Below are 230686 nucleotides of genomic sequence, written 5' to 3' on the forward strand. Positions count from 1 at the left end.
CCAAGGAAGAAGTGTCGATTGCAACTTTGCTGCAATCCGCTGATCCTGCACGCGGCGAAACCGTCTTCAAGCGTTGCGCGGCATGTCATACCGGTGAAAAGGGTGGCGCCAATAAGGTTGGACCACATCTTTGGGATGTGCTGGACCGTCCAGCTGCCTCTGTTGAAGGTTTCGGCTATTCGGCTGCGATGAAAGAATTTGGTGCTGCTGGCAACAAGTGGGATTACGAACATCTCAACAAATTCCTCACCTCGCCAAAGGGCTTCATCAAGGGCACAGCCATGGGCTTTGCTGGCGATAAGAAGGACAATGAGCGCGCCGATCTGATTGCTTATCTGCGCACGCTTTCCGACAATCCTGCTCCGCTTCCGACAGCCGATGCAGCCCCTGCGGAAGGTGGCGAAGCAAAACCTGAAGGTGCGGCGCCTGCAGGTGAAGCTGAAAAGCCTGCAGAACAGGCTCCAGCGGGCGGCGGTGAAGCACCTGCGCCGGCACAGCCAGCGCCAGCGAACTAAGCTGATTGAAATATCGAGAAAAAGCCGGGTTTCGACCCGGCTTTTTTATTGCCTGCATGTTTTTTCAACTTGTGCCTTTCTTCCTCCGCAAAAACCCATAAAAATCGCTCCCAAAATATCCGAAGCAGAAACGGAGATGCTGGATGAGAGGTTTTTGGGCGGGAGCGTTCGCAGTAGCCATGCTGGCGAGCACGGTATCGTTTGGTCATGCCACGGATGCCGAGCCTCAATGGAGATATGCTTCCAGCCTTATCGGCGAGCCCAAATATCAGGCAGACTTCAAACACTACGACTATGTGAACCCTGATGCGCCGAAAGGCGGCTCACTCAATCAAGTGGCAGTCGGCACATTTGATAGCCTCAATCCGTTTGTGGTTCAGGGCGTGCCCGCAGCAGGACTCGCCGATTTTGGCGGCGGAATGCTTTACGATACACTGATGACGGACTCGCTGGATCAGGGATCGACACAGTATCCGCTGATTGCGGAGGCTTTGCAGTATCCCGATGATTTTTCCTGGGTGAAGTTCAAACTCAATCCCAACGCCAAATGGCATGATGGCAAACCGATCACTGTCGATGACGTTATCTGGTCTTTCGATATCCTCAAGAAGCAGTCGCCGCTTTACAACAAATATTATAGCGATGTGGAAAAAGCCGAGAAGACCGGCGACCATGAGGTGAAATTCACCTTCTCGCAGACCGGCAATCGCGAGTTGCCACAGATTGTTGGTCAGCTTGCCATTCTGCCAAAGCATTGGTGGGAAGGTAAAAATGCGCAGGGCAAGCAGCGCGATATCAGCCGCCCCACATTGGAAATTCCGCTCGGTTCCGCTGCTTACAAGATCAAGAGTGTTGTGCCCGGTCGCTCCATCATATGGGAACGTGTAGCCGATTATTGGGGCAAAGACTTGCCTGTAAATGTCGGACGCAACAATTTCGATGAAGTGCGCTACGAATATTACTTCAACGAAGATGCGACATGGGAAGCCTTCAAGAAGGGCGGTCAGTACGATTACCGCAATGAGAATCGCGCGCAGCGTTGGGCCGAGCAGTATAATTTCCCAGCGGTGCAACGCGGCGATGTTGTAAAAAAATCATTCCCATTCAATGCGGTCGGTCGAATGCAGGGGTATTTTCTGAATACCCGCAAGGATAAGTTCAAAGACCCGAAAGTACGTGAAGCACTGACCTATGCTTTCGATTTTGAATCGATGAACCGCCTTCTATTCTTCAATCAGTACACACGCATCAACAGCTATTTTGCTGGCAACGAACTGCAGCTGAGCGGAGCGCCAACGCCGGAAGAAACGGCAATTCTTGAAACCGTAAAGGACGCGCTACCGGCCGAGGCTCTGACCGAAGAGTTCAAGCTTCCGGTTTACGATACGCCACAGGCAACACGCGATAATCTGCGCAAGGCGTTGCAGCTTTTTGGCGAAGCTGGCTGGAAATTGCAGGGCAACAAGCTTGTTGATGCCAAAGGCAATCAGTTCACGATTGAATTTCTGGGTAAAGACCCAACGGATGAACGCATCTATAATCCGTTTGCAGCAAGCCTGCGCAAGATCGGTATTAACGCGACGGTCCGCATCGTCGATACCGCGCAGTATCAAGCCCGCGTTAATGACTTTGATTACGACGTAATCACCTCCGTCACCGCACAGACCGCCTCGCCAGGCAACGAGCAGCGCGATATGTGGGGTTCGAAAGCCGCGGACTTCAAAGGTAGCCGCAACTATGCGGGCATTAAAAATCCGGCCATCGACAAACTGATCGACCGTATCATTTATGCGAAGGACCGCGAGGAGCTGGTTACGGCATCTCATGCCCTCGACCGCGCATTGCTGTGGAATTATTACGTCATTCCGCAATGGTATTCCGACCACATCAACGTGGCCTACTGGAACAAATTCAGTATGCCGGAAGAGCAGCCTGAATATATGGGGATTGACCCATTTTCCTGGTGGATAGACCCTGCGAAGGAAACCAAGATCAAGACTGGCACTGAATAAGGACGGCGAAAATGACCATCCTACTTATGGACCGTCGCCATTTTCTAGGTCTTTCAGGCAGTGCCGCTATTGCGGCCTGGCTTCCAGAAATGGCCTTTGCCAAATTGCCAACCCAAAAAGCGTTGTATGGATTATCGGCTTTTGGCGAACTCAAATATCCGGCAGATTTTACGCATTTCGACTATGTGAACCCCGATGCGCCAAAGGGCGGAACATTCACGCTGGCACCGAACACATGGTTCTGGAACCAGAACACACAGACCTTCAACACGCTCAACACTCTGACGTTTAAAGGCGATGCGCCGCCGCGCATGGAACTCACTTTCGACAGTCTGATGGCCTCAGCACTCGATGAACCTGATTCCATGTATGGTCTGCTGGCGAAGAGCGTAACTCTGTCTGAAGACCGCCGGTCTTTCCTGTTTGATCTTCGTAAAGAAGCACGCTTTCACGACGGCTCAACCGTTGAAGCAAAAGACGTGGTCTTCAGCTATATAACGATCAAGGAAAAGGGGCATCCCCTCCTTCGACAATCGCTGGCGGCTATTGAAAAAGTGGATGCGGTCGGAACATATCAGGTGCGTTTGCGCCTTGCAGAAGGTCGAAATCCGCAGGCAATTCTTGATTCTCTTGAACTCCCTATCCTTTCTGCAAACTGGTTCAAGGATCGCGAGTTTGATTCGGCCAGCATGGAGGCCGTTCTTGGATCTGGCGCTTACCGGGTCGGAAAAGTGTCTGCTGGGCAGGCAATCGAATATGAGCGTGTAGAGGATTATTGGGCGAAAGATTTGCCCGTAAGGCGCGGCACCAGCAATTTTGATCGCATTCGGATTGAGTTCTATCAGGATCGCCAGCCGGAGTTTGAAGCCTTCAAGAAAGGTGCCATAGACTTTCGCGAAGAGAATGTCGCAAAGAACTGGGCGACGACCTATGACTTCCCTGCCGTTCAGCAGAAGAAAGTGATCAAGCGCACGTTCCCGAGAGAGAAGCGTCCACTGATGCAGGCATGGGCGCTCAACCAGCGCCGCGAACGTTTCCGCGATCCGCTCATACGTGAAGCCATCAATCTTTGCTTTGACTTCGAATGGACCAACGCAAACCTGTTCTACAATACCTATGAGCGCTCGCAATCATGCTTCAACGGCTCGGATTTTGAGGCGACGGGAGCGCCGGGATCAGACGAGTTGAAGATCCTTGAACGCTACCGTGACAAGCTTCCGCAGGAGATTTTTGCGGAAGTTCCGGTCATGCCGGTTTCCGACGGCACCGGACGAGATCGCAAACTTTTCTCGCGTGCCGTTGATCTGATGCAGCAGGCAGGTTTTGAACGCAAGAACGGTCAGTTCCATGACAAGAGCGGGACGAAATTCTCGCTGGAAATTCTCAGCAACTCAGATGCCTTTGGACGCATTTACAATCCCTTTGTACAGAAGCTGCGGGCAATTGGCATTGATGCGAGCCAACGATTGGTCGATGCCAGCCAGTATCAGGCAAGGTTGCAGAATTTTGATTTCGATATGGTCGGCATGGCGATCCAGTTCAGCGCGACGCCAACCAAGGATTCGCTAGCGAGCATGTTCGGATCAGAATCGGCAAAAACACCGGGCACTTATAACTTTCCGGGCACGTCTGATCCCATTATCGACGCATTGATCGAGGATGTGGGCAAGGTTTCCACGCGCGACGAACTAGTCGCAACGATCCGGGTGCTAGATCGGTACTTGCGTATCCGGCGCGAGTGGATTCCAAATTGGACTGTAGCGAATCACTTGGCGGCCTATTGGGACCGTTTTGGTTTCAAGGAGCCAAAGCCCGATTATGGCTTCCCGGTTGAGACGCTTTGGTGGATTAAAACATAACCCCAAAAGGGGGACCCGTTTTCGGGCAAGATCATGATCTTGAAAAACAAAAGGGCAAAAGCTGTTGGCAAGCCATAAGAGCAACCTGAATTTCCGGAGCCGTGAAGGCTGATGGGCGCTTATATTTTACGCCGCCTGCTTTTGATGATCCCGACCATTCTCGGCATCATGGCCATATCCTTCGCCGTTGTTCAGTTTGCTCCCGGCGGGCCTGTTGAGCGTGTGATTGCACAGCTTTCCGGTCAGGGCGGCGATGCTCTTGACCGACTTTCGGGCGGTGGCGGTGATTTTGGCCAAAACAACCTCGATAGTGGTTCATCCAACTCGAAATATCGCGGTGCGCAGGGACTCGACCCCCAGTTCATTGCCGATCTTGAAAAGCAGTTCGGCTTCGATAAGCCTCCCCTCGAGCGCTTCGGACAGATGCTCTGGAACTATATGCGCTTCGATTTTGGCCGCAGCTATTTTCGCGACATCAGCGTGATCGACCTCATCAAAGAGAAAATGCCGGTTTCCATCTCGCTCGGACTGTGGCTCACCTTCCTGTCCTATCTGATCTCGATCCCGCTTGGCATTCGCAAGGCGATCAAGGAAGGCACCCGCTTCGACACATGGACCAGCGCCATCATCATCGTCGGCTATGCTATTCCGAGCTTCCTGTTCGCCATCCTGCTGATTGTACTTTTTGCCGGTGGTTCGTTTTTCGACTGGTTCCCGCTCCGTGGCCTCACCTCGCCTGATTTTGCGCAAATGTCGGTATTGGGAAAGATCGGCGATTATCTCTGGCACATGGTTCTGCCCGTAACAGCTCTGGTCCTGTCGGCCTTTGCCACCACAACCCTTCTGACCAAGAACTCGTTTCTGGAAGAAATCCGCAAACAATATGTGACCACGGCACGCGCCAAGGGACTGACCGAACATCAGGTGCTTTACCGCCATGTGTTCCGCAATGCCATGCTGATCGTAATTGCTGGTTTTCCGGGCGCCTTCATCTCGGCATTCTTCACTGGCTCACTGCTGATCGAAACGATCTTCTCGCTCGATGGTCTGGGGCTTCTTGGCTATCAGTCGATCATCAACCGCGATTATCCGGTAGTGTTTGCCAGCCTGTTTATTTTCTCGCTGATCGGGCTTTTGGTCGGGCTTTTGTCTGATCTTATGTACACATGGATTGATCCGCGCATCGACTTTGACCGGAGGGACGTGTGATGACAGACGCCACTTTTTCCCCTCAAGCCAAGCCGGTAAAGCGCCCGTTTCTTTCACCGCTCAATCGTCGTCGCTGGCAGAATTTCAAAGCCAACAAGCGCGGTTACTGGTCGCTGTGGATTTTCCTCGTGCTTCTTGTGGCAGCGATCTGTTCCGAGTTTATCGCTAACGACCGCCCGATCCTCGTTTCCTACAAAGGCGAGCTGCTCACGCCGGTTTTTGTCGATTATCCGGAAGAAAAATTCGGAGGCTTTTACGCCGTCACCGATTACCGCGACCCGGTTATTCAGGATGAAATCAAGAATAATGGCTGGGCAATCTGGCCACCCGTTCGGTATTCCTACAACACCGTCAACAACGAGATTCCAGAAGCAGCACCTTCAAAGCCTACATGGCTTTATACGGCAGAACAGCGTTGCCAGCGTTACCCGGACGGTATCAACGACCCGAACTGCATCGTCGGCAACTGGAACTGGCTCGGCACTGATGATCAGGCCCGCGATGTCTTTGCCCGCGCGCTTTATGGCTTCCGCATCTCGGTGATGTTCGGTCTGATCCTCACCTTCTTCTCCGCCATCATCGGCGTGACAGCTGGTGCTGTGCAGGGCTATTTCGGCGGTTGGGTCGATCTTATCTTCCAGCGCGTGATCGAAATCTGGTCTTCGATTCCGGTGCTTTATCTGCTGCTGATTATCGCTGCGATACTACCGCCCGGATTCTGGGTATTGCTGGGCATTATGTTGCTGTTTTCATGGGTCGCCTTTGTTGGCGTGGTGCGTGCTGAATTCCTGCGTGCCAGAAACTTTGAATATGTGAATGCAGCCCGTGCACTCGGCGTGAAGAATGGCACAATCATGTGGCGACATCTTTTGCCCAACGCGATGGTCGCAACGCTTACCTTCCTGCCGTTCATTCTCAATGGTTCGATCACGACGCTGACAGCGCTCGACTTCCTTGGCTTCGGTTTGCCGCCAGGCTCGGCCTCGCTTGGCGAATTGCTTGCGCAGGGCAAGAACAATCTTCAAGCCCCATGGCTTGGCATTACAGGCTTTGTGGTTATCTCGGTCATGCTGTCGCTGTTGATCTTCATCGGCGAAGCCACCCGTGACGCATTTGATCCACGAAAGGCATTTCAATGAGCCGGTCAATGAGTGGGTCGATGAATAAGCCTTTGCTTTCCGTCCGCGATCTTTCCGTCGCCTTCCGCCAGAATGGTGAAGAACGCATTTCCGTCGACCGCGTTTCCTTCGATATCGCCGAAGGTGAAACAATTGCACTGGTTGGTGAGTCTGGTTCCGGCAAGTCCGTTTCAGCACTCTCCATCCTGAAGCTTTTGCCCTATCCGGCTGCAAGCCACCCATCCGGGGAAATTCTCTTCAACGGCAAAGACCTGATGAAGGCTTCCGAGCCTGAGTTGCGGCGCGTGCGCGGCAACGATGTCACCATGATCTTTCAGGAGCCGATGACCTCGCTTAATCCGTTGCATACGGTGGAGCGACAGATCGGTGAAATTCTGAAGATGCATCAGGGCATGAGCGATCAGGCAGCACGCAAGCGGACGCTGGAATTGCTGGAAGAAGTGGGCATCCGTGAGCCGGAAAAACGCCTGCAATCCTTTCCACATCAGCTTTCGGGTGGCCAGCGCCAGCGCGTGATGATTGCCATGGCGCTTGCCAACAAGCCAAAGCTGCTGATCGCTGATGAGCCAACCACAGCACTCGACGTCACAGTGCAGGCGCAAATCCTGAAGCTTCTTGCAGACCTAAAAGAAGCACAGGGCATGTCGATGCTCTTTATCACCCATGACCTCGGCATCGTTCGCAAAATCGCCGACCGGGTTTGCGTGATGAGCAAAGGCAAGATTGTCGAGACTGGACCGACCAAGGAAATCTTCGATAATCCGCAACACGAATATACCAAGCATCTGCTTGCCGCAGAGCCAAAGGGCGAGCCACCACTGGCCGATCTCTCTGCCAAGACAGTGATGGAAGGCAAGGATGTCCGCGTCTGGTTCCCGATCAAAAAGGGCTTCCTGCGTAAGACAGTCGATCATGTGAAGGCCGTAGATGGCATTGATGTGGAACTGCGCGCGGGACAGACGCTGGGTGTCGTGGGTGAGTCCGGTTCCGGCAAGACGACGCTTGGGCTGGCCCTGTCGCGCATGATCTCATCCAAGGGCGAAATCCGCTTCGACGGACGCGATATTGCGAAGTTCAGCTTCAAGGATATGCGCCCGCTCCGCCGTGAAATGCAGATCGTCTTTCAGGACCCGTTCGGCTCATTAAGCCCGCGTATGACCATCGCAGATATCATCGCTGAAGGTCTGCTGGTGCATGAGCCGAAGCTTTCCGCTGATGATCGCGACGAGCGCGTTGTGTCCGCGCTCAAAGAAGTGAACCTTGATCCTGAAAGTCGCTTTCGTTACCCGCACGAGTTTTCCGGCGGTCAGCGCCAACGCATTGCCATCGCACGCGCCATGGTACTCAATCCGAAATTCGTAATGCTGGATGAGCCAACTTCGGCGCTCGACATGAGCGTACAGGCGCAGGTGGTTGATCTTTTGCGCGCATTGCAGAAGAAGCATGATCTCGCTTATCTTTTCATAAGCCACGATCTGAAAGTAGTGCGGGCACTGGCCAATGATGTGCTGGTGATGCGCAATGGCAAGGCAGTCGAATACGGAACGTCGAAGGAAGTCTTTGCCAATCCGAAAACGGAATATACCAAGGCACTGATGGCAGCAGCCTTCCACATGGAGGCAACCACTTTGGGAGGAGTGAAACAATGAGCAAAAGCGGCAATATCTTACTCTCCGTGACCAATTGGGACCCGGCCATCTGGATCGATAGCTTCAAGGCCCATGCGCCTGAACGCAATGTCGTGACAGAACGTACAGAAAATGATCCAAGCATCGAATACGCGCTTGTCTGGAAGCAAAAGCCCGGTTCGCTGACCAATCTTCCAAATCTCAAAGTGATATTCTCGCTGGGGGCTGGCGTCGATCATGTCTTTCATGATCCGCATATTCCGGACGTACCGCTGGTACGGGTCATTTCAGATGATCTCACCATGCGCATGACCGAATATGTGGTCTGGCAGGTGCTTGATCATCATCGCCTTGGCGCAAGCTACCGCAAGCAGCAGAAGAATCGCGTCTGGCATGAAGACCCACGCCAGCCAGCAGCCCATGAAGTGACTGTCGGCATTATGGGATTGGGTGTCTTGGGCCGTGATGCAGCAGAAAAGCTCAAAGCGATTGGTTTCAATGTTACCGGATGGAGTCGCCGTCCGCAGGAGATCGACGGCGTTCAGACCTTCAACGGCAAGGAAGGCTTTACACGCTTCCTCAAGACCGCCGATATCTTCGTCTGTCTTCTGCCTTTGACGCCGGACACCAAGGGCATTCTGTCCATGACGATGTTTGCGCAATTGAAAAGCGACGGTCCGCTGGGCGCGCCTGTGCTGATCAACGCAGGTCGTGGTGGCTTGCAGAACGAAGCTGATATTCTTGCAGCTCTTGATCGTGGCCTGCTTTCGGCGGTCACGCTCGATGTGTTCAACCAGGAACCGCTGCCCACTGATAGCCCGCTCTGGGCGCATCCGAAGGTAACGATCACGCCACATGCGGCTGCAAGCTCCTCGGCAACCGCAATTGTTCCGCAGATTATCCGCCAGATCGAAGCGTTTGAACGCGACGGAACGCTCGAAAACGTGGTTGACCGCGCCACGCAATATTAGGCGCTGATCGAAATATTCCCATTCTCGCCGACCGTCACCCGATGGCCGGCGAGTTTCTTTTGCTTCTCCCGGTCAAACTCGACTGCGATAGGAACATCATGTCCCATCTCGCGTGCAACAATAAGCCCGAGAAGCAGGATCGCATCGGGTTCATGCAATATGATTGCGGCCGGTGCCAAACCGGCATGAACCAGCTCGAGCAGTACTGCTGCGGCTGATGACGAGCCGATCGTTCCCGGTAAACACAACACATAGCCCGAAATACTCTGCCCGTGTTCCGGGTGGCGGACATCGGCAATCCGTCCGGTTTTGGGGTCAACTCCGCCCCAGAAGCTGATAGGAGCCGACAAAACCAGTGCGTGAGCTTCTGTTGCCTTCCCCGCGACCAGAACCGATGACATATAATTGGAGGTACTCATGCGGCCTGCCTCTCAAATATAGGTCGACCAGCGACAGCACTTTCAACGCATTCCTCAAGTGAGCCATACAGTACGCCATAGCCGGTATTACCCGGCGCATAATGCGCGAACTTGCCGGAATTGGTCATCAGAACCGCATCATCTTTTGTTGGCATGATCGGCGTCACCACAACACAAGTATCCGCTACGATGACAACGCCTGCCTTTTCAAGCAGCGCTCTGCGTCCGTTCTTTTCCAGCTCAACAAGGGCATGTCGCCCGGTACAGGCATAAAGCGGCACGGCAAGCTTCCGACCCGCGATTGCACGTTCGAGCCTGTCAAATTCAGTGATCGACAGATGCGGGCTGCCAATCGCCACCGCATCTATTGAATCCGCATGATCGACCGTCGACAGACGTTTGCGGGTGGCTTCGATCATTTCCTGTGTCACATGAATGATGCCGTCTGGCTTTTGATGCTGCATGGCTGTTTCAAGGTCGGGAGCTTCCGGGGTCACACCCGCGACGTGGAAAAGGCCAACAGACCCCACCGAGGCTGCCGCAGCTCCAAAGGCCTTCAGCGCATCTTCATCCGGACGCATTCCCGCACCAGCCACAACACCGATACTTGTGCCAACACTCCGGCCAAACAGATTGCCAAGAATCGGCCACGCGACCTCTGATTGAAGGAAAGCAGGATTAATTGCGGAAATATCGAGAATAACCGTCGCTCGACGATTCTCGTTTCGATGGAGACCATAATCAGGTGCGCGTCCGGCAATAGCGCAAGCTATATCCAGAAAATCGCCGTAGCGGTTTGTCCTGGCACCAAGCACGGAATTGCAGAATACGACGGCGTTCGACTCGCCCCATGCAACGTCTGTTCCCTTTGCGGGACGATGTCCGGCCTGATAAGGCGCGCAGGTCCATGTCGGCTCGCATCCGAGCTTGATATAAGCCCGCATCATGCGTCTGGCCATGTCGGCCTCATGTTGCGGCAACAAATTGCGGGAACAGCCGGTGAGATCAATAGATCCCACATTAAGGGTGGCGCGCACTTTGGTTCTGGCACCGCCATCAACCAGTCGTTCAGCGAACAGCGTACCGCTATCGCCGTGATAGAGCGCACCATCAATATGTGCAGACGCGATCGGGATGAGGCGCGATGCCCCCATCAAACGCGCTGTTTCGGCTACGATGCGCATGGCCATCGCAGCCCCTTGTCCCTGTTCCCCGGCAGCTATCGACTGCTCTTCATGGGTTAATGTCAGTGCCACGCGAGATCTCCTTACGCATGGTTATCGATGTCGTTCTTGTAAACCCGGGATGGCATGTCTCGGCTACTTTGCGATAGCCGAGCCTACCGAAAACAATGTGATTGCGTTCAAGCTCGATACGCACTTGCAGTTCCATTACAGGTTTGCCGCGCGTGACTGCCTGCTGCTCGGCCTTTGCCATGAGCTGACGTGCAATACCCCGGCCTTCAAAGGCAGGTGCGACAGCAAGCTTGCCGAGATAAAAATGATTTTCTTTCTCAGCGATGAACACACAACCAGCCAAAGCATCACCGATGAACACTGCAAAGCCGGTTTCTACGGCTGCCTTCCCTTGAAGAGCCTCTATCGTCAGATGATGCGCAGACGATGGCGGATCGATAATGCCATCCATATAAACGAAGCTGCTCTGAATGAGCTTCAAAAGTTCGTCCCAGTGACCAAAATCCGCGTCGATGGATGTCATGCGAAATTCTGTCATTTGGGTTTGCGTGCCTTGTATCGGATTGTTTCAAAACGCACGTTCAATGCGTTGTAAAGCAGGAGCCTTCCGACCAGCGGTTCGCCAATGCCCGTTATGAGCTTGATGACTTCCATGGCCTGCAAATTGCCGATCACGCCCGGCAATACACCGAGAACTCCGGCCTCAGCACAGGTCGGCACGGCACCCGGCGGCGGCATATCCGGAAACAGATCACGATAGGAAGGATTAGGCGCTCCATCTGCGCCCTTTGCATAAGGCATAAGCACAGTGACCGTGCCGTCAAAGCGCCCCATTGCACCTGAGACCAGTGGTCGCTCTGCCAAAGCGCTTGCATCTGCGAGTGCATAACGTGTCGTAAAGTTATCAGAGCCATCAACAACAACATCATATTGGCTGATCAGGGCTTGTGCATTTTCACTGTTGAGGCGCAATGCGTGGCCTTCGACCTTCACATGCGGATTGATACGAGCAATCGAAGCCGTCGCACTTGCAACCTTGCTCTGACCAACGCTCTCAGTGTCGTGGATTACCTGTCTCTGCAGGTTCGACAACGACACCGTATCGTCATCGACAAGGCCAAGTGTTCCGATACCAGCTGCGGCCAGATATTGCAGAACCGGCGCACCGAGTCCGCCAGCTCCCACCACGAGCACACGGGCAGCTTTCAGCTGCTGCTGTCCAGGCCCGCCGATTTCCGGCAGCACAATATGGCGCGCATAGCGCTCTAATTCTTCGGATGAAAAGGGCTTTGATGGTGCGTTCATGATGCATAAACATAGGCCCGTTAAGGCCATCTGTCAGCGGATATTTTGTCTCAAAGTCTGGTGAGTTCGCCCCCAGCAACATTGAAAAACTGCGCATCCCCTTCAAGAGCTTCAAACAGTGAACGGTCGGTGCCGGTCATGAAAGCCTGTCCGCCAAGATCATCGAGAATACCAAATAAAGCCGCGCGGCGTCCGGTATCGAGATGGGCCGCGATTTCATCAAGCAACAAAATCGGTGCCATGCCCGAAAGCTCGCCCGTCAGCCTTGCATGAGCCAGAATAAGCCCGATCAGCAGTGCCTTCTGCTCGCCGGTGGAACAAAGGGCAGCGGGCATGGATTTTGGCCGATGCTGCACAATCAGATCCGTGCGATGCGGGCCTTCAAGCGTGCGTCCTGCAGCGCGATCCCGGGCACGACCGTCTCGCATTGTGCGCCGAAAATCTTCTTCAAGATCAAGCGCTGCTTCAAGACCAATGCGCTGCTCAAGTGTTCCTTCAAGAAAGCAGTCTGCCTTGGGAAAAGGACCTTCAGCAGGCAGGCGTTCAATCATCGCAGCGATCAGCCGCATGGCCTCTGAGCGGGCCGCCGCTATGGCAATGCCAAGCTCAGCCATCTGGCTTTCAATCGCATCGAGCCACTGATTGTCGCTGTTACCATCGCTCAGCAGCCGATTGCGCGAGCGCATGGCCTTCTCATAATCCAGCACGCGCTTGCCGTGGCCGGTATCGATTGCCAGCACCATGCGGTCAAGAAAGCGCCGCCTGTCCGATGCGCCACCGGTAAATAGACCGTCCATTGACGGCACCACCCAGAGAATGCGCGCATAATCGAGAAGTTCGTCACCGGATGCAGCATTGCTATTGATGCGGACTTTGCGGCCGCCTTCACCACCGCCCGCTGTGCCGGTGCCGATTTCAGCATCACCATAGATCATACAATCAAGCGAAGCATGAATGGCAAAGCCATCATGGCCGCTGGTGCGAGCCACGTCATCATAGGAAGCACGGCGCAGCCCCCTGCCCGGCGACAGAAAGGAAACGGCTTCAATGAGGTTGGTTTTGCCTGAACCGTTTTCACCTGTCAGCACCACATGGCCGGGACCAAGCGGGAGCGTGAGTTCCGTGTAGTTGCGGAAATCAGAAAGTTTAAGCCGCCGGACCGAGACTCGATCCGGACGGCTTATAATGGGTTCAGAAATGCTCACGGTCGGTTTTCATATCCTAGACGCGCATAGGCATCAGAACATAGAGCACATCTTCATCGCCGGTATCGCGCACCAGCGTAGGAGAACCGGCATCAGCCAGCATGAAGACGGCATCGGAACCGGAAAGCTGGCTGGTGATGTCGAGCAGATATTTCGAGTTGAAACCGATATCGATCGGATCAGCATCGTAATCCGCAGCCAGTTCATCGGTCGCACTTCCCGAATCGGGATTGTTGACCGTCAGCGTCAACTGACCATCAGCGATCGAAAGCTTGACCGCACGGCCGCGCTCACTGGAAATCGTGGAAACACGATCAACAGAAGCAGCAAATTCCTGACGGCTGATGGTGAGCTTCTTGTCATTGCCCGAAGGGATCACGCGCTGGTAATCCGGGAATGTGCCATCGATGAGCTTGGAGGTCAGAACCACCGAGCCAACAGTGAAGCGGATTTTTGCGTCAGAAAGTTCAACCGAAACAACCGTATCCGGAGCATCAACGAGCTTCTGAAGTTCAGCAACCGTCTTACGCGGAATAATGATGCCCGGCATACCTTCAGTGCCAGAAGGGGCTTCGAGTTCAGCGCGTGCCAGACGATGGCCATCGGTTGCAACGGCACGCAACTTCAAAGCACCATCGCTTTCAATGGCGTGGAAATAAATGCCGTTGAGGTAATAGCGAGTTTCTTCCGTCGAGATCGCAAACTGGGTGCGATCAATCAGGCGCTTCAGAGCCTGTGCATCGATGCGGAATGAATGGGTGAAAGCGCCGGCAGTCAGTTCCGGAAAATCGGACTGTGGCAGCGACTGCAGACGGAAAGAGGATTTTCCGGAAATCACCGAAATCGACCCGCCATCCGGATTGGTGGACAGCATCACTTCAGCGCCATCCGGCAGTTTGCGCACGATATCATAAAGAAGATGTGCCGGAACCGTGGTGGCACCAGCCTGCTCGACCATGGCTGCGGTTGCTTCATTGACCTCAAGATCAAGGTCGGTGGCCTTCAGCGCGAGGCTTGCGCCCTCTGCCTGCAAAAGCACGTTCGACAGGATAGGAATCGTGTTGCGGCGTTCGACAACGCGATGCACATGATTGAGGGATTTAAGAAGGTTCGACCGTTCCAGGGTTACACGCATATTGAAACGCACTCGCTCTCTAGGACTGGGCAACCGCGCAACGGGCAGACGCCCCTATCAGTAAGGCGCTTGTGGCGCCCGAAGGTTTGCTAAAGTGGCAGATTTTTGAGACGAAAAGCAAGCCCGCGCCACGTCGCAAATCGACACGGCGCGGGCTTTTTAACTAATTTCTGTCGATCAGGCTGCCTGATCGTTGATCAGACGCTTGAGAAGCTCAAGTTCTTGCGCCAGCTTGGTGTCAGCACCGACCAGATCTTCGATCTTGCGAACCGCATGAAGAACCGTCGTGTGGTCGCGACCACCAAAACGACGACCGATTTCCGGCAGCGAACGTGGCGTCAGCATCTTGGCAAGATACATTGCAACCTGACGTGGCTTCACGATGGTACGCGTGCGGCGATTTGAAAGCAGGTCCTGCTTCGACACATTATAGTGACGAGCAACGATGCGCTGAATTTCTTCAATGCGGATGCGCTTTGGTTCGCCTACGCGTGTCAGGTGACCAAGCAGTTCGTCAACGCGATCAATCGAGAGATTAGGCTCGAACGACTGACGGAACAGAAGCTGGTTGAATGCACCTTCCAGTTCGCGACCCGATCCAGTGACCGTACGGGCGACATGAGCGAGGATATCGTCATCGATATTGAGGCTTGGATCTTCGACCTGAGCAGCCGTCAGACGGCGGCGCAGCATCTCGACGCGCATTTCGTAGTCTGGTGCAACAACTTCCAGAGCGACACCGCCCTGAAGACGCGAGCGCACGCGGACATCAAGCGATTCCAGTTCCGAAGGTGCACGGTCGGCGGCAACAACAACCTGCTTAGCGCTATCGAGCAGCGTGTTGAGCAGATGACAGAATTCATGCTGGATCGACTTGCCCTGCAGGAACTGCATGTCATCGATGACGAGCAGGTCGATATCACGAAGCTGTTCCTTGAAGGAAAGAGCATTGTTGTCACGAATCGCAGTTGCAAAGCGCCACATGAAGTATTCAGCGGTCAGATAAACGACTCGGGCCTTTTCCTGACGCTGCAGCGCTGCTGCGGCAATTGCCTGAAGAAGGTGAGTCTTACCAAGACCGACAGATGCATGGATGAAAAGCGGGTTGAAGCGAACAGCGCTAGAACCTGCTTCTGCGATGGTGCGGGCGGCGGCAAGGGCTACACGGTTGGATGCACCATCAATGAAAGAATCAAACGTATAACGTGGGTCGAGCGGTGAGCCGAGAACGGCACCGGAAGCGGCAACCGATTCTGCAACAACTGCGGAACCGCGTTTTTCAGCACTTGGCTGGCCTACAGGGAAAGCCATCTTTTCGCGTGGGGCGACAGACAGTTTTGCTTCAATCGCGTCATTCGTATCCGCTGCTGGTGCTGCAGTACGAACGACTCTGCTCACGCCGCGCACAACGACTTCCACTTTGAGAATCTGCGGATTTTCTTCCTGCCAAAGCTCGGTCAGCAGTTCAGAATAATGATTGTTGATCCAAGAGCGGAGGAATGCGGTCGGAACCGACAGACGAACAACGCTTTTGGAGAGGTCATCGAGCTTGAGGCGACCAAACCAGCTTGAATAAATCTCGCTGCCGACGCGTGCCTTGAGCTTTGCAGTCAGACGCTCGAAAACGTCTTCGCCGACGTTGCTTTCAGCACTCACCACGAGGCTGTTTTCTTTTCCAGTAGCAGAAGATCCATGGATACGGTTCGCATGCGCATCATCACCCATCGTTGCCGTCGACTTACCAGTCATCATTGCCATCGTCTCGCCTGCCTTCACATTCCTACGCGCTAGTTTTACAGCGCTTGTCGTTATTTCCTGCATCGTGTCCGGTTTGGGGAACCGGAAACCCAGCTGGTACTCAATTCACACTGGTTCTTTCTAAGAACCGCACACAAACTCAAACCGTCCGCAATCGAACAACTGCTGCGGACAAACACCCAGATAACTCCTGTTGAGCTACTCGTTACGACTCATCAAATCCTTGCTCAAGGCTGATTGCCCGGATCGGAATTTGCCACAACCATTCAATTGCGAAGATGCGCCAAAAACAGCATTCCGGTTAATGAATGGTAAGCAATCACCAAAAGAGACAAACTTAATAAGAACAGGACCTTAAGACCAGAATTCAGCACCCGCGGACAAAGCTGCCCACGCCAATAAGACATCCTATTTAATGCTAACTCCGGGCCATCGGCCCACCCCTCTTATGGCTCTGACTTTAACGAAGCCTTACGGCAAAGAGCAAGCCTAAGATCTGCAGTTTTTTCTTCAAGAAAGACTTGCATGCCCTGTGCCCTCAAGCAGAGAATCGGTCGAGAGAGCAATAACGCCTTTGGATTCAATGCGTTTTGATTGACGGTTTTTTAGACGGGCACGATATGTTCTCCGACAAAATAATTTTTCAAAAAGTGGCTTGACTCAGAGGGGCTTCCGAGTCCTCCGCAGGGGCTGTGGATAACTGTGGATAAACACGCACAAGCTTTTGAAAATAATGAGGAATTCGCCGCATATATCTTTCGATTAGTTCTAAAACTATCTGCCTGATATGAAATATTGCTAAAAAAACATACTCATAGTTTCGAGGGTACGTTTCTTTAAAAAAGTTCCAAAAAAGAAAACCCGGCTAACAATGAGCCGGGTTTCGAAACCTAATTTTATAAATAGGTAGTATTAGGCGTTCAGAGCCTTAACGCGTGCAGCAAGGCGCGAAACCTTACGAGCAGCGGTATTCTTGTGAACGACACCCTTTGAAGCAGCGCGCATCAGTTCAGGCTCAGCAGCCTTGAATGCAACCGATGCTGCTTCCTTGTCGCCGCTCAGGAGAGCGTCTTCAACCTTGCGGAGGAAGGTGCGAACGCGCGAACGACGGGACTTGTTGATTTCGGTGCGGGCAGCGATCTTGCGCACTGCCTTCTTGGCCGAAGGAGTATTGGCCATAAATGCCTCTCTTTTTTCTGTCAGCAGCCCACTGGATTTAACCGTCGGGCACAAAACCTCTAGGGCAGCCATAATGCCTAGGGCCGCCGATCCGTGGCGGGCTTATAGATCAGCTTTGCCTTCGCGTCAACGAGGATTCTGATCTCAAAGCGCGTCAGAAGGCCGGATATGCGGCCTTCTTGCCGAATTTCAGGCAGTCAAGGCAGCTATAACGCCTCAATTGCCCTTCCCGCCCTCTTCACATCAGCGATTCTTGAACGATGGCGTGCGCTTGTCGATAAACGCAGACATGCCTTCTTTCTGATCTTCCGTGGCAAACAGCGAATGAAACAGGCGTCGCTCAAAACGCAGGCCTTCATCAAGTGTAGTCTCATAAGAACGGTTGACCGATTCTTTGACCATTTGCACGGATGGCTGCGAGAAAGAGGCAATACGCTCGGCAGCTTTCAAAGCTTCTTCAATCAGCTCTTCCGGTGCAACAAGACGCGAAACGAGGCCGCAACGTTCGGCTTCTTCAGCACCCATCATGCGGCCGGTCAAACACATATCCATCGCCTTCGACTTGCCAACAAAGCGCGTGAGGCGCTGAGAGCCGCCCATGCCTGGCATTACACCCAGTGTAATTTCCGGTTGGCCGAATTTGGCATTGGTGGCTGCGATAATGAAATCGCACATCATGGCAAGCTCACAGCCGCCGCCCAACGCATAACCTGACACGGCAGCAATGATCGGCTTGCGGGTACGATCCACTTTCCGCCAATCTGCAAACATGTCCTGCAAATAGGCATCGACGAAGTTGATCGGCTGCATTTCCTTGATGTCGGCACCTGCCGCAAAAGCCTTTTCCGAGCCGGTAAGAACGATCGCACCGATTCTGCCATCGGTATCGAAGGCGGCCAGTGCTTCCGTCAGCTCCTTGAGTACTGTGCTGTTGAGTGCATTGAGCGCCTGCGGTCGGTTGAGACGGATGAGTCCCACGCCACCGCGCGTCTCCACAACGATCGTTTCATAAGCCATGAGAAAGCTTCTCCTCCTTGATCGGTTCATTGTGGCGGCCAAGTTGGACCGCCCGACTCACTTTGGCAAGGTCAGCTCAGAATCAACTTTGGCAGGAAGCGCAGAAAAAGGTCGAACGGCCTGCCTGCACGGCGCGTTCCACAACTCCGGTACAGCCCGGCGTACGGCACGGCTCTGCCTCGCGCCCATAAACGGAGAATGAATGCTGGAAGTAACCAAGCGCACCATCAGCCTGAATGTAGTCCTTCAGACTGGAGCCGCCAGCTGCAATCGCCTCGGCAATCACAGTGCGGATATCTTCAGCCAGCCGGTCAAGAAGTTTCGCATCCTGGACAATTGAACCTGCGGCACGCATCGGGGAAAGACGCGAGCGCCACAGCGCCTCGCAGACATATATATTGCCAAGCCCTGCGATGAGGCGCTGATCAAGCAAAGCCGCTTTCAACGGCGTCTTGCGGCCTTCAAAGAGCGTTCCAAGCAATTCACCTGAAAGGCGATTGCCTGTAGGCTCTACGCCCAGACCTTTCAGAAAGGGATGTTCATCCAATGTGCCCTTCTCCGCAAAGAGCATGAATCCAAACCGGCGCGGGTCGTTATAGATGACGCGTGCGGTTGACCCATTTCCCCTCAAGAGATGGAAAACGACATGGTCATGTTTTGCGATTTTGGATCGCTCGTGATGAAAGCCGCCCGGCATTCCTTCCGCATCATCCGCTTCAATCCGAAACGAACCGGACATGCCAAGATGGCTGATGATCGAAAGCCCATCGTCGAGATGCATCGTGAGATATTTTGCGCGCCGCCCGAGCGCGTCGATGTTGCGTCCGGACAGACGCTCAACAAAGTGATCGGGAAAAGGGAAACGGAGATCAGGCCTGTTCTGCTCGATCCGTTCGATTTTCGCGCCTTCCATGAAAGGCTGCAAACCGCGGCGAACCGTTTCGACCTCAGGTAATTCGGGCATTTTTCATCTTTCAGGCGGGAAAAGAAACAAGCTGTCACGACCATATAATGCCGCTCGGCTGCATTTGCCATCCGTTAACCCAAACCAGATCGAAGTAGGACCCGACCTATATTAACGTTTTATTTTCCTTGTTTCTTAAACTCATCACAATTGCCAGGCACTAAAAAGAACCCCAACGAGACTTCAGCTCAGGGTAAGTAACATGCCGGCTTTGATGACGCGCTTTTTTAAAAACAGATCGGGTGCAGCGATGATCGAATGCACACTCATCGGTGCGCTTGCTGTTATCGCCGTCATTAGTGGCATGGCGCTTTTCGCTGGAAAGCCTGCTTCCGCTTTTGATTACAAGGCCGCACAGATCCAGATGACTGAACGAAACTAAGTTGTCTCTCTTCATGCAGAATTGAATAGCCGCCCTGTTCACGCAGGGTGGCTATTTGTTTATTGATTGAGCCAGAAATTCTAATCGCCGAGGAATGTCATGACCGTTGAGATCGTAGCCGCAAAATCAGCAGACAGCCGCCCAATCTGGTTCATCGGAAAGAATAAGATCGAGCAGACAGCGCTGACATCCGATGTTCAGGCTTGGGCCAAGGCCAATGATTTTAACGGGGAATCCGGTCGTATTCTGGTACTTCCCGGCAAAGACGGCACGATTGCCGGTGCTTTGTTTGGCACAGGTGATGACGACCAGGGCGGTCAATCGCAATTGCTCGCCGGAAAATTGGCGCGCGGCCTCCCCGAAGGCGACTGGCATATCGAAAATAAGCCAGACCACGCAGAACTGGTAACTCTCGCCTTCTTGATGGGCGGCTATAGCTTCACGCGCTATCGCAAGGGCAGCGACAAAACTATCCGTCTGGCGGTGCCGGCAGGCGTCAACGCCGCTGAAACACAGCATATTGCCGATGCCGTAACGCTTGCACGCGATCTTATCAACACGCCGACCAATGACATGGGACCAGATGCGCTGGAACAGGCTGCGCGCGATCTTGCTTCCAGGAATGGCGCAAAGGTCAGCACGATTGAAGGCGATGCGCTGCTGAAACAAAACTTCCCGATGATCCATGCGGTTGGTCGCGCAGGCAGCATTGCGCCGCGCCTCATTGATCTCACTTGGGGCAAGGATAGTGATCCGAAGATCACCCTCGTCGGCAAGGGGGTATGTTTCGACACTGGCGGTCTCGATATCAAGCCAGCGAGCGGCATGTTGCTCATGAAGAAGGATATGGGCGGCGCTGCCAATGTGCTGGGCCTTGCGTCGATCATCATGAATGCAAAACTCCCGGTTCGACTGCGCGTGCTTATCCCGGCAGTTGAAAACTCGATCGCGGGTAATGCATTCCGCCCAAGCGACATTCTGCAAAGCCGCAAGGGCTTGAGCGTCGAAATTGGCAATACCGATGCGGAAGGCCGTCTCGTTCTGGCCGATGCGCTGACGCTGGCCGACCAAGAAGAGCCGGATCTCATCATCGATATGGCAACACTGACCGGTGCTGCCCGTGTGGCGCTTGGTCCTGATCTGCCGCCTTTCTATACGCATGACGATGCGCTTGCAGCAGCCATTGCAGAAAAGGCTGACGAGACGGCTGATCCGCTCTGGCGTATGCCGCTGTGGGCGCCCTACGCGCAAAAACTTTCATCGCGCGTGGCGGACATCAACAATGTTACGACTGACGGCTTTGCTGGATCTGTGACCGCTGCACTGTTTCTGAGCCGCTTTGTCGAGAAGGCGAAGAACTGGGCACATTTCGATATTTATGGTTGGGTGCCGGTCGAAAAGCCTGCCTCGCCTGTCGGTGGTGAAGCGCAGGCCATCCGCGCGCTCTATGCGCTTCTCAAGCATAAATATCCCGCAAAATGAAATAACTTGCCTGCAAAAAGAAAACGTCGTTGAATGATACGGGTCCGAAACAATCACCTTAAATTCGGTAGGATATGCCCGTTGAACTGAAGCCTTTGCAGGCACTGACATTGCTGAGAACGCTTTCACTGGCACAGGTGCAGGATGAAATGCCTGACCTGACCACGCGGCAAGCGGCTATCCTTCTGACAATTTATCTGGAAACACCCCCGCATACCGTGCGAGGGCTGGCAGCCAAGCTGAATGTCACCAAGCCGGTGATAACGCGTGCGCTCGACACGATGGGAACGCTCGATCTCGTATCCCGGCATCGTGATGAAAAAGATCGTAGAAATGTGCTAGTAAAGAGAACAGTCACTGGCGCACTTTATGTCGAAAGACTAGGCGATCTTGTGATTGCCAGAGCCAGGGAACTACCGTTGTGAGCATACTCGATCGCCGTTTGAACGCCTACCGTCCCGATCTCGCCGATGAACGGCTGAGTGGTCAGGTGGCAGCAGGTCGCTTTACGGCTGGCACGCTGATGCATGTTTCCGATTCGGTTGTCGACCTGCGCGCAGAACCACGCCCCGATAGCGGACCACAGACGCAGATCATCTTTGGCGACACAGTACGCGTTTTTGAAGAGCAGGACGGTTGGTGCTGGGTTCAGGCTGAACGCGACGGCTATACCGGATATGTCTCCGCAGCATCACTGGAGAAGCCGGTTGATGATGCGACGCATATGGTCATCGTTCCGCGCACGTTCGTCTATCCCGGTAATGATCTTCGATTCCCGCATACAAAAGCATTGTCACTCGGTTCGCGCGTGCGAATCGTCGGCACCTCTGAAAAACGTGGCACCGAATATGCACTGCTTGAGAGCGGTGAAGCGTTAATTGCCAAGCATTTCGCGCCTTTGAGCGACCATGCCCACGATTTCGTTTCGGTAGCCGAAACACTCCTGCATACGCCTTATCTCTGGGGTGGGACTTCAGGCTTCGGGATCGATTGCTCCGGTCTTGTCCAGCTTTCGATGTGGGTCGCAGGTCGCAAGGTCCTGCGCGATTCGGACATGCAGGAAAACACGCTCGGTGAAATCGTCGAACCCGACACAGACTATTCTAATCTCAAGCGCGGCGATCTGGTCTTCTGGAAGGGTCATGTCGCAATTTGTGCCTCACCTGACATGCTGATCCATGCCAGCGGCCATACGATGACCGTAACGCTCGAGCCTCTCAAGGATGCAATCAAGCGCATCGCTTATCTCTATGACCTGCCGACTCTGATCAGAAGGCCCTGAGGACAGGGTATCTATCATGAAGGGAAGAACATCACTCCCACGATCAGCACTCTGGATGACTACACTCGGAATCTCAGCGCTGCTCATTGGGTTTGTTGTCTTCTTCCCGTCCGCCGTTTCTCTTGAAAGGGCAGCACGTATGACCATCACAGCCTCACCAGCCAGCTTTGCCAGCGTTAACGGCATCGAAATGTACTACCGTGTTGTGGGCAAGGGACCGCCAATACTGCTGATCCATGGTGGGCTTTCTGACCAGCATGTCTGGGATGCGCAGCTGCCTATTCTGGCGCGTGATCATATGGTGATTGTCGCAGACAGTCGTGGTCAGGGCCGCTCGACACGAACGACCGAGCCACTCACCTATGAGTTGATGGCAGATGATTATGTTGCCCTGCTCGACTATCTGCACGTTAACAAGGTCGATCTTGTTGGCTGGAGCGATGGCGGCATTATCGGCATCGATATTGCCATCCGCTATCCTGAGCGACTGAAAAGCCTGTTCGCACAGGCTGCAAACGTCACACCGGAAGGTTCAACCGGCTATGCGCTGGCGCGCGCCGAAGGAAAGCCAATTCCCGAACTCCGCCACTACAGCAGCATCGATAAGGAAATTCATGCGCTTTGGGCGAATGAGCCGAATTACACCGCAGAAGATCTTTCAAAAATCGATGTTCGGACAGCAATCGTTATCGGCGACCGGGACACCGCAATTACCCGCGAACATACTGAGTTTATTGCAGATCATATACCTGGAGCGCAGCTGGTCATATTGCCCGATTCCGGTCATGGCGTTCCGGCCGAAAACCCACGCCTTTATGCGAAAACGGTTCTGAAGTTCATTGCGGGCAATAGGCTGGACGCACCGCTAACTGCCAGCAAATAATTAGATTCGGTTCGGCAACACACGGTCCGGTGGGCGATGTCCGTCGACAAAAGCCCTGATATTGATGATGACCTTGTCACCCATATCTACACGGCCTTCAATCGTTGCCGATCCCATATGCGGCAGAAGCACGACCTTGCCTTTTTCAGCAAGCGATAAAAGGCGTGGATTGGCAGCTGGCTCATGTTCAAACACATCAAGCCCGGCCCCGGCAATCTTGCCCTGCTCGATCAGTTCGACCAGCGCATTTTCATCAATGATCTGACCGCGCGCCGTGTTCACGAGATACGCGGTCGGCTGCATCAAAGCAATGCGGCGGGCCGAAAGCAGGTGAAAGGTTGCAGGCGTCGACGGGCAATTGACCGAGATAATATCCATGCGAGCCAGCATCTGATCGAGGCTGTCCCAGTAGGTCGCTTCCAGCTCTTCCTCAACCTGTGCGCTGACGCGTTTGCGATTGTGATAATGGATCGACAGACCGAAAGCCTTGGCGCGGCGGGCAACGGCTGTGCCGATGCGGCCCATACCGACAATACCCAGACGCTTGCCCCAGATACGGCGCCCAAGCATCCAAGTCGGCGACCAGCCCGGCCATTCGCCGTCACGCTCATTAAGGACATTTGCGCCTTCAACCAGACGGCGTGGCACCATCAAAAGCAGTGCCAGCGTCATGTCGGCGGTGTCTTCGGTCAGCACATTGGGCGTGTTGGTGACAGTGATGCCGCGCTTTGCAGCGGCAGCTACATCGATATTGTCAACACCATTGCCGAAATTGGCGATCAGTTTGAGATTGGGTCCGGCCTGCTCAATGGCTGCTGCATCGATCACATCGGTTATGCAAGGCACCAGAACATCGGCTTCTTTCATCGCAGCAATAATTTCCGGCTGCGACATGCGATGGTCGTCAATATTCAGACGTGCGTCGAACAGTTCCCGCATTCGGGTTTCCACCGGGTCCGGAAGTTTCCGGGTAAGTACGACCAGCGGCTTTTTCTTGTTCGACATCTCCACCCCTTTTTCTTGAGCAGTGCCACCTGTGCAGGTCCATAAATTTCACAGGAAACCTGGCTCGCCGATTCTCATGTTGAGACCTCCTTAACCAAGAAGGTGCAATATGAGATATTGCTTCGGCTGCTCATCTCTAGCAAGGCGGCGCAGCAAAGACAAAGAAAAACAGAATCGCGAAAGCTGCCCTTGCGTCTCCGACGCCTCTCCGGAAACCTGTGAGAAGACAAGCTTTTGCCTGACTTGTTTGAGAAGCAGAGGCGGAAAAACCGCACAATTTTATTTTTGCAGTTGCAGACGGAAACTCCCCATTCGTTGGAACTGCCGTGAAGTGACAGGACGGCGAGAGGTCAGAATTGTACCGAGTACTTTCGCAACGCTTTTTTATCGCAGCACTTGGCAGCATTGCCTTGCTGCTGGTGGTTGCGCCGCTAGGCGCATCGCATAACCATGCTGCAATGGCTCAAGCATCAGCAGGCACAACGCTGGGCGCAAGTGGCTTGCCTGTACCCCGTTTTGTCAGCCTCAAGCCGGCACGCGTCAATCTGCGCGTAGGTCCGGGGCGTGATTATGCCGTGTCATGGCTATTCATGAAATCAGGCCTGCCTGTCGAAATCATTCAGGAATACGATAACTGGCGCCGCATCCGCGATGCCGACGGCACGGAAGGCTGGGTCTATCAGTCTCTTCTGTCCGGCAAGCGCACGGCGATTACGGCACCATGGCTCAAGAACGATCAGGGCGCGATGATTACCATGCGCCGCGATCCGAGCGAAACATCGGGACTGTCGGCGGAAGTCGAGCCCAATGTTGTCGGCACAGTTCGCGAATGCAATGGCCAGTGGTGCCGGATGGATATTCAGGGTACGCGCGGCTGGATCAGGCAATCGGATCTCTGGGGCGTTTATCCGGATGAAGTGTTCGACTGACCCGGCACAGCGTCAGTCTTGACGTTGCATCATTCCTGAGGTTAGTTCTCACAGAACAAAACCAAGAAGGAGTTTTATGCGCAGAAGTTCAGCGTCTCCGTTTTAACGGATTTGGACCCATCCAACGGATGGGAATTTTGTGCATAGTTAAACTCTGGAATAATCATGAAAAACATGACGGTTATCATCCGCGCCTATCAGGCTGCGGACAAACAGACATTGTCTTCCATCTGGTATCGCGCTTCTTTGGAAGCACATGCGTTTCTAGGAAAAGACCTGCTACGCGATCAGCAGAAGCTTATCGAAGACGTCTATCTCGAAAAGGCAGAGACCTGGGTCGCCGTTTTAAATGGTGAGCCGGTCGGGTTTATAGGCCTGTTGGATTGTTTCATCGGCGGACTCTTCGTTGATCCCTCCGCGCAAGGATATGGCATAGGCCGCCGCTTGCTCGACTATGCTCTGGCATTGAAAGGCGAACTCTCTCTCGAAGTCTACGCCGATAATAAAGGTGCCTGCCGTTTCTATCAGCGGCTCGGCTTTCAGGAAATCAGTCGTCGCGAGGAAGATGATAACGGGCTTCCGTTCGCCAATATATGGATGCAGCGAAAAGCTTAGAAAACGCCTCCAATACGCCGTTTCACGCTTTTCAGAACGAGCTCTAATAAATAGCGGGGCGATTGCTCGCCCCGCTTCAAAGTCGGTATGCGACTTGAATTATTACCAGGCCGGAATAACCGAGCCTTTGAAAGTTTCAGCAATAAACTGCTTCACTTCCGGGCTGTGATAGCTGCTAACCAGCGTCTTCACCCAGTCGGCATTTTTGTCGGCAGTGCGGACGACCAGCACATTGACATAAGGTGCCTTTTCGCCTTCGCGGATAAGCGCGTCACCAGCTGGGTTAAGACCTGCTTCCAGCGCATAATTGGTATTGATGACGGCAGCATCCACATCTTCGAGCGAACGCGGCAATTGCGCGGCATCGAGTTCCACGAACTTCAGGTTTTTCGGGTTTTCAGTCACATCAATTGACGTGACCTTCAGGCCCTTCGACGCATCGAGCTTGATCAGGCCGTTATCTGCAAGCACCAGAAGCGCACGACCGCCATTGGTCGGATCGTTCGGGATGGCGATGGTCGCACCGTCAGCCAGTTCCGAGATGTTTTTCATCTTTTTGGAATATACGCCCATCGGGAAGTTGACCGTTGGCGCTACTGTCTCAATCGGAAAGCCACGATCTGCGACCTGATTGTCGAGGTAGGGCTGATGCTGGAAAGAATTAGCATCAAGCGCCTTATCGGCCAGTGCCATGTTCGGAATCACATAATCAGAAAATTCCTGAATATCGATTTCCATACCCTTGGTGGCTGCGACCTCCTTGACCTTTTCCATGATCTGCGCGTGCGGCCCTGGTGTCACGCCAATGCGAATCTTTTCAGCAAAAGCGCTTCCAGTTGAAAAAAGGGCGAATGCAGCGGCTGCAATGATCAACTTACGCATAGACGTCTCCAGTCAAATCGTTATCGACGCATTCGTGCTTGGTTGGGAAGTCCGCTTTCAAATGCGCCTGTGAAAGGTGATGGACCGGATGAATCACTTTAACCCATAGTGCGCAACAAAAAAGCGGCCCTAAAGGCCGCTTTCCAAAAACCAATATCAAACAGCTTAACGCGTCTTGCGTCGCAAACGGACGATAATATCCACATTGACGATTTCCATGCCTTCCGGTGCTTCGGGCATGTTGGAGACTGTTGGCTGACCACGTTCGCCATGCGGAATATCGAAAACGACATTCTCGCCTTCAAGGAAGAAGTGCTGGTGATCAGAAATATTGGTGTCGAAATAGGTTTTAGAACCTTCAACGGCAATGATGCGCAGCATACCGGCTTCGGTAAACTGGTGCAGCGTGTTGTAGACGGTCGCAAGCGATACCGGCACATTTGCCAGTACAGCTTCTTCATGAAGGTCTTCAGCGGAAAGATGCCGATCACCCTGCGCGTAAATCAGGCTGGCAAGCGAAACACGCTGACGCGTCGGGCGCAAACCAGCCCCGCGAAGCCGTTCTTCCATTGAAACCATCGAGTGGTTGGCATGATAATTCTGCATATTCACCCTTGGATCCGTCACAAGCTTGTAGCAATTTCGTCAAAGATTAAACGGGCTGTTGCCCATTGCATACTGACATTGATATATGCCGTTGCGAATTAAGTATCAATAGGCATGGTAAAACCCGCCTTTTTTGGGAAAACCCTCTGCACTATTTTACTGACGGAAACACTCTATGTTAGAGGTGTTCCCGAACAGACGACAACCCGACTGCTTCTGGCGACAGAAATGGTCACATCAGAATGATCCTCAAGGGAGGCGTAATGGCAGAACAGAAATCGAGCTACGGGTATGAAGAGCTCCTAAGCTGCGCACGCGGTGAGTTGTTCGGTCCCGGCAATGCACAGCTCCCCCTGCCGCCAATGCTGATGGTGCACCGCATCACCGAAATTTCCGAAACCGGCGGGGAGTTCGACAAGGGCTATATCCGCGCGGAATATGACGTAAGCCCAGACGACTGGTATTTCCCATGCCATTTTCAGGGCAACCCGATCATGCCTGGCTGCCTTGGCCTCGATGGCATGTGGCAGCTGACAGGTTTCTTCCTCGGCTGGCTCGGTGAGCCGGGCCGCGGTATGGCTCTGTCCACTGGTGAAGTGAAGTTCAAGGGCATGGTTCGCCCACACACCAAGCTTCTGCAGTACGGCATCGACTTCAAGCGCGTCATGCGTGGTCGCCTTGTTCTCGGCACAGCAGACGGCTGGCTGAAAGCTGATGGCGAAACCATCTACAAGGCAAGCGACCTGCGCGTCGGCCTGTCAAAAGATGGCGACGGCGCTTAATACATTCATCATTCACGGGCGCGACTGCAGAAAATAATGAGTTTTCATGCAGCCGCGCTCAAAACATGCGAAGATCGCACCTATGTAACCGGGAACAAGGGTCAACCTTCACGGGTTGATCACACGGAACAGGTGTAAAGGAGAACGCGATGCGGCGTGTGGTCGTAACGGGTATGGGGATTGTATCCTCGATTGGAAACAACACCGAAGAGGTAACAACCTCTCTGCGTGAAGCCAAATCCGGCATTTCCCGTGCTGAAGAATATGCCGAACTCGGTTTCCGTTGCCAGGTGCACGGCGCGCCGAAAATCGACGTTGAAGCGCTCGTAGATCGCCGCGCAATGCGTTTTCATGGTCGTGGTACGGCATGGAATCACGTCGCTATGGATCAGGCGATTGCCGATGCAGGTCTTTCGGAGGAGCAGGTCTCCAATGATCGTACCGGCATCATCATGGGTTCTGGTGGTCCTTCGACACGCACGATCGTCGATTCCGCCGATATCACCCGTGAAAAAGGCCCAAAGCGCGTCGGTCCTTTTGCAGTGCCGAAAGCTATGAGCTCGACGGCATCGGCCACGCTCGCAACATTCTTCAAGATCAAGGGTATCAACTACTCGATCTCGTCGGCTTGTGCGACGTCGAACCATTGTATCGGCAATGCGTTTGAAATGATCCAGTACGGCAAGCAGGACCGCATGTTTGCGGGCGGCTGTGAAGACCTCGACTGGACGCTTTCGGTGCTGTTCGACGCAATGGGTGCCATGTCATCCAAGTATAATGAAACGCCATCAACCGCCTCGCGCGCTTACGACAAAAACCGTGACGGTTTTGTTATTGCTGGCGGTGCAGGCGTTCTCGTGCTGGAAGATCTTGAAACAGCCCTTGCTCGCGGTGCGAAGATTTACGGCGAAATCGTCGGCTACGGTGCAACGTCTGACGGCTACGACATGGTAGCACCATCAGGCGAAGGCGCGGTCCGCTGCATGAAGATGGCGCTCTCGACCGTCACAAGCAAGATCGATTACATCAACCCACACGCAACCTCGACGCCAGCAGGCGATGCTCCGGAAATCGAAGCGATTCGTCAGGTCTTTGGCTCAGGCGATGCCTGCCCGCCAATCGCAGCGACCAAGTCGCTGACCGGCCATTCGCTCGGTGCAACCGGCGTTCAGGAAGCAATCTACTCGCTTTTGATGATGCAGAATAACTTCATCTGCGAAAGCGCTCATATCGAAGAACTGGATCCTGCCTTCGCGGACATGCCTATCGTTCGCAAGCGCATCGACAATGCTCAGCTCAATACCGTGCTCTCCAACTCCTTCGGATTTGGCGGCACCAATGCCACGCTGGTGTTCCAGCGTTATCAGGGCTGACGGAGAGGGACAATATGGAAGGTCTGATGCAAGGTAAACGCGGCCTCATTATGGGGGTCGCGAATAACCACTCACTCGCATGGGGAATTTCTAAGCAGCTCGCAGCGCAGGGTGCCGAACTCGCATTTACCTATCAGGGCGATGCACTCGGTAAACGCGTCAAGCCGCTGGCCGAACAGGTCGGTTCGGATATGGTGCTGCCTTGCGATGTGGAAGACATTGCTTCGGTCGACGCAGTTTTCGCTGAAATCGAGAAGAAATGGGGAAAGCTCGATTTCATCGTTCACGCCATTGGCTTTTCGGACAAGACGGAGCTGAAGGGACGTTACGCAGACGTCACCACGCGCGATAATTTCAGCCGCACTATGGTGATCTCTGCCTATTCCTTCACGGAAATGGCACAGCGTGCAGAAAAGCTCATGAAGGACGGCGGCTCGATCCTGACGCTGACCTATGGCGGTTCCACGCGCACTATCCCGAACTACAACGTTATGGGCGTCGCCAAGGCTGCTCTTGAAGCGATGGTTCGTTATCTCGCTGCCGATTACGGTCCGCAGGGTATCCGCGTCAACGCGATCTCGGCTGGTCCGGTTCGCACGCTGGCCGGTGCCGGCATTGGCGATGCACGCGCAATCTTCAGCTATCAGCGCCGTAACTCACCGCTTCGCCGCACTGTCGATATCGATGATGTGGGCAAATCGGCTGTTTATCTGCTGTCGGATCTTTCGAGTGGTGTAACCGGCGAAATCCACTATGTGGATTCGGGCTACAACATCGTTTCGATGCCAACGCTGGAAGAACTGAAGAGTTCGGCTGACACACGCGGCGAATAAGTCTCATAAGCTTGATAAAAAGGCCGCCTTTCGAGGCGGCTTTTTTGTTTCATTTCTTAGCATCTAATATTTTGAAGCCGTTCGCTTCCTCAAGAACAGTCACGTTCTTAAACAAGCTTTTAAGTGTCGCCTCATAAGGCAATTGCCTGTTCGCTACCATCAGCAGTCGTCCGCCGGTTTTCAGCCGTGAAGCGGCGGCTGCGATAAAGGTTTGACCGAGCGACACTTCGGTTGCCCGTCCCTCGTGAAACGGCGGGTTCATAATCACCGTGTCGTAAATGCCGGTCAGTTTTTCACTCGTCACATCAAACCAATTAAACGAAATCGGCACGGATGCACCAAGACGCTCCAGATTGCCGCGCGCGGCCTCCAGTGCTTCGTAATCAGCTTCAAAAAGATCGATACCCTTAAGACGATCAGCATATTTGAGGCTTTGCGCCGCCAAATAACCCCAGCCAGCACCAAGATCGGCGACCTGACCAAAGACGATCTTTTCCATATGCGGCACCAGCAGAGCTGAGCCTTTATCGATCACGCCATGCGAGAACATACCCGGCTCTGTGCGGAACACATCATCAATATCTGTCGCCAGCGGCTTCAGAGCATCGATAAAATCATTTGTCAGGTCAGCAGGGCGTTGCAGCCAAAAGGCCACCGCATGGTTCTTTGAGAGGCGATCGCTGATTTCAGCGATATTACTGACCCATTTGCGAAAACTATCGACACCAAGCTTCTTGTCGCCACACACCACGATCCACCCACCCGGTTCAACACGCGCCAGAAGCTCCGCAAACCATGCCTCATTGCGTCCGCGATGTTTTCCGAGCAGAAGTAGCCCCCCAGAATAACGGCTCTCCTCGTCTAATTCTGGTGCCAATCTAGGAATTGCGTTGAAGCCTTCCTTGTTGAGTGCCAGCCAGTCGGGACGCCAGGGTTGCAGGAAAGTCAGTGCCTGTTTCCATTCGGCCTCAAGATTCCGATTCGCAGACAAGCCGCAGGCAAGGTACGATTGACCCTCTACAGGCATATCCAGGATGTCCTGATAGAAGGGGAGAAAGAGTGTCTGTTGTGCCGGTGTCATCATGCTTCACCCATGCCGATCAATCGCTCTATGCGCAACAAAAAGCGCGCCACATGGACGCGCTTTCTCGGTTAACAGAAGATGCGACGCTTACTCAGCGTCAGCTTCTGCCTTCTTTTCTGCAACGACTTCCTTGCCGGTTTCCTGATCGACGACTTTCATCGACAGGCGAACCTTGCCACGCTCGTCAAAGCCCATGAGCTTGACCCAGACCTTCTGGCCTTCCTTGACCACATCAGTGGTCTTGGCAACGCGGTCGGCAGCCAGCTGCGAGATGTGAACCAGACCATCGCGTGGACCGAAGAAGTTTACGAATGCGCCGAAGTCAGCAGTCTTAACAACTGTACCTTCGTAGATTTCGCCAACTTCTGGTTCAGCAACAATCGAGTGAATCCACTTCTTAGCGGCTTCGATTTCCTTGCCGTTCGACGAAGCGATCTTGACCGTACCATCGTCTTCGATGTTGATCTTGGCGCCAGTCTTTTCAACGATTTCGCGGATAACCTTGCCACCCGAACCGATAACATCACGGATCTTGTCGGTCGGAATGTTCATCACTTCGATGCGTGGAGCAAATTCACCGAGTTCTTCACGCGAGGTCGAAAGGGCCTTAGCCATTTCGCCAAGAATGTAAACGCGGCCGCCCTTAGCCTGTTCCAGAGCAACCTTCATGATCTCTTCGGTGATACCGTCGATCTTGATGTCCATCTGAAGCGCGGTGATGCCGTTTTCAGTTCCAGCTACCTTGAAGTCCATGTCGCCGAGGTGATCTTCATCACCAAGGATGTCGGAAAGAACAGCGTAACGCTCATCTTCCTTGATCAGGCCCATGGCGATACCGGCAACCGGACGTGCCAGCGGAACGCCTGCATCCATCAGCGCCAGCGAGGTGCCGCAAACAGTAGCCATCGAGGACGAGCCATTCGATTCGGTGATCTCGGAAACCGAACGGATCGTGTAAGGGAACTGTTCAGCAGCTGGCAGCATTGGGTGGATTGCGCGCCATGCGAGCTTACCATGACCGATTTCACGACGGCCTGGCGAACCCATACGGCCAGTTTCACCAACCGAATACGGTGGGAAGTTGTAGTGTAGCATGAAGGATTCCTTGTAGGTACCCGTCAATGCATCAATCATCTGTTCGTCTTCGCCGGTGCCGAGCGTGGCAACAACGATTGCCTGCGTTTCACCGCGGGTGAAGAGCGCCGAACCGTGCGTGCGTGGCAGAAGGCCAACTTCCGAAACGATCGAACGAACGGTCGAAAGGTCACGACCGTCAATGCGGCTACCGGTGTCGAGAATGTTCCAACGAACAATCTTAGCCTGCAGGTGCTTGAACACGGTTGCAAATTTTTCAGCCGAGAATTCTGGCTCTTCAACGCCCTCAGGGAAGAAGTGAGCCTTCGCCTTGGCCTTGGCAGCGTCAACAGCTGTGTAACGAGCCTGCTTTTCGGTGATCTTGTAGGCATCACGCAGATCGGTCTCAACGACTGCAAGCATCTTAGCTTCAAGGTCCGACAGATCTTCCGGCTGGAAGTCGCGTGGTTCCTTGGCAGCAACTTCAGCGAGTTTGATGATCGCATCGATAACTGGCTGGAATCCTTTCTGGCCGAAAATAACGGCGCCGAGCATGACTTCTTCGGAGAGTTCCTGTGCTTCCGATTCAACCATCAGAACGGCGTCAGAAGTACCGGCAACAACCAGATCAAGCTTCGATTCTGGCATTTCGTCGATGTTCGGATTCAGAACATATTCGCCGTTGATGTAGCCAACGCGTGCACCACCGATCGGGCCCATGAAAGGAACGCCGGAAATGGTGAGTGCTGCCGAAGCTGCAACCATCGACAGGACATCTGGGTTGTTTTCGAGGTCGTGCTGAACGACAGTCAGAACAACCTGTGTGTCGTTCTTGTAGCCATCAACGAAAAGCGGACGGATCGGACGGTCGATCAGGCGCGAAACCAACGTTTCGTTTTCGCTCGGACGGCCTTCACGCTTGAAGTAACCACCAGGGATCTTGCCAGCGGCATAGGTCTTTTCCTGATAGTTGACGGTGAGCGGGAAGAAATCCTGGCCTGGCTTTGGTTCCTTGGCAGAAACCACAGTCGCGAGAACGACGGTTTCACCATAGGTTGCCAGAACTGCACCGTCGGCCTGACGTGCGATCTTACCGGTTTCGAGTGTGAGCGGACGACCGCCCCATTCGATTTCTACTTTGTGGGTATTGAACATATCTTGTCCTCTTGTGGCGATGCCGCGCAAAAGCGCCTGAAGACATCACCTCGGTTGGCGGACAGGCCACGGGCAAGACAACGGGAAGTTCGTTACGTGTCGGAACATTCATTTGCGAATATTCTCTGGCACGAACTACCTGCAATCCTGCCCCATGACTGGTCCAGGTCATGAGCCTTATGGCTCGTCATCGGCATGACGGAATGCACCCGGTGCGCCGTCTCATGCCAGTGGGCATACGCCCAATATAATCGCATTCGCTATTGGAAAGCGGCTATCCGCTCATCCTTGGAATACACTTTGCGCATCTTGTCCGAAAACCGCTTCGCACTTTTCGGGAGGCGCCTTAAATCAAAAGGGCGACGTTTTGAGACGTCGCCCGATTTTACCGTTAACGGCGCAGACCCAGACGGGAAACCAGCGCCTGGTAACGTGCCTGGTCGATGCCCTTGACATAGTCAAGAAGACGACGACGCTGCGAAACCAGCTTCAGAAGGCCGCGACGCGAATGATTGTCATTCTTGTGGCCCTTGAAGTGTTCGGTGAGGTTGGCAATACGCTCGGAAAGAACCGCAACCTGTACTTCAGGAGAACCGGTATCGCCTTCCTTGGTGGCGTATTCCTTGATAAGTGCTTGCTTGCGCTCAGCAGTAATCGACATCGTACACCCTTTCTTGATGAGAGGAAAAACAGACGCCCAGGCCGGGATGTCGTCCAGCGCGGGCCATTTACACGATCTGACGTACATTATGTACGATCGCTGAAGGGGCATATAGTTCAAATTTGGCAGAAATACCAGTCCGAAATATGCCCCAACTTTTGAGAGACCAGTTTAGCCCGCTGTAAACACGCGCTTTGGCTTGAACTGACCATGCTCAATGTAGCCAATGGCAAGCAGTTTGCCATGCGACGTCACGCAAGCCTCATCCGCTTCAAGTGGCGCATCGCGGCCACGAATGATCACGGGATTACCGAGACGAACGCGCTGTGCCTGATCGTCAGACAGGGCAACCTGTGGCAGGCAATCTAGTGCGGCACCGGTATCGATGATCAGGGCATCCATTGCCGAGAAGTCGCGACGTGCTGCTGGCTGCTCAACAATCTCGGCATCGGCCTCGCCTTCTTCCTTTTTCGGCGGCAGCGGAGGCCACGCTTCTTCGAGCTCTGCCAGAGTTACCAGATCTTCATCGGTGAAAGGAGCAACTTCGATGCGACGCAAATCCGAAATATGGCCATAGCAGCCGAGATCACGGCCCATATCGCGCGCAAGCGAGCGAACATAGGTGCCCTTGGAGCATTCGACTTCGAATTCGGTGCGATTTGCGTCCGGAAACTCGACAATTTCGAGGCGATCAATTTCGACTTCACGCGCCGGAATTTCTACCGTTTCACCTTCACGCGCCAGATCATAGGCGCGTTCGCCTGCAATCTTGATAGCCGAAAACTGCGGCGGAATCTGCGAGATAACGCCTGTATAATTAGGCAGCAGCGCTTCGACAGCCGCACGCGATGGGCGGTTATCTGAGTTTTTGGTGGCAACACCTTCAAGATCGTCGGTCGACCGTTCCTCGCCCCATGTCACTGTGAAACGATAAACCTTGGTTCCATCCATGACGTAAGGTACGGTTTTGGTGGCTTCACCCAGAGCAATAGGCAACATGCCCGAGGCAAGAGGATCAAGCGTACCGGCATGGCCGGCCTTTTCGGCATTGAACAACCACTTGATCTTCGAGACCGCTTCGGTCGATCCCATGCCCTTCGGCTTGTCAAAAATGACCCAGCCGGAAACCGGACGACCTTTTTTCTTGCCTCGTCTTGCCATGCTTTATTCGTCTCCATTGCGGGAGGTTGCGTCCTCGCCGTCATCTTCATCATGCCCAAGGTCACGCGCCACTTCCGGCGAACGGAGAAGCGCATCAATCTTGGAAAAATTATCAAAGCTGGTATCTGCGCGGAAACGGAATTCCGGCATATATTTCATCTGGCTGAGGCTTGGAGCCATGCGACCGCGAATGAATTTCGCGTTTGCAGCCAATGCTTTGATCACAGCCTGTACATCAGTGCTGCCCAGCGGTGTGATGAAGCAGGTCGCGATCTTGAGATCAGGCGACATGCGAACTTCCGACACCGAAATAACCGTACGCTCGATTACGTCATCGCGAATTTCTCCGCGCTGAAGAACCTGAGCCAATGCGTGACGCACCTGTTCGCCCACACGGAGCTGGCGCTGGGAAAGGCCACCTGAGCCTTTTGGATCTGGAGAACGTGCCATAGCTGTATCCTCGATAAACAGCCATCAATCGGCGCTCAGTCCCGAAAGGCTGGCCGACAAAATGGCTACAAACTGGTAAGCGCAATAAAGCGCAATCTACCACAATTCAGATGGGAGTCAGACCCTCGGAACCGGGCAACGGAAATGTAAGAAAGCCGTGCCGCCCATGATAGGGCGACACGGCATAATGCTATTAAAGCGTACGGGTAATGTGTTCGACGCGGAACGCTTCGATCGTATCGCCAGCGCGGATATCGTCGTAGTTTTCGAACGCCATACCGCATTCCTGGCCCATAGGCACTTCCGACACTTCGTCCTTGAAGCGCTTGAGCGTCTTGAGCTTGCCTTCGTGGATAACCACGTTGTCACGGATGAGGCGGACGCCTGCACCACGTTCAACCTTACCGTCAACCACACGGCAACCAGCAACCTTACCGACCTTGGTGATGTTGAAGACTTCGAGAATCTCAGCATTACCGATGAAGGTTTCACGGCGTTCTGGTGACAGAAGACCGGACATTGCTGCTTTAACATCTTCGATCAGATCGTAAATGATGTTGTAGTAGCGGATTTCAGTACCCTGCTGATCAGCTGCATCACGCGCCTGCTTGTTGGCACGAACGTTGAAGCCGATGATCGCGGCATTGGAGGCTTCGGCCAGCGACACGTCGCTTTCCGTGATACCACCTGCGCCCGAATGAACGATGCGGGCACGCACTTCGTCTGTGCCAAGCTTGTCGAGAGCGGTAATAATCGCTTCGACCGAACCCTGCACGTCACCCTTGATGACGAGCGGGAATTCCTTAGTACCCGAAGACTGAAGCTGGCTCATCATATGCTCGAGCGAGCCACGCTGGCCTGTCTGACGTGCAACAGCCTTATCGCGGGCAAGACGCTGGCGATAATCGGCAATTTCACGAGCCTTGGCTTCATTGGCAACAACTGCGAAGCGATCACCTGCCTGCGGCGTACCCTGGAGACCGAGGATCTCGACCGGCATAGCAGGTCCAGCTTCCTTCACATGATCGCCATGGTCGTTTACCAGAGCGCGTACACGGCCCCATTCGTTACCGGCAGCGATGATGTCGCCCGGATGCAGCGTACCCTTCTGAACCAGAACGGTTGCAACCGAACCACGACCGCGGTCGAGCTGGGCTTCGATAACCACACCTTCAGCCGTACGTGTCGGATCAGCCTTGAGATCAAGGATTTCAGCCTGCAACAGAACTGCTTCAAGCAGCTTGTCGAGGTTGATCTTGTTCTTGGCCGAAACTTCGACGTCTAGCACTTCACCGCCCATGGTTTCCACAAAAACATCGTGTTGGAGCAGCTGTGTACGAACCTTCTGCGCATCGGCTTCAGGCTTGTCGATCTTGTTAATTGCAACAATGATCGGAACGCCAGCTGCCTTGGCATGATTGATCGATTCAATGGTCTGCGGCATGACGCTATCGTCTGCTGCAACCACCAGGATCGCAATATCGGTCGCCTGAGCACCACGAGCGCGCATTGCCGTAAAGGCTGCGTGGCCTGGCGTATCGATGAAGGTGATCTTCTGGCCGTTCTGTTCGACCTGATAAGCACCGATATGCTGCGTGATGCCACCAGCTTCGCCCGAAACGACGTTTGCGTGACGGATAGCATCGAGGAGCGAGGTCTTGCCGTGATCGACGTGACCCATAATGGTTACGACCGGAGGACGTGAAACCAATGCGCCTTCGTTATCAGCAACATCGAAGATGCCTTCTTCAACGTCCGATTCAGCAACGCGTTTGACGGTGTGGCCAAATTCTTCAGCGATCAGCTGCGCCATATCCGCATCGATGACGTCGCCTGGCTTCATCATCTGGCCCTGCTTCATCAGGTACTTGATGATATCAACCGAACGCTCGGTCATACGCTGTGCAAGTTCCTGCAGCGTAATGGTTTCAGGAATGGTCACTTCACGCGAAATCTTTTCGCGTGTTTCCTGCATCTGCGAACGCTTAAACTTTTCCTGACGACGACGCATCGCCGACAGCGAACGCGAACGACCTTCATCTTCCAGATTGCTGGAGATCGTCAGCTTGCCACGACGGCGGTCATCTTCACCCTTAACAACCTTCGGTGCGCGCACTTCAGGCTTTGCTGGAGTGCTGCGACGTGCGCCGGCTGGACCACGACGATCATCGTCATCGACGGAACCGCCCGGCTTGCGCTGCTGGCTCTGAGGCAAAGGTTTATTGGCTGTTGGAATAACGTCGGCAATCGCTGGCGATGCCGGACGCTGTCCCTGGCCTTGACCCTGACCGGGACGACCGGAATGTTGTGGACGACCGGAATGTTGCGGACGTCCGCCCTGCGGCGCAGGACGCGCATCGTCACGACGCTCGGTGCGTGCTTCGGTCTGTGGAGCGCGCTTGGCAGCTTCAGCCTCGGCACGAGCCTTGGCTTCTGCTTCTGCCTTGATACGGGCTTCTTCCTCCGCCTGACGGCGAGCGGATTCTTCACGTTCCTTGGCGCGGCGTGCATCTTCTTCAGCGCGGCGCTTGGCTTCTTCAGCTGCGCGAACGCGATCTTCTGCATCACGAACCAACGCGCCTTCGAGCGCACGACGGCGTGCGTCCATTTCGGAGCGAGACAGCGTGTTCAGCACCATGCCCGAGCGATCAGACTGGCGAGGACGCTGTTGCTGCTGGCCAGGGCGCTGCTGATGACGTGGCTGCTGCTGTGTTGATTGTGGGCGCGGAGCCGCCGGTGCGGCAGCAGCAGGCTTTGGCTGCGGTGCTGCAGGAGCAGCCGGGGCCGGTGCCTTGGCTACTGGCTGAGCAGGTGCAGCTTGTACCGGCGCAGCAACGGGAGCCGTTGTTGCAGCTGGTGCTGGCGCGGCCGCAGGTGCTGGAGCTGCCGGAGCAGGCGCTGCTGGCTTCGGTGCCAGTGCTTCCGCTTCAGGCTTCTCATCAGGCCGTGAGAACTTGCGCTTCTTGGTCTCAACGACGACAGCCTTTGTGCGGCCGTGGCTGAAATTCTGGCGCACGGTGCTCTGCTCAACGCCTGGCCGCTTAATGGTCAGCGTCTTCTTGGAGTTGACGCTCAGCGTCTTGTCGTCGTTTGTTTTATCGCTCATTACGTTTCCGTTTCCTTCGCGGCTTCAGCCGCTTTACCCGAGCATTATCCAACGCGATCAGATCATTTTGAATAATGCTCCGGTCATCCACTTTAGCGCACAATCCGGTTAGGCCAACCAGGCCGATTATCCGGTTCATGCTCCAGAGCGGATCCCGTCTCGTCGGGATTAAGAGAACCGCTCTACCAATTTATAACTCAGCAGTGTCGGACTGCCGTTTCAACTCAATGGGCTTTCGCCACGATAACGATGCAATAAAAGCAACCGTTGCACGACCCCGGCTGCTGCCTTTCCGTCGAGCACGGCTGCATGTATCACATTTCCACCCCCAAATGCCAAATCCATTTCTTCTCCCTTAAAAAGAGTGAAGGCCGGGATTTCGGGGCCATCCATACGCACCACCACACGGCGGGCTTGATCCAGTTTACGCACGCCATCAGAAGCGGCTTCCTGCGCATGTAAAACCAATGCCGCAGCACCGGAACGAATTGCCTGATCCACCTTAGTGGAACCAGATACAACTGCACCGGATTTACGAGCCAGCGCGAGACTACCGAGTGCAGACTTCGTCAACAGCTGGTCAACCAGCGCGCCAAGATCTGCTTGCGGCTTCACATCGTCTTTCAGCGCCCGCGCAAAAAGCTTGCGCTTGACGGCTTCGTCTACAAGACGACGTTCCGCCTTGACCCAGCAACCTCTGCCCGGCAAATTCCGCTTCAGGTCAGGTACAACCGAACCATCAGGCCCAGCAACGAACCGGATCAGATCATCTGCCGATCCGCTTTCCCGCGTGACGATACAGGTTCTATCATTCATATCCTGCTCCGCACGCAAACTCGGTTTTACCATCGATGCCTGTTACTTATTACCAAACTGGCAGCGACCTAGCAGAGCTGACGCCACTTCTCAATACGAAACTCTAAAACGCCATAAATTGCGCCCGAATTGCTCCGGGCGCAACCGCAATGCCGTCTCTTGTCTTTTTACGAAGCGACTTCTTCTTCGCCAGCTTCGCTCTCGTCGTTGGTTTCAACCGCAACGAGCTCTTCTTCAGTGATCCAGCCAGCCTTCAAGCGAGCAGTCAGGATCATCTGTTCAGCATCAACGCGTGAAACATCGAAGGAAGAGAGGATACCGCTGTGATTAACGGTTTCTCCGTCCTTGCGTTCACGCCAGCCGACGAGATCGTCAACAGCATAACCAGCAAAGTCTTCGATATTCTTCACTCCGTCCTCGCCGACGGCAACCAACATGGCTGTTGTCAGACCTGGAAGCTCGCGAAGTTCGTCTTCAACACCCAGTTCCTTGCGGCGGGCATCCTGTTCGCCTTCAATGCGCTCCAGGAATTCGCGGGCGCGTTCCTGAATTTCACCAGCGGTATCTTCATCAAAGCCGTCGATCGAGGCAATTTCGCCCGGCTCGACATATGCCAGTTCTTCAACTGAGGCAAAGCCTTCAGAAGCCAGAACCTGACCAACCATCTCATCAACGTTGAGGGCTTCCATGAACAGGTTTGAACGCTCGGCAAATTCCTTCTGACGACGTTCGGATTCTTCGTCTTCCGTCAGGATGTCGATATCCCAGCCTGTCAACTGCGAAGCAAGGCGCACGTTTTGACCGCGACGACCGATTGCTAGTGATAGTTGGTCATTCGGAACGACAACTTCAATACGTTCTGCGTCTTCATCAAGAACAACCTTGGCAACTTCAGCAGGCTGAAGCGCGTTGACGATGAAGGAAGCTGCATCTGGCGACCAAGGAATAATGTCGATCTTTTCGCCCTGCAGTTCGGCAACAACAGCCTGAACACGAGAGCCGCGCATACCGACACAGGCACCAACCGGATCAATCGATGCGTCGCGTGAAACCACAGCGATCTTGGCGCGCGAACCTGGGTCACGAGCAACCGACTTGATTTCAATGATGCCGTCGTAGATTTCCGGCACTTCCATGGTGAAAAGCTTCGCCATGAAAGAAGGATGCGTACGCGACAGGAAAATCTGCGGGCCGCGCTGTTCGCGACGAACGTCGTAAACATAAGCGCGGATACGATCGCCATAACGGAAAGCTTCACGCGGGATCAGTTCGTCACGACGAACGATTGCTTCACCTCGACCAAGATCAACGATCACATTGCCATATTCAACACGCTTGACGGTGCCGTTAGCGATTTCGCCGACGCGATCCTTGAATTCGTCATACTGGCGGTCGCGCTCGGCTTCGCGCACCTTCTGCACGATAACCTGCTTGGCAGACTGGGCGGCAATACGGCCGAAATCCATTGGCGGCAGCTGGTCGGCGATGAAATCACCAACCTGCGCATCTGGATTGCGATCGCGCGCAGTGAACAGCGAAATCTGCGTGGAATAGTCTTCAACAGTCTCGACCACTTCGAGCAGACGCTGAAGCTTGATCTCACCGGACTTTGCATTGATGTCGGCGCGGATGTTGCTTTCCTGACCGTAACGCGAACGCGCAGCCTTCTGGATCGCATCGGCCATGGCCGCAAGAACGATCTCACGGTCAATCGACTTCTCGCGTGCAACCGCATCGGCGATCTGCAGAAGTTCCAGCCTGTTTGCACTGACTGCCATAGGTCTCTCCTTGGTGACGCATCCGTTCGCCTTTAGGAACCGGACGCCTGAAACTCACTTTGAAACTTACTTCTCTTCGGATTCCGTCGAAGCGGCTTCCTGATTGTCTTCGGTCGACTCGTCTCCGCGCCCATCACCCAGACCATCTCCGGGAATGCGGCCTTCCCGCAGGGCCTTGTCCTTGCGCAGCGCATCGCGAATGAGTTCATCGGTCAGAACCAGACGCGCATCGGAGATCAGATCGAACGGGATGCGAACAACCGGTTCATTACCGTATGAAATCTGATCACTTTCGATCACGATGGAATCTGCATCACCGACCACGATGCGACCGCGAAACTTCTTTCGTCCTTCATGAACGATCGAGGTCTCGACCTTTGCGATATGTCCCGCCCAATCGCTGAAATCGGACTTACGAACCATCGGACGATCAATACCCGGCGACGAGATTTCAAGATGGTACTTGCCGCTGATCGGATCTTCGACATCGAGAACCGGAGCCACGGTGCGGCTCAACAATTCGCAATCCTCAACTGTCATCGTGCCATCTGGACGCTCGGCCATGATCTGCAGCGTCTGACCATTGAGGCCGGAAAGGCGCACGCGCACAAGGCGGAAACCCAGCGTATTGATCACCGGCTCCACAATGCCTGCTACTTTTGCATCGACGCCCGTTTCGCGAATGATACGCTCATCTGCGTTTACGGCCTCAATTGCCTGTTCCTGTTCCGTCACTCGATAAACCTTTTTCACAGAGCCGTAGTTAACAAAAAAGAGCGGGTCCGGGAGGGCCCACTCTTGTTCAAACGACCAAGAATTTGAAACTTATATACCAGCTGATGCGGATTTTTTCAAGGCCGCAATTGAGGCCGCAATTCAACCAACCATCAAAGCCTGATGAATGTCAGATAGGCAGCAACGCGTCCTTCACGGAAAGCCTTTGCTTCATAGCGCGTGCCTGGCCAGCCTTCATAGGCGTTATTCCAGTCATCCGGGCCTTCCGCCTGCCATTCGAACGCCGGGTGCCTGCGGCAGTGCTGCAGCGTCCAGTTGACGTAATGTTCGATATCGGAAGCGAAGCGGAACTTCGTGCCTGGCTTCAGCAGACGCGCGAAACGATCAAGATTTGCATCACTGACAAAGCGCCGTTTCCAGTGGCGACGCTTATGCCAAGGATCAGGATAGAAAAGATCGATGCCAGAAAGCGATGCATCAGGCAGCCAATCCAGCACATCGGTCGCATCTTCATCATAGAGACGAAGATTGGCGCGCGGCGCTTCATGAAGGGCCGCCAGCATCTTGGCCATACCATTAACGAAAGGCTCGACACCAATGAAGCCCGACTGCGGATAGCGCCCACTCTCATGATAGAGATGTTCGCCACCACCAAAGCCTATTTCCATGCGCACATTCTCAACCGGCGCTTCAAACAATGTCCTCAAATCCTGCAGCGCAGGTGTATCGAGGTCCAGTTTCAGACGCGGCAGCAAATCTTCGAAAAGATTATTCTGATGTGGGCGGAGTGGCTTGCCATGACGGCGGCCGAAAAAGTTTCCGGCCGCGCGTACTGGATGGGATTCATCGGTCATTTATCGCTGTTCCAGTTAAAGCGGTATCGTGGGAACCGCTCTAACTCTTTTTTACGCATTATCCTATGCAAAACCGCTGCGCAGTATTGCTGGAAATGTAATCAATCAGGCTGATAGTGCTGCCTTCAATGCCTTGGTAAGATCGGTCTTCTCCCAGGAGAAGGAACCATCACGACCAGCCTTGCGACCAAAATGGCCGTAAGAAGAGGTCTTGGCATAGATAGGCTTGTTGAGATCTAGATGCTTGCGGATGCCGGTTGGCGACAGGTCCATGACCTTGCGCAGCGCTTCCTCAACCGCCGATTCGTCAACCTTGCCGGTACCGTGCAGGTCAACATAGACCGAAAGCGGCTGGGCAACGCCAATGGCATAGGAAAGCTGGATCGTGCAACGGTCTGCGAGATTGGCCGCAACTACGTTCTTGGCAAGATAACGCGCAGCATAAGCAGCCGAACGGTCAACCTTGGTCGTGTCTTTGCCGGAGAATGCACCGCCGCCGTGCGGTGCTGCGCCGCCATAAGTGTCGACGATGATCTTGCGGCCGGTCAAACCGGCGTCACCATCCGGGCCGCCAATGACAAATTTACCGGTTGGATTGATGTACCAGTTGCAGTTTGCCGCAATCGGCAGATCGCCAAGCGCTTCGCGAATGTAAGGCTCGACAACCGAACGCACCTTCTTCGAATCCCAGCTGGCCTCGAGATGCTGCGTCGAAAGAACGATCTGCGTGACTTCAGCGGCCTTACCGTTCTCGTAACGAACCGTCACCTGGCTCTTGGCGTCAGGGCCGAGCTTGCCTGGATCGCCTTCACCTTTGTGGCGGGCTTCGGCAAGCTTTTCGAGAATCTTGTGCGAATAGTAGATCGGTGCCGGCATGAGATCTGGGGTTTCACGGCAGGCATAGCCGAACATGATGCCCTGATCGCCTGCACCTTCTTCGCCCTGACGATCAGATGCGTTGTCCACACCCTGCGCGATGTCGGCAGATTGTGGATGCAGAAGCACATCGATTTTCACCGTACGCCAGTTAAAGCCGTCCTGCTCATAACCGATTTCACGGATCGCCTTGCGCGCTGCCGAGCGGAAACGAGAAGGATTAATCAGTGGATGCCCCGCCGCGTCGTGCGCGATGGTGCCGTCCTTATTCTTCTTCAGGAAAGTGTCAGGCACGCGTACTTCGCCAGCGATGACCACGCGATTGGTGGTGGCAAGCGTTTCACATGCAACGCGAACAGACCAAGGATCGACGCCGGTGCGGCGCGCCTCCTTGTAAATCATGTCTACGATTTCATCGGAAATACGGTCGCAAACCTTGTCTGGATGACCTTCAGACACGGATTCGCTGGTGAAGAGATAAGAACTGCGCGACACGGGTAACCCCTCTTGAAAATCCAACGGAACGAATGTCCGCCATGGAAACACAGTAGCGCCCGGAACTGTTTCATTACGTTCCGGGCACATCAATGTGTTAGCGAAGTTGGGATTGGACCGTCAATGCATATTCTTGTTGCAACACCGCGATGCCGGAAAAAATCCTCCCGGCATACGCTTTTGTGAACAAATTACGCCTTATTCGCCTTCTGCAGCGAGAGACTTCACAAGATCAATGATTTTACGACGTACTTTAGGATCCGAAATCTTGGTAAATGCGCGCGTTAGCTGCACACCTTCGTTCGAATTGAGAAAATCAACGACGTAAGTCGCTTCATTGTCCTCAGCAAAACCACCGGGCGTTGTCGCACTGGAACCAGGCGCGTCTTCAAAAAAGAAAGAAACAGGAACGGTAAGGATAGAAGAAATAGCTTGAAGTCTGCTTGCACCGACGCGATTGGTGCCTTTTTCGTATTTCTGGATCTGCTGGAAAGTGATGCCGAGGCTTTCGCCTAATTTTTCCTGACTGAGACCCAGCATATTGCGGCGAAGGCGGATGCGGCTGCCAACATGCACGTCGATGGGGTTGGGTTTCTTTTTATTCTCAATCATACAGCTTTCACTCCTCGCAACTGCGAGCTTTCATTCATGTCCTGTTCATCTGAACAGCGATAAAATTCATTGTGGGAGGTAGTCTGACAGGTTTGCGCAAGAAACCGTCACCGCGCGACCATAACAGCTTAACAAAATTGTCGTGTCAATGAAAACGCCTGCCAATTGGCAGCCGCATGCACACGCATACGGCGAGTAAGGTTAACAGGATAGAAAGAGCCTGCTTACCACCGGGTGCATTGCCCCAAAATGGGACACGTTCTTCGGGAAGATAAGCATCTATGACGCCAACGGCGTCGAGTGGAAGTTGCTCTATGATTCGACCATAGGCATCGACGACTGCTGAAATACCATTATTTGCTGCACGCACCAACGGAAGGCCTTGTTCAACCGAACGCACCTGTGCCTGTCGGAAATGCTGGTAAGGTCCCGGCGTGTCACCGTACCAGGCATCATTGGTAACATTGACGATCGCAGTCACCTTGCGTCCAGTATAGGAAAGCTCGTCAGGGAAAATTGCTTCATAACAAATGAGCGGCAGGAAGGTCTGGCCTTCCATTACGTTGATGGCGTGGCGCGCCTTTGCGGCAGTAAAGCCGCCTGGCATCTCCACGATTTCCTGAAGACCTAAACTGCGCAAAATCTGCTCAAATGGCAAATATTCACCAAATGGAACAAGATGCACTTTGTCAGTGTAATCGATGATTTTTCCATCGCCGTTGATCGTCAGGATCGAATTATAATAACGCGGGTCGCGGCGCGGCACGAGTTCTTCGCGCACGGCACCCGTCAGCAAAACCTGATCGTCACCGACCACATCGGCAATACGCGCGAGCGCCTCTGGTGTCGATGACAGAATATAGGGAACCGCAGTTTCCGGCCAGATCACGACATCCGGCCTTGGATTGCCGTTTTTTGGCGCCTGTTCGGTCATCGCAATGAATTTGTCAAAAATTGCGCGACGCTCGTTGTTGTCCCACTTCAGGCTTTGCGAAATGGAAGGCTGCACAATACGGATCGAGAGCGTTGTGCGGTCTGTGTCGAGTGCAGGCGCGTTTGACAAGACCCAGAAGCCGAAGCCGATATGAGCGGCCACAAGCAGCGCTGCCAGCCCCATCCCCGTCTTTGCCAGTTTCCCGCCGCTGAGCAGCGCCGGTGCAGAAAAGACAAGCGCTGCAAGCGCACTCATGCCAACAAGACCGATAATCTCCACCGATTGCATCATCATTGGTGTCGGCATCGCGGCATAGCCCAATGCATTCCACGGAAAACCCGTGAAAACAAAGGTTCGCAACCATTCGGTGAAGCCGAAGCCAAGTGCGACAGCGAAAATACGCCCCATACCATCGGACCAGAACAGCCGAGCGATCATCGCAGCCAGTCCGTAGAAAATGGCAAGAAACGCCGGAAGGCCTAAAACGGCAAGTGGTATGGCCCAGGCAAACTGTCGCGCATCGACCAGAAGGGCCGACCCGATCCACCAGAGACCGGACACGAAATAGCCGAAGCCAAACCACCAGCCGATGAGGCCAACCGGGAAAAAGCGTTTTATCGGGCCTTTGTTCGCGTCGGGAACAGCGCCATCCATCAGCCAGACAAGCAGAGGGAAGGCGAAAAAGCCTGCGATGAAAACATCAAAGGGAGGCTGCGTCAGCGTCGCAATGGCGCCGCTGATAAAAGCAACCAATGCTCGACGCCAGCCGCTTAAAGACGCTATTTTCCCCGCAAGCCCCTTGATCATCAGGCCTCTTTGGACGCTTCCGTTGTTTCTGGCGTGCTATCGGAAACGCCTTCATCCGTCTTGGGTGTGGTTACGGCACGCAACTGCCTGCGACGATCAGCTTCTGAAAGAGGTACAATACGAACCCGCTTCACACGACGCGGGTCAACTTCCAGCACATGGAACTCATATCCCGGAATTGCCTGAACCACTTCACCGCGTACTGGAATGCGCCCGAGAACGGAGAAGATAAGGCCGCCGACAGTGTCGACATCCTCGCCATGCTCGCCCACTTCAAAGGAAGGGCCGATCTTCTGAGTCAGCTCCTCAAGATCAGCACGAGCATCAACAACAAAAACGCCGTCTGCTTCTTCGGCGATCATTATTTCTTCGTCGTCGTGCTCGTCTTCAATATCGCCGACGACCATTTCGACAATATCTTCCAGCGAAGCCAGACCGTCTGTGCCACCATATTCATCGATGACCAGCGCCATCTGGATATGGGTTGCCTGCATACGCGCCATCAGTCCGCTTGCCATCATCGATGGCGGTACGAACAAAACCTTACGCATCAGATTAAGTTCACCAATCGTCTTGGTAAGATCGATCCGGCCCATGTCAAACTTGGCAGCACTTGTCTCTGCAGTCTTGCGCGCGGTCGTTCGGCGGCTCGTCTTCTGACGGGCCTGCTTAGTGATATAATTAAGAACATCTCGGATATGGATCATGCCGCGCGGATCATCCAGCGTTTCGGCATAAACCGGCATACGCGAATGGCCCGAGCTTTCGAACAGTTCGAGCACTTCCCAAAGAGGCGTCGAGATTTCAACGGCCACGACATCCGCACGCGGAATCATCACGTCTTCGACGCGGATTTCACGCAGGCGCAGAATGTTATGAAGCATCGCCTTTTCTTCAGGCGAGAAAGCGGAGTCTTGTTCGCTTTCGGTGCTTGAAAGCGCATCAGCCAAATCTTCACGCAAGGAAGATGACTGACGCGAACGCATGAACGGGAAAATATTTGCCAGCAGGGAACGCTTTTCGCTCGATTGTGAGCGCTGCGTACTTTGCCCTTCGGCGTCTTGTGTGTCGCTTCGGCTATCGCCAGCGGTCGAGGAATTGTTTTGGTCAGCCATGATCAATCTGTTTCAACGTTTAAATCGGATACAGCATAAGGGTCAGGGATGGCAAGAGCATGAAGGATTTCGCGCTCACGGCGTTCCATCTCCTCGGCCTCCTCTTCCGTCTCGTGATCGTATCCCAAAAGATGCAAAAAGCCATGCACCACGAGATGGGAAAGATGGTTATCGAGTGGTTTGCCCTCTTCGATAGCTTCGCGTTCCACCGTTTCCCGTGCGACGATAATATCGCCAAGCATCGGGCCAGGCTGCTCGCCAGCCTTTACAGGGTAAGCTGGGAAGGACAGCACGTTGGTCGGCTTGTCCTTGTTACGCCACTCGGCATTGATCTTCCGGATTGAAGCATCGTCTGTAAAAACCAGACTGAGTTCGCTCTCTGCAGGCTTCAACCGGAGATTATCCCAGGCCGCCTCAACGGAGCGTTTCACAAGCCCTTCAAGGACTGTTTCATCCGGCCAGTTGCCGGCTTCGATCATAATATCGATTTGGATCGCGTTGTCTGACACTTCTGTCGCGGCTTGCGATGAAACAGCCGCTCTATCCTTCCAGTTGTTAAAAGAGACGTCCGCCTGAAAGCGGACGTAATATTTTTAGATCGTCATTGTCTCACAGGAATGCAAGACTAATCTTCAATCATTCCGACCGTGCGTGCTTTTTTGCATCATTGTCGTAAGCGCCGACAATTGCAGCCACCAGCGGATGGCGCACGACATCTTTCTCGGTAAAGCGCACCTTGACCACAGAATCCACGCCTTCGAGAACTCGAAGCGCCTCAACGAGACCGGATTTCTGGCCGGGCGGAAGATCGATCTGGCTTGGATCGCCATTGACCATCATGCGCGAACCTTCACCAAGACGTGTCAGAAACATCTTCATCTGCATGGATGTCGTGTTCTGCGCTTCATCGAGAATGACGGCCGAATGCGCAAGCGTGCGGCCACGCATGAAGGCAAGCGGAGCGATTTCAATCACGCCAGCTGTAATAGCGCGTTCGACTTTTTCCGCAGGCATCATGTCGTAAAGCGCGTCATAAAGCGGGCGAAGGTAAGGATCGACCTTTTCCTTCATGTCGCCCGGCAGAAAGCCGAGACGCTCGCCTGCTTCAACAGCCGGACGAGAAAGAATGATGCGCTCCACAAGACCGCGCTCCAGCAACATGGCTGCATGGGCGACCGCCAGATAGGTTTTACCCGTACCCGCAGGACCGACACCAAAAACCAGCTCCGAGCGTTCCAAGGCACGCATATAGGCGTCCTGAACCGGGGTGCGGGCAAAGATCGTCTTCTTGCGGGTGGATATCTGCGCCGACGAAAGCTTGCCCTTGTTTTCAAGGGTCGGCAGTGTCAGCTGATCGTCGGCAGCAATCGCCATGCGAAGAGCACCATCAACATCTGACGGTCCAAGTTCATGGCCCTTTTGCAGAGTTTCATAGAGATTATCCAACGCACGCCGTGCCTGTTCGGTGGCGGTGGGTTCTCCACGAATCGAAAGCTGATTGCCCTTTGAACGCACATCGACACCGAGCTTCTGCTCGATACGCGCCAAGTTCTCATCGAACTGGCCGTAAAGCGCACTGGCAAGACGGTTATTGTCGAATGTGAGGACGATATGAGCCATATCGGAGGCCCCAGAAGCTGAGCTTGTAACCGGGGTTATAGTCGGGCTGTTTTGCGTTTGAATGGTTGGCTTGGCAGGCTTTAACTTTTCCGTAGCGCTCAACCGCATCTCCCTAAGGTTCACGCATTGCAATCGCAGTACCGGCAGAATGTTCGGTACGAAACTCGAGACACCGCGACTACTGCCTGAATGACATCATGCGCTTAGACAAGCTTTTGCGCAATAAGACTATTGGTGCCAGTCCCCGTAATTTTTACGCGGATGATTTCACCGACCTGATCTTCATTGTCATCGATGATCGCAGGCAATAGCCATGGCGAACGGCCAACCATCTGACGGTCGAAACGGCCCTTCTTTTCCAGAAGCACATCCATTTCACGGCCAACGAGCGAATCCTGAAACGCATATTGCTGTTCGTTCAACAGCGTCTGAAGACGTTGCAGGCGTTCATCCTTGACTGCTTCTTCCACATGGTCGGGAAGATCCGCCCCGGGTGTGCCGGGACGCGGCGAATATTTGAACGAATAGGCCTGCGCATAATGCACTTCGCGCACCAGACGCATCGTATCTTCAAAATCCTGATCAGTTTCGCCGGGGAAGCCGACGATAAAATCACCCGATAGAGCCATATCCGGGCGCACTTCACGGATACGCTCGACAAGGCGGATATATTCATCAGCCTTGTGACGACGGTTCATCGCCTTGAGAATACGATCCGAACCCGCCTGAACCGGCAGATGCAGGTAAGGCATCAGCTGACGAAGATCGCGATGCGCTGCAATCAGCGTGTCGTCCATGTCACGCGGATGGCTGGTCGTATAACGCAAACGCGCCACACCGGGGATGCGTGCAAGGCGGAACAAAAGCTCACCAAGCCCCCACTCGCGACCATCATCACCCTCGCCATGCCATGCATTGACGTTCTGACCCAAAAGCGTGAGTTCGCGCACGCCGCTATCGGCTAGGCGTTCTGCTTCAGCAACAATCTGCGCAACACTGCGCGAGACTTCCGAACCACGCGTATAGGGCACTACGCAGAACGTACAGAACTTGTCGCAACCTTCCTGAACCGTCAGAAAAGCCGAGACACCACGCTTGCGGGTTTCTTCGCGCTTTGGTGCGGGCAGATGTTCGAACTTGTCTTCGATGGCATATTCGGTTTCGACAACCTTTTCGCCGCCACGCACGCGCGCAAGCGCATTCGGCAAACGATGATAGGTCTGAGGTCCGATCACCAGATCGACATTGGGCGCACGGCGCAGGATTTCCTGACCTTCAGCCTGTGCGACGCAACCGGCAACACCAATGGTCAATTCCTTGCCATTTGGTCCTCGTTTATCAGCCATCTTGCGCAGGCGACCCAGCGCTGAATAAAGCTTTTCCGATGCCTTTTCGCGAATATGGCAGGTGTTGAGCAGAACCAAATCAGCATCATCCGGCGTATCGGTCGTGACATAGCCTTCCTGTGCAAGGCTGTCGGCCATGCGCTGGCTGTCATAGACATTCATCTGGCAACCATAGGTCTTCACAAAGACCTTACGTGTGTTGCTGCCATCTGATGCTTTTTGAATATCGGTCATGTTTTCGCTCATGGCGGCTATCTAGCGTTTTTATCACGGCATTAAAAGGCGACAAACTTACGCTCTTAATCTTCCGCGATCTCGCGACCATGCAACGACGTCTGCAAAAGCGCCCTCACCCGGTTTTCCATGGAGCGGGCAAGCGCTTTGCGATCCGTATCGGCGGTTACCACAATCGGCTCACCGAAGCGCACTTCAACATCGATGGCACCTTCGCGCAGGATGCCCTTGAGATGTGGCATCAACTGAACATCACCCGGCCATGAGGCAATCGGGCGATGATAACGGCCCATCGCCATGCCATGCACACCAGTATAGGCAATTGCTACCGGCTGCACGATCACTTCCGGCACGCTGGCTTCGCGGATTGCTGCATGGGCAGCACCAAAAAGTGCGGTTTTAAATGGCAAGACACGATTGCCATCCGATGTCGTGCCTTCGGGAAACAGCACCATGGCATCGCCATCAGCCAGACGCCTGGCGATGTCGGATGTTTGTTCGCCGGTCTTGCCGCGCCGTTCACGCTCAACGAAGACGGTGCGCTGCAGCACTGCAAAGAATCCAAATACCGGCCAGCTTTTGACTTCGGACTTGGCGATGAATGACACCTGCCCTGTCGCCGAAAGAACGACAATATCGCTCCATGATGTGTGATTGGCGACCAGCAGCAGCGGTCGGCCTTCCGGCATTTCTCCGACAATCGCGATCCGAAAACCAAACAGGCGCGCTACAATGCGATGAAAAAAATTCGGCAGGCGGCGTTTCCATGTGTTTTTCAGTTTCAGAAAAACATACTGCACGGGAATAAGCGACAAGCTCAGCGTCACCATCGCTGCAACAACCAGAACGATGCGGATTGCACCAATCATTGTGGTCTCACCAGATCGCGTCGCAGAATGAAAGCCGACGAGCGGCCATTGGTTGTTTCATAATAAGCAGGGCGATCACCGACCTTGTTGAAACCCATGCGCCGATACAATACGAGTGCCGCGATGTTGTTTTCATCAACCTCCAGAAACAGCGTATCTGCGCGTTCCTGATAGAGATAACGCAGCACCGCATCCATCATCGAGCGTCCGACACCCCGCTTGCGCACCTCATCAGAAACCGCAATCGTTAAAATTTCCGCTTCGCCTGCAACCAGTCGCGCCAGCACAAAGCCACATGCCTTGCCGGGCTTACCCTCGGGCCGCGCAACAAAGCCGAACACCGAATCCTGCGCAATCAGCGAGCGGAAATCGTCCGAGCTCCAGCCATGATGAAAAGCCAGCGCGTGAATACGTTGGATTTCGCCGCTGTCCTGTGCGCCAAGCGGCTCAATTGAAACAGGTCTGCGGCCAAAGCGTCCAAGCACAAAGCTCATCATGACGCTATTCCCCGCCTGCCTTGCGCGGCAGTGCAAAACCCGTCTGCGGCTTCACATCAGGGCCACGCATATAAAGCGGCTTAGGGGCCTCACCCGGCTCGTGCAAGGCTGCGAGCTTTGCATAAGTGCCGATGTGTGCTGTCGGCTCACCGCGCGCAACACTGAAAGAACCTGCTAGAGTTTCATTGAGCGCAGCGGCAGCCGAACCCGACAGAATCGTGTCGGAAGATTGCTGTTGAATAAGCGCCAGCGCTTCCTCACGCGCCAGCACCATCGGGCCAGTTATGGCCACCCCGTCAGCACCAAAGGCCTGCGCATAAATCTCACCACGATGCGCTTCAAGCAAAACCAGAACCGGCTGTCCTGGATGGCTTATTGCAACTTCAGACGCGAGTGCATCAAACGCGCTTACGCCAAGTGCCGGGCGATCAAGTGCGAGTGCAAAACCGCGTGCGGCCGACACACCAATCCTCACGCCGGTAAAGGAACCAGGACCGACATTGACAGCTACACGATCAAGTTCGGTCATAGAAATTCCGGATTGCGTCATTGCCTGCCCAATATAGTCCATCAGGACTTCAGCATGTCCCTTGCCGATATTCTCGCTGATTTCAGCAAGAACTGTATTTGTGCCGGAATCATAGACTGCGGCAGCACACCAGGAAGAGGCGGTATCGAGGGCGAGTATCTTCATGTGCCATCGGGTAAATCAGAAATCGTCCTGCGACAAGCGAAACACATAAAACCGGCTAAATTTGCAGCTGTTTTCAGGAACAAAACTTTGTGCGGAACGTTTTTATGCTGGATGCGGGGCGGATACCATTTACCGTATCCCAAGACCGGCCTTTTATTGAGATCTGGCGAGACCGGTTTTTTTAGAGAAACAAATCTGTTTTTCATCGGTGATATCCCAATCACCGAAAACAAGCCGGATCGCGCAAAGGATATGAGGATAAAATGTCCAAGAAGTCGATGCATGCAACCCGCAACGATCTTCCCTCCAATACAAAGACCACGATGATCGCGCTGCTGAATGAAAATCTGGCCGCGACAATCGACCTTGCCCTCATCACCAAGCAGGCTCACTGGAACCTCAAGGGACCGCAATTTATCGCCGTGCATGAATTGCTCGACACGTTCCGCACTGACCTCGACGAGCATGTCGATACCATCGCCGAACGTGCCGTACAGCTTGGCGGAACCGCCTATGGTACGACACAGGTTGTCGCGAAAGACTCCAAGCTTGAGGCTTATCCGACCGACATTTACGCTGTTCATGATCATCTGGCAGCGCTGATCGAACGCTATGGCGATGTTGCAAATCTCGTACGCCAGTCGATCAAAGATGCAGATGAAGCAGGTGACGACACCACGGCGGATATTTTCACCGCCGCCTCGCGCAGCCTCGACAAGTCGCTGTGGTTCCTAGAAGCCCACGTTCAGGAAAAGAACTGATTTTGGTGTTCTGAGAATACGAATAAGGCCGGGAAATTTCCCGGCCTTATTTTTATCAGTTGGCCCATTCGCCGCCACGCATGACAGGCTCTCTGCTGCCATCTGCATTAACCCCATCGACATCAATCTTGTCGGAACCGATCATCCAGTCAATGTGAATGAGGCTTGAATTACCACCCTGTGCTGCAATCTGTTCAGGTGTAAGCTTTGCACCATCGATAAAGCATTTCGAATAGCACTGGCCGAGCGCGATGTGGCTCGCAGCATTTTCATCAAACAGCGTATTATAGAACAGAAGCCCGCTCTGCGAAATTGGCGAGGAGTGCGGAACCAGCGCCACTTCACCCAGACGACGTGCGCCTTCGTCCGTATCCAGTACCTTGTTGAGTACTTCTTCGCCACGGCTTGCCTTGGCTTCGACAATGCGTCCACCTTCAAAGCGCACGGAAATATTGTCGATCAGTGTGCCCTGATGCGACAGCGGCTTGGTACTCGATACATGCCCCTCGACGCGCAGCGCATGTGGTGTGGTGAATACTTCCTCGGTCGGGATATTCGGGTTGCAGGTTATGCCGTTCTTGGCCGTCGATGCGCCGCCATGCCATTCATGGCCATCGGCAAGACCGACCGTCAGGTCTGTGCCCGGTCCCTTAAAATGCAGCGCGCTGTAGGCTTTGCCGTTGAGGAAACGCGTGCGGGTGCGCAATGCTGCATTGTGCGCGGCCCATGCACCGACCGGATCGTCCACATCAACGCGGGAAGCAGCAAATATAGCATCGGCCAGCTTGCGGGTCGCAACGTCTTCTGCGTCATCTGGGAACATCAGCTTCGCCCATTCCGGGTTCGGGTAGGAAACGATATTCCAGTTGATGTCGAAACCTGCGATTTTTTCGAGCGCTGGCTGATAGGCCTTGGAGTTGGCGCGATTGGCGCGCGAAACCTTTGACGCATCCTGCGAGGACAACAGCATCGGATTATCAGCGGCGATGGCGAGACGTGCTGCGCCATTGGCATAGGCCTTGGCCATGCCTTCATAAAGCCAGCCAGCCGCACGATCAAAGCTCTCATCCGATGCATTTTCATAACGCGCCAGCGCAATTGCATCATCGGAGAAGAATGGCGTTACGACGCCTGCACCAGCCTTATAGGCGTGTTTCGCGATCAAACGCACCAGCGGCAGCGCAACGACAGGTGCGGTGATGACAAGGTCCTGACCTTCGCGCAATTGCAGCCCGACGCGCACAGCGACTTCGGCCAGACGTTCGAGTTTTACCGGATCGATGACGGGAGCGTTATTGTCATGTGCCATATGGCTGCAAGCCTCGTGTTTGAAAGAATCAGCGGCAGTTTAGAGCGCTTTTCAATCTGATTGCACCAGATAAGCGCCCCAATCTCTTTTTGGCGCACATCGTGTCTGAAAACTGCGCCGCACTTTTCAGGATGCGCTGGGCAAGATGACTTAATTTCACCACGCTTTTTCTCGCCACTGCGCTATATTTAGATCGCGGTCGATAGAAACTTTTACTCAATGAGAGCAACGGCTATGAAGAAAAGCGTGCTTATTATCCTTGGTCTGGCGGGCTTGGTTGCAGGCTGTCAAACTATGACACCCGAACAGCGCCGCGCAGCAGACGAACAGACCTGCCGCAGCTATGGTTTCAAACAAAAATCCGATGCGTTTTCCAACTGCCTGTTGCAGCTTGATCTTGACCGCCGTGCGGATCGTCGTGCCTGGCAGAACAAACCTGATTTCTATGATATGCCCATGGTTATCTATCAGCCTGTTTATCGACCCGTACCAGTGCAGGCAAAATAATAAAAAAGCGCCCTTTCGGGCGCTTTTTTGTGCTTAAGTCAGCTTTTAAAGTGGTAATTCCGGTCGTTCCTGCGACAGAAGCATCGCGCCGATTGCATCGACATGCTTCTTATCGGCGGTATAGCCGAGAGATACATTTTCCGCAGCCGGAGCCGTTTCATCGAATGTCGGCTGATAGCTTGCCACCTGTGTCATAACCGGCTTTTCCGCTGGTTTGACAGGCAGAGCAGCCAAACGATCACCACGAGCCTGTGGGCCGACGCCGCCATTCTGCTGGGTTTCTGTCGTCTTCGCTGCTTCAGCCAATGCAACCTGCACTGTTGGCTGTGCCTGCGGAACAGTCGCATCCTGCTGATCGGTTACGTTGTAGAACGGACCTTCAGGCATGGATGGTGCCTGTGGAGTAGAAGCATAGGCCAGATTGTACGGGGTCTGTGGAACCGGATTTTCCAGTTCGCCATCGCGACCACGCTTTTCGTAGAAGGAGTTTCCGCCAGCAACCAGCACGTAATGCATGTTGCGGTAAGGGAACTTCAAGCCAGCCGTGTGGAAGAACATCGAGTTCTTCAGCGATGGATGACGCTTGCCCTTAAGAACAGCATCGGCTGTTGCCTGAACGTCAGGCATAGCCTTTGAATTCATCTTGCGTGTCAGAACGCCGGGCGCAAACTGGTTCTTCTGACCAACAACGCCGCAGATCGTATCCGGATAGCTACCCGAAGCGAGACGGTTCATCACAACCGTACCAACGGCCATCAGACCATCGGGGCTTGAACGGTTGGATTCGAAGAACATCGCACGTTCGAGGCATTCGCGGTCTTTGGCGGTGTATGTGAAAGTCTTGACGCCATTGACTGTCTTGACGTGGCTAGCCGCCGCCGTCTTTTCGGTTTTGGTTTTGGTCGTACCACTGGTCGTCGTGCAACCCGTCACCAAAAATGGCGCAACCAGCAGCCCTAGAATAACGGGCAATTTCCATTTCGAAGCGCGCGTCAACGGCTCAGTCTCATAGTTAGGACCCTTAACTGATCCAACCTGGCCTCCGCCCCGCAAAAGGCGTTTGAAACCTGGCTGTGGTGCCACCGCATAAAACTATGCAGCAGATTTGAACTAACAGAGCAGCCTTTGCACATCCTTCTAAGATGCCCGGCGCTCCAGCCAAATAGAACGAAAATCATAAAATAAACGTTCTGCTGTCACTCATTGCATTCAAGGTTTTAGAATTTTTAGGCCAAAAAAAGGCGAATGGTCAAATTCCAAAAGTCATGACACCTCCAAAACAGAGGCAGATTGAACCCGAATCCAGAGCTTAATTTTCCCCACAAACCCCTTAAATTTATTAACAAATCCTTAACGTGATTTAGCAAATCTTATAAGTTATTGATTTAACGCGATTCAATTTGCTGAAATACAGGCCACATCACTGCCTTATTTCGCCGATGTTTCAAGATTTTACGCAAGCGTCTTTTTAAGCTTTTTCGATGCTGCTTTTGACCTCGATTTCGCCGGCTCTTCAACTTTGTCACGATCATTGTAACATCGTGTGATACTGGCCGTTTTGGCACGTTGTGGATATTGAATTCCGAATCGGAAGGTTGGAACTGAGTCGTAACGTTCTTGCCGAATATGCAAAACGGCCCGTCGCATTTTCAGCAACGAGCCGCTTGTATAGGGTTCTGCAAATCGAGATTTGGTTATCCGAATGAGTATCCAGCACCGCGTACCGTGCGGATAGGATCAAGCGCGCGACCAACATTAATTGCCTTGCGAAGACGTCCGACATGCACGTCGACTGTTCTATCATCGACATAAATGTCTGGCCCCCAGACGCCATCAAGCAACTGGCTGCGCGAGAAGACACGGCCCGGCGACATCATGAAATATTCGAGCAGGCGGAATTCTGTCGGTCCGAGACGGACTTCCTTTTCCTTGCGATAGACGCGATGCTGCTGGCGGTCGAGAACAAGATCGCCGACTTTCAGCACATGCGACAGGACACTCGGATTGGCGCGACGGAGCATGGCTTTGACGCGAGCCAGCAATTCCGGTGTCGAAAAAGGTTTGACGACATAATCATCGGCACCCACGCTCAGGCCACGAACGCGTTCGCTTTCTTCACCGCGTGCGGTCAACATGATGATCGGCAGGCGCTCTGTTTCCGGCCACTGGCGCAGACGGCGGCACAGCTCGATCCCGGAAACACCAGGGAGCATCCAGTCCAGAATAAGAAGATCCGGCACATTTTCACGAAGTGCGATTTCGGCTTCATCGCCGCGCAGCATCGCGTCAACCTGATACCCCTCGGCTTCGAGGTTATAACGCAGGAGTACACTCAGGGCTTCTTCGTCTTCAACCACAGCAATCTTGGGTGCCTGTGACATCCAGTATTTCCTATCCAAAATTTAGAGCGCCTGTGATCCGACTAAATTGGATCATGCTCTAAGCACTTGTTTTTATCGCATATACTTCCCAAAATCGCTTCGCACTTTTTGGGATGCGCTTGAGGCAGCGGAAGATACAAGCCCCCGATCGACCGCGTGCCGTCGCGTTTTTCATATTCATGCAGGCATCTGGACCGCACGAATGCGGTGCCAGATGTTCTTAGGATTTACGCGCCTCGTCCACGACGATACCGTGGCTCAGGTCTTCTTTTGGGCGCTCCGCAGGCATTTGCAGACCGGTCACGATGTAATAGACCGTCTCAGCAATGTTGGTTGCGTGATCGCCAATGCGCTCGATGTTCTTTGCGCAAAACAGAAGATGCGTGCAGGCGGAAATGTTGCGCGGATCTTCCATCATGTAGGTCAACAACTCGCGGAACAGCGAAGTGTACATCGAGTCAATTTCGTCATCGCGGTCGCGAACGACGTTGATCTGCTGTACCGAGCGCGTTGCATAGGCATCGAGCACGTCTTTGAGTTGGGTGAGTGCCAGCTCAGCCAAGGTTTCAAGGCCGCGATAGAGCTTGACCGGCTGGCGCGATTCCGAAACCGCAGCAACGCGCTTAGCAATATTTTTGCCAAGATCGCCAACGCGCTCCAGATCGGCAGAGATACGGATCGAGCCGATGATTTCACGCAGATCGACAGCCATTGGCTGGCGCTTGGCGATAATCATTACGGCCTTATCATCAATCTCGCGCTCACTTGCATCGAGGATGAGATCGTCGGAGATAACACGCTGGGCAAGTGCATTGTCGGCATTGACAATCGCTGCAACGGACTGCTCGACCATGCGCTCTGCATGACCGCCCATCTCGGCGATCTTATGCGTGAGGAACTGCAGTTCTTCGTCGTAAGCGCTAACAGTATGCTGAGACGCCATAATAGACCTCAATGTAAATTGCGGGGAAGCCAAACAGCTTTGTTATCAAACCAGCCGCCGCTCCCGTTCCAATTAATTAGCCAAAGCGACCGGTGATGTAGTCCTGCGTGCGCTTTTCGGTCGGTGCCGTGAACATCACGTCCGTATCACCCACTTCCACCAGATTGCCCAGATGGAACATGGCAGTACGCTGCGAAACGCGTGCGGCCTGCTGCATGGAGTGTGTAACGATGACGATGGTGTAGTTCTGGCGCAGTTCGTCGATCAGCTCTTCAACCTTGGCGGTCGCGATCGGATCGAGTGCCGAGCAAGGCTCATCCATCAGGATCACTTCGGGACTGACGGCAATAGCGCGCGCGATGCACAGACGCTGCTGCTGACCACCGGAAAGACCGGTGCCGGCATCATGCAGACGATCCTTGACCTCTTCAAAGAGGCTGGCCTTCTGCAAGCTGGTGACAACGATTTCTTCGAGATCGGTCTTGTTGCGGGCAAGGCCGTGAATACGTGGGCCATAGGCGACGTTTTCAAAGATCGACTTCGGAAATGGATTTGGCTTCTGGAACACCATGCCAACGCGAGCGCGCAATTCAACAACGTCGATCTTCGGATCGTAGATGTCTTCGTTGTCGAGCGTGATCTTGCCCGCGATGCGGCAACCTTCGATGGTGTCGTTCATGCGGTTAAGCGAACGCAGGAAGGTAGACTTGCCGCAACCCGAAGGACCGATCAGCGCTGTGACCATCTTTTCCGGAACTTCCAGATCGACTTCGAACAGAGCCTGCTTCTCGCCATAAAACACGCAGACCTTGTCACCGCGCATCTTAACGGAGGGGGCGTTGGTGTTCATCTTTTCTCCTACGGCTTTTTCGAGAGATCGTTCAGTCATGAGATTCATCATTTCTCTCCCGTTTACCAGCGGCGCTCAAAGCGGCGGCGCAGAATAATTGCTGCAATGTTCATTACTGCCAGGAACAGGAGCAGGACGATAATAGCGCCTGATGTCCGTTCTACAAAGGCACGCTCGGCTTCATTGGCCCACATGAAGATCTGCACAGGCAGAGCCGTTGCAGGATCCATCGGGGTTGTCGGCATATTGGCAACGAAGGCCACCATACCGATCAGCAGCAGCGGAGCAGTTTCACCCAGAGCCTGAGCCAGACCGATAATCGTTCCGGTCAGAATACCAGGTGCCGCGAGCGGCAGCACATGATGGAAAACCATCTGCGTCTTAGATGCACCTAGCCCCAGAGCCGCCGCACGGATCGATGGTGGTACAGCGCGAAGTGCCGAACGTGTTGCGATGATGATGGTTGGCAACGTCATCAATGTCAGCACCAGACCACCAACAATGGAGGCTGAACGCGGCAGGTTGAAGAAGTTGATGAAGACTGCAAGACCAAGCAGACCGAACACAATCGATGGCACAGCAGCCAGATTGTTGATGTTGACTTCGATCAGATCGGTAAGGCGGTTCTTCTTCGCAAATTCCTCAAGATAGATCGAAGCAGCGACACCGATAGGCAGTGCAAGAACCAGCACAATCAGCATCATGTAGAAGGAACCGACCAGCGCGACACCCAGACCAGAGGTTTCAGGACGGCTGGACGCACCATTGGTGAACAGACCCCAGTTGAAAGCCTCGCTCATCATGCCTTCACCAGTCAGCGTCTTCATCCAGGCGACCTGGCGGTCAGAAACCTTACGGTTTGCCTCGGCAACCGACAGATCGATCTGGCCCTTATAAGCAGAGTCGATATCAGCAGCAGCAAGAACCGGAACCGTCTGCGTAGTCCCGATAAGCGATGGATTATCCATCACCATCTGGCGAAGCTGAACGCGAACACCGTCAGAGAAGAAACGGCCAACCTCACGCAATTGCGCGCGATCTGTCGATGCCACACCGAGTTTCTCAGCCAGCGCGTTGCGGACCAGAAGCGGGTAGTTTGCGGTAATCAGCACATTCGGATCGGTCGCGCGCTTGTTGCCCGGATCAATAACCTGCTCGTCAAGCTTAACCGGCAGATAGATCGTCGTCTGTCCGAACGCCGTGTAGCCCTTCGAGAAAACCGAGAACAGAAGCGCGCAAAGGAAGAACACACCAATCGCAATGGCAACGATGCCATAGAGGCGGAAGCGGCGTTCAGCAGCGTAGCGACGCTTGATTCCGATATCGCGGCGCTGGGGTGTTGCCACGGCATTCCCAGCAGCATTGAAAGTTGAATCGGTCATTATTCGTACTGCTCCCGGTACTTGCGAACGATGTAGAGCGCAAAGATATTCATGATCAGCGTCAGGACGAAAAGAGTGATACCCAGCGCAAAGGCAACAAGTGTCTGCGGCGAGTCGAATTCAAGGTCGCCGGTCAGCTGGTTGACGATCTTGACCGTAATGGTGGTCATGGCTTCAAACGGATTGGCCGTAAGACGCGCTGCAACACCGGCTGCGAGAACCACAATCATCGTTTCACCGATTGCACGCGATGCCGTCATCAGAAGGGCACCGACGATGCCTGGAAGTGCAGCGGGAAGAACAACACGCTTGATCGTTTCCGAACGCGTTGCACCAAGACCGAGCGAACCGTCACGCAGCGAGCGCGGAACCGATGTGATGATGTCGTCAGACAGCGACGAAACGAACGGGATGAGCATCACACCCATGACGAGACCTGCCGTCAGCACGCTCTGCGCCATGATGAAACCCTGACCGCCTGCAATGGCAGCCGAGAGATCACGCAGGAACGGGCCTACCGTAATCAACGCGAAGAAGCCGTAAACGATGGTCGGGATACCAGCCAGAAGTTCAAGCAGCGGCTTAACAACGGTACGGACTCTCGGCGACGCATATTCGGCCATGTAGATCGCGGAGAACAGACCGACGGGCACTGCAAACAGCATGGCCACGAAAGCAATGTAGAGCGTACCAGCCAGAAGCGGGATAAGACCAAACTGACCAACTTCACCGCCAGAACCTGCAGCTGCAAAGCGTGGGTCCCAAACCGTACCGAAGAAGAAATCCATCGGTGCGATCGACTGGAAGAAAGTAACCGTCTGGAACAGAACGGAGAAAACAATGCCGATGGTCGTCAGGATCGCGATACCGGAGGAGGCAACGAGCCCCCACAGCACGATGCGCTCGACATTATTACGGGCGCGCGTGCGACGTTTGATCCCCGACAGACCAAAAACGAGGCCTGCTATGGCAATCACCAGCGCAATAACGCTGCCGACCGTGTGAGAAATCTTGTTGGCGTGCTCAAGGAAGAGAGCGATCGGGACCATATAGTCCTGACCTTCAGTAGCAAGTGCTACGCCCTTTGAGCCGAGAACTTCGCGCGCATCCTTATAGGTCTGCGGGAAGCTTTCGATTTCGGCGGGTGTCAGCTTTACGATACCGTCGGCAAGGCTGCGGATCATACCGAGCTGCAAGCTGCGCTCTGAATAGGAGCCATCCTCAACAGCCTCAGGCATACGGGCAGTTGCCGTATGATCAAGATAAGCCGACGTGCCGACCGCCCAAACCGCGAGAAACAGAATTGCGGGCAGAGCCGAAACGAGGAAAACCCACCAGCCATGATAATGCGGGCGGGAATGCATTTTCTCTACCCCTGCGCCTGATCCGGCTGCAGGTTGCGCCTTATTGAGTGCAACGGCGCGTTGACGGCCAATGAAAAAGCCGATCAGTCCGATTGCAACAACACTGACGAGAACCAGAAAGAAGGACATTCAATTTCCCCGGTTGCCCCAAAACTAAGACAAATGCTGTGAACCAGCACAACAATGTCCATGCGAATGCGCTCGTCCTAAACGACATGCGCAAAAGAAGAAGAATGTGGGGAGAGGTTCTCCCCACATTCCACAGATCAAAGCTTACTTAGCTTCCATTACCTTGCCTTCAGTGAAGGCAGTACGCTGAGCTTCACGCTCTGCATCTGGCGCTGGAACCAGACCGTATTCAGCAAGCGGGCCTTCTGGGCCAACCATCTGTTCGGACAGGAAGAAGTCAACATATTCCTTCAGGCCTGGGATAACGCCCAGGTGAGCCTTCTTCACGTAGAAGAACAGTGGGCGCGAAACTGGATATTCGCCCGAAGCAACAGTTTCAGCCGATGGCTTGACGCCGCTGACGGTTGCAACCTTCAGCTTGTCAGCGTTGTTTTCGAAGAAGTAGAGACCGAAAACACCAACGCCCTGCTTGTTGGAGTCGATGCGAGCCAGCGTTTCGCTGTAGTCGCCATCGATGTCGACTGCCTTGCCGTCCTTACGAACAGCGATACAGGCAGCAGCCGAAGCCTTGTCGTCGAGGCCAGTCTTCTTGATTTCGTCGAGAGCGCCCGATTCCTTGCAGCCGTCAGCAAGAAGCTTTTCTTCAAAAACTTCACGGGTGCCGTGCTTTTCGCCAGGAATGTAAGCGGTGATGTCCCAATCCGGCAGGTCTGCATTGACCTGATTCCACTTGGTATTTGGATTGTCTACGAGCTTGCCATCTACGACGAGCTTGGCAGCAAGTGCCTTGTAAACATCAACTGGAGCGAGCTTCCAGTCTGGGCCGTTTGCGTCGGTTGCGAAGACGATGCCGTCATAACCGAAACGAACTTCCTGAACTTCCTTGACGCCAGCGTCGATGCAGGACTTGAGTTCGGTGCCCTTCATGGCGCGCGATGCATTGGCGATATCGATGGTGTTTTCACCCACACCCTTACAGAATTCTTTGATGCCTGCGCCGGAGCCGCCCGATTCAATGACCGGCGTCTTGAAGTTAGGATAGGTTTCGCCAAAGGTTTCAGCAACGATCTTGGCATAAGGCAGAACGGTCGAGGAACCGGAAACCTGAATCTGATCGCGCGCATTCGCAGCGGAAACCGACAATACTGCAGCAATTGCGAGCGCTGCGGTCGAGGAAATCATCTTGTTCATGAGCACCAGCCCCTGTTGTAAAAGACACATGACGTGAAAGCGTCACCAGCCGTCTACGCGCTCTATATAACAGTCATATGACAGTAGTGTAACAGCTTTGTATCAATCGCCTTTGCCCGCGGTTTTGTGGGGTTTTCCACGCGGGCCTGCTGCTTCACATTTTAAAACATGACAATCGTGCAGCAGTCGCCTCAATGCCTGCGACATCGACATTGGCGAAAGCAAAGCGCAGGAAAGCATCCTGGCTTTCACCAAAGAAGCTGCCGGGCAAGGTAATGATGCCAGTCGTTTTGGCAAGCCTCTCGGCAACCGCGACAGAAGACAAACCATCATAAGGATGCCGCACAAAAGCGAAATAGGCACCCACCGCCTCAACATGCCAACCGGCGACATTGCTCATCGAGACACGTAAAGCCTCTGCCCGTCGTGCAATCTCCTTGCGATTGTCATCACGCCAGGACTGTAGCGGCTCGATAGCCCGACTGACCGCAATCTGTGGCGCGCGAGTTGCACAGATCTGCAGATTGTCCATGACCTTGGTAACATTCGCCACCATGTCAGCACCCGCTACGATTGCGCCTAGCCTGTGACCGGGAATGCAGAAGGATTTCGAGAAGCTATAAAGCTGGATCAAATGCGACGGCCAATCGACTTCTTTAAAGAGATCATGGGGCGCCTGATCAGCGTCACTGAGAAAATCGCGATAGGTTTCATCCAGCAGGAGCCATGTTCCATTGTCACGGCAGGCCGCATAGATTTGCGCCAGTAGCTGCGGCGGATAAATAGCACCGGTTGGATTGTTGGGAGAAACCAACACCAGCGCACGCACGCCTTTATGCAATGCGGCCCGCACATCCTCTATATCCGGCACGAAGCCATTTTCGGCGCGGCAAAGCATCGTTTCCGAGCGAATTCCCAGCATTTCCAACGATGACCGGTGATTGAAATAGAATGGATCGGTGGCGAGAACCGTATCTCCGCTTTGAGCAACGCACATGATTGCCGCAATGAACGCCTGATTGCAGCCCGACGTTATATGAATATTGCCAGCCTTGATCTCCGCGCCATAAAGATTGCCGACATGCCGGGCATAGGCTTCCCGCAGAAAAGTTTCTCCCTCAATCGGGCCATAGCCCGCGTAAGCGACCGAGCTTGCAGCTTCGCCGAGAAAGCGCAGCATATCAGGATGCGGTGGGTAGCCGGGTACGGCTTGCGACAGATCGATCAGAGGTCCATGCGCGCCATCATATTCACGCGCCCACGCCTGAACGGCTGGGATGGGTGGCGCAGAGAGCTTATCGATAAGCGGATTGATGATGGGCAAAGGCATCAGAAACTCCCCCTTCTGATATTGTCGCTATTCGCTCGGGCGCGACAGGACATAAGCCGCAGAACCAAGCATAAAAACCGTAACTGAAACGGCAAGCAAGGGGCCAGGCTGTGCGCCCCACCAGAACATGCCGTAGCCAAACGTCATACCAAGACATGCATAGAGTTTTGCCCTTGGTGGAATGGCTCCACGATCACGCCATTTGATGATCATCGGGCCAAAACGCGGATCGGCCAGCAGACGCGCCTCGAATTTCGGTGACGAACGCGCAAAAAACCATGCCGCAAGGATGATGAAAATGGTGGTTGGCATCACCGGCAGAATGGCACCAATGATGCCAAGTGCCAGCATGAGAAAGCCAAGGCATAGATAGACAACGCGCTTGCCAGCCGAGACGGCGGGGCGCGCGGTGTCCTGATCGTCCTTTTGCGAATTATCCTGCATCATATTCCATTCTGAAGCTGAGCGCTTATAGCAGGATTTTGGCTTTTGAATGCATCTGGCCAGCGGTCAAAACTGTGTCATCGCGCCGGATTTCAACAAAAGTTACAGATGTTGCGGTAAACTTTACCGGCCAGACAACACCCATTGGTTGTATTTTGCCCATAAAAGGCCAGATTTTGTCATCTTGCGGTGATGGAACGAAAACTAGGAATACAAATAAAAATTGTATTGTCGCGGCTAAATACCCCTCTCAGCCAAAGCAGCTTTTCTTGAGTCCCGCGCTTGAAAACATGGCTCTGCGAAGCAGGCGGTCGAATCTTAACGAATCGTAAGCGATTTTACAGAAACAACGCGATTCAATTCAAAATATTCCTGAGTTTTTCTTGAATCATCAAATAAACAACGCATAGTATAGGATCATTTTCCGCACAATCTTCTGAATCAATTACCTCATAATACTCTCAATAATATCACGCCATCGCCACATTTAGATTCCAGTTCCCGTCGACCTTTCTCAGTCAAGACTGTGAAGGCACTTCGAAACGACTCTTGGAATCAGTATGAACTTCAAAATTCGTATGGCTATGCTCGCCGTTGCGACCACAGGTCTTTTCTCGATCACCGCAATGGAAGCTCAGGCTGCGCGCTGTGGCGGTGCTTCTTGGTATGCACTCACCTCCCGCACGGCATCGGGCGAACGCATGAACCCAGCTGGTCTGACCGCGGCTCACAAAACACTGCCGCTTGGCACCAAGGTAAAAGTGACCAACCAGAGAAACGGCAAGTCGCTTGTCGTCCGTATCAATGATCGCGGTCCGTTCATTAAGGGGCGCGTTCTCGATCTTTCCAAGGGAGCGGCTCAGCGCCTTGGTTTTGTGGGTGCAGGACACACAAACGTCTGTTTCACACCACTTTAGCAATCACATGAGGATGGCTGTCCTTCTCCAGCCCCTATTTAAAAGCTGTTCCATTTCGGCGACAGATTTCGCATAAGCCTATATTTTATATGAGTAATTTCCTAACCGCCGCCTTCCAAGCGGCGGTTTTTTGCACCCATAGATACAATTTATAGATGTGTTTTCAGATACATACCCGCGTTAACCATTAATTAAGATGTTGGGCGAAGACGCCACAGTCTCAATTGACTCAGACCATGTTTCATATTTTAACTTTTCGTTAATAAATGCCCAGTGCGGGCTGTGAAAAGGGCTTTGAGTATGTTTTGCGTAGTTCGCTCGAGCATTAAGTTTATCGCTACTGCCAGCATTGGCATTGCTGCTCTCGTCTCGAGCTTTGGTGCTCAGGCTGCATCGGGAGCCTATATGCAGACAGGTAAACTGACCTCACAGCCAATCGGTCATTACGAGTTCTGCAAGCGTGAAGCTGCTGAATGCAACATCGTGAGCCGCGATACCCGTCCGCTTCTGCTCAACAACGCTAACTGGCAGAATATTCAGACCGTCAATCTCTCGGTTAATGAGCGCATCAAGCCGATGACCGATATGGAAATCTACGGTGTAGAGGAATATTGGGCTTACCCGACCACTGTTGGCGATTGCGAAGACTATGTTCTGCTCAAGCAGCGTGAACTGGCCAAGGCTGGCATTCCGATGACTGACCTACTGATCACGGTTGTTCGCAAGCCAGACGGCGAAGGCCATGCGGTTCTGACCGTTCGCACAGATCGTGGCGATTTCGTTCTCGACAATCTGACTGACGAAGTTCTTCGTTGGGATGAAACCGACTACACCTATCTGAAGCGTCAGGCCGCAAACAATACCGGTCGCTGGGTCACAATCGAATCTCAGGACAATCTGCTGGTTGGCTCGGTTAAGTAAGCAGACGAACATCGTATCAAACGCAGGGCCGGAGAGTGTTTTACTCTCCGGCCCTTTCTTTTTAACGCATGTCTGTCGTTGAACTATTTCCTGCAAAATCAAACTGGATTAGGCTCTGATTCTGGCTGCTTCCAAGCCTCCCCCCTCCAATCGGGAAAGCATTATTCATGCGGGAAATCTAACCATCGAACCAACTGTTCGGGCGAAAGCATAAGGAGGGATTGCTATTATGGCTCGCATAGGAGGTTTTGATGAAATTATCGGCTCCCATCTATCACTTGAAACGCCGTGCGAAACTTATGTCGCGGGATGAGAATATACCGCTTTATGCTGCATTGGATCGCATTGCAGCGCGCGAAGGCTTCAAAAGCTGGAGTATGCTGACACACAAACAATCAGGCGCGGTTTCAGCAGCAGCGCTATATGCGCGCCTGCATCCCGGCAATCTGGTTCTGGTGGGCGCACGCCCGGGCCATGGCAAAACACTGCTCAGTCTTGAAATCCTCATTGAGGCGATGAGAAAGGGGCAGCGCGGTCTGTTCTACTCTCTCGATTACACACGAAAAGACATTGCCAAGCGATTTGACATGCTTGGTGTCGATGATCGCGACTTCAATGATCTGTTCGTGTTCGACACATCTGAGGCAATCAGCGCTGATTACATAATCGGTCAGGCGCAAGACGAACCGCATGGCACCTGCATCGTCATCGATTATCTTCAACTCCTGGATCAGAAGCGTGAGAAGCCGGAACTGATGGCGCAGATCCAAGCGTTAGAGGCTTTTGCACGCGACAAAGGCATGACCATTCTCTGCATTTCGCAGATCGACCGCTCGTTTGATGCCGAGATCAAAACTTGCCCGGATTTAAGCGACGTACGCCTTCCCAATCCACTTGATCTGTCATTGTTCAGCAAAGCCTATTTTCTCAACAATGGCACCGTGACACTTCACGCAAACTGAACCAATGAGGATCAGGACTTCTGTGGCGGTTTTCACGCCACAGAAGACAGCCTCTCTGCTCCCATACGATAGGAAATCGCACCGGCAAGATGGATACGGCTGATCTGATCCACACCGTCAAGGTCAGCCAGCGTGCGTGCGACTTTCAGAATACGATGATATGCGCGCGCGGAAAAGCGCATCTGTTCGCTGGCGTCACGCAGCAATTTAACACCAGCGGGGTCGGGTCTTGCCACTTCCTCGATCAGATTTGCCGAGCAATTGGCATTGGTCATTGATGCATCAAGGCCAAGTGCCGTATAGCGTGCACTCTGGATCGCACGCGCCCGCGCCACGCGCTTGGCCACACTTTCACTTCGTTCAGACTGCGATGGCTGTATGAGATCAAGCGCCGAGACAGCCGGCATATCAACGCGCAGGTCGATGCGATCCAGCAAGGGGCCGGAAATTCGTGCCTGATAATCACTCTGGCAACGCGGTCCACGCGCGCATGTATGTCCCGGCTCTCCTGCCATACCGCATCGGCATGGGTTCATTGCCGCAATCAGCTGAAACCGCGCCGGATAGCTCGTGCGATGATTGACACGGGCGATCATGCATTCGCCTGTTTCCAGCGGCTGGCGGAGCGAACCGAGCACCTGCGGCGAGAATTCAGGAAACTCATCGAGAAATAGTACGCCATTATGTGCGAGAGACACCTCGCCCGGTCTTGCCCGCAAACCGCCGCCCACCATTGCTGCCATGGATGCGGAATGATGCGGCGCACGAAACGGTCTGCGGTCAGAAAGCTTTCCGCCCGACAATTCACCAGCGATAGATGCAATCATCGACACATCAAGCAGCTCGCGTGGGCTGAGTTTTGGCAGGATCGACGGCAGTCGCTGCGCCAGCATGGATTTGCCTGATCCCGGCGGGCCGACCAGCAGCAAATTGTGATTGCCTGCGGCTGCAATCTCCAGCGCACGCTTAGCAGTCTCCTGCCCTTTGATATCCGCCAGATCAGGCTGCATTTCGCTTGAAACACGCATGGAGGGTTCGGGCGGTGTCAGCACCTGCGTTCCCTTGAAATGATTGGCCAGCGCGATCAGGCTGCGTGGCGCGAGAATATCAACATCTGCACCCGCCCATGCCGCTTCCGAGCCGCAGGCATGTGGGCAAATCAGCCCCTTGTCCTCGCGGTTCGCACTGATTGCTGCGGGCAGTACGCCAGCAACTGCCGTGATCGTGCCATCAAGCGACAATTCGCCCAGCACCATGTATGATTGGATGGCATCCGCCGGAATAGCACCAATGGCAGCCATCAGCCCGACCGCAATTGGCAAATCGTAATGCGAACCTTCTTTGGGTAGATCGGCGGGTGCCAGATTAACTGTCACCCGCTTTGTCGGCATCGACAGACCGGAAGCGTGGAGCGCTGCCTGTACCCGCTCCCGACTTTCAGCTACCGCCTTGTCGGGCAGGCCGACGATTGACATACCCATCTTGCCCGGTGCCACCATCACCTGCACATCGACAGGCACCGCCTCTATGCCCTGGAAGGCAACCGTTCCCACCCGCGCTACCATATGCCCCCGCATAACACGCAGCACATCTCAAACGTGAGAAAATGCTTAAATACAACCATATGATTTAAGCATTTTCGATAGTTGCAATCAAGAGAAAGGGCCGATCTGATTGTTTCAGACCGACCCTATGAATTTTTCACCGAAGAGACGCGTGTTACTTGCGCTTGGCTTCAACTGCATCCCAGAACAGGGCGGCAATATTGGTGCCATCAAAGCGTTCGATCTCGCGGATACCCGTTGGGGAAGTCACATTGATCTCAGTCATGTAGTCACCGATCACGTCGATACCGACGAGAATGAAACCACGTTCTTTAAGCGACGGTCCGATGCGGGCGCAGATTTCCTGCTCACGCGGTGTCAGCTTGCTTTGTTCAGCACGGCCACCGACATGCATGTTGGAGCGCGCATCGGTTTCCGAAGGCACGCGATTGATCGCGCCAACTGGTTCACCATCGATCAGGATGATGCGCTTGTCACCGGCACGCACATCCTTGAGGTAACGCTGCGCAATAAACGGCTCCTTGAAGAGCTGACCGAACATTTCCAGAAGCGAGGTCAGGTTACGGTCACCATCAGCGAGATGAAACACGCCTGCGCCGCCATTACCGTAAAGCGGCTTCAGAATGATATCGCCAAATTCACGGCGGAATTCCAGAACCTCTTGTGGATCCTTGGTGATAAGCGTTTCCGGCATCAGGTCAGGAAATTCGGTGACGAAAATCTTTTCCGGGCTGTTGCGAACCCAGGCCGGATCATTGACCACCAGCGTCTTTGGATGGATGCGCTCCAGCAGATGCGTATTGGTGATGTAGTTCATGTCGAATGGTGGGTCCTGGCGCAGCAGCACCACATCCATGTCCAGCATATTGCGGCGAACCGGCTCACCGAGCGTGAAATGATCGCCCTTGATGTCGCGCACTTCGAGCTTCTCAAGCCGCGCTGTAACAACGCCATCACGCATGGAAAGACGATCAGGCGTGTAATGATACAGCTCATGGCCGCGCTTCTGCGCTTCAAGCGACAGAGCAAAAGTGGTGTCACCTGTAATATTGACCGTGCTGATATGGTCCATCTGGACCGCAACTTTTAGCGACATGATTTCCTCGCGATTCTCAGTTGCCGGAACTTAAAACGGTTTCGCCAAGCGACATAGAACTTTCTGATCACTTAAATATTTGCAACTGGATCGCCGCCCCGCCCTTCATTATGTTGAAACGGCAAAGCCCGGGAGGAACAGGTGAGCGCAGTCAACACAACCATATTTGCCGAACATATCGCGGAACTGGGAGAAGGTCCGGGCTATGATCCACTGATCGCTCAATGCTGGTGGTTCGATATTCTGGGTCAGAGACTGATCGAAAAAGATGATGGTGGTGAAGTCCGCACGCACGATCTGGGCATGAAAGCCAGCGCGCTTGCAGTCATTGATCGTGAGCGGCAGCTGATCGTCAGCGAACATGGTCTGTTTGTGCGCGAGCGCGCCAGTGGACGCCTGGCGCTGCACCATCCGCTGGAAGCCGATAATGACGTCACACGCTCCAATGATGCGCGTGTGCATCCGTCAGGTTCCTTCTGGATCGGGACCATGGGCAAGAAAGCCGAGAAGGATGCTGGCTCAATCTGGTGGTATCGCGCGGGGCAAGTCAAAAAGCTTTTCTCTGGCATCACGATCACCAACTCGATCTGCTTTTCGCCGGATGGCAAGATCGCTTATTTTGCCGATACCGACCGCAATATCATCTGGCGGGTCGATACTGATCCCGAAACCGGGCTGCCGGTCTCGGAAAAAAGTGTGTTCCATCATCGCGTGGAAGATGGTGGCGTTGATGGCTCGGTGGTGGATGCAGAAGGAACACTGTGGAATGCTTGCTGGGGTGGCAGTGCGCTCAATGCCTACTCGCCGCAGGGCCGTTTGATACGCTCGATCAAGCTTCCTGTTAGCCAGCCAACCTGCCCAGCCTTTATCGGCGCAGACGCCTCTGTGCTGATCGTCACCAGCGCTCATGAAGGCATGAATGAAAATGCCCGCAATGCTGATCCACATGCGGGCAAGGTCATATTGCTAGATCTTTCGATCAGCGGACGTCATGATCCGCCGGTCAAGCTATAATTAAAACGTAACACGCTTTAGTTCCTTGTCTTTCGCATGTCTTTAACCCAAAACCGGTTCCCACTTTTGGGAGACATGCTTATACACCTTCGACGATGACGATTTCGCCGTCCGCCACAGTCTGGCGGATGGCTTTTGCAGCCTGATATTCCGGCGAGTTGTAGCAATCAAGCGCGTGCTGCATCGTTTCAAATTCGATGATGACATTGCGGGCGCGGCCCTGACCCTCAACGGCTTCGGCTTTACCGCCACGAGCGATAAACTTCGCACCATAGCGCTCGAAAGCAGGCTTGGCGGTCGAGACATAATCCTTGTAGCGCTCCGTATCACGGGCATCCACGCGGGCGATCCAATAGGCTTTGGTCATATCATCCTCCTCAGAAACTGATTAGGCAACCGAGCGCATTTCTTCCAGAATGGCAAGGGCTGAAGCCCTGCGATCGCTTGCGCCGACAATTGGTCGCGCAACGACGAGATGGCTTGCACCGGCTTCTAACGCATCGGCTGGTGTCATGACCCGCTTCTGGTCGCCCTTCTCGGCTCCCGCCGGACGAATTCCTGGAGTAACGACGGCCATCTCGGGGCCAATGGCCTGACGAATGGCAAAAGCTTCGGCAGCCGACGCAACAATCCCGCCCATGCCCGCGTCCCGCGCCTGTTGCGCACGCTTGAGCACCAGTGCTTCCGGCGTATCGGAATAACCCGCCTCTTTCAGATCAGCATCATCCATCGAGGTCAGAACAGTCACGCCAAGCAGGCAAAGATCAGAGCCTTTGGCCGCTTCCACAGCCGAACGCATGGCCTTTGGATAAGCATGAAGGGTAAGCATGGAAACGCCCATCTTCGCGACATTTTCCACGCCCTTGGCAATGGTATTGTCGATGTCGAGGAGCTTCATGTCGAGAAAGACTTTTTTCTTTGCCGCAATCAGACTCTTGGCGAAATCAAGACCGCCTGCAAACACAAGCTGGTAGCCGATCTTGTAGAAAGTGGCCGCATCGCCAAGCTCTTCAACTACCTTTTCCGCTTCAGCAACGGTTGGCACGTCGAGGCCCACGATCAGCTGATCGCGCAAATCTGTGGTCGTCATGGTAATCTCCGCTGTGATTTTTAGTTTTAGAGCGCGTTTCGATCGGATTTAATCAGATCGGCGCTCTAAAGTCTTTTACTTGAAGCATAATCTTATCGATCCTCGCTCCGCTCAGGTCGGATTATGCTATTCGCACAACAGGGCGCGGTACGAAAGATACCGCGCCCTGAAATGTGCAGATAGTGCCAATTATCAGCGCCCCGGATTGACCGAGTGCTTAATCAGGCTCGCACATACAGCGCTCAGCATCTTTGCCTGACGCTCATTTTTGAGCGTGTCATCATCATTGAAAGCATCGGCGGCACCGCTAACGGAACACTGCTCAGTCACGATATGCGTGCCGACATTCATCAGAACGGCGCGCAGGTGATAAAGCCCACGCATACCGGCGAAAGCACCGTTGGAAGTCGAGCAAAGCCCGACAGTCAAACCCGCATAGGGCTTGAGCGGCTTATCGCCATCCTTCGAAATACGGCTGACCCAGTCGATCGTGTTTTTGAGAAGCGCCGGGATCGATGCGTTATATTCCGGAGAACAGATCATCAGCCCGTCATGCGCGGCAAATAGACGACCAAGCTTCATGGCGTTTTCAGGAATACCCTCTTCAGCTTCCAGATCTTCATTCATGAAGGGAAGCGGATAATCAGCCAGCGAAATATGCGTGACGCTCGCACCTTGTGCAGCCAGCTCTTTGGAAGCCGCCTCTGCCATATGGCCTGAAAAAGCGCCTTTGCGGGTAGAACCCGCAAAGATCATGATCTTTGCCGTCATTGATTAATATACTCCGTAAAAGGTCAGACGAGCGGACTACGATAGACCCAGAGCTGTGCGGGCGGAACATTGCGCACGACGAAATCGTAATGCTGCACAGTGTAATTGCCTTTGCCAGCTGGCACTGGCGGACGTGGACCATAAGTAATCTGTATGAGAGGACGGCCGCGTGGAATTCGGGACAAAAGATCTTCCATCAGCTGAATGCGGCTTGGCATTGGGAAATTCAGCATCGGAACGGCTGAAACAATGCTGTCGAATTTCTGATCTTTCATATTGCCCAAAGCGCTATCCAGATCGAATACATCGCCCTGGATGATGTTCACATCGGGGAAAGTCCGGTCGAGATGTTCGACAAAATCTGAGGAGTATTCAACGCAGTAGAGATCGGAAGGCTTCACGCCATGCGCAAGAATAGCCTTGGTGATAACACCTGTTCCCGGTCCGAGCTCCAGAACAGGCAGGCCTGATTTCGTATCGATAACACTCGCCATGCGTCGCGCTGTAATCGAACTTGTCGGCAATATAGCGCCCACCGCCTTCGGTCCGTCTATCCAGCCTTTGAAAAAACGGATTTCCTCATCGAACTTAGCGGCCAGTTTCCTGCCGAGCTGTCCTGCCATTCTCACTGCTCCCATTGTCGTTATCAGACAAGTTTATGCCGCATTGGATTGGTTAGGCAAGGCGACAATAAGGAAAGTATAAAAAAAGGGAGCCAAACGGCTCCCTTTTCATCACTCACCTATACCTTCGAAAAACTCCTTCATCCGGGAGAAGAAGCCTGCCGATTTCGGGCTGTTCTCCTTGGATGAGAGTTGTTCAAATTCCTCAAGCAACTCGCGTTGCCGCTTGGAAAGGTTCTGCGGCGTCTCAATATCAATCTGGATATAAAGATCACCCACTGCCTGCTGACGCAAAACCGGCATACCCTTGCCTTTGAGGCGGAATTGCTTGGCGTTTTGTGTACCTTCCGGCACCTTCACGCGAGTCTGGGTGCTATCAAGCGTGGAAACTTCAAAATCTCCACCCAGTGCTGCCGTCGTCATCGAGATTGGAACCTTGCAGTAAAGATCAGCCCCATCACGCTGGAAGAACTCATGCGGCTTAACCGACAGGAAGATATAAAGATCGCCCGATGGCCCGCCACGCGTTCCGGCTTCACCTTCGCCAGCCAGACGAATACGAGTACCGTCTTCGATACCAGCCGGGATATTGACCGAAAGCGAACGCTCCTGCGTAACACGGCCCTGACCATGGCACTTGCCGCAAGGATCCTTGATGATCTGACCGCGACCGTTACAGGTCGGACAGGTCCGCTCAACCGAGAAGAAGCCCTGTGCTGCGCGCACGCGGCCCGAACCGGAGCACATGGTACAGGTGGTCGGCTGCGAACCGGCTTTTGCGCCCGTACCTGAGCATTCATCACAGGTGATGGAAGTCGGCACACGGATCTGTGCGGCCTTGCCGGAAAAAGCTTCTTCCAGACTTACTTCCATATTGTAGCGAAGATCGGCGCCGCGTTCGCGTCCGCCATTCGAGCGGCGGCGACCGCCACCCATCATCTCGCCAAAGATGTCTTCGAAAATATCGGAAAAACCGCCGGCGCCACCAAAGCCGCCGCCGAAACCACCGCCACCCATGCCGCCATTTTCAAAGGCTGCATGACCGAAGCGGTCGTAAGCTGCACGCTTCTGCGGGTCCTTCAGCGTTTCATAGGCCTCGCCGATTTCCTTGAACTTGCGTTCAGCATCCGGATTGTTCGGATTACGATCCGGATGATACTCCATGGCAAGCTTACGAAAGGCAGTCTTCAACACCTTATCGTCTGCTGTTCTCTCAACACCTAGAGCTTCGTAGTAATCGATCTTCATTAGTTCGTTATCCCGACGGCTGGATCGCATCCGTCTTTACGGTAGCGTCTCCACGGTCCTGTTTGACACAAATCACACCTCTGATCGAGTGGTATGACTGCTGGACTATTCTTGTTGTTTCTGTCCGTCCGGTGCAACCGTCCCGAAAATTCGCAAAAGCCCGGGACTGACGTCCCGGGCCTTAGCATTACGGACAAGGCTTACGACTTTTTCTTGTCGTCGTCGATTTCTTCGTAATCGGCGTCAACAACGTCATCGTTGGAAGAAGCTTGCTCACCACCGGCAGCACCACCTTCTTCAGCAGCCTGTGCTGCTTCATACATGGCCTGACCAAGCTTCATCGAAGCTTCGGCAAGGGTCTGCGTCTTCGCCTTGATATCTTCAGCATCATCGCCTTCAAGCGAGGTACGAAGGGCTGCGATTGCGCCTTCGATTGCCTGCTTGTCTTCAGCCGAAACCTTGTCACCATATTCCTTCAGCGACTTTTCAGACGAATGAAGGAGGCTTTCGCCCTGGTTCTTGGCTTCAACAGCATCACGACGCTGCTTGTCAGCTTCAGCGTTTGCTTCTGCGTCCTTGACCATTTTTTCGATGTCGGCATCCGAAAGACCACCCGATGCCTGAATGCGGATCTGGTGTTCCTTGCCGGTGCCCTTGTCCTTCGCGGACACATTGACGAGACCGTTGGCGTCGATGTCGAAAGTCACTTCAACCTGCGGCACGCCGCGTGGTGCCGGCGGAATGCCAACGAGATCGAACTGGCCGAGGATCTTGTTGTCGGCAGCCATTTCGCGCTCGCCCTGGAAAACGCGGATCGTCACAGCCGACTGATTGTCTTCAGCGGTCGAGAAGGTCTGCGACTTCTTGGTCGGGATCGTCGTGTTGCGATCGATCAGACGGGTGAATACGCCACCAAGCGTTTCAATGCCGAGCGAAAGCGGGGTTACGTCGAGCAGCAGAACGTCCTTGACGTCGCCCTGCAGAACGCCGCCCTGAATTGCAGCACCCATGGCAACAACTTCGTCCGGGTTCACGCCCTTGTGCGGTTCCTTACCGAAGAACTGCTTCACGACTTCCTGGATCTTAGGCATACGGGTCATGCCGCCAACCAGAACCACTTCGTCGATGTCGCCAGCCTTGAGGCCTGCATCCTTGAGCGCTGCCTTGCATGGCTCGACCGTGCGCTGCACGAGATCGTCAACCAGGCTTTCGAACTTCGAGCGCGAAAGCTTGATAGCAAGGTGCTTAGGACCGGTCTGGTCAGCCGTGATGAACGGCAGGTTGATTTCGGTCTGCTGAGCCGACGAAAGTTCGATCTTTGCCTTTTCAGCAGCTTCCTTAAGACGCTGCAGAGCAAGCTTGTCGTTCTTCAGATCGATGCCGCTTTCCTTCTTGAACTCGGCAACGAGGTATTCGACCAGACGCATGTCAAAGTCTTCACCGCCGAGGAACGTGTCACCGTTGGTGGACTTAACTTCAAACACGCCATCGCCGATTTCGAGAACCGACACGTCGAAAGTACCGCCGCCAAGATCGTAAACGGCAATCGTCTTGCCTTCGCTCTTGTCGAGACCATAGGCGAGAGCTGCAGCAGTTGGTTCGTTGATGATACGCAGAACTTCAAGACCAGCGATCTTACCGGCATCCTTGGTTGCCTGACGCTGAGCATCGTTGAAGTATGCTGGAACCGTGATAACGGCCTGCGTAACAGTTTCACCGAGATAGGATTCAGCGGTTTCCTTCATTTTCTGAAGGATCATGGCCGAAACCTGCGATGGCGAATATTTCTTGCCGTGGGTTTCGACCCATGCGTCGCCGTTGTCGCCCTTGACGATCTTGTAAGGTACAAGATCCTTGTCCTTTGTGACCATTGGGTCATCAAAGCGGCGGCCAATCAGGCGCTTTACGGCAAACAGAGTGCCTTCAGGGTTGGTGACAGCCTGACGCTTCGCAGGCTGGCCAGCGAGGCGTTCGTCGCTATCGCTGAAAGCGATAATCGAAGGCGTCGTGCGAGCACCTTCAGCATTTTCAATGACCTTCGCGCTTTTTCCGTCCATGACGGCAACGCAGGAGTTGGTCGTTCCCAGATCGATACCAATAACTTTAGCCATATTTCTCTCCATTCAGCAAACCGCAAAGACCTCTACCGAGCGTTCCATTAGCGGTTCCTATCGATTTCACAATGCCTGCTTCAAGGTGTGATGTCGGGAAGGATTTTTCAATCCACCCGGCCTTTTATCAAAGCCCTGTGCGAGGCGTATATAAGAAAGGCGGTTTTTCACTGCAAGTCACAAGCTATGTGACACAGAAAGATTTCTTCCTGACAGTTGTTCCAGTCACACAAATCAGACACTCACGAAGCCGTCGCTTTTACCAGCACGATATATAGCATCGATGAATTTCTGATTTGCCTTCGAGTTTTCCAGAGAAAACAGCAGCACGCCTTCGCCTTTCGTGGCTCGCACGAAGTTTTCGGCCTGAAGCTGGTAGTGGTTTGTATCGGAGAACGACCATTCGGTCGCTTCCGTATGACCGCCATTATAGAGCGTAATGCGGCCCTGACCATATTTACCGGTGTTAAAAGGTGCGTGAACTTCGATAAAGCCCTTGTCACCATGGAAAACCATGGTCTGACGAGCCGCGAGCTGTGTTGCGACATAAAAAGTAAGGTCGAAGCCATCAAATCGTGCCGACACATTCGCGTAACGATCAGTACCGAACTTCGGATCGAACTCGACCGATGCCTGAACCGAGAGCGGCTCTTTCTCTGTCACCATACGCGTAACAACGGTCGGATACACGCCAATATCCGGTAGCGCGCCACCGCCAAGTTCCGGCTGATTGCGCATATTGCCAGGATCATTGTTGAAATAGCTGAATGCGCCCTGCACATGGCGCAACGTTCCGATCGCGCCCTCAGCAAGAAGGTGACGCAGCTTGATCCATTGCGGGTGGTAATAGACCATGAAGGCTTCGGCGATTGTCACCTTATGTTTGTTGCGCGCGGCAATCAGTTGGTCGATATCCTCGGCTTTCAACGCAATCGGCTTTTCGCAGAGAACATGTTTGCCCGCTTCTGCAGCCTTCAGCGTCCATTCGATATGCTGCGAGGTTGGCAGCGGGATATAGACACCATCCACTTCATCACTTGCCAGCAATTCTTCATAGGAACCAAAGGCCAGCGGTGCGCCAAACCGATCGGCAACAGCACGCGCACGCGCCTGATCGCGACTGGCGATTGCATGGACCACGCCGTTATCGGAAGCGCAAAGCGCCGGAATAACCTGCGTAACGCCAATCTTGGCGGTGGAAAGAATACCCCAACGAAACATTCCAGTCCCTTTGCTCATTATGGTCTCAGCCTTCTTTGTCCCAGCTCTGAATAGTCAATTCAGGCCAGCATTCCAACGCCCGGCGAGCCTTGATTTCATATGTTTCGCGGTTATCGATGGCATGATTGGGCCGAATACGAAACGAAAAAATGTCATCCAGCCCAAAAGGAGCGTAAATATTGAGCGTGTTATCACTCGCCAATCTCACGCCCACGCAATGCGCTATTGCTACGTAACGCTCAATCGATTCGGATGCGCAACGAAGCGGCGGATAGGGCTTTCCGAAATGCTCTTCAAACCATAGATGAACGCGCGCCTGATTGCGTATCTCGACAGGCAGCGTATAGCCTTCAAAAGCCATAGCGCCCGCTTGAATAGCCGAATCTTCCGCACTCCATGAGAGATCAGAACCATCGAAGTAAGCGATGTCGATGTCTTTGATGCCATAGCCATGAGGGCGTCCGCTCAGCACATTCCATACAGAATTATAAAGCGCACCGGAAACGAGCCACCAATCTGGAAGGTTGAGACGGCGCGCGCGCGACAGTGCGGCCGATAGGATTGGAACAGCTTCGATTATTCTGCAAAAACGTTTTGTATGTACTGATTGCGGGAGGCCAGAATAGCGAAAATGATCCAAGTTCACGCCCCCAGAAAGCGGTGCTGCATCTCATACGATCCGCGAAAGAAATCGATAAATGCGCGCAGTGCCGGACGCATCTGACGACGACTTGGATAATAGAGGTAAAGACCCGCGAAAGGCTGGCACCAGTCTTCAAGTACCCTCACCAGCCTTCCATCCGCGAGCGCATCCCGAACGTGATCCTCAAACAGATAAGCGAGACCAGCGCCGTTTAGGATCGCATCGAGAATCAACCGGTCATCATTGAGAATAAGTGAGCCGTTGATGGCAATCTCCAGCTCTTCACCCGCCTTTTCAAACTCCCAGCGATAGATACGACCACTTGCAAAGCGATGCCTCACACAACGATGCTGCATCAGATCATTCGGATGTCTGGGGATCGTTGTCCTTTCGAGATAGGACGGTGAGGCAACAATCGCCGCACGCAGATCGCTTGTCAGGCGGGCGCAGATCATGTCGGCCTCAAGGCTCTCGCCAAGCCGCATACCGGCATCAAAGCCAGCTGCGACAATATCGGTGAATGCGCTTTCAACCGTCAGATCAAGCGTAATGTCGGGATAGGCTTCCGCAAATTCACCCAATCGCGGCGCAATGACAAATTGTGCTGCGATATGCGGCATCGTAATACGCAATGTCCCTGCAGGGCGCTCGCGCGCTTCAATTGCTGCACCCAGTGCCTGATGAATTTCCTCGAGCGCCGGAGCAAGCCGTTCCAGCAATTGCCGTCCGGCATCCGTGGGCGCAACGCTTCGCGTGGTGCGCGACAAAAGTCGGATGCCAAGACTGTCTTCAAGGGCAGCAACCGCATGACTGACTGCGGAAGGCGCAATCGACAATTCACGCGCCGCCCCTCGGAAACTGCCATGGGCAGCAACAGCGGCCAACACAGCCAGTTGGGAAAGCTGATTTCGATTCATTGTTCTAAAATATAGAATAACCCGTGAAAATAAATCAGTATTATCGAACGCCTGTTCGAGAGTTAGTTTCGGCCTTACCGGAAACCCTGTGTTTTCAGAGTTTCCGAGCTCCCCATATTTGAGAACTCGTCCCGAAAGGAATACCGATGAAAACGCGCAAGCTTGGCCAGGAACTGACTGTCTCCGCAATCGGCCTCGGCTGCATGGGCATGAGCTATGCCTATGGCGGACAGGACGAACAGGATGCCATTGCCACTTTGCACCGTGCCTTTGATCTTGGCATAACATTTTTTGATACGGCTGAAGTTTACGGCCCCTATGAAAATGAAAAGCTGCTGGGCAAGGCACTCAAATCAGTTCGCGATAAAGTAACGATTGCCACGAAATTCGGCTTCAAGATCGAGGATGGCAAGCCAGTTGGCGTCGATAGTCGTCCTGAAAATATTCGCGCCGTGGCCGACGCCTCTCTCAAGCGCCTCGGCATCGAAACCATTGATCTTTTCTATCAGCATCGCGTTGATCCGAATGTGCCGATTGAAGACGTCATCGGCACGATGAAAGATCTGATCGATGAGGGTAAGATCCGGACCATCGGCCTTTCGGAAGCAGGTGTAAAGACGCTGCGCCGTGCCCATGCCGTACACCCAATTGCGGCACTTCAGAGCGAATATTCACTGTGGGAACGCAATCCTGAAAATGACGTGCTGCCTGTTTGTGCCGAACTTGGTATCGGCTTCGTGCCCTATAGCCCGCTTGGTCGTGGCATGTTGACCGGCAAGGTGCGTTCGCAATCGGATTTTGCTGCAGATGATTTCCGCAAAACCTTGCCGCGCTTCCAGCCCGGCAACCTTGAAGCCAACAACAAGCAGGTCGATCTGATTGTCGAGATGGCTGGTGAAAAGCAGGTGACACCGGCGCAGCTCGCGCTTGCCTGGGTTCTTCATCAGGGCGATTTCATCGTACCGATCCCCGGTGCACGTAAGGTCAACCATCTCGAAGACAATGCAAAGGCCGCAGATGTTTCTTTGAGCAGTGACGAGCTAAATCGCCTGAACACGCTTTTCAGCTCAGACACGATTGCAGGCAAACGCTATCCCGATGCATTGCTGGCAACTACCGGCCTCTAAAGCTTTTGGCTTTATGCAAAAAAAGGCGGGGTAGCCCCGCCTTTTCGCGTTCACAGAATAAAACAAACGCAAAGATTTAAATGACCGCCCTCATAAAGTAGAAAAATCTAATAAGGCTTGTCATTCTTGCGGGTGCGTGCTTTTTGCGCCCTATGCAAACAGGAACCATCACGAAAGTGCTTGGCATATTTGCCATCGCCGCCGCTGCTATTGCTTGCTTCTCCCTCGTGGGGCTTGGCCTCATGTATGGGATGTATGGCGTCATCTTTATCGATGGCGTCGCGAGCATCTTTCTTCTTGCCGTCTGCTCGGCGATATTCTGGTTCTCGAAAGTTGACTGGAGAAAGCCCGAAGCAGCAGCCATCATGATTTCATTCATGTCGTTTACGGCCATGTTTTTCGACAGCCGCGGCAACCCTGTTTACAACCAGCCTTTGGTGTGGCTGTTCGGAAGCCCCGGCAGTCATCTTCAATTCAAAGAAATCGTCAGTCATGGCGGCGGTAGTACCGGCGTAAATTACGAGTTCCAGATCGTTAATCTCTATGGCGCAATCGAACGCACGATCAGCGGCTGGTTTGTGATTCCGTTCCGTTTTGTCGAATATCTGATCGTGCTTTCAATCGTCACCACAATCATCACCGTCGTAAGAAATCGCTCCGGGAGCAACTGGCTCCCTGACGATGCCAGACAATGATGGGCCAGAGAATAATTAGGACGGACGGGGACATACTTCCGGCCTTTAAAATCGATGCACTGCAATCATTTTACCGTTTTTAGAATGTGCTCAATGAGGGAAAACCACATGAAACGCTTCTCGCCTCGTGCGATCCTGTTCACGCTTCTCGCGGTCATTCTGCCGACCGCAGCTTTCGCGCAAACTGCCGATGAGGCCGATCCAAATGCTGCGATTGAAAAGATGAACGCCTATGTTTCGCTTCTCAACCGCACCATTCGCGCTTCGGAATCGCTCGACCGCTATGATAGCTGGGTCGACATGAAGAAGGGCCCGACCGGTAAGGAGCGCAATGTCTACGGCCTTTACTCGCTTTATGATGTTCGTAGTGAAATTGAAGCAGCCGAAGAAGCCACAAAGGCAGACCCAAAACTCCCTGCGCTTGATGAAGCGATGGTGAGCTATATTGCGATCTATCAGAAGCTTGCCCCGGTGGTTGAAAAGGCGAGCAAATATTACGACCGCAAGGACTATAAGTCCGACAAGTTTGCTGGTGCGAAGGAATTCCACAAACAGATCGCCGAATATGCGCCAGAGTTCACCAAAGAACGCAAGCATGTCGATGCGCTGTTAGGCGAGGAAAAGGCCAAAATCGATCTTGCCGAACTTGATGCGCTTGAAAAGGCCGAAGGCAAGAAGGCCAACTGGCAGGTTCGCAATGTCATGATGCGTGCCAATGCAGTTGTTGAACTGCTGCCGGAAAATGAAAAGCCAGTTGTCGATATGGAAGCCTTTGGCAAAGCCATGGACACTTACGCGGCCGCCGTTCGCGAAATGGACGATTACGCAACCGAGCATCCAAACTCGTTCCATGTTTTCGAATCCCGCCCTGCAAGCCTTTTGGGCAAGCTGCGCGATTTCCAGGAAAAACTGGAAAAGACCAAGGGCGATGCCCGCAAGGGTAATGCCGCTTCTGATCTTCAGTGGATTGTTAGTGATTACAACACCATGGTTTCGACATCGCAGAGCGCAACCATTTTCTCGAAGGATTAATCATCCCTTCCGATACAAAAAGCCGGGGCATCAACCCCGGCTTTTTTATTTGCAGGTCGAAAATTACATCCGACGCAACGCGCGGGGCGCGAGACTCAACAGACCAAGAAGCGTCATGATAAAGCCCACCCACAGCGGCGCATGAAGGCTATATCCGGATTGAAGCGCCAGACCACCTGCCCATGGCCCAAGGCCCAGACCGATGTTGATGACAGATGCGTGCATCGCATTGACCAGCGCGCCCGGATGCGCAATCCGCATGACGCGGGCAATGAAAGCGGGATTAAGCGCAATGCCCGTAAGACCAATCATGACGATTGCCAGCATGGTTGCAAATTTCAGCTCCGCAAAGAGTGCAAAGATCAGCATTGCCGCCAGCATGATCAGAATGCCGATAAAGATAGTCGCAATCGTATGACGGTCCGCAAAGCGACCAACAATGTAATTGCCGATGATGTTTGCAGCGCCATAAACCGCCAGCAAATAAGGCAGTTGCGCTTCCGGGAAGCCAGCTAGTTTCGCAGTAATTGGCGAAAGATAGCTATAAACCGAGAAGGAGGCACCGATCACCAGGGCACTGGTTGCATAAGCTGCCCATAACCGTGGCTTGCGCATTTCATTCAGCTCTGAACGCAGATTTACTTCCGAATGATTTGGCTTTGCTTCGATTTTGAGCGCAATCACCAACGCACAAAACAGCACCAGCACCACAATCGCCCAGAAGCTTGCCCGCCAGCCGAAAGCGTTGGTGATAGCGGTTGCCAGCGGCACACCCAAAACAGTGCACAGCATAAGACCTGCAAAGACCAGCGACGATGCACGACCACGTAATTCAGGCACGACGAGCTGCGCAGTGATCGCCAGCATCAGGCCGAAACTTGTCGCCGCTGCCATGCCGGTGAAAACACGCGCTACCAACATCACATGGAAATTGCTGGTTGAGGCAGCCACACTTTGCCCCACAGCATAAAGGATCAGAAGCAATAGCAGCCCGCGCTTATTTTCAATCTTCAGCGCCAGAAATAGCATTGTCACCAGCGGACCACCTATCGTCATGCCGAGAGCATAGACCGAGATGAGATTACCAATATCGGAAATCGAGCGGCCAAAAGCCTCCTGAAGTGCTGGCATCATGCCGGAAATCATCAGCTCGGAAGTGGTCAGTGCAAAGACGCCAAGCGTCAGGCAATAAACCACCAGTGGGATTGCACGCGCCTCGCTTGAAGACGCAGAAGCCCCTTCCGCCGTGATGGCAGAATCACACACTTCGTTCATGGGACGAATCCTATTTATATAGTCGATACTACATAATTCATATCGCCTTGCTCCGGAGCGTCAAGCAAATTATATAAGGATGACTACAGAAAGGGCGAAAAATGGTTCCGCGCGGCCGACCGCGCAGTTTCGACCGCGATACTGCGCTGGAAAAAGTCATGAAAGTCTTCTGGGCAAAAGGCTATGAATGCGCCCAGATCAACGATTTCACATCGGCGATCAGCATCACGCCGCCGAGCTTTTACGCAGCATTTGGCAACAAGGAGCAGGCGTTTCGCGAAGCTGTGGACTATTATAGCCGCACGATTGGCGCCACTCCTTTCGAGGCACTCGAAAATGCGCGCACCATTCAGGACGGTATGCGGCAATGGCTGGAACTCAGCGCCGACAGCGCCTTTGCGTGTCCTGCTGGCGGATGCATGATCAGTGTCAGCTCTATCCAGTGCAAACCTGAAAATGCCGATGTGAAGGCGTTCCTTCAGGGTGTTCGTCACACAAATCATGAGCGGCTTTCACAGCGTCTGAAGCGCGCCATTGCAGAAGTCGATCTGCCAGAAAAAACTGACATCGCGCAAATGACCGAATTTTATCACATGATCCAGCAGAGCATTTCTTTTGAAGCCCGTGATGGCAATTCCCGCGAAGCTGTACAGAAGATCATCGACATGGCCATGCTTGCCATGCCTGCGCGTGCGGCTGTCCCCGCATGAGTGGCACGATATCCGCCGTTCTGATCCATGTCGGCGATGTTGAGACGGCAATCGAGTGGTATCTCAAAGCCTTTCCGCAAGCTGTTCTCAAACATCTTGAAGCGTTTGATTTCAGCTATCTGCAGATCGGCGATGTGGATCTGGAAATTGTTCCGGCAGATGAAAAAGTTTCATCGGGTGCTGCGGGAAGTGTTGTCTATTGGCACGTCGAGGATTTCGATGAAATGCTTGCGCATTTGATTGCCATTGGCGGCACGCTTTATCGCGGGCCGCTCGATATTCAAGACGACATGCGCATGTGTCAGGTCAAAGACCCATGGGGCAATTGTATCGGTTTACGAGGTTAAAAAAGCCCCGCTAAAAGCCGGGCTTTTTGTTTCATTCTTATCCGCGAAGAACGCCGCCGGTCTGCTTGGTGACATTTGCGATCACCTGCTTTGCCAGTGCTTCCAGATCTTCGTCGGTCAGCGTGCGATCCTGTGGCTGCAACAACACTTCAACCGCAATCGACTTCTTGCCTTCACCAAGCGAAGCGCCTGTGAAGACGTCAAACACCTGCACGCCGGCAATCAGCTTCTTGTCAGCCGACGAAACGGCCTTCACGACGTTACCGGCTTCAACGCTTGCATCCACGACGAAAGCGAAGTCACGCTTGAGGCTCTGGAACTGCGAGAGGCTCAGAGCTGGCTTGGTGCGGGTTGCCTTTGCCTTCGGCTCAGGAATGGCATCAATATAGACTTCAAAGCCGCAAAGCGTGCCTGAAACATCAAGCGCTTCCAGCGTATCAGGGTGAAATTCACCGAAATAACCCAGAACCACCTTCGGTCCGAGCTTCAGTGTGCCCGACCGACCCGGATGGAACCATTCCGGACCACCGGCTTCGATCTGGATGCGATCAACCGGCGCGCCAGCCGCTTCAAGGGCAGCCAGGGCATCAGCCTTGGCATCAAACACACCAACGGGTGCTGCATTGCCAGACCAGAAACGGCCCGAGCCTTCAACACCAGCCGTGCCACGACGGACACCACCGGCCACACGACGCTGCTGTTCCGGCTTGTCACCTTCATAAATGCCAGACACTTCAAACAGTGCCGTATCACCAAAACCGCGATCCGCATTGCGTTGAGCAGCAGACAGCAGACCCGGCAGAAGCGATGGGCGCATATCCGACATATCGGCTGCGATCGGGTTCGCCAGCTTCAGTTCCGGCTTGCCACCGCCAAAGGCTTTGGCCTGCGCTTCGGAAATGAAGGAATAGGTCACAGCTTCCATCATGCCGCGCGAAGCAAGTGTGCGACGTGCCAGACGCGTACGGATCTGCAATGTCGTCAGAATACGGCCATTCACCGTGCCAAGGCCCGGCAACGGCTGTGGTTCGATCTGATTGATGCCATGGATACGCATGACTTCTTCAACGAGGTCGGCTTTGCCTTCCACGTCACCACGCCATGTTGGCACGGTTGCCTTGATGACCTTGCCGTCGCCTTCAGCGCCGAAGCCAAGACGCTTCAAAATGTCGAAAGATGCGTCATAGGAAACATCGATGCCGGTAAGGCGCTTCACTTCCGTAACCGGAAAATCGATCACGCGTGCGGTCGGTGCCGTGTAACCAACCACGTCGAGAACTGTCGGCTGACCGCCGCAGAGTTCGAGCACCAGCTTGGTTGCAATTTCCGCACCCGGAATCATCATTTCAGGATCGACGCCACGCTCAAAGCGATAGCGTGCATCGGTGACGATGCCCAGTTCGCGGCCCGTACGTGCGATTGTGCGCGGGTCCCAAAGAGCGGATTCGATCAGCACATCGACAGTGTTTTCATCGCAGCCCGAATGCTCACCGCCCATGATACCGGCGATCGATTCGGGGCCGTTTTCATCGGCGATCACGTACGTGCCCGGCTTGAACTTATATTCGCGCTGGTCGAGGCCGAGAATGGTTTCGCCATCCTTTGCCGCGCGCACTGTCAGATTGCCCTTAACTTTGGCCGCATCGAAAACATGCAGCGGACGGCCCTGATCAAACGTCACATAATTGGTGATGTCCACCAGTGCATTGATCGGGCGCAGACCGATAGCCTTCAGGCGCTGCTGCATCCATTTCGGGCTTGGGCCGTTCTTGACACCCTTGACCATGCGCAGTGCGAAGCCGGTGCAGAACGGGTTTTCGGCATCCTGATCGAGAATGACCTTAACCGGTGTCTCGCCTTCGCCCTTTACAGGTTCAGCATCGAGCTTCTTGAGCGTGCCGAGGCCCGCGGCTGCCAGATCACGGGCAATGCCACGAATACCAGTGCAATCTGCGCGGTTTGGCGTCAGACCGATTTCGATAATCGGATCATCAAGACCCATATAGGCGGCAAAGCTCGTGCCGACCGGAACATCGTCCGGAAGGTCGATAATGCCATTATGTTCATCAGAAAGTTCCAGCTCGCGCTCCGAGCACATCATGCCAAAGCTCTCAACGCCACGGATTTTGCCAACCGAGAGCGTGACATCAAGGCCCGGAACGTAATCGCCCGGACGACCCAGAACACCAACGAGACCGGCGCGCGCGTTCGGAGCACCACAAACAACCTGAACCGGCTGGCCTTCGCCCGTATCAACCGAGAGAACGCGCAGCTTGTCGGCATCCGGATGCTGAACTGCCGTCAAAACCTTGGCAACTTTGAAGGCCCTGAAAGCAGCGCGGTCATCGACCCCATCCACTTCCAGACCAATATCGGTCAGCTTTTCGACGATCTGATCGAGCGTCGCATCGGTTTCAAGGTGATCCTTGAGCCAGGAAAGCGTGAATTTCATGATCGTGTTCTTTCCTAAATTTCAGCGTTTAAGCACTTCGACCACGCGAAAGCGCTCGCAAAGCAATTCCATATCAAGGGAGAAGCCGCCGTTGCGGCGAAAATAGGCCTCGTGCCCCTTTCGCCATTCTTCCAGCGGGCCTTCGCCCTCCTGTTCCGCAAATGTGGCATCAACCTCATCGAAGCGGCGGACCGTCAGCTCTACTGTTTCGATCACCGCGGCAGGTTGACCAAGACCATCCAGAACCACATCACGACGTCCGACGACCGGCATCGGCTCGCTGTCTTCACCGAACGAGGCAAGCGCGGCACAGGTCGCAGTCTTGCGACCTGCCAATACGAGCGCAAGCAACTCATCGGCGAGTTCCGGCGAATCGCCAAAGGCAAAAGTCACCGCATCGCGATAAGGTTCGGGCAGTTGCGTCATGCGCTCAGGCCACCAAACAGCGTTGGCAGATCGAGCGGACGGAACCCGTAATGGTTGATCCAACGCACATCGGCATCAAAGAAGGCACGCAGATCAGGCATTCCGTATTTCAGCATGGCGATGCGGTCGATACCCATACCCCATGCAAAGCCCTGATAGACGTCCGGGTCATAACCCGAAGCGCGCAGCACATTCGGATGCACCATGCCGCAGCCGAGAATTTCGAGCCAGTCCGTGCCTTCGCCGAATTTCACATGCGGGCCGGAACGGTCGCACTGAATATCAACCTCAACCGATGGCTCGGTGAATGGGAAGAAGCTCGGACGCATGCGCATCGTGACGTTCGGCACTTCAAAGAAAGCCTTGCAGAATTCTTCCAGCACCCATTTCATATTGGCGACATTAGCCGACTTATCGACGACCAGACCTTCGACCTGATGGAACATCGGCGAATGAGTGGCGTCGGAATCCATGCGATAGGTCTTGCCCGGAATGACGATGCGGATCGGTTCGTCACGGCCTTCCTTATCGCGAATGGCTGCGAACTTCTCCATCGTGTGCACCTGCACCGGCGAGGTATGCGTACGCAATAGCTTGCGCTCGCCCTTCTCGTCTGGATTGAAGAAGAACGTGTCGTGCATCTCACGCGCCGGGTGGCCTTCAGGGAAGTTCAGCGCCGTGAAATTGTAATAGTCGGTCTCGATATCCGGACCTTCGGCAATCGAGAAACCCATATCCGCGAAAATCGCGGTGATTTCATCGATAACCTGAGAAATTGGGTGAATGCGGCCACGCGATGCGGCGCTTTCGCGTACCGGCAAGGTCACATCGACTTTCTCACGCTCAAGGCGCGCTGCAATGGCTTGCTTGCGCAGCTCTGTCTTGCGTTCAGTGAGCGCTTCGGTGACGCGATTCTTCAGGCCGTTGATGGCAGGACCCTGCGCCTGACGCTCTTCCGGTGTCATGCTGCCCAGCGTCTTCAGCTTTTCAGAGATAGTGCCTTTTTTGCCGAGTGCTGCAACGCGCACCGCTTCAATCGCCTGCTCGTCGCTGGCAGCAGCGATTTCGCCCATGATCGTTTGTTCGAGTTGTTCGAGATCGCTCATTGTCTATATCCCTGTCGCGCTGAACGCGCTCCACGCCTCTTGGTTTACATCCCTCTCGTGTCCAGGGGACACTCGACGCCTCTTGGTCGCGCCATTGGCGCCAGATACGAAAGAAAAACCCGCGCCAGCCGAGCCAGCGCGGGTTCCCCAAATTCAAAATATCACTTGGGAAGGGCTGGCTTAGCGAACAGCGCCTTCAAAAGCGTTTGGCGTCTCGGTGTTCTTGAGGTACTCGAGAGCCTTCTTTGCCGACGCAACCAGCGCACCGAACGCATCAGGTTCATGGATTGCGATGTCGGAAAGAACCTTACGGTCGATTTCGATACCTGCCTTAGCAAGACCGTCGATGAAACGACCATAGGTCAGGCCCTGTTCACGAACAGCAGCGTTGATACGCTGAATCCAGAGAGCGCGGAACGTACGCTTGCGATTCTTGCGGTCGCGGTAAGCATACTGCTTCGAACGATCTACAGCAGCCTTAGCAGTGCGGATCGTATTTTTACGACGACCACGGAAACCCGAAGCCTGGTCGAGAACTTTTTTGTGCTTGGCGTGGGCGGTAACGCCGCGTTTTACACGTGCCATGATATGATCTCCTTAGAGGATAGACGGCTTAGAGGCCGTTAGGCAGGAACTGTTTTACGATCTTCGCATCTGCGTCCGAGAGCACCATGGTGCCGCGTGCATCGCGAATGAACTTGTTCGAGCGCTTGATCATGCCATGGCGCTTGCCTGCAGCCGCAGCTACAACTTTGCCAGTGCCAGTAATTTTGAACCGCTTCTTAGCAGCCGATTTGGTCTTCATCTTGGGCATTTTGCTACTCCTTTGTTTAGTCCCCGTCGTGCTTGCAACACTCCACGCCTCTTGTTTGAAAAGGCGTCCGTCCTGCAAAAGACCGGAACTCTGTTTTACTTCCAGACCGACCAAGTCTGAAAAGCATACGAAACCGCCACGGCATGCCCTGCCGGGCGGTTCGAACGCGGCCTTATAGGCTTAAAGGCCAGAAAACGCAATGCCTGAATCAACGTGAATCAGGCTGAATCGTGCCTCAAACTCAATAAAGTCGCAGCAGAACCGGTAATGTACCGATGTCCTGAAGGTACTCAATGAATTCAAAGAACGGATAGGCCACAAAGAACACCAGACCATCTGTAAAGGTCCGATACAGTCGATCAGGCTTTACCCTGAGCTCATCATCATCGCGGAACAGTGAAAAGCTTGGAAAGAATCGCGGCACGCGTGCACAATAATCCTCGTATGGTTTGCCGAAGTTGGCCTTGAGGAACTTCTCTTCCGTGCGAATGACAGTTGAAAAAGCCAGATAGCAAAGCACACCAAAGGCCAACGCAATGATAATGCTGCCCGTCTGCGCGCCGATACCGATCGCGCCGATGCTGCTGAACACATAAAGCGGATTACGCGTCATCGAATAAGGACCGGTCTGCACGATCTCGGCACTTTTGCGACCACCGATATAAAGCGTGCACCACATGCGTCCGAGAATGGCCGCAACGATCAAGCTTATGCCGAATGATTCGATATATTCATGCAAATGCCCAATTGACCGCGAGCGCACAAAGAACAGTGCGACAACAAGAAGTCCGATAAGAAGAGCAATCGCAAGACGGCGTCTTTGCTGATATTTGCCCAGTTCGCCCAATGTTTTCATGGTTTTCTCTGAAAGTGGGGTGATTCTGGAAAAAGAAAAACCGCCCGAAGGCGGCTTTTCAAAGGCGGGAATTTACAATCAGCGCGGAGCCAGAACCATCATCATCTGGCGGCCTTCGAGCTTTGGCTCGGATTCCACCTTGGCGATTTCGACGGTATCTTCTTTCACACGCAGCAGAAGCTTCATTCCGAGCTCCTGGTGGGCCATTTCACGGCCACGGAAACGAAGTGTTACCTTGACCTTGTCGCCTTCTTCGAAGAAACGCTGTGCAGCCTTCATCTTCACTTCATAGTCATGAGTGTCGATGTTCGGTCGCATCTTGATTTCCTTGATTTCGACCGTTTTCTGCTTCTTGCGGGCTTCGGAGGCTTTTTTCTGATTCTGATACTTCAGCTTGCCGAGATCCACGATCTTGCACACAGGTGGTTCAGCGTTTGGCACGATCTCAACGAGATCGAGACCCGCTTCTTCTGCCATCGCAATGGCGTCCTGCGTCGGGATACTGCCGTGGTTATGGCCTTCGGCATCAATAAGCTGGACCCGGGGAACCCGGATATCACGGTTGGAGCGCGGTCCGTCTTTCTGGACCGGCGTCGCTCTGAACGGTCGGCGAATGGTCGTTATCTCCTGATTATTAACGTCATAGGCGGTTTAATTTCGTTGCCCGCGACGGCATTCCCCCATCAAACCCCTGTTTAACGCGGAAATGTGGTCAAGCGAGCGGTAAAGTCAATAGCATCTTTGACTGGGAAAATCACCCCCGACGAAGAAAGAAGTATTTCGGGAGTGTAAAGCGACATATCGGTCACATTCCTCAATATTTCAAGGGAGTGGCCAGTCGAAAGGTTTTCTCTGACGGGCAGAAATGGCAAATGAAAAGAATTTGATAGAGTGCCTGCCAATTCAGGAGACCAAGCATGAGCGCAGCTGAACCCGATTTTATTGATGTCGATGGCGCCAAAATCGCAGTCCGCAACCGTGCGGGACAGGTTGCTCCCGGCATTGTCTGGCTTGGTGGCTATCGCTCTGACATGCTTGGCACCAAGGCTGTTGTTCTTGATGAATGGGCTGAAAAGACAGGGCACTCCGCTCTGCGTCTTGATTATTCAGGGCATGGTGAGTCGGGCGGCGACTTCAATCAGGGCACAATCTCACGTTGGCTGAATGAAAGTCTCACGGTTTTAGACAAATATGCGGAAGGCCCGCAGATCCTCGTCGGATCATCCATGGGCGGCTGGATTGCGTTGCGCATGGCGCAGGAACTGAAGAAAGCAGGCAAGTCTCCTGCCGGGATCGTTCTGATTGCCCCGGCCCCGGACTTTACTGCCGAGCTTGTCGAACCATCGCTGACCGACAAACAGAAAAAAGATCTGATGGAACAGGGCTATTTTGAAGAGCCTTCAGAATATTCGCCGAACCCTTACATCTATACCCGCGCATTGATTGAAGACGGTCGTAACAATCTTGTGCTTAAGGGCATTATCGAGACCGGTTGTCCGGTGCATATCCTGCAAGGGATGCAGGATGAGGCTGTGCCTTACCAACATGCGCTTAAGCTCGTTGAACATCTGCCGGTTGATGATGTAACGCTGACGCTGGTTCGCGATGGCGACCATCGTCTTTCGCGCCCGCAAGACCTGGAACTGCTGATCCGCACCGTCTCGGCCCTCGCCGAACGTATATCTTTCGGAGACTAAGTCATGCGCTTTTCGGTTTTTGCGTCTTCTGCGGTTGCTGCCATTGTCGGCTTTGGCAGCACGCTGGCGCTCATTGTAGCGGCGGCCAATGTGCTGGGCGCAACGCAGGCCGAAACAGCAAGCTGGGTGACGGCAGTGTGTCTGGCTATTGCTGGTTCATCTGCATGGCTTAGTGTGCGCTACAAAATGCCGATCATCGCGGCGTGGTCCACACCCGGTCTGGCACTGATCGGCGCAAGTGTCGGTTTTACCATGCCTGAAGCCGTGGGCGCTTTCATCGTAACAGCTCTTGCGCTGATCCTCACCGGATTGGTCCGTCAGCTTTCAACGCTTGTTTCACGCATTCCGGCATCGGTTGCTTCGGGAATGCTGGCCGGAGTGTTGCTTAGCTTCGTCATTGCAGCTGCAAAATCTGTCTCGCTTGATCCGAGTTTCGTTCTGCCGCTGGTAGCGCTTTTCTTCATCATCCGCCTGTTCAATCCATCACTCGCCGTCATTGCCGTGCTCGTACTCGGCATGGCTTATGCGCTGTTGACAGGACGCATTCCGCAATTGCCTGCGCCAGAGATCTCGACACTCACGCTGATCTGGCCAGAGTTTCACATCGGCGCCATGATCGGCATCGCTCTTCCGCTTTATCTGGTGACGATGGCGTCTCAGAACCTTCCGGGCTTTGCCGTATTACGAGCATCCGGCTATGAGCCACCAACCAGCGCCGCCCTAAGGGTAACAGGGATATTCTCTCTGCTGACCGCCCCCTTTGGTGCAGGGACCAGCAATCTTGCCGCCATTTCAGCCGCCCTTTGCACCAATCCGGATGCCCATCCCGATCCGACCAAGCGCTGGATGACCGGGCCCGTTTATGCGGCATTCTATGTGGTCTTCGCTTTATTCGGCGCTTCGCTGGTGGCAATCTTTGCCGTTCTGCCTGCAACGCTGATTGCACTGGTGGCAGGCCTTGCTCTCATGGGACCGTTTATCAATGCAATGTCGCTGGCACTTAAGCATGAAGAAGAACGGCTGGCTGCTATCGTAACCTTCACTGTCACCGCCTCCGGTATTGCCTTTTTCGGCGTCGGCTCAGCCTTCTGGGCATTGATTGCAGGTCTTGGAGTGGCAACGCTTGAACATTTACGGAAAAAATTTCCGAGATAATCACATTGCTTAGCTCTCGCATGGCGGGAACAGGCCCACAACATTCTTGAAAAGCCGCAATTGGTTTACCACGTCAAATTCAAGCCGCGAGACTAAGCGAACGGCCCTCAGAGCGGCCAATTTCTGAGATACCGATATAAACCGCTCTGTCTATTTGCTTTGGCGCATTATTCCACGCAAATCCGCTTCGCACTTTTGCTGGAAATGCTTTTAAACTGACGGAGTAGACCATGACAAATTCTGCATTGATCCGCCCCGCATGGACACCAGCGACAATTGCGCTGATGGTGCTGGGCTTTGTCTTCTTCTGGCCGCTTGGCCTCGCCATGCTCGCCTATATTATCTGGGGCGACCGCCTCGGTGATTTCAAACGCCAAGTTAACGAGAAGACCGACTCAATGTTCGGCTCTTTCCGCAACTGCGGTAAAAGTGAAAGCTTCGGCTTTGGCGGCACGACAGGCAATGCCGCTTTCGATGACTGGCGCCGCGAAGAACTCGACCGTCTGGCTGAAGAACGCCGCAAGCTTGAAGAAGCCCGCGCCGACTTCGAAGCCTATGCGCAGGAACTTCGCCGTGCCCGTGACAAGGAAGAGTTCGAGCGTTTCATGAATGAGCGTCGCGCCAATGGCAAACGCACGCCAGCAAAGACCGACAGCAACGATGTCACGGATATTTGACCGCTAAATTATTGCTGTAATACCTGTAACGACGCGGGTTAGTCCCGCGTCGTTTTGCTTTGAACGTCAAAAATTTCTGGCTTTTTTCGCGAATCACTTATTTTTAAGGAATGGGCTTTTCCTTATTTCGTTCATCGAAGGCTAAACAGTCGGCGACAGTCAGAAGCGAACGCATTCATGCGGTCGCAGGGCGTGAATTGCCTTTGCGCGTGCTTGAAAACCCGCGCGCCAAACGCCTGACACTTCGGATCGAGACCGGCGGTAAGGGTCTGCGTGTTACAATTCCACCGGGTTTGCCCGACCGCGAAGTGCAGAGTTTTTTGATCCGCCATGAAGGCTGGATTGAAAGCCGCATTGCAAAATTGCCCGATCAGGCTGGCCTTCGTGTGGGTGTGAAAATACCCATTCGCGGTGTGCCGCATCTCATCACCCATCAGCCCGGACGTGGCACGGTGGATTTGCTGGAAGGCAATATTCTGCTCGTTCATGGCGACCCCGCACATCTTTCGCGGCGTGTCGCCGATTACCTCAAGCGCGAAGTCAAACGCGACATCGAGCAACTGGTTGCCCGTCATACGGCAACCGTGGGCCGCAAAGCCAAGGCGGTCCGGTTCAAGGATACCAAAAGCCGCTGGGGATCGTGTACTTCCGATGGCGTGCTTTCCTTCTCATGGCGCATCGGCATGGCCCCGCCGCCCGTCATCAACTATCTCGTCGCCCACGAAGTGGCGCATCTGATCGAGATGAACCATGGGCCGAAATTCTGGAAACTCTGCCAAGAGCTTTGCCCCGATACCGAGCGCTGCAAAGCATGGCTCAAGCGCAATGGCAGCGCATTACAGGCTATCGACTTTACATGACATCAAATATTCAAAATGCCGCCCGGGTGCTATGGGATTACCATTGCATCTATGACGAACTTCAGACCGCCGATGTCATTATCGGCTTAGGCAGTTATGATACCCGCGTCGCAAAACATGCGGCCGATCTCTACATGCAGGGCCTTGGCACCTGGCTCATGTTCACTGGCCATAGCGGTAACTGGACCAAAGGGCTCTACAAGGCATCGGAGGCCGAAGCCTTTGCGGAAATCGCAATTGCTGAAGGCGTGCCGGAAAGCGCCATCATCATCGAGCCAAAAGCGACCAATATTGGCGAAAACATCCTTTTTTCGCGCGAAAAGATGGTGCCAGGTGCCATCAGTCCGATTTTCGTCACCAAACCACAGACGCAACGCCGCGTGCGTGCAACGGTTGACCGGCAATGGCCGGAAGCCAAGGCTTTTGTCACAGCACCCGCTACATCTTTCGAGGATCAGCCGACAACGGCTCACGGATTCGAAAAGCTGGTCCGTGAAATGACAGGCGATTTGCGGCGCATTCTGGAATATCCGGCACTGGGTTTTCAGATTGCGCAGGCAGTTCCCCTTGAGGTCATGGAAGCGTATGATACCCTGATCGCACAGGGTTATGATGACGCGCCAGCCGAAACAGCGCCGGGAACGGCTTGAGTCCCGTCGCAATATGTGCGACGGAAACGCCATGGTTTTTGATATAAAAATATGCGGTCTCAAAACGCCTGAAGCAGTCGATGCTGCTCTCGATGGCGGAGCGACGCATATTGGCTTCATCTTCTTTCCAAAGAGCCCACGCCATCTTACCCCCGCTGATGCAGGGCGTCTGCGTGAAGCAGCAAAAGGCCGCGCCAAAGTGGTTGCTGTGAGCGTTGATGCGGATGACGAAACGCTTGATGAAATCGTTCGCGAATTAAAGCCTGACATGTTGCAGCTGCATGGCCATGAAACGCCTGAACGCGTGGGCTTTGTGAAGAAGCGCTATGGCCTGCCGGTGATAAAGGCTTTTGCAATTCGTGACGCGCACGATCTCGAAGTGATCGCGCCTTATAAGGGTATCGTAGATCGCTTTCTCTTTGATGCCAAACCGCCGAAAGGTTCAGACCTTCCCGGCGGCAATGGTGTATCCTTTGACTGGACATTGCTCGACGCGCTTGACGAAAGTGTCGATTACATGCTTTCCGGTGGACTGAACGCGGGCAACATTGCCGAGGCGCTGCAAAATACGCGTGCGCCGGGTATCGATGTATCGTCCGGCGTAGAGCGCGCACCTGGCGAAAAGGATGTGCGTCTTATTAGAGAATTCTTTCAGGCTGTGTCTGATGCCAGACAAATAGCCTGCACATGACGGAGTGGCAGCATTGAACAAGCCGGTTGAACCCAATTCCTATAAGACAGGCCCGGATGAAGAAGGCATGTTCGGCATTTTTGGCGGACGCTTTGTCGCCGAAACGCTAATGCCGCTGATCCTCGAATTGCAGGAAGCCTATGATACGGCAAAGAGCGATCCTGAATTTCAGGCCGAGCTTTCCGATCTTTCGACCTATTATGCCGGTCGCCCTTCCAAGCTTTATTATGCTGAAGGCCTGACCAAACATTTGGGCGGCGCGAAGATTTACTTCAAGCGCGAAGACCTGAACCATACCGGCAGCCACAAGATCAACAATTGCCTCGGCCAGATCCTGCTTGCCAAGCGCATGGGCAAGACCCGCATCATCGCTGAAACCGGCGCTGGTCAGCACGGTGTTGCATCGGCAACCGTTGCAGCCCGCTTCGGCCTGCCTTGCGTGGTCTATATGGGTGCCACCGACGTTGAACGTCAGAAGCCAAACGTCTTCCGCATGAAACTGCTGGGTGCCGAAGTAAAGCCTGTCACGGCTGGCAACGGCACGCTCAAAGACGCCATGAACGAAGCACTTCGCGACTGGGTCACTAATGTTGAAGACACCTATTACCTGATTGGCACCGCTGCTGGTCCGCATCCTTATCCGGAACTCGTGCGCGATTTTCAGTCGGTGATTGGCGTGGAAGCGCGTAAGCAGATTCTTGAACAGGAAGGCCGTTTGCCGGATGTGATCGTTGCTGCCGTCGGCGGCGGATCGAACGCAATTGGCCTGTTCCATCCGTTCCTTGACGACGCATCGGTCAAGATCGTCGGTGTTGAAGCTGGCGGTCGCGGTCTTGATGGCGTTGAGCATTGTGCCTCGATGAGTGCAGGCAGCCCCGGCGTTCTGCATGGCAACCGCACCTATCTGCTGCAGAACGAAGATGGCCAGATTCTCGAAGGCCATTCAGTTTCCGCAGGTCTCGACTATCCGGGCGTTGGTCCTGAGCATTCATGGCTCAAAGACAGCGGCCGCGTTGACTATGTGCCGATCCTCGACGACGAAGCGCTTGAAGCTTTCCAGCTTTGCACCCGCGTTGAAGGTATTATTCCAGCGCTTGAATCCGCTCATGCGATTGCGCAAGCCGTGAAGATGGCACCAAGCATGGGCAAGGATCAGGTGATGATCGTCAATCTGTCCGGTCGCGGCGACAAGGACGTTCACACGGTCGGGCAGCTGCTCGGCATGGAAATGTGAGGATTGCATGAGCCACGCTGTTGTCGACACAAATGCTTACAGACCGCGGGCCGCATGGTTCGACGGACTGACGGAGTGTGGTTCGGCAACAATCAAGCTCAGCATCATTGAAGCCGATCCTTCCAATCCGCTTGCAGAAGCGGCTCGTGGTATCGCCCGCAGACAGATCGCATCGGTTGCAGAAAAGCTTGAGCATACGCCGCATCTCGGCGCTGGTTTTGCTATTCTGCATCAGGGTGAAGAAAGCCTGTGGCTTCTTCTGCACTGGTGGCTGGAAGGTGGCATCGCAACACAGATTCTCTGGCAGTCCGAACTCGGCGACGAGATTGACTTCATGCCCGCACAGCCTTTGTTGATGGCCTGCGTATGGGAACTGGGGATCATCGACTTTGAACGGCGCGCCTGGATGGAGACGGTTATGTCCGGTCAATCCACCGCCGATTATCTTACGCGCATTTTGCCACGGGGCACGGTATGACCACACGCATCGACACCAAATTTGCAGCGCTCAAGTCCGAAGGACGTCCAGCACTGGTCACTTATTTCATGGGCGGCGACCCGGATTATGCGACATCGCTTGCCGTCATGAAGGCTTTGCCGAAAGCAGGCTCGGATGTGATTGAGCTTGGTATGCCTTTCTCCGATCCGATGGCCGACGGCCCTGCGATTGAAGCTGCTGGCCTGCGTTCACTTGCAGCCGGGCAGACACTGAAGAAGACCCTGCAGCTGGCAGCCGATTTCCGCAAAGAGGACGACACAACGCCAATCGTCCTGATGGGTTATTACAACCCGATTTACATCTATGGCGTCGAGCGTTTCCTTGCTGATGCCAAGACGTCCGGCGTTGATGGTTTTATCATTGTCGATCTGCCGTCCGAAATGGACAAGGAACTGTGCATTCCGGCCACTGAGGCTGGCCTCAACTTCATCCGCCTGACCACGCCAACCACTGACGACAAGCGTCTTCCAAAGGTACTGACCAACTCGTCGGGTTTCGTCTATTACGTCTCGATGAACGGCATCACCGGCTCGGCAATTGCCGATACGGCGCGAGTTGCGGATGCTGTGCGCCACATCAAGAAGAGCACCGATCTGCCGATCTGTGTGGGCTTTGGTGTAAAGACGCCTGAACAGGCTGCAGCCATTGCTGAGGCTGCTGACGGCGTTGTTGTCGGCACCGCTATCGTCAAAGCAGTCGCGGGCGAACTCGATGAAAATGGCAAGGTGAAGGGTGATCCGGCAGCTGCTGTCACCAAACTTGTCAGTGCATTGGCAGCAAGTGTTCGCGCAACACGCCTTGAAGCTGCCCAATAAATCGTCCATTTAAGAAGTTAGAGCATGTCCCCCAAAAGTGGGAACCGGTTTTCCGGCGACGACATGCGTTAAGATAACGAGTTAAAGAGCGTCGTGTGAATTCGATAAACGCGACGAGCTTTAGAGTTTTTTGAAGAACAAGAAACGGAACCAAACGTCATGAACTGGATCACCAACTACGTTCGTCCGAAGATCAATTCGATGCTCGGACGTCGCGAGATGCCGGAAAACCTTTGGATCAAAGATCCATCGACCGGTGAAATGGTGTTTCATAAAGACCTTGAGAGCAATCAGTTCGTGATCCCCGGCTCGGGCCATCACATGCGCATCAAGGGCAAGGACCGTCTGCGTTTCTTCTTCGACAATGGCGAATACACGACGCTGGAAAGCCCGAAGGTTCCAACCGATCCGCTCAAATTCCGCGACGAAAAGAAGTATATTGATCGCCTCAAGGACTATCGGTCGCGCACCGGTATGGAAGATGCGATCATCAATGGTCTTGGCACGATTGAAGGTCTGCCGATTGTCGCGACCGTTCAGGATTTCGGCTTCATGGGCGGCTCGCTCGGCATGGGTGCTGGCGAAGCCATCATTCAGGGCTTTGAAAAGGCCATTGAGCTAAAGCGTCCACTGGTTCTTTTTGCAGCTTCGGGCGGCGCCCGTATGCAGGAAGGCATTCTGTCGCTCATGCAGCTGCCACGCACCACTGTTGCCGTGGAAATGCTCAAAGAAGCTGGCCTGCCTTACATTGTCGTTCTTACCAACCCAACAACGGGTGGTGTGACCGCTTCCTACGCAATGCTCGGTGATATTCACATTGCAGAGCCGGGCGCACTGATCGGCTTCGCCGGTCCTCGCGTGATCGAACAGACCATTCGCGAAAAGCTGCCTGAAGGCTTCCAGAGCGCTGAATATCTGATGGAACATGGCATGGTCGACATGGTCGTCTCGCGCCTTGAGCTGAAGTCAACCATTGCACGTCTGCTCAAAATCATGACCAGACAGCCCGCCAATACCGATGCTCCGGTAGCAGCACCTTCACCAAAGAAGCCAGAAGCTGACAGCAAGGCGGCGTAATCGTGACAGGAAAAGCGGATGCCGTTATTGAACGGCTGATGCAATTGCATCCAAAAGGTTTTGATCTTTCCTTAGACCGCATCCGCGGTCTTCTGGAAAAGCTCGGCAATCCGCACCTCAACCTGCCGCCTGTGATCCATATTGCCGGAACCAATGGCAAAGGATCGGCAAGTGCTTTCTGCCGCGCGCTTTTGGAAGCGAGCGGCTTGGGCGTTCACGTTCATACCTCTCCGCATCTTGTGAACTGGCATGAACGCTATCGCCTCGCCTCCAAGAATGGCGGCAAGTTTGTTTCCGACGATGTTCTGGCTGATGCCATTGAACGCGTGGAACAGGCCAATGACGGCAAACACATCACGGTTTTCGAGGTCCTGACCGCCGTAGCCTTTGTGCTGTTTTCCGAGCATCCGGCTGATGTCGTCATCATGGAAGTGGGTCTTGGCGGACGCCTTGATGCGACCAACGTCATTGCCGAACCAGCCGTATCCCTCATCATGCCGATCTCTGTTGATCATCAGGCATTTCTGGGCGACCGTGTTGAGCTGATTGCCGTTGAAAAAGCTGGCATCATCAAACAGGATTGCCCGGTCGTCATCGGCTTCCAGCCCTTTGACGCGGCGCGCGAAGTGCTGATCTCAACCGCCGATCGCCTGGATTGCCCTCTGTCGATCTATGGACAGGATTTCTTCGCATTCGAGGAACATGGCCGCATGGTCTTCCAGAATGAAGATGGGCTGATCGATCTGCCATTGCCGCGTCTGCCGGGTCGTCACCAGCTCGCCAATGCTGCCGCTGCCATTGAAGCCGTGCAGATGGCTGGTTTCACCATTACCGACAAGGCCGCTGAAAAGGCCATGATGGTCGTGGACTGGCCTGCGCGGATGCAGCGCCTCACCCATGGCAAGCTTTTCGATCTCGCGCCTGCTGCATCGGAAATCTGGCTTGATGGCGGACATAATCCCGGCGCAGGCGTTGTCATTGCAGAAGCCTTTGGCGATCTCGAGGAACGCTCTACACGACCGTTGTTTCTCATCACCGGCATGATCAACACAAAGGACCCTGTCGGCTATTTTGAGGCCTTTACGGGCATGGCACGCCATGTCTTTACCGTGCCGATCCCATCAAGTGATGCGGGTATCCCGAATAATGAGCTGGCGATCAGTGCACAGAAGGCCGGGCTTTCGGCTGAGCCTGTTCATTCGGTCGAGAACGCACTCAAGATTTTGCATGACAGCTGGCTCGATGATGAAGCGCCGCCACGCATTCTGATCGGTGGCTCACTTTATCTTGCGGGCGAAGTTCTCCGCGACAATGGAACACCGCCCGTTTGAGGCGGTGTTTTCTTATCACGGCATGAATGCGCTCTACAGCATAATTCCTTAAACTTGAATCAGTTTAAGGTAAAATTATGCTGTAAATATAGAGTGTTAGAGCGACCTTTATGCGCCCAGGAGGGCGCACGGCGCCTAGAGCATTTCCTGTTTTGATTGAGTGATTGGAAATGCTCTATCCGTTTATTTTTACGCGCATCTTTTTTCGAAAACCGCTTCGCACTTTTCGAGATGTGCTCTAACGATTGTTTTCGTTTTTCCAGCCCTCAAATTTCTTAGCCCACTCATCCTTGGTGCAAGGATAGAGGCCGATAATTGCCGCGCCGTTGTTCACTTCTTCCAGAACGAAATCTTCAAAGACTTCCATGCCAACGCATTCATCGGCAATTTCATCGCAAAGATGCGCCGGAATTACCATGACACCGTCAGCATCGCCCACCAGCACATCACCCGGAAATACCGCAGCATCTCCGCAGGAAATCGGAACATTGATGTCGATAGCTTCATGTAGTGTGAGGTTTGTCGGGGCCGATGCTTTGGCGCAGTAAGCGGGCATATCAAGTTCACCAATGCCCGTCACATCACGAAAACCGCCATCCGAGACAATCCCTGCAGCGCCCCGCAAAGCAAGGCGCGTCACCAGAATGGAACCTGCGGTCGCAGCACGCGCATCCTTGCGCGCATCCATCACCAGAACATAGCCCGGAGGACAGGTTTCGATGGCCACACGCTGCTTGTGATCGGGATTACGGAAAACAGTGATCGGATTGCGGTCTTCGCGCGCTGGAATATAGCGCAGCGTAAAAGCCTGACCGACCATGTTTTCCGGTTTACGTGCGACCTGAAACGAGCCCTGAATGAACTGGTTGCGCAGTCCGCGCTTATAGAGAGCGGTGGCAACAGATGCAGTTGAAACCTTCTTCAATTTTGCGCGTGTTTCGTCGGTGAGAATATAGTCTGACATCGGTCTGCCTCTTAATAAATGACCGGCTCGTCAACCGGACGACCAAAATCGGTTTTCAGGAAATCAAAATCGCAGCCCTTGTCGGCCTGCTCGACATGCTTGGAAAAGACGAAGCCATAGCCACGCTCATATTTGGGTTCCGGCGTTTCCCAAGCTGCACGGCGGGCAGCCAGTTCATCGTCAGAAACAAGCATGTTGAGACTGCGCGCCGAAATATCGAGCTCGACCATATCGCCGGTTTTCAGCAAGGCCAGCGGTCCACCGATAAAGGATTCTGGTGCCACATGCAGCACACAGGCACCGAAGCTTGTCCCTGACATACGCGCGTCTGAAATTCGCACCATATCCCTGAGACCAAGCTTCAGCAGAGCTTTCGGCATCGGGATCATGCCCCATTCGGGCATTCCGGGCCCGCCCTGCGGACCGGCATTGCGCAGCACAAGAACCGTGTCCGGCGTCAGCGGATAATCAGGATCATCGATAATTTTCTTCAGCTCAGGATAGCTGTCTGCGACCAGCGCGGGGCCTGTATGCCGATGAAATTTGGGATCGCAGGCAGCGGGCTTGATCACTGCGCCATCCGGGCAGAGATTGCCCTTCAAGACGGCCAGTGACCCTTCATGGTACACCGGATTGGACAACGGCCTGATAACATCCTCATTATAGATCTGCGCTTTTTCCAGCCCCTCGGTCAGCGGTTTTCCGGTAATGGTAATGGCTGAAGGATCGAGCTTGTCGCCGAGCTGACGCATCAGCGCGCGAATGCCACCGGCATAATAAAAATCCTCCATCAGATAGGTGGAACCGGAGGGGCGGATATTGGCGATGACAGGTGTTGTTCGTCCGATACGATCAAGGTCATCCAGTTCAAGCGGAACGCCTGCACGTCGCGCCATCGCAATCAGATGAATGATTGCATTGGTGGAACAACCGGTCGCCATTGCAACAATAACCGAATTCTTCACCGCTGCCGGTGTGATAATCTGGTCTGGCGTCAGATCGTCCCATACCATCTCGACAATGCGGCGACCGCATTGCGTCGACATGCGCTGATGATTGGCATCAGCCGCAGGAATTGATGATGAACCAGGCAGCGACAGCCCCATGGCTTCTGCAATCACTGTCATGGTGGATGCCGTACCCATCGTCATGCAATGGCCGTAGCTGCGGGCAATGCCACCTTCAATGCCCTGCCATTCTTCCTTACCAATGGTGCCTGCGCGACGTTCATCCCAGAACTTGAACATATCCGTGCCAGATCCAAGCGTCTTTCCAGCATAGTTGCCACGAAGCATGGGGCCTGCAGGCAGGAAGATGAAGGGATAGCCAGCACTGGTGGCGCCCATAATGAGTGCCGGTGTGGTCTTGTCACAGCCGCCCATCAGGACAGCACCATCAACCGGATGAGAACGCAAAAGCTCTTCCGTCTCCATCGCCAGCATGTTGCGGTAGAGCATGGTTGTTGGCTTCACATAGCTTTCAGAAAGCGACAATGCGGGAAGCTCAAGCGGAAAACCGCCTGCTTGCAGAATGCCGCGCTTCACCCACTCAACACGATCCTTGAAATGCGCATGACAAGGTTGTGCATCCGACCAGGTATTGATGATTGCGATGATTGGTTTGCCCTCCCAATCCACCGGATCATACCCCATCTGCATGGTTCTTGAACGATGGCCGGAAGAACGCTGATCATCTGGCAACATCCAGCGCGCAGAACGCAGATCTTCATATGCTTTTCTGGTCATTTCAGGGCCTTCCCGGTATTTGAGCTGCGCAAATTTCTGCAAATGCCAGGTGCATTGTCTGGCAAAAGATGAGCGGAGAACAGGAGAGCACCCGTCAGCGCTTCTCCAGGATTGAGAACTGTCATGGCTGCATCCTCACCAAGCGCTGGCCTATTGATAACATCCGGCAGGTGACTTACCGGTTCAGCGCAAAAGACTGCGCGATCCTGTGGATTGAAAACATGGAGATGCCGCAACGCGCCCTCGCCTTTAAGCCGGAGGCCAGTTGATGTTTCCGGCCAGCGTATTGTCGCCTCACGGTTCCAGCCTGTGAAACAGCAATTCACCAGCGACAATTTTGACAGAGCAATTGTGTTTCCCGGAGTAAACCAGTCGATAGCTTCGGGGATACCTTGTGGTAATCCGCGTGTATCAAGCTGTGGTGCGCCATTGGATTGAAATTCAAGCGTTGCCTTGTTGGTTTTAGAAAACCACGGATGCAAGCCAATGCCGAATGGCAGAGCGCTGTCGCCTTCATTCTGGATACTCAGCGATATGCGAAAGCCATCAGGCGCAATATCGATGATTTGATCCAGCCTGTATGAGTAGGGATGGTCGTCACTGTGAACCTCATCCCGCACATGCACCCGATTGTCGCTGGTCTCCACCACCTTCCAGCTATGCATCCTCGAAAAGCCATGAATAGCCATGCCTTCCTGTGGCGCATTGATCCGCAGCTGAACAGTTTTTCCTTCAAAAGCGAACCGCCCACCATCTATACGATTGGCAAAAGGTGCCATCACGAAACACCCCGCTTTCAGGCCCGCTTCGGGTGTTGCGAGTGGCTCAAGTAATTCTACCCATGAGCCATCCGGGTGGTGCCACTCTGCCTCAAGCAAAGCTGCACCATATTGGGGGGCAAGCCTCAAACGATAATTATAAGCGTTGAGTTCAACAACCATGGGCACCACAGCTTCATTCCTCACGCGAGTAGTCATGGGCGGTGAATGTTCCGCCCTGAAATCTGCGTGATACAGCATCGCCGGTTTCTGCCAGATCGCCGTAGCGGGAAGCATCATCCTGCGGAACATAACCAATCAGCGCTGCATCATCCTTCTCCCACCAGCGCGCGGCATTGGCGGAAACGCCCCAGACGATTGCAACGTCTGTTTTTGGGGCTTCAACAGCTGCTATCAGCAGCCGAACCAGATCATCATGCGAAAGCCATGTCGATAGATGCCGCGCTTCTGTTGGCTCGGGCACGCAGGAACCGATACGCAGATGCACGCTTTCAATACCGTGCTTGTCAAACATCATGCGCCCGAGCAATTCACCATAGGCCTTGGAAAGCCCGTAATAGCCGTCGGGTCTATATGATTCATCCGCGCCAAGCGCCTTGTCGCGAGGATAAAAGCCGATCGTATGGTTGGAGCTAGCGAAAATGACGCGCTGCTTTTCAGCCCTTGCCGCTTCAAAAACATGCGTAACACCAAGTAGATTGGCTTTGGCAACCGCATCATAGGGCTGCTCCACACTGATGCCACCAAAGTGCAAAATCGCATCCGTACCGCGCACAAGCTCGGTAATGGCACCGGCATCCATCAGATCGGCCTGAATGAACTCGGCATTCTCCGGCATAACATCGGGAAACGGTGCGATATCGGACAAGCGCAGCCAATAGCCTGCCTGTGTCAGTCTTTTAGCCAGCATACGCCCCAGATTGCCTGACGCGCCGGTGAGAAGCAGACGTTTCATCCGTTCAGACTCCCTTCATTCTGGCAATTTTCGCACCCGCAACAGGCGCCTGCATGAGGTGAATACCACCTGATTGCGGTGCAGCTTCCAATGTTTCAGATGCTCCTAGGCGATGAGACGTGACGGCAAGAAGCGTAAGATCCGGGCCGCAAAAACATGGCATTGTCGGTGCAGGAACAGGAGCCGCTATGCGATCGAGCAGCTTTCCATTGCGATCAAAGCGGTTGAGGACACCGGCAGAAACTCCGGCACTCCAGTAATGGCCATCACTATCGCAGGCACCACCATCAGGACGTCCCGTCTCTTCATCGAGATCAGCAATGCGGGTGGGATTGCTTATCGATCCGGTTTCGACGTCAAAATCATAGCGATCAATCCATGGCCCACGGGAATCTGTGTGGAACATCGTTGCAGCATCGGCAGTCCATGCAAGACCGTTGGAAATCTCAAAGCCTTCCGCCTTGATTTCGGCTTTGCCATCAGCAGTCACACGATAGAGTTTTGAAATGGCTTCACGCTGTGGACGCGCATCCATGCTCCCGATCCAGAAGGCTCCGTCCGGTCCAATCTTGCCGTCATTCAGGCGCGATGTTTCCGGTTCGTCATAACCATCCCAAAGAGTCTGGCGTTCCAATGTTTCGGGATCAAACAGGATAATCTCGCGCGCAAGAGAAACGACCAGTCGGCCGCTTTCCGCAAGCCCGAGACAAGGAACTGCAGTCTCGAAAGACCATTCGCGCAGAGGCCCTTTATCGAGATCAATCTCATAAACTTTCTGCCCGTTGATATCGCATGCAAACAGCGTTTTACGTCTGTCATCCCAGACAGGGCTTTCAGTGAGTTGTCCGCGCAGATCGGCTATGCAGCGAAAATGGGCCATTACACATTCCCCGTTTTACGACGGACGACATCGGGGTTATCAAGAACAAAGTCAGAGAGTTTGAGTCCCAGACCGGCACCTTCAAACGGATAGATCACACCCTTTTCGATGCGTGGCATCACAGTCACCAGATCGCGATACCATGAGGTGTAATAGGCGCGCACAGATTCCTGAAAAATCGCATTGGGCGCATTGAGAGAAAGATGGATCGAGGCTGCGAAAACCACCGGACCAGTACAATCATGCGGCGCTATGGGGCGCTGGAACGCCTCGGCCATGGTTGCAATCTTCTTTGCTTCGGAAAGCCCGCCGCACCATGAAATGTCAAGCATCACATAATCGGATGCGTCGGCACGCAGCACATCGAGAAACTGCGCACGAGTTGCCATAGTTTCACTGGCGCAGACGGGAATGCCGGATTGACGCGCATAAACGGCCAGCGCCTGCGGGTTCATCATCTTGATAGGATCTTCCGACCAGAATGGCCTGAAGGCTTTGAGTTCACGCGCAATCGTCAGTGCCGATGTCAGATCCCACATCGAATGAAACTCGACCATGATTTCCATCTGATCGCCCACCGCATCGCGAATCTGGCGAAATGGAACCAGCGCCTTGTCGAGATCGGTGGCGTGAATGTAATTGCCGCCACTGCTCACCGCGAAGGGGTCGAACGGCCAGATTTTCATGGCCGTAATACCTTGCGAAAACAGGCTTTGCGCAAGCGCTCCGGCATCACGATGAAACGCCAGCTGATCTTCGTAAGGGCCTTCCTTTGCGTCATCCTGATCGCCGATATAACGACGGGCGCCGCTCTTGTTATAGGTATAGCCCGCACAGGTATTATAGGTACGGATAGAGGGACGAGAGAGACCACCAAGCAACTGATGGATCGGCTGATTGGTCAGTTGCCCGAAAATATCCCACAGCGCGATATCAATGGCCGAAGCCGCACGTATCTCCACACCCGAAGAACGGAAGCCGACATAAGGCTCTAGCAACAATTTTGAAATGCGATCAATTTCCAGAGGGTTCTGGCCCACCAATTGCGGAGCGATGTCGCTGTGAATATAGGCAGCAACCGCATTGGCCCCGCGGAACGTTTCGCCCAGGCCGATGATCCCCTCATCGGTATGGACCTGCACCCACAAAATATTGTTGAGGTGCGGCAGTTGTACGGTTTCAATGGCCGTAATTTTCATCATGCACTCCGAATAATTCTGGCCTAAAAGCCTTTGGCCCTATCAATGCGCAGACGGCTGGCGGCTGCGCGCTACAATCTGTGTTGGGTTGACAAAGCGCAGTGCCAGCAGAAGCCAGACTAGTGATGTCACCATGTAGATGACGGCCATTGCATCAATGGACTGAACCGAGCGGACACCTGCCGCAAAGACGGAATAATAAAGCGCGACCACCAGCGTCTGCGATGTCGGGCCAGCCGTCAGGAAGGTCAGTTCGAACATGGCAACCGTGCGCACCAGCACCAGCAGCATGGCTGCAAGAATGCCCGGGGTGAGCATTGGCAGCAAAACATGCAGAAACAGTTTGAAGGTGCCCGCACCAAAGACCCGCGCTGCTGCTTCAACCTTGGGATCGATCTGTTCGATAAACGGCACCATCACAAGGATGACAAAGGGGACCGTCGGCACAAGATTAGCCAGAACCACACCCCAGAAAGTTCCACCAACGCCAAACTTGTAGAGCACTGTCGCGAGCGGAATGCCAAATGTAATGGGCGGAACCAGAAGCGGCAGAAGGAAAATCAGCAGAACGATTTTCTTGCCCGGAAAATCCCGACGCGCCATGGCGTAAGCTGCTGTCACCCCGAGAAATCCGGAAAGGATGACGACGGCAAACACGACCTGGAAAGTAACCAGCAGCACCTGATCAAGCTGGAATTCGGCCCATGCGGCGGCATACCAGCGTGTTGTGAGCGCATCGGGCAGCCATGTGCCAAGCCAGCGTGTGCCAAAACTCGAGACGACAACCGCGGCAATGACAGCCAGTACATTGAGAACGAAGAAGCCCGTTACAAGCCAGACAACCGTAATCCAGAGCTTTGAAAGGACAGATGTATCGCGGATCATGGTCTATCCTTTCCCGCCAGCGGTCGAACCGCGATAGAAGAACGAACGAAGGCCGAGCAAAGCACCCACCACAAGCAGCTGTACGGCGGCCATGATCATGGCGATGGATGATGCCATGGAGTCATCATATTGCTCGAAAGCTGCCTGCGCCGCGGCAATGGAAATCACACGCGTGGGGCCGGATGGTGCCCCCAGAAGGACAGCGGAAGGAAATACCGCAAAAGCCTGCACGAATGTCAGACATGCGGCCACCACAAGCCCCGGCACCAGAAGCGGTAACATGACATGGCGGAAGCGCTGCCAGCTGTTTGCTCCATGCGTTGCTGCCGCACGTTCCAGAGCCGGATCGATGCCGGAAATATAGGAAAGCGTCAGCAGGAAAGTGAATGGAAACACGGTAATTACGAGCGATGCAAAGACACCCCAGTAATTATTGGTGAGCTTCAACGGATTATCGATCAGGCCAAAGGCAATCAGACTGCGGCTGAACCAGCCCTGCGGTCCGAGATAATTCAAAAGCCCTTCGGCAATCAGAACCGTTCCCAGAGTGACTGGCAGAACCAGGATTGTCGTCAGAAGACGTTGCCGCGGCATCAGCCGCACGCGCATGGCAATTGGAACGGCAAACAGGACACTGATAAGCGTCACCGGAATAGCCAGCCAGAGTGTCGCGCCTATGGTTTTATAGAGATAGGGATCAGAGAAGAACTTGCGATAATTAGCCAGTGCTCCGCCGCCATCAAGCGGGTTGAAAGACAGGACGAGGCCATAGAGAAACGGGTAAATGAAAACGCCGATAATGAAGAGCAGCGCCGGCAGAATGAGCAGTGTCACCCCATCGAAACCGCGATTGGCGAGCCTTTGACGCAGGCCGGGGCTCAAAGCCTGTTCGGAAAATCGTTCTTCCGCCATGGCCTAAGCCTCGCTCGCAAAGACCAGCGCATGGCCTGCATCGATGCCGAGCGTGATCTTTGCGCCCGGCGCAACTTCCTGCGGTCCATGAAAGACCATTTCCATACCGCTTTCAGTCCGCGCTATGCCGACATATTCACGGCCTCGATATTCAATCGTCTCGACAGTGGCAGCAATTGTGTTGCGGCCTTTTTCACCCGACACAACATCATCTCCGCGCGCCATGATAATGGCGCTACTTCCAGGCTGCAGCGTATCCATCGCGCGCCCTGTCAGTTCGCTGCCCGATACGTCGATTGTTGCCTGTCCGTCTTCGACGCGCACAACCTTGCCACTTAAAGCGTTGCGGAAGCCCATGAAGGCTGCAACATCCTGAAAGCGCGGGGCTTCATAAAGCTCATGCGGCTTGCCGACCTGCCGGATTTCCCCATCACGCAACACCACAATACGATCCGCGAGAGACAAGGCCTCATCCTGATCATGGGTCACATAGATTGTCGTCGAACCAAGCTGGTTATGAATACGTCTGATCTCAGCGCGCATCTCAAGTCGCAGCTTTGCATCAAGATTAGAGAGCGGCTCATCCATCAACACGACAGGCGGTTCAATCACGATAGCGCGCGCAATGGCAACACGTTGCTGTTGCCCGCCAGAAAGCTGGCCGGGGAGTTTTGCTTCCTGCCCCTGCAGTCTGACAAGTGCCAGCGCTGCTCGTGACCGCTTGTCTATTTCGGCTTTGGGAAGACCGCGCATCTTGAGGCCAAAGCCAACATTCTGCAGCACGTTCATATGTGGAAACAGGGCATAGTTCTGAAACACCATGCCGAAACCGCGATCTTCCGGTTTAAGCTGATCGACGCGTTTTTCATCAATATAGATACCGCCGCCGGTCGTACCCAGAAGACCTGCGATACAGTTAAGCGCCGTGGATTTTCCGCAGCCTGAAGGGCCCAGAAGGGCAATGAACTCACCTTTTCCAATCGTGAGGTTGATTTCCCTCAGCGCATTGAAAGTTCCAAATGAGCGGCTCATTCGATCAAGCCGAAGTTCTTGAAAGGACATTGACGCAAGCACCGTAAATTGAGTGGTGATCTTAGGCGGCTAATGGCGGACCGTATGATCCGCCATTGACGCTTTGGAGGAGCCTTAGCTGGCTGCGACGTCTTCGTCCCAGCGCCGGAAAGCAGCTACCAGAGCCTCCGGCTCAAGCGGCAACTCAATCGGATTGTTTGCAATCCAGTCGGCATATTCCGGACGACCAAACTCGGCAATCACGTCCTGGCTTTCCTTCGGTGCCATCTCGATCGTGACATCCTTAACCGCAGGACCAGGATAGAAATAGCCCGCATCGTAGGAATAGGCCTGCTGATCAGGCTTGAGCGCGAACTTGATAAACTCCATCAGGACCGCGACCTTTTCTTCGGAAACGCCTTTCGGAATTGCGAAGTAATGCGCGTCACAGACCCAGTGGAAACCTTCCAGTTTGCTGACTGCCATTTCTTTTGGAACAACGCCCAACGCACGCGGATTGATATCCCAACCGGTCGTAGTTGCGGTCATATAGCGCGTGCCTTCGCCGAGCTCTTTCATCAGAGCTCCGGTGCCGGCAGGATAATATTCGATATTCTTGTGCAGTTCCTTGAGATAGGCCCAGGTCTTGTCCCAGCCCTTGACCGGATCTTTCGGATCGCTGTCGCCAAGAAGGTAAGGCAGGCCCATCAGGAACGTGCGGCCCGGGCCTGAATTTGCCGGGCGTGCATAGATGAATTTGTTTGGATTTTCCTTGGTCCAGGCCAGAAGCTCTTCGGCCGTCTTTGGCGGCGTCTTGACCTTCTCAGGGTGATATTCAAGCAATGGACCGGACGGGTAATAGGAAACCACAACGCCTTTGCCCTTTGACATTTCCTGCATACGCCAGGCGGGCTCAAGATAGATATCCTGCAATTTTGGCAGGCCATTGTCTGGAAGAGCAATGATATCGGTCCAGATATCGTCAGCAAGCCCTGCCGATAGCGCATCTGGGCCAATAATCACCAGATCGATATCGATACGGTTGGCGCGCTGTTGCGCCTTGATCTTGCCCGGCAGTTCCGGTGCTGGTGCTTTGTTGAACGTGAAGCGCGAAACGAGCGCTTTTTGTTCGGAAGCAAAATTGTCGAAAATCGGCTGCGTCAACGCGAGATTGCCAGCCGCGTCAATGACATTCAGGGCGACAGGCGATGATGGCAGCTTTGCCGATTGTGCCCATGCAGCACCCTTGGGCAGCAAAAGTCCTGCGCCAGTTGCAAGTCCGGCCCCCGCCATGAATGTGCGGCGTGAAATTCCTTTGGTCATGTTCTCCTCCACCTTTTTTACTTGTCCCGCACACACCGCTTCCTCCTGTCGGTACGCGCCGGTTTTCTATTTTTCAGACAATTGCATCGGTCTCCCAACCCGCAACGACCTTTTCGAGCGCCTTGCGGTCAGCCGTTTCAAGTTTAGGCAGGCCCGGTAGCCGCACATCGCCGACAGCAAGACCCTGAATTTGCAGTGCTTCCTTGACCACTGTGACGTTTGCACCATTGCGGTACTTGGTCCGCATAGTTTCAAAATCGGCGATGCTTTCAACAACGGCACGAGCACGGGCGTAATCGCCAGCTTCCAGCGCGTTCCACACAGCCAGCGAGCGGTCAGGAGCCACGTTAACGAGACCGGATGTGAAACCCCGTCCGCCTAATGCGTAAAACGGCAGTGCCCAGCTTTCGGCGAGACCGCAAATCCAGGTCGCATCGGTTCCCTTGGTTGCACGGCAGCATTCAAAGAACAACATCGTGTTCTGCGATGCGAATTTCACACCGGCAACCTTCGGATGGGTTGCAAGCCGGACCATCTCGTCCAGCGGGATCAGATCGGAGCGGATATAGGCAACAATCGGAAGGTCGGTGGCTTCTGCAATCTCGATAAAGTAATCGACCTGTGCATGAGGGGCAGCAAAGGGATCAAGCGGATGATGGATCATCACGCCATTCGCACCCTCAGCCTGTGCGGCTTTTGAGACCTTGATCGCATCGCGGACCGAGCGTCCGGCTGCGGCGGTTACCGCAGCTTTGCCATCAGCCGCTTTGACTGCGATTGCCTGCAGGCGGATCACTTCATCCACAGTCATGCTGTAGAACTCACCGGTATTGCCGCCGGTGACGATGTTATGCACGCCAGCTTTTGCGATACGTGCAACAATTTCGGTGGTTAGTGCGGCATCAATCTCGCCATCTGTGTTATAGGCAGTCGCATGCACGCCCGAGATGCCTCTCAGCACCCCGCGGTATTCCGCTAAATTCATATTACCCTCCCAGGTACTGGTCAGAAGACCAGTTCGATATGTGTATCCCCCGCTTTCACGATATGCTCCCGCATCAATCGCTCGGCCAAATCCCCGTTTCTGGCCGTAATGGCCTGCATGATCGCTTCGTGTTCGCCAAATGATTGTCGACGCACATCTTCGCGAGACAGCACCGTTACCCGTGCCGCATGATCATACATCCGCTGCGCATTTTGCAGCCGTCGCAGATATTCGCATCCCGATGCCTCGTGAATGGCATCATGAAATTTCTCATTGAGCTCGATCAGCGCATCCACATCACCGGATTCAACAGCGGCCCGCATTTCCTCAATGACTGCGCGAAGAAAGGCAAAAGCTTCTTCATCGCCGTGTTTTGCAGCCTGACGCGCGATAATGCTTTCAAGCGCTGCACGCGCCAGCGTCATCTCTTCGGCCTGTCGCGCATTGAACGAAACAAACGTACCGCGTCGCGCTTCCGTGCGTACCAGCCCCTCACCCTCCAACTGGCGAAGCGCTTCTTTCAAAGGACTGGTGCTGATACCCAGATCAGCAGCCAACTGTCGCTCATTCAATCTGTCGCCGGACTTCAGCCGACCCGAAATGATCGCCTCCCGCAGATCGTCATGCACATGATCTCTAAGGCTCTTCACCTTGATCGGTGAAAATGGGGAAACACTGTCACGCAAGGGCGCACCTGCTTGTCATCCGAAATTACTACGCAATCTTGGAGCAGCTGATTAAATATGTCAATATCTGATGTATCAGACATCAGATATGCAATTTACAAGATTTTCCAGTTGATTACAAAGCTCATTAGTCATTGAATTAATTATGTTTTCTTCAGAAAATCAAAAATAGGCGAACCACTGAAGAGACGCGTAAAACAGACAGGATAAAAAAGTAGCTGCCATGAGCGGCAAAGCATTTGCCATTCATAGCAGCCAAAAGAAGACAGAATCGTTGCGGTTAGCGAGCCAAACCTGCCGCTAACAAATATTGAACCGATTGCTGGATTTTGTTCTTATCCCGCAATTCGAGAATAAGGCGTGGATTGCTTTCCAGCTTCGACAAAGCTGCAAAAACAGCGTGCCAGCGGATCGTGCCTTCGCCGATCGCCCAATGGCGATCTGCATGGCCGTCAGCGTCCTGAAGATGAACATGCTCAAGACGATTTCCCGCGCGGCTGATGAAATAATCAACCGGATGCGCGCCCATGGAGCCATAGGCAAAATGCGCGTGCCCCGTATCAACGGAAACGGCTACAGACTTCGACTGGAAACTATCAGCCAGAATACGGCGCAGGTCTGGATCGATATCTTCGATATTTTCGATCACAAGCGTGCAGCCAACTTCTTCAGCACGTTTTACGACTGAAGCAAGTGTGTCATGGGCATAGTCAACAATGTCCTCAGCGCTGCCCGCCACATTGTCGCGATTATTGTTGAACCAGAAATTATAAGGGCTGTGTACGACCATCTGCGTCGCGCCGATATATTCACAGACTTCGAGACCCTGCAGGTAGCGCTCGCGAACAATCTTGCGAATGTCTTCATCCGCGTTCGACATGTTAAGTCCCCAGAACGGACCATGGATGCCAAGGCGTCCCTGATAGCCATCCAGAAGCGTTTTGATGCGGTTTGCAGGGGTTTGCCAATCACCCTTCAACAGGCTGACATCAAAGAAATCCTGGATTTCCAGATCGCGGTTTTCAGAAACGATAAAATCGAGATGGTTTTCGAGATAGGACAAAGGCACGGCTGCGCCGAGCAGCGGCAGATCAGACATGGGATTTTTCCTGCGTTTGGCTGGATGGATTTGAGGAATTGAGATCTTCAGGCGGGTTGTTCAGCAAGGGCATGTCGCGATGCGACAACCAGATCAGGACTGTCAGACGTGATGTAAGCGACGTCTCTCTGCATCCAGCGATCAATCAGCGCGCGATCATTCAGTGTCCAGACGCCAAGGCGTTCCTTGGGGAAAAGCGAGGTGATGCGCTCAAATTCGGCTTCAAACAGCGCGTGATGAACGCCGACATAATCGACCAGAGGTTCAACACTGGTGAAGAAATGCTCCAGCCCACCATTGCGCTCGACCCATTCAGCGTTGAGTGACATCAAACGTCTGATCTGTGGAGCAACTTCGGCACAGCGTTCAACGACACTGCGGTCGAAAGAGTGCAGAACGACACGTTCTTCGATGCCGCGTGCCTTGATGATTTCGACAGCCTTCTCAACCAGTCCTTCATATGGCTTGCCGTCTGAGCCAGACTTCAGCTCAACATAGAGATCGAGTTGAGGCTTGGCTGCGAGCACATCCAGCACTTCTTCAAAGGTCGGGATATGATCGTCGGTGATGACGCCCTGTTCGTCTTTCAGATGAATGGTCCGACGGGTCTCATCATCCAGTTCGCGGACATGGCCCTGCGCATCGGTCGTGCGTTCGAGCGTGCTGTCATGGATTACCAGAATCTGACCGGCACTTGTCAGATGAAGGTCGAACTCGACGCTATCGACGTCGAGTTTCTGCACATTTCTGAAACCTGTCAGCGAATTTTCAGCCCATAGATTGCGTGCGCCGCGATGTGCCATGATCTTTTTCATTGCGATATTCCTATTGAACGGTTGGGTCCAGCTTGTCGCGCAGCCAGTCCCCGAGCAGGGAGATTGAGAGGGTTGTCAGCACGATGACCATCGCCGGTGCCAGCATGATCCATGGTGCCTGCGTTAGATATTCACGCGCAAAGCCAACCATGTTGCCGAGTGAGCTTTCGGGTGGCTGCACGCCGAGACCGAGAAATGAGAGGCCCGATTCCATCAGAATGATTTCCGGGAACGTCAGGGTCATCGACACGATCAGTGTGGAGGCGACATTGGGCAGGATATGGTGAAAATAGACGCGAAAAGGCGTCGCCCCCAGTTGTACGACAGCACTCGCATAACCCTGGGCACCGGCGGAAATCGCAAGACCACGTGCGATGCGTGCATAGCGCTCCCAGCCATAAAACCCCATGAGACAGATAAGCAGCGTCATCGAGTTGCCGAAGAACGCCAGAACGGCAAGTGCCAGCACCATGAACGGAAGTGCTGCCTGAAAATCGGCCAGCATCAGCACCACCTGCTCAACCCAGCCGCGGAAGCGTGCAGCCAGAAAGCCGAGCAGCGTTCCAAAAAATGCTGAGAGGATCGTCGCACCAAATGCGATGATTAGGGAAACACGGATCGACTGCAAAAGACGTGAGTAGACATCGCGACCAAGCTCGTCCGTGCCCAGCCAATGACCGGGCGTACCAAGTGGAACAAGACGCGCCATCAGATCCATTTTGGTGATCGGATAGGGCCGGAGAAGATCGGCAAAAATCACTACAAAAAGCATCAAAGCAAGCCAGAGGATCGCGAATGCAACGCTTGCCGGTACTGACTTGCGCAGACGGGTAATAAGCCCCGGCGCCCGGATTGCGGTCGTGCTGTGAAGAGCTGTGTCGGTCATCCTCAACCTCCCTTAATGCGCAGCCTTTGATCTCAGGCGCGGATCAAGAACACCGTAGAGAACATCGACAATGAGATTGGAGACAACCATGCAGCTTGCGATCATCAGAAGAAGACATTGCACAACTGCGAGGTCACGATTGGCAACCGAGACGACGAGCAAACGCCCAACACCCGGCCATGAAAAGATGGTCTCCACGACAACCGCACCGGCAATCAGCGAGCCGACCATGAAGCCCACAATGGTGACAATGGGCACAGAGGCGTTAGGCAAGGCGTGTTTCCACACCACATCATGCCAGCTTACACCCTTGGCCGAAGCTGTGCGGATATAGGGGCGGCCCAGAACCTCGATCATCGCTGAACGCGAAAACCGGGCGAGAATTGCCGTGCCGCCAATCGCGATGGTGAGCGTTGGCAGGATGCCGTGTATCCACGTATCGCTGCCACCTGATGGCAGCACACCCAGCTGGATAGAGAAGATCAGAACCAGCACGAGACCGAGAACAAAAGACGGCACCGTGAAACCAAGAATGGAAAGCGTGATAACACCACGATCCGCAAAACCCTGGCGATGCAACGCGGCATAGACGCCTGCAGGAATACCAAGGCAGAGCTTGATGATCAGTGCTGGTATCGTGATTTGAAGGGTAGCCGGAACGCGCTGCAAGACCAGATCCATCGCCGATGCCTTGTCGCGCATGGAGACGCCGAAATCAAAACTCAGTATCCCTTTGAGATAAGAGAGATATTGAACCCATAGCGGGTCATCCAGCCCCCATGCCTTGCGAAAAGCATTGATGGATTCCTGCGGTGCATCGGGGCCAAGCATGATCTGCGCGGGGTCACCAGACATGCGCAGCACAACGAAAGCGAAGGTCATAACCAGAAACACTGTGACCACTGCACGAAAAAAGCGGGACGCTATATAAGAAAACATTCAAGCCTCACGCTGCAGTTTTAACCGGCTCGACAAAGTGACAGGCCGTCCTGCGGTCGTAACCGGAAACTTCAAGATCAGGCATTGTGGTCGGACACTGAAACCCAGCCATCGGACAACGGGGATGGAACACACAACCATCCGGTCGATTAGCTGGATTGGGTGGTTCGCCCTTCAGGATCATGCGATGTTCAAGCCGTTTGCCGGGAACAGGCACGGAGGAAACGAGCGCTTTTGTATAGGGATGTTGTGGTGTTTCAAAAATGACGCCGGAGCTTGCTTCCTCGACGATCTTGCCGAGATACATCACCGCCACGCGGTCGCAGATATTACGCACCACCTTGAGATCATGGCTGATGAAAACCATGGCAACGCCGTGGCGTTCCTGCAAATCACGCAGCAGATTGACGACCTGCGCCTGAATGGAAACATCAAGTGCCGAAACCGGTTCATCGCAGACCAGCAGTCGTGGACTTGTTGCCAGTGCCCGCGCGATGATGACACGCTGGCGCTGGCCACCCGACAATTCATGCGGATAGCGATCTCCCTGATCGCGGCGGAGACCGACCGATATCATCAGTTCTTCGATACGTTCTTTAAGCTCTGTGCCTCGGGCCATGCCATGAATCTGCAAAGGCTCGCCGATTTGCGAGGCAATCGTCAGCCGTCGATCAAGCGCTGCAAGTGGGTCCTGAAAGACCAGCTGCATTTGCGCACGCAGCTTCCGCCATTCAGGCGTATTGCGCGGCGGCAACGGCTTTCCGTCAAAAAACACCTGCCCTTCGCTGGCGTCATCAATGCCAAGCAACATGCGGCCAAGGGTGGATTTGCCGCAACCAGATTCCCCTACGATACCCAGTGTTTCGCCGGGCTTGATCGTCAGGCTGACACCATCAACCGCTTTGACCGGATCAGCTTTTCTGAAGATACCGCCCGCCTGATAGGTCCGGACCAGATTGCGTGCTTCCAGAAGGTAACTCATGCTGCCGCTCCTTCTGACTTTAGCGCACCCGCTATATTTGCCGCATCCGTATAATGGGTATGCAACACGTCTGCTGCGTTGAAACACGCGACTTTCTGTCGGCTTAATTGACGGAGATCGGGGATGTGTTTTTCACATTGCTCGCTGACTTGCGGGCAGCGCGGAGCAAAGGCGCAGCCCTGTGGCAGGTTTCGCGGATCGGGAACCGTACCCAGAATGGCTCGTAGTCTTTCGCGACCACCATCGAGCCTTGGAATGGCATCGAACAGACCGAGTGTGTATGGATGTTTTGGCGTCTCGAACAGTTCTGCAGTTTGTCCGCTTTCAACAATCCGGCCCGCATACATCACTGACACGCGCTCGCAAATCTGACTCACCGCGCCAAGGTCATGGCTGATGAACACGATTGCCATGCCGGTTTCCTGCCTGATTTCATTCAGAAGATCGAGTATCTGCGCCTGAATGGTGACATCGAGTGCAGTGGTTGGCTCATCGGCAATCAGCACATCCGGCTCACCGGCCAATGCGATAGCGATCATGATCCGCTGACACTGGCCACCTGAAAATTCATGCGGGAAAAGATCAAACCGTCTCGCAGCATCCGGAATGCCAACCCGCTCCATAAGTTTGACTGCTTCAAGCCGCGCTGCACTGCCCTTCAATCCACGATGAAGAGACAATGATTCCACAATCTGCGGGCCAACTTTCTTGACCGGATTAAGCGACGAGCTTGGATCTTGAAAAATCATTGCAACGCGACCGCCACGAACGCTTTCCTGCGCATGGCGGGGAGCACCAATCAGCTGTTGACCATCAACAACCACTGAACCGGAAACAGATGTTTTTCCCGGCAAAAGCCCAAGAGCTGCCAGCCAGGTTACGGATTTTCCGCACCCCGATTCCCCAACCAGACCCAGAGTTTCACCCCGGTCGATGTCGAGATTGATACCGTGCAGAACCTGCACACCGCTGAAAGAAACCTTTAAATCCCGAATGGAGACGAATGCCACCGTCTTCTCCTTTGCTCGGTCAATCGCGGTTACTGGCGATTTTTCAGATGCATTTCATGAAGAGGAAAATGGCTGACGCGTAAACGCGTCAGCCATTCATCAGGATCAGACGTTCCAGTTGTTCGAACGGAAATCCATGGCGAATGCCGGAGCAGCCTTCCACTTCAGTTCCTTCTTCATGCCGGTAAACACGGCATTCTGATGCAGGATGTTGTAAACCGGATCTTCGCGCTCGCAGATTTCAAGCATACGCTTGATCGCCTTCTTGCGCTCTCCGCGATCGGTCGAAGTTTCCATGATAACCGACAGCTTGTTGACCTCTTCGTTCGACCAGTCCTTCTTCTGCTGGACTTCGCCGTTCGGGCCAAACTGAACCACCATTGGTGTGATCGGATCATTGATGTTGTTGGATGCCGACCAGTCACGGACACCCTTTGTGCCTGCTGGATCGTGAATCTGCGCCCAGTTTTCCTTCATCTCGATCTCGACATTGAGACCAACCTGCTTCCACATTTCCACCAGAACCTGAGCGGTTGGCGTCTGGTTGGTATAGTAGTTGTTGAGCAGGCGATAAGGAATCGCATCGCCCTTGTAGTTGGCCTGCTTGAGCAGATCGCGTGCCAGTTCAGGATCAAACTTCGGTGGCTCCCAACCTTCGATAAACATGTCGGAGGTGCTGAAGCTTTCAAACTGCAGACCTGCCGGAACAACGGTCTGGCCAGCCCAGAGCGAATCCACGATTGCCTGACGGTCGATCGAATGGGTCATCGCGCGGCGAACGAGCGGATCGCGCAGGACTTCGTTCTGCGTGTTGAAGATCGTTGTACGATGGTTCCAGATGGTCGAGCTTTGAACTTCAAGGCCTGGATTGTTGGCAACATTGCCAATCTGGTCAGGTGGAAGATCACAGGCGAAGTCGTACTGACCGGAAATGAGGCCGTTTACGCGGCTTGCTACTTCTGGCACTTCCACGAAGCGAATCTGCTGGAGCGGTGGACGACCACCCCAATATTCGTCGTGAGCCTCAAGAACGAGTTGTACGTCAGGCTTATAATCAGCAACCTTGTAAGGGCCAGTCGTGACCGGCTTGCGTGCCCAATCAGTATAGGATTTCGCTTCATTCCAGGCGCGCTTGTTGGCGATCTGCGAACCAAAGGCGTAGAGACGGCCTTCAAGGGTGACGTCAGGTGTCGCGTTGTGGAAACGCACGGTGTATTTGTCGACAGCTTCAACGCCGCGAAGAGCTGGCCACAGACGGCGCGAAATGCCTGGAATTGCGGCCGGCAGTTCTTTTTCAGTTTGCGGCTTGAAGTTTGCCTCGTAAAGCGTCTTGCCACCGGCAGGCTCAGTGCCTGCAAAAAGGCGCTCGTCCGAGAACGAGAAGACGACGTCTTCAGCCGTCAGTTCATCACCATTGTGGAACTTGACGCCCTGACGCAGCTTGAGTTCAATGGTTTTGTCGTCCAGACGCTTCCATTCGGTCGCAAGACCCGGAACAGGGCCCTGATTGCCCATCCAGTCACGAAGGATGAGACCTTCCCACAAATTCGGGAAGAAGACGCGCTCGCCAACATTCGACTGCTCGTTCCAGATGTCGAGCGTGTTGTTGTTGGTGATCTTCTGCACGGCAATCGTGATCGAACGGCGCTGATTGGCGCGACCGATGCTTGGAAGGATAAGGGTGCCGGCGGTGGCTCCCATCAGACCTAATGCGTGACGACGATTAATAAGCATTCTTTACCCCGAACGATGGCGACCACCGCATCAACGATGACCAGCTGTGAGACTGCACGGGGAAATAGGCCTCCTTTGTAACAGGATTTTCTCAGTTCATTGAAGCTTTCTTGAATGCACGCGCTTTTGATGCTGCATGAGCGCAACAAAAAACCCGGCTCAATGGCCGGGCTTTTCTTATTTTATAAGTTCAGCTGATTAAGCAGCAGAAGCCTTGATCCAGTCAGCAAGGCGGCTCTTTGGAGCAGCGCCAACCATGTTGGCGGCAAGTTCGCCATCCTTGAACATCAGAAGCGTCGGGATCGAACGCACGCCGAACTGTGCTGCGAGTTCTGGATTTTCGTCGATATTGACCTTGGCGATCTTGACCTGTCCAGCCATTTCAGCGGCGATTTCGTCAAGAGCCGGAGCGATCATCTTGCAAGGACCGCACCATTCAGCCCAGAAATCAACGACCACAGGCTCGCTCGACTGAAGAACGTCCGACTGAAAATTGCTGTTATCGACCTTTACGGTTGCCATAGGGCTATCCTCATATCTGTTTGAGAGCATAAGACTCATCGAGAAACTGCTCATTTGACCATATCATGTGGCGTGTCAGCCCGCATTCGTCAAGCTCTGGTTGCTCACCTTTCCTTGAGAGTCACTGAGAGCCTTCAATGCTTCATTGAGCACGTTTTCCGGCAATGGCAGCAAATACGGGCCTTCCGTGAAGAGCAAAGCCACTTCAACAACCCTTCCCGGATAAAGAGGCGCAAGCAATTCCCGATAAAGCGCCAGCTGTGCGCGATAGGCAAAAGGCACAGTTTCAACGGTCTGTGGTGGAGGTCGATTGGTTTTATAATCCACAATCAGCACGCGGTTTTCATCAACGCTGATGCGGTCGATCTGACCCGAGACGGCATGGTCTTTTCCGCCGAGATTGATCGTGCCCATGACCGCCACTTCACCACGCGATCCGCGAGCAAAAACCGGCGCAAACTTTGGATCGGCCAGAATTGTTGCAACACTCGCCCAGGCTTTCGCGCGTTCAGCTTCCGGCCAGTCGGCAGCAATGCGTGCCAGATAATCCTGTGCAAGCTTCTCGCGCTCATTCGCGGTCACTTCTGGCAGATATTGCAACAGCATATGGATCGCCGTACCGCGACGAAGAGCAAATGCAGACGTCTCGCCGCCCTGTCCCAGAACCGGCGACAGCGTATCAAGCGGTGGCTCCTCATCCGCTTCAATCAGTGCTGATGCACCCGATGGCGCCAGCGGACGCGGCAACCCCGGTTCCGGCTTTATGGGCTTGAGATAGTCGAGCGGCAGCGGTGGCAGCTCTGCTGCTTTCGCCACTTCAGGCTCTGCAATCTCAGTGAGACCGCGCGGCGTGTTGCGATAGCGCCGGGCGGCAACACCCGATACCGGATGCACAAAGGTCTCAGCCTTGGTTGTGAGCGCATCTTCAACCAGCCTGTGCCATGTCTCGCCGCTTTCACGCGAACCACGATAGCCACAGACAATCAACTTATCTTCAGCACGCGTCATGCCTACATAGAGCAGGCGGCGATATTCTTCTTCCGCACGAGCCTTCAAGCCTTCAATCTGTGACGCCAAAAAGCCGGTCTGATAGCCAGCGTTGGGCTGCCAGAGATAGCCTTTGACCTGTGGCCCGTCATTGCTGAGATCAAACGGGATCAGCTTGGGCGCGCGTGTTCCGCTCCAGACGGCATTACCCGGATCAACCAGAAACACCACAGCACCCTCAAGCCCCTTGGCGGCATGAACCGTCATGATACGTACTTCGTTGCGGCCCTGATCAAGTTCGCGCTTGATCTGCGGCGAGGCGGCATCAAGCGTTTCCAGAAATGCCTGCATACCCGGCAGACCAGCGCGTTCAGCCGAAAGCGCATAGTTCTGGAATTCATCGATAATATCGCCTGCTTCCGGTCCAAGCCGCGCCAAAAGCTTACGTCTTGCACCATCTGCGCTGAGAATCCGCGCATAGAACTCGAAGATCGGCATGGTGTCGGCCATATTGCGCCAACGGCTCAGCGTCTTATGAACGCCGATCCGTGCCGGGTCTTCAAGGGATGCATGATAAAGGCGCTCAAACAGCGTTTCGCCGCTCTTGCGCGGATGGGCGAGCGCAAACAGTCTGTCATCATCCCAGCCAAACAGCGGGCTTTTGAGAAGCGAAGCCAATGACAAATCATCTGACGGCTGCAACACGAAACGCCCCAGCGCCATCAGATCCTGAATGGCGATGTGGCTTGTAAGCTTGAGGCGGTCGGCACCAGCCACCGGCACATGGCGCTCTTTGAGTGCGCGCGAAAGCGCTGGCATGAACTGATCGCGCTTACGAACCAGCACCATAATATCTTTCGGCGCAAGTTTGCGGTTCTGGCCCGGAATGGTTTCGCCGCGGTCAAGCCAGTAGCGAATGGTTGCTGCAATCTGTTCGGCGAGTTTGATAGCTGGAGCTTGCAAATGATCGACCGGCACGCGCCAGTCGTCGGGCTCCTCCACCTCTTCCGGCGTCAGCATATCCCAGATTTCCACCTCGCCCGGCTCATTATCGCGAATGGCGGAGTGAACAGTGGCACCTGACAAGCCGCGATTGGCCTCGGGACGAGCAAAAACTTCGTCCACGGCCTGCAAAACATCAGGGGCCGAACGGAACGAGAAATTGAGGCTTACGCGCTCGAATTTAAGCTCTGCATCCTGTGCCCGGAGGCTGACCGCCCTGCCCTGTGCAGCAAAGTCTTCCGGCACTGCGCCCTGAAACGAGTAGATCGACTGTTTTTCATCGCCAACGGCAAACAGCGTACGCTGCACATTACGCTGACCGAGGCCCGAGAAAAACTCTTCCGACAACATGCGGATGACCTGCCACTGATCGGGGCTGGTATCCTGTGCTTCATCGACAAGAATATGATCAATGCCACGATCAAGCTTATACTGTACCCATTGCCCCGCCCCATCACGCGCCAGAAGCGCCACCGTGCGGGTAATCAGGTCTTCAAAGTCGAGCAGGCCGCGCTTGCGCTTCAAATCATGATAGCGCTGCAGGAGATTATCAATGAGTGTGAGCCCGGCCAGATTTAGCCGGATAAGCCGCAACTCCTTGATCTTGTCGAGACCGAGTTCAACACGCATTGCTGCGGCATTAAAATCTTCCTCGAAATCCGGCAGCAGCTTTTTGACCGCAGCCGAGCCGACATAGGAACCGGATTTTGCTTCGCCGGTGGCTTTCAGGAAGGAAGCGCGCAGAACGGCTTCCTTGTCGAAGCTGCTTTTGACCTTGTCATATTGCTTGAGCTGCAACGCAAAATCATGTGCGCGTGCCGCACCCTTCTGGATCGACAAAATGAGATCGAGTGCATCGTCTGAAAATTCCGGCACCGGCCACATATCATCCAGCAAATCGGATTCGCGCGTGTCTGGCCTAAAACGGAAATGCCTGTGCAAAGTCTCGCTGCGCTCATCCGCATTACCAAGCGCAGAAATGTATTGCTGCAAGCCATTGCGGCGACCAACAGCCTCATCAAGCAGTGCCTGCAAACCCATCTCGCCCGCTGCCTGCATGACATCGGCAAAGGCGTTTGCCAGTTCCGGATCACCGCCGCCGTGCGCGGTCTCAAGCAGGGTGCGTCGCGCTTCGCCGACAAGAGCCACCTGCATAAGATCGTCCATCATCTCAAAGTGGCCTGCAATATTCGCCTCAAGCGGGAACTGATGCAGGATGGCTTCGCAAAATGCGTGGATGGTCTGGATTTTCAACCCGCCCGGCGTTTCAAGCGCGCGCGCAAAAAGCCTGCGTGCCACCGCAAGCCGTGTCGCTCCCGGGCGCCTGCCTTCGAGCTTGACAAGCCTGTCAGCCAGATCCTCATCCGGCAACATTGCCCATTCGGACAATCGCGCAAAGACGCGGTTTTGCATGACGGCGGCTGCCGCCTTGGTATAGGTCAGGCAAAGGATTTTTGATGGATCAGTGCCTTCGAGCAGCAGCCGGATAACGCGCTCGGTCAGAACGTGAGTCTTACCCGAACCGGCATTCGCCGACACCCAGACAGAGGCCAGCGGATTGGCGGCACTGGCCTGCGCGTCGATTGTTTCCTTTGGAATGACACGTTGTTTTTTCATTCGCCGCCCTCCCCGCCAGCATCACCACCAGCGGACCATTCCAGCACGCGTGCAAGATGATCATAATCGCCAGTCAAATCTGTCTCACGAAAAGGAAGCGCGCGGGAAAGATAACCCTTAGCCGGATTCTGATATTCAGCAAGCAGCTGCGCCAATCGTTGCCATGCCTCTTCGCCAAGGGCGGGTGCGGTCTTTTCAGATGGTGGCCGACCGATCTTCAAAATCGATTCCGGCTTCACCTCGCCGCCTGCCCGCAAGCGCACATAGGTCAGATCAGACGCGCGAACCGACCCCAGTTCGCGGAACGCACCGCGCACGAGAAGGGCTGCTTCAAGCGCCAGCTGTGGCGACAAGAGGACATGCGCCTGTCGTGGCGATGGCGTGGAGCCGGTCTTATAGTCGATCACTTCCGCAGTTCCATCGCGCATCAGATCGATACGATCGGCACGGCCCGACAAAGTGATGCCAAGACTTTCAACCTCGCGCTTATCCGACGAAATTTCGGCAAAGCGGGTCTGAACATTATACGCGCGTTCCCGCTCCCATTCGAGGAATTGCGGAATAAGAGCGGTAAAACGCGGCCACCAGACTGCTTCGATCTCAATGGGCAGATCCATTTCGCCAAAGAAATGCCGGCCAAACTCTTCAAGTTGCGCGCTCGCATCCGGTGCCAGCGGATCAAAGCCCTCTTCTGTGAAATGTCCAAGAATGTCGTGAAAAAGCGTTCCACGTTCTGCGGCTGCCGGATCGCGGATCAGCGGCTCCAGCGGACGCAACTTCAGAATCTTTTTGGCAAAGATCGCATAAGGATCGCGACGAAGGGTTTCGATTTCCGTGACAGAAAAATGCTTGGGTCGCGCGCTTACAGGCGGTGCCGGTTCCGGGCGTTTGACAAAAGGCACGTCAGGTGCCTGATCGATTTCACGCGCCCAATGGATAAAACGTTGCCCACGTGAGCGCATATCCTTGGTCACATCTGAACCCAGCACCGTTTCAAGCCGCTGCAACCAACGCGACGGAATCGTCGGCGCATTATCAGAACGCTGCGAACGCGAAAGCACGACATGATCCATGCCAAGAGCCATCTGGAAATCGTGTGCTGCAAGGCCGGTACGGCGCTCAGGTGGATCAAGCGCGATCATCGCCTTCATAGGGCGCGACATGAACGGGTCGTTGCGCGTCTTGGCGGGCCATGTGCCTTCGTTGAGACCACCGATCACCAACGTATCCATGGTCTGCAAACGCGCTTCCAGCGCCCCCCAGATGAAGACGCGCGGATGGCCACCTGGATGCGGCTTGACGGTTTCGCCCGACATCAGAGCTTCAAGAATTGCGGGCCATTCAATAGCCTCAAAGTCCAGTCCCGCTTCGCTCGCCACAAGCTGACGCAGAAATGAAGCCAGCTTCTCACCATGCTCGCCGGAATAATAACGTGTGACGCTTTCGCTTTCATCACGCGCCAGATTTTCCAGCGCTTCCACAGTTGCCCGTGTAATCTCGCCAATATCCGTTCGCCGGTTAATGGTGGCAAAAGGTGCAAGCGGCGCAATAGCTTCCGACAGGCTCACGCAAAGCGCGCGCGCCGCTTCGATCATGTCAGGCGTAACAGTCGCGTGCCATGCCGGTTGCCATGACTGGCTGGCGCTTTCTTCCATGCGGCGATCGAAAAAGCCGGGAAGATCAATGATCGATGTCCTGCCCGTACCGCCACGGAACGCCACCAGTTCGAGCGTTTCCGCAGCCAGTCGCCGCTCGATACGCTTGCCGCCAAGCCGTAGCATCGGGTGCTTGACCAACGCTAACAGAGCCACCGGATCGCCGGGGTTGAACACGGTTTCGACCATGAGGCGCATCAGCGTCGCGGTTTCGATATCGCGCAAATGGCGACCGCCGGAATCATCGGCGTCGATGCCAAAGCGGGCGAGTTCGCCCACCACGCGGCGCGCGAGATTTCTATCGGCAGTAACCAATGCTGCAGTCTTGTTTTCATCACTGATCGCATCGCGCAGCGCCAGGGCCACTGCCAGCGCTTCCTCACGCTCATTGGCGGTTTCAATCAGATCGATCTTTTGAGCCGATTGCAGCAATCTTTGGGGCTGCATATCCGCATCGCGGTTGAGCAGGCTCCATGCATCGGTGGTTTCCGCCGGGCGCAGTGCTTCGCTGACCACACGCTCCAACACGCGCTTGTTAACCGGCATATCTTCGATATGCTCGACATCTTCGCGTAATACGCCAATAGCCTGCAACAGCTTGTGGAGACCATATTGCGGATGGCCAAAGGTGGACGGATTATCATCCGAAGCTCCCAGCAGGTTCCAAGCGCCTTCATCAAGATCACGGTCCAGTCCCGGCAGAACCACAGCACCTTGTGGTAATCGGGCGATGACTGAAACAAGCTCGGCAGTCGCGGGAATGGAGCCTGTGGAACCAGCCGCAATCACAGGCCCTTGCGGCGGATGATCGCGCAGTCGCCGCACCTCGCCCCAGATCAATTCATTGCGGTGCGCTGCCGGATTGGACAGCTTGCGCTCTTCCAGAATTTCCGGCCAGAGTTTCGTGACAATATCGAGAAAACCGAGCGTAACCTGCCACCAGTCGGCAAGGTCATCGGGCGCAATGCTGGCAAGCTCGCTCCATTTGGCATTGTCGGTTTCGACCTGATCCATCAGGCCAGCCAGATCACGCGCAAGCCAAATCGCGTCAGAGGTTGTTGCGGGAACCGAAACATCATCGACGCCAAACAGCGCCCGCACATGCGCAGGCAGCGATTCTCGCCATGGACGAATGAGCCGCGCCAGCAGCAACAGCCGTTCAGCCTTGCCAATTGGCGGATTAAGATCGAATACGCCGCTTGTGGCCGCATTGAAAAAAGCTGCATCTTCATCCACATCGCCCAGCGGGCGAATGGTCGGAAGGATCGCAGATTTAGCCGGATTCATATCAACCAGAATGGAACGAAGCGCACGCGCCGCACGGCGCGTCGGCACATAGATAGTCGCGTTCGCTAATGCCAGCGGATCAGAGGCATCACCCGGAAAGCCTTCAATCAGGCGACCTTCCAGAAGTGCCTTGGCAAAGGCTGGTAGAAAAGCTGTGCCGGATGGAATGGAAAAAAGCTTCGGCCTCGTAATGGTCATTCCGCCATGCTCTCCTTACGCAATTGCGGAAAGCACAGCCTCCGCCTCGCCGATTGCTTCCGGTGTTCCCACCGTAAGCCAATGCCCGGTCATGGGCATACCATAAAGACGTCCGGCTGCAATGGCTTCATCGAAATAGCGGTTGAGCGATGAAACACCCGGCTCGGCTTTGGCAAAAATACGCGGATGAATGATTGCTGCACCGGCATAGATGACCGGGTCGCCTGCGACATCACGCAGACGGCGCAAGCGGCCCTCTTCATCCCCAACGAAATCGCCCTTGCCTTCAAAACCTGTTGCCTGATCGAGCCTCGCCGTCATGAGAAGAATATCCATGCGGGCATCGTCCCAGACATGCGCCAGCGCCGAAATATTTGGCTGCTCCTCATCACCAACCCAGAATGTATCGGCATTGAGTACGTAGAACGGCTTCCCCCCAAGCTGTGGTAGCACATTGACGATACCGCCTGCGGAATCGAGCAGCAGATCACGCTCGTCGGAGATCGTGATTTTCGGCTTTGAGCGACTGCCAAGATAGTCGATCAGTTGGTCGGCTAAATAATGAACATTGACGATTGTATTCTCAACGCCTGCACCCGCCAGCGCATCCAAGCCCCAATCGATCAGCGGCTTGCCGAAAACCTTAATCAGTGGCTTGGGCATGGTTTCGGTAATCGGGCGCATACGCTTGCCAAGACCTGCTGCAAGCATGATTGCTGTATCAGGACGTGTCATTGTTTCTCCAGCAATGCGAGATCATCAAACCAGCGGGCGACCGGTGCCATGACCGGATGCTTTAAGACGCGGCTAAGATAGTCGTGAATGCGGGGCAGATGCGCGAGATAATGCGGCTTGCCATCACGCTCATCAAGCCGCACGAACAGACCCAGCAGCTTGGCGTTGCGCTGCGCACCCATGGCGGCATAAGCCATGCGGAAAGCCGCTTCGTCAAACACATGGCCAAGCTTGCGGCGTTCATCGCAATAGGCATCTACCACTGCCTTTTCGAGCTCCGGCGTAATCGTCACGCGAGCATCAAGCGCCAGCGACGCGACATCATAGGCAGCAGGGCCGATCATCGCGTCCTGAAAGTCGATTGTGCCAATCTTGTTTGCGCCTCGCGCATCCTCAAACCAGAACAGGTTTGGCGAATGATAATCGCGCAGCAGCAGGCTTTTCTCGCAATCGGCAATAGCATCGAGAACTTTGTCCCATGCCCCTTCATAAGCCTGCACTTCTGCATCACTCAGCTTGCGACCCATCATGCGTGGCGCATACCATTGCCCGACAAGGCTCACTTCCATGATCATGGCATCGCGATCAAAAGGTGCAATGATGTGATCTGGATAGCCTGCAACAGGCGCATGGTCCGGCCACTGAACCCTATGAAGATGCGCAAGAAACCGTCCAGCCGCTTCATAGCGTTCAACCACCGGCTCACCAGATGGAGCCCTGATACCCTCAAGCCCAAGATGTTCAAGGATCAGCAGTCCTGCATCAATATCAACAGCGCGCATTTGCGGCACGCGCAGGCCATTTTTCGCAAGCAGATCATCAATGGCCACGAAAGCCTGAATATTCTCTGCAATATGCGCAAGCTGGCGATAGGACTTGCCGTTACGCAATGGCGGATCGTAGGGCATCGCGGGCGCATTCATCAGAATTTCAACGCCGTGCGCACTGTCGATAATCTCATATTTGCGCGGTGAAGCATCGCCCTGCAAATAGCGGCGCGTGGCCCCTGTCCGGTCGTTGTTTTCCAGGAAAGTGCGGATTTTCAGCGTGCGCTCAAGACGCGAAATCGCAGCGTCTGCCCCGCTAATTACAATGCGCCGCCCTGCCCCTTCATGGGTTAATGTGACGGCAAAGCTCGGTTCCGGCAAAAAGCCCTCTGCCTGCTCCGGCCATTCGGACAGCACAACACCATCTTCGAGAAACTCGACAAGTCCCAGCTCATCCAGCTCTTCGCCATGCGAAATCCGGTAAAGATCAGCGTGAGCGACGGGCAAGCGCAGCGCCTCATAGCTCTGCACCAGCGTGAATGTCGGGCTTGGCACCTCAAGCCCCTCATCATCGGCAATCGCTCGAATGACGGCGCGTGCGAGCGAGGATTTACCAGCGCCAAGATCGCCCGATAAGGTAACGAGATCGCCTTTGATCAGCGCCAAAGCGAAATCCTCGCCAAAGCGTTTGGTCGCAGCCTCATCGGGCAGGAACAATTCAAGACGGGTTATCGGGCTACTGATTGGGGTGCTCATAAAGCCCCGTTTACCTTATTCGGCGGCAACACGGAAGCTGCGCGCTTCCGCCGGGAAGCGACAAATAACGGTTGTTCCGATATCTGCGCCGGTTTCAATTTCCACGCGACCGCCATGCAGTTCGACAAAGCTCTTCACGATGGAAAGGCCAAGCCCCACACCGCGCCTGCGTCCGCCGTTCTGATAGGCCTGGAAACGCTTGAACACAGTATCAAGCACATCGCCCGGCATCCCCGGACCGTCATCATGCACGGCAAACAGAATATCCGTGCCTTCGCGGACAACCTGCAGCGAAACAGTGGAACCTTCCGGTGCATAATTGGAGGCGTTGGACAGGAGATTAAACAGCACCTGACGCACGCGATTGGCGTCGGCTCTGAAGGTTTCCACGTCATCGGCAATATCGACATTGAGCGCGATGTCATGTTCCTGCAGACGCTCGCTCACACGCTTTGCCGCAGCCGAGATTTCGTCCATGACAGCGACATCATCGATATCGAGCTGCATGATGCCTGCATCGACCGTTGCAAGATCAAGAATGTCGTTGACGATGGTCAGAAGCACGGCAGACGATGTGCCGATGTGATCCAGATATTCCAGCTGGCGCTCATTGAGTGAACCAAAGGCCGGTGTCTGTAGTAGCTCGGTAAAGCCGATAATGTTTGTCAGCGGCGAACGCAGCTCGTAGGACACATGCTGCACGAAGTCGTTCTTAATCTGATCGGCAAGCGAAAGCGCTTCGTTCTTTTCCTTGAGCGCCCGTTCAACGCGCACCGTATCGGTGACATCGATGAAAGTGAGCATCGTCTGACCTTTCGGCAGCGGCACCACCGCATAGGAAAGGATCACACCGTCATCAAGTTCAACCTGCCCCATGCGCCCGTTGCGCTCATCCAGGAAGCCGGTGACAGAGGAAACGAAATCATCCCATATGCCATCGCCGCCACGCTGGCCGCAGAGCTTGGAAATGGTTGAGATATGCGTGCCTTCAACGGTGATGGCTGCAGGCAGCGACCAGAGGTCGGCAAAAGACGGATTGGACAGGCGCAAACGGCCATCGGAGCCGAACACGGCGACGGCTTCTCCAAGATGGTCGAGCGTTTCGCCCTGCACCTTGATCAGCGTGTTGTAACGACCTTCAAGCTCGAACTTCTCGGTCATGTTCTCGAAGAACCACGTCACGCCGCCTTGCGGATGCGGATTGGCAACCACGCGCAGGATACGGGTATCCGGCAGATGCCACATATGTTCTTCCGGCTCGACAGCGCGGTAGGCCGCAAGCATGGAATCCTTCCATTTGCGCCATTCCGGCTGTTCCGGCAGCTTGCCTTCCGAGCGCAGACGGTCAAACAGCAGCGTATTGCTCGGATGTGTCTCAAGCCAGGCTGTATCGAGCGACCAGAGCGAAACGAAAGCCTGATTGAAGAATTGCAGCTTCATATCCGGATCGAAGATCGCCACAGCGGTTGAAAGCTGATCGAGCGTCTCAGCATGGCTCTTCAATGTACGACTTAATTCTTCGCGGATCTGCTCGACTTCACTGAGATCAAAGCCCAGACCGGCAGAACCTGCCTCCGCACTCACATCCGTCACATCAAAAATGCGGCGGTCGCCACGCACGACGGCAGGCAGTTTTTCATATAGATCAGGCTCTGCAAACCGATCACGTTCCAGACGTTGACGGGCCTGCGCGCCAAAAAGCTCGCGACGCTCGGACGTTGCCTGTGTGCCGTCTACAGCATCCACAGCTCGCGCATAGGCGGCATTGACCCATTCCATGCGTCCATCGGTGCCACGCACCCAGACCGGCTGTTCAAGACGGTCGAGCAGATGACGCAACAAAGCCAGTTTTTCTGATAGCTCGCGGTTCTGTGCCTGAAGCGCGGCACGCTCGGCCTGAACGCCCTGAAGACCAAGGAAACGCACGATAGCAAAGCTACCGGAAGTTCGGCCATAGACGTCGAGCAGGGTGCCATTGCTGGTTTCGACCGTCAGATCGAAAGCATGGGCCTGCTCGCGCAGCGCTGAAACCGCGCGTTCAAGCTCGGCAACCGATTGCGGACGCAGCCAGCGACCGAAAGCGAGGAAATGCGAGCGATCCTGCGGCGCGCCGCTATCAAACGGCAGTTGCCCGACCACATCGGCACGCGCGCCATGGGCATCCCAGACGACTGCACGCTGATCTTTGAGATTAAGCAACGCTTCATTGCGCTGCGCGGTCAGATTCATATCCGAGAGGCGCGAGCGCAAATCATTGTTTTGATGCGCAATTTTTGAGCGGTCGCGGATAAGCCAGCCAGCCGAGAGGAGGGCTGCGCCCATGGCGCCCAAAAACATCGAAAACTGGATAACTTCAAAAGCACCGACGCTGCCACCGAAAGGCAATTCGATACGTGCGGAATTTTCAGCACCTTGTGCAAATGCCGGAACAGCCGCAACAAGTGCGGCAAAGGAAACTGAAGCCTTGAGAACAACCCGTTTGAGAGGGCTTGCAGCCAATGAAAGCGATGCTTTCAGGTGCCTGCCTGCGCTGTATGCGGATTTGCTCCGCAAGCTCCCCATTGAGCCGGTCTCTGGCATATTTCCCTTGTCTCCGCCGCCCGGAAGCATCCTCAAAAAGAGGGCTCCCGTATTTCAAAATTCTTCATTCCAGCTCTCTCGCATCGCCACAATGCTGAAAGCCAGACATGTTTCGAGGATGAATAGGTCGCCCGTCTTTCGCCTGAACCGGCAAAAAACGCCCAACGCAAACACCCGTCAAAACACATTGATTCGTCTTCACAATACCCTCACCGTGAATCCGCGTGAAGCGTGTTGCACGCAAAAATAAAGGCCGGGCAACGTAAAGATGCCCGACCTACAAGATGTAGCAGTATGGTTAACGGGTAATTAATACCTGTAGTGTTCCGACTTGAATGGGCCTTGCGGCGTTACGCCGATATATGCGGCCTGTTCCTCAGAAAGCACAGTCAGCTTGGCGCCGAGCTTGTCGAGATGCAGACGTGCAACCTTCTCATCGAGGTGCTTTGGCAGGACATAGACTTCATTCTTATACGCGTCGGTACGCGTGAAGAGTTCGATCTGGCCCAGAACCTGATTGGTGAAGGAAGCCGACATAACGAAGCTTGGATGGCCGGTTGCGTTGCCGAGGTTGAGCAGGCGGCCTTCCGAGAGAAGGATGATGCGCTTGCCATCCGGGAATTCAACCAGATCGACCTGTGGCTTCACGTTGGTCCATTTCAGGTTACGCAGTCCTGCAACCTGAATTTCATTGTCGAAGTGACCGATATTGCCGACGATGGCCATATCCTTCAGCTTGCGCATATGATCGAGCGTGATGACGTCCTTATTGCCGGTCGTCGAGATCACGATATCAGCGGTCGAAGCTGCGTCATCGAGCGTTACGACTTCAAAGCCGTCCATTGCAGCCTGAAGCGCGCAGATAGGATCAACTTCCGTGACCTTCACGCGGGCACCGGCACCAGCGAGCGATGCAGCCGAGCCTTTGCCAACGTCGCCATAGCCACAAACGACAGCAACCTTGCCAGCCATCATGACGTCTGTACCGCGACGGATGCCGTCAACCAGCGATTCCTTGCAGCCGTACTTGTTGTCGAACTTCGACTTGGTGACGCTGTCATTGACGTTGATTGCCGGGAAGGGCAGGAGGCCCTTCTTCTGCAGCTGGTAAAGACGATTGACGCCTGTGGTGGTTTCTTCGGTCACACCTTTGATCGCATCGCGCTGACGCGTGAAGAAGCCTGGGGTTTCAGCCATACGCTTCTTGATCTGCGCGAACAGAACTTCTTCTTCTTCACTTTCAGGCTTGGAAAGAACGTCTTCGCCAGCCTCAGCGCGCGCGCCGATCAGGATATACATGGTAGCATCGCCACCATCATCGAGGATCATGTTGGATGGTTCGCCATCCGTCCACTGGAAGATCTTGTCGGTATAGGTCCAATATTCTTCAAGCGTTTCGCCCTTGATGGCGAAAACCGGCGTGCCGGTGGCTGCAATAGCTGCCGCTGCATGATCCTGCGTCGAGAAAATATTGCAGGAAGCCCAGCGCACATCGGCGCCCAGCGCCTTCAGTGTTTCGATCAGCACGGCGGTCTGGATCGTCATATGCAGCGAACCGGAGATGCGCGCGCCCTTGAGCGGCTGCGACTTGCCGAATTCTTCGCGCGCGGCCATCAGGCCCGGCATTTCGGTTTCAGCAATATCGAGTTCCTTGCGGCCCCAATCGGCAAGACCGAGATCCTTGACGACAAAATCCTGACTTGCGGTCATCATCTGCTCCAATCAAATTTGTTTAGAAGCCCAAAAGGATGCGAAAGGGCTTCGGCTGGCGTTCTGATTAGCAGATCAGCACGCACAGCACAACGCAACATAAAGAAATCTTTATGTGTCTATATCAATTGATTGAGAAGCAGCGGAACGCCCGGAGACTCAGCACTCCTCGCCGAACTTATCGGCAATAAGTGTCTGAAGTGCATCGAGCACGGCGTCAGCCTGTTCGCCAGATGCGCGAACGTCGATGCAGCAGCCCGGGGAGGCTGCCAGCATCATCAAACCCATGATCGACGTGCCGCCAACAGTCATTCCGTCCTTGCTGACGCGGACATGAGCGTTGTAACCGTCGACGAGCTGCACAAATTTAGCCGATGCGCGGGCGTGAAGACCGCGCTTGTTGACGATCTCGAAAGACCGGGACAAGGCGCTATCGGCATCGTATTCGCCGGTAACGGCTACGGTTGGATGCATGGACTACTTTCCTGTCAGAACCTGACTTGCAACATTGATGTACTTACGCCCCGCATCCTGCGCTTCGCGCAGTGCCGTCTTGATGTCTCCACCAATACGAACACTTGAAAGCTTGATGAGCATCGGCAGGTTCACACCAGCGATCACCTCGATCTTGCCTTCTTCCATCACCGAAATAGCCAGATTCGACGGTGTGCCGCCGAACATATCCGTCAGAACGATGACACCTCTGCCATTATCGGCACGATCAACGGCATCGACAATATCGCGACGACGCTGTTCCATGTCATCTTCGGCACCGATACATACGGTCTCGAAATTGTCTTGCGGGCCAACCACATGCTCAACCGCATGGAGAAACTCTTCGGCCAGCCTTCCGTGCGTAACAAGCACGAGTCCGATCATACTTTAAAAGCTCCTGTCGTGTACCCGCCGCTTGAACCCGCCAAAGGCGCAGATGGCACAAAAACCCTGCCGGCCTCTAGCCGACGAGTTGTGCATCTTGGCAGGGCAAATCTTGATATCAAGTGAAAAATTTCAGCTCTGCCTTGAAAAAAGCAAAATGCCGCAGCGTTAGGCACGTCTTTTGGATTCTTATGAATTATATAATCATTCGAATTGTCAGGGCCAAGTCTTGTAGAAGAGACTGGCCTCTATAGCCCGGGAAAGCGCGTTGGAATCGCCATTTGACGACAGCGCAGGCAGTAAGAGACGCGGCACCTCAATGTCGTCAAACTGCCATTTTTCGCCGCTGGGATAACGCTCTGCTTCATCACGCCCAACCAGCATGACCACAAGATCAAGCAGCGTCTGTTTCACATAAGCAACAGTGAACAGACCTGCACCGCGAATCTCTACTCCTCCAGCCAGTGCATCGGGAACACTCGCGACAAGTCTTTCACCCTCCACATGCAGAAGCGTGCGATCATCGGCAACAAGACAAGCCTGATCGCCGCGCATCTTGGCGCGCTCAATCAGGGTGAGGGCGAGTTCTGTCTTTCCGGCACCGGATTTTCCCATCAGCATGACACCGCGTCCTTGCAACTGAACAGTTGTTGCATGGAGGCCGCTTTTTTCCTGTTCGGGTGTCATGTCGAAATTACGCGCTAGCCGGAAGATCGACGATGAAGCGGGCGCCCTTCATCTGATCCGGATCATCCGCATCAATGATATTTTCTGCTGTCAGCGTACCGCCATGAGCTTCAATGATCTGGCGGCTGATCGAAAGCCCAAGACCCGAATTCTGGCCGAAAGCTTCCGATGCGGGGCGATCAGTATAGAAGCGCTCGAAAATACGCTCGATATTTTCAATCGGAATACCGGGGCCGTTATCTTCGACCAGAACACGCAAACGGCCACCTTCACCAGTCAGGGTAACTTCAATCCGGCCCGTATCTTCCGGCACGAAAGAACGCGCATTTTCGATCAGGTTGCTGATGACTTGTCCCAGACGCAGGTCATGACCGGCAACAAAGAAGCCCTTCTTGCCCGCCGGGAACTTGCCCGTATTGAATACAATCTCTGTACCAATCTTGTTGCGACGAACTTCGCGCGCAGCATTGACCAGACTGTTGAGCAGCGTCTTCATATCGACGCGGTCGGAATGTTCGCGCGCGAGCTCTGCATCCAGACGCGAGGCATCAGAAATATCGGTAATCAGGCGATCCAGGCGGCGCACATCATGCTGGATTACATCCAGCAGGCGTTTGCGCGAATCATCGTTCTTGGCGAGCGGCAGCGTTTCAACGGCGCTGCGCAGCGAGGTGAGGGGGTTTTTCAGCTCGTGGCTCACATCAGCTGCGAAACTCTCAATCGCCTCGATGCGCGTATAAAGCGCATCGGTCATTGCGCGGATAGAGGTCGAAAGATGCCCAACTTCGTCCTGACGTTCGGAGAAATCCGGAATTTCCTCACGGCTCTTAACACCAAGACGCACACGGTCGGCGGCAGCCGCCAGCTTCCGCAATGGGCTTGCAATCGTCGACGCCAAAAACAGCGACAGAATCACCATGACCGCGGCCACAACGCCAAAGACCCGGAAAACGGCCATGCGTTCGCCCTGCACGATCTTGTCGATATCGTCACCTTCGGTCGAAAGCAAAAGGACGCCCAGAATTGCGCGCGACTGCTGGATGGGCACTGCCACCGAAACGACCAATTCACCCTGCTGGTTACGCCGCTGTGCTGTTTGCGGAGAGCCAGTCAGCGCACGAACGATTTCCTGATAGGCGAGGCCATTGCCGCCGGGCTGTTCCTGATAAAGCGGCAGACCACCGCCATAAAACAGACGTGAGAACCAACCGGTAAAGCGTTCCCAGGCGCTCGGTTCATCTTCTTCGATTGCTGGCAGATCATAACGGAAAACCGGACCGCCAGACGCGAAAGCCGGGGCATAGAGCGAGCGGGAATCAAGCAGAAGGTTGGCGTAATGATCGTAAATGCGGGCGCGCGTACTGGTCGGTGAAATCAGCTGGCGCAGCATCGGGGAGACTTTTTCCGGATTAATCGGGAATTCCCAGTTATCCGGTGAATCGGGCGAAGGCGTAATGCTTTGTCCCGCTTGAAGCTCCAGAAGTTTTTCCGGGTCGATCATCAGCGAATTGGTATCAACCGTTGCGGATGAAGATATAGCTGCCGCAATGATCTTGCCTTGCGTAAGCAAGCTTTCGATCTTGGCGTCGATCAGCCCCTCTCGGAACTGGTTCATATAAAGAATGCCGGAAACAAGCACGGCAAGGGCTGCAAGATTGAGGAAGAGAATACGGCGCGTCAGGCTTGAGAAGAGAAACTGACCCAGAAACCGGCTGAAGGGCGCAAAAAGACGACGCAGGAAAAGCGAACGTTGCCGCCGCGCCCTACGTTCTCTCATGGTAACGGCACTGTCTTTCCGGGTTTCGGCGACCATGTCGCTTCAATCTTACTTTCTTAGAGCATTTCCTATTCAGGATGAATCATGGGGAATGCTCGATCTCTTTGTTTTTATCGCATTATCCGACGCAAAACCGCTTCGCACTTTTGCTGGAAATGCTCTAATAAGCCTCCGGGCCTCTAATGGCCCGGCGCTCTCATAACTTCATATTACGCTTCGCGGAAGCGGTAACCGACGCCATAGAGCGTTTCGATCATCTCAAAATCGTCATCGGTCGATTTGAACTTCTTGCGAAGGCGCTTGATGTGGCTGTCGATGGTGCGATCATCCACATAGACCTGCTCATCATAAGCCGCATCCATCAGCGCGTCACGGCTTTTCACAACACCGGGGCGCTGTGCAAGCGAGTGAAGGATGAGGAATTCGGTCACAGTAAGCGTTACCGGCTCACCTTTCCAGGTGCAGGTGTGGCGTTCCTGATCCATGACCAGCTGGCCACGTTCCAGTGACTTGGCCTGCTGGCCGGTCGGCTTTGCGGTGCCATCACGAGCCGCAACACGGCGCAGCACGGCCTTCACACGCTCGACCAGAAGACGCTGCGAGAACGGCTTGGTGATGAAATCGTCAGCGCCCATCTTGAGGCCGAACAATTCATCAATTTCGTCGTCCTTGGACGTCAGGAAGATGACCGGAAGATCAGACTTCTGGCGCAGGCGGCGCAGAAGTTCCATACCATCCATGCGCGGCATCTTGATATCAAAGATCGCAAGGTTCGGTGGACGCGCCATCAGGCCATCCAAAGCGGAAGCCCCATCGGTATAGGTCTCCACGCGATAGCCTTCCGACTCCAGAGCAATGGAAACGGAGGTCAGAATGTTGCGGTCATCGTCGACCAGCGCAATTGTCTGCGTTGCCGAAGCTTCCTTCATGCGGACCTTCTCCTTTTTAAACCGCCCCGATCACGGCAGCGGCAGAAATAACCGAACGCCTTCTGGCGTCTCGTCTGCAAATTCTCTTTGTCAGTTCACCTAAGAAGTGGTTCCAGCTGCCCGACAAATCAATAGTATAATAGTCATGCCGCTTGTGCAGTACAAATTAGGTACAAAATGTGGCAGCCGCTCAACTAACCATCCATGCCCCGCTGCGATTCCTTTTCCTTGGTTAATGCAATCGGCAATTGTTCTCGATGAAAAATACACCCGATAACGTGAAGATTAAACGATTTAAAAAAGTTTCAATTTTTTTAAATCGATTAAATATTTGATTTGATTTAATTAATCTGTTTCTGACTGCCATCCCGGATTAAAATGAACCGGGCCAACAAACTTTAGAACCAGATGGCGGAGAGACCATGAAAGAGATCGGCATTCACAATACTGCCGCTTCCATTGCCACTTCAGGATTGAAGGAACTGTCCGCAGTCTTTTATAATTTTGGACCGGCCCGGCTTTATGAAGAGACTATTCGCCGTGGCGAAGCAGAGCTTTCAGCACAAGGAGCCCTTGTTGCTAGAACGGGCCAGCACACTGGCCGTTCGCCAAAAGACAAATTCGTGGTTCGCGATGCAAACACCGAAGATCAGGTCTGGTGGGACAACAACAAGCCAATGACGCCGGAGGCTTTCGAGCTTCTCTATGCCGATTTCATCGAACATGCGAAGGGCAAGGAGCTTTTCGTACAGGATCTCATCGGCGGCGCAGACGAAGACAACAAGATCAACGCGCGTGTTGTCACTGAATATGCATGGCATTCGCTGTTCATCCGCAACTTGCTGATCCGTCCGGAAGAAGCAGCGCTTGCTTCTTACGTGCCTGAAATGACCATTATCGACCTACCTTCCTTCAAGGCCGATCCTGCGCGCTATGGCGTGCGCACCGAAACGGTGATCGCAGTCGATCTCACCCGCAAGATTGTGCTGATCGGTGGCACTTCCTATGCTGGTGAAATGAAGAAGTCGGTCTTCACCGCGCTCAACTATCTTCTGCCTGCCAAGGGCGTCATGCCAATGCATTGCTCGGCCAATGAAGGCCCGAACGGCGACACGGCTGTCTTCTTCGGTCTGTCCGGCACTGGCAAGACCACGCTGTCGGCTGATCCAACCCGCACGCTGATCGGCGATGACGAGCACGGCTGGGGCGAAGATGGCGTCTTCAATTTCGAAGGCGGCTGCTATGCCAAGACCATTCGTTTGTCAGCTGAAGCCGAGCCGGAAATCTACGCAACTACGCAGCGCTTCGGCACTGTGCTGGAAAATGTTGTGCTGGATGCAAACCGCCAACCGGATTTCGATGACGTATCGCTGACTGAAAACACCCGCTGCGCCTATCCGCTCGACTTCATCCCGAATGCATCATCGACGGGCAAGGGCGGTCAGCCAAAGAACATCATCATGCTTACCGCTGATGCCTTCGGCGTCATGCCTCCGATCGCCAAGCTTACGCCTGCGCAGGCCATGTATCACTTCCTGTCAGGCTACACCGCCAAGGTTGCCGGTACCGAAAAGGGCGTGACCGAGCCTGAAGCAACGTTCTCGACCTGCTTTGGTGCGCCATTCATGCCGCGCCATCCATCGGAATATGGCAATCTGCTGCGCAAGCTGATCGCCGAACACAAGGTCGATTGCTGGCTGGTCAACACCGGCTGGACCGGCGGCGCTTATGGCACCGGCAAGCGTATGCCGATCAAGGCTACCCGTGCGCTTCTTGCAGCAGCGCTCGACGGTTCGCTCAATAATGCGGAATTCCGTACTGATCCGAATTTCGGCTTCGCCGTGCCGGTTGAAGTGCCGGGCGTGGATACGTCCATTCTCGATCCGCGTTCGACCTGGGCTGACAAGGCAGCTTACGACGCACAGGCGCAAAAACTTGTCGATATGTTCGTGAACAATTTCGAGAAGTTCGAAAGCCATGTCGATCACGATGTGAAGGACGCTGCGCCAGCGACCCAGATCGCCGCACAATAAATGTGATTGATATCCTGAGGAGGAGGAGAAGCCCGGCTGAAAGGCCGGGTTTTTCTTTTGTCTAACGGATAGAACGTGTCGCGCTTGATCGTATCCACCGCGCTCGCTCTATCCATTTGTTTTTACGCATGTCTTTATCCCAAAACCGGTTCCCACTTTTGGGAGACATGCGTTAGAAAGCGGTGTATCACTTTCCATCATGGAAGAAAGCCGCAACATCATTCGCATCACCAACCGCCTGACGATCCACGAGGACGATCTGGAGGAGAGCTTTATTCGCTCATCCGGTCCCGGTGGTCAGAACGTCAATAAGGTTTCGACCGCCGTGCAGCTGCGCTTTCATGCGGCACGCTCCGGCCTTCCCGAAGATGTGCTTTCCCGTCTTTTCAAGCTTGCTGGTCAAAAAGGCACCAAGGACGGTGACATACTGATCGAGGCCAATCGCTTTCGCACACAGGAACGCAATCGCGAAGATGCCCGTGAGCGGATGATTGCGCTGATCCAGGAGGCAGCAGTTCCGCCACCGCCACCGCGCAGGAAAACAAAGCCGACAAAAGGCTCGATTGAGCGCCGCCTCAAGGCTAAATCCGGACGCTCTGACATCAAGAAAGGCCGCGGCAAGGTTTCTTACGATTAAGCGCATCCCGAAAAGTGGGAACCGGTTTTCGGAAGGAGATGCGCGTAAAAACAAATATACCATTCGCATTTTGGGAACAGACAACATGACAATCAATTATCACGAGCTTGAAACCAGCCATGGCCGCATTGCTGTGCGTGAAAGCGAAGGCGAGGGCGCTCCTCTTCTGATGATCCATGGCAATTCAAGTTCGGGCGCAATTTTCGCACCACAGCTCGAAGGCGAGATCGGCAAAAAATGGCGCGTGATAGCACCTGATCTTCCGGGCCATGGCAAATCTTCCGATGCGATTGATCCTGATCGCAGCTATTCGATGGAAGGCTATGCGGATGCGATGACGGAAGTCATGCAGCAGCTCGGCATTGCCGATGCTGTCGTTTTCGGCTGGTCGCTCGGTGGCCATATCGGTATCGAGATGATTGCCCGTTATCATGAAATGCGTGGCCTTATGATTACCGGAACTCCACCCGTAGCGCGCGAGGAAGTGGGGCAGGGGTTCAAGAGTGGACCCGACATGGCGCTTGCCGGACAGGAAGTCTTTTCCGAGCGCGATGTGGATTCTTACGCACGCAGCACCTGTGGCGAACCATTCGAAGCATCGCTTCTCGATATCGTTGCCCGTACCGACGGCCGCGCGCGCCGCATCATGTTTGAAAAATTCGCCGCTGGCACCGGAGGCAACCAGCGCGACATCGTCGCTCAAGCAAAGCTTCCCATTGCAGTCGTCAATGGACGCGACGAACCTTTCGTCGAACTCGACTTCGTCTCTAAGGTAAAATTCGGTAATCTTTGGGAAGGCAAAACCCACGTTATCGACGATGCTGGACATGCGCCATTTCGCGAAACGCCAGCGGAATTTGATGCTTATCTCGCTCGTTTCATCGAGAGTTGCACAAAATAACTTTTGTAATTCAAACGGCATCGATTGATGCCGTTTGACGGCTTCCCACATCCGCCCCGCGCCCTAACTTGATCTTCAGTCCTAACTGGATCTTCAGGATTGTGAAAAGGGTGAAATCATGGGCATGACTGTTGCGGATCTTCTGGCTCAGACCTTGGCCGAAGCAGGTGTTAAACGTATCTGGGGCGTCACGGGCGATAGCCTCAACGGACTGAATGACAGCCTCAGAAGACTTGGCAAGATCGACTGGATGCATGTCCGCCATGAGGAAACCGCAGCCTTCGCCGCAGGGGCCGAAGCGGCTGTCACCGGCGAACTGGCCGTTTGTGCTGGCAGCTGTGGGCCTGGCAATCTGCACCTCATCAACGGGCTTTTTGATTGTCACCGCAACCGCGAACCTGTGCTGGCGATTGCAGCCCATATTCCTTCATCCGAAATCGGCCTCGACTATTTTCAGGAAACCCATCCGCAGGAACTGTTCCGCGAATGCAGCCATTTTGTTGAGCTGGTTTCCAACCCTGCACAAATGCCCGAAGTGCTGAACCGCGCCATGCGCGCGGCCATCGGAAAGCGCGGCGTGGCCGTGATCGTCATTCCGGGTGACGTTGCGCTCAAGCAGGCACCTGAAGGGGCAAAGCAGACCTGGACGCCGATCTCGCCTCCACGCATGGTTCCGTCTGATCAGGATGTCGCTAAGCTCGCAGATATTCTCAACGGTTCTGAGAAGATCACCATTCTGGCAGGCAGCGGCTGCGCTGGCGCCCATGATGCTGTCGTTTCATTGGCCGAACAGCTTGAGGCGCCTGTGGTTCATGCGCTGCGCGGCAAGGAACATGTCGAATGGGACAATCCCTTTGATGTTGGCATGACCGGCCTGATCGGCTTTTCATCCGGCTATCACGCCATGCTCAACTGCGACACGCTGCTGATGCTTGGCACCAGTTTCCCTTATCGCAACTTCTATCCCGACAAGGCAAAGATCGTTCAGATCGACAATGATCCTTCACAGCTCGGACGCCGTGCGCCGCTCACATTGGGCGTGACCGGCGATGTGTCGGAAACAATCGCAGCCCTTTTGCCGAAGCTCAAATCTGGTCGCAGCACGAAGTTCCTCGATGCTGCAAAGACACATTACACGAAAGCGCGCGAGGCATTGGATGATCTGGCAGCACCATCAAAACCAGGCCAGCCGATCCACCCGCAATATCTCACCCGCCTCGTCAATGAGATTGCGGATGAAGATGCGATCTTTACCGCCGATGTCGGCACGCCTACCGTCTGGGCTGCACGCTATCTCACCATGAATGGCAAGCGTCGCCTGCTCGGTTCTTTCAATCATGGCTCAATGGCCAATGCCATGCTTCAGGCGCTGGGCGCAAAGGCTGCAGCGCCGGAACGACAGGTCGTTTCACTGTCCGGCGATGGCGGTTTCACCATGATGATGGGCGATTTCCTGTCGTTGAAGCAGCTCAATCTGCCCGCCAAGATCATTGTTTATAACAATGGCTCGCTTGGCTTCGTGGCGATGGAAATGAAAGCGGGCGGCTATCTGACCTCTGGAACCGACCTCGAAAACCCGAATTTTGCAGCCATGGCGGAAGCCATCGGCATCAAAGGTTTTCGCGTAGAGGAGTCCGCTGATCTGCCGGAGGCATTAAAGCAGGCTTTTGCGCATGACGGTCCGGTTCTGGTCGATGTGTTAACAGCCAAACAGGAACTGGTAATGCCGCCCAAGATCAAGGCCGAGCAGGCGAAGGGCTTCAGCCTTTATATGCTCAAAGCCATCATCAGCGGTCGTGGTGATGAAATCGTTGAACTCGCCCGTACCAATCTTGGTCGTTAAAACGGTCTTATCGAAGGGGCATGCTAATTAAGTGCCAGAACTTATTGAGCAATTTCCGGAAAATCCTGTCTTGACCAATTTTCGTCGAGCTGTACTTTGTAGCCTATTGATTGGCTGCAAGAAGCGCTAGCTCATCTCTGGTTCTGATATTTGATACGACGCATCAATAGTTTAGCAACAACAGGGAGATTTGCCCCATGGGAATTTTCGATTTCGTGAAGTCGGTCGGAACCAAGCTTGGTTTCGGTGAAAATGAACCCAAAGCCGATGATCTGAAGAAGGAACTCGACTCGCATAATCTCGGCACCGATGGCGTGCAGGTGAGCGTGCAGGGCGACAAGGCCGTCCTGACCGGCAATGTGAAGGATCAGTCGGCTTTTGAAAAAGCTATTATCGCTGTGGGCAACTCGCTTGGTGTTTCCAAAGTGGAAGCCTCGGAACTGAAAGTCGATGGAGCCGGGACGACCGGTGCCGAACCCGTCTTCTACACGGTCAAGAAGGGCGACAATCTCTGGAAAATCGCCGAAGCTCAATATGGCAAAGGCAAGGGCGCAAAGAACGACATCATCTTTGAAGCCAACAAGCCGATGCTGACGCATCCGGACAAAATCTATCCGGGTCAGGTGCTGCGCATTCCGCCGCTTGCTTGATTGCTAAAACGATCCAAAGCGATCAGGGCGCCGAACTATTCGGCGCCCTTATTCTTTACGGGATATAAATCTCGGCTTTCATGAATGTTACGGCGTTGCCGGTGAGCAAAACACGGTCGCCTTTTAGCTCACATCCCAAATGTCCACCACGGGCCGAAGCCTGATAAGCGGACAGTTTGTTTTTCCCGATCTTTTGAGCCCAATAGGGAACAAGCGTCGCATGGATAGATCCTGTAACCGGATCTTCCGGGATACCCGATCCCGCCGCAAAATAACGCGAAACAAAGTCGTGCGACGATCCTCGTGCGGTAATCACCAGGCCGACTGATCCCAGTTTTTCAATCTGGATATGATCAGGCACGAAAGCCCTGACCGCAGCCTCATCCTCAAGCTGCACATAGATATTCTCGAAATTTCTGAAGAACGTGGCTCCGCTCTCATTCTCAAACAGTGGTGCAGTGAACGCGGGCAGCTCGGAAAGCTGGTCTGGAGCAATGGACGGAACATCAAGCACATAATCGTCGCCCGCGCGCGAAACACTGATCTTGCCTATGCGGGTGTGAAAATGCAGCTCACCATCAATCTTGTGGTGCCAAGCCAGAACATGCGCCGTTGCCAGAGTGGCATGGCCGCAGAAATCGACCTCAAGCGTCGGTGTAAACCATCTGAGCTTCCAGCCATCCTCTGCAGGGCACGCAAAAGCTGTTTCCGCGAGATTGTTTTCCGCAGCGATTGCTTGCATGGTCGCATCGCTCAGCCAGTCTTTCAGGATCAGAACTGCCGCAGGGTTTCCGGCGAAGACACGTTTGGTGAACGCGTCCACCTGATACATTTCCAGCACTTGCGGCATTCTGGTTTCCTGAGATTTAAATCTTTCTGAGTGCCACTTCTTCGATCAGATGATCGCTGCCTTTGCGCAGGATAATATCGGCGCGGGGGCGGGTGGGAAGAATGTTTTCGCGCAGGTTCTTCATGTTGATATTGTTCCAGAGGCCTTCGCCGATGGAACGCGCGGCTTCTTCTGAAAGCTGCGAATAACGGTGGAAGTACGACTGCGGATTGACGAAAGCCGTCTCACGCAAACGCATGAAGCGGTCGATATACCATTTGTGGATCAGCTCCGATTCCGCATCGATATAGATCGAGAAGTCGAAGAAGTCGGACACGAAAGGCACCATTTTTCCGTCTTCCGGCAGATCGCGGACCTGAAGCACATTGATGCCTTCAAAGATCAGAATGTCGGGCTTGTCGACAATCTGATATTCGCCATGCAGCACGTCATAGCTCAGATGCGAATAGAGCGGCGCGCGCACATGGCTCATGCCTGCCTTGATCGCTGACAGGAAACGTAAGACCGCGCCCACATCATAGCTTTCCGGAAAGCCCTTGCGCTCCATCATGTTCTGATCACGCAAAACCGCGTTGGGGTAGAGGAAGCCGTCCGTCGTCACCAGATCGACCTTCGGGCTGGAAGGCCAGCGGGCGAGTAGTTCTTTCAGAATACGCGCGGTCGTGGATTTGCCGACCGCAACCGAGCCTGCAATGCCAATGATAAAGGGCGTCTTGAAGCGCTCTTCCATATTGAGAAATTGCTGGCGCTGGCGGAACAGAAGCTGGCTTGCTTCCACATGCGCATAGAGCAGGCGGGACAGCGACAGATAAATGCGCCGCACCTCATCAAGATCAATCGGATCGCCCAGCGAGCGCAACCGTTTCACTTCTTCATAGGTGAGGGTGAGGGGGGTGTCGGCGCGAAAGCCTGCCCACTCTTCCGCCGAAAAGAAACGGTAAGGCGAGTAACGCGACGGCGTTAGCTGGTCCACTTTTTCCCACATATTGTCGCTGCTCTCCCTCAACGCCAATTCTGCACTAACAGCTTTTGGATTAGTTTGCATTTATGCTTTCGGACGACCGGCCTTTTCCTCAAGGCCAGTTTGCGCCGTGCGGCGTTGCAACTCTGCAAGAACTTCATCAAGTGGCACGTCTGCAATCTTGAGAACCACCAGCAGGTGATAAAGCAGATCAGCGCTTTCCGTGACCACTTCCGCGCGATCACCGCTAACTGCGGCAATCACCGTTTCGACGGCTTCTTCACCAAGCTTTTTGGCGGCCCGCGTCTGACCCTTGGCAAAGAGACTAGCAGTATAAGACGATCCATCCGTCGAATTTGCACGCTCTGCGACGATGCGTTCAAGATCGGAAAGGGTGAACTCAGCCATCGGAATTCCTTCAACTCTTTTTGCGCATGTCGTTATCGGAAAACCGGTTCCCACTTTTCCGCGACAAGCTATATTCTCAACGGACCGGATCGAGCCGCATCGGGATACCAGCCTCGGCCATATAGCGCTTGGCTTCGCCAATCGTATAGGTTCCAAAGTGGAAGATGGATGCTGCGAGAACTGCCGTTGCATGACCTTCGCGGATACCGTCGACCATGTGATCGAGATTTCCAACGCCACCCGATGCGATCACCGGAACGCGCACGCTGTCAGCAACAGCGCGCGTCAGTGCCACATCGTAACCCGCCTTGGTGCCATCACGATCCATCGAGGTCAGCAGGATTTCACCCGCACCAAGGCTCACCACCTTCTGTGCAAATTCCACCGCATCAATGCCAGTCGTCTGGCGACCGCCATGGGTAAAGATTTCCCAGCGGTCGCTCTCGCCAGCACCCGAAACCTTCTTGGCGTCAATGGCCACAACGATGCACTGATCGCCAAACTTGTCGGCGGCTTCTGCAACAAATTCCGGGTTCTTGACCGCAGCCGTGTTGATCGAAACCTTGTCGGCCCCAGCAAGCAACAGCTTGCGAATGTCAGAAACCTGACGCACGCCACCGCCAACAGTCAGCGGCATGAAGCACTGTTCAGCTGTACGGGCGATAACATCGAAAATTGTCTCGCGATTGTCCGAAGACGCCGTGATGTCGAGGAAGCACAATTCGTCTGCACCCGCCGCATCATAGGCGCGTGCTGCTTCAACCGGATCACCGGCATCAATCAGATCGACGAAGTTTACGCCCTTAACGACACGACCGTCTTTCACATCGAGGCAGGGAATCACGCGTGCTTTGAGTGTCATGCTGAAGTCCTCAGAAGAGCCAGTGCTTCTGCTGGATCGATGCGGCCATCGTAAAGCGCGCGACCGGAAATCGCACCTTCAAGCTTGCGTGCATCAGGAGCGGCGAGGCGCTTAATATCATCCATCGAAGCAAGACCGCCCGATGCGATTACCGGAATGGAAACGCTGTCTGCTAGGCCAAGTGTGGAATCCCAGTTGATACCAGCCAGCACGCCGTCGCGATCAATGTCTGTGTAGATGATGGCGGCAACACCCGCACCTTCAAACTTTTTCGCGAGTTCCACCACGCCAAGCTCGGAGGCCTCGGCCCAGCCTTCAACGGCAACATTGCCGCCCTTGGCGTCAATGCCGACCGCAACCTGACCCGGAAACTCCTTACAGGCTTCGATCACCAGCGCCGGATCGCGTACGGCAACCGTACCCAAAATTACGCGGCGCAGTCCCTTGGAAAGCCAGCTTTCGATATGGGCGAGGGTGCGGATACCGCCGCCAAGCTGAACCGGATTTTTGGTCGCTTTCAAAATGGCTTCAACAGCTTTGCCGTTGACGCTTTCGCCAGCAAAAGCACCGTTTAGATCAACCACATGCAGCCATTCAAAGCCTTGATCCTCAAAAGCTTTGGCCTGTGCTGCAGGGTCTTCATTATAAACGGTCGCCTGATCCATGTCGCCAAGCTTCAGGCGCACGCATTGACCGTCTTTCAAATCGATGGCGGGAAAAAGGATCATATCTTCAAGGCTTCCATTTCAGGAAATTGGCAATAAGCGAAAGGCCAAGCAGCTGGCTCTTTTCAGGATGGAACTGCGTGCCGATCATGTTGTCGCGACCAACCGTTGCGGTCACATCGCCACCATATTCGGTGACGGCCAGCACTTCTGCTTTGTTCTTCGCGTCGAACATATAGGAATGCACGAAATAGGCATGCAAGCCGTTCTCGCCGGTAGCGATACCGTCAAACACCGGATGCGAATGTTTCACGTGAATCCTGTTCCAGCCGATCTGCGGAATCTTGAGCGTCGGGTCGGACGGCGTCATTTCACGCACGTCGCCTGCGATCCAGCCGAGACCTTCGGTCACTTCTTTTTCAAGGCCGCGTTCCGACATCAACTGCATACCCACGCAGATGCCAAGAAACGGATGCGCCTTTTTCAGAACCACATCTTCCAGTGCTTCCACCATGCCGGAAACCGCATGGAGGCCGCGACGGCAATCGGCATAAGCGCCAACGCCTGGCAGCACGATGCGATCGGCGCTCGCCACGCGATCGGCATCTGCAGTCAGTTCGATTTCAGCTTTCAAACCGCTCTCATGGGCGGCGCGCTCAAAGGCCTTGGTGGCCGAGCGAAGATTGCCGGAACCATAGTCGATAATTGCAACACGCATTTTCAGTTTTCTCCGCGATGACCGACAAATCCGATCGTCGAGCCAAATGAGGAATATGTGGGACGAGGGGGCTGCTGCGCCCATTCGGGCGCAGAGGTGTCCTTCAGGGAGTCTTTGATTTCTGTCGCTGGCTCTGCCGCTTCTTTAAGACCGTAGAAGTAGCGGATTTCCGCTTCTTCCAAATCAGCCGCATCAATGACGGCTGTTTCAACGAAACCCTGACGCTTTAGCTTCGCGATCTTCCAGTTAACGCCTTCCAACGCCACGAAAAGCGAAAATAGCAACGTGATCAGCGGCACTGCATTGGAGATGCCCAATGCAGAACCTGCCACGCCCAGCAGGATCGTCACACCGAGAACGGCAATGGCTTCAAACCAGAGCCGCTGCAACAAAAGCCAGACAAACGGGAGGATCAGCGCTAAGGCGTAGAATCCGTCGCGCACGAAAACCGCTTTTTCGGAACGTTGAGTTCCGGCTGGTTCAAGAACGACGAATTGCGCCATGACACGTCCTTTCGGGAAAGACTTATCCCTTCAGCGACCCCTTGGTCGAGGGAATTGCATCCTTCTGGCGCGGATCGGTTTCGAGCGCTGTGCGCAGAACCCGGGCCACCGCCTTGAAGATCGATTCTGCAATATGGTGATTGTTGGCACCATAGTGATTGTTGATATGCAGCGTAATGCCTGCATTCATCGCAAAAGCCTGGAAGAACTCGCGCACCAGTTCAGTATCGAAGGTGCCGATTTTGGCCGTCGTGAAATTCACGTTCCAGACCAGAAAGGCACGGCCCGAAACATCGACCGCCGCACCCGTCAGCGTGTCGTCCATGGCGAGATCCATCGAGGCATAACGCACGATGCCGCGACGCTCACCAAGCGCTTTCGCCACAGCCTGACCCAGCGCAATTCCAGTATCCTCGACTGTGTGGTGGTCATCGATATGCAGATCGCCCTTGGCCATGACGCGCATGTCGATGAGCGAATGTCGGGAAAGCTGCTCCAGCATATGATCGAAGAAGCCGACACCAGTTGTAATGTCGAACTTGCCGTTGCCGTCCAGATCCACAGAAACAGCAATGCTTGTTTCTTTTGTTGAACGTTCGATACTTGCTTTGCGGGCGCTTTCAGCCGTCATTGCATTTCCTCAGTTGAAATCTTTTCGCGTTCTAGAACAGCTGGCCGCTTTTGCCAATGGTTTTAGGGATGCTCCCAACATTCTGACTTTTGTTTGCGCGCATTTTATCAAAAAGCCGTTTCACACTTTTTGGAATGCGGCTTTCCCAGCAGCGCATTTTACCCAAAAACCGTTTCACACTTATTGGAATGCGGCTTTCCCAGCAGCGCATTTCATCCAAAAACCGCTTCACACTTTTTGGAATGCGCTGTTAGCCATTTGCATTTTGCCAGCCCCTTCTTAAATATTCACAACGAAACCCGATTCAGTTAGCTCTTGAGCCGACGAAGCGAGCTTCGAGCCAAATAAGGGGCTTATGCGTTTGCCAGATGGAAACGTATCGGCCGCCAAAGGAGTGATCCATGATCGAACATAATCCCACGACAATTTACGGCACGACCATTGTCACCGTTCGCAAGGGTAACAAGGTTGTTATCGCCGGTGACGGGCAGGTCTCGCTCGGCAATACCGTGATGAAGGGCAATGCGCGCAAAGTGCGCCGCATCGGCAAAGGCAATGTCATTGCTGGTTTCGCCGGTGCCACGGCTGATGCCTTCACGCTGCTTGAGCGCCTTGAAGCCAAGCTTGAACAATATCCGGATCAGCTGATGCGCGCCTCCGTCGAACTCGCCAAGGACTGGCGCACCGACCGCTATCTGCGCAAGCTGGAAGCCATGATGCTGGTTGCCGACAGCAAGGTGACGCTGGCACTCACCGGTACGGGCGACGTGCTTGAACCCGAACATGGCGTCATGGCCATCGGATCGGGCGGCAATTATGCGCTGGCCGCAGCCCGCGCGCTGATCGATACCGATAAGGATGCTGAGGAAATCGCCCGCAAGGCGATGGAGATTGCGGCCGATATCTGCATCTACACCAATCACAGCATTCTTGTTGAAAGCCTCGACGCCGAATGAGCTCAATAGCGCAAGCCTCAACCTCCAAGACACATCGTTGGGGCTTAGGTGCTCTGATCGTCCTTGCCATTCTCGTTATACAGGCCTCCTGGCTTTATATCGACGGACGGATTCCCATGTGCGAATGCGGCACCATAAAATTATGGTCCGGTTCGCTGATGTCTGAGAATTCGCAGCATATAGCCGACTGGTATACGCTCTCGCATATCATTCATGGCTTTCTGTTCTATTGGCTTCTGACAATCATCGCGCCAAAGGCTCCGCTGGGCTTGAGACTTGCTGTGGCAGTCGGCGTTGAAGCCGCCTGGGAACTGGTCGAAAACTCGAATTTCATCATCGAGCGCTATCGCGCCAATACGTCCTCGGTGGACTATTTTGGCGATAGTATCGTGAATTCGGTTTCCGACAGTGTTTTCGCCATGATCGGCTTTCTGATCGCAGCCAAACTGCCAACAAAAATCACCGTCGCGACTGCGCTCTTCTTTGAAGTTCTGGCGCTCATTGTCATCCGCGACAACCTTACGCTCAACGTGATCATGCTGCTGCATCCGTTCGAGTTCATCAAGCAGTGGCAAACCGGGTTATAATCATGAGTAATTTTTCTCCCCGTGAAATCGTTTCCGAACTTGACCGCTTCATCATCGGCCAGAACGACGCCAAGCGCGCCGTCGCTATCGCTCTGCGCAATCGCTGGCGCCGCCAGCAGCTGGAAGGCCAGATGCGCGAAGAGGTCATGCCAAAAAACATCCTGATGATCGGACCGACCGGCGTTGGCAAGACGGAAATCTCCCGTCGGCTCGCCAAGCTTGCAGGCGCTCCTTTCATCAAGGTTGAAGCCACCAAATTTACCGAAGTGGGCTATGTCGGCCGCGACGTTGAACAGATCATCCGCGATCTGGTTGAAGCCGCGATCGCTCTGGTGCGTGAAAAGAAGCGCGAAGACGTGAAGGCCAAAGCACACATCAATGCTGAAGAGCGCGTGCTTGACGGTCTTGTCGGCAAGACTGCAAGCCCTGCCACCCGCGAAAGCTTCCGCAAGAAGCTGCGTGACGGCGAGCTGGACGATAAGGAAATCGAGATCGAGGTTGCCGATACAGGTTCAGGCCAGAATTTCGAAATTCCGGGTATGCCTGGTGCCAATATCGGCATGATCAATATCGGCGATATTTTCGGCAAGGCCATGGGCGGGCGTACCAAAACGCGCAAGACCACGGTCAAGGAATCCTATGCAATCCTGATCAATGATGAGTCTGACAAGCTACTCGATCAGGATCAGCTCATTCAGGAAGCCCTGCGTTCGACCGAAAATGACGGCATCGTCTTCCTCGACGAAATCGACAAGATCGCAGCACGCGAAGGCGGAATGGGAGCAGGCGTCTCACGCGAAGGCGTGCAGCGCGATCTGCTACCGCTCGTTGAGGGCACCACTGTTGCAACGAAATATGGTCCGGTGAAAACCGATCATATCCTGTTCATCGCATCGGGTGCGTTCCACGTTTCCAAGCCATCCGACCTGCTGCCGGAACTTCAGGGTCGTCTGCCGATCCGTGTGGAGTTGAACGCGCTGACGCGTGAAGATTTCCGCCGGATTCTGACTGAAACCGAAGTCAGCCTCATCAAGCAATATATTGCGTTGATGGCGACGGAAGAGGTGAAACTCGATATTACGGACGACGCGATTGATGCTTTGGCTGACATTGCGGTCGATCTCAATTCGACGGTTGAAAACATTGGCGCGCGTCGCTTGCAGACGGTGATGGAACGGGTTCTGGACGATATTTCCTACAATGCACCTGACAAGGCCGGTTCGGACTTCAAGGTCGATGGGGAATATGTCCGCAAGACCATCGGCGATCTGGCCAAGAACACGGACCTTTCGCGTTTCATTCTGTAAAGAACCTGAGATGCGATCCAGGAACGTGACCAGAAAGTCACGCTTGGGTCCCATAATCCCGAAAGACAAAAATCCCCTCGACTTCATCGAGGGGGTTTTTTATTTTGCGGCAACTTTTATAGATCGTTTACCATATTGGGGCCGTTTCCGCGCAATGACCAGTCGACTGAACCGTATTGCAGGCATCTGCCTTGCCATCGCTTTCTCCTGCCAGAGCGCCTATGCAGCCGTTACGGTTCCGCCCGGAAACCGCAGTGCAGAACAGCCTCCCATTCCCGGCGCCTCAGCCAAGCGCACCAAGGAGCTGAGCACGACCTATGAAGCCAAGTATCGCAAGATTTATAATCTTCTGAAAAAGGACGCCTCGCTGCGTTCGAAGATCAAGTCAACGGCTTCGGCTTATGGCATCGATCCGATCCATATTGTCGGTGCGATCGTTGGTGAACATACCTACAATGTCGATGTCTATGACCGATTGCAGACCTATTACGTCAAGGCCATGTCCTATGTGAACCAGGGCGTGAGCTTTGGTTATAATGGCGAAAGCATCGGCCAGTTCGTGAAGCGTCCGGAGTTTTCCGAATGCCTCAAGTTCAAGGACAGCTATTCGCTGTGGAGCTGCCGCGAGACGATTTGGAACAAGCAGTTCCGCGGAAAATCGGTTGGCGGCAAGACATATCCGAACAATCGTTTCAGCGCCGTGTTCTTCCAGCCGTTCTATGCCGGCCAGACCTTTGGCCTCGGCCAGATCAATCCGCTGACCGCGCTGCAGATGTCGGACATGGTCAATCGTGTATCGGGTCTGCCGAAGCTTAATGCCGAGAACGGCAATACAGTTTACAAGACCATCATGGACCCTGATCTGACACTGCCTTACATCGCGGCAACGCTGAAGCAGTCGATCACCGATTATCGCCAGATTGCCGATTTCGATATTTCGAAAAACCCCGGCCTGACAGCGACACTGTACAATACCGGCGGATCGACAGCACGCGCCCGCGCGCTTGCCAATGAAAATGCCCAGCGCAAGGCATCCGGGCAGGAGCCTTTGATGCCGCAGGAAAATTACTATGGCTGGCTGGTCAACACCAAGCTCGATGAACTGAAAGCGCTTTTTTAGGAGCGGGGCACCAGAGCATTTCCAGCAAAAGTGGGAACCGGTTTTGCGTCTGGAAATGCGTAAAAACAAATAGATAGAGCGGTTTCAATGACTCAGCATTAGCTAAAACCGCTCTAGCGGCTTCAGGCCACGGCGGCGCTTGCGTGCCGCCTCGATTTCTTCCGTCAGATGTCTGATCGTCTCGCGATCGATGATGCGGATATTACGTGCCAGAAGGTTTGCAAGCTCGGTCGCCTGTGGCGAGAGACCGGACGTATCGATCACCACGCGCGGATGCGAGACAGCTGCCAGATTTTGCAGCTCCTCTGCCTCATCCCAGATAATATTGAAATAAGTGATGATGCGCTGCAGCATATCCCAGGTTGGCTGTCCCCGCCGCCCGTGTTCCAGCGCCGAAAGATAGGCTGGTGATACGCGCAGCGCTGCAGCCATTTCTTTCTGTGTAACGTTGCGTTCCTCACGAAGATCACGAAGCCGCTTGCCAAAGGGGGTCATCGGATGAGACCTCCGCCCTGGGTCTGCCTGCGCAAGCGGACATAAAGCGCCCCATGCCCACCATGATGACGCGCGGCGTCTTCATAGGCGCTGACCAGCAGCCGGAACAAAGGCGTCGAAAACCAGTGCGGCACCGCCTGCTTGAGCACGCCTTCGCTGCCGAAAGAGCGGCCCTTGCCGGTAATCACCATCACATGCTTCAATCCGCGCGCATGTGCGCTGAGCAGGAAGCCATAGAGCAGCTCATAAGCATCGTTTTGTGTGAGCCCGTGCAGATCGATGCGTGCTTCAATATCCACACGTCCTTTGGAAATCTTGCGATGGGTTGGCCGATCAAAGGCATGGATCGGCATTTCCTTGAGCGAGTTGACCTTCTTTTTCAGCGTCTGCGTGTCAGCTGCAGACGAGGGCGCCTTTTTCGCAGGCTTTTTCTCAGCCTCCTGCGCCATCACCGTTTTGAAATCCGGAAACTCTTCCTCTTCCTTCGGCTTCTTTCCAGACAGAGGTTTTGCTGTTTTAGCCACCGTTTCCCAGAGAATGCGATCTTCAGGCCGTAGATAATCTTTTGCGGATTTTTCGCTCTTATCGATCATGGATCAATTCCCGACCAGAGCGCGCGGGACCAGCGCATAAAAATCGGCCTTGCTCTTGATGCCGCCCGCGATTTCCCCGGCTGCATCACCCGATCCTGCAAAAAGATCGCCGCGGGCAGGGCCGACAATCGCCGTGCCGGTATCCTGCGCGATCATCAACCGGGATAAGGGCGTATGATCGAATTCCGTTACGTTTGGCGCATCGACATAGAAAGGCGTTCCGAATGTATGCAGAAGCCGGTCTACCGCGATTGAGCGACCGGCTGTCAGAGGAACCTTGGCCGCTGCGATCTGCCCTAAATTTGCGTCATGCCCATCATTACTATCAAATGCCGTTTCACGGAAGAAAATATAGGAACGGTTCTGCCAGATAAGGTCATCGGCTTCTTCAGGATGATCTTTCAGCCACTGGCGGATTGTCTGCATGGAGATGCTTTCAGCAGAAATCTCGCCTCTAGCAACCAGAATGCGCCCGATCCCGGTGAATGGATGGCCGGTTTTGGCTGCGTAAGTGATCCGCATGAAACTGCCATCGGTAAGCTTCAGCCGTGCTGCGCCCTGCACATGCGCGAAAAATGCATCGACCCGATCGGCAACATAGGCAAGCTCCAGCCCGCGATTTTTCAAGCTGCCTTGCTCGATTGTCCAGCGGTCATCATATTCAACAATACCGTCCTGTGTTTGCCGGGCGAAAGCGTAAGAAGCATCGAGCCCCAGGGGACGGTTTTCATCGGTGACCTTCACAAGATCATCAGGTTTTCTCAGAAACGGCACCGTGAATTGCTTGTCTAAGCTGCGCGATGCTTCAATCTCCGGCTCGTAAAAAGCCGTCACAAACCCTTCTGCATCGATACGGCAGGGAACAAAATGCGCTTCAAAAAAAGCGCGGGCCTGCGCCCTATCCGGATTATCAAGCAAACGCGCGGCGGCAAAAGCAGGTGTAAGCGCCTCGAAACTGATACCGAGGCTGCCGCTGTTATAGCGATTATGTTCCGCATAATCGGCTGAACGACGAAAGGCCGAAAAGGCGAGCGCCCGATCGTCCTGATCCCAGCCCGGGCAATCTGAAAAACTGACCGGTCGTATGATGTTCGCCAGATTATGCACAAGCCGCATCCGTCAATAATTAAAAGGGCCGCTAAATTAGCGGCCCTGAATCGTCAACTCTCTTTAGTCTTCGGCTTCGGTCGCGACAAGCTTCCAGTTTGGATCGCGCGAACGCGTATCGCGCGCGAAGGTCCAGAGATCACGGATTTCGACGACATTTTCCTGATCGCCCTCAACCACGTTGCCGTCCTTGTCGAGCGTAGAAGAAATCATCTGACTCACGATATTAAGCGTCACATGCGCTTCCGAGCCCTTCATTTCGGCATTGGCAATCTCTGCCTTGTCGATACCGACAAAGGTCGAGCGAACGCTTTCACCGCGCGCCTCGCGCTCATCGATTGCCGAAACGAAGCCCTCATAGACTTCCTTGGACAGAAGGTTTTTCAGAACCTTGCGATCGCCATCGGCAAAAGACATGACGATCATTTCATAGGCGATCTTCACACCATCGACAAAGCTTGCCGGATCAAAGGCTGGATCAGCTGCCTGAATGGAGCGAAGGCCGTCATTCACAGGCGTTCCTGCTGGTGCAACCTTGTCGATTGCTGAGAAATCCTTTTCACCGGGACGCTGCGGAAGCGAAACGACATTGTCGGCTTCGCCACCTGCGGTCTGGGAATCGGAATTACGAGCGGATGTATAAGGATCAATTGGCGGTTTTTCATTTCCGGTGCGACGACCAAGAACATTCCTCAGCTGAAGAAAGATCACCACCGCCGCAATGAAGAAGAATATCGTGCCAAAATCAAAAAATTCCATACCGCCTGCCACCAGTTAACGGGTCGGGATTGCAAATCCCTCCTCACGTCGTGAATTTCGTTACATATACATATAGATCGGCTTGACTGATCATTCAAATCCAGATCACGCATACCTATCTGATATTGCATGATAGACAGTTTCAATTTCGTTCCTCAAAACATGTTGCGTAAAAATGCCAAGCGTTTTTTGCTTTTGACATGAATAAAACATGCGAATGAAGTTTGTTTCATCACATACCAATCAACCAACATAAGGTCATAACTGCCGTGTCCTCTTCTTTTGCCCCTCTCGTCATGCTGGCAATGCCGTTCATCGAAATTGCCGGCTTTGTGATCGTCGGCAGTGAGATCGGTGTTCTGGCAACGCTGGGTCTTGTCATCCTGAGTGCTATGCTCGGCTTTTTTCTGCTGCGCGTGCAGGGCTTCGGGCTTTTGCAGCGTATCCGCATGGAAAGTGCCGCAGGACGCGTACCAGATCGCGAAATGATGCATGGCGCGATGATCGTGGTCGCAGCCATCATGCTGATCGTACCCGGCTTTGTTACAAGCGCGATCGGCCTTCTGCTTTTTGTGCCCTTCATCCGTGATCTTGTCTGGAACCGCTTTGTGCGCAATCGCCTGGTGGTTGCCACAGCATCGACACGCTATTCGGAAGCCTATCGTCCATATGAGCGGAAAGAAAATAATGTGATTGATCTGGACCCGGAAGATTACTCGACAAAGCCAGATGAAAACTCGCCGTGGAATCCGGACCGCAAAGATCACTAATCGCTCAAATGCTAACGTAAAAACGGTTTCTTGCCTCATCTACGCACACATGCTAGCCAAGCATCACTGCTTTTTGGGCAACAAGATAAATCATTAAAGAGAAGGCATACCGATAATGAGCGATAAGGCCGCTGCGGGCGAAGTAAAGAACGGCAATGGCGCAACCGCCCAGCCGTCCCTCAACATTCTGGCCCAGTACATCAAGGATCTTTCCTTTGAAAGCCCAGGCGCGCCTCTGTCGCTGCGCCCGCGCGAAAAGGCTCCTTCGATCAACATCAATGTCAATGTAAACGCCAATCCACTTTCCGAAACGGATTTCGACGTTGTTCTGACGCTCGAAGCCAAGGCTGTCGACGGCAAGGACGTTCTGTTCAACACGGAACTGGTCTATGGCGGCGTATTCCGCATTCAGGGTATCGCGCAGGAGCATATGCTTCCGCTGCTATTCATCGAATGCCCACGTCTTCTGTTCCCATTTGCCCGTCAGATCATCGCAGATGCCACGCGCAATGGTGGCTACCCACCTCTGATGATCGATCCAATCGATTTCGCGCAGATGTTCCAGAGCCGTATGGCCGAAGAACAGGCAAAGAGCGCTGTAAAGAGCTAATCTCTACAACGACCTAAAAAGAAAACCCCGCTCTCGCGGGGTTTTTTATTTCGACGTCAGCTAACGTATTTTTTCCAGATTGCCTTGTCGCCCATTTTCGCAACAAGGGCATCATGGGCTGCACGCTCCTTATCGCTGATACGCGGTGCCAAAGGTGCCGGGCGCTGGCGCAAGACAATATTGCCGCCATTCCCGGAGCGATCATCATTACCAGAACTACCGGATGAGCTAAGGCCGAGCGCGGTCTGCTTGCCACCAATCAGCTCAATATAGACTTCGGCCAGAATTTCAGAATCGAGCAATGCGCCGTGCAATGTACGGTGCGAATTATCGATGCCATAGCGCTTGCAGAGCGCGTCGAGCGAATTCGGTCCCATTGGATGTTTTCGGCGCGCCAGAGCGAGCGTATCGACGATACGTTCAACGGCGATTTCCGGTTTCCCAAGACGGTCCAGTTCAGCATTGATGAAGCCAAGATCGAACATGGCATTGTGCGCCACGAGCTTCGCACCATCGAAAAATTCCATGAACTCATCGACGATATCAGCAAAGGTCGGCTCTTTAAGCAACTGTTCGTCGGTGATGCCGTGCACGGCGAGCGCTTCGACATGAACCTTTCGCCCTTGCGGGTTGATGAATTTATGGAAGGTTCGGCCCGTGGGAAAGCGGTTGATCATTTCCACACCGCCGATTTCGATGACGCGATCCTCCAGCCGTTCAAGGCCAGTGGTTTCCGTATCGAAAACGATCTCACGCATGGCAACCTCTCAAGTCATTTAATGTTTTATAGCACGGCCAAGCCGAAGCTCAGGATGGATTGGCAAGCTTTCCACGCAATTCAGCGATGATGGCTTTGATCTGCGCCCGCGTCTCGTCAAAGTCGCCTGAAGAATCGATGACGAAATCCGCACGTGCACGCTTATCAACATCCGGCATCTGCCGGGCCAGAATGGCCTCGAACTTCGCTTCCGTCATGCCTGCGCGGGAAAGAACACGCTCACGCTGAATGTCGGCAGGGGCGGAAACGACAGCCACCTTGTCCACACGGCTTTGGCCACCCGTTTCAAAGAGCAGCGGAATATCAATCAGCGCGATATCGGCGCCATCAGCACGCGCGCGTGCAAGAAAAGCGGCTTCCTCTTCGTGCACGAGTGGATGAATGATGGATTCGAGCTTTTTAAGCGCTTCTGGTTTGCCGAGGACAGCGCTCGAAAGCTTTGTCCGGTCAACAGTTCCATCCACAACCGTTCCGGGGAAGGCGGCTTCGATCAGGGGGGCTGCCCGACCCGAATAAAGCTGATGCACGGCATCGTCAGCGCTATAGACCGGCACACCATTGTCGACAAACATGTTTGCCGCAGTGGTTTTTCCCATGCCTATAGAGCCGGTCAGTCCGAGGATGATCATAAAGCACCAGCCTTTTTCATATCATCCAGAATATAATTACGAAGTGCTTCTGTCACTTCTGGTCTTTTGCCAAACCAGCGTTCAAAACCCGGAACCGCCTGATGCAGCAACATGCCAAGCCCATCGACAGTTTTAAGACCCGCTGCTTCAGCGCTGGCCAGAAACGGCGTCTTGAGCGGAATATAAACAATATCGGTAGCAACAGCTGATTTCTGCGCCTCGCTCAGATCAAGCGGAAACTCTGTCGCCTCGCCCCCACTGGTCATATGTCCGCTCATACCCAGCGATGTCGTGTTGACGATCAGACCGGCATCTTTGACCAAAGCCTGCGCCGCATCCCATCCATGAGCAGAAACCCCTTCGCCGAAATGGCTTGCCAGTTCTTCAGCGCGGCTCAACGTGCGATTGACGATGGCGATGCGCGAAAACCCGCGTGTCTGCAAAGCATGGACGATGGCGCGCCCTGCACCACCTGCGCCCAGAACCAGAGCCATATTGGCATTGTCCCAACCCGGTGCCAGTGCATCGAGATTGGCAGCAAAGCCATAGGCATCAGTGTTGCCGCCGCAGAGCTTTCCACTCTCTATCCAGAGTGTATTCACTGCGCCAATTGCCTCCGCTGCCGCATCACGGCTGTCAACGGTTGCGAAAGCCACTTCCTTATGCGGGATCGTGACATTGCCGCCGGCAAAGCCGTTTTTTGCAAGCGAAGCAGCAAATTCCGCAAAATTTTCAGGAAGCACTTCAATGGCTTCATAAGAGCCTTCGATGCCGTGCTCTTTCAGCCAGAAGCCGTGAATGAGCGGCGACCGCGAATGCTTTATTGGAAAGCCCGTGACGAATGCCTTGTTAGCCATCGATCAGATTTTCCTTCCTCAATTCATCAAGCAGGGGCAGAAGCGGCAGTCCGACGATGGTGAAATAATCGCCTTCGATTTTCTCGAAAAGCTGAATGCCCGGACCTTCGACCTGATAAGCGCCGACACTGGAAAGAGCAACGTCGCCAACCCGACCGAGATAACGACCGACAAAACCCGGATCGAGATTGCGCATCGTCATGCGTGCCACAGAAACATGACGCCACAGGGTCTCGCCGTTTTTAACCAGAACCACGCCGCTGTTGAGCTGGTGTGTCTTGCCCGAAAACTGCAGCAACTGGCGCCGCGCTGCTTCCATATCCACAGGCTTGTGGAAAATCTCATCCCCCAGCGAAAGCGTCTGATCGCAACCGATCACCACCGCATCGGGATTGTTTTCGCTGACCGACAAAGCTTTTGCTTCAGCCAGAACCTGTGCGACTTCTTCTGGCGTAGCGCCCGACTTATAAAGCGGCGCTTCAACCAAGCGCTCATCAATATCCGCGCTTTCAGCCAAAAATTCGATGCCGGCATTTTTCAGCAGTGCCGACCGAAACGGACTTTTGGATGCGAGAATAAGCTTTGTCGTCATGTCAGGTCTTCCTTCCTGCCTTCGCGCAGCAGAGATTGAATAGCAGCCGCCGTTTCTTCAATTGACCGGCGCGACACATCAATGATCGGCCAGCTGTGCCGGTTACAGAGATTGCGGGCATAAGCCAGTTCTTCGGAAATTGAAACGCGGTCTGTATAAAGTCCGGTATCAAGAGATGGCACATTGCCCAGTGGACGGTTTTGTCTGATCTGCGAAATGCGCTCAGCCGTTGCAACCAGCCCCACGATCATCGGACGCCTTGCGGTAAAAAGCTGATCGGGGAGGGGGATGCCAAGCACAATCGGCACATTGGTCGCCTTGATACCGCGATTGGCGAGATAAATGCTTGTGGGCGTTTTTGAGGTTCGCGAAATGCCGACAAGAATGACGTCCGCTTCCTCTATATCGGGCGGCAATTGCCCGTCATCATGTTCCATCGTGAAATTGAGCGCATCGATCCGGCGGAAATAATCGGCATTGAGCACATGCTGCGCACTGGCGCGACGGTGCGCTGGCGCGCCCAGATAAGATTGAAACGTATTGAGCACCGGTTCGAGCACCGAAACGCTCGGTACGCCCATTTCGGCGCAGGTTTCATCAATGATAGCCGCGAGCTTCTGATCGACAATTGTATAGAGAACAATGCCCGGTTCAGCGTCAATATTCTCCAGAACTTTACGCAGCTGCTTCTCGGTTCGGATGAGCGGATAGATATGCTCAATCGCGCGCGCATTGGCATATTGAGCGGCCGCAGCACGCCCTGCAGCGAGGAGAGTCTCTCCTGTCGCATCAGAAATCAGATGAAGATGAAAGTAAGAAAGCGGTCTGGTCACAGTTTTCTCCCCTCCCTGTTGACGACTGTGCGTAAATTGGAGGCTCCATCCACAAGCCATGGCAGGCGGTGGGAAACTTGGCAAGTCATCCACAGCGAGCCAACATGTGTGAAGCTTTCAAAAGCGATTGTGGACAAGACTCGTAACATTTGGAAAACCTTGCGATATACCCAGCCTATCCACAAATTGTGCAAAGCTGCGGCAATTGGTAACTCCTTATATTCAATGAAAGATTTGAGTTTTCATTGCTTTTGTTCAGACTATCGGTGAATGTTCGCACAGGCATAGATGGCCCGAGAGGAACTGTGGGGAAAAGACGGACAAACCTTAATCCCCGATTCCAACAGACTCTAAGAATCAAAAGATTCCTGAATCATCCTTTCTTTATGAAAGCCGGACGGGAAAACTTTCACACGAGATAACGAAAACCGATCGAACAGGGTGGAATGCAATGAAGCGCAAGGTCTTGAAAGTGATGGATGGTGAGGCAGTCTTTCCACCACCGATCTGGATGATGCGTCAGGCCGGACGCTACCTTCCTGAATATCGCGAAGTGCGCAAACAAGCCGGAAGCTTTCTCGACCTTTGCTATTCGCCCGATCTGGCTGTCGAAGTGACGCTTCAGCCTATCCGCCGTTTTGGCTTTGATGCAGCCATTCTGTTTTCAGATATTCTGGTTGTCCCTCACGCCCTTGGACGAGACCTTCGCTTTGAAGAAGGAAGAGGGCCTTTGATGACACCGATTGATGCGGATGAAATCTTCTGGCTTGAGACAGAAGGTGTCGCAAAACGCCTTGAGCCGGTCTATGAGACGGTTCGGCTGCTCCGCGAGCAGTTACCCGAGGAAACAACGCTGTTGGGCTTCTGTGGCGCTCCCTGGACCGTTGCGACCTATATGATCGCCGGTCATGGCACTCCAGATCAGGCTCCCGCCCGCCTGTTTGCCTATCGCTTCCCGGAAGCCTTTGAAAAGCTTTTGAATGATCTGGCAGATGTTTCAGCCGAATATCTCATCGAACAGCTCGATGCAGGTGCGGATGCCGTGCAGATTTTCGATTCCTGGTCGGGGGTTCTGGATGAAGATTGCTTTGAACGCTTCTGTGTTCGTCCGGTGGCCCGCATTGTGCAAAAGGTGAGGGCAGTTTATCCCGAGGCCCGCATCATCGGTTTCCCGAAAGGTGCCGGAATGCTTTACGCGGGCTATCGTGAAAAAACCGGCGTTGACGTTCTGGGCCTTGACTGGTCTGTGCCGAATTCCTTTGCGCGTGAACTTCAGACCGAAGGCGCTATCCAGGGAAATCTTGATCCCTTGCGCGTTGTGGCCGGTGGCGAAGCTTTGGACGAAGGCGTTGATGCGATCCTCAAAAATCTCGGGCAGGGTCCACTGATCTTCAATCTGGGCCATGGAATTACGCCACAGGCACCGATTGAGAATGTTCAGCGCATGATTGATCGAGTTCGTGGAGGCTACTGATGGTGGCTTCTGACAAAACAAACAGCGGTAAGGCCGCTCTGATCCGTACCATCGTCGCTCTGGTGGTTGTGATACTCGGTTTATGGGGATTGTTTCACGTGAATCCAGCTGATGCTTATCTTTGGGTCAAGGCGATCCACGTCATTGCCGTTATCGCCTGGATGGCGGGAATGCTCTATCTGCCGCGGCTCTTCGTCTATCATTGCGCCGCAACACCCGGCTCTGAAACGTCCGAAACCTTCAAGGTTATGGAGCGCAGGTTGCTGCGTTTCATCATAAATCCCGCTATGATTGTAACGTGGATTGCCGGTCTCTGGATGGCCTGGGAAATTTTCGGTTTTCAGGGTGGCTGGCTGCACGCAAAGCTTCTGCTCGTGGTGCTGCTGTCGGGCCTGCATGGCTATCTTTCCAAAGCCACGCGCCTTTTTGCGCAGGATAAGAACACAAAATCAGCCAAACATTGGCGAATTATCAATGAAGTACCGACAATCCTGATGATACTCATTGTCATTCTGGTGATCGTGAAACCGTTCTGATTTCCAAATTTTATAAAGAAAGCCCGGTATTTATCCGGGCTTTTTATTTGGCTCCGGGTATTTTTAGCAGAGCCACTTTCCATTTTCTGAGACTCGCACTAGCTTTTACCTATTGAACAAAAGACCGACACACCTTATGTGACACTTGCTCTTCATGCTGCAAACCGGTATGGATGAGTCCTCTTCCCACCATGACAGCAGGCCTTCGATGCCGGTCACAACTCAAGTGACCCACCTTTCCGAACAACTGCATTTTCTCCTTAAATTTCAAAAGAGTTCCTCACACATGCAGGAAATGAAACTACAAGAACTTAAAAATAAGACCCCGGTCGAGCTGCTGGCATTTGCCGAAACGCTTGAGGTCGAAAACGCGAGCGCCATGCGCAAGCAGGAACTGATGTTCGCGATCCTCAAAAGCCTTGCTGCTCAAGACGTCGAAATTATCGGCGAGGGCGTTGTTGAAGTGCTGCAGGACGGATTTGGCTTCCTGCGCTCTGCCGACGCCAATTATCTCCCGGGTCCTGACGATATTTATATTTCTCCTTCCCAGCTTCGCCGCTTCTCGCTGAAGACCGGCGATACGGTAGAAGGCCCGATCCGTGGTCCAAAGGAAGGCGAACGTTATTTCGCTCTTCTCAAGGTCAACACGATCAACTTTGAAGATCCTGAAAAGATCCGCCACAAGGTTCATTTCGATAACCTGACACCGCTCTATCCGAATGAGCGCTTCAAGATGGAACTTGAAGTTCCGACTTCGAAGGATCTGTCGTCTCGCGTTATCGATCTCGTGGCACCACTCGGCAAGGGCCAGCGCGGTCTGATCGTCGCTCCGCCACGTACCGGTAAAACGGTCCTGTTGCAGAACATCGCTCATTCGATCACTGCAAATCATCCTGAATGCTATCTGATCGTTCTTCTCATCGACGAACGTCCGGAAGAAGTGACTGACATGCAGCGTTCGGTGAAGGGTGAAGTTGTTTCTTCGACCTTCGATGAACCGGCATCGCGCCACGTTCAGGTTGCCGAAATGGTTATTGAAAAGGCCAAGCGTCTGGTCGAGCATGGCCGTGACGTTGTGATCCTTCTCGACTCCATCACCCGTCTGGGACGCGCCTACAACACTGTTGTGCCGTCATCGGGTAAGGTTCTGACCGGTGGTGTGGATGCAAACGCATTACAGCGTCCGAAGCGCTTCTTCGGTGCAGCCCGTAACATCGAAGAAGGTGGCTCGCTCACCATCATCGCAACGGCGCTGATCGACACCGGCTCGCGCATGGACGAAGTGATCTTTGAAGAATTCAAGGGCACGGGTAACTCGGAAATCGTTCTCGACCGCAAGGTTGCGGACAAGCGTATCTTCCCGGCCATGGATATTCTCAAGTCCGGTACGCGTAAGGAAGACCTGCTCGTCCCACGCGCCGATCTTCAGAAGATTTTCGTTCTGCGCCGTATCCTTGCACCGATGGGAACAACCGACGCGATCGAATTCCTCATCGACAAGCTCAAGCAGACAAAGAGCAATGGCGAGTTCTTCGACTCGATGAACACGTAATCCAAAGATTGCAATTAATAGAAAACGCCGCGTTGAGAAATCAGCGCGGCGTTTTTGTATTCATCAATACAGCGGTTCCAGTTAGGATTAAATCGTTGGAACCGCTGCAACTATCTGTTTTTACGCATTATCCGACGCAAAACCGCTTCGCACTTTTGCTGGAAATGCTATAATACCTCAGGAATGGCCTCTGAGGAGGATTTCGAGTGCAGCCGGGGTATCTACCGGCGCAAGGCACACTTGCCCCTTACAGAGCCACGCTGAAGGTTTATCAGCATGTGCGGTGCCGCCTGTTGGAAGTTCAATCGCTTTACAGGCTTCAAACGGAACGAACTTATCGACCCGCCGTGGATCGGGATTGTGTTGAGCGATCAAGCTTAGTTCGCCCTCACTGCTTTCCTCGGCAATCACCAAAGATAATGGTTCGGCTGCAAAGCGGGCAGCGTTCAAAATACCGATCTGACCATATTGTTGTACCAGAGCGCGGCCCATGGCTTGTTCAACCAGACGCTCATTCTGATTATAAAGATGCAGATCACCGGTCACGAGAAACAGGCGCGTGAAAGCTTCGATGATCTGGCTTGTAGCACTGGGGATCGCTTCGTCATAATCGCCATAGGCATGGAGAATGACATCTTCCGCATCAAGCGCCGAAAGCCGATAGTTGCCTGATGCATCGCGATTGGCTGCATCTAGTGCATCTTTAAGTGCCACAGCATCAACGATGAATGTTCGATCTCCTGTCGCTTCAAAGAGTGACAGGGCAGCATTAATCATCGCTGCGTAATCGGTGGAGAGGGCAGGGTAGAGTAACACGTCATCCATCCGGCAATGCGCCATGCGACCATTCTGAAAAGATGACCCTATCGAACGATAAGCGGTGACGGCATATTCAATCCAGTCCTGCCTTTGAAAACTGCGTCCCGCTTCAGCCAGTGCGCGAATTGTCAGTGCGTTCCAGTCTGTCAGTGCCTTTTCATCTCGTCCTGGGCGGACGCGTTGGCTGCGATAAGCCAACAGCTTCTGTTTCGAAGCTTCTATATCCGGCGGGAGCATTGCTGGTTCGCCGACAGCGTGAAGGCGATTGAGAATGTTGCTGTCTTCGAAATTGCCTGCGGGCTTCACGCCATACCAGGATTTGAAGCTTTCAGCCTGATCACCGAGGACGGCATCAAACTCGCTGCCGGTGAAGATATAAAATTTGCCTTCCTCACCCTCGCTATCAGCATCCAGACTGGATGCAAAACTTCCGTCGGGCAAGCGCATTTCGAGCATCAGCCAATCGATAACCTCTTCGATTCGGATGCGGAACAAATCATCTTGCGTTTCCGCATAGGCGTAGGTCGCATGGCGAATGACCTGCGCATTGTCATACAGCATCTTTTCGAAATGCGGCACCAGCCAATCGGCATCGACGCTATAGCGGCAAAGCCCGCCACCCAGATGATCGTAAATGCCACCTTGCAACATTGTTCTGAGAGAAAGCAGAAACGCGTCGCGATTTGAAACTTCGCGATTATAGAGCCAGGACAGCCATAAGGCATCCATGAAGGGTGCATTGGGGAACTTGGGCGCATTATCTATGCCGCCACGTACCGGATCAAACATGGCATGGATGCGGTCTGCGACTTCGTTAAAGCGTGTCACTTCATTGGCGCGCGCTTCGCTTTGAGCAGCCAACTGGGCTTCCAGATGGTTGAATACAGCCTCGGCATTATGATTAATTTTTTCTTTATTTCCCTGCCAGAGATTGTTGACGGCTTTGAGCACATCAACGAAGCCGGGCATGTTATGCCGCGCCTGGGGTGGGAAATAGGTTCCGCCCCAGAAAGGCTTACCGTCAGGGCGCAGGAACATGGTGAGCGGCCAGCCACCCTGCTGCCCCATGGCGCTTAAAGCGGCCATATAAATTTGGTCGATATCCGGTCGTTCTTCGCGGTCGACTTTTACATTAACGAAAAGCGCGTTCATGACTTCCGCGATTTCCGGGTTCTCGAAAGACTCATGCGCCATCACATGGCACCAGTGACATGCCGCATAACCGACAGAAAGCAGGATAGGGCGGTCCAGTTCGCGTGCAGCATCGAGCGCTTGCTTGCCCCATGGCTGCCAGTAAACCGGATTATCGGCGTGTTGACGAAGATAAGCGCTTGGCTCTCTGCCGAGCCTGTTGCTGCTGATATCAGTCATAAGCCTTTTCTTTCCTGACACGAATGAATATCACGTAGTCATCTATATAGAACGGGAAATCAAATGAGCGAGCCGCAACATCTTCAGGACACGATTTTCGCCTTGTCGAGTGGACGCTTGCCTTCCGGTGTGGCGGTGGTACGCATATCCGGCCCACAAGTTCGATTCGTTATCGAAACGATTCTTGGAAAGGCTATTGAACCGAGATACGCTGCGTATAAGACTTTTCTAACGCGTAATGGCGATGCGATCGATAAGGGCTTGGCACTTTTCTTTCCAGGTCCGAACAGCTTTACTGGCGAAGATTGCGCGGAATTTCATCTGCATGGCGGCATTGCAGTGGTCGAAAAGCTCTTGGAAGAACTCAGCACTTTCCCGAATTCCCGAATTGCGGAAGCGGGTGAATTTACCCGTCGTGCTTTCACCAATGGCAAGATGGATCTGACGATTGCTGAAGGTCTGGCCGATCTGATTGCGGCGGAAACGGAAGGCCAGCGTCGCCTTGCATTACAGGTCGCGTCCGGAGCGCAGCGGCAGCTTTATACAGAGTGGCGTCAGAAGCTTATTCGATCCCGCGCATTGATTGAGGCTGAACTCGACTTCGCTGATGAAAGTGATGTGCCTGGTTCCGTTTCGGGGCAGGTATGGGAGCAACTCAAGTCTCTGCAAAGCGAAATTATCCGCCATATTGAAAGCGGCAAACGAGCCGCGATGTTGCGGGATGGTTTACATGTCGTCATAGCTGGCGCACCCAATGCCGGCAAGTCGAGCCTGCTCAACTTCCTTGCCGGTCGGGAGATCGCAATTATCTCGGAAGAGGCGGGTACAACACGCGATCTGCTTGAAGTTAAACTCAACCTCGGCGGCATCCCGGTCTATGTGACTGACACAGCTGGATTGCGCGAGACAACCAGTCAGGTTGAGCGTATCGGGATTGAACGAGCCCGCGAACGCGCGGCCGAGGCTGATCTGGTTCTGATGCTTGAGGATATGCAGAAACCGATTGCAGTAACTTTGGAAGAGGGCAGTGCGGATATCTGGACCGTGGGAACCAAAGCTGACCTTGGCAATGCTGCTGTTTCTGCTGACTGGCAGTTTGAAATTTCCACCAAGACGGCTGATGGCCTCGATCAATTACTGAAAGCTCTGCAATCCTTTGCCGAGGAACGGATAGGCTTGATCAATGACGCAGTACCAACGCGCCAGAGACATATTAATTTGCTGCAATCGACAATCTCTGAAATCTCAATAGCGGCAGAGCGAGATGATCTACCGCTGGAATTGCGCGCTGAAAACATGCGCCGCGCATCGCAATATCTCGGACGCATTACAGGCGATGTCGACGTTGAGGAAATATTGGATGTTATTTTCTCGCAATTCTGCATCGGAAAATGAGTGATTCACGTGAAACAGTGAGAGCTGTGTTTGCGACCCAAAGAAATGTTTCACGTGAAACATCTGTGGAATCTGCATAGGCTTATTGACTCCCGTTCGCATCCGTGAGTCGAGTTTCGTATCAAATTTATCAAAGAGTTGATCGCACCTCGGTCGGGTTACCCCTTCCGTTGAAAGCATAAACATGTCAAAGAGACTGCTTTCCAGAGCGATTCCGATTGGCGACATTTTCTGATACGCTCTCCCTCTTTGCCTTACGCATTATCCAACGCAAAGCTGCATGGCACTTTTGCTGGGAATGCCTAGATTGGATTCGGAAGCATCAGTATGAACAACATAGGTTCTGCCGAAGCGACAGCTTTTGATGTTATCGTCATTGGTGGTGGACATGCAGGCTGCGAAGCTGCGGCAGCTTCCGCGCGCGCTGGCGCTCGCACTGCTCTCGTCACGCATCGCTTCGATACGATTGGCGTGATGTCCTGCAATCCTGCGATTGGTGGTCTGGGCAAAGGTCATCTTGTTCGCGAGATCGACGCGCTCGACGGCTTGATGGGGCGGGTTGCAGATAAGGCGGGCATCCAGTTCCGTTTGCTCAATCGCCGTAAAGGACCAGCCGTTCGTGGTCCCCGCACACAGGCTGACCGCAAGCTTTATAGGCTTGCGATGCAGGAGCTTATTTCGGCGCAGGATAATCTGACAGTTGTTGAGGGCGGCGCTTCAGATATTCGCGTAACGGACGGAGCTATCACCGGGGTTATTCTCGGTGACGGTTGCGCGCTGACTTGTGCGGCTGTGGTCCTGACAACCGGTACATTCCTGAACGGCCTTATTCATATTGGTGAGAAGAAAATCCCGGCAGGCCGTATGGGCGAGAACCCGGCGCTTGGACTGTCGGATACTTTGCGCGGTTTAGGTTTTGCAGTCGGGCGCCTCAAGACGGGGACGCCACCGCGTCTCGACGGTCGAACGATCGACTGGAAGAGCCTTGATATGCAATCGGCAGATGAAGAGCCGGTTCCATTCTCGTTGATGACTGACAAGATCACCACTCCACAGATTGATTGTGGTATCACGCGCACGACACCTGAAACGCACGCAATCATTCGCGCCAATCTTCATCGATCTGCAATGTATTCCGGTTCTATCGAAGGGGTCGGTCCGCGCTATTGCCCATCCGTTGAAGACAAGATCGTCAAATTTGGTGATCGCGATGGGCATCAGATATTTCTGGAGCCGGAAGGGCTGGACGATCATACCGTCTATCCAAATGGCATTTCGACCTCTCTGCCGGAGGAAGTACAGCTCGCTTATCTCAAGACTATTCCCGGTCTTGAAAAGGCGATTATGCTGCAGCCTGGCTACGCAATTGAATATGACTTCATCGATCCCCGCGAATTGAAGCGCAGTCTGGAGACACGCCGCGTGACTGGTCTGTTCCTTGCTGGCCAGATTAATGGCACGACCGGTTATGAAGAAGCAGGCGCACAAGGTCTCCTTGCTGGTCTTAATGCTGCAAAGCGGGCAGGGGGTAGCGAGCCAGTTATTATTCAGCGCACGGAAGCCTATATTGGCGTTATGGTCGACGATCTGACATCGCGTGGTGTAAGCGAGCCTTATCGCATGTTCACCTCACGCGCCGAATTCCGCCTGTCTTTGCGTGCTGACAATGCTGATCAGCGGCTCACGCCTTTGGCCGATCAGCTCGGCATTCTTGAATCCGAGCGCCGCGAGAAGTTTGCAGCACGGCAGGACGCATTGTCGGCAGCGCGCGATTTGACGAAGGAACTCACGATTACACCAAACCAGGCAAGTCGTTATGAGCTCCATCTTAATCAGGATGGGGTGCGTCGCTCGGCTTATGATCTTCTGTCCTATCCAGATATTGATCTACAGAAACTGCAGGCTATCTGGCCAGAGCTGAACAGCATTGATTCGATCACGCGGGAAGCGCTGGAAATCGAAGCTCAATACTCGGTCTATATGGATCGTCAGCAAAGCGATATTGCTGTGATGGAGCGGGAAGAGCGTCTCTTCATTCCTGCGTCGTTGGACTTTGATGCCATTTCTGGCCTGTCGAACGAGCTCAAGTTTAAGCTCAAACAGCGTATGCCGGAGACAATTGCAGAAGCGCAGCGCGTTGAAGGTATTACACCTGCAGCCCTTGCTCTGCTTATCACGCATATTAAGAAGCATAGCGGGCGTGAGCGTGCTGCTGCTGAACTGAACGCCGGGAAAAGCGTAGCATGACTGTGGATAGCCGTTATTCAAGCTTGAAAACTATTGTTCCGGGTGTTTCACGTGAAACAAATGAGCGGCTGATTGCCTTTGAAGAGCTGTTTCGCAAGTGGTCTTCGGCCATTAATCTGGCGTCACCTTCTACCCTTGCGGACCTGTGGAGCCGCCATATTCTCGACAGTTCGCAGATATTTCCGCTCGCTCCCGACGCTAAGCGGTGGATTGATCTCGGATCTGGCGGCGGCTTTCCCGGTATCGTAACCGCCTGCTTTCTGAAGGAAGTTCAGGGTGCTTCGATTGATCTGGTCGAAAGTGCGGGAAAAAAGGCTGCATTTCTTCGTACAGCTGCAGGCCATCTGGCTGTGCCAGCGCGCATTCACTCTGCCCGCATTGAATCGATGTGGGATAAAATCGACGTGCCGGATGTCGTAACAGCCCGCGCACTCGCCTCGTTGAACGATCTTTTCGAACTCGCTGAGCCTTGGCTTACCAAGGGTTCAAAGGCTCTTTTTCAAAAAGGTCGGGATTACCAGAGAGAAATCGATGAAAGCCGTGTCGGCTGGCGTTTCGATCTGGTACAACATGAAAGTGCTATCGATAAAGCTTCGGTGATACTCGAAATCAGCAATCTTCGACGCATTGCAGACTAATTCGTTATCTCAGAGCAGAAAGCAGCAGGGCGACGGTATGAACAAGAGATCCAGGATCATAACCATTGCGAACCAGAAGGGTGGCGTTGGCAAGACAACGACCGCCATTAATCTGGCTACCGCATTGGCCGCCATTGGCGAAACTGTGCTGATTGTCGATCTCGATCCGCAGGGTAACGCAAGTACCGGGCTTGGTATTGACCGGCAGAACCGTCCATTATCGTCTTATGACGTGCTGACGCAGGAAGCTTCCGTGAATGAAGCCGCCATGCAGAGCGATGTTCCAAATCTGTACATCGTTCCGTCAACACTCGATTTGCTCGGTATCGAAATGGAAATCGCGCAGGCGCCCGATCGTACGCGCCGCTTGCGTGATGCGCTGCGTTTCGATTCAGCTGTTGCAGAAAAGTTTTCTTATGTGCTGGTGGATTGCCCGCCATCGCTCAATCTTCTGACGCTCAATGCGATGGCAGCAGCAGATTCCGTGATGGTTCCGTTGCAGTGTGAGTTCTTCGCGCTCGAAGGTCTCAGCCAGTTGCTCCAGACGGTCAATCAGGTTCGGTCGACGATTAATCCTGAACTGACCATTCAGGGCATCGTGCTGACCATGTTCGATAGCCGCAACAACCTCGCTTCTCAGGTTGTTGAAGACGTTCGCGCTTTCATGGGCGAGAAAGTCTATCGTACTGTTATTCCACGCAATGTGCGTGTTTCGGAGGCGCCATCGCATGGCAAGCCAGCTATTCTGTATGACCTGAAATGTGCAGGCAGTCAGGCCTATCTACAGCTTGCTTCCGAAGTTATTCAGCGTGAGCGGCAGCTTCAGGCCGCATAACAATAAGCGAGTATCGGATAACGGTACTTTATCGATTCGACTACGTAACAATTGCAGGAACTGCCGACGATGAACGACGATCCTTCAAAAAAGCGCCTTGGCCGCGGCTTGGCCGCCCTGATCGGTGAAATCGACCGCCCGGCGGAAGAACGCAAGGTGCCGATTTCAAGCGAGCGTAATGTTCCGATTGAGTTCGTAACACGCAATCCGCGCAATCCGCGTCGCATGTTTTCGGAAGTCGAACTCGAAGATCTGGCGCAGTCGATCAAGGAACACGGTGTCGTTCAGCCAATCGTGGTTCGTCCCGCACCAGGCGAACCTGATCGCTTTGAGCTGATCGCCGGTGAACGTCGCTGGCGCGCATCGCAGCGCGCGGGCGTCGACAGCATCCCGGTGATCATCCGCGATGTTGATGATCGCGTGGCGCTTGAGATTGCAATCGTTGAAAACGTACAGCGTGCTGACCTCAACGCGGTCGAAGAAGCTATGGGATATCAACAGCTTATCGACAATCACGATTATACGCAGAACGATCTGGCCCAGGTTATCGGCAAAAGCCGCAGCCATGTGGCCAATACGCTGCGTCTTTTAAAACTGCCGCAACGCGTACAGGATTTTATCTCTGATGGCGCTTTGTCAGCTGGGCATGCCCGTAGCCTGATCACGATGGAAGACCCGACCGCTCTGGCTGAACGGGTTGTGAAAGAGGGTCTGTCCGTGCGTCAGGTTGAGGCCTTGTCTCAGGCACGCAACGGCACCGAGCCGAAGCCGGGCAAGAGTGTGCCCATCGAGAAAGATGCTGACACTAAAGCGCTTGAAAAGCTGCTGTCCGATGTCACTGGAATGAAGGTTGAGATCAACCATCGCGAACGTGGTGGCGATGTCAAAATTCGCTACAGCTCGCTCGAGCAGCTCGACGAGATTTGCCGTCGTCTGCAGAGCTGATACTATTTCGTCAGACACTTGGTATTTGAGACCGTGGAACATCATCTGTTTCACGGTTTTTTTCGTTAAAGTGTGTCGCGATTAACTGTGTCCACTCAGCTCGTTCCATCTCTTTGTTTTTGACACTTCGTTATCGGATCGTAGCGAGAACAAAAACCAGTCGAGTGTATAGAAATCCCGGCGAAGACGGTCCCAACTTTTCCGACACATGCTTTAGCGGCCTCGGGCTTTCATGAACGAAAAGACGATGATAATCATCAGGACGATGCCGATGATCACGCCGATTGAGCTTCCCCAGACCGCACCATAATTGCCACCGATCAGCCAGCCAAGCATTGCGCCGAGCATGAGCAGAAGAATCGGGGGAATGCAGCCAATCATCGTTTTATTCCAATAGGTTATAACTATATGTAGGGACCGGAATCTTGCGATTTCGTTTCTTTCAATGAAGCTAATACTGTTGAGCAGAGAGATGAACTCAAGATTGGGTGAGGGTACTCACGGGCTGTTGATTATAGCATTTCCAGCAAAAGTGCGAAGCGGTTTTGCGTCGGATAATGCGTAAAAACAAATAGTTACAGTGGTTCCAACGATTCATTTCTAACTGGAACCGCTGTAAGTCCCGAAATGTCATCAATGGGTCCGTGTAACCGGTTTCTATTGAAGTGCTTTTAAGTCGTATAGTATTAAGACGCTGCTTGTTTATCGCCGGGCTTGGGAGATACTGCATCTATGGAAATGTTAACACAAATAATCATTCACACGCCTGTCTATGTTTGGGGCCTGCTTGCTTATCTCATCATAACGGGGATCAAAGGGCGTGAAACACGAACAGTGACCGTTTGGCGAATGCTATTTGTGCCGGTGATTTTCATCGCTGTTGGCTTTTTGCATTTCGACAGCAATTCAGATCAGTTCAGCACGTTTCTGATGGCATGGTTTGTGGGCCTGTTTGTGCTGGCACCTGTCGGATATTTCACGGGGCCGCGCATTCTGGCGGTTGATCGTGAGAACAAAACTATCGAGCGTGCGGGCACGATTTTGCCGCTGATCAGAAATCTGATTTTCTTCTGCTCTCAATATGTGCTGGCAGTGCTGAACGCGTTTTATCCGGGAGAGCACGCATCCCTTACATTGATAACAGCCGTCGTATCTGGCGCGTCAGCGGGCTATTTTGGCGGCTGGTTGGTCTCGCTGTGGCGCAAGTATCAGGAAAGCCTGCAGCTAAAGCTTGGTTAGAATTCTATCGGCGCGAGAGTTTCACGGCTTCTACCGAAATCGCCAGCAAGCATTGGCGGATGATCGGCACAGCCAATGCCGCATTCTGACGGCTTTCAAGGACCGCGCGTTGCAGACGTTCCATCACACGGGAAAGACTGTCGGCATTCCAGCGGCCGACGGCGTTTTCAATCAGCTTTTTGCGGTTGAAGAAGATCGGAGGCCGTGCCGATGCAACAACGACTGAAGCACTTTTGCGCTCAGTGTCTGCTATATGGCGTAGGGTCTGTATCTGTTGGAACTGACGAGCTGCTGTGTTGAGCACCAAGAAGGGTGCTGTGCCTGATTTTACGACGCGGTCAAATGTCATCTCAAAACGCGACAGATCGCCGTTTAGGACAGCATCCACCACTTCGTCGGTCGAAAGCCCGGCCACATCGCCAACGGCTTCCCGCACATCATCTATGTCAATGCGCTCCTTGCCGCGCGCATAAAGGCAGAGCTTTTCCAGCTCGCCACGCGTGGCAAGACGATCGCCGCCAAGACTTGCCCGCAACAGCTGGCGCCCGTCCATGGTGATCTGCATTTTCCATTCGGCTAGAACGTCGTCAATCACACCGTCTATGCCGCGCGCATCATCTGAATAGCAGGGCAACGCCATACCAGCAGAACCGTTCTCTACAGCACTGCGAAGGCCTGCGCCTTTCTTGAGATCACCTGCTTCAACCAGAATATAGGTTTCACGCGGTGGCTCGCTCACCAGAAGTTTCACGGCATCCGCGAGCTTCTTTTGCCCGGCTGCATTCTTGATCCAGATGAGCCGCTCGCCGCCGAACATCGAAATTGTCCGCGCTTCGTCTGCGAGCTTTGAAGGATCGGCATCGATTTCATCGGCTTCCATGCGGATGACGGCAAAGGGATCATCGAGCGGAAGCTTGGTCGCCTGCGCGTATCGACGCGCACGTTCGCTCACCAGCCCCTTATCAGGGCCGTAGAGCAGCACAACCGGAAACGAGCTGCTCGGCTTTCCAATAAACTGATCGACTTCGTGTGCTTTTTTTTGCGCCATTAGGATTAAGTAGCGCAATTCGTTTTCAAACGAAACAGCCGCCGGTCAAACTGAACGGCGGCTGTGAAACAAAGCTGTTTGTAATATTATTCGATCAGCAAAGCATCGTCATCGAGTGTCTGTCCGCGCACTTTGCGGAACATTTCGATGAGGTCTTCAACGCCGAGCGTCTTGCGTTTGTCACCGGTTACGTCGAGCAGGATCTTGCCGCCATGCAGCATGATGGTGCGGTCGCCATAATCGAGCGCCTGACGCATGGAATGCGTGACCATCAGTGCTGTCAGCTTGTTTTCAGCAATCAGCGTGCGGGTCAGTTCCATGACGAATTCAGCCATGCCGGGATCAAGTGCTGCCGTATGCTCATCAAGCAGCAGCACTTCTGAACCCGCCAATGTTGCCATGATTAGCGAGAGCGCCTGACGCTGACCGCCGGAGAGAAGCTCCATGCGATCCTGCATACGGTTTTCGAGGCCGAGATTGAGGCTTGCCACGCGTTCGCGGAACCATTCACGGCGCTTGGAATTAAGCGCGTGGGTGAGGCCACGGCGTGTTCCACGCGATGCAGCCAGTGCCAGGTTTTCTTCAATCGTCAGTGTTCCACAGCTGCCTGCAAGCGGGTCCTGAAACACGCGTGCCACAAGACCAGCACGCTCGGCAGTGGACTTGCGGGTCACGTCCTGTCCGCTGATTACCACCTTGCCCGACGTCGGGATGACATCGCCTGCCAAAACGCCCAGCATAGTTGATTTGCCAGCGCCGTTGGAACCGATCACGGTGACGAAGGTGCCTTGCTCCATCGTCAGGTTGATCTTGTTGAGCACCTGCTTTTCAAGCGGTGTTCCACGACCGAAGATAACTTCAAGATTGGATACTTCGATCATGATGATGCTCCTCCACGACGCAGGCGCGGCAATATCAGCGCGAAGGTAACAAGAAGTGCCGTCGCAATGTTGAGGTCAGAAGCCTGAAGCCCGACAATGCTGCCATTGGAAAGCGCGAGCTGGATAGCGATGCGGTAGATGATCGAACCGGCAACACAGCCAATGAGAATGACGAGGATGAGACGCGAGCGCAGCAATGTTTCGCCGATGATCACAGCGGCAAGACCAACAACGATTGTACCCACGCCGGAGGTCACGTCCGCAAAGCCGTTTGTCTGGGCGAAAAGCGAGCCGCCAAGCGCCACGAGAGCATTGGAGAGTGCCATTCCGAGGTAAATCTGGCGATCAGTGCGTACGCCCTGTGCGCGGGCCATTTTCGGATTGGCGCCAGTTGCACGCATCGCAAGGCCCATGTCGCTTTCGAGGAAGCGCCAGACCAGGAATACCGTGATGGCAACCAGCACAAACAGGAAGGCCGGACGCACATAATATTCAGGAATGCCGTGACCGAAGAACGGAGACAGCATCGTATCCTGATTAATCAGTGCGATATTCGGGCGACCCATGACGCGCAGATTGACTGAGAACAGTGCAATCATCGTCAGAATGGAAGCCAGCAGGTTGAGGATCTTGAAGCGCACGTTGAGCGTCGCTGTCACCAGACCGGCAATCGAGCCTGCAATCATCGCAACACCGGCGGAAAGCCATGGATTCCAGCCAGCAAGGATCAGAACGCCTGTTACGGCCGCACCAAGCGGAAACGAGCCATCCACGGTCAGATCGGGGAAATCGAGCACGCGGAAAGCCAGATAGACGCCGATGGCGACAAAAGAGAAGACGAGGCCCAATTCGACCGCACCCCAGAAGGCGATCTGACTCACATTGAGATTCCTTGTTCTTTGCCGTCATTGAAAATGAAAACGCACCATTCAAGGCACATAGATTCACTGGCTTTCGCACATTCAGGCATTTGCCTTCTTATGTCCGAAAGACCTGTTTCAATCACGACCGGTTTTGATTTGAGTTTGTTCCAAACACATCTGCCTTTGGAACCATTCCCCGGTTTTTCATGCGCAATTTTATTGCTTGCGATTGTTCTGGCTCTGTCTTTTTCCCGATACAACCCAAAAGCTCCAATAAGCAAGCATTATCGCTGCAAATGCGCCAAAAAGCACCAGTCTGTGCGCCTGTTACAACATTCAGCTCACTCGGTTTCGCTCATACTTCGCCGCGTGCACGCCATAGCTCCCAGGCAAATCGTGCGCGGACGCCAATGTCGAGGAATGGTCGTGGTGGCAGTTCGGTCGGGCTGCCGAGCTTCAGCATGTCGTCGATCAGTGGATTGTCGATATCGCAGGCCATGTCGGCTGCAAGAATGCCGCCAATCGTGCCTTTGGTGATGCCGACGCCGTTCTGGCAAAGCGAGGTATAAACATTCTTGGCGATCTGTCCAAAACCCGGAGCGCCATTGCGTGACAGGCAGATGAAGCCGGTCCATGTATGTTCCATATCGACGTTTGAAAGCATCGGGAAACGCTCGTCGAACAGCCGTTTGTGTTCACGCTTGATTGTTTGGCGCCGTGCATCCGACTGGCGCAGCGACGGGCAGAAATGCACGTTCTGCCGAACCAGTATGCGCCGGTCAGAGGTAAGGCGCATGGTGATGCCAGCAAAGGAATTGGCAGGTGTCAGCCCCCAAGGAGCGACTTCGCCGATGGCTTTGTATTCCTGATCGTCAAGCTTGCGGCTGAGGCTCGCATGGGCTGCGAAATTCAGAAGCTTACGCCTGAAAAAGCCGAACTGCTCACCAAAGCCGTTGACAGTCAGAATCATGGCGGGTGCCTGAACCTGACCCTTTGCCGTGCTTATGAGGATACGGTCGCCATAATCGATCTTGGTCACGGCAGAGTTTTCATAAAGCGTGACATTTGCGGGCAGATTGTCGGCAAGGCCACGCACCAGAGCAGCAGGGTTCAGCAGTGATGTGCCATAGGTGAAGATCGCTGCTTTGAAATGGCTGGTACCGAGCCGCCTGGTAAGAGCATCCCCTTCAAGCCAGTCGAAGGGTTCTTTAAGGCGCTCCAGCTCTTTGACGGTTGGTTCAAGAACCTCACGCATCCCCTGATCGGAAACGGCTGCGTGAAACTTTCCATCCTGCCGCCAGTCGCAGTCGATGCCATGCTGGTCAATCTGCTGTTTCAGATGGTCGATGGCTGCACGCGCCAGCGCACGGTAGCTGTGCGACTTGGCCAGTTCCTCCATCGATGAGCTGACATTGTGCGGCAGATCAATGGCAAAGCCTGCAGCGCGTCCGGATGTGCCTTTTCCGACTTCCTGAGCATCGATGAGTGCAATCTGGTCATTGGGCCGGTTTTCGGCGAGCCTCCGGGCGGCGGCTAAGCCTGCATATCCAGCGCCCAGCACAATCCAGTCAACTTTGATACCGCCTTTAAGTGCAGCTCGTGGCGCACGGGCAGGCAATATCCTGCTCCAGCCATTGGTGTTGTCATCAGCAGGAAGGATACGAATGGCAGGCATTTTGAAAACTCGATAGTTTTAAAAGAAAAGGGCGGGAAATCGTCCCGCCCTTTTCTTTAGGATAGAAATTCCAATTATTCGACCTTGCTGGTTGCGCGGTCGATAACAGCCTGTGGGAACTCGACGCCCATCTTCTTTGCAGCAGCAAGATTGATGACGAGGTCGGTGCCCTTGGCGATGTCGACAGCGATATCGCCTGGCTTTTCACCGTTAAGGATTTTCACAACGACAGCGCCGGTCTGCTTGCCAACGTCGTAATAGTTGAAGCCGAGAGCGGCAAGCGCACCACGCTTGACGGAATCCGTATCAGCGGTGAAGAGTGGCAGCTTGCTTTCTTCGGCAACACCGACGGCGCTTTCAAGCGCTGAAACGATGGTGTTGTCGGTCGGCACATACATCGCATCTGCACGGCCAACGAGGGCACGGGCTGCGCCCTGAACTTCCGCCGATTTGGTTGCAGCCGATTCAACGATCTCGATGCCTTCAGCAGAAGCGGCTTCCTTCAGTGCTGCCAGAAGCGACACAGAGTTGGTTTCGCCGGAATTGTAGAGATAGCCGAGCTTCTTGATGTTCGGCATCACTTCCTTGATGAGCTTGATGTGCTCAGCCACTGGCGACATGTCGGAGAGGCCGGTTACGTTGCCGCCCGGCTTTGCCATGTCCTTGACGAGCTGTGCGCCAACTGGATCGGAAACAGCGGTGAAGACAATCGGAATATCACGCGTTGCGGAAACAACAGCCTGAGCCGATGGCGTGGAAATCGGAACGATTACGTCTGGAGCTTCGCCAACGAACTGGCGTGCGATCTGCGCAGCGGTTGCTGGATTGCCCTGAGCGGACTGGTAGACGAACTTCAAGTTTTCGCCTTCCTTGAAGCCAGCAGCAGCCAGCGCGTCTTTCACGCCGTCGCGCGCAGCATCAAGTGCCGGATGTTCAACGATAGCAGTAACGGCAACCGTTACATCCTTGGCCTGAGCCGTCGTTACAAGTGCTGTTGCGGCCAGCAAGGCCAGAAGCATAGAACGCATGAAAATCTCCCCTGTTTTGGTGCGTTGCCCATTTGGGCATTTTGTCGGCATACACCTTATATCCAATACCATTTTTTCCAGAATGGGATTGAAGATCTATCCGCCTGAGATTGAGGCTTAATCGGGTCCGTTTGGGCTGTCAACGTGTCGTCATCGCAGGCGCTTTCCAGCCCGCTATATTCTGTTTCATGAACACAGTGTTCAGTGCCCTTTCAATGGCTATCGCCCACCGCCATATTCTGACAAAACAGATGAAAAGTGCCCCTGCACAAAGTTTGAAGCATTGTTCTGCCGCGTCCTGTTTCACGCTGGCCGGATCATGCTCAGAGGAACATAGTCATGAAAAATATCGGCTTTCTCTCATTCGGCCATTGGTCGCCTTCGCCACAGTCCGGCACGCGTTCTGCAAGCGATGCGCTTTTGCAGTCGATAGACCTTGCTGTCGCTGCTGAAGAGTTGGGTGCGGATGGCGCATATTTCCGTGTGCATCATTTTGCCCGCCAGCTTGCTTCGCCATTTCCGCTGCTTGCAGCCGTAGGTGCCAGGACCAGCAAGATCGAGATCGGTACTGCCGTCATCGATATGCGCTATGAAAACCCGCTTTACATGGTCGAAGATGCAGGCGCTGCGGATCTGATCTCCAAAGGCCGCCTGCAGCTCGGGATCAGCCGTGGTTCGCCCGAACAGGTGATCGATGGTTGGCGTTATTTCGGCTATGAGCCGGAAGAAGGCATGACTGATGCCGATATGGGCCGCAAGCATGGCGAGGTGTTCTTTGAGGCGCTGAAAGGCGAAGGCTTTGCACAGCCAAATCCGCGACCAATGTTTCCAAACCCTCCGGGGCTTCTGAAGATCGAACCGCACTCGGAAGGTCTCAGAGATCGTATCTGGTGGGGGGCTGCTTCTGACGCAACCGCAATCTGGGCCGCAAAGCTTGGTATGAACCTGCAAAGCTCGACCTTGAAGAAGGACGAAAGCGGCGAGCCTTTGCATATTCAGCAGGCCAAGCAGATTCGCGCTTATCGTGAAGCCTGGAAAGAAGCCGGACATACGCGCACGCCGCGCGTTTCAGTAAGCCGCAGCATTTTTGCGCTGGTGAATGATCGTGACCGTGCCTATTTCGGCAATGGCGGCAAAGAGCAGGACCAGATTGGCTATATCGAGGAAAATCTGCGTGCGGTCTTTGGCCGGTCCTATGCAGCTGAACCAGACCAGCTGATCAAGGAACTTGCCAAGGATGAGGCGGTTGCTGAAGCTGATACACTGCTTCTGACCGTGCCAAACCAGCTTGGTGTCGAGTACAACGCGCATGTGATCGAGTCGATCCTCAAGCATGTTGCACCGGGACTTGGCTGGCGCTGAGATCATTTTACTTCAAAAACAGCCCCGCAGCATTCACTTGCTGCGGGTTTTTTTTTGGTCAGAATTTCCCGGAAAGCCGGACCATGGCACCAAACGCATTGTCCCGCGATGCCGTGCGGGTCACATAGGGTGTCAATGAAAGTTCAACCGCATCGCTGACGGCATAACTCACACTTGTCCAGGCGGAGCCTCGGGTATGTGAGAAGTCGGAATCGAGCGTCAATACGCCGATATAATCAGCTCTGGCGTCAAGTTCGGGATCCTTGTGCGCAACATCCTGCTCGATTTCGAGATTGATCGACCATCGGATTCTGTTGGTCAGCGGCATAGCGAAATTTGCACCCGTATAAGCCGTTGTCAGCTCATACTTCATTTCGCCATAAGTGAACGGAAACAGCGCATTGCTTTCCGTATAGCCATCCATGGACAGATTACTGTAGCCCAGACCGCCATAATAGCCGAGACGGGCATTATGGAAATTGAGATTGTCTGTCCGCCCCAGTTCCAGCGCAGTGCTCCAGCCTTGTAACCTGCTTTCGCCGGTTCCAGCTTCTGTATAGGCGAGCTTTGGCCGCGTGATGTCGGTATCATAGCGATTGGTTGCCAGGCTCGCCCGCATATACCAATCCCCTATAGCGGTCTTGTCTTTCCACTGCGCAAAGATGCCAGTGCCGAAATTATCGCTTCCGGTATCAAAACCGTCCGGCAGATCACGCCAGAAAGAATGGGCGAGGGTGACACCTGCTGAAAAATTGTCGGTGAAGCCGTGACCAAGCGTGAAACCTGTCAGCAAATCCTTCTGACCGCCAAAGCCGCTGATATCGGTAAAAAGCGAATAGCAGGTTTGACCGGCTCTTTCGATGTCGCAGAAGTTTTGCAGCTTGTTCAATGTAAGGCGCTGAGCCTCCATCGCCGAAAAGCTGTTACTTGCCTGTGTGAAGACCGTCGCAACCGTATGATCAAGGTCGATGGTTGTTGGAGACGTGACAGGTTTTTCAGCAGAAGGGTTTTCCGTTGGACCGGAGCCCGGATTTGTCGGCATGGTACCTGGGTTGCCTTCAGGCTCAGTTGGTATCGTTCCCGGATCAGGCTTTGGAAATTTCCACAACGTGGCGTGAAGCGCTCCTTCAGCTGTTTCAGCTGTTCCGGCAATCACACTGCCATCCCCTGATACATCCCAGGCAATCGCGTTGTTGCCGCCAATAGTTCCCAAATCAATCATGCCGTCACTGGCTGTCCAGCGAAATGCACGAAGCGTCATCGTATCGGTATAGCTATAGCCAACGATCGCTGTGCCATCGTCGCTGAGGCTGAGAGCATGAGACAGGCCGCCGCCTAACGAGTCCAGACTGATCATGCCTGCTTCCTGGGTCCAGCGAAAAGCCTGGTTGAACCCATTGTTAAATGAGGCTGTCCCCACCACAACCTTGCCATCGTTTGAAACCAGATCGGCAATACTATGCAGCGCATTTCCGTGACTATTGATATCGACCATGCCGGTCTCGGCAGTCCAGCGGAATGCATGCTGGGAGCTATCGGCGGTGTCGCTGGTGCCAACAACGACACTCCCATCAGCGGAAACGGCACGCGCTGTCGACGTGTTCCCACCCAAAGTTTGAAGACTTATAATGCCACTGGCTTCGGTCCATCGGAAGGCGTGGACATCGGACGATGCCGTCAAGCTATAACCCACGATCGTACTGCCATCAGCCGAAATCGCATGGGTAAATGACGATGACCCGCCAAGTGTACCGATGCTGGTAATGCCATCCTGAAGTGTCCAGCGAAATGCATTGGTTATGGTGTCGCCTGCGAGGTAGCTGTCTCCGGTAACAACAGTTCCGTTGGCCGAAATTCCTCTGGAATATGAATTCGTTCCGCCCAGTGTTCCGATATCTCTTATTCCGGTTTCGCGGGACCACCAGAAGGCATGTGATTCATTTTGATTGACAAATGCGCTGCCTATTGCGGCAAGACCATTGGATGAAACTGCCAAAAGTGCTGTTCGTTCTGAACCGCTTAACGAGCCGATATCGGTTATACCGGCCGGCGTCACGATAAAGGATTTATCGTAATCACCGCCCGCAGATGATCGGCGTATGCCAATTGTTTTGCCATCCGCTGATATGCCAGCCGCATCAGCACGTTCACCGCCAAATGAACCATGAACCTCGAAAGTGGGCACATCAGCCCATGCTTGAGAAGTGAAAAAACTAAGTATTATAGATTTTATAATTATCTTATATTTTTTCATTAAAGTAATAACTCTCTATTAGAGTCTTATAAATTTAGTATATTTAATAGGTATGCAATATGTATTGATTCTACTTAAACGTGTATTTAAATTTACAGCTGTGATAATTTGGTGATGTTGAGCTACTCGATTGATGAGCGGTAAAGCAGAGGCGTGTAATATTGCTCCGCGCCCGAAAGGGGTGCAGCTTGCTCAGGGTTAAGAGCTGCCATTTTTCTTTTTCGGCGGTCAGTTTAAGCCGTAAACCGCCAGAAGAGTTTTCATGCGGGTAAGGGCAATTTCCGGATGATCGAGAACATTTGCCTGATCCGCGAGGCGGAAGATATCGGCATAATGCAGGATACTGCGTGCCGATTGCATTCCGGCGGGCATGGTGAAATGGCTTTGATGTCCATTGAGCCAGGCGAGAAACACAACGCCTGCTTTGTAATATTGCGTCGGTGCTTCAAAGATTTTGCGCGATAGTGGCACAGTTGGCTCGATGATCGCGCGGAAGCGGGCATTGTCACCGTCGGCAAGGGCGGCAAGCGCGCTTGAAGCCTGTGGTGCTACGGCGTCAAAAATGCCAAGCAGCGCATGACTGTGCTTGTCGCCGTCGCCTTCGATGAGTGGTGCATAGTTGAAATCATCGCCCGTGAAACAGAGAACGCCGTCCGGCAGGCGATTGCGCAGCGCGATCTCGTAGCGCTCTTCGAGCAGCGAAATCTTGATGCCTTCAACCTTGTCGCGATTGGCCTCTATAATGCCGATGACCGTATCAAGCGCGTCTTCAAACTTGTCTGAACCCCAGTAACCTTTGAGTTGTGGGTCGAACATGTCGCCCAGCCAGTGCAGCACGACCTTATCTCGGGCATGGGTGAGAATATGGCCATAAACCTTGGCATAATCCTCTGGCGAGCGGGCGATGCGGGCGAGTGCGCGGCTGGCCATCAGAATGAAACGACCGCCGTGCTTCTCGATGAATTCAGCCTGGGTTTCATAGGCTTTAATCACGTCATCAAGGCTTTTTGCCTCCGAAGGATCGAGATGGTCGGTGCCAGCGCCAGAGGCCAGGTCAGCGCTTGCTACGGTCTTGCTTTCTGCCAGCGAGCGGCGGATCAGCTCCTGCGCTCCGGCCCAATTGAGACCCATGCCGCGTTGCGAGGTGTCCATCGCTTCCGCGATCTGAAAGCCGAGGCTCCAGAGGTGATGCCGGAAAGCCATAGTCGCATCCCAATCAATCGTCGGATCGTTCCACGGATTATTGTCTCCCAGCGGGTCTGAAACAACATGCGCTGCGGCATAGGCAATGCGGTTGAATTTCGGAGGTGAGGCGGGGCGCGGTGTCGGGGTGCCGATCAGGTGATATGGTTTTACACTGCCGTCAGCGAATGGCAGGGTCAGCACGTTTTCTGATGATGCGCTCATGTCAGTCCTCCAACTCCACGACGACATGAATAATTTAGATCGTTCCAAATTTCAATATGGTGCTTAAAAAATGCGATTTCAGGCTCTGATTTTGCATTTAGCGTCGCGAAATGCTTCAAAAATTAAGGAAAACCGATGTCAAGAATATGGCAATTCCGTGTTTATTAAAAAAGTTGACAAATTTGGATCGTTCCAATTAACTTAAGGGAACAGGAGACGGATATGAGCAAGAGCAGCATCACGGTCATCGATATCGCACGCGAAGCAGGCGTGTCGAAGTCGACTGTATCGCTTGTTCTGCGCGATAGTCCTCTGGTTCATGCCGAGACCCGGGCTAAGGTTCAGGAAGCGATTGAGAAGCTCGGCTATGTCTATAATCGCTCGGCCGCCAATCTCAGGCAGTCGAAATCGAAGATTATCGGGCTTGTGGTCAATGATCTGACCAACAGCTTTTTTGCCGAGCTTGCCGTTGGTGTTGATCGTGTCATGCAATCGGCAGGTTATGTGCAGTTTCTCGCCAATACAGCGGAAAGCATTGATCGTCAGCGCGAAGTGATCGCCTCGATGCGTGAGCATGGCATTGCCGGGCTGATCGTTTCGCCGGCGCGTGGCACCGAGGCTAGTGATCTGAAACCATTGGCAAAAAGCGGCCTGCCGGTTGTGCAGATGGTGCGTGATGTGCCGGGATCGGGTGTGTCGTCGATTGTTTCGGATAATCGTGGCGGCGTGGCAAAGGCGGTTGAGCATCTTCTCTCGCTGGGGCATCGCGTAATCGCTTTCATGGGCGGTTATGCGGATACCGCTGTTTTTGCTGAAAGAGTTGCGGGCTATCGTGCGGGACTTGAGCAGGCGGACATCGTGTTTGATGATGCGCTGGTCTTCACCTCTGCGCCTTCGCGTGCTGGCGGTGTTGAAGCAGTTGAGCGCATGTTGCGGCACGGCATGAAGCCGACGGCAGCGGTGTGTTTCAATGATGCTGTGGCCTTTGGGGTCTGCGATGGTTTGCGCGCTGCAAATCTGGAGCCGGGCCGGGATTTTGGAGTGGTTGGTTTTGACGATGTGATCGAAGCAAAGACCGCTGTTCCGGCACTGACAACTGTGGCTGTTGATCCGCAAGGTTTGGGAGAACGTGCGGCGCAGCTTTTGCTGAAACAGATCAATTCGGAACGGGTGGAGGCGGAGGCGCAGCGCTTGTCGGTGCGTCTTGCGGTGCGTGCAAGTTGCGGTACGCAATCTAAAAAGGAGGAGAAATTCGCATGGCAAAGTGGGGCCTTATAGGCGCAAGCACCATTGCAAAAGAATGGGTTATTGGTGCCATTCGCGCGACCGGTGGCGAAGTTGCGTCCGTTTACAGCACCAATGCTGAGCGTGGCGAAACCTATGCCCGCGAGAACGGGATTGCCCGCTCGGTGACAAGCCTTGATGCGCTGTTGTCCGATCCGGAAATCGACGCTGTCTATATCTCCACTACCAATGAACTGCACCGCGATCAGGCGATTGCCGCCGCCAAAGCAGGCAAGCATATTCTGTGCGAAAAGCCGCTGGCGCTGACGATTGGCGATGCCCACGAAATGCTAAAAGCCGTGCGTGAAGCGGGCGTTGTGGCGGGCACAAATCATCACTTGCGCAATGCTGTAAGCCACCGCGCCATGCGTGATGCGATCGCTCAAGGCAAGATCGGCAAGGTGCTTGGCGCGCGGGTTTTTCACGCGGTTTATCTGCCGCCGCATTTGCAAGGCTGGCGCATTGAGCGCCCTGATGCGGGCGGTGGTGTGATCCTCGATATTACCGCGCATGATGCCGATACATTACGCTTTGTGCTGGGTGAAGACCCGGTCGAAGCTGTGGCTTTCAGCCAGCAGGGTGGCCTGAGCGGCGCAGGGCTGGAAGACGGTGTGATGGGTGTGCTGCGCTTCTCCTCCGGCGCGATTGCTCAGTTCCACGATGCATTCACCACCAAATATGCGGAAACCGGCTTTGAAGTGCATGGCAGCGAAGGCTCACTCATTGCACGCAATGTCATGACGCAAAAGCAGGTGGGAACCGTCATTCTGCGTGACAAGGATGGCGAGCACGAATTGCCGCTCGACCAGAAGAATCTCTACGAAACCGCCTTGCAGGCTTTCCATAATGCCATCGCAGGTAAAGGTCAGCCTTCCGCAACTCTGGAGGATGGCATCTGGTCGCTTGCGACCGGGCTTGCCGTGCTAGAGGCTGCAAAGACCGGTAAGGCAACTGCTGTTCATTCAGGACTTTGAAAATTATGAGCAAACATATTTCATTTGCGGAAGCAGCATCACTTATTCCCGACAACGCTGTCGTTTCGGTTTCTTCGTCGAGCGGCCTCGGCTGTCCGGATATGATGCTGAAAGCCATTGGCGAGCGTTTTGATGAAACCGGTCATCCCCAGAATATCACCACGCTGCACCCAATTGCCGCTGGCGATATGAGTGGCATCAAGGGTGTCGATTACATCGCCAAAAAGGGGCTTCTTAAAAAGATCATCGGTGGTTCTTATCCGTCAGGGCCATCAAGTTCTGAGCCGCCGCTGATCTGGCAGATGATAACCAATAACGAGATTCCGGCCTACAATATTCCGTCTGGTATTCTGTTTGATATGCATCGCGAGGCGGCTGCCAAGCGTCCCGGTGTACTGACCAAAGTGGGGCTTGATACCTTCGTTGATCCCAAGCGTCAGGGATCGGCAATGAACGACAAGGCGCGTGAGGAGCCGGTCGTCAAGCAGGTCAGTTTTGAAGGTGAGGACTGGCTCTATTTCCCCAATATCGTGCCGCATGTGACGATCATCCGCGCTACCACTGCTGATGAACGCGGCAATCTCACCTATGAACATGAGGGCGCATATCTTGGTGGGCTGGATCAGGCGCTGGCTGCGCGCAACAATGGCGGCATAGTCATTGCGCAGGTAAAGCGCATCGCCAAGGAAGGCACGCTGAAACCGCATGATGTGCGCGTTCCGGGCGTTCTGGTTGACTATATCGTCGTTGATCCCGACCAGAAGCAGACAACACAGACACTTTACGATCCGGCAATTTCCGGCGAGATTTTCCGTCCGCTCGATACATTCCGCTTGCCGGAGTTCAATATTCAGAAGGCGATTGCGCGGCGTGTCGCACAGGAGTTGCAGGCAGGAAGTGCGGTTAATCTTGGCTTCGGCATTTCCGCCAATGTGCCGCGCATTCTGTTGGAAGAGGGTCTGCATGGTGCGGTGACCTGGGTGATTGAGCAGGGTGCTGTTGGCGGCGTGCCGCTTCTCGACTTTGCCTTTGGCTGTGCGTCCAATGCAGACGCCTATATGCCGTCACCCTATCAGTTCACCTATTTTCAGGGCGCAGGCTTCGACGCCTCGCTTCTGTCCTTCCTTGAGATCGGACGCGACGGCTCGGTCAATGTGTCGAAGCTGTCATTCCGTCCGCATGTGACTGCTGGTGCTGGCGGTTTTGTCGATATAACTGCAAGGGCCAAGAAGATCGTCTTCTCCGGCATGTTCAATGCAGGGGCGAAATTGTCGGTCGCTGACGGCAAGCTGGTGATTGAGAAGGAAGGTAAGCTCAAAAAGCTCGTTAATGAGGTTGAGCATGTTACTTTCTCCGGTCCGCGTGGTGTCGAGCAGGGGCAGGATGTTACTTATGTCACCGAACGCGCGGTTTTGAAGCTCACGGCGGAAGGGATTGTACTCACCGAAATTGCGCCGGGTGTGGATTTGCAGACGCATATTCTGGACCAAGCCGAGTTTCCGCTGATTGTTTCGGATCAGCTTAAACTCATGGATGAGGCACTGTTCCGTGACGAGCCGATTGGTCTGACACTGCCGCAAAAGCCTGCGCGAAAGCTGGAGGCATAAATGGCTCAACGGATAGACATCTCGATTGAGAACCACATCGCCGTCATAACCATCAAGCGGCCCGAAAAGCTCAATGCGTTTGATATCGAGCTTCTGCACGAATTGTCTGCGGCCTGTGATCGGGTGGAAGCGGAGTGCACCGTGCGCGTTGCGATCCTGACCGGCGAAGGCAAGGCTTTTTCCGCAGGCGGCGACATCAAGGCCTGGGGCGGCATGGAACCGGCAGAATTCGGCCATGCCTGGGTGCGCTACGGTCATCGGGTGTTCGAGCGGCTTGCGACTTTGCGTGTGCCGCTGATCGCAGCAATGAATGGTCATGCTTTGGGTGGTGGTCTGGAACTGGCAGGTGCCGCCGATATCCGCATTGTCGAACGACAGGCAAAAATCGGCCTGCCGGAAACATCGCTTGGTATGATCCCCGGCTGGTCGGGCACGCAGCGTCTCGTGCGCCGTTTCGGTGCGCAGATCGTGCGCCGCATGGTGCTGGGTGGCGAAATGTTCACGGCCGAGGAAGCGCTGTCGCATGGGATTGTCGATCATGTAGTGGAGACGGGCGCAGCTCTGCAGGCGGCGCAAGACTATGCGGCGCGGGTGGCCAAGCGCGGACCGGCTGCGTTGGAAATTTCCAAGCTGATGCTGTCGGTCGCCAATGGCGAGGACAATGGCACGGCAGTTGAGGCGCTGGGTTCCATTCTGGTCGCCAAGACCAGCGATCTGAAAGAAGGCGTGCGCTCATTTACCGAAAAGCGCGAAGCAAATTTTGAAGGAAAATGGTGATGAGCGTAGTCGTAAAACCGCAGCCGCTAAACGGGCTTGAAGTTCGTGAATTCTCGATGCTGATCGATGGTAAATGGGTTGGAAGCCAAAGCGGCGAGACTATTGAACGCGTAGCGCCCGGCCATGGCGTGACGGTGAGCCGTTATCCCGCTGGCAAGAAGGCCGATGTGGATCGCGCGGTAGCTAGCGCACGTAAGGCTTTCGATGATGGGCGCTGGTCGTCTAAAACCGCATCTCAGCGTTCGCTGATTTTGCTGAAAGCCGCCGATCTGATTGAAGCGCGGGCCGAAGAGCTTGCTTATCTCGATGCAATTGAAGCCGGCAAACCAATTTCTCAGGTGCGCGGCGAAATTGCCGGTTCGGTCGATATCTGGCGCTATGCGGCAGCGCTCGCACGCGATCTGCATGGTGAAAGCTATAATACGCTGGGTGATGGCACCCTTGGTGTCGTGCTGCGTGAGGCAATTGGCGTTGTTTCCATCATTACGCCTTGGAATTTCCCGTTCTTGATCGTGGGCCAGAAGCTGCCATTTGCTCTGGCTGCGGGCTGCACGGCAGTCGTAAAGCCTTCGGAGCTGACTTCCGGATCGACATTGTTACTCGGCGAAATTCTGACTGAGGCAGGCGTCCCTGACGGTGTCGTCAACATCATCACCGGAACGGGCGCTGATGTCGGCCAGCATATGAGCACGCATCCGGATGTGGACATGGTGTCGTTCACCGGTTCCACAGGTGTGGGCAAGCTGACCATGGCCAATGCGGCGCAGACGCTGAAAAAAGTGTCGCTGGAGCTTGGCGGCAAGAACCCGCAAATCCTGTTCCCGGACGCGGATATGGATGCCTTTATCGACGCGGCCGTGTTCGGCGCATGGTTCAATGCAGGCGAGTGCTGCAATGCCGGTTCGCGACTGATCGTGCATCGCTCGATTGTCGATGAGATTGTTGGGCGCGTTGCTGATCTGTCGAAGAAAGTGATCGTCGGCGATCCGCTCGATGTCAGCACGCAAGTGGGCGCGATCATCACGCCACAGCATTTGAGCAAGGTTGGCGCTTATGTCGCTCAGGCGAAAAAGGCGGGCGCTGCAATTGCCCATGGCGGCGACGTGCTGGATCTCGGCCTTGGCCAATATATGGGACCGACCATCATTGCAGGTGTGAAAGCCGACATGGCTGTTGCGCGTGAAGAAGTGTTCGGTCCGGTTCTGTCGGTGCTGTCTTTTGATACGGTGGATGAGGCTATCTCCATTGCTAATGCGGTTGATTATGGCTTGTCAGCTGGCGTGTGGAGCTGCGATTTCGATACTTGCATGAACATTGGCCGCAAGGTGCGGGCTGGTACGGTCTGGATGAACACTTTCATGGACGGCACGCCGGAACTGCCTTTTGGCGGTTACCGCCAGTCAGGTCTGGGCCGCGAAATGGGTCGTCATGCGGTGGAGGATTATACCGAAACCAAGACGCTCAACATGCATATCGGTGCGCGTACCGGCTGGTGGATGCCGCAGGCTAAGTAGGGAGTGACGGCTTTGGGAGGACAGCCGGATATCGTCATTATCGGATCGGGTATCGGCGGAGCGACAATGGCCGCCGGTCTTGCAGCGTCCGGTGCAGACATTCTCATTCTGGAGGCGGGCGAGCATTTGCCGGACAGACCGGAAAACCGCGACCCACGCGCCATTTTCCAGCGTGGCTTCTTTCGCCCGAAAGAGTTCTGGTATGAGACGGATGGCACGCCGTTTAATCCCGGAAATTATTACAATGTCGGCGGCAATTCCAAATTCTATGGCGCAGTGCTGGTGCGCTATCGGCGCGAGGATTTTGAGGAGCTTGCGCATCTTGAAGGCGTGTCTCCGGCGTGGCCCTTCGCCTATGATGAGCTTGAGCCCTGGTATTGCAAGGCGGAAGAGCTTTTTCAGGTGCGCGGTGAATTGGGCGATGACCCGACCGAACCCTATCATTCAAAGCCCTATTCCTATCCGGCCATCCGTGATGAAAGCCCGATTGCCGATTTGCGTGCACGGCTGAAGAGAGCAGGGTTGCATCCGGCTTCCTTGCCATTGGGTGTTGATATTGAGCGCTGGCTGGCGAAGGCCAAAACGCCGTGGGACGCGCATCCCAACAGCAATGACGGCAAGATGGATGCGGAGACTTGTCCGTTAGCACTTGCGCTCAAACATCCAAATGTCCGGCTTGAAACCTCCGCGCGGGTAACGAAGCTGGAAACCGGGCCCGATGGTAAAACCATTACCGCCGTTCACTATGCGAAGAATGGCGAGGCATTGGTCCTTCGGCCCAAACTGGTCATTCTTTCAGCGGGAGCCGTGCAGTCAGCAGCGCTTTTGCTGCGTTCGGGAGTGGCGAACCGTTCCGATCAGGTCGGTCGCAATTTCATGAACCACAATGCCAGTGCGGTGATTGGGTTTGATCCGCGTTATCGCAATGACAGCGTCTACCAGAAGACTTTTGGCTTTAACGATTATTATCTCAGCGATGGGGCTGGCGGGCCGCCGCTTGGCAATGTGCAATTGCTGGGGCGTGTGTCGGGCGCGATCCTGAAATCCAATATACGCCAGGTGCCGGAATGGTTTTTAAACCGCATTGCCGGACATACGATTGATTTTTACGCGATGAGCGAAGATCTGCCATCGCCGGAAAGTCGCGTGAGCGTGGATGGTGATCGCATCATTCTGCATTGGGTGCGTTCCAACTGGAAGGCGCATTTGATGCTGGTTGATAAGCTCAAATCCGCGCTGCGTGCAGCAGGATTTCCAATCGTGCTGTCGCGGGCGTTCGACAGGCGAACACCATCGCATCAATGCGGCACGGTGCGTATCGGCGATAATCCAGCAACAGCGCCGCTTGATCCTTATTGCCGTGCTTATGACCATCCCAATCTCTATGTGGTTGATGCATCGTTCCTGCCGACATCGGCTGCGGTCAATCCTGCGCTGACGATTGCGGCGCAGGCTCTGCGCGTTGCCGACCACATTAAAACGGAGGTACTGGTATGAGCCGTCAAAGACCCGTGGCACTGGTGACTGGCGGGCGGCGTGGTATCGGGCTTGGCATAGCGCGTGCTTTGGCCGCCAAAGGGTTTGATCTGGCGATTACCGACCGTGAACGTGATGAGGCGGTTATCCAAGAATTGCGCGGGCTTGGGGGAAGGGTGGCTTTCTTTGAAAGCGATCTGGCGTCTATCGAAACGCATGAAGCGACGGTTGCAGCCGTTGTGAATGAGCTTGGCGGCATCGATTGTCTGGTCAACAATGCGGGCATGGGTTCGGTCGAGCGCGGCGATTTTCTCGGGCTGAAACCTGAGAATTTCGACACGATTATTGATGTGAACCTGCGCGGCACGGTGTTTTTTACGCAAGCGGTGGTGAAATCCATGCTGGCGGTGACGGATGTGCGTTTTCCACGCAGTATCGTGACGATCAGTTCGGTTTCGTCGGTAATGACTTCGCCCGAAAGGCTTGATTACTGCATCAGCAAAGCAGGTCTGACAGCCTTCGTGCAGGGGCTTGCGCTTCGGCTGGCCGAAGCACGGATCGGCGTGTTCGAGGTGCGTCCCGGTATCATCCGCACCGATATGACAGCGCGTGTTGCCGAGCGTTATGACGGACTGATCGAAGGTGGTCTGGTGCCGATGAAACGCTGGGGCGAGGCAGGCGATGTCGGCGCTATTGTGGCCGGGCTTGCAGGCGGCGATTTCATTTTTGCGACGGGCTCGGCGATCAATGCCGATGGTGGCCTGTCGATTGCGAAGCTTTAGTTTCTCGGGAGGAGAAACGCATGAAGTATGACTATATCATTGTTGGCGGCGGTCCTGCCGGTTGCGTTCTCGCCAATCGTCTGAGCGAAGATGCAGCGATCAAAGTGCTGCTGCTGGAAGCAGGCGGAAGCGACTGGAATCCGCTGTTTCACATGCCTGCCGGTTTTGCAAAGATGACCAAGGGTGTGGCGAGCTGGGGCTGGGAAACCGTTCCGCAGAAGCATCTCAAAAACCGTGTGTTGCGCTATACGCAGGCGAAAGTCATTGGCGGCGGCTCCAGCATCAATGCGCAGATTTATACACGCGGCAATGCAGCCGATTATGATCTCTGGGCTAATGAGGACGGCTGTACCGGCTGGGACTATCGTCATGTGTTGCCCTATTTCAAACGCGCCGAAGACAATCAGCGTTTCAATGATGATTTTCACTCCTATGGCGGGCCGCTTGGCGTTTCGATGCCGTCTGCACCATTGCCGATTTGCGACGCCTATATCCGCGCGGGTCAAGAACTCGGCATTCCGTATAACCCGGATTTCAATGGTCGTGAGCAGGCAGGCGTCGGCTTTTATCAGCTAACCCAGCGCAATCGCCGCCGCTCGTCAGCATCCCTTGCCTATCTCGCGACGATCAGGGATCGCAAGAACCTTACCGTGCGGATGAATGCGCCGGTGCGCAGTATCGATCTGGAAAAGACCCTAGTCACCGGCGTTACACTGATGAACGGCGAGATTTTGCGCGCAAACCGTGAGGTGATTGTCTCGTCCGGCGCTATCGGCTCACCTAAGCTTCTGCTGCAATCGGGTATCGGCCCTGCTGATCATCTTAAAAAGGCTGGCGTTAATGTGAAGCACGATCTGCCGGGTGTGGGTGAGAACATGCAGGATCACCTCGATCTGTTTGTCATTTCCGAATGTACGGGCGATCACACCTATGATGGCGTGGCAAAGTTGCATCGGACGCTGGGCGCGGGCCTGCAATATATCTTTCTGCGCTCCGGCCCGGTGGCCTCCAGCCTCTTTGAGACCGGCGGCTTCTGGTATGCTGATCCGGATGCCCGCTCACCGGATATTCAGTTTCATCTGGGGCTTGGTTCGGGCATTGAAGCTGGCGTTGAGAAGCTCAAGAATGCAGGCGTGACGCTTAATTCTGCTTATCTGCATCCGCGTTCGCGTGGAACCGTGCGGCTGGCTTCCAATGATCCGGCTGCAGCACCCCTCATCGATCCGAATTACTGGAGTGATCCGCATGATCGGAAGATGTCGCTTGAAGGTCTGAAGATCGCGCGCGAAATTTTGCAGCAAGACGCACTAAAGCCCTATGTCATGGCCGAACGTCTGCCGGGGCCAAAGGTCGTCAGTGACGATGATCTGTTCGATTATGCCTGCGCCAATGCCAAGACCGATCATCATCCGGTCGGCACCTGCAGGATGGGGACAGATGCGATGGCCGTTGTCGATCTGGAACTTAAAGTGCGCGGTCTTGAAGGTCTGCGGGTTTGCGACAGCTCGATCATGCCGCGCGTTCCCTCGTGCAACACCAATGCGCCGACCATTATGGTCGGCGAAAAGGGTGCGGATATTATTCGCGGTCTCGACCCGCTGCCGCCTGTTGTGTTTTCATGGGAGAAAAACGAACACAAGCGGCGCGCGCGGGGTTAGTCTTCGTTCACCTCAAAACGCAGATAACCCGCGATGCCGGAGCCTTTGTAGTTCGGATTGTCGGACGGGTGGTTCACGCCGTCATTGACCGGAATGACCTTGAAGTCGAAAGGTGAGACGCCTTCGAGACAGGCGGCATTGACACCGAATTGTTGAGGGTTGGATCGGCGCTGGTGGAAGGTGTAGATCCCGCATTTCGAGCAGAAATAATGCTTGGCCGCGCCCGTATTGAATGTGTAGAGCGTCAGCGCATCTTCGCCTTCCAGAACTTCAACGCCATTCAGATCTGCGGAAACGGCGACAGCTCCACGCATTCGGCAATAGGAACAGGTGCAGCGGCGCGCAGTGTTAAGGCCATCTGATAGTTTGACGCGAAAGCGAACGGTTCCGCAGTGGCAGGCACCATTGGCAACTTCAATATTGGGGTTCATTCGGATCTCCTCTTTCGCCAGAATTTTATTTCAGTCTTTCCGGCTTTACCATTGGAAAAACTCAACTAAAGTCTCACTCACAAGATTTCGGGAGGGAATTTTATGAGTGGATTTGCGGTCGTCACCGGTGGCAGCACCGGCATTGGCAGGCATCTGGTCTCAGCATTTGCCGAAGCAGGTTACACTGTGGCTTTCAGCTATCTTGGCGATGAAGACGCTGCAGAGACACTCATGGAAGAGATTGAGCTTTCAGGCGGTCAGGCGCTGGGAGTCGCTTGTGATGTTGGCGTTGGAAGTGACGTTGACGCATTTTTCGATGAAGTCTGCAGCTGGTATGGCGATGCGCCTGACGTGCTCGTCAACAATGCCGGTATTCAGACCTGGGGGGCGTTGCTGGAGCTTTCGGAAGACGATTGGGACGATGTCATTCGCACTAATATGAAGGGCTGTTTTCTCAACACACAGGCAGCAGCGCGCCGCATGGTCGAGGTCGGCAAAGGCGGTGCGATCATCAATATAGGCTCGGGCTGCAACAAGCTCGCTTTTCCCAGCCTCGTTTCTTATACGGCATCAAAAGGCGGTATCGAGCAGTTTACCAAAGTCTCTGCTGTTGAGCTTGGGCCGAATGGTATCAGGGTCAATTGTGTTGCGCCGGGCGCCATTCTCAACGAACGCACAATGCAGGAACAGCCCGACTATGCAGACACCTGGAGCCGGATCACGCCGCTGCGTCGCGTTGGTTCTGCCGAGGATATATCAGGGCCGGTGCTGTTTCTGGCGTCCGACGCTGCGCGTTTTGTGACAGGGCAGACGCTCTGGGTCGATGGTGGTGTATTCTCGCAGGCCAACTGGCCTTATGGGGGGTAAGCCCCCCTTCCTCATCTTCCGCGCATCTGTTCGCCTGCGTGTTTTGCAAAGCGCAGGTTCCAGAAAGTTGCTGTCAGCGATATTCCGGTGACGATAAAGAAGGCGATCGAGAAATCCGAGGTCAGTGGCACGTCTCGGTCGTGCCAGGCCATGGATGAATGAAGGGCCAGCGCGCCGATACACACACCAAAGGACAGCATGAGCTGCTGGAAGGTTGAGTAAAAGCTGTTGGCCGAGCTCATCCGCTTTTCATCAACCTTGTCATAGGCCACCGTATTATAGGCGGTGAACTGGAACGACATTGAAAAGCCGGACATGAACAGCACGGCAAAAATCAGCCAGTGTGGCCATTCAGGGCCGAAGAAGCCACAAATCGCATAGCTGCACGATGAGAATATGCCGTTCACCACCAGTGACGAGCGGAAACCGAACCGGCGGATGATCTTGGGTGCGAAGGCTTTCATGGCCATGGAACCGAGCGCTGTGGCCAGTACCATATTGCCTGCAGAAACCGCTGAAATGCCAAAGGCGACCTGCAGCATCAAGGGCAACAGGAAGGGATGCGCCCCTTGAGTGATGCGGGTGATCGATCCGGCAATCATCGAGGTGCCGAAGCTTTCAATCCGCATCAGCGAAAAATCGAGAAGCGGGGCGGGATGCCGGCGCGAGTGGATGACGGTTGCAATTGCAAACACGATGCCGACCACAAAGAATTTGGCTGCCAGACCGCTGGTCGTGCTTGCACTTTCAAGGCCGAAAAGCAGCGCGCCAAGTGCTATGCCGGACAGGATCAAGCCGACGAAATCAAACGGCTCTCTGGTGTCGCTTTTATATTCGCCAATATAGAGCGAGACGAAAATCATGCCCAGAATGCCAATTGGCACATTGATGTAGAAAATCCAGCGCCAATCGAGCCAGGTCACGAACAGACCACCGATGGGAGGGCCGAGGATCGGGCCCATCAGGGCAGGGACCAGCATCCATGACATTGCCGAGATGAGATCCTTGCGCTCGACCGAGCGGATCAGAACCAGACGTCCGACCGGCAGCATCATGGCTCCGCCGGCACCTTGCAACAGACGGGCAAAGACCAGAAAGGGCAGATTTGGCGCCTGTGCGCAAAGGATCGAGCCGAGTATGAAAATGCCGATGGCAAAGCGGAACACGGTTCGGGTGCCAAAGCGATCGGCGATTTTGCCGCTTGCGGGAATGAAAATCGCAAGGCTGAGCAGATAGGAGGTGAGCGCCACGCTCATCGAAGGGGCGGCGACATCGAAATCCCGGGCCATTGTCGGCAATGCAGTCGCAAGGATGGTAGCGTCGAGCTGTTCCATCAGCATCGCGCTTGCAACGATCAGGGCAATAATCCGGAAATTGCTTTTCGCTTCCAGTGACGCGGTCGGTTCACTGGTCGAAGTCTGGGCTTCCGGCATAACACTCATGGTAGTTTCAGCTTTGCGAAGGCGCGGGTCTGCCCGTCAAAGCAGCCAGCATTACGGTCGATCGTCTCGGACGATCCTGGGGGATGTGTTCACGGTCAGGCTTTTGGTTCCAGGAACAGTTCTGCGCCTTGTCGCAAGACGAGCGCACGGCAAAAAAACATGCCAACCAGTTAGAGGGACTAAGAAGCCCACCGCAAGACCGTGAGCGGGTATAGCACAGGTTACGGAAAATCACAGGACTTCAAGATAATTTGAGCGCGAAGGGATTTGCCTGCCCGGACGATGAATGGTGATCCCGACTGGATTCGAACCAGTGGCCTCAAGATTAGGAATCTTGCGCTCTATCCTACTGAGCTACGGGACCAGTCATCAGAAACGCTCGTATTTGCCATTGATTCCAATGGCTCGAGCATTTTTCGACACATACTGTTTTTCATGGCTTTCGCCAACCCCGCAAAAAGCGGGGCAGGCGCATTTCTTTTGAACTCTGGATCAGGCAGCGAGTGCTGTTTCGATCACCGACACGAAATAGCTCACACCATAGGGAATTGCTTCATCGTTGAAGTCATAGGCCGGATGATGCAGGCCGGGTGTGTCGCCATTGCCCAGGAAGATATAGGCGCCCGGGCGCGATTCCAGCATGTAGGAGAAATCTTCTGCAGCCATCATCGGAGCCACATCGGTTTTCACCTTGCCTTCGCCAGCCACATTTTTTGCAACGCGGGCTGCAAAATCAGTCTGGTCATCGTGGTTGTAGGTCACAGGATAGTTGTTCTTGTAGCGAACGGTAATTTCCGCACCGCTCACCGATGCAATGCCTGCTGCTGCTTCACGAATACGCTTTTCGGCATAGGCGCGGGTTTCCTTGCTGAGCGTGCGCACTGTGCCTGAAAGCTTGGCCGTTTCAGGAATGACGTTATAAGCCTCGCCTGCGTGAAAATTCGTGACCGAGATCACGAGGGAATCGAGCGGATCGATATTGCGCGAAACAATGCCCTGAATGGCGAGATGCAGCTGTGAACCGGCAAGGATCGGATCAATCGTGCGGTGCGGTTGCGCTGCATGGCCACCGCGTCCCTTGATCGAAAGGTCGAATTCATCGGTTGCGGCCATGATCGGGCCTTTGCACATGGCAAACTGACCGACGGGAAGGCTTGGCAGATTGTGAACGCCATAGACTTCCGAAATGCCGAAGCGATCCATGACACCGTCCTGAACCATGGCAAGCGCGCCAGCGCCGCCTTCTTCAGCCGGCTGAAACAGCAAAACGGCAGAACCGCGGAAGTTGCGGGTCTCAGCGAGATATTGAGCGGCACCCAGCAGCATTGCCGTGTGACCGTCATGTCCGCAGGAATGTGCCTTGCCCGGATTTTTCGATGCCCATTCAACGCCGCTGGTTTCAGTGATTGGCAGCGCATCCATATCGGCGCGCAGGCCAATGGCCGGACCATCACCGTGACGCCCCTTGATGACCGCGACGACGCCGCTGCGGCCAACGCCGGTTTCGACCAGATCGCAGCCGAAAGATTTCAGCTTTTCTTCGACAAAACGTGCCGTTTCGTGAACGTCATAGAGCAGTTCAGGGTTCTGATGCAGATGGCGGCGCCATGCGGCGATCTCGCTTGCAGTTTCGACGACACGATTAAGCACTGGCATTTCGGAAATATCCTGAGATTCTCAATAAGCAGAAGTAGTGAGGATATGACGTTTCAGTGAAAGCGGGCAATCCCTATTTGCCTTTTGATTGCCATATGGCTTAGATAGAAGCAGTGTAAATCTTCCTTTTTGAATGACGTATTCGCACGCCGTTGTCACTTTAGCAGGTTGATACAACAGGAAGCGGAATCGATCGCCCGCAGACATTGCGGCTCTTGCTGATTGGAACTACGAATGATCTCGAAGTCGTTGAAAATCCTTTGCACAGCAGCGGCTCTTTCGGCCCTGACCTTGTCTGCTGCTCTGGCTAATCCATCGATTGCTGTGGATGTGGCCACCGGTAAGGTTTATTCCGCGCAGGACCCTTTCCAGCGCTGGTATCCGGCTTCGCTGACCAAGATGATGACCGCTTATGTCACGTTCCGCGCGCTTCAGTCGGGTCAGATGACGCTTGAATCGCCAGTGAAAATGACTGTCAATGCCTCGAAAGAGCCGCCGAGCAAGATGGGCTATCGTCCAGGCTCCGTGATGACGCTCGACACTGCGCTCAAGATCATGCTGGTAAAGTCCGCCAATGACGTGGCGGTTGCTGTTGCGGAATCCGTTGGCGGTTCGGAATCGGCTTTCGTGCAGCGCATGAATGCAGAAGCGCAGCGCATCGGTATGAGCGGTTCGCATTTTGCCAACCCGAATGGCCTGCATGATCCGAACAATTATTCGACCGCGCATGATTTGGCCGTTCTGGGCGTGCAGCTGCGTCGTGAGTTCCCGCAATATGCCCATTACTTCGGAACCGAAGCCATCGATACGGGCGACGGCAAGAAGCCGCAGGCCAACTACAATATTCTGCTTGGCCGTTTCGATGGTGCTGATGGCATGAAGACCGGCTTCGTTTGTGCTTCCGGCTTCAATTTGGCCAGCTCCGCGACCCGTCAGGGCCGCACCATTCTGGCTGTGGTTCTGGGTGCTGATCGTCAAGAAACGCGTGCGGTTCAGGCAGCACAGCTGATGACCGATGCTTTCCGCAACAATGGTGCCGGAGTGCCAACGCTAGGCAGCATGGTGCCGCCAGCAAACAGCGCCGCCTATCAGGCTGTTGATATGCGCAAAGCCATCTGCAGCCAGCAGGCCATGGCCGACCGCTGGGATGGTCGCGATGTCGAGGGCCGTTTGCAGCTCAACTCGCCCTATATTCATGCGATGACCCGCGAGCCGGTTCCCGTTGAAGTCGGCCTTGTTTCGGCTCCACCTGCAAAGGTGACGAAAGTCGGTCAGCTTGATATTTCGCAGGTTCCTGTGCCGATGCCACGCCCGCAGCGCGCAGCTGCCGGTGTGAATGCAGCCACAATCAACTAAGTCTGAGATCATGCCACAACCAATTCCTGTTTCTGTACTGACCGGCTTTCTGGGCTCGGGCAAGACGACACTGCTTAACCGGCTGCTGAAAGATCCAGAGCTGACCGATACGGCAGTCATCATCAATGAATTTGGTGAAGTGAGCATCGATCACCTGCTGGTGGAAAAGGCCAGTGAAGGTGTGATCGAGCTTGCCGACGGCTGCCTGTGCTGCACCGTGCGTGGTGAACTGGTCGATACGCTGGCTGACCTGATCGACCGCCTCCAGACCGGGCGCATCAAGGCATTGAAGCGGATTATCATCGAGACGACAGGTCTTGCCGATCCGGCACCTGTGCTGCACTCAATCATGGGTCATCCTGTTCTCATGCAGGTTCTGCGCCTTGATGGCGTGCTGACAACGGTTGACGCCGTCAACGGCATGGCAACCCTCAACAATCATGAGGAAGCTGTTCGTCAGGCAGCGATGGCTGATCGCATCATCATTACCAAAGCTGATCTGCCGGAGGCGCAGGCCGGACTTGCAGAGCTCAAGGCACGGCTCGAACAGCTTAATCCGGGTGCCGATATTCTTGAAGCATCCGATGGCCGCACCGGCTATGCGGCGTTGTTTGAATGTGGGCTTTATAATCCGGAAACAAAGACGGCGGATGTTCAGCGCTGGCTTCGTGCGGAAGCCTATGAGGATGATCATCACCATCATCATGATGACCACGATCATTCGCACCATCATCGCGATACGCATTCTGGGCATGGCCATGTCTGCGGACCGGATTGTGATCACGATCATGACCACGGCCATCACCACCACCACCACCATCATCATGATGATGCCATTCGTTCCTTCTCTCTGCGTCACAAGGAACCGATCCCGTTCTCGACATTCGAGATGTTTCTCGATCTGCTGCGCTCGACCCATGGCGAAAAGCTTTTGCGCGTGAAGGGCATTGTTCAGATCGCCGAAGATCCGGATCGTCCGCTGGTCATTCATGGTGTGCAGAAAATCTTTCATCCGCCAGCACGACTGCCGAAATGGCCCAAGGATGAGCATGAAACGCTGCTGGTGATGATTGTGAAGGATTTGCCGGAAACCTATGTGCGCGAGCTTTTCGACGCGTTTCTCGGCAAGGCAGGTATTGATCGTCCCGACCGCGCTGCGATGATGGACAATCCGCTGGCTATTCCGGGCTATTCAACACGCTAGAGCTTTTCGCGGTTAGTGTATCCGCTGCGCTCGCTCTATCTCTTTGTTTTTTATGCGCATCTTGTTCCGAAAACCGCTTCGCACTTTTCTGCGATATGCTTTAGAGCGCGTTTCGATCTGATTGTATCAGATCGGCGCTCTAAGCCTTTTATTTGAAGCATAATCTTATCGACCCTCGTTTCACTTCGATAGGACTTATGCCTCAGACATTATTTCTTCTGAATAAGAAAACGGTGAAGGTTTTCGTCGCGCTCCTGCTTGAGCAGGGCGTGGCCTTCCTGCGTGCAGAAATGCGGAAGGTCGATACCGGATAAAGGATCGGTTGCTTCGACCCAGAGAAGCGCGCCGCTCGGCAAATCCTGCAGGCGATTGCGCGTCTTTAAAACGGGAAGAGGGCACTTAAGCCCTCTCAGATCATAGACGGGAACGTCTTTATCCATCTGGTATTAGTTACCACCCAGCTTCCACCAGGCCTTCTTCTTTTCCGGTGCAGGTGCTGCAACAGCATCTGGGACCGTGCTTGCGGTGGTCATCGGTGAAACCGCTGCCGGATTTTCCTGCGGAACAGGGACTGCCGCAGTCTGAGCCGCAGTCTGAGCCGGAGTAGCAACTGCTGGCGTTGCAGCAATGGCCGTCGCAGGCTGTGCCGAGATCGGCGTTGCCGCAGGCTGGATATCCGGTGCATTTGGCGTTTCAGCCGATGCTGGCGAAAGCGACGGCGGTTCGCGCGTTACCTTCTCGCCGCGTGCACGCGCTGCACTCCATGCAGAGACCAGCTTGGCTTCTGCGATGCCCTGAATGGACGGCGAAGGCTTCTTCTGTGCCGCGCTGAATGCGGACTGGAACGTCTTTTCATAAGAAGACGTGTAAGCCATGGATTCCGAGCCGACCGAAGGTGGGCAGGCATCGGTCGCCGAAAGCGGCTGACCATCTGGCGTTGGCACGTTGAAGACATAACGCTTTTCGCAGACATCAACCTTTGGCGGAACCTTGGTTGTTTCAAAAGCGTCATAGCCCTGCTTGAGCATCTTCCAGAATGCGTAGTTCTGGTCGCTCTTGTAACGTGCCATGTTGGCTGCGGTCATGCGGAACGGGAAAGCCTGAATCTGGAAGTCGCGCTGACCGCCCTTGAAGGCATCGCGGCCAAAGGCATAAATCTCGCTGACGCTTTCGTCGGTCATCGAATAGCAACCCGATGACGAGCAAGCGCCATGCACCATCAGATTCTGTCCGGTACGGTTGTGCGCGCGGTCATAGGCGTTCGGGAAGCCAATGTTGAAGGCAAGGTGATATTGCGAATTCGGGTTCATTTGTGCCGGGCGAACATTATAGAAGCCCTCTGGCGCCTGACGATCACCCTCTACGAACTTCGGACCAAGCTTGCCTGACCATTTGCAGATCTCATAAGAGGCAATCTGGTCGTATTTGCCGTTGTTCTTCTGCTTCCAGACTTCGAGGACGCCTTCTTCCTTGAAAATACGAACCATCACCGGCGAAGTGCGCGTCATGCCCTTCGATTTCATCTTGGCGACGATTTTCTCGGAAAGAGGTTTTTCAGCGCGTAAGCTGAGATCGGAAACGGACGAGCCCTGACAACCGGCAAGCAGAGCGGATGCCAAGAGTGTTCCAAGAAGTGCGGTTCTGATCTTCATATCGCATCGAGCCTGTTAGAGCATTTCCAGCAAAAGTGCGAAGCGGTTTTGCATAGGATAATGCGTAAAAACAAATAGGTAGAACAGCCAGTATTCAACTTTCATCAGAATCTGATCGAAGCTGCGTCACCGACGCATTTAAGCAAATCTGACTTTTCGGTGCCCGGATATTAACAACTAAACCTTTCGGTATCGTTGATAAACCGTTGCTCAAATACCTAAAAAACAGAATGTCCGCAATATGGCGGAAATAATGGCACGATGCAAATCCGGCGCACCAAGGGCGCGCCGGAGCCAATTTTTGAAATTGTTGGTAAATTAAAGGTTACGACCGATGTCGAGGAACTTCTGACGACGCTCCTGCTTGAGCGTTTCGCCATCGACATCCTTCATCGAGCGCAGCGAGGCGGTGATGATGTCGCCCGCAGCCGCAATAACGGCATCCTTGCCGCGATGTGCGCCGCCAAGCGGTTCCGGGATGATGCCGTCGATGACCTTGAGATCGAACAGATCCTGCGCAGTGATGCGCATGTTGGAAGCTGCATCCTTTGCACGCGTGGAATCGTGCCAGAGGATCGAAGCTGCACCTTCAGGTGAAATCACCGAATAGATCGAATGTTCGAGCATATAGACGCGGTTTGCGACAGCAATCGCGATCGCGCCGCCCGAACCGCCTTCACCGATGATGATCGAGATGACAGGCACGCGCAGCTTGAGGCATTCAGCGGTGGAGCGCGCAATGGCTTCCGCCTGACCGCGTTCTTCAGCGCTCACGCCTGGATAGGCACCGGCAGTGTCGACGAAGGTGATCAGCGGCAGCTGGAAACGGTCAGCCATTTCCATGATGCGCACAGCCTTGCGGTAGCCTTCCGGACGGGCCGAGCCGAAATTGTGCTTGAGGCGCGTCTTGGTATCCGAGCCTTTTTCCTGGCCCAGAATGGCAACGGCCTGACCATTGAAGCGGGCAAAGCCGCCCTGAATGGCTTCGTCATTGGCAAACTGACGGTCGCCTGCCAGTGGCGTGAATTCCGTGAACAGCTTGTCGATATATTCGAGGCAATGCGGACGATCCGGATGGCGGGCGATCTGCGCCTTCTGCCATGGGGTCAGCTTGCGGTAGATATCTTTAAGCGCATCGGCCGAGCGTTTCTCGAGACGGCTGATCTCGTCGCTCATCTCGACACTGCCCTGTTCCTGAGCGAGTTTCTTCAGCTCAAGGATCTGGCCTTCGAGGTCGGCGACGGGTTTTTCAAAATCGAGATAGTTATACATCGGGCCTGACTATTGTGCGTTTCCAGAGATGTTGGCCATAAAACACGCTAGAAAACGGCTGTTTTACGACGCCTTACATATTTACTTCATGCGCATCTTGCAAATTTTTCTGAAATTCTCTTACCTGCAGAGCGCTTAATCGGCAAGCGGGTGATGTTCACTTACCAGCTTATGCAGTCTTTCTTCCAGAACATGCGTATAGATTTGGGTGGTAGAAATATCCGAATGGCCGAGCAATTGCTGCACGGTTCTCAGATCAGCACCGTTTTGCAAAAGATGGCTGGCAAAAGCGTGGCGCAGCACATGCGGAGAGATCGAGGCGCTGGAGAGGCCGGTTCGTGCGGCAAGCCCTTTTAATTCGCGCGCAAAGACCTGTCGCGCCAGATGACCGCTTTCGGAGAAAGCCGGAAACAGCCAGGGATTGTCGTCATAGCCGGGCAATGAATCGCGCAGAGAGAGAAAGTTCTGCAGTGCTTCACGCGCTTTTTGCGACAGTGGGACCATGCGTTCTTTCGAGCCCTTGCCGCGAACGATCAGAAAACGATGATCGGTGCGTGCCACACTGACTGGCAGCGTGACCAGCTCTGAGACACGCAGGCCCGTTGCATAAAGTGTTTCAAGTAGTGCGTGCAGGCGCAGCGCCTTGATACGCTCAGCCGGTTCCGGCGCTTCCCTTGCCTCAAGATCGGCGCGATCAAGAAGACGGCCGACATTTTCGACGCTCATGATCTTTGGCAGCGGTTTCTGCTTTTTAGGGGCATCGATAACGCCGGTCGGATCGTCCTGCCGGAAGCCTTCAGAATAAAGAAAACGGAAGAATTGCCTGAGTGCCGAAAGACGCCGTGCCTGCGAGGTGGCGGCAAAGCCTTCGTTCGACATGCCATCGAGAACATGGCGGACATCTTCGGTCTTCGCTTCTGCCAGATTAACGCCACGCGTCTGCATCACATCGGCCGCAGCTTCAAGATCGCGGCGATAGGATTCAAGCGTGTTGCCCGCGGCTCCACGTTCAGCGCTCATCATTTCAAGAAAGTTTTCGATGGCCAGTGAAGCGCGCATATTACTCCTGTCCAGTTTCGCTTGTTACCGGTTCATTGTCCGATACGGCAGGCGGCGGCGGTGCCACGACGGTCTGCTTCAATTTTGATGAGGGAATCTCGACCGTAATTTCGTGCGTGGTCGGTTTCACAAAGTTGGCAAGTGAGAACATTGCGCAATAGACTATGGCGGCAATAACAGCGAGCAAGGCAATGATGCGCGTCAGCGTGGGCATGAAGCGTTTATGCTGTGCTATTGAGACGAAAGCAAGGACGGGCAGTTCCGGCGCATAAAAACCCATGTCCGGTTCATTTTAGCCGATGAAAGCGATTGACGCCGCACGGTTTTTCATGTGGAACCGGAGGAAATGGATGAGGTCAATGAGCAGCACAACAAAACAGACAAATCTTAACGAGCAAGCGGATGCCGTCCGTCAGCTTCTTGGTGCGAAAGTCGTTGTTCTTGTTGGGCTGATGGGCGCAGGAAAATCGACCGTCGGCCGCAAGGTCGCAACCATGCTCGGACTGCCGTTTAAAGATGCGGATAATGAGATTGAATCTGCAGCCCGTATGACCGTGCCTGAACTTTTCGATGCCTATGGCGAAGCCGAGTTTCGGGATCTGGAGCGCCGGGTTATCCTGCGGCTGCTTGAAGATGGTCCTATGGTGCTTGCCACCGGTGGCGGTGCTTACATGAATGCCGAAACCCGTGAGGCGATTGCTGCCAATGGCGTGTCCATCTGGCTGAATGCTGAGCTTGATGTACTGATGGATCGTGTTTCGCGCCGTCAGAACCGGCCACTTCTCAAAAATGACGATCCGCGCGGCGTGATGCAGCGGCTGATGGACGTGCGCTATCCGGTTTATGCGCTCGCTGATCTGCATGTGATGACGCGGGACGACAAGAAGGAAGTGATTGCCGGTGAACTGATCGACGTTCTCACCGCGCATCTCACCAAGGGCGAAGCCTGACAATAGAGCGTGTCGCGCTTAAATTTAAACGCCACGCTCGCTCTATTTTGTTGTTTTTACGCATGTCGTTATCGGAAAGCCGCTTCTAAATTTTCCGCAACATGCATTAGGAGACTATCTGCATGAATACCCCTTTGAGCGCCGACAGTGTGACAGTTCCGGTTTCGCTGGGGGACCGATCCTATGAAATTCTGATCGGAAAAGGCCTGATCGCGCGCGCTGGCGAAGAAGTCGCAAAGCGTCTGCCGGGGATTCGTGTGGCAATCGTCACCGACGAAAATGTTGCCAAGGCTCATCTCGAAGCTCTGAGCGCAAGTTTTGCCCGTGCAGGTATCGAATCCACGCCGGTTATTGTGGCGCCCGGTGAGAAGTCAAAGTCCTTCTCGACACTGGAAACCGTGACCAATGCCGTGCTGGCTGCTCGTCTTGAACGTGGTGATGCGGTTGTGGCTTTTGGCGGCGGTGTCGTGGGTGATCTGTCCGGCTTTGTTGCCGGTATCGTGCGTCGCGGCATGAATTTCGTTCAGATGCCAACCTCGTTGCTTGCACAGGTGGATTCGTCCGTTGGCGGCAAGACCGGCATCAACACGCAGTTTGGCAAGAACCTTGTCGGCGTGTTTTATCAGCCGCAGCTCGTGCTGGCCGATACGGAAGTGCTTGATACGCTGAGTGATCGTGAATTCCGCGCAGGCTATGCAGAAGTGGCCAAATATGGCCTGATTGACCGTCCGGATTTCTTCGCCTGGCTTGAAAAGAACTGGGGTGAAGTCTTCGCAGGTGGTGCTGCACGCACGCAAGCAATTGCCGAATCTTGCCGTTCGAAGGCCGCGGTTGTGGCGCGCGACGAGCGTGAGAATGGCGACCGTGCTTTGCTCAATCTCGGACACACATTCGGTCATGCGCTTGAAACCGCGACCGGCTATGATTCAAGTCGTCTGGTGCATGGCGAAGGCGTTGCCATCGGCATGGCCTTAGCGCATCGCTTTTCGGTCAAGATGAACCTTTGTGGCGTCGAGGCTGCCGAACGCGTTGAAGCGCATCTGAAAGCCGTCGGGCTGCCGACATCGTTGCATGAAGTGCCGGGTGGCCTGCCGGATGCTGAAAAGCTGATGGATTATATTGCACAGGACAAGAAAGTGGCGCGTGGCGCGCTGACATTCATTCTGACGCACGGCATCGGTCAATCCTTCATTGCCAAGGACGTACCGCCTGCAGCAGTATTGGAATTTCTGAAGGAACGCCTCTCCGTCTGACACCGAAAGGAATACGAGAATGATTTTCGAGCTATGGATCATGTGTGGCATCATCCTGCTCTGCATCATTCTGTCGGGCTTTTTTTCCGGCGCGGAGACGGCACTGACCGCCGCATCCCGCGCCCGAATGCTCACTTACGCGCATAATGGCGATGAACGCGCTACAGTGGTTCAATATCTCATTGGAAGGCGCGACCGGCTGATCGGTGTGCTTCTGATTGGCAACAACCTCGCCAATATTCTTGCCTCGTCGATTGCTGCCAATATCTTCTTGCACCTGTTTGGTGATGCAGGGGTGGCCTATTCGACGCTGGCGATGACCATCATTCTGGTCATTTTTGCTGAAGTGCTGCCCAAATCCTGGGCCATTTCCAGCCCTGACCGCTTTTCGTTGAATGTTGCACGCCCTGTTTCAGCGGTTGTAACTTTTCTCGGCCCGGTTTCGGGGCTGGTGAACTGGATCGTGCGCAAAATTCTCCGATTGTTCGGTGTTAATCTCGCATCCGGCCGTTCGATGCTTTCCGCACAGGAAGAATTGCGCGGTGCGGTCGAAGTGCTGCATCGCGATAAATCACTGATTAAGGAAGATCGTGATCAGCTCGGCGGTCTATTGGATCTTAAAGAACTGGAAGTCAGCGATGTCATGGTGCATCGCACATCCATGGGCACGATCAATGCTGATGCGCCTGCTGATCAGATTGTCGGTGATATTCTTGCAAGCCCGCACACGCGTATGCCGGTCTGGCGGGATGAGATCGATAATATCGTCGGCATCATCCATACCAAGGATCTGCTGCGCGCGCTTTACGATGTCGATAATGATTTCTCCCGCATCGACATCATGAAAGTGGCGCGCAAACCGTGGTTTGTGCCTGACACAACCACACTTCAGGACCAGCTTGACGCGTTTCTGCGCCGCAAGGCGCATATTGCCGTCGTTGTTGACGAATATGGTGATGTGCAGGGATTGGTAACGCTGGAAGACATTCTCGAAGAGATTGTCGGCGACATTTCCGATGAACACGATATCGACATGCAGGGTCTGCGGTTGCAGCCGGATGGTTCCATTCTGGTCGATGGTTCTTTGCCGATCCGTGATCTCAATCGCGCGCTGGGTTGGAAGCTTCCGGATGAGGAAGCGACCACCGTTGCCGGTCTGGTGATTCATGAAACACAGACCATACCGGAAGTGAAGCAGGCATTTACCTTCCACGGAAAGCGCTTCTCGGTGCTGAAAAAGGAAAAGAACCGGCTCACACGTCTGCGCATCGTGCCGCTGGATGCCGATGGCAAACCGCTTTCTGGTGTTGTCGTTGCGAAGGTTTCATCCTGATGGCTGTGCCATCCAGCAAACAGGAACTGCTTGAGGCAATTGAAACAACTTATGCACGGCTCGTGCTTGATCTTTCACGCGTTGAGCCGGAGCAGACCAAATCCAGAACCATGGAAGGTCATGCAAAGGGTACGCTGATGAGCGTGCATGATCTCGTCGCCTATCTGACCGGATGGAACGAGCTGGTGCTCAAATGGTGCGAACGGCGCGATCAGGGGCTTGCAGTCGATTTTCCGGAAACAGGTTTCAAATGGAATGAACTTGGTGCTTTAGCGGCCAAGTTTTACCGGGATTACGAAACGCTATCCTTTGAAGCGCTTTTATCCCGATTTGAAACGGCAAAGAATGCGCTGCTGACCTTAATCAAGGCGCGCACGGACACTGAGCTTTACGGCGTCCTCTGGTATGAAAAATATACGCTGGGCCGCATGATCCAGTTCAACACGTCCTCGCCCTATGCCAATGCGCGCGGTCGTCTGCGCAAATGGCTTAAGGCGTCGGCATAAAACATCAGCGGCGCGTCGCTTCACCGGGCGCGGTAGGCTCCAGTGCGAGTGCGTGAACGCCGGTTTCAAGCTCTTCTTTGAGAAGATCGTTGATGGCGCGATGGCGCGCGATGCGACTCATACCCTCAAACTTGGCAGATACGATGCGCACGCGAAAATGTGTTTCGCCGGTTCCATCATAGACCTCATGATGGCCACGATCTTCGTGATGATGGCCTGCATGGAGGTGGCTTTCATTTATGATTTCAAGCCGTTCCGGAGAGAAAGCTGCATTAAGCTTGGCTTCCATTGAAGATTGTTTGCTATTGTGAATGGACATTTTGGCCAGTTCTCCCCATATAGACGTTGTGCCTCATATAGACGTCGCCTCGGCGGCAACCCGTGGGGCAAATCCGCACAGGAATTGCAATCTGCATCAAAATTTCGCCCTGAATTCATGGCCAAAACCATTCAGGATGAAATGTCAATTCTTGTTTAGTCACTCTTAATTCGCATAATCCGATTCGATGACAACGCACTCAAAACTTTTCGACAGCATCCGCATCCGTCCCAAGAAGGAAGCGGAAAAGAAGTCCAGCGGTCCCTGCTGCCAGTGGGACGGTTGCGATAAGCCGGGCACGCATCGTGCGCCGGTCGGGCGCATGCGCGAGGGTGAATACCTTCATTTCTGCGTGGATCATGTCCGGGAATATAATAAGAATTTCAATTATTTCTCCGGTTTGTCCGACGGCGAAATCTCGAAATTCCAGAAGGATGCGATCACTGGCAATCGCCCGACTTGGTCGACGGCATCCAACTCCACCGCTTCCGCACGCACGTCGCCGGATATGGCGACCCGTCGTTCGGGTTCGGCTGCCTATCACAATCGTCTGCGCGATCCGTTCAATTTCGTCAAAGATGCGAAAAGCAACCCCGGCACTGCCAAAGCTGTGCAGCGCAAACCGCGCACTTTGGAAGTAAAGGCGCTTGCAACGCTCGGTCTTGATGCAAATTCGACTAGCGATATGATTAAGTCGCGCTATAAAGAACTTGTGAAGCAACACCATCCCGATGCAAATGGTGGTGACCGCGGGTCTGAAGAAAGATTTCGCGAGGTCATTCAGGCTTATCAATTGCTCAAGACAGCAGGTTTTTGCTAAAGCCTCTGTGGGCTTTATGAGGCCGAGTATCAGGGCATGTTCAATGCCCTGACGGACATTCATCTACTGCGCTTGCGCGCAGATGCGATTACGGATGCCCGCAACTGAACAGAAGGGCGTCATCCGGTTCACCGAAAGGCTCCCTGATCGAATTTGAATGTCGCGGCCGGACAGTCCTGCCGCTCTGGAGGCATGATGAACAAGGTTGAGCGGGATATAGCCAATTTGCCGGATACAACGGTTTCGGTGCGCGAAGTGTTCGGAATTGATTCCGACATGCGGGTGCCGGCCTATGCGGCAGGCGATTCCTATGTGCCGGAACGCGATCCGGATTATCTTTTCGACCGTCAGACGACGCTCGCGATCCTCGCAGGTTTTGCATTTAACCGCCGCGTGATGGTTTCAGGCTATCACGGCACCGGTAAGTCGACCCATATCGAACAGGTCGCTGCACGCCTCAACTGGCCTTGCGTTCGCGTCAACCTCGACAGCCATGTCAGCCGTATCGATCTCGTCGGTAAGGATGCAATCGTCGTAAAAGACGGTATGCAGGTTACTGAATTCAAGGACGGCATTCTGCCTTGGGCCTATCAGCACAATGTTGCGCTGGTTTTCGACGAGTATGATGCGGGTCGCCCGGACGTCATGTTCGTGATCCAGCGCGTTCTGGAAACTTCGGGCCGTCTGACCTTGCTCGACCAGAGCCGCGTTATCCACCCGCACCCGGCTTTCCGTCTGTTTGCGACCGCCAACACCGTTGGTTTGGGCGACACGACCGGCCTTTATCACGGCACGCAGCAGATCAACCAGGCCCAAATGGACCGCTGGTCGATCGTCACCACGCTCAACTATCTGCCACACGACAACGAAGTGAACATCGTTCTCGCCAAGGCCAAGCATTACCAGAATGCGGAAGGCCGTGAGATCGTGAACAAGATGGTTCGCGTTGCCGACATGACCCGTCAGGCTTTCATCAACGGCGATCTTTCGACCGTGATGAGCCCGCGTACCGTCATTACATGGTCTGAAAATGCCGCGATCTTCAATGATGTCGGCTTTGCATTCCGCCTGACCTTCCTCAACAAGTGCGATGAGCTTGAGCGCCAGACGGTGGCTGAGTTCTATCAGCGTGCTTTCGGTGAGGAACTTCCAGAATCTGCTGCCAATATCGTATTGGCATAAGGCTGGATGAAACCTGCCGCCCATAACGGGCGGCGGTGCTTTGTATAAAGTCAGGATAGGCAGATGTCGGGCCAGAAGTCAGCAATAGGCGATAATTCGCGCGAGCGTAAAAACGGGCCGGTTGATTCCGAACCGTTCAAGCGGGCAATGACCGCGACCATGCGCGCTATTTCCGGCGAGAATGAGCTGGAAGTGGCTTTCAGCAATGATCGTCCGGCGCTGACCGCCAATCGTGCCCGCCTGCCTGATCTGCCAAAACGTCCGACGGCGCATGATGTTGCCGTTACGCGCGGTCTGGGTGATTCCATGGCGTTGCGTCAGGCGCGCCATAATGCCCGTATTCACGCAAGCCTTGCGCCGGAAGGCAAGCAGGCGCGCGCAATCTATGATGCGGTCGAGCAAGCGCGTGTGGAATCCATTGGTGCCCGCGCAATGGCCGGTGTTGCCAATAATCTTGCGACTATGCTCGCAGATAAATATGCCCGCGCCAATTTCTCCGATGTGACCGACAAGGAAGATGCGCCGCTTGAAGAAGCGATCTCGCTTCTGTTGCGCGAAAAACTGACCGGTCGCAAAGCTCCTGCCGAAGCTGGCCCTGTGCTTGATCTCTGGCGTGAGTGGATCGAACAGAAGGCCGGTGCAGAGCTTGCCCGTCTTGGCGAAAATCTGGAAGATCAGCAGGCTTTTGCACGCACCGTGCGCGATATGCTCGCTTCCATGGATATGGCCGAGGAGCTTTCTCAGGAAGAGCAAAGCGACGAGCAGGACGAAGATAACGAACAGACGCCAGACTCAGACGAAAATGAGGAAGGCGGCGAAGAAAGCCAGGAAGGCTCTGATTCGGCTGAAAGCGACGAATCGGACAGTTCCAGCGAAGAAGGTGAGCAGGGCGAAATGGATGCCGCCGATGCGGCTTCCGACGATATGGACGACAGCGAAGATGTCGATGCGGAAACGCCGGGCGACACGCGCCGTCAGAACCAGCCTTTTGCCAATTTCGCAGAGCATGTCGATTACAATGTTTTCACGCGCGAATTCGATGAGGAAGTAGAAGCCACCGATCTGTGTGATGAGGCTGAGCTTGATCGTCTGCGCGGCTTCCTCGACAAGCAGCTGGCCAATCTGCAGGGCGTTGTTGGACGTCTCGCAAATCGTCTGCAGCGCCGTCTGATGGCGCAGCAGAGCCGTTCCTGGGATTTTGATCTGGAAGAGGGCTATCTCGATAGTGCACGTCTCGTGCGTATCGTTATCGACCCAACACAGCCGCTTTCCTACAAGATGGAACGCGATACGGATTTCCGTGATACGGTCGTAACGCTGGTTATCGATAATTCCGGTTCGATGCGTGGTCGTCCGATCACGGTTGCAGCGACCTGCGCCGATATTCTTGCCCGCACGCTGGAGCGTTGCGGCGTGAAGGTCGAAATTCTCGGCTTCACCACCAAGGCTTGGAAGGGCGGTCAGTCGCGCGAAGCATGGCTGGGTCGTGGCAAGCCGTCCAATCCGGGCCGCCTCAACGATTTGCGCCATATCATCTATAAGAGGGCAGACGCGCCATGGCGCCGCGCACGACGCAATCTCGGCCTGATGATGCGCGAAGGCCTGCTCAAGGAAAATATCGACGGTGAAGCGCTGATCTGGGCGCATCAGCGCCTGTTGGCTCGTCCTGAACAGCGCAAGATCCTGATGATGATTTCCGACGGTGCGCCGGTGGATGATTCAACGCTTTCGGTCAATCCGGGCAATTATCTTGAGCGCCACTTACGCGCGGTCATCGAAGAGATCGAAACCCGTTCTCCGGTTGAGCTGATCGCTATTGGTATCGGTCATGACGTCACCCGCTATTATCAGCGTGCCGTGACCATCGTGGACGCGGAAGAGCTAGCCGGTGCAATGACCGAGCAGCTTGCATCCCTGTTCGAAGAACGGGGCGCAGAAGGCAAAGGCCGCGGACGCCGTCGCGCAGGCGGACGATAATACCAAGGCGCCGAGACGCTGGCGCATCGCGCCTTGAAAAAGACTACTGCCCACTCGAGCTTAACCAAAACTCCATGAATCATACTCATGGAGTTTTGGCATAAGATAGAGGGGCATTTTGAGCGCGCATTTTATCCGAAAAACGGTTTACCCTTTTTGGACCAAGCTTTAGGGTCTCTTTTAAGCCTGCTGGCGGGTTGCCGCGAGCACGATTTCGCGAATGCAGACGCCCTGTGGCTGGTCATAAGCATAGACAATGGCGCGGGCAACGTCGTCCGCTGAAAGCACAGGCGCGCCCATATCCTTCTTCCACGCTTCATAGCCTGCCTTGATGCCTGCGTCGTTGGTGTGGCTGAGAAGTTCGGTCTCGACGGCACCTGGAGCTATCGTCACAACGCGAACGTCATGCGGCGAGAGTTCCTCACGCAGATTCTCAGAAAGCCCGTGTACGGCGAATTTCGTGGCCGTATAGGCCACATGATTAGCGAATGTCTTGCGACCTGCCACGGAGCTGATGTTGATGATGGTGCCATGTTTGCGTGCCACCATGCCTGCCGAGACGGCATGGATGCCATTGAGAAGGCCTTTGACATTGACCTCAAGCATCCGGTCCCATTCATCCGGGTTCTGCTTCGTTGCATCGCCCAGCAACATGACACCGGCATTGTTGACGATGACATCCGCAGGGCCGAACTTGGCTTCGGCTTCCTGAACTGCAGCTACAAGAGCCTTTCGGTCGGTTACGTCGACCGACTTGCAGAGCGTGTTGGGCAGGTTGAGCTTTTCCATGACGTCCAGTCGACGTGCAAGAAGCAGCAGCGGATGGCCGCGATCAGCAAACATCTTCGCAGCAGCCAGGCCAATGCCAGAACTTGCGCCGGTAATAATGACGAGCGGAAGTTTTTCCTTATTAAAGGACATCTAATTCATCCTTATCTAAATATAAATATCTCAACGAAGAAGCATTAAGACCGCTAAGGAAATAAATCTTCGCGGATCATGCTTCTTGTGAACAATATAGAAAATGGCTCCGATAAAGAAAGACGGAAGATCATCCGACTTTTTATCGAAGCGCGGTTCTTATAGGCTTTACTCGCTGAGAAAAACCAATTTCTATTAAGATCAACGGATCGTGACTTCTAAAGATTAGTGTTTTTCGCAGCGTTGGCGCGGTCTGGCGCATAGAGTGCCGGTGCGAAAATCGCCAGAATGGCACCATAAGGTACCAGCATCAGCGTTCCCATCACGACCTTTACGAAGAAGTCACCGAAAGCCAGTGAAGCCCAGAGGGGTACGCCAAGGCCAAGGAACGAGGCGGGTTCTGCCAGCGACGAATCGGGCATGCCGGTCATCGCGTCGATCCACGCAAAGCTTGCAGCAAAGGCTATGGAGAAGAACAGGATCGTATCAACGACCGAGCCGAACATTGCAGCTGCGAAGGGCGCCTTCCACCAGGTCTTCTGACGCAGGCTATTGAAGACTGTAATGTCCATGAGCTGTGCGATCAGGAATGCCGAGCCGGATGCAATGGCAATACGCGGGGTTGCAAGCCAGATCGACATGAGGACGCCAAGCACAAAACCGGCATAGACGACCTTGCGTGCGGCTGAAGGACCGAAGCGGCGATTCGTCAGATCATTGACGAGGAATGCCACCGGATAGGTGAAAGCACCATAGGTGAGCAGTTCACCAAGGCCAAAATGCTGGAAAGGATATTGAACAAGGATGTTCGATGCAGCCACAGCTGCACACATCGCTATCACCGCCGGCAATAGCCGGGCAAAAGAAGGACCTGTCATAGGCATTTTTTTATCCTGGGTGATGGAACCAGCAAAAAAGGCTGACGCGAGTCAGCCTTTTTTGTCAAACTTTAAAAAGCTGATTGCTTATGCAGCAGCTTCAGCCTGCTTCTTAGCGATCTGACGCTTCAGCAGGCGAGCGCGCTGCGAAAGTTCCTTGTCGTCAGACTTGACGAGGAATGCATCAAGACCACCGCGATGCTCAACCGAACGCAGAGCAGAAGCGGAGATGCGCAGACGATAGCTCTGGCCGAGAACTTCGGACATCAGCGTAACGTTGCAGAGGTTCGGCAGAAAGCGACGACGCGTACGGTTGTTCGCGTGGCTTACATTGTTGCCGTACTGGACCGAGGTGCCGGTCAATTCACAAGCGCGGGACATTTTGGTCTCACCTTCAAATTTTTGTTTCTCAGGCCCCGACTCGAATGTCCGAATTCAACGCAATCATAGCAGTATTTCTGCTGCTGGCGCGCGATCTCGGACAGGCGGCCTATTGGGAAAGTCGCGTTTCTATAGTGAGAGTAGCGATTACAGTCAAGATAGATTCCGTCATGATGGCCCAAAGGCGCGCATTTACGGCCTTTTGCGGTATCGGAAGACCCTCCCGATCATAACTTCGCCGATTTTTGCTGTTCGACAGTTAATGCTGAAAGAGAATTCTACGCAGATTTGGAGCCATTTATAGTCAAAAGCGCAAAGACAAACTACAGCATGGGTCGGAAAAACAGAATCGGTTTTGCTGACGCGATGCGTGGATTTGGATTGCTGGGGCACTGTTCGTGCGGGTGCACGGTGCTTCACGGGGCGAATATCGTGAAAGGAAAATCTGGCATGATCGAGCAATCGCATTTCTTCAAGCCGGTGAAAAGCGAGTGGATGCAGAATGGGGCAGCGCGGCGGGGTGTTGCATTGCTAACCGGATTGGCGATTGCGAGTGTGGCTGCAATAAGCAGCGCTCAGGCAGACGCTCTCTACCGAACAGAGTATGAAATCTCGATGTTCGGCCTTTCGATCGCGCGTTCTGCGATTGAAACCACCGTTAAAGGTTCGAGTTACGGTGTGAATGGGCGCTTCAAGACATCAGGCATCGCGCGCGTTTTCGATGATACGGACGGCACCGTCTATGTTGGCGGCAACTCGGTTCAGGGTAAAGTTATTCCATCCGCTTTCGATCTTGCTTACAAGCATGGGCGAAAGAACAAGAGTACCAAGATACGTTTTTCGAGTGGCAATGTGACCGAATCGGAAAATCTGCCGCCGGTTAAAAAGCGCGATCCTTGGGTGGAAACAGCCCCCAATGATCTGGTCAATGTGAGTGACCCGCTCAGTGCGCTGATGATTCCCACCAAAGATCCAAAAGCCGTGTGCAATCGCACGCTTCAAGTTTTCGATGGTCAGACCCGTGCCGATATTCGATTGGCGTTCAACGGCACAGAATCTTTCACGACGGAAGGTTTTACGGGCGAATCGGTGATCTGCTCGGCCAAGTTCGTGCCGATCTCAGGCTACCAGAAGGGCAAGAAGGCCATCGACTATCTGAGCACGCGCAGCAAAATGACGATCTCTTTCGCTTCATTAGGCAATTCCGGCATCTATGCGCCGGTTGTTGCCCGCATAGGCACGCAGCTCGGGACGCTGAAAATCGAGGCGACTCGATTCGAGAAGATTCAGTAAGGCGATGGCCGCTTATTGATGGTTGCGTCTGAAGTTTAGTGCTTCGGATGTACGCATTCATCGTGATTGCCCAGGATTTCGATAACGCGGCACTGGTCGATACGGCCATGTGCCGTGCAATCCAGCATCCGCAAAAGTTCAGTTTTCAAAGACAATAGTTTGGTGATGCGATGCTCGACATCGATCAGGCGCGCGCGTGCAATAGAATCAGCTGCAGCACATGACTGGTCGGGATTGTCCTGAAGGTCTAAAAGCGTGCGGATCGCATCCACTTCAAAGCCCAGATCGCGCGCATGGCGGATGAATAACAGCCGCTGAATATCGGCATTATCATAAAGGCGGCGATTGCCTTCCGTGCGCGGAGGCACCGGAAGAAGCCCGATTTGCTCGTAATAACGGATAGTTGGCACTTTAACACCGCTGGCTTTCGATGCTTCGCCAATCGGAACATTGGTAATCATTTTTTCTCTTGCTCCTCTAGTCACTAGAGGATGTAGACCTTGTTTCAGACAATTCAAGAGTGGTCTCGATAGGGGCAGGTCATGAACGAGATTTTGAAACAAAACCGTTTTCGCGTTGAAGGAATGGATTGCGCATCCTGCGCGACAAAAATCGATACGGCTGTGCGCCGCGTTTCGGGTGTGGAAGATGTTTCCGTGTCGGTGACGACGGGCATGATGACGGTACGCCATGATGGCAGCAGCGATCTGGAAAGTGTTGCCAAAAAGGTTCGCAGCCTTGGCTATGGCATCGAACCATTGGCTGACGAAAAAGCGCCTGCCAAGCATGAGCATCACGATCACGACCATGCAGGCTGTAGCGGCCATGATCATGACCACAAGCACGACCACGACCACGATCATCATGATCACGCTCATGACGAACCCGAAGTAAAGCAGATTGCAGCGGGCGCCGACAGTTTACGCTTCAGCGTGGAGGGTATGGATTGTGCTTCCTGTGCCGCCAAGATCGATACGGCTGTTCGTCGTGTTGGCGGGGTGCAGGATGTGTCTGTTTCCGTCACAAATGGCACTATGACCGTCAATCATGACGGCTCGGCCAGTGTTGACGAGATTGCCGCGAAGGTTACGGCACTTGGATACAAAGCCAGCGCGCAATCGACAGGGGCGCTCAAAATCCAGCCAAGGGTGCCTGCAAAACCGAAGCGCTGGTGGCAGAGCGGCAAGGGCCAGATGATGCTCGCCTGTGGCGGTGGTCTGGTGGTTGCCTATATTGTTGGCCATCTTTATCCGCCGATTGAATTATGGGCCTTTACGGCTGCAATGCTGATCGGCCTCATACCGATTGCAAAGCGTGCTTATTCCGCAGCCATCAATGGCACGCCGTTTTCGATTGAAATGCTGATGACTATTGCGGCCATTGGCGCTGTCATAATCGGTGCGACCGAAGAAGCTGCCGCTGTCGTCTTCCTGTTTCTGGTTGGTGAATTGCTGGAAGGTGTGGCCGCAGGCAAGGCGCGCGCAAGCATTCAGTCACTGACGGCATTGGTGCCGAAGACCGCCTTTTTGGAAAGCAATGGCACAACGAAAGAAGTGCCAGCGGAAGAGTTGAATGTCGGCGATGTGATTGCCGTGCGTCCCGGCGACCGTATGCCTGCTGATGGCGAGATTATTGCTGGCGAAAGCGCTATTGATGAAGCGCCGGTGACAGGTGAAAGCACGCCGGTTGGCAAAGCCGTGGGTGACAGCGTGTTTGCTGGCACCATTAATGGCGATGGTTTGCTGCGGGTGAAAGTGACAGCCGCAGCGCAGGATAACACTATTGCCCGCGTTGTGCGGCTTGTTGAAGAAGCACAGGAAGCCAAAGCACCCACAGAGCGTTTCATCAATCGCTTCTCGACTTACTATACGCCGGGTGTGGTTGTCGTGGCGGCTCTGGTTGCCATTCTGCCGCCGCTAGTCGCGGGTGCTGAATGGGGCGAATGGATTTATAAAGGCCTGGCCATTCTGCTGATTGGTTGCCCCTGTGCGCTGGTTATTTCGACGCCTGCAGCCATTGCCGCCTCGCTTTCGGCCGGTGCGAGGCGTGGGCTGTTGTTGAAGGGGGGCGCAGTTCTTGAAACGATAGGCAAGATTACGACCGCCTGTTTCGACAAAACCGGTACGCTGACAGAAGGCAAGCCGCAGGTAACGGATGTTCTGTCTGGTGCTCTTTCGGAAGAAGAAGTCTTGCGTCTGGCTGCATCACTTGATGCAGGTTCAAGCCATCCGTTAGCGTTAGCGATTGTCGGTGCATCAGATACGCGTGGCCTGAAACTCTCAGCCGTTTCGGCAGGTAAGGCACATGGCGGCAAGGGTGTGTCAGGTAAAGCTGATGGCATTGAGCTGTTCTTGGGTTCGCGCAAGGCTGCGAATGAACTCTCTGCCATTCCGGACGATCTGGCGGCGCGGATCGCTGCCTGCAATGATGAAGGTAAGACGGTTTCTGTCCTGGTTGCAGACGGCAAAATTGCAGGTGCCATCGCCATGCGTGATGAGCCGCGCGCGGATGCGATTGCGGGGCTTAAGACGCTGAAGGATGCCGGTATTCGTACCGTTATGCTGACCGGCGATAATCGTCGCACGGCAGAAGCTATCGGCAAGGATCTGGGCATCGAAGTGCGCGCCGAACTCCTGCCGGAAGACAAGCAGCGGATCGTTGGCGAGTTTCGCAATGCGGGTCAGGTTGTTGCCAAGGTTGGCGATGGTATCAATGACGCGCCAGCGCTTGCTGCGGCCGATGTTGGTATCGCCATGGGTGGCGGTACGGATGTTGCGCTGGAAACTGCGGATGCAGCGGTGCTGCATGGTCGCGTCGGTGATGTGGCTGCGATGGTCGATCTGTCGAAGCGGACCATGCGTAATATTCATCAGAACATTACAATCGCACTTGGTCTTAAAGCAGTATTCCTTGTGACCACGGTGCTGGGGATCACTGGCCTCTGGCCAGCAATTCTGGCCGATACCGGCGCGACTGTTCTGGTGACAATCAACGCACTACGGCTGCTAAGGCAATCATCTTGAAAGAAAAAACCGGCGAAGGAAACTTCGCCGGTTTTTCATTGATGCTCTATTCGCCGATCAGTTCGCGAATGCGGTCGCCATATTGTTTGCCAAAGGCGAGGTGCTCGGGATTGATCTGCTTCACTTCATCGACAAGCTGATCTTCTTCTTCGGCATCGGCTGCTGCAAGCGCGCTCATCATGGCGAAATAGGCGAGAAGATAATCGCGTGGCTCGATGTTTTGCGCCTTCATCACCTCAACCACTTGCGGGCGGGACTCGATGCTCTTGACCATGGAATCCATCGACGGCTGCGCATCCTGACCTTCTTCGGCAGTCGGTGAAAGCTGCATATCCTCAAGCTGCGTATGGATTTTTTCCATACGCGTCAGGAGGTCTTCGGTCAGCTTGAAATTGTTGATGTCAGCTGGTGTCTGCGGTGGCGTTGCAATTGCCAGAATGTCTTCGGCAAAGGCCATGTTCGCTGACTGCGGAAGGATCGCAAGAGAAAGGCCGAGCAGAGCTGCTGCATGAAACTGTTTGAAGCGAGAAATCGTCATCATGGTAATGTCCTAGAATAAATCCTTACGCTTACGGATTTCCGCGAAAACCGCTTCATCAGTTGCGCCCTGCATTCCAAGCCGCGTGCGAATGCGGCCATCGTGCCAGCGAAGAAATGGATTGGTTGCCATTTCAAGCGCTATGCTTGTGGGCAGGGTCATCTTATCAGCTGCGCGAAGCCGCGCAATCTCGGCTGCACGTTCCTTCAATGCCGAATTGTCGGGATCGATGGTGAGGGCAAAGCGTGCATTGCTCTGCGTATATTCGTGGCCGCAATAAACGGCAGTATCGCCCGGCAGCGCCACAAGCTTTTGCAGCGACTGGAACATGATATCCGGTGTTCCTTCAAACAGTCGACCGCAGCCCAGTGCAAAAAGCGTGTCGCCTGTAAACACGACTTTTGCTTCCGGCAGATAAAAGGAAATCTCGCCAGCCGTGTGACCGGGCGTGGAAATCACTTTGACCTTGAAAAGTCCGAAGGTGAACTCGTCGCCGTCCTGAACAGTACGGTCAAGTGTCGGGATTTTGCTTTGCTCAGCCTTTGGTCCGATGATGCTGACGCCGAATTTGGCTTTCAGCGCTTCGTTGCCTTCGACGTGATCAAGGTGATGATGCGTCGTGAAAATGAAGTCGAGCGTCCAGCCACGGCGCTTGAGCGCCGCTTCGATTGCGTGCGCATCCGGCGCGTCGATTGCCGCGGTCAGCTCACTTTCAGGATCATGGATGAGAACGCCATAATTATCGCTGCGGCAGATGAACTGTTCGATATCGAGTCTTTTGTCGATCTGGGGCATGGCGTCCTCCATTTTCATGCGTTTGTTATTCGGCCTTCACCGAACTCTTATTCATTCGGCTTTCGTCACGTTCTTATTCATTCGGCTTTCGCCTCAGGCAAAGTGTGCTTCTGGATAAGCGGCATTTGTGAAAGTGTGAAGACAATGGTTATCGGCATGATGCCCCAGACCTTGAAGGAAACCCAGGCATCGGTCGAAAAATTGCGCCACACCACTTCATTGGCAATTGCCAGGAAGATGAAGAACAGGCCCCAGCGGAAGGTCAGCTTGCGCCAGCCCTCTGCATCCAGCTTGAAAGCCGAATCAAACACATAACCAAGCAGGGATTTGCCGAACAAAAGCCCGCCGAGCAGGATCGCGCCAAACAGCGTGTTTACGATGGTCGGCTTCATCTTGATGAAGGTGTCGTTGTGCAGCCAGAGCGTCAGCGCACCAAACACCAGAACCACGATGCCGGAAATGAGCGGCATCATCGGCAGGGTGCGTGTCATCGACCATGAAATGGCAAGCGCAATCACGGTTGCAACCATGAAGAGTGCGGTTGCCAGAAAGATCGGCTCGCCAATCTGGCCAAGCACCGGAAAGCGTTCGATCAGGCTTTCACCACGCGCATTGGCAAAAAAGAACACCAACAGCGGTCCGAGTTCCAGCGCAAGCTTGAGCAGCGGCGGCACTTCCTTGCGTTCTGCTTCGGTCTTTTGCGACGGATCGCGTTCGAAAACGGGATGCTCCATCAGGCAACTCCTGCGATGGCGCGGGCAAAATCCTTGGCCGCAAATGGTTCAAGATCGTCGACGCCTTCGCCGACGCCGATGAAATAGATCGGAAGCTTATGCTTGGCCGAAATGGCCACCAGAATGCCGCCGCGTGCCGTGCCGTCAAGCTTGGTCATGACGAGGCCGTTAACGCCAGCAATATTCTTGAAAATCTCGACCTGATTGAGCGCATTCTGGCCGGTGGTGGCATCCAACGTCTGGAGAACCGTGTGCGGGGCTTCCGGATCGTGTTTGCCAAGAACGCGAACGATCTTGGCGAGTTCGTCCATCAGTTCGGCCTTGTTCTGTAAACGGCCTGCAGTGTCGATGATAAGAACATCGCTGCCCGCATCTTTGGCCTGCTTCCATGCATCGTAGGCAAGGCCTGCTGCATCGGCCCCGAGCTTGCTCGAAACAACCGGGGAACCGGTGCGCTCGCCCCAGATATGGAGCTGTTCGATGGCGGCGGCGCGGAAAGTATCACCTGCCGCAAGCATGACCTTGAGGCCGCCAGCGGTGAGCTTTGCAGCAAGCTTGCCGATGGTCGTGGTCTTGCCGGTGCCATTGACGCCGACAACCAGAATGACATGCGGCTTATGCGAGAGATCAAGCTCCAAAGGTTTTGCGACGGGCCCAAGCACCTTTTCGATTTCCGCGCCCATGATGTTGCGCACTTCTTCGCCGGTCACGTCCTTGCCATAACGACCGGACGACAGCGCATCGGTCACACGCATGGCCGTTTCAAGGCCGAGGTCTGCCTGAATAAGCACGTCTTCAAGATCCTGCAACGTATCTTCATCGAGCTTGCGCTTGGTGAAGATACCGCTGATTGAATCACTCAATGAATTCGATGAACGCAGCAGGCCGCGACGCAGGCGCTCAAACCAGGAAAGCTTTGGCTCAGGCGCTGCCTCGACCGGCGCTTCTTCCTGATGTTCTTCAACGGCCTTTGCGACCTTGACCTTTTTGGGCTTCGCTGCCTCTGGTGGAGATGCGGGCTCGACTATTTCCTCAACAACGGGTGCCTCTGAAACTTCAGGAGCTTTCGCGACTTCAACCTGTTCGGGTTCAGCAACAGGCTCTGGCTCTGGCTCGACGACGGGCGCAACAACGCGCTCGGGCACAGGTGCTTCAACCACGATCGGTTCCATCACCGGTGGCTGTTCAATCGGGATTTCGATCTCGGCAACCGGATGCTCCGGTTCTGCCTTTTCTTCCTCAACCGATTCAGTGGCAGGCTCTTCAATCTGCTCAGGCTCTGGCTCTGGCTCTGGCTCAGGCTCACTGGCGATCACTGGTGCTTCCGGTTCGGAAATAACCACTTCAACGACGGTGTTTTCGGCCTCGTTAGGCGCTTCGACGGTTTCCGGAAGCTGTGTTTCTAAAGCCGCTTCCACGGCATCAGGAGCGGGCTGTTCGACCGGCTTTTCTTCAACCTCCTTCTTGCCGAAGGAGAACATTTTCTTGATGAAACCCATTGCCATGAAATCTGATGCCCTTAAGCTTTAAGCCGCTTGCGGCTCTGTCTGACGGGTGAGGAGTTTTTCACCGTCATGCCCCGTCACAATTCGTTCGATAATTTCGCCAGCGTTACCCTGATCAACAGCGGCCAGCGTAAAGCCTTCCGTGCGGGCAATGCCTTCCTTCTCGATCAACAGGCGCTGCACAGTGCCATTGAGAGAAGCGAGGTGTTTTTCATAAGCCCGGTCGCCAACGGCACGTAAACGCGCTGCGCGTTCCTTGACGATTTCGCGCCTGACCTGCGGCATACGTGCAGCCGGTGTGCCTTCGCGTGCGCTGTATGGGAAGACGTGCAGATGCGTCAGCCCGCATTCTTTGACGATCTTCATCGAGTTTGCAAACATCTCTTCAGTCTCGGTCGGGAAACCTGCAATGATGTCGGCACCGAACACGATGTCAGGGCGAAGTGCGCGTACATCTGCGCAGAATCGGATGGAATCATCACGCAGATGACGACGCTTCATGCGCTTCAAAATCATGTCGTCGCCTGCCTGAAGCGACAGATGCAGATGGGGCATCAGGCGCTTTTCGTTGGCGATTGCTTCCATCAGGTCTTCGTCGGCCTCGATGGAATCAATGGATGACAGGCGCAGGCGCTGCAAATCCGGCACCTGACTGAGGACGGTCTTCACCAGCTTGCCGAGACGCAGGCTTCCTGGCAGATCGGGACCGTAAGAGGTCATGTCCACGCCGGTCAGAACCACTTCGCGATAACCGTTATCGACGAGGCGTTTGACCTGATCGACCACGCCGCCCATCGGCACCGAGCGTGAATTGCCGCGACCATAAGGGATGATGCAGAAGGTGCAGCGATGATCACAGCCATTCTGCACCTGCACAAATGCGCGCGCGCGGCCTTCAATCGCATCGACCATATGGCTCGCGGTTTCGCGTACTTCCATAATGTCGTTGACGCGCACCTTTTCGAACTGGTTCACACCGAAGTCGGGCAACATGCGATAGGAGTTGGCCTTGAGCTTTTCCTCGTTGCCCAGAATGAGGTCGACTTCATCCATCGCCTCGAATTTGGCCGATTCCGTCTGCGCAGCACAACCGGTGACGATGATGCGGGCTTCCGGGTTGTCGCGGCGTGCCTTGCGGATGGCCTGACGTGCCTGACGCACGGCTTCTGCCGTAACGGCGCAGGTGTTGAAGATGATCGCACCATCTTTGAGTTCGCCAAGGCCAGCGCTATCCGCCTCGCGCTTCATCACCTCGGATTCATAGGTATTGAGGCGGCATCCGAAAGTTACGACTTCAACGGCCATCAGGCAGCACCTCTGCTCTGATTAGGGGCGTACTCCCATTCGCCGGTTGCGGGATCGAATGTGCCATCAAATTCCCATTCAGCGGGACCGGTCATCATGACGTGATCGTCGTCGCGCCATTCAATCTTGAGCGGGCCGCCGGGGACATTGACCGTGACATTGCGTTCGGTACGGCCAGTACGTGCGCCTGAGACGGCGGCAGCGCAGGCGGCAGAACCACATGCGAGGGTGAGGCCCGCACCACGTTCCCATGTCCGCAGGTTCATGCTGTTGCGCGATGTGACCTGAGCGATGGAAATATTGGCGCGTTCCGGGAAAATCGGATCATGTTCCAGTCCCGGCCCATATTGATCGAGCCCATAGGACCAGACATCGTTTTCGACCCAGAAGATCGCGTGCGGATTGCCCATGGATGCAATCGACGGCGCTTGCAGAACAGGCGCATCGGCAGGGCCAGCAGACAGATCAATGGCGCGGGTGTCGTCCACTTCATGGGTGAGGGGGATTTCCTTCCAGCCGAAATGCGGCTTGCCCATATCGACCGTAATCAGCCCGTCTTCGTGCTCATTGGCGGTCAGGATGCCAGCCAGTGTCTGGAAAGTGTAATCCTGTTTTCCGCTTTCATTAGAAAGCCACTGCACAACGCAGCGTGTGCCGTTGCCGCAAGCCTGAGCCTGTGTGCCGTCACAATTGATGATCTCAATATAATGATCGGTGCCGGGCGTTTTTGGATCATGGATCGCCATGATCTGGTCAAAGGAAGTTGCCTCTTCTCCGGCCAGACGGATGGCAGCAGTCGGAGCGATACGATCGCTGCGTCCGCGCATATCGGCAACAATGATTTTGTTGCCCAGTCCGTTCATCTTGGCGAAGATGGCCTTACTCATTGCTGGTTCCGGGTCCTGTCTATATCGGAAAGGCTCTGGATCGTGTTTCGTTCTGACTGGATCAGATCGGCGTTCCGAGCATTTGTTTTAACGCGCATCTTGTCCGAAAACCGTTTCACACTTTTCGGGATGCGCTCTATATGGCGGAAAAGCCCACAAATTGCCAGTACCGGCGCGTTATTGGCTCAAGCCCGGTCTGATTGCTGAATTTGTGGATCGATGTTTACCTAAAAACTGTGTCCTTCCTGCGCCATTTTGAAAATTTCTAAGCTATTTCAAGCCTTCTATGGATGCTTTTGCATAAATTCACGGTAGCTTGCTGTTGATTTTTTAACCATATCGCCATTTTATCGGTGCAATATTGTTTTTAGGTCGAGCTTTCAAACTCGACGGTGCGAGGGGCACTCCCCCGAATAGTCAGCCCCACGAACATGCCAGGACTTTTGGCGAAATTGGAGAACCAGATGGGAATTTCAAAAGCAAGTTTGCTCAGCATTGCTGCGGCGGGCGTCATTTTGGCCGGTTGCCAAAGCTCCCGAGTCGGAGGTTTTGACAACAATGCATCGCCACCGCCACCAGCACCGCTGCGTTCTGCTCCCGTCAGTTCCGTACAGTCTGGTAATCTGAACGCTCCTAACTCGTTTCCGACGGCGCCGACGACCGACATGTCGCAGCCAGCGGCCGGAACGCAGGTTGCAAGCCTGCCGCCCGAATCGGCACCTGATCTGACGCCGGGCACTGTCGCAGGCGTATGGAATGCATCGCTTGCCGGTCAGAATTGTAAGATCGCAACGCCACAGACAAAGTATGGTCAGGGCTATCGCGCTGGTCCGCTGCGCTGCCCGGGTGAACTCGGAAGCCTTGCTTCCTGGTCGGTCAGCGGCAAACAGCTTTCGCTCTATGATGCGAATGGCGGCACGGTCGCTACGCTTTATTCTTCCGGTCAGGGCCGATTCGACGGTCAGACCACGAGCGGTCAGGCAGTTTCGCTGTCGCGTTGATAAGCCTATTGAGTTAAAGACAGGCGGGGCAGTCGTGAGACGCTCCGCCTTTTTCGTAATTGAGCGGTGGGACAGGCAATCATGTCTTTCGATGGTAATTTGAAGGCGTTCCCCTCGGTTCGCGAGCATTATGACGCGCTGGTCAAGGCAGGGGAGGTCGAATCCGATCCCGCACAGCTTGAACTGACTGCACGCTATGACCGGCTGATCGAGGAAGTT

Annotated in this window: 222 protein-coding genes and 1 tRNA gene (2 of these 223 only partly in view); 84 read left to right on the forward strand and 139 right to left on the reverse strand. The window is 54.1% G+C overall.

Features of this window, described 5'->3' with window-relative positions; translation table 11 throughout:
- The 7 genes from QSJ70_RS07925 to QSJ70_RS07955 all read left to right on the forward strand — a co-directional run.
- Positions 1-515 carry the 3' portion of a c-type cytochrome gene (locus QSJ70_RS07925; RefSeq protein WP_007872941.1) on the forward strand. Its footprint begins 169 nt before the window's first position, so the window shows 515 of its 684 coding nt (coding positions 170-684); its start codon lies off the left edge, out of view; its stop codon occupies positions 513-515.
- Positions 516-658: 143 nt separating this feature from the next.
- On the forward strand, positions 659-2527 hold the full coding sequence (locus tag QSJ70_RS07930) for an extracellular solute-binding protein (protein ID WP_285535652.1): 1869 nt from the start codon (positions 659-661) through the stop codon (positions 2525-2527).
- Between the two features lie 11 nt (positions 2528-2538).
- Positions 2539-4386 carry an extracellular solute-binding protein gene (locus QSJ70_RS07935; RefSeq protein WP_215775898.1) on the forward strand — a complete coding sequence of 616 codons (1848 nt, stop codon included), beginning with the start codon at positions 2539-2541 and terminating at the stop codon, positions 4384-4386.
- 111 nt (positions 4387-4497) lie between these two features.
- On the forward strand, positions 4498-5595 hold the full coding sequence (locus QSJ70_RS07940) for a microcin C ABC transporter permease YejB (protein WP_285535654.1): 1098 nt from the start codon (positions 4498-4500) through the stop codon (positions 5593-5595).
- Positions 5595-6734, forward strand: coding sequence for an ABC transporter permease (locus QSJ70_RS07945; protein ID WP_064322321.1), 1140 nt, complete (start codon positions 5595-5597; stop codon positions 6732-6734). Before QSJ70_RS07940 ends, QSJ70_RS07945 begins: the two co-directional genes overlap by 1 nt.
- A 20-nt stretch (positions 6735-6754) precedes the next feature.
- Positions 6755-8383, forward strand: coding sequence for an ABC transporter ATP-binding protein (locus QSJ70_RS07950; protein WP_007872927.1), 1629 nt, complete (start codon positions 6755-6757; stop codon positions 8381-8383).
- Complete coding sequence (locus tag QSJ70_RS07955; protein WP_215775896.1) at positions 8380-9333, forward strand: 2-hydroxyacid dehydrogenase; 954 nt, start codon at positions 8380-8382, stop codon at positions 9331-9333. The genes QSJ70_RS07950 and QSJ70_RS07955 overlap by 4 nt, the downstream gene beginning before the upstream one ends.
- Here QSJ70_RS07955 and QSJ70_RS07960 read toward each other — a convergent pair.
- The 10 genes from QSJ70_RS07960 to mutM form a co-directional block, all read right to left on the reverse strand.
- Entirely contained in the window at positions 9330-9752 is a 423-nt protein-coding gene (locus QSJ70_RS07960) for an aconitase X swivel domain-containing protein (RefSeq protein WP_215775895.1), read from the reverse strand. The genes QSJ70_RS07955 and QSJ70_RS07960 overlap by 4 nt on opposite strands.
- Complete coding sequence (locus QSJ70_RS07965; protein ID WP_215775894.1) at positions 9749-11008, reverse strand: aconitase X; 1260 nt, start codon at positions 11006-11008, stop codon at positions 9749-9751. The genes QSJ70_RS07960 and QSJ70_RS07965 overlap by 4 nt, the downstream gene beginning before the upstream one ends.
- Positions 10986-11486 carry a GNAT family N-acetyltransferase gene (locus tag QSJ70_RS07970; RefSeq protein WP_215775893.1) on the reverse strand — a complete coding sequence of 167 codons (501 nt, stop codon included), beginning with the start codon at positions 11484-11486 and terminating at the stop codon, positions 10986-10988. The genes QSJ70_RS07965 and QSJ70_RS07970 overlap by 23 nt, the downstream gene beginning before the upstream one ends.
- Positions 11483-12253, reverse strand: a complete 771-nt coding sequence (locus QSJ70_RS07975) for a molybdopterin-synthase adenylyltransferase MoeB (protein ID WP_215775892.1) — start codon at positions 12251-12253, stop codon at positions 11483-11485. Before QSJ70_RS07975 ends, QSJ70_RS07970 begins: the two co-directional genes overlap by 4 nt.
- Positions 12254-12303: 50 nt before the next feature.
- Positions 12304-13458 carry a DNA replication/repair protein RecF gene (gene recF / locus QSJ70_RS07980; protein WP_215775891.1) on the reverse strand — a complete coding sequence of 385 codons (1155 nt, stop codon included), beginning with the start codon at positions 13456-13458 and terminating at the stop codon, positions 12304-12306.
- Between the two features lie 16 nt (positions 13459-13474).
- Positions 13475-14593 carry a DNA polymerase III subunit beta gene (gene dnaN / locus QSJ70_RS07985; protein WP_007872890.1) on the reverse strand — a complete coding sequence of 373 codons (1119 nt, stop codon included), beginning with the start codon at positions 14591-14593 and terminating at the stop codon, positions 13475-13477.
- Positions 14594-14770: 177 nt separating this feature from the next.
- A complete protein-coding gene (dnaA, locus tag QSJ70_RS07990; RefSeq protein ID WP_105518001.1) occupies positions 14771-16345 on the reverse strand; it encodes a chromosomal replication initiator protein DnaA in 1575 nt (524 codons plus the stop codon).
- Positions 16346-17263: 918 nt separating this feature from the next.
- Positions 17264-17530 (reverse strand): 30S ribosomal protein S20, encoded by a 267-nt coding sequence (gene rpsT / locus QSJ70_RS07995; RefSeq protein ID WP_007872888.1) that lies wholly within the window; start codon positions 17528-17530, stop codon positions 17264-17266.
- Between the two features lie 243 nt (positions 17531-17773).
- Entirely contained in the window at positions 17774-18547 is a 774-nt protein-coding gene (locus QSJ70_RS08000) for an enoyl-CoA hydratase (RefSeq protein WP_007872887.1), read from the reverse strand.
- An 82-nt stretch (positions 18548-18629) separates the two neighbouring features.
- Positions 18630-19511 carry a bifunctional DNA-formamidopyrimidine glycosylase/DNA-(apurinic or apyrimidinic site) lyase gene (mutM, locus tag QSJ70_RS08005; protein ID WP_215775890.1) on the reverse strand — a complete coding sequence of 294 codons (882 nt, stop codon included), beginning with the start codon at positions 19509-19511 and terminating at the stop codon, positions 18630-18632.
- Between the two features lie 202 nt (positions 19512-19713).
- On the opposite strand from mutM, the gene QSJ70_RS08010 reads away from it, so the two are divergent.
- From QSJ70_RS08010 to QSJ70_RS08030, 5 genes are all read left to right on the forward strand, one after another.
- A complete protein-coding gene (locus tag QSJ70_RS08010; protein WP_007872884.1) occupies positions 19714-19893 on the forward strand; it encodes a Flp family type IVb pilin in 180 nt (59 codons plus the stop codon).
- 99 nt (positions 19894-19992) lie between these two features.
- Positions 19993-21375 (forward strand): leucyl aminopeptidase family protein, encoded by a 1383-nt coding sequence (locus QSJ70_RS08015; protein WP_215775889.1) that lies wholly within the window; start codon positions 19993-19995, stop codon positions 21373-21375.
- Between the two features lie 74 nt (positions 21376-21449).
- Complete coding sequence (locus QSJ70_RS08020; RefSeq protein WP_007872881.1) at positions 21450-21800, forward strand: MarR family winged helix-turn-helix transcriptional regulator; 351 nt, start codon at positions 21450-21452, stop codon at positions 21798-21800.
- The gene (locus tag QSJ70_RS08025; protein ID WP_215775888.1) at positions 21797-22657 is read left to right on the forward strand and encodes a C40 family peptidase; all 861 of its coding nucleotides are present in this window, start codon (positions 21797-21799) and stop codon (positions 22655-22657) included. Before QSJ70_RS08020 ends, QSJ70_RS08025 begins: the two co-directional genes overlap by 4 nt.
- A 55-nt stretch (positions 22658-22712) precedes the next feature.
- Positions 22713-23540, forward strand: coding sequence for an alpha/beta fold hydrolase (locus QSJ70_RS08030; RefSeq protein WP_215776657.1), 828 nt, complete (start codon positions 22713-22715; stop codon positions 23538-23540).
- Here the strand turns inward: QSJ70_RS08030 and QSJ70_RS08035 are convergent, their stop codons facing one another.
- A complete protein-coding gene (locus tag QSJ70_RS08035; RefSeq protein WP_007872868.1) occupies positions 23541-24545 on the reverse strand; it encodes a 2-hydroxyacid dehydrogenase in 1005 nt (334 codons plus the stop codon).
- Between the two features lie 356 nt (positions 24546-24901).
- Between QSJ70_RS08035 and QSJ70_RS08040 the strand changes: the two genes are divergently transcribed.
- Together QSJ70_RS08040 and QSJ70_RS08045 are read left to right on the forward strand one after the other, a co-directional pair.
- Complete coding sequence (locus tag QSJ70_RS08040) at positions 24902-25474, forward strand: SH3 domain-containing protein (protein WP_064322309.1); 573 nt, start codon at positions 24902-24904, stop codon at positions 25472-25474.
- 165 nt (positions 25475-25639) lie between these two features.
- Entirely contained in the window at positions 25640-26089 is a 450-nt protein-coding gene (locus QSJ70_RS08045) for a GNAT family N-acetyltransferase (protein ID WP_215775887.1), read from the forward strand.
- A 102-nt stretch (positions 26090-26191) separates the two neighbouring features.
- Here the strand turns inward: QSJ70_RS08045 and QSJ70_RS08050 are convergent, their stop codons facing one another.
- On the reverse strand, positions 26192-26971 hold the full coding sequence (locus tag QSJ70_RS08050) for a MetQ/NlpA family ABC transporter substrate-binding protein (protein WP_215775886.1): 780 nt from the start codon (positions 26969-26971) through the stop codon (positions 26192-26194).
- Positions 26972-27136: 165 nt separating this feature from the next.
- Complete coding sequence (gene irrA / locus QSJ70_RS08055) at positions 27137-27577, reverse strand: iron response transcriptional regulator IrrA (RefSeq protein WP_007872859.1); 441 nt, start codon at positions 27575-27577, stop codon at positions 27137-27139.
- 263 nt (positions 27578-27840) lie between these two features.
- Between irrA and fabA the strand changes: the two genes are divergently transcribed.
- From fabA to fabI, 3 genes are all read left to right on the forward strand, one after another.
- Positions 27841-28359: a 3-hydroxyacyl-[acyl-carrier-protein] dehydratase FabA gene (gene fabA / locus QSJ70_RS08060; RefSeq protein WP_007872855.1), complete on the forward strand. Its 519-nt coding sequence runs from the start codon at positions 27841-27843 to the stop codon at positions 28357-28359.
- Positions 28360-28508: 149 nt separating this feature from the next.
- Positions 28509-29732 (forward strand): beta-ketoacyl-ACP synthase I, encoded by a 1224-nt coding sequence (gene fabB, locus QSJ70_RS08065; RefSeq protein ID WP_007872853.1) that lies wholly within the window; start codon positions 28509-28511, stop codon positions 29730-29732.
- Positions 29733-29746: 14 nt separating this feature from the next.
- Positions 29747-30565: an enoyl-ACP reductase FabI gene (gene fabI / locus QSJ70_RS08070; protein WP_064322306.1), complete on the forward strand. Its 819-nt coding sequence runs from the start codon at positions 29747-29749 to the stop codon at positions 30563-30565.
- Between the two features lie 49 nt (positions 30566-30614).
- Here the strand turns inward: fabI and QSJ70_RS08075 are convergent, their stop codons facing one another.
- The 20 genes from QSJ70_RS08075 to tsaB all read right to left on the reverse strand — a co-directional run bounded on the left by QSJ70_RS08075 (position 30615) and on the right by tsaB (position 53538).
- Positions 30615-31649, reverse strand: coding sequence for a class I SAM-dependent methyltransferase (locus QSJ70_RS08075; RefSeq protein WP_285535677.1), 1035 nt, complete (start codon positions 31647-31649; stop codon positions 30615-30617).
- 87 nt (positions 31650-31736) lie between these two features.
- The gene (gene pnp / locus QSJ70_RS08080; RefSeq protein WP_215775884.1) at positions 31737-33878 is read right to left on the reverse strand and encodes a polyribonucleotide nucleotidyltransferase; all 2142 of its coding nucleotides are present in this window, start codon (positions 33876-33878) and stop codon (positions 31737-31739) included.
- 391 nt (positions 33879-34269) lie between these two features.
- Positions 34270-34539, reverse strand: a complete 270-nt coding sequence (gene rpsO / locus QSJ70_RS08085) for a 30S ribosomal protein S15 (RefSeq protein ID WP_007872840.1) — start codon at positions 34537-34539, stop codon at positions 34270-34272.
- 171 nt (positions 34540-34710) lie between these two features.
- On the reverse strand, positions 34711-35700 hold the full coding sequence (gene truB, locus QSJ70_RS08090; protein WP_285535681.1) for a tRNA pseudouridine(55) synthase TruB: 990 nt from the start codon (positions 35698-35700) through the stop codon (positions 34711-34713).
- A gap of 3 nt (positions 35701-35703) precedes the next feature.
- Positions 35704-36150 carry a 30S ribosome-binding factor RbfA gene (gene rbfA, locus QSJ70_RS08095; protein ID WP_007872832.1) on the reverse strand — a complete coding sequence of 149 codons (447 nt, stop codon included), beginning with the start codon at positions 36148-36150 and terminating at the stop codon, positions 35704-35706.
- A 193-nt stretch (positions 36151-36343) separates the two neighbouring features.
- Positions 36344-39256 carry a translation initiation factor IF-2 gene (gene infB / locus QSJ70_RS08100; RefSeq protein ID WP_285535682.1) on the reverse strand — a complete coding sequence of 971 codons (2913 nt, stop codon included), beginning with the start codon at positions 39254-39256 and terminating at the stop codon, positions 36344-36346.
- 219 nt (positions 39257-39475) lie between these two features.
- Positions 39476-40105 carry an RNA-binding protein gene (locus tag QSJ70_RS08105; protein WP_083898612.1) on the reverse strand — a complete coding sequence of 210 codons (630 nt, stop codon included), beginning with the start codon at positions 40103-40105 and terminating at the stop codon, positions 39476-39478.
- 134 nt (positions 40106-40239) lie between these two features.
- Positions 40240-41850 carry a transcription termination factor NusA gene (gene nusA / locus QSJ70_RS08110; protein ID WP_007872824.1) on the reverse strand — a complete coding sequence of 537 codons (1611 nt, stop codon included), beginning with the start codon at positions 41848-41850 and terminating at the stop codon, positions 40240-40242.
- 66 nt (positions 41851-41916) lie between these two features.
- Positions 41917-42585 (reverse strand): ribosome maturation factor RimP, encoded by a 669-nt coding sequence (gene rimP / locus QSJ70_RS08115; protein WP_285535685.1) that lies wholly within the window; start codon positions 42583-42585, stop codon positions 41917-41919.
- 152 nt (positions 42586-42737) lie between these two features.
- Positions 42738-43439 carry a tRNA (guanine(46)-N(7))-methyltransferase TrmB gene (gene trmB / locus QSJ70_RS08120; RefSeq protein WP_113496124.1) on the reverse strand — a complete coding sequence of 234 codons (702 nt, stop codon included), beginning with the start codon at positions 43437-43439 and terminating at the stop codon, positions 42738-42740.
- A 105-nt stretch (positions 43440-43544) separates the two neighbouring features.
- Positions 43545-44810, reverse strand: coding sequence for a methionine adenosyltransferase (metK, locus tag QSJ70_RS08125; protein WP_215775882.1), 1266 nt, complete (start codon positions 44808-44810; stop codon positions 43545-43547).
- Positions 44811-45008: 198 nt separating this feature from the next.
- Positions 45009-45422: a helix-turn-helix domain-containing protein gene (locus QSJ70_RS08130; RefSeq protein WP_215775881.1), complete on the reverse strand. Its 414-nt coding sequence runs from the start codon at positions 45420-45422 to the stop codon at positions 45009-45011.
- A 145-nt stretch (positions 45423-45567) separates the two neighbouring features.
- Positions 45568-47163 carry an apolipoprotein N-acyltransferase gene (gene lnt / locus QSJ70_RS08135; protein ID WP_215775880.1) on the reverse strand — a complete coding sequence of 532 codons (1596 nt, stop codon included), beginning with the start codon at positions 47161-47163 and terminating at the stop codon, positions 45568-45570.
- Positions 47163-48278 (reverse strand): hemolysin family protein, encoded by a 1116-nt coding sequence (locus QSJ70_RS08140; protein WP_113485512.1) that lies wholly within the window; start codon positions 48276-48278, stop codon positions 47163-47165. The genes lnt and QSJ70_RS08140 overlap by 1 nt, the downstream gene beginning before the upstream one ends.
- Before the next feature lie 2 nt (positions 48279-48280).
- Entirely contained in the window at positions 48281-48787 is a 507-nt protein-coding gene (gene ybeY, locus QSJ70_RS08145; RefSeq protein WP_215775879.1) for an rRNA maturation RNase YbeY, read from the reverse strand.
- Positions 48788-48914: 127 nt separating this feature from the next.
- Positions 48915-50000 (reverse strand): PhoH family protein, encoded by a 1086-nt coding sequence (locus QSJ70_RS08150; protein ID WP_171380001.1) that lies wholly within the window; start codon positions 49998-50000, stop codon positions 48915-48917.
- A 101-nt stretch (positions 50001-50101) separates the two neighbouring features.
- Positions 50102-51490, reverse strand: coding sequence for a tRNA (N6-isopentenyl adenosine(37)-C2)-methylthiotransferase MiaB (gene miaB / locus QSJ70_RS08155; protein ID WP_105519106.1), 1389 nt, complete (start codon positions 51488-51490; stop codon positions 50102-50104).
- Positions 51491-51543: 53 nt separating this feature from the next.
- Entirely contained in the window at positions 51544-52347 is an 804-nt protein-coding gene (gene olsA / locus QSJ70_RS08160; RefSeq protein WP_215775878.1) for a lyso-ornithine lipid O-acyltransferase, read from the reverse strand.
- Positions 52344-52844 (reverse strand): ribosomal protein S18-alanine N-acetyltransferase, encoded by a 501-nt coding sequence (gene rimI / locus QSJ70_RS08165; protein WP_215775877.1) that lies wholly within the window; start codon positions 52842-52844, stop codon positions 52344-52346. Before rimI ends, olsA begins: the two co-directional genes overlap by 4 nt.
- Before the next feature lie 4 nt (positions 52845-52848).
- The gene (gene tsaB, locus QSJ70_RS08170) at positions 52849-53538 is read right to left on the reverse strand and encodes a tRNA (adenosine(37)-N6)-threonylcarbamoyltransferase complex dimerization subunit type 1 TsaB (protein WP_285535694.1); all 690 of its coding nucleotides are present in this window, start codon (positions 53536-53538) and stop codon (positions 52849-52851) included.
- 263 nt (positions 53539-53801) lie between these two features.
- Between tsaB and dps the strand changes: the two genes are divergently transcribed.
- Positions 53802-54299: a DNA starvation/stationary phase protection protein Dps gene (dps, locus tag QSJ70_RS08175; protein ID WP_007872793.1), complete on the forward strand. Its 498-nt coding sequence runs from the start codon at positions 53802-53804 to the stop codon at positions 54297-54299.
- Positions 54300-54354: 55 nt separating this feature from the next.
- Here the strand turns inward: dps and QSJ70_RS08180 are convergent, their stop codons facing one another.
- Positions 54355-55608 (reverse strand): aminopeptidase, encoded by a 1254-nt coding sequence (locus QSJ70_RS08180; protein ID WP_113485517.1) that lies wholly within the window; start codon positions 55606-55608, stop codon positions 54355-54357.
- Positions 55609-55842: 234 nt separating this feature from the next.
- Here QSJ70_RS08180 and QSJ70_RS08185 point away from each other — a divergent pair, with 234 nt between their 5' ends.
- Positions 55843-56115 carry a hypothetical protein gene (locus tag QSJ70_RS08185; RefSeq protein WP_252349029.1) on the forward strand — a complete coding sequence of 91 codons (273 nt, stop codon included), beginning with the start codon at positions 55843-55845 and terminating at the stop codon, positions 56113-56115.
- Between the two features lie 45 nt (positions 56116-56160).
- Here QSJ70_RS08185 and QSJ70_RS08190 read toward each other — a convergent pair whose 3' ends face one another.
- The 9 genes from QSJ70_RS08190 to QSJ70_RS08230 all read right to left on the reverse strand — a co-directional run bounded on the left by QSJ70_RS08190 (position 56161) and on the right by QSJ70_RS08230 (position 66129).
- On the reverse strand, positions 56161-57111 hold the full coding sequence (locus tag QSJ70_RS08190) for a cell wall hydrolase (protein WP_285535697.1): 951 nt from the start codon (positions 57109-57111) through the stop codon (positions 56161-56163).
- A 698-nt stretch (positions 57112-57809) separates the two neighbouring features.
- Positions 57810-58496, reverse strand: a complete 687-nt coding sequence (gene phoB / locus QSJ70_RS08195; protein ID WP_064322291.1) for a phosphate regulon transcriptional regulator PhoB — start codon at positions 58494-58496, stop codon at positions 57810-57812.
- Positions 58497-58716: 220 nt separating this feature from the next.
- Positions 58717-59439, reverse strand: a complete 723-nt coding sequence (gene phoU, locus QSJ70_RS08200; protein WP_007872775.1) for a phosphate signaling complex protein PhoU — start codon at positions 59437-59439, stop codon at positions 58717-58719.
- A 76-nt stretch (positions 59440-59515) separates the two neighbouring features.
- Positions 59516-60289 carry a phosphate ABC transporter ATP-binding protein PstB gene (gene pstB, locus QSJ70_RS08205; protein ID WP_231193899.1) on the reverse strand — a complete coding sequence of 258 codons (774 nt, stop codon included), beginning with the start codon at positions 60287-60289 and terminating at the stop codon, positions 59516-59518.
- Between the two features lie 62 nt (positions 60290-60351).
- A complete protein-coding gene (gene pstA, locus QSJ70_RS08210; RefSeq protein ID WP_007872773.1) occupies positions 60352-61671 on the reverse strand; it encodes a phosphate ABC transporter permease PstA in 1320 nt (439 codons plus the stop codon).
- Positions 61671-63164 (reverse strand): phosphate ABC transporter permease subunit PstC, encoded by a 1494-nt coding sequence (gene pstC, locus QSJ70_RS08215; RefSeq protein ID WP_285535700.1) that lies wholly within the window; start codon positions 63162-63164, stop codon positions 61671-61673. Before pstC ends, pstA begins: the two co-directional genes overlap by 1 nt.
- Before the next feature lie 144 nt (positions 63165-63308).
- Positions 63309-64355, reverse strand: coding sequence for a PstS family phosphate ABC transporter substrate-binding protein (locus QSJ70_RS08220; RefSeq protein ID WP_064322288.1), 1047 nt, complete (start codon positions 64353-64355; stop codon positions 63309-63311).
- A gap of 154 nt (positions 64356-64509) precedes the next feature.
- On the reverse strand, positions 64510-65679 hold the full coding sequence (locus tag QSJ70_RS08225; RefSeq protein WP_285535944.1) for an aminotransferase: 1170 nt from the start codon (positions 65677-65679) through the stop codon (positions 64510-64512).
- A 33-nt stretch (positions 65680-65712) separates the two neighbouring features.
- Positions 65713-66129, reverse strand: a complete 417-nt coding sequence (locus QSJ70_RS08230; protein WP_039859404.1) for a YbaN family protein — start codon at positions 66127-66129, stop codon at positions 65713-65715.
- A 560-nt stretch (positions 66130-66689) separates the two neighbouring features.
- Here QSJ70_RS08230 and QSJ70_RS08235 point away from each other — a divergent pair.
- The 3 genes from QSJ70_RS08235 (at position 66690) to QSJ70_RS08245 (ending at position 68929) form a co-directional block, all read left to right on the forward strand.
- Entirely contained in the window at positions 66690-67046 is a 357-nt protein-coding gene (locus QSJ70_RS08235; protein ID WP_007872763.1) for a septal ring lytic transglycosylase RlpA family protein, read from the forward strand.
- Between the two features lie 300 nt (positions 67047-67346).
- The gene (locus QSJ70_RS08240) at positions 67347-67967 is read left to right on the forward strand and encodes a transglutaminase-like cysteine peptidase (RefSeq protein ID WP_285535702.1); all 621 of its coding nucleotides are present in this window, start codon (positions 67347-67349) and stop codon (positions 67965-67967) included.
- A gap of 251 nt (positions 67968-68218) precedes the next feature.
- A complete protein-coding gene (locus QSJ70_RS08245; RefSeq protein WP_215775873.1) occupies positions 68219-68929 on the forward strand; it encodes a DNA helicase in 711 nt (236 codons plus the stop codon).
- A gap of 32 nt (positions 68930-68961) precedes the next feature.
- Here the strand turns inward: QSJ70_RS08245 and QSJ70_RS08250 are convergent, their stop codons facing one another.
- A complete protein-coding gene (locus tag QSJ70_RS08250; protein ID WP_285535705.1) occupies positions 68962-70494 on the reverse strand; it encodes a YifB family Mg chelatase-like AAA ATPase in 1533 nt (510 codons plus the stop codon).
- A gap of 154 nt (positions 70495-70648) precedes the next feature.
- Complete coding sequence (gshB, locus tag QSJ70_RS08255) at positions 70649-71590, reverse strand: glutathione synthase (RefSeq protein ID WP_007872723.1); 942 nt, start codon at positions 71588-71590, stop codon at positions 70649-70651.
- Positions 71591-71731: 141 nt separating this feature from the next.
- Between gshB and QSJ70_RS08260 the strand changes: the two genes are divergently transcribed.
- The gene (locus QSJ70_RS08260; protein ID WP_285535708.1) at positions 71732-72604 is read left to right on the forward strand and encodes an SMP-30/gluconolactonase/LRE family protein; all 873 of its coding nucleotides are present in this window, start codon (positions 71732-71734) and stop codon (positions 72602-72604) included.
- A gap of 79 nt (positions 72605-72683) precedes the next feature.
- Here QSJ70_RS08260 and QSJ70_RS08265 read toward each other — a convergent pair whose 3' ends face one another.
- From QSJ70_RS08265 to QSJ70_RS08305, 9 genes are all read right to left on the reverse strand, one after another.
- Complete coding sequence (locus QSJ70_RS08265) at positions 72684-72971, reverse strand: DUF1330 domain-containing protein (protein ID WP_064322282.1); 288 nt, start codon at positions 72969-72971, stop codon at positions 72684-72686.
- A 21-nt stretch (positions 72972-72992) separates the two neighbouring features.
- Positions 72993-73694, reverse strand: coding sequence for an orotidine-5'-phosphate decarboxylase (gene pyrF, locus QSJ70_RS08270; RefSeq protein ID WP_113496134.1), 702 nt, complete (start codon positions 73692-73694; stop codon positions 72993-72995).
- 192 nt (positions 73695-73886) lie between these two features.
- Positions 73887-74465, reverse strand: a complete 579-nt coding sequence (locus tag QSJ70_RS08275) for an NADPH-dependent FMN reductase (RefSeq protein ID WP_285535711.1) — start codon at positions 74463-74465, stop codon at positions 73887-73889.
- A 23-nt stretch (positions 74466-74488) separates the two neighbouring features.
- Entirely contained in the window at positions 74489-75088 is a 600-nt protein-coding gene (gene pmtA / locus QSJ70_RS08280; protein ID WP_064322279.1) for a phospholipid N-methyltransferase PmtA, read from the reverse strand.
- Between the two features lie 111 nt (positions 75089-75199).
- Positions 75200-76336, reverse strand: a complete 1137-nt coding sequence (dnaJ, locus tag QSJ70_RS08285; protein ID WP_007872706.1) for a molecular chaperone DnaJ — start codon at positions 76334-76336, stop codon at positions 75200-75202.
- Between the two features lie 200 nt (positions 76337-76536).
- A complete protein-coding gene (gene dnaK / locus QSJ70_RS08290; protein WP_007872704.1) occupies positions 76537-78447 on the reverse strand; it encodes a molecular chaperone DnaK in 1911 nt (636 codons plus the stop codon).
- 234 nt (positions 78448-78681) lie between these two features.
- A complete protein-coding gene (locus QSJ70_RS08295) occupies positions 78682-79668 on the reverse strand; it encodes a Gfo/Idh/MocA family protein (RefSeq protein WP_215776652.1) in 987 nt (328 codons plus the stop codon).
- A 25-nt stretch (positions 79669-79693) separates the two neighbouring features.
- Entirely contained in the window at positions 79694-80308 is a 615-nt protein-coding gene (locus tag QSJ70_RS08300) for a nucleotidyltransferase family protein (RefSeq protein WP_285535715.1), read from the reverse strand.
- 2 nt (positions 80309-80310) lie between these two features.
- Complete coding sequence (locus QSJ70_RS08305) at positions 80311-81228, reverse strand: LysR family transcriptional regulator (RefSeq protein ID WP_113485524.1); 918 nt, start codon at positions 81226-81228, stop codon at positions 80311-80313.
- Positions 81229-81374: 146 nt separating this feature from the next.
- Between QSJ70_RS08305 and QSJ70_RS08310 the strand changes: the two genes are divergently transcribed.
- From QSJ70_RS08310 to QSJ70_RS08320, 3 genes are all read left to right on the forward strand, one after another.
- Complete coding sequence (locus QSJ70_RS08310) at positions 81375-82355, forward strand: aldo/keto reductase (protein WP_215775868.1); 981 nt, start codon at positions 81375-81377, stop codon at positions 82353-82355.
- A 176-nt stretch (positions 82356-82531) separates the two neighbouring features.
- Positions 82532-83050 carry a hypothetical protein gene (locus QSJ70_RS08315; protein WP_285535717.1) on the forward strand — a complete coding sequence of 173 codons (519 nt, stop codon included), beginning with the start codon at positions 82532-82534 and terminating at the stop codon, positions 83048-83050.
- A 108-nt stretch (positions 83051-83158) separates the two neighbouring features.
- Positions 83159-84082, forward strand: a complete 924-nt coding sequence (locus QSJ70_RS08320) for a YiiG family protein (RefSeq protein WP_112804518.1) — start codon at positions 83159-83161, stop codon at positions 84080-84082.
- A 63-nt stretch (positions 84083-84145) separates the two neighbouring features.
- Here QSJ70_RS08320 and QSJ70_RS08325 read toward each other — a convergent pair whose 3' ends face one another.
- The gene (locus tag QSJ70_RS08325) at positions 84146-85357 is read right to left on the reverse strand and encodes an MFS transporter (protein ID WP_215775866.1); all 1212 of its coding nucleotides are present in this window, start codon (positions 85355-85357) and stop codon (positions 84146-84148) included.
- Positions 85358-85515: 158 nt separating this feature from the next.
- Here QSJ70_RS08325 and QSJ70_RS08330 point away from each other — a divergent pair, with 158 nt between their 5' ends.
- Complete coding sequence (locus QSJ70_RS08330) at positions 85516-86067, forward strand: TetR/AcrR family transcriptional regulator (protein WP_285535721.1); 552 nt, start codon at positions 85516-85518, stop codon at positions 86065-86067.
- Positions 86064-86414, forward strand: coding sequence for a VOC family protein (locus QSJ70_RS08335; protein ID WP_079212502.1), 351 nt, complete (start codon positions 86064-86066; stop codon positions 86412-86414). Before QSJ70_RS08330 ends, QSJ70_RS08335 begins: the two co-directional genes overlap by 4 nt.
- Positions 86415-86451: 37 nt before the next feature.
- Here the strand turns inward: QSJ70_RS08335 and pheT are convergent, their stop codons facing one another.
- The 7 genes from pheT to infC form a co-directional block, all read right to left on the reverse strand.
- Positions 86452-88866 carry a phenylalanine--tRNA ligase subunit beta gene (pheT, locus tag QSJ70_RS08340; protein WP_215775864.1) on the reverse strand — a complete coding sequence of 805 codons (2415 nt, stop codon included), beginning with the start codon at positions 88864-88866 and terminating at the stop codon, positions 86452-86454.
- 21 nt (positions 88867-88887) lie between these two features.
- The gene (locus tag QSJ70_RS08345; RefSeq protein WP_200635642.1) at positions 88888-89292 is read right to left on the reverse strand and encodes an ASCH domain-containing protein; all 405 of its coding nucleotides are present in this window, start codon (positions 89290-89292) and stop codon (positions 88888-88890) included.
- A complete protein-coding gene (gene pheS / locus QSJ70_RS08350) occupies positions 89289-90398 on the reverse strand; it encodes a phenylalanine--tRNA ligase subunit alpha (RefSeq protein ID WP_215775863.1) in 1110 nt (369 codons plus the stop codon). Before pheS ends, QSJ70_RS08345 begins: the two co-directional genes overlap by 4 nt.
- A gap of 180 nt (positions 90399-90578) precedes the next feature.
- A complete protein-coding gene (gene rplT / locus QSJ70_RS08355) occupies positions 90579-90983 on the reverse strand; it encodes a 50S ribosomal protein L20 (RefSeq protein ID WP_007872656.1) in 405 nt (134 codons plus the stop codon).
- A 28-nt stretch (positions 90984-91011) separates the two neighbouring features.
- On the reverse strand, positions 91012-91212 hold the full coding sequence (gene rpmI / locus QSJ70_RS08360; RefSeq protein WP_007872654.1) for a 50S ribosomal protein L35: 201 nt from the start codon (positions 91210-91212) through the stop codon (positions 91012-91014).
- A 241-nt stretch (positions 91213-91453) separates the two neighbouring features.
- On the reverse strand, positions 91454-92068 hold the full coding sequence (locus QSJ70_RS08365) for a methyltransferase family protein (RefSeq protein ID WP_064322267.1): 615 nt from the start codon (positions 92066-92068) through the stop codon (positions 91454-91456).
- A 78-nt stretch (positions 92069-92146) separates the two neighbouring features.
- Complete coding sequence (infC, locus tag QSJ70_RS08370) at positions 92147-92623, reverse strand: translation initiation factor IF-3 (RefSeq protein ID WP_374844440.1); 477 nt, start codon at positions 92621-92623, stop codon at positions 92147-92149.
- On the opposite strand from infC, the gene QSJ70_RS27745 reads away from it, so the two are divergent.
- From QSJ70_RS27745 to QSJ70_RS08425, 12 genes are all read left to right on the forward strand, one after another.
- Entirely contained in the window at positions 92576-92767 is a 192-nt protein-coding gene (locus QSJ70_RS27745; protein WP_374891498.1) for a hypothetical protein, read from the forward strand. The genes infC and QSJ70_RS27745 overlap by 48 nt on opposite strands.
- Before the next feature lie 218 nt (positions 92768-92985).
- Positions 92986-93765: an alpha/beta hydrolase gene (locus QSJ70_RS08375; RefSeq protein ID WP_112813120.1), complete on the forward strand. Its 780-nt coding sequence runs from the start codon at positions 92986-92988 to the stop codon at positions 93763-93765.
- A 3-nt stretch (positions 93766-93768) separates the two neighbouring features.
- The gene (locus QSJ70_RS08380; protein WP_215775860.1) at positions 93769-94920 is read left to right on the forward strand and encodes a benzoate/H(+) symporter BenE family transporter; all 1152 of its coding nucleotides are present in this window, start codon (positions 93769-93771) and stop codon (positions 94918-94920) included.
- Positions 94921-95150: 230 nt separating this feature from the next.
- Positions 95151-95597, forward strand: coding sequence for a DUF2852 domain-containing protein (locus tag QSJ70_RS08385; RefSeq protein WP_215775859.1), 447 nt, complete (start codon positions 95151-95153; stop codon positions 95595-95597).
- A gap of 110 nt (positions 95598-95707) precedes the next feature.
- On the forward strand, positions 95708-96457 hold the full coding sequence (locus QSJ70_RS08390; protein WP_064322264.1) for a M48 family metallopeptidase: 750 nt from the start codon (positions 95708-95710) through the stop codon (positions 96455-96457).
- Positions 96454-97107, forward strand: a complete 654-nt coding sequence (locus QSJ70_RS08395; RefSeq protein ID WP_215775858.1) for a YdcF family protein — start codon at positions 96454-96456, stop codon at positions 97105-97107. The genes QSJ70_RS08390 and QSJ70_RS08395 overlap by 4 nt, the downstream gene beginning before the upstream one ends.
- A gap of 31 nt (positions 97108-97138) precedes the next feature.
- Positions 97139-97798, forward strand: coding sequence for a phosphoribosylanthranilate isomerase (locus QSJ70_RS08400; protein WP_215775857.1), 660 nt, complete (start codon positions 97139-97141; stop codon positions 97796-97798).
- Between the two features lie 13 nt (positions 97799-97811).
- Positions 97812-99032: a tryptophan synthase subunit beta gene (gene trpB / locus QSJ70_RS08405; protein ID WP_007872625.1), complete on the forward strand. Its 1221-nt coding sequence runs from the start codon at positions 97812-97814 to the stop codon at positions 99030-99032.
- Between the two features lie 7 nt (positions 99033-99039).
- Positions 99040-99510, forward strand: coding sequence for a hypothetical protein (locus QSJ70_RS08410; RefSeq protein ID WP_215775856.1), 471 nt, complete (start codon positions 99040-99042; stop codon positions 99508-99510).
- Entirely contained in the window at positions 99507-100346 is an 840-nt protein-coding gene (gene trpA, locus QSJ70_RS08415; protein ID WP_007872619.1) for a tryptophan synthase subunit alpha, read from the forward strand. The genes QSJ70_RS08410 and trpA overlap by 4 nt, the downstream gene beginning before the upstream one ends.
- 159 nt (positions 100347-100505) lie before the next feature.
- A complete protein-coding gene (gene accD / locus QSJ70_RS08420) occupies positions 100506-101423 on the forward strand; it encodes an acetyl-CoA carboxylase, carboxyltransferase subunit beta (protein ID WP_007872617.1) in 918 nt (305 codons plus the stop codon).
- 38 nt (positions 101424-101461) lie between these two features.
- Positions 101462-102754: a bifunctional folylpolyglutamate synthase/dihydrofolate synthase gene (locus QSJ70_RS08425; RefSeq protein ID WP_083898611.1), complete on the forward strand. Its 1293-nt coding sequence runs from the start codon at positions 101462-101464 to the stop codon at positions 102752-102754.
- A gap of 238 nt (positions 102755-102992) precedes the next feature.
- Here the strand turns inward: QSJ70_RS08425 and QSJ70_RS08430 are convergent, their stop codons facing one another.
- From QSJ70_RS08430 to QSJ70_RS08580, 31 genes are all read right to left on the reverse strand, one after another.
- Positions 102993-103718, reverse strand: a complete 726-nt coding sequence (locus tag QSJ70_RS08430; protein WP_215775855.1) for a ribonuclease activity regulator RraA — start codon at positions 103716-103718, stop codon at positions 102993-102995.
- Positions 103719-103729: 11 nt separating this feature from the next.
- Positions 103730-105463: an L-arabinonate dehydratase gene (araD, locus tag QSJ70_RS08435; RefSeq protein WP_285535734.1), complete on the reverse strand. Its 1734-nt coding sequence runs from the start codon at positions 105461-105463 to the stop codon at positions 103730-103732.
- Positions 105460-106440, reverse strand: a complete 981-nt coding sequence (locus tag QSJ70_RS08440; protein ID WP_215775853.1) for an aldose epimerase family protein — start codon at positions 106438-106440, stop codon at positions 105460-105462. The genes araD and QSJ70_RS08440 overlap by 4 nt, the downstream gene beginning before the upstream one ends.
- Positions 106418-107197 carry an NAD-dependent epimerase/dehydratase family protein gene (locus QSJ70_RS08445; RefSeq protein WP_194779023.1) on the reverse strand — a complete coding sequence of 260 codons (780 nt, stop codon included), beginning with the start codon at positions 107195-107197 and terminating at the stop codon, positions 106418-106420. Before QSJ70_RS08445 ends, QSJ70_RS08440 begins: the two co-directional genes overlap by 23 nt.
- A 4-nt stretch (positions 107198-107201) precedes the next feature.
- Entirely contained in the window at positions 107202-108077 is an 876-nt protein-coding gene (locus QSJ70_RS08450; RefSeq protein ID WP_285535739.1) for an SMP-30/gluconolactonase/LRE family protein, read from the reverse strand.
- Positions 108077-109276, reverse strand: coding sequence for a mandelate racemase/muconate lactonizing enzyme family protein (locus QSJ70_RS08455; RefSeq protein ID WP_285535951.1), 1200 nt, complete (start codon positions 109274-109276; stop codon positions 108077-108079). Before QSJ70_RS08455 ends, QSJ70_RS08450 begins: the two co-directional genes overlap by 1 nt.
- A 42-nt stretch (positions 109277-109318) precedes the next feature.
- Complete coding sequence (locus QSJ70_RS08460) at positions 109319-110161, reverse strand: ABC transporter permease (protein WP_007872592.1); 843 nt, start codon at positions 110159-110161, stop codon at positions 109319-109321.
- 3 nt (positions 110162-110164) lie between these two features.
- Positions 110165-111073, reverse strand: a complete 909-nt coding sequence (locus QSJ70_RS08465) for an ABC transporter permease (protein WP_079212486.1) — start codon at positions 111071-111073, stop codon at positions 110165-110167.
- 3 nt (positions 111074-111076) lie between these two features.
- Positions 111077-112135 carry an ABC transporter ATP-binding protein gene (locus QSJ70_RS08470; RefSeq protein ID WP_007872587.1) on the reverse strand — a complete coding sequence of 353 codons (1059 nt, stop codon included), beginning with the start codon at positions 112133-112135 and terminating at the stop codon, positions 111077-111079.
- Between the two features lie 84 nt (positions 112136-112219).
- Complete coding sequence (locus QSJ70_RS08475; RefSeq protein ID WP_007872585.1) at positions 112220-113407, reverse strand: extracellular solute-binding protein; 1188 nt, start codon at positions 113405-113407, stop codon at positions 112220-112222.
- A gap of 73 nt (positions 113408-113480) precedes the next feature.
- Positions 113481-114392 carry a dihydrodipicolinate synthase family protein gene (locus QSJ70_RS08480; RefSeq protein ID WP_007872583.1) on the reverse strand — a complete coding sequence of 304 codons (912 nt, stop codon included), beginning with the start codon at positions 114390-114392 and terminating at the stop codon, positions 113481-113483.
- A 20-nt stretch (positions 114393-114412) separates the two neighbouring features.
- On the reverse strand, positions 114413-115021 hold the full coding sequence (locus tag QSJ70_RS08485) for a GntR family transcriptional regulator (protein WP_007872579.1): 609 nt from the start codon (positions 115019-115021) through the stop codon (positions 114413-114415).
- A gap of 337 nt (positions 115022-115358) precedes the next feature.
- Positions 115359-116177, reverse strand: a complete 819-nt coding sequence (locus QSJ70_RS08490; RefSeq protein ID WP_215775851.1) for a sugar phosphate isomerase/epimerase family protein — start codon at positions 116175-116177, stop codon at positions 115359-115361.
- Between the two features lie 47 nt (positions 116178-116224).
- A complete protein-coding gene (locus tag QSJ70_RS08495; RefSeq protein ID WP_215775850.1) occupies positions 116225-116992 on the reverse strand; it encodes a glycerophosphodiester phosphodiesterase family protein in 768 nt (255 codons plus the stop codon).
- A 10-nt stretch (positions 116993-117002) separates the two neighbouring features.
- The gene (locus QSJ70_RS08500) at positions 117003-117878 is read right to left on the reverse strand and encodes an ABC transporter permease (protein ID WP_105519070.1); all 876 of its coding nucleotides are present in this window, start codon (positions 117876-117878) and stop codon (positions 117003-117005) included.
- Positions 117879-117890: 12 nt separating this feature from the next.
- Positions 117891-118817, reverse strand: a complete 927-nt coding sequence (locus tag QSJ70_RS08505) for an ABC transporter permease (protein ID WP_064322252.1) — start codon at positions 118815-118817, stop codon at positions 117891-117893.
- A 7-nt stretch (positions 118818-118824) separates the two neighbouring features.
- A complete protein-coding gene (locus QSJ70_RS08510; protein WP_215775849.1) occupies positions 118825-119799 on the reverse strand; it encodes an ABC transporter ATP-binding protein in 975 nt (324 codons plus the stop codon).
- Entirely contained in the window at positions 119796-120809 is a 1014-nt protein-coding gene (locus tag QSJ70_RS08515) for an ABC transporter ATP-binding protein (protein WP_285535749.1), read from the reverse strand. Before QSJ70_RS08515 ends, QSJ70_RS08510 begins: the two co-directional genes overlap by 4 nt.
- Positions 120810-120914: 105 nt before the next feature.
- The gene (locus tag QSJ70_RS08520; protein ID WP_285535751.1) at positions 120915-122543 is read right to left on the reverse strand and encodes an ABC transporter substrate-binding protein; all 1629 of its coding nucleotides are present in this window, start codon (positions 122541-122543) and stop codon (positions 120915-120917) included.
- Between the two features lie 198 nt (positions 122544-122741).
- On the reverse strand, positions 122742-123065 hold the full coding sequence (trxA, locus tag QSJ70_RS08525) for a thioredoxin (RefSeq protein ID WP_007872546.1): 324 nt from the start codon (positions 123063-123065) through the stop codon (positions 122742-122744).
- 75 nt (positions 123066-123140) lie between these two features.
- On the reverse strand, positions 123141-126671 hold the full coding sequence (gene addA, locus QSJ70_RS08530) for a double-strand break repair helicase AddA (RefSeq protein ID WP_285535757.1): 3531 nt from the start codon (positions 126669-126671) through the stop codon (positions 123141-123143).
- On the reverse strand, positions 126668-129811 hold the full coding sequence (gene addB / locus QSJ70_RS08535; RefSeq protein ID WP_285535759.1) for a double-strand break repair protein AddB: 3144 nt from the start codon (positions 129809-129811) through the stop codon (positions 126668-126670). The genes addA and addB overlap by 4 nt, the downstream gene beginning before the upstream one ends.
- A gap of 15 nt (positions 129812-129826) precedes the next feature.
- Positions 129827-130546, reverse strand: coding sequence for a nucleotidyltransferase family protein (locus QSJ70_RS08540; RefSeq protein WP_215775845.1), 720 nt, complete (start codon positions 130544-130546; stop codon positions 129827-129829).
- The gene (gene tsaE / locus QSJ70_RS08545) at positions 130543-132069 is read right to left on the reverse strand and encodes a tRNA (adenosine(37)-N6)-threonylcarbamoyltransferase complex ATPase subunit type 1 TsaE (RefSeq protein ID WP_445558121.1); all 1527 of its coding nucleotides are present in this window, start codon (positions 132067-132069) and stop codon (positions 130543-130545) included. The genes QSJ70_RS08540 and tsaE overlap by 4 nt, the downstream gene beginning before the upstream one ends.
- A 15-nt stretch (positions 132070-132084) precedes the next feature.
- Complete coding sequence (locus tag QSJ70_RS08550; RefSeq protein WP_502871674.1) at positions 132085-134631, reverse strand: sensor histidine kinase; 2547 nt, start codon at positions 134629-134631, stop codon at positions 132085-132087.
- 327 nt (positions 134632-134958) lie between these two features.
- A complete protein-coding gene (gene ahcY / locus QSJ70_RS08555) occupies positions 134959-136359 on the reverse strand; it encodes an adenosylhomocysteinase (protein ID WP_007872530.1) in 1401 nt (466 codons plus the stop codon).
- 159 nt (positions 136360-136518) lie between these two features.
- A complete protein-coding gene (locus QSJ70_RS08560) occupies positions 136519-136833 on the reverse strand; it encodes an HPr family phosphocarrier protein (RefSeq protein WP_064322245.1) in 315 nt (104 codons plus the stop codon).
- Positions 136834-136836: 3 nt separating this feature from the next.
- Positions 136837-137238, reverse strand: a complete 402-nt coding sequence (locus tag QSJ70_RS08565) for a PTS sugar transporter subunit IIA (RefSeq protein ID WP_007872512.1) — start codon at positions 137236-137238, stop codon at positions 136837-136839.
- 216 nt (positions 137239-137454) lie between these two features.
- Positions 137455-137925 carry an HPr kinase/phosphorylase gene (locus QSJ70_RS08570; protein WP_215775844.1) on the reverse strand — a complete coding sequence of 157 codons (471 nt, stop codon included), beginning with the start codon at positions 137923-137925 and terminating at the stop codon, positions 137455-137457.
- Between the two features lie 7 nt (positions 137926-137932).
- The gene (locus tag QSJ70_RS08575; protein WP_215775843.1) at positions 137933-139738 is read right to left on the reverse strand and encodes a sensor histidine kinase; all 1806 of its coding nucleotides are present in this window, start codon (positions 139736-139738) and stop codon (positions 137933-137935) included.
- 173 nt (positions 139739-139911) lie between these two features.
- Positions 139912-140631, reverse strand: a complete 720-nt coding sequence (locus tag QSJ70_RS08580) for a response regulator transcription factor (RefSeq protein ID WP_007872489.1) — start codon at positions 140629-140631, stop codon at positions 139912-139914.
- Between the two features lie 422 nt (positions 140632-141053).
- On the opposite strand from QSJ70_RS08580, the gene QSJ70_RS08585 reads away from it, so the two are divergent.
- The 5 genes from QSJ70_RS08585 to lysM all read left to right on the forward strand — a co-directional run bounded on the left by QSJ70_RS08585 (position 141054) and on the right by lysM (position 146695).
- The gene (locus tag QSJ70_RS08585; RefSeq protein WP_112804490.1) at positions 141054-142664 is read left to right on the forward strand and encodes a phosphoenolpyruvate carboxykinase; all 1611 of its coding nucleotides are present in this window, start codon (positions 141054-141056) and stop codon (positions 142662-142664) included.
- 199 nt (positions 142665-142863) lie between these two features.
- On the forward strand, positions 142864-143301 hold the full coding sequence (gene arfB, locus QSJ70_RS08590) for an alternative ribosome rescue aminoacyl-tRNA hydrolase ArfB (RefSeq protein WP_079212475.1): 438 nt from the start codon (positions 142864-142866) through the stop codon (positions 143299-143301).
- 85 nt (positions 143302-143386) lie between these two features.
- On the forward strand, positions 143387-144202 hold the full coding sequence (locus tag QSJ70_RS08595; protein ID WP_215775841.1) for an alpha/beta fold hydrolase: 816 nt from the start codon (positions 143387-143389) through the stop codon (positions 144200-144202).
- A 118-nt stretch (positions 144203-144320) separates the two neighbouring features.
- Positions 144321-146045 carry a ubiquinone-dependent pyruvate dehydrogenase gene (poxB, locus tag QSJ70_RS08600; RefSeq protein ID WP_215775840.1) on the forward strand — a complete coding sequence of 575 codons (1725 nt, stop codon included), beginning with the start codon at positions 144321-144323 and terminating at the stop codon, positions 146043-146045.
- A 197-nt stretch (positions 146046-146242) separates the two neighbouring features.
- Positions 146243-146695, forward strand: a complete 453-nt coding sequence (lysM, locus tag QSJ70_RS08605; RefSeq protein WP_007872476.1) for a peptidoglycan-binding protein LysM — start codon at positions 146243-146245, stop codon at positions 146693-146695.
- Between the two features lie 55 nt (positions 146696-146750).
- On the opposite strand, the gene QSJ70_RS08610 is transcribed toward lysM, so the two are convergent.
- From QSJ70_RS08610 to hisB, 8 genes are all read right to left on the reverse strand, one after another.
- The gene (locus QSJ70_RS08610; protein WP_285535773.1) at positions 146751-147545 is read right to left on the reverse strand and encodes a PhzF family phenazine biosynthesis protein; all 795 of its coding nucleotides are present in this window, start codon (positions 147543-147545) and stop codon (positions 146751-146753) included.
- A gap of 16 nt (positions 147546-147561) precedes the next feature.
- Positions 147562-148530 (reverse strand): type I pantothenate kinase, encoded by a 969-nt coding sequence (gene coaA, locus QSJ70_RS08615; protein WP_285535955.1) that lies wholly within the window; start codon positions 148528-148530, stop codon positions 147562-147564.
- A gap of 60 nt (positions 148531-148590) precedes the next feature.
- Complete coding sequence (locus QSJ70_RS08620) at positions 148591-148914, reverse strand: phosphoribosyl-ATP diphosphatase (protein WP_215775838.1); 324 nt, start codon at positions 148912-148914, stop codon at positions 148591-148593.
- A 76-nt stretch (positions 148915-148990) separates the two neighbouring features.
- On the reverse strand, positions 148991-149776 hold the full coding sequence (hisF, locus tag QSJ70_RS08625; protein WP_007872463.1) for an imidazole glycerol phosphate synthase subunit HisF: 786 nt from the start codon (positions 149774-149776) through the stop codon (positions 148991-148993).
- Positions 149773-150504: a 1-(5-phosphoribosyl)-5-[(5-phosphoribosylamino)methylideneamino]imidazole-4-carboxamide isomerase gene (hisA, locus tag QSJ70_RS08630; RefSeq protein ID WP_215775837.1), complete on the reverse strand. Its 732-nt coding sequence runs from the start codon at positions 150502-150504 to the stop codon at positions 149773-149775. Before hisA ends, hisF begins: the two co-directional genes overlap by 4 nt.
- A 4-nt stretch (positions 150505-150508) precedes the next feature.
- Complete coding sequence (gene hisH, locus QSJ70_RS08635; protein WP_194779008.1) at positions 150509-151159, reverse strand: imidazole glycerol phosphate synthase subunit HisH; 651 nt, start codon at positions 151157-151159, stop codon at positions 150509-150511.
- A 2-nt stretch (positions 151160-151161) separates the two neighbouring features.
- Entirely contained in the window at positions 151162-151662 is a 501-nt protein-coding gene (locus QSJ70_RS08640; protein WP_007872455.1) for a DUF2628 domain-containing protein, read from the reverse strand.
- 22 nt (positions 151663-151684) lie between these two features.
- Positions 151685-152293 carry an imidazoleglycerol-phosphate dehydratase HisB gene (hisB, locus tag QSJ70_RS08645; RefSeq protein WP_007872453.1) on the reverse strand — a complete coding sequence of 203 codons (609 nt, stop codon included), beginning with the start codon at positions 152291-152293 and terminating at the stop codon, positions 151685-151687.
- A 13-nt stretch (positions 152294-152306) separates the two neighbouring features.
- On the opposite strand from hisB, the gene QSJ70_RS08650 reads away from it, so the two are divergent.
- The 5 genes from QSJ70_RS08650 (at position 152307) to QSJ70_RS08670 (ending at position 156263) form a co-directional block, all read left to right on the forward strand.
- Positions 152307-152576: a hypothetical protein gene (locus tag QSJ70_RS08650; protein ID WP_285535780.1), complete on the forward strand. Its 270-nt coding sequence runs from the start codon at positions 152307-152309 to the stop codon at positions 152574-152576.
- A gap of 118 nt (positions 152577-152694) precedes the next feature.
- A complete protein-coding gene (gene hslV, locus QSJ70_RS08655; protein WP_007872451.1) occupies positions 152695-153249 on the forward strand; it encodes an ATP-dependent protease subunit HslV in 555 nt (184 codons plus the stop codon).
- Positions 153246-153836, forward strand: a complete 591-nt coding sequence (locus QSJ70_RS08660) for a DUF2585 domain-containing protein (RefSeq protein ID WP_007872450.1) — start codon at positions 153246-153248, stop codon at positions 153834-153836. The genes hslV and QSJ70_RS08660 overlap by 4 nt, the downstream gene beginning before the upstream one ends.
- 2 nt (positions 153837-153838) lie before the next feature.
- Positions 153839-155143, forward strand: a complete 1305-nt coding sequence (gene hslU, locus QSJ70_RS08665; protein WP_007872448.1) for an ATP-dependent protease ATPase subunit HslU — start codon at positions 153839-153841, stop codon at positions 155141-155143.
- A gap of 154 nt (positions 155144-155297) precedes the next feature.
- The gene (locus QSJ70_RS08670) at positions 155298-156263 is read left to right on the forward strand and encodes a DUF1402 family protein (protein ID WP_064322567.1); all 966 of its coding nucleotides are present in this window, start codon (positions 155298-155300) and stop codon (positions 156261-156263) included.
- 102 nt (positions 156264-156365) lie between these two features.
- Here the strand turns inward: QSJ70_RS08670 and QSJ70_RS08675 are convergent, their stop codons facing one another.
- The 4 genes from QSJ70_RS08675 to QSJ70_RS08690 are packed head-to-tail and all read right to left on the reverse strand — an operon-like array spanning position 156366 to position 159217.
- A complete protein-coding gene (locus tag QSJ70_RS08675; RefSeq protein ID WP_215775834.1) occupies positions 156366-156758 on the reverse strand; it encodes a helix-turn-helix domain-containing protein in 393 nt (130 codons plus the stop codon).
- Positions 156755-157351: a Smr/MutS family protein gene (locus QSJ70_RS08680; protein ID WP_285535782.1), complete on the reverse strand. Its 597-nt coding sequence runs from the start codon at positions 157349-157351 to the stop codon at positions 156755-156757. Before QSJ70_RS08680 ends, QSJ70_RS08675 begins: the two co-directional genes overlap by 4 nt.
- 3 nt (positions 157352-157354) lie before the next feature.
- A complete protein-coding gene (mltA, locus tag QSJ70_RS08685; protein ID WP_285535783.1) occupies positions 157355-158467 on the reverse strand; it encodes a murein transglycosylase A in 1113 nt (370 codons plus the stop codon).
- A 54-nt stretch (positions 158468-158521) separates the two neighbouring features.
- Positions 158522-159217, reverse strand: a complete 696-nt coding sequence (locus tag QSJ70_RS08690; protein ID WP_200635669.1) for a Tim44/TimA family putative adaptor protein — start codon at positions 159215-159217, stop codon at positions 158522-158524.
- A gap of 269 nt (positions 159218-159486) precedes the next feature.
- On the opposite strand from QSJ70_RS08690, the gene QSJ70_RS08695 reads away from it, so the two are divergent.
- Positions 159487-159987 carry an FxsA family protein gene (locus QSJ70_RS08695; RefSeq protein WP_007872434.1) on the forward strand — a complete coding sequence of 167 codons (501 nt, stop codon included), beginning with the start codon at positions 159487-159489 and terminating at the stop codon, positions 159985-159987.
- A gap of 115 nt (positions 159988-160102) precedes the next feature.
- Complete coding sequence (secB, locus tag QSJ70_RS08700; protein WP_007872432.1) at positions 160103-160597, forward strand: protein-export chaperone SecB; 495 nt, start codon at positions 160103-160105, stop codon at positions 160595-160597.
- Positions 160598-160653: 56 nt separating this feature from the next.
- Here secB and dnaQ read toward each other — a convergent pair whose 3' ends face one another.
- Genes dnaQ through QSJ70_RS08725 form a run of 5 tightly spaced genes read right to left on the reverse strand, consistent with a single transcriptional unit; the run spans position 160654 to position 164286 of the window.
- Positions 160654-161355 (reverse strand): DNA polymerase III subunit epsilon, encoded by a 702-nt coding sequence (gene dnaQ / locus QSJ70_RS08705; protein ID WP_079212465.1) that lies wholly within the window; start codon positions 161353-161355, stop codon positions 160654-160656.
- Between the two features lie 49 nt (positions 161356-161404).
- A complete protein-coding gene (gene coaE / locus QSJ70_RS08710; RefSeq protein ID WP_285535785.1) occupies positions 161405-162004 on the reverse strand; it encodes a dephospho-CoA kinase in 600 nt (199 codons plus the stop codon).
- Entirely contained in the window at positions 162001-162861 is an 861-nt protein-coding gene (locus QSJ70_RS08715) for a shikimate dehydrogenase (RefSeq protein WP_064322231.1), read from the reverse strand. Before QSJ70_RS08715 ends, coaE begins: the two co-directional genes overlap by 4 nt.
- Positions 162854-163453 (reverse strand): Maf-like protein, encoded by a 600-nt coding sequence (locus QSJ70_RS08720; protein WP_215775832.1) that lies wholly within the window; start codon positions 163451-163453, stop codon positions 162854-162856. Before QSJ70_RS08720 ends, QSJ70_RS08715 begins: the two co-directional genes overlap by 8 nt.
- Complete coding sequence (locus tag QSJ70_RS08725; RefSeq protein ID WP_215775831.1) at positions 163450-164286, reverse strand: pyruvate, water dikinase regulatory protein; 837 nt, start codon at positions 164284-164286, stop codon at positions 163450-163452. Before QSJ70_RS08725 ends, QSJ70_RS08720 begins: the two co-directional genes overlap by 4 nt.
- A 451-nt stretch (positions 164287-164737) precedes the next feature.
- On the opposite strand from QSJ70_RS08725, the gene hemE reads away from it, so the two are divergent.
- The 3 genes from hemE (at position 164738) to rho (ending at position 167848) form a co-directional block, all read left to right on the forward strand.
- The gene (gene hemE / locus QSJ70_RS08730) at positions 164738-165760 is read left to right on the forward strand and encodes a uroporphyrinogen decarboxylase (RefSeq protein ID WP_079212460.1); all 1023 of its coding nucleotides are present in this window, start codon (positions 164738-164740) and stop codon (positions 165758-165760) included.
- Entirely contained in the window at positions 165760-166296 is a 537-nt protein-coding gene (gene hemJ / locus QSJ70_RS08735; RefSeq protein WP_215775830.1) for a protoporphyrinogen oxidase HemJ, read from the forward strand. Before hemE ends, hemJ begins: the two co-directional genes overlap by 1 nt.
- Positions 166297-166582: 286 nt before the next feature.
- Positions 166583-167848, forward strand: a complete 1266-nt coding sequence (gene rho / locus QSJ70_RS08740) for a transcription termination factor Rho (RefSeq protein ID WP_024898458.1) — start codon at positions 166583-166585, stop codon at positions 167846-167848.
- Positions 167849-168025: 177 nt separating this feature from the next.
- Here rho and QSJ70_RS08745 read toward each other — a convergent pair whose 3' ends face one another.
- The gene (locus tag QSJ70_RS08745; RefSeq protein ID WP_285535793.1) at positions 168026-170038 is read right to left on the reverse strand and encodes a thioredoxin domain-containing protein; all 2013 of its coding nucleotides are present in this window, start codon (positions 170036-170038) and stop codon (positions 168026-168028) included.
- A gap of 63 nt (positions 170039-170101) precedes the next feature.
- On the opposite strand from QSJ70_RS08745, the gene mnmE reads away from it, so the two are divergent.
- The 5 genes from mnmE to QSJ70_RS08770 all read left to right on the forward strand — a co-directional run bounded on the left by mnmE (position 170102) and on the right by QSJ70_RS08770 (position 176098).
- The gene (gene mnmE / locus QSJ70_RS08750; protein WP_285535795.1) at positions 170102-171433 is read left to right on the forward strand and encodes a tRNA uridine-5-carboxymethylaminomethyl(34) synthesis GTPase MnmE; all 1332 of its coding nucleotides are present in this window, start codon (positions 170102-170104) and stop codon (positions 171431-171433) included.
- A 336-nt stretch (positions 171434-171769) separates the two neighbouring features.
- Positions 171770-173680, forward strand: coding sequence for a tRNA uridine-5-carboxymethylaminomethyl(34) synthesis enzyme MnmG (gene mnmG, locus QSJ70_RS08755; protein WP_285535956.1), 1911 nt, complete (start codon positions 171770-171772; stop codon positions 173678-173680).
- A complete protein-coding gene (rsmG, locus tag QSJ70_RS08760; RefSeq protein ID WP_285535797.1) occupies positions 173677-174318 on the forward strand; it encodes a 16S rRNA (guanine(527)-N(7))-methyltransferase RsmG in 642 nt (213 codons plus the stop codon). Before mnmG ends, rsmG begins: the two co-directional genes overlap by 4 nt.
- A gap of 37 nt (positions 174319-174355) precedes the next feature.
- Entirely contained in the window at positions 174356-175153 is a 798-nt protein-coding gene (locus QSJ70_RS08765; protein ID WP_007872399.1) for a ParA family protein, read from the forward strand.
- A 69-nt stretch (positions 175154-175222) separates the two neighbouring features.
- On the forward strand, positions 175223-176098 hold the full coding sequence (locus QSJ70_RS08770) for a ParB/RepB/Spo0J family partition protein (RefSeq protein ID WP_064322222.1): 876 nt from the start codon (positions 175223-175225) through the stop codon (positions 176096-176098).
- 213 nt (positions 176099-176311) lie between these two features.
- Here the strand turns inward: QSJ70_RS08770 and QSJ70_RS08775 are convergent, their stop codons facing one another.
- Positions 176312-176479 carry a hypothetical protein gene (locus tag QSJ70_RS08775; RefSeq protein WP_285535802.1) on the reverse strand — a complete coding sequence of 56 codons (168 nt, stop codon included), beginning with the start codon at positions 176477-176479 and terminating at the stop codon, positions 176312-176314.
- A 351-nt stretch (positions 176480-176830) separates the two neighbouring features.
- Here QSJ70_RS08775 and QSJ70_RS08780 point away from each other — a divergent pair, with 351 nt between their 5' ends.
- Positions 176831-177337 (forward strand): DUF6622 family protein, encoded by a 507-nt coding sequence (locus tag QSJ70_RS08780; protein WP_215775825.1) that lies wholly within the window; start codon positions 176831-176833, stop codon positions 177335-177337.
- A gap of 4 nt (positions 177338-177341) precedes the next feature.
- Here QSJ70_RS08780 and holA read toward each other — a convergent pair whose 3' ends face one another.
- From holA to QSJ70_RS08805, 5 genes are all read right to left on the reverse strand, one after another.
- Entirely contained in the window at positions 177342-178385 is a 1044-nt protein-coding gene (holA, locus tag QSJ70_RS08785; RefSeq protein ID WP_105519050.1) for a DNA polymerase III subunit delta, read from the reverse strand.
- An 86-nt stretch (positions 178386-178471) separates the two neighbouring features.
- A complete protein-coding gene (locus QSJ70_RS08790; RefSeq protein ID WP_215775824.1) occupies positions 178472-179266 on the reverse strand; it encodes an ABC transporter ATP-binding protein in 795 nt (264 codons plus the stop codon).
- Entirely contained in the window at positions 179263-180147 is an 885-nt protein-coding gene (locus tag QSJ70_RS08795; protein WP_024898468.1) for an ABC transporter permease, read from the reverse strand. Before QSJ70_RS08795 ends, QSJ70_RS08790 begins: the two co-directional genes overlap by 4 nt.
- A gap of 337 nt (positions 180148-180484) precedes the next feature.
- The gene (locus QSJ70_RS08800) at positions 180485-181804 is read right to left on the reverse strand and encodes an NAD(P)/FAD-dependent oxidoreductase (RefSeq protein ID WP_215775823.1); all 1320 of its coding nucleotides are present in this window, start codon (positions 181802-181804) and stop codon (positions 180485-180487) included.
- Positions 181805-181878: 74 nt separating this feature from the next.
- Complete coding sequence (locus QSJ70_RS08805; RefSeq protein WP_007872370.1) at positions 181879-182832, reverse strand: ABC transporter substrate-binding protein; 954 nt, start codon at positions 182830-182832, stop codon at positions 181879-181881.
- A gap of 339 nt (positions 182833-183171) precedes the next feature.
- On the opposite strand from QSJ70_RS08805, the gene QSJ70_RS08810 reads away from it, so the two are divergent.
- Positions 183172-184194, forward strand: a complete 1023-nt coding sequence (locus QSJ70_RS08810) for an LLM class flavin-dependent oxidoreductase (RefSeq protein ID WP_007872368.1) — start codon at positions 183172-183174, stop codon at positions 184192-184194.
- A gap of 58 nt (positions 184195-184252) precedes the next feature.
- Here QSJ70_RS08810 and QSJ70_RS08815 read toward each other — a convergent pair whose 3' ends face one another.
- Positions 184253-186379 (reverse strand): autotransporter domain-containing protein, encoded by a 2127-nt coding sequence (locus tag QSJ70_RS08815; RefSeq protein ID WP_285535805.1) that lies wholly within the window; start codon positions 186377-186379, stop codon positions 184253-184255.
- A 297-nt stretch (positions 186380-186676) separates the two neighbouring features.
- On the reverse strand, positions 186677-187855 hold the full coding sequence (locus QSJ70_RS08820; RefSeq protein ID WP_215775821.1) for a dihydrodipicolinate synthase family protein: 1179 nt from the start codon (positions 187853-187855) through the stop codon (positions 186677-186679).
- 222 nt (positions 187856-188077) lie between these two features.
- Here QSJ70_RS08820 and QSJ70_RS08825 point away from each other — a divergent pair, with 222 nt between their 5' ends.
- The 8 genes from QSJ70_RS08825 to QSJ70_RS08860 are packed head-to-tail and all read left to right on the forward strand — an operon-like array spanning position 188078 to position 197927.
- Positions 188078-189133 (forward strand): LacI family DNA-binding transcriptional regulator, encoded by a 1056-nt coding sequence (locus QSJ70_RS08825; RefSeq protein ID WP_064322214.1) that lies wholly within the window; start codon positions 188078-188080, stop codon positions 189131-189133.
- The gene (locus QSJ70_RS08830) at positions 189112-190113 is read left to right on the forward strand and encodes a Gfo/Idh/MocA family protein (RefSeq protein WP_285535806.1); all 1002 of its coding nucleotides are present in this window, start codon (positions 189112-189114) and stop codon (positions 190111-190113) included. The genes QSJ70_RS08825 and QSJ70_RS08830 overlap by 22 nt, the downstream gene beginning before the upstream one ends.
- A 5-nt stretch (positions 190114-190118) precedes the next feature.
- Positions 190119-191720: an acyl CoA:acetate/3-ketoacid CoA transferase gene (locus tag QSJ70_RS08835; protein ID WP_215775819.1), complete on the forward strand. Its 1602-nt coding sequence runs from the start codon at positions 190119-190121 to the stop codon at positions 191718-191720.
- The gene (locus tag QSJ70_RS08840) at positions 191721-192497 is read left to right on the forward strand and encodes an enoyl-CoA hydratase/isomerase family protein (protein WP_215775818.1); all 777 of its coding nucleotides are present in this window, start codon (positions 191721-191723) and stop codon (positions 192495-192497) included.
- Positions 192491-194011 (forward strand): aldehyde dehydrogenase family protein, encoded by a 1521-nt coding sequence (locus QSJ70_RS08845; protein WP_285535809.1) that lies wholly within the window; start codon positions 192491-192493, stop codon positions 194009-194011. Before QSJ70_RS08840 ends, QSJ70_RS08845 begins: the two co-directional genes overlap by 7 nt.
- A 12-nt stretch (positions 194012-194023) precedes the next feature.
- Positions 194024-195508: a GMC oxidoreductase gene (locus QSJ70_RS08850; RefSeq protein ID WP_215775816.1), complete on the forward strand. Its 1485-nt coding sequence runs from the start codon at positions 194024-194026 to the stop codon at positions 195506-195508.
- A complete protein-coding gene (locus QSJ70_RS08855; protein WP_215775815.1) occupies positions 195505-196269 on the forward strand; it encodes a 3-ketoacyl-ACP reductase in 765 nt (254 codons plus the stop codon). The genes QSJ70_RS08850 and QSJ70_RS08855 overlap by 4 nt, the downstream gene beginning before the upstream one ends.
- 20 nt (positions 196270-196289) lie before the next feature.
- Positions 196290-197927 (forward strand): GMC family oxidoreductase, encoded by a 1638-nt coding sequence (locus QSJ70_RS08860; RefSeq protein WP_285535811.1) that lies wholly within the window; start codon positions 196290-196292, stop codon positions 197925-197927.
- Here the strand turns inward: QSJ70_RS08860 and QSJ70_RS08865 are convergent.
- Positions 197924-198358 carry a GFA family protein gene (locus QSJ70_RS08865; protein WP_007872320.1) on the reverse strand — a complete coding sequence of 145 codons (435 nt, stop codon included), beginning with the start codon at positions 198356-198358 and terminating at the stop codon, positions 197924-197926. The genes QSJ70_RS08860 and QSJ70_RS08865 overlap by 4 nt on opposite strands.
- 102 nt (positions 198359-198460) lie before the next feature.
- On the opposite strand from QSJ70_RS08865, the gene QSJ70_RS08870 reads away from it, so the two are divergent.
- A complete protein-coding gene (locus tag QSJ70_RS08870) occupies positions 198461-199225 on the forward strand; it encodes an SDR family NAD(P)-dependent oxidoreductase (protein WP_112814560.1) in 765 nt (254 codons plus the stop codon).
- Between the two features lie 11 nt (positions 199226-199236).
- Here QSJ70_RS08870 and QSJ70_RS08875 read toward each other — a convergent pair whose 3' ends face one another.
- The 3 genes from QSJ70_RS08875 to QSJ70_RS08885 all read right to left on the reverse strand — a co-directional run bounded on the left by QSJ70_RS08875 (position 199237) and on the right by QSJ70_RS08885 (position 202323).
- On the reverse strand, positions 199237-200667 hold the full coding sequence (locus QSJ70_RS08875; protein WP_007872316.1) for a DHA2 family efflux MFS transporter permease subunit: 1431 nt from the start codon (positions 200665-200667) through the stop codon (positions 199237-199239).
- 287 nt (positions 200668-200954) lie between these two features.
- A tRNA-Arg gene (locus QSJ70_RS08880) sits at positions 200955-201031 on the reverse strand.
- 128 nt (positions 201032-201159) lie between these two features.
- Entirely contained in the window at positions 201160-202323 is a 1164-nt protein-coding gene (locus QSJ70_RS08885; RefSeq protein ID WP_285535813.1) for a M20 aminoacylase family protein, read from the reverse strand.
- 234 nt (positions 202324-202557) lie between these two features.
- Between QSJ70_RS08885 and QSJ70_RS08890 the strand changes: the two genes are divergently transcribed.
- Together QSJ70_RS08890 and QSJ70_RS08895 are read left to right on the forward strand one after the other, a co-directional pair.
- Positions 202558-203679: a D-alanyl-D-alanine carboxypeptidase family protein gene (locus QSJ70_RS08890; protein WP_007872307.1), complete on the forward strand. Its 1122-nt coding sequence runs from the start codon at positions 202558-202560 to the stop codon at positions 203677-203679.
- A gap of 10 nt (positions 203680-203689) precedes the next feature.
- The gene (locus QSJ70_RS08895; RefSeq protein ID WP_285535816.1) at positions 203690-204883 is read left to right on the forward strand and encodes a CobW family GTP-binding protein; all 1194 of its coding nucleotides are present in this window, start codon (positions 203690-203692) and stop codon (positions 204881-204883) included.
- Positions 204884-205092: 209 nt separating this feature from the next.
- Here QSJ70_RS08895 and QSJ70_RS08900 read toward each other — a convergent pair whose 3' ends face one another.
- The 5 genes from QSJ70_RS08900 to QSJ70_RS08920 form a co-directional block, all read right to left on the reverse strand.
- The gene (locus QSJ70_RS08900; protein ID WP_079212439.1) at positions 205093-205323 is read right to left on the reverse strand and encodes a sulfurtransferase TusA family protein; all 231 of its coding nucleotides are present in this window, start codon (positions 205321-205323) and stop codon (positions 205093-205095) included.
- 6 nt (positions 205324-205329) lie between these two features.
- A complete protein-coding gene (locus tag QSJ70_RS08905) occupies positions 205330-206535 on the reverse strand; it encodes a L,D-transpeptidase family protein (RefSeq protein WP_007872300.1) in 1206 nt (401 codons plus the stop codon).
- A 318-nt stretch (positions 206536-206853) separates the two neighbouring features.
- Positions 206854-207807 (reverse strand): acetyl-CoA carboxylase carboxyltransferase subunit alpha, encoded by a 954-nt coding sequence (locus tag QSJ70_RS08910; protein ID WP_007872298.1) that lies wholly within the window; start codon positions 207805-207807, stop codon positions 206854-206856.
- 135 nt (positions 207808-207942) lie between these two features.
- The gene (gene xerD, locus QSJ70_RS08915) at positions 207943-208866 is read right to left on the reverse strand and encodes a site-specific tyrosine recombinase XerD (protein WP_064322202.1); all 924 of its coding nucleotides are present in this window, start codon (positions 208864-208866) and stop codon (positions 207943-207945) included.
- Between the two features lies 1 nt (position 208867).
- Positions 208868-209146: a hypothetical protein gene (locus QSJ70_RS08920; protein ID WP_502871672.1), complete on the reverse strand. Its 279-nt coding sequence runs from the start codon at positions 209144-209146 to the stop codon at positions 208868-208870.
- A gap of 79 nt (positions 209147-209225) precedes the next feature.
- Between QSJ70_RS08920 and QSJ70_RS08925 the strand changes: the two genes are divergently transcribed.
- From QSJ70_RS08925 to QSJ70_RS08940, 4 genes are all read left to right on the forward strand, one after another.
- Positions 209226-209816: a shikimate kinase gene (locus tag QSJ70_RS08925; protein WP_007872292.1), complete on the forward strand. Its 591-nt coding sequence runs from the start codon at positions 209226-209228 to the stop codon at positions 209814-209816.
- Between the two features lie 122 nt (positions 209817-209938).
- Positions 209939-211069, forward strand: a complete 1131-nt coding sequence (gene aroB, locus QSJ70_RS08930; RefSeq protein WP_285535818.1) for a 3-dehydroquinate synthase — start codon at positions 209939-209941, stop codon at positions 211067-211069.
- Between the two features lie 19 nt (positions 211070-211088).
- The gene (locus QSJ70_RS08935; RefSeq protein WP_007872290.1) at positions 211089-212402 is read left to right on the forward strand and encodes an HlyC/CorC family transporter; all 1314 of its coding nucleotides are present in this window, start codon (positions 211089-211091) and stop codon (positions 212400-212402) included.
- Positions 212402-212908, forward strand: coding sequence for a ClbS/DfsB family four-helix bundle protein (locus tag QSJ70_RS08940; RefSeq protein ID WP_285535822.1), 507 nt, complete (start codon positions 212402-212404; stop codon positions 212906-212908). Before QSJ70_RS08935 ends, QSJ70_RS08940 begins: the two co-directional genes overlap by 1 nt.
- A 4-nt stretch (positions 212909-212912) precedes the next feature.
- Here QSJ70_RS08940 and QSJ70_RS08945 read toward each other — a convergent pair whose 3' ends face one another.
- On the reverse strand, positions 212913-213227 hold the full coding sequence (locus QSJ70_RS08945) for a BolA family protein (RefSeq protein WP_064322198.1): 315 nt from the start codon (positions 213225-213227) through the stop codon (positions 212913-212915).
- A 187-nt stretch (positions 213228-213414) separates the two neighbouring features.
- On the opposite strand from QSJ70_RS08945, the gene QSJ70_RS08950 reads away from it, so the two are divergent.
- The 3 genes from QSJ70_RS08950 to cobT all read left to right on the forward strand — a co-directional run bounded on the left by QSJ70_RS08950 (position 213415) and on the right by cobT (position 217206).
- Positions 213415-214047, forward strand: a complete 633-nt coding sequence (locus QSJ70_RS08950; protein ID WP_007872284.1) for a J domain-containing protein — start codon at positions 213415-213417, stop codon at positions 214045-214047.
- Positions 214048-214242: 195 nt separating this feature from the next.
- Positions 214243-215229, forward strand: a complete 987-nt coding sequence (gene cobS, locus QSJ70_RS08955) for a cobaltochelatase subunit CobS (RefSeq protein ID WP_007872282.1) — start codon at positions 214243-214245, stop codon at positions 215227-215229.
- A gap of 63 nt (positions 215230-215292) precedes the next feature.
- Complete coding sequence (cobT, locus tag QSJ70_RS08960; protein WP_285535825.1) at positions 215293-217206, forward strand: cobaltochelatase subunit CobT; 1914 nt, start codon at positions 215293-215295, stop codon at positions 217204-217206.
- A gap of 180 nt (positions 217207-217386) precedes the next feature.
- Here cobT and QSJ70_RS08965 read toward each other — a convergent pair whose 3' ends face one another.
- From QSJ70_RS08965 to rpmB, 3 genes are all read right to left on the reverse strand, one after another.
- Positions 217387-218127, reverse strand: coding sequence for an SDR family oxidoreductase (locus QSJ70_RS08965; protein ID WP_285535826.1), 741 nt, complete (start codon positions 218125-218127; stop codon positions 217387-217389).
- Positions 218128-218345: 218 nt separating this feature from the next.
- Positions 218346-219011 (reverse strand): queuosine precursor transporter, encoded by a 666-nt coding sequence (locus QSJ70_RS08970; protein ID WP_105519028.1) that lies wholly within the window; start codon positions 219009-219011, stop codon positions 218346-218348.
- Positions 219012-219092: 81 nt separating this feature from the next.
- Positions 219093-219386, reverse strand: coding sequence for a 50S ribosomal protein L28 (gene rpmB / locus QSJ70_RS08975; protein ID WP_007872272.1), 294 nt, complete (start codon positions 219384-219386; stop codon positions 219093-219095).
- A 495-nt stretch (positions 219387-219881) separates the two neighbouring features.
- Between rpmB and QSJ70_RS08980 the strand changes: the two genes are divergently transcribed.
- Positions 219882-220679 carry a DUF3108 domain-containing protein gene (locus tag QSJ70_RS08980; protein WP_235819019.1) on the forward strand — a complete coding sequence of 266 codons (798 nt, stop codon included), beginning with the start codon at positions 219882-219884 and terminating at the stop codon, positions 220677-220679.
- Between the two features lie 35 nt (positions 220680-220714).
- Here the strand turns inward: QSJ70_RS08980 and QSJ70_RS08985 are convergent, their stop codons facing one another.
- The gene (locus QSJ70_RS08985) at positions 220715-221137 is read right to left on the reverse strand and encodes a MerR family transcriptional regulator (protein WP_181152471.1); all 423 of its coding nucleotides are present in this window, start codon (positions 221135-221137) and stop codon (positions 220715-220717) included.
- 84 nt (positions 221138-221221) lie between these two features.
- Between QSJ70_RS08985 and QSJ70_RS08990 the strand changes: the two genes are divergently transcribed.
- The gene (locus QSJ70_RS08990) at positions 221222-223702 is read left to right on the forward strand and encodes a heavy metal translocating P-type ATPase (RefSeq protein ID WP_285535829.1); all 2481 of its coding nucleotides are present in this window, start codon (positions 221222-221224) and stop codon (positions 223700-223702) included.
- Between the two features lie 46 nt (positions 223703-223748).
- Here QSJ70_RS08990 and QSJ70_RS08995 read toward each other — a convergent pair whose 3' ends face one another.
- From QSJ70_RS08995 to dapF, 6 genes are all read right to left on the reverse strand, one after another.
- Positions 223749-224243 (reverse strand): hypothetical protein, encoded by a 495-nt coding sequence (locus tag QSJ70_RS08995; RefSeq protein WP_285535831.1) that lies wholly within the window; start codon positions 224241-224243, stop codon positions 223749-223751.
- 9 nt (positions 224244-224252) lie between these two features.
- Positions 224253-225035 (reverse strand): hydroxyacylglutathione hydrolase, encoded by a 783-nt coding sequence (gene gloB / locus QSJ70_RS09000; protein ID WP_079212430.1) that lies wholly within the window; start codon positions 225033-225035, stop codon positions 224253-224255.
- A 77-nt stretch (positions 225036-225112) separates the two neighbouring features.
- Positions 225113-225769: a septation protein A gene (locus tag QSJ70_RS09005; RefSeq protein WP_007872257.1), complete on the reverse strand. Its 657-nt coding sequence runs from the start codon at positions 225767-225769 to the stop codon at positions 225113-225115.
- Entirely contained in the window at positions 225769-227274 is a 1506-nt protein-coding gene (gene ftsY / locus QSJ70_RS09010) for a signal recognition particle-docking protein FtsY (protein WP_285535834.1), read from the reverse strand. The genes QSJ70_RS09005 and ftsY overlap by 1 nt, the downstream gene beginning before the upstream one ends.
- Positions 227275-227295: 21 nt before the next feature.
- Positions 227296-228579 carry a tRNA (N(6)-L-threonylcarbamoyladenosine(37)-C(2))-methylthiotransferase MtaB gene (mtaB, locus tag QSJ70_RS09015; RefSeq protein WP_285535836.1) on the reverse strand — a complete coding sequence of 428 codons (1284 nt, stop codon included), beginning with the start codon at positions 228577-228579 and terminating at the stop codon, positions 227296-227298.
- On the reverse strand, positions 228579-229466 hold the full coding sequence (dapF, locus tag QSJ70_RS09020; protein ID WP_285535838.1) for a diaminopimelate epimerase: 888 nt from the start codon (positions 229464-229466) through the stop codon (positions 228579-228581). The genes mtaB and dapF overlap by 1 nt, the downstream gene beginning before the upstream one ends.
- A 464-nt stretch (positions 229467-229930) precedes the next feature.
- Here dapF and QSJ70_RS09025 point away from each other — a divergent pair, with 464 nt between their 5' ends.
- The gene (locus QSJ70_RS09025; protein ID WP_007872234.1) at positions 229931-230467 is read left to right on the forward strand and encodes a protease inhibitor Inh/omp19 family protein; all 537 of its coding nucleotides are present in this window, start codon (positions 229931-229933) and stop codon (positions 230465-230467) included.
- A gap of 81 nt (positions 230468-230548) precedes the next feature.
- Positions 230549-230686, forward strand: the 5' portion of a protein-coding gene (gene zapE / locus QSJ70_RS09030; RefSeq protein WP_285535841.1) for a cell division protein ZapE. 1026 nt of this gene lie beyond the right edge of the window; the window shows 138 of its 1164 coding nt (coding positions 1-138); its start codon is at positions 230549-230551; its stop codon lies beyond the right edge, outside the window.

Origin of the sequence: Brucella sp. NBRC 12950 (assembly GCF_030268145.1) — a bacterium.
Lineage (GTDB): Bacteria > Pseudomonadota > Alphaproteobacteria > Rhizobiales > Rhizobiaceae > Brucella.

Coding starts and splice junctions, on each gene's coding strand:
- QSJ70_RS07930 (WP_285535652.1), top strand. CDS start 659: ATGAGAGGTTTTTGGGCGGGAGCGTTCGCAGTAGCCATGCTGGCGAGC.
- QSJ70_RS07935 (WP_215775898.1), top strand. CDS start 2,539: ATGACCATCCTACTTATGGACCGTCGCCATTTTCTAGGTCTTTCAGGC.
- QSJ70_RS07940 (WP_285535654.1), top strand. CDS start 4,498: ATGGGCGCTTATATTTTACGCCGCCTGCTTTTGATGATCCCGACCATT.
- QSJ70_RS07945 (WP_064322321.1), top strand. CDS start 5,595: ATGACAGACGCCACTTTTTCCCCTCAAGCCAAGCCGGTAAAGCGCCCG.
- QSJ70_RS07950 (WP_007872927.1), top strand. CDS start 6,755: ATGAATAAGCCTTTGCTTTCCGTCCGCGATCTTTCCGTCGCCTTCCGC.
- QSJ70_RS07955 (WP_215775896.1), top strand. CDS start 8,380: ATGAGCAAAAGCGGCAATATCTTACTCTCCGTGACCAATTGGGACCCG.
- QSJ70_RS07960 (WP_215775895.1), bottom strand. CDS start 9,752: ATGAGTACCTCCAATTATATGTCATCGGTTCTGGTCGCGGGGAAGGCA.
- QSJ70_RS07970 (WP_215775893.1), bottom strand. CDS start 11,486: ATGACAGAATTTCGCATGACATCCATCGACGCGGATTTTGGTCACTGG.
- QSJ70_RS07975 (WP_215775892.1), bottom strand. CDS start 12,253: ATGAACGCACCATCAAAGCCCTTTTCATCCGAAGAATTAGAGCGCTAT.
- dnaN (WP_007872890.1), bottom strand. CDS start 14,593: ATGCGTGTAACCCTGGAACGGTCGAACCTTCTTAAATCCCTCAATCAT.
- dnaA (WP_105518001.1), bottom strand. CDS start 16,345: ATGATGACTGGTAAGTCGACGGCAACGATGGGTGATGATGCGCATGCG.
- rpsT (WP_007872888.1), bottom strand. CDS start 17,530: ATGGCCAATACTCCTTCGGCCAAGAAGGCAGTGCGCAAGATCGCTGCC.
- QSJ70_RS08000 (WP_007872887.1), bottom strand. CDS start 18,547: ATGGCTTATGAAACGATCGTTGTGGAGACGCGCGGTGGCGTGGGACTC.
- mutM (WP_215775890.1), bottom strand. CDS start 19,511: ATGCCCGAATTACCTGAGGTCGAAACGGTTCGCCGCGGTTTGCAGCCT.
- QSJ70_RS08010 (WP_007872884.1), top strand. CDS start 19,714: ATGCCGGCTTTGATGACGCGCTTTTTTAAAAACAGATCGGGTGCAGCG.
- QSJ70_RS08015 (WP_215775889.1), top strand. CDS start 19,993: ATGACCGTTGAGATCGTAGCCGCAAAATCAGCAGACAGCCGCCCAATC.
- QSJ70_RS08020 (WP_007872881.1), top strand. CDS start 21,450: ATGCCCGTTGAACTGAAGCCTTTGCAGGCACTGACATTGCTGAGAACG.
- QSJ70_RS08030 (WP_215776657.1), top strand. CDS start 22,713: ATGACTACACTCGGAATCTCAGCGCTGCTCATTGGGTTTGTTGTCTTC.
- QSJ70_RS08035 (WP_007872868.1), bottom strand. CDS start 24,545: ATGTCGAACAAGAAAAAGCCGCTGGTCGTACTTACCCGGAAACTTCCG.
- QSJ70_RS08045 (WP_215775887.1), top strand. CDS start 25,640: ATGAAAAACATGACGGTTATCATCCGCGCCTATCAGGCTGCGGACAAA.
- QSJ70_RS08050 (WP_215775886.1), bottom strand. CDS start 26,971: ATGCGTAAGTTGATCATTGCAGCCGCTGCATTCGCCCTTTTTTCAACT.
- irrA (WP_007872859.1), bottom strand. CDS start 27,577: ATGCAGAATTATCATGCCAACCACTCGATGGTTTCAATGGAAGAACGG.
- fabA (WP_007872855.1), top strand. CDS start 27,841: ATGGCAGAACAGAAATCGAGCTACGGGTATGAAGAGCTCCTAAGCTGC.
- fabB (WP_007872853.1), top strand. CDS start 28,509: ATGCGGCGTGTGGTCGTAACGGGTATGGGGATTGTATCCTCGATTGGA.
- fabI (WP_064322306.1), top strand. CDS start 29,747: ATGGAAGGTCTGATGCAAGGTAAACGCGGCCTCATTATGGGGGTCGCG.
- QSJ70_RS08075 (WP_285535677.1), bottom strand. CDS start 31,649: ATGATGACACCGGCACAACAGACACTCTTTCTCCCCTTCTATCAGGAC.
- pnp (WP_215775884.1), bottom strand. CDS start 33,878: ATGTTCAATACCCACAAAGTAGAAATCGAATGGGGCGGTCGTCCGCTC.
- rpsO (WP_007872840.1), bottom strand. CDS start 34,539: ATGTCGATTACTGCTGAGCGCAAGCAAGCACTTATCAAGGAATACGCC.
- truB (WP_285535681.1), bottom strand. CDS start 35,700: ATGGCAAGACGAGGCAAGAAAAAAGGTCGTCCGGTTTCCGGCTGGGTC.
- rbfA (WP_007872832.1), bottom strand. CDS start 36,150: ATGGCACGTTCTCCAGATCCAAAAGGCTCAGGTGGCCTTTCCCAGCGC.
- infB (WP_285535682.1), bottom strand. CDS start 39,256: ATGAGCGATAAAACAAACGACGACAAGACGCTGAGCGTCAACTCCAAG.
- QSJ70_RS08105 (WP_083898612.1), bottom strand. CDS start 40,105: ATGGTAAAACCGAGTTTGCGTGCGGAGCAGGATATGAATGATAGAACC.
- nusA (WP_007872824.1), bottom strand. CDS start 41,850: ATGGCAGTCAGTGCAAACAGGCTGGAACTTCTGCAGATCGCCGATGCG.
- trmB (WP_113496124.1), bottom strand. CDS start 43,439: ATGACCGATGAATCCCATCCAGTACGCGCGGCCGGAAACTTTTTCGGC.
- QSJ70_RS08130 (WP_215775881.1), bottom strand. CDS start 45,422: ATGATTGAGAATAAAAAGAAACCCAACCCCATCGACGTGCATGTTGGC.
- lnt (WP_215775880.1), bottom strand. CDS start 47,163: ATGATCAAGGGGCTTGCGGGGAAAATAGCGTCTTTAAGCGGCTGGCGT.
- QSJ70_RS08140 (WP_113485512.1), bottom strand. CDS start 48,278: ATGGCTGACCAAAACAATTCCTCGACCGCTGGCGATAGCCGAAGCGAC.
- miaB (WP_105519106.1), bottom strand. CDS start 51,490: ATGAGCGAAAACATGACCGATATTCAAAAAGCATCAGATGGCAGCAAC.
- olsA (WP_215775878.1), bottom strand. CDS start 52,347: ATGATTGGTGCAATCCGCATCGTTCTGGTTGTTGCAGCGATGGTGACG.
- rimI (WP_215775877.1), bottom strand. CDS start 52,844: ATGATGAGCTTTGTGCTTGGACGCTTTGGCCGCAGACCTGTTTCAATT.
- tsaB (WP_285535694.1), bottom strand. CDS start 53,538: ATGAAGATACTCGCCCTCGATACCGCCTCTTCCTGGTGTGCTGCCGCA.
- dps (WP_007872793.1), top strand. CDS start 53,802: ATGTCCAAGAAGTCGATGCATGCAACCCGCAACGATCTTCCCTCCAAT.
- QSJ70_RS08180 (WP_113485517.1), bottom strand. CDS start 55,608: ATGGCACATGACAATAACGCTCCCGTCATCGATCCGGTAAAACTCGAA.
- QSJ70_RS08185 (WP_252349029.1), top strand. CDS start 55,843: ATGAAGAAAAGCGTGCTTATTATCCTTGGTCTGGCGGGCTTGGTTGCA.
- phoB (WP_064322291.1), bottom strand. CDS start 58,496: ATGTCACAGGCACCCAAGATTGCTGTGGTTGAAGACGAAGAAGCCCTG.
- phoU (WP_007872775.1), bottom strand. CDS start 59,439: ATGGCGTCTCAGCATACTGTTAGCGCTTACGACGAAGAACTGCAGTTC.
- pstB (WP_231193899.1), bottom strand. CDS start 60,289: ATGAACACCAACGCCCCCTCCGTTAAGATGCGCGGTGACAAGGTCTGC.
- pstA (WP_007872773.1), bottom strand. CDS start 61,671: ATGACCGATTCAACTTTCAATGCTGCTGGGAATGCCGTGGCAACACCC.
- pstC (WP_285535700.1), bottom strand. CDS start 63,164: ATGTCCTTCTTTCTGGTTCTCGTCAGTGTTGTTGCAATCGGACTGATC.
- QSJ70_RS08220 (WP_064322288.1), bottom strand. CDS start 64,355: ATGAACAAGATGATTTCCTCGACCGCAGCGCTCGCAATTGCTGCAGTA.
- QSJ70_RS08230 (WP_039859404.1), bottom strand. CDS start 66,129: ATGCAGGATAATTCGCAAAAGGACGATCAGGACACCGCGCGCCCCGCC.
- QSJ70_RS08235 (WP_007872763.1), top strand. CDS start 66,690: ATGAACTTCAAAATTCGTATGGCTATGCTCGCCGTTGCGACCACAGGT.
- QSJ70_RS08240 (WP_285535702.1), top strand. CDS start 67,347: ATGTTTTGCGTAGTTCGCTCGAGCATTAAGTTTATCGCTACTGCCAGC.
- QSJ70_RS08245 (WP_215775873.1), top strand. CDS start 68,219: ATGAAATTATCGGCTCCCATCTATCACTTGAAACGCCGTGCGAAACTT.
- QSJ70_RS08250 (WP_285535705.1), bottom strand. CDS start 70,494: ATGGTAGCGCGGGTGGGAACGGTTGCCTTCCAGGGCATAGAGGCGGTG.
- gshB (WP_007872723.1), bottom strand. CDS start 71,590: ATGTCGCTAAAAGTTGCGGTCCAGATGGACCATATCAGCACGGTCAAT.
- QSJ70_RS08265 (WP_064322282.1), bottom strand. CDS start 72,971: ATGACCAAAGCCTATTGGATCGCCCGCGTGGATGCCCGTGATACGGAG.
- pyrF (WP_113496134.1), bottom strand. CDS start 73,694: ATGACGACCACAGATTTGCGCGATCAGCTGATCGTGGGCCTCGACGTG.
- QSJ70_RS08275 (WP_285535711.1), bottom strand. CDS start 74,465: ATGACGGCAAAGATCATGATCTTTGCGGGTTCTACCCGCAAAGGCGCT.
- pmtA (WP_064322279.1), bottom strand. CDS start 75,088: ATGGCAGGACAGCTCGGCAGGAAACTGGCCGCTAAGTTCGATGAGGAA.
- dnaJ (WP_007872706.1), bottom strand. CDS start 76,336: ATGAAGATCGATTACTACGAAGCTCTAGGTGTTGAGAGAACAGCAGAC.
- dnaK (WP_007872704.1), bottom strand. CDS start 78,447: ATGGCTAAAGTTATTGGTATCGATCTGGGAACGACCAACTCCTGCGTT.
- QSJ70_RS08295 (WP_215776652.1), bottom strand. CDS start 79,668: ATGTTTCGTTGGGGTATTCTTTCCACCGCCAAGATTGGCGTTACGCAG.
- QSJ70_RS08305 (WP_113485524.1), bottom strand. CDS start 81,228: ATGAATCGAAATCAGCTTTCCCAACTGGCTGTGTTGGCCGCTGTTGCT.
- QSJ70_RS08310 (WP_215775868.1), top strand. CDS start 81,375: ATGAAAACGCGCAAGCTTGGCCAGGAACTGACTGTCTCCGCAATCGGC.
- QSJ70_RS08320 (WP_112804518.1), top strand. CDS start 83,159: ATGAAACGCTTCTCGCCTCGTGCGATCCTGTTCACGCTTCTCGCGGTC.
- QSJ70_RS08325 (WP_215775866.1), bottom strand. CDS start 85,357: ATGAACGAAGTGTGTGATTCTGCCATCACGGCGGAAGGGGCTTCTGCG.
- QSJ70_RS08330 (WP_285535721.1), top strand. CDS start 85,516: ATGAAAGTCTTCTGGGCAAAAGGCTATGAATGCGCCCAGATCAACGAT.
- QSJ70_RS08335 (WP_079212502.1), top strand. CDS start 86,064: ATGAGTGGCACGATATCCGCCGTTCTGATCCATGTCGGCGATGTTGAG.
- pheT (WP_215775864.1), bottom strand. CDS start 88,866: ATGAAATTCACGCTTTCCTGGCTCAAGGATCACCTTGAAACCGATGCG.
- QSJ70_RS08345 (WP_200635642.1), bottom strand. CDS start 89,292: ATGACGCAACTGCCCGAACCTTATCGCGATGCGGTGACTTTTGCCTTT.
- pheS (WP_215775863.1), bottom strand. CDS start 90,398: ATGAGCGATCTCGAACAACTCGAACAAACGATCATGGGCGAAATCGCT.
- rplT (WP_007872656.1), bottom strand. CDS start 90,983: ATGGCACGTGTAAAACGCGGCGTTACCGCCCACGCCAAGCACAAAAAA.
- rpmI (WP_007872654.1), bottom strand. CDS start 91,212: ATGCCCAAGATGAAGACCAAATCGGCTGCTAAGAAGCGGTTCAAAATT.
- QSJ70_RS08365 (WP_064322267.1), bottom strand. CDS start 92,068: ATGAAAACATTGGGCGAACTGGGCAAATATCAGCAAAGACGCCGTCTT.
- QSJ70_RS08375 (WP_112813120.1), top strand. CDS start 92,986: ATGAGCGCAGCTGAACCCGATTTTATTGATGTCGATGGCGCCAAAATC.
- QSJ70_RS08380 (WP_215775860.1), top strand. CDS start 93,769: ATGCGCTTTTCGGTTTTTGCGTCTTCTGCGGTTGCTGCCATTGTCGGC.
- QSJ70_RS08385 (WP_215775859.1), top strand. CDS start 95,151: ATGACAAATTCTGCATTGATCCGCCCCGCATGGACACCAGCGACAATT.
- QSJ70_RS08390 (WP_064322264.1), top strand. CDS start 95,708: ATGGGCTTTTCCTTATTTCGTTCATCGAAGGCTAAACAGTCGGCGACA.
- QSJ70_RS08395 (WP_215775858.1), top strand. CDS start 96,454: ATGACATCAAATATTCAAAATGCCGCCCGGGTGCTATGGGATTACCAT.
- QSJ70_RS08400 (WP_215775857.1), top strand. CDS start 97,139: ATGGTTTTTGATATAAAAATATGCGGTCTCAAAACGCCTGAAGCAGTC.
- QSJ70_RS08410 (WP_215775856.1), top strand. CDS start 99,040: ATGAGCCACGCTGTTGTCGACACAAATGCTTACAGACCGCGGGCCGCA.
- trpA (WP_007872619.1), top strand. CDS start 99,507: ATGACCACACGCATCGACACCAAATTTGCAGCGCTCAAGTCCGAAGGA.
- accD (WP_007872617.1), top strand. CDS start 100,506: ATGAACTGGATCACCAACTACGTTCGTCCGAAGATCAATTCGATGCTC.
- QSJ70_RS08425 (WP_083898611.1), top strand. CDS start 101,462: ATGCAATTGCATCCAAAAGGTTTTGATCTTTCCTTAGACCGCATCCGC.
- QSJ70_RS08430 (WP_215775855.1), bottom strand. CDS start 103,718: ATGTCAGACTATATTCTCACCGACGAAACACGCGCAAAATTGAAGAAG.
- araD (WP_285535734.1), bottom strand. CDS start 105,463: ATGACCAGAAAAGCATATGAAGATCTGCGTTCTGCGCGCTGGATGTTG.
- QSJ70_RS08440 (WP_215775853.1), bottom strand. CDS start 106,440: ATGACTACTCGCGTGAGGAATGAAGCTGTGGTGCCCATGGTTGTTGAA.
- QSJ70_RS08445 (WP_194779023.1), bottom strand. CDS start 107,197: ATGAAACGTCTGCTTCTCACCGGCGCGTCAGGCAATCTGGGGCGTATG.
- QSJ70_RS08450 (WP_285535739.1), bottom strand. CDS start 108,077: ATGGCCCATTTTCGCTGCATAGCCGATCTGCGCGGACAACTCACTGAA.
- QSJ70_RS08455 (WP_285535951.1), bottom strand. CDS start 109,276: ATGAAAATTACGGCCATTGAAACCGTACAACTGCCGCACCTCAACAAT.
- QSJ70_RS08460 (WP_007872592.1), bottom strand. CDS start 110,161: ATGATCCGCGATACATCTGTCCTTTCAAAGCTCTGGATTACGGTTGTC.
- QSJ70_RS08465 (WP_079212486.1), bottom strand. CDS start 111,073: ATGGCGGAAGAACGATTTTCCGAACAGGCTTTGAGCCCCGGCCTGCGT.
- QSJ70_RS08470 (WP_007872587.1), bottom strand. CDS start 112,135: ATGTCCTTTCAAGAACTTCGGCTTGATCGAATGAGCCGCTCATTTGGA.
- QSJ70_RS08475 (WP_007872585.1), bottom strand. CDS start 113,407: ATGACCAAAGGAATTTCACGCCGCACATTCATGGCGGGGGCCGGACTT.
- QSJ70_RS08480 (WP_007872583.1), bottom strand. CDS start 114,392: ATGAATTTAGCGGAATACCGCGGGGTGCTGAGAGGCATCTCGGGCGTG.
- QSJ70_RS08490 (WP_215775851.1), bottom strand. CDS start 116,177: ATGTCTGATCTGCCGCTGCTCGGCGCAGCCGTGCCTTTGTCCTATCTC.
- QSJ70_RS08495 (WP_215775850.1), bottom strand. CDS start 116,992: ATGAAAAAGATCATGGCACATCGCGGCGCACGCAATCTATGGGCTGAA.
- QSJ70_RS08500 (WP_105519070.1), bottom strand. CDS start 117,878: ATGACCGACACAGCTCTTCACAGCACGACCGCAATCCGGGCGCCGGGG.
- QSJ70_RS08505 (WP_064322252.1), bottom strand. CDS start 118,817: ATGTTTTCTTATATAGCGTCCCGCTTTTTTCGTGCAGTGGTCACAGTG.
- QSJ70_RS08510 (WP_215775849.1), bottom strand. CDS start 119,799: ATGAGTTACCTTCTGGAAGCACGCAATCTGGTCCGGACCTATCAGGCG.
- QSJ70_RS08520 (WP_285535751.1), bottom strand. CDS start 122,543: ATGCTTATTAATCGTCGTCACGCATTAGGTCTGATGGGAGCCACCGCC.
- trxA (WP_007872546.1), bottom strand. CDS start 123,065: ATGGCAACCGTAAAGGTCGATAACAGCAATTTTCAGTCGGACGTTCTT.
- addA (WP_285535757.1), bottom strand. CDS start 126,671: ATGAAAAAACAACGTGTCATTCCAAAGGAAACAATCGACGCGCAGGCC.
- addB (WP_285535759.1), bottom strand. CDS start 129,811: ATGACCATTACGAGGCCGAAGCTTTTTTCCATTCCATCCGGCACAGCT.
- QSJ70_RS08540 (WP_215775845.1), bottom strand. CDS start 130,546: ATGACACGTCCTGATACAGCAATCATGCTTGCAGCAGGTCTTGGCAAG.
- tsaE (WP_445558121.1), bottom strand. CDS start 132,069: ATGAGCACCCCAATCAGTAGCCCGATAACCCGTCTTGAATTGTTCCTG.
- QSJ70_RS08550 (WP_502871674.1), bottom strand. CDS start 134,631: ATGGGGAGCTTGCGGAGCAAATCCGCATACAGCGCAGGCAGGCACCTG.
- ahcY (WP_007872530.1), bottom strand. CDS start 136,359: ATGACCGCAAGTCAGGATTTTGTCGTCAAGGATCTCGGTCTTGCCGAT.
- QSJ70_RS08560 (WP_064322245.1), bottom strand. CDS start 136,833: ATGCATCCAACCGTAGCCGTTACCGGCGAATACGATGCCGATAGCGCC.
- QSJ70_RS08565 (WP_007872512.1), bottom strand. CDS start 137,238: ATGATCGGACTCGTGCTTGTTACGCACGGAAGGCTGGCCGAAGAGTTT.
- QSJ70_RS08570 (WP_215775844.1), bottom strand. CDS start 137,925: ATGACACCCGAACAGGAAAAAAGCGGCCTCCATGCAACAACTGTTCAG.
- QSJ70_RS08575 (WP_215775843.1), bottom strand. CDS start 139,738: ATGGTCGCCGAAACCCGGAAAGACAGTGCCGTTACCATGAGAGAACGT.
- QSJ70_RS08580 (WP_007872489.1), bottom strand. CDS start 140,631: ATGAAGGAAGCTTCGGCAACGCAGACAATTGCGCTGGTCGACGATGAC.
- QSJ70_RS08585 (WP_112804490.1), top strand. CDS start 141,054: ATGAAAGAGATCGGCATTCACAATACTGCCGCTTCCATTGCCACTTCA.
- arfB (WP_079212475.1), top strand. CDS start 142,864: ATGGAAGAAAGCCGCAACATCATTCGCATCACCAACCGCCTGACGATC.
- QSJ70_RS08595 (WP_215775841.1), top strand. CDS start 143,387: ATGACAATCAATTATCACGAGCTTGAAACCAGCCATGGCCGCATTGCT.
- poxB (WP_215775840.1), top strand. CDS start 144,321: ATGGGCATGACTGTTGCGGATCTTCTGGCTCAGACCTTGGCCGAAGCA.
- lysM (WP_007872476.1), top strand. CDS start 146,243: ATGGGAATTTTCGATTTCGTGAAGTCGGTCGGAACCAAGCTTGGTTTC.
- QSJ70_RS08610 (WP_285535773.1), bottom strand. CDS start 147,545: ATGCCGCAAGTGCTGGAAATGTATCAGGTGGACGCGTTCACCAAACGT.
- coaA (WP_285535955.1), bottom strand. CDS start 148,530: ATGTGGGAAAAAGTGGACCAGCTAACGCCGTCGCGTTACTCGCCTTAC.
- QSJ70_RS08620 (WP_215775838.1), bottom strand. CDS start 148,914: ATGGCTGAGTTCACCCTTTCCGATCTTGAACGCATCGTCGCAGAGCGT.
- hisF (WP_007872463.1), bottom strand. CDS start 149,776: ATGACACTCAAAGCACGCGTGATTCCCTGCCTCGATGTGAAAGACGGT.
- hisA (WP_215775837.1), bottom strand. CDS start 150,504: ATGATCCTTTTTCCCGCCATCGATTTGAAAGACGGTCAATGCGTGCGC.
- hisH (WP_194779008.1), bottom strand. CDS start 151,159: ATGCGTGTTGCAATTATCGACTATGGTTCCGGCAATCTTCGCTCGGCC.
- QSJ70_RS08640 (WP_007872455.1), bottom strand. CDS start 151,662: ATGGCGCAATTCGTCGTTCTTGAACCAGCCGGAACTCAACGTTCCGAA.
- hisB (WP_007872453.1), bottom strand. CDS start 152,293: ATGACGGCTGAAAGCGCCCGCAAAGCAAGTATCGAACGTTCAACAAAA.
- hslV (WP_007872451.1), top strand. CDS start 152,695: ATGATCGAACATAATCCCACGACAATTTACGGCACGACCATTGTCACC.
- QSJ70_RS08660 (WP_007872450.1), top strand. CDS start 153,246: ATGAGCTCAATAGCGCAAGCCTCAACCTCCAAGACACATCGTTGGGGC.
- hslU (WP_007872448.1), top strand. CDS start 153,839: ATGAGTAATTTTTCTCCCCGTGAAATCGTTTCCGAACTTGACCGCTTC.
- QSJ70_RS08670 (WP_064322567.1), top strand. CDS start 155,298: ATGACCAGTCGACTGAACCGTATTGCAGGCATCTGCCTTGCCATCGCT.
- QSJ70_RS08675 (WP_215775834.1), bottom strand. CDS start 156,758: ATGACCCCCTTTGGCAAGCGGCTTCGTGATCTTCGTGAGGAACGCAAC.
- QSJ70_RS08680 (WP_285535782.1), bottom strand. CDS start 157,351: ATGATCGATAAGAGCGAAAAATCCGCAAAAGATTATCTACGGCCTGAA.
- mltA (WP_285535783.1), bottom strand. CDS start 158,467: ATGCGGCTTGTGCATAATCTGGCGAACATCATACGACCGGTCAGTTTT.
- QSJ70_RS08690 (WP_200635669.1), bottom strand. CDS start 159,217: ATGGAATTTTTTGATTTTGGCACGATATTCTTCTTCATTGCGGCGGTG.
- secB (WP_007872432.1), top strand. CDS start 160,103: ATGAGCGATAAGGCCGCTGCGGGCGAAGTAAAGAACGGCAATGGCGCA.
- dnaQ (WP_079212465.1), bottom strand. CDS start 161,355: ATGCGTGAGATCGTTTTCGATACGGAAACCACTGGCCTTGAACGGCTG.
- coaE (WP_285535785.1), bottom strand. CDS start 162,004: ATGATCATCCTCGGACTGACCGGCTCTATAGGCATGGGAAAAACCACT.
- QSJ70_RS08715 (WP_064322231.1), bottom strand. CDS start 162,861: ATGGCTAACAAGGCATTCGTCACGGGCTTTCCAATAAAGCATTCGCGG.
- QSJ70_RS08720 (WP_215775832.1), bottom strand. CDS start 163,453: ATGACGACAAAGCTTATTCTCGCATCCAAAAGTCCGTTTCGGTCGGCA.
- hemE (WP_079212460.1), top strand. CDS start 164,738: ATGAAGCGCAAGGTCTTGAAAGTGATGGATGGTGAGGCAGTCTTTCCA.
- hemJ (WP_215775830.1), top strand. CDS start 165,760: ATGGTGGCTTCTGACAAAACAAACAGCGGTAAGGCCGCTCTGATCCGT.
- rho (WP_024898458.1), top strand. CDS start 166,583: ATGCAGGAAATGAAACTACAAGAACTTAAAAATAAGACCCCGGTCGAG.
- QSJ70_RS08745 (WP_285535793.1), bottom strand. CDS start 170,038: ATGACTGATATCAGCAGCAACAGGCTCGGCAGAGAGCCAAGCGCTTAT.
- mnmE (WP_285535795.1), top strand. CDS start 170,102: ATGAGCGAGCCGCAACATCTTCAGGACACGATTTTCGCCTTGTCGAGT.
- rsmG (WP_285535797.1), top strand. CDS start 173,677: ATGACTGTGGATAGCCGTTATTCAAGCTTGAAAACTATTGTTCCGGGT.
- QSJ70_RS08765 (WP_007872399.1), top strand. CDS start 174,356: ATGAACAAGAGATCCAGGATCATAACCATTGCGAACCAGAAGGGTGGC.
- QSJ70_RS08770 (WP_064322222.1), top strand. CDS start 175,223: ATGAACGACGATCCTTCAAAAAAGCGCCTTGGCCGCGGCTTGGCCGCC.
- QSJ70_RS08775 (WP_285535802.1), bottom strand. CDS start 176,479: ATGATTGGCTGCATTCCCCCGATTCTTCTGCTCATGCTCGGCGCAATG.
- QSJ70_RS08780 (WP_215775825.1), top strand. CDS start 176,831: ATGGAAATGTTAACACAAATAATCATTCACACGCCTGTCTATGTTTGG.
- holA (WP_105519050.1), bottom strand. CDS start 178,385: ATGGCGCAAAAAAAAGCACACGAAGTCGATCAGTTTATTGGAAAGCCG.
- QSJ70_RS08790 (WP_215775824.1), bottom strand. CDS start 179,266: ATGATCGAAGTATCCAATCTTGAAGTTATCTTCGGTCGTGGAACACCG.
- QSJ70_RS08800 (WP_215775823.1), bottom strand. CDS start 181,804: ATGCCTGCCATTCGTATCCTTCCTGCTGATGACAACACCAATGGCTGG.
- QSJ70_RS08805 (WP_007872370.1), bottom strand. CDS start 182,832: ATGCGTTCTATGCTTCTGGCCTTGCTGGCCGCAACAGCACTTGTAACG.
- QSJ70_RS08810 (WP_007872368.1), top strand. CDS start 183,172: ATGAAAAATATCGGCTTTCTCTCATTCGGCCATTGGTCGCCTTCGCCA.
- QSJ70_RS08820 (WP_215775821.1), bottom strand. CDS start 187,855: ATGAGCGCATCATCAGAAAACGTGCTGACCCTGCCATTCGCTGACGGC.
- QSJ70_RS08825 (WP_064322214.1), top strand. CDS start 188,078: ATGAGCAAGAGCAGCATCACGGTCATCGATATCGCACGCGAAGCAGGC.
- QSJ70_RS08830 (WP_285535806.1), top strand. CDS start 189,112: ATGGCAAAGTGGGGCCTTATAGGCGCAAGCACCATTGCAAAAGAATGG.
- QSJ70_RS08835 (WP_215775819.1), top strand. CDS start 190,119: ATGAGCAAACATATTTCATTTGCGGAAGCAGCATCACTTATTCCCGAC.
- QSJ70_RS08840 (WP_215775818.1), top strand. CDS start 191,721: ATGGCTCAACGGATAGACATCTCGATTGAGAACCACATCGCCGTCATA.
- QSJ70_RS08845 (WP_285535809.1), top strand. CDS start 192,491: ATGGTGATGAGCGTAGTCGTAAAACCGCAGCCGCTAAACGGGCTTGAA.
- QSJ70_RS08855 (WP_215775815.1), top strand. CDS start 195,505: ATGAGCCGTCAAAGACCCGTGGCACTGGTGACTGGCGGGCGGCGTGGT.
- QSJ70_RS08860 (WP_285535811.1), top strand. CDS start 196,290: ATGAAGTATGACTATATCATTGTTGGCGGCGGTCCTGCCGGTTGCGTT.
- QSJ70_RS08865 (WP_007872320.1), bottom strand. CDS start 198,358: ATGAACCCCAATATTGAAGTTGCCAATGGTGCCTGCCACTGCGGAACC.
- QSJ70_RS08870 (WP_112814560.1), top strand. CDS start 198,461: ATGAGTGGATTTGCGGTCGTCACCGGTGGCAGCACCGGCATTGGCAGG.
- QSJ70_RS08875 (WP_007872316.1), bottom strand. CDS start 200,667: ATGAGTGTTATGCCGGAAGCCCAGACTTCGACCAGTGAACCGACCGCG.
- QSJ70_RS08885 (WP_285535813.1), bottom strand. CDS start 202,323: ATGCCAGTGCTTAATCGTGTCGTCGAAACTGCAAGCGAGATCGCCGCA.
- QSJ70_RS08890 (WP_007872307.1), top strand. CDS start 202,558: ATGATCTCGAAGTCGTTGAAAATCCTTTGCACAGCAGCGGCTCTTTCG.
- QSJ70_RS08895 (WP_285535816.1), top strand. CDS start 203,690: ATGCCACAACCAATTCCTGTTTCTGTACTGACCGGCTTTCTGGGCTCG.
- QSJ70_RS08900 (WP_079212439.1), bottom strand. CDS start 205,323: ATGGATAAAGACGTTCCCGTCTATGATCTGAGAGGGCTTAAGTGCCCT.
- QSJ70_RS08905 (WP_007872300.1), bottom strand. CDS start 206,535: ATGAAGATCAGAACCGCACTTCTTGGAACACTCTTGGCATCCGCTCTG.
- QSJ70_RS08910 (WP_007872298.1), bottom strand. CDS start 207,807: ATGTATAACTATCTCGATTTTGAAAAACCCGTCGCCGACCTCGAAGGC.
- xerD (WP_064322202.1), bottom strand. CDS start 208,866: ATGCGCGCTTCACTGGCCATCGAAAACTTTCTTGAAATGATGAGCGCT.
- QSJ70_RS08920 (WP_502871672.1), bottom strand. CDS start 209,146: ATGGGTTTTTATGCGCCGGAACTGCCCGTCCTTGCTTTCGTCTCAATA.
- QSJ70_RS08925 (WP_007872292.1), top strand. CDS start 209,226: ATGAGCAGCACAACAAAACAGACAAATCTTAACGAGCAAGCGGATGCC.
- aroB (WP_285535818.1), top strand. CDS start 209,939: ATGAATACCCCTTTGAGCGCCGACAGTGTGACAGTTCCGGTTTCGCTG.
- QSJ70_RS08935 (WP_007872290.1), top strand. CDS start 211,089: ATGATTTTCGAGCTATGGATCATGTGTGGCATCATCCTGCTCTGCATC.
- QSJ70_RS08940 (WP_285535822.1), top strand. CDS start 212,402: ATGGCTGTGCCATCCAGCAAACAGGAACTGCTTGAGGCAATTGAAACA.
- QSJ70_RS08945 (WP_064322198.1), bottom strand. CDS start 213,227: ATGTCCATTCACAATAGCAAACAATCTTCAATGGAAGCCAAGCTTAAT.
- QSJ70_RS08950 (WP_007872284.1), top strand. CDS start 213,415: ATGACAACGCACTCAAAACTTTTCGACAGCATCCGCATCCGTCCCAAG.
- cobS (WP_007872282.1), top strand. CDS start 214,243: ATGAACAAGGTTGAGCGGGATATAGCCAATTTGCCGGATACAACGGTT.
- cobT (WP_285535825.1), top strand. CDS start 215,293: ATGTCGGGCCAGAAGTCAGCAATAGGCGATAATTCGCGCGAGCGTAAA.
- QSJ70_RS08965 (WP_285535826.1), bottom strand. CDS start 218,127: ATGTCCTTTAATAAGGAAAAACTTCCGCTCGTCATTATTACCGGCGCA.
- QSJ70_RS08970 (WP_105519028.1), bottom strand. CDS start 219,011: ATGCCTATGACAGGTCCTTCTTTTGCCCGGCTATTGCCGGCGGTGATA.
- rpmB (WP_007872272.1), bottom strand. CDS start 219,386: ATGTCCCGCGCTTGTGAATTGACCGGCACCTCGGTCCAGTACGGCAAC.
- QSJ70_RS08980 (WP_235819019.1), top strand. CDS start 219,882: ATGCAGAATGGGGCAGCGCGGCGGGGTGTTGCATTGCTAACCGGATTG.
- QSJ70_RS08990 (WP_285535829.1), top strand. CDS start 221,222: ATGAACGAGATTTTGAAACAAAACCGTTTTCGCGTTGAAGGAATGGAT.
- QSJ70_RS08995 (WP_285535831.1), bottom strand. CDS start 224,243: ATGATGACGATTTCTCGCTTCAAACAGTTTCATGCAGCAGCTCTGCTC.
- gloB (WP_079212430.1), bottom strand. CDS start 225,035: ATGCCCCAGATCGACAAAAGACTCGATATCGAACAGTTCATCTGCCGC.
- QSJ70_RS09005 (WP_007872257.1), bottom strand. CDS start 225,769: ATGGAGCATCCCGTTTTCGAACGCGATCCGTCGCAAAAGACCGAAGCA.
- ftsY (WP_285535834.1), bottom strand. CDS start 227,274: ATGGCAATGGGTTTCATCAAGAAAATGTTCTCCTTCGGCAAGAAGGAG.
- mtaB (WP_285535836.1), bottom strand. CDS start 228,579: ATGGCCGTTGAAGTCGTAACTTTCGGATGCCGCCTCAATACCTATGAA.
- dapF (WP_285535838.1), bottom strand. CDS start 229,466: ATGAGTAAGGCCATCTTCGCCAAGATGAACGGACTGGGCAACAAAATC.
- QSJ70_RS09025 (WP_007872234.1), top strand. CDS start 229,931: ATGGGAATTTCAAAAGCAAGTTTGCTCAGCATTGCTGCGGCGGGCGTC.